This window comes from Halostagnicola bangensis, from assembly GCF_054653435.1.
The window spans coordinates 1-230,686 of the sequence record NZ_BAAIGG010000004.1; the positions used below are offsets into that span (position 1 = coordinate 1).

A 230,686-nucleotide genomic window follows, 5' to 3' on the forward strand; every position below is an offset into this window, starting at 1 on the left:
ACGGGAACCTATTCGCCGCCGATGGCGACCCGCGTTTCCGTCACGGTCGACGCCCGCGATTCCCCGTTCCGATCGACGGCGGTTGGTCGACTTCGCGGTGCGGCTCGGTTGGAAATACGTAGCGGAGCCCCCGACACGACTCCTTCCCGTCGGTTCGGTACCGGGTCGCCACGAACCGACGGCCAAGCGAATATACGCCTGCATCGAGGGAATCGGTGAGAAACGCGTCAGGACGACCCGTGGGGCGTTACGTGACCGGCCGCTGGAATTGAGTCGAGCGACCGGTTCGCCCCGCCAACGCGTTTCTCACTGACGGCTGGGACGTGTCTTCGAGAGGACGTACTGATCGAAACGCCCCGTACCATCCGTTCTACCCGCTATCACTACCCGCCATCTAATCGTACCTGCTCAAGCGCGTATCCCGCGTTGAGGACCGTTGCGTCGTCGAACCGAGAGCCGACGATCATAAGGCCGACGGGAAGGCCGTCGACCTGCCCCGCCGGAACGGACAGCGCTGGATGGCCGGTTCTGTTAAACGGGGCCGTGTTCGAAGGGATCGATACCTCTCGTAATCGGTCGAACTCGTCCATGTCGGGGTCGTGTTCGGGAGCAGTGACGCTCGTCGTGGGCATGGCGAGAACGTCGTACGTCTCGAGTGCTTCGTCGTATCGTTGGGCCAGTTCGACGAGCAAGTTCATCCCGGCCGCATAGAACTGTGAGTGATACCGCCGGGCCGTATACGCACCCATGAGCAACGACAGTTTGAACATCGCCGAGAAGTCGTCGCTCTGGGCTCGTCGGAACTTCCCGAATGATTCGACCCAGGACGTGTTGTACCACGCTTTCCAGCCGTGGCCCACCCCCTGACCGCTCAGCGCACCGACCAACCCCTCGTTCGTACAGACCGAGTGGATGTCTGGCCCTTCTAGATGCAACGGAACCGACACCTCCTCGACGGACGCAACCTCGTCCTCCAGACGGTCGATGGCCTCGAGCACCTGTTCGTCGACCGCCGGATCGCCGTCGGATTTCCCGAACCCTTCCTCGAGCACGCCGATAGACAGTTGCGATACGTCACCGTCGAGGGCCTCCTCGTACTCTTCGACGGGGACCGTGCTCGGTCGCCGGAGGTGGCGCTCGTTGCTTCCGGCGATCGCTGAAAGGGTTCGTGCGGCCGTTTCGACATCGCTGGCCATCGGCCCCGGATGATCGATCGTGTGCTCCAACCCGACACAGCCCGTGTACGGCACAAGCCCGTAGGTGGGTTTGTGCCCGACGATTCCACAGAGGGCGGCCGGGATGCGAACGCTGCCGCCCTGATCAGTGCCGATAGCCACGTCGACCTCGTCCTCGACGACTGCGACCGCGCTCCCCCCGCTCGAGCCACCGGCCAGATAGTCATCGTCGTGCGGGTTGGTGATGGTCCCGAATGCGCTGTGCCCGGTTCGCGTTATCGCCATGTCGTCCATGTTAGTCTTACCGACCACGTCAGCGCCGGCCTCGAGCAAGCGGGTAACGACGGTGGCGTCTATGTTGGGAACGTAGCCCTCGACGACGTTCGATCCGCAGGTCATCTCGACGCCGGCAACGCAGATGTTGTCCTTGATACCGACGTCCCACCCCTCGAGATCACCGTCTTCGTCGCCCTCGACGATGCAACGGGTGACCCAGGCGTGGTGGAGGTCGTCGTTCGCTCTAATTCCCGAACTACGAAGTCGCGGTTCGGTTCCGCCAAAACTCAATTTGGGTCGGGACGATCGGATCGACTCGTAGGAATCGAGTTTGTCGACGATCAGTTCCTGGAAGGCCTCGAGTTCCTCGGCCGTCAGGTCGAGAAAAAGATCCGATCCGAGTTCTCTGAGGTCGTCTTTCGTCGGTGGGCGGACGGGCATATTATCAGACTCAACAGCCCCGGGTAAAACCTTGATGCAGGCAATATCTTTCCGATCTCGGAGTGAATATTTCCACAGAGAGCCCGTTCCGTTATTGAATATCAGTAAGGAGATAATAAGAGTGATTATTTATACACATTCACTGAGTATTCAACTGCACTTTATTTTCGGGTCCGTGGTGGATGCGTATCACGGCTCCAATGATGATTCGATCGCACTATTGGAACGCTGGAAACGAGAGTCCGAAAGCAACCGCAGGTTGGGCAATAGTAGTCTACGATGGTTGACCTCTTGAATCCAGTCCTGTTGACGATGGTCGGGTACTTCCTGCTGACGCTCATCGTCGGGATCTGGTTCGGCCGAGGAGCAAGCGAAGGGTACGTGCAATTTACCCTGGCCGGAAGAAACCTGAGCCTGCCGGTCTACATGATGACGTACTTCGCGACGTTTGCCGGTAGCGGGCTGACGATGGGGGTCGCCCAGGACGCGTTCCTCCAGGGGATCAGCGCCCAGTGGTACGCGATGACCCAGGGACTCGCCTGGATGACGATGACCGTCTTCATCGGCTACATCTACACGTTCGAAGTCGTGAGTGTCCCCGAGTTATTGGGACGGGTCTACGGCGACTACACGAAATACTTCGCGGCGGCGTTTACCATCATGGGTCAGATCGCGCTGACCGCCGGGCAGGCGATCGGGATGGGGTCGGTGCTGGCGGTCGTCACCGGCGTCGACCTGTCCGTCGCCTTCTGGATCAGCGTGGCCGTCTTCATCGGCCTCACGGCCTACGGCGGGATGAGCACGGTCGCGTACACGGACACGCTTCACGGCGTCGTCATCATTCTCGGCACGATCATCGCGATCCCGATTGCCGTGTCGAACGTCGGCGGCGTCGACGCTATCGCGGCTGACGTGCCGGAGGGGCATCTGAACTGGTTCGGCGTCGGTCTCGTCCAGATCGGCACATGGTACCTGATGTACCTCACCGTCGCCGGCGCACAGCAGCAGATGCTCCAGCGAACCTGGTCGGCGGGGAGTCGCAAGATCGCGATGATGGGCACGTTCCTCGCCGGAACCGTAATCACGGGATACGGCATCCTCACCGCGGCGGCGGGAATGATCGCCAACTCGCAGGGCGCACAGATCGAATCCGAAATGGCATTCGCCTGGACCATCACGAACACCCTTCCGGACGTGTTCGCCGGCCTCCTGCTCGCGGCCGCCGTCTCCTCGGTTATCACCGGTGCAGACTCGTTCCTGTTAGCCGGCGCGACGAGTTTCATCAACGACCTCTACATCCCGGCTCGTGGCGGCCGCACGGGCCTCTCCGACGACCATCTCGTCCTCGTCATGCGATTAACTATCATCGTGTTCGGGGTCGGAGCCGCGCTGATCGCCCTGAGCGGCATCGAAATCATCGTAATCAACACGCTCGGCATGGGTATCATGTCCGTGTTGTTCGCCGGACTGGTGATGTTGCTCTGGAGCGGTACCGTCCGCGAGGCCGGGCTCCCGGCCTTTATCATCGGTGGTGTCGTGTTCGCGATCTGGGAGTTCTATCTCGGCTCTCCCGAGCTATTCGGGGAGGGGCAGGTCGAACCCGCCGTCCCTGCGACGGTAGCAGCGCTCCTGACGCTCTGGCTCGTGAGCGTCTTTTACGACGGCGAACGGTTCGACACTGACGATGTCCGCGAACTGGCGAGCGAAGACATGGATCGACTTACCGCCGATGAGTTGGTGTCCGAAGACGAAGACTAGTCATCCAAACACCTCCTTCAACTGAGCGAGAAACGATCAAATTGTTGCTGGATGTCGGCTTGCCTGTGAACGCCAAAGACCCATTCGCCTGCGAATCAAACGATCATATCGTTCCGATCACCCGTCTTTCGATCGGGTGATCGAACTATGTCGAATTCTCACTCGAGAAGCCGGTAGTCGCAGGTATCCCTATGAGTACAATTCAGGAAATCTACGGTCGAACCCTGACGGAGTTTGCACGTAAATACGGACTCGCGTTCGTGATGGTCGCAAGTTACTTCGGATCGGGGTCGGTGTTCATCGCCAGCCAGGCTGGAGTGATACACGGATACACGTTGTTGTGGGCTGTCGTCGGAGCCGCCCTTCTGGGGTTTATGGCACAGGACATGAGCGCACGCCTCGGTATTCACGGGAAACCGTTGATGATTTTCGTCAGACAAAAACTTGGAAGATCGGCAGCGACTGCTATCGCAATTTTTCTTTCGATCGGGTGTCTCGCCTGGACGGTCGGTCTAGTCGCCGCCGTCGGGGCGGGGGTTTCGTTTCTAACGGGCGGCGTCGTCGGCTGGCAACCGATCGCGGTCGTCGCGACGGTGTGCGTGATCGTCGTCGGCCTCCTCGATTACGACATCGTCGAGAACCTCATGATCGCGATGATGCTCTCGTTACTGGTAGTTTACGTTGCCGTCGCACTCCCGAGCGGTGCAGATCCGGGTGCTGTCGCGCTCGGATTCGTTCCGACGGCGACATCCGTCGATGCACTTGTCGTCGCAGCAGGGGTACTCGGGACGACCGCACTCTGGCCGAATTTCTTTCTCGAATCGATCCTGGTTCGACAGAAGGGATGGAGCGACCAGAGCGATGTCGAAGATGCTCGGCGAGACCTCATGATGGGGTACGCGGTCGGCGGACTGACGACGATCGCGATCCTGATAGTGGCCGCCGCGGTGTTGCGTCCGATGGGATTTACGGAACTCGAGTCGTTCATCACTCCCGGCGAAGCCCTCGTTGAAGTGATGGGGACCTGGGCGATGGTGCTGTTCGTCGGCGGCGTAACGGCCGCCGCGTTCAACAGCATCGTCCCGATCATGTGGACGCCGGCCTATCTCATCCCCCAGGCGATGGGGTACGATGTCACGAAGGATGATAGATCGTTTCAATCGATCTTCATCGTCCTAACCGGGATCGGAATCTTCTCCCCGTTGATCAGTTCGTTTCTCGATCTGTCGGTCGTCGATATGGTCATTCTCTTCCCGACGTACAACGGGATATTCGCGCTCCCTCTCGCGACGGTGCTTCTGTTCTGGGCCGTAAACGATCGAGACACGATGGGTGAACACCGCAATACGCGCCGACTGAACACGATCAATGCCCTGTTGGTTATCTTGGCGATCGTCCTGGCCGTCTTCGCGGTCCAGGATTTCGTCGAACTCATCACGACGGGTGGATTCTGACTGTGCTCCCTTCCGCATCAATTATCACCATGCCTGACAAGTCTCTGAACGGAACCCTTGTCAGTTCGCCTCACTCGGCAAGCCAACCGCGTCCGGTGTGATCTGACTCCTCACTCATGGTATTCACAACGATGTCGATTACGGTACTGATCGCACTCGCGATCATCGCCCTGTTCGCCGGTATCGGAATCACGACGATCGGCCCGGGCGGAATCTTCGTTACCATCGCGCTGTACTCGCTCACGCCGCTCCCGTCGGCCACAGTCGCCGGCACCGCCCACGCGACGTTCATCGCGACGGGAATCGTCGGAACACTCGCCTACATTCGTTCCGGGGAACTCGGCGGAGACGACGGTCGCCAGATGGCCGTGGTCCTGAGCGCGACGAGCATCGTCGGCGCACTCGCCGGGGCCTACCTGAACGCGTACGTCTCTCGAGAACTCTTCGGCCTTCTACTCGGCGGCTTTGCCGCGCTCGTCGGTGCGGTTCTACTCTATCGCCAGCAAAACTCGCTCGACCGCTCCGTCGGTATCGACGGTTCCCCATCGGTCGGCCGACTCGAGTTGGGCGCTCTCGGCGTCGGACTGGGCGTCTCGAGCGGGCTCATCGGCGTCGGCGGCCCCGTACTGGCCGTTCCGGCACTCGTCGTTATCGGGGTTCCGATGTTGCTGGCCGTCGGCGTCGCACAGGTCCAGTCGATCTTCATCGCGGTGTTCGCAACGTCGGGATACCTCTCCTACGGTGCCGTCTCACTGCCGTTCGTCATCCTCGTCGGGGTACCCCAACTCGTCGGCGTCGTCGTGGGGTGGCGAATCGCTCATCGGACCGATCCCGAGCGACTCAAAACGGTTCTCGGTGGCGTGTTGATACTCGTCGGGGTCTATCTCGCGATCTGACTCCTGCAATTCAACTCGATTTCGACGGTACCCCAGTTTCGACAGTGGGGCCGAGACGTTCAGTACGTCCGCGGTGGACACCGAGGACGTCGAAGGAGGTCCGGACTTATGGCCGATCTCTCGAGAGATTACATACCGAAACGTCATCACGGTATTCTCGTAACTCAATTTGCAACGATAGCCGTATTGAAGCCGACAGTAGTTACGTTCTACTATCCGAATTTATCTAAGAGGTCGTTATTATTTGCTGGTCACGAACAGCGGTCGGCCACTGGCTCCTCGAGAAAAGCGACGAGGGCAACCGTATGTGACCAGCAATTGGGGTCTTGTACCCGCAGGCCGAACCTCTTTTGGAACGCTCCAAATCGGTAGAACGCGAGACCATGGCAGAAAACGATACCCCTTCGGAGACAGTTTCGATCGACTCACCTGACAAATCCAGGACGGTGAACCCCGGGGAAAAGCGACACCTCGAGCACGAGATTGGAGAGAATTACTTGAGTCAGTCCGTCAAAATGCCGGTGACGGTTATCAACGGCGACCAGCCCGGACCGCGGCTCTTTTTGTCCGCCGCCGTCCACGGGAACGAAATAAATGGCGTAAGAGTCCTCCAGCGGGTGGCTGATCGGTACGAGCCGAACGAGATTCATGGAGCGCTTGTCTGCATTCACGTGGCCAACGTGCCGGGCTACGAAGCCGAGGAGCGATACCTTCCAATATATGACCGCGACCTGAACCGCTCGTTTCCGGGACTATCCAGCGGTTCGGAGGCGTCCCGCATGGCGAAGGCGATCTATGATCAGTTCATCGGTCCGTGTGACTTCGGTCTGGATTTTCACTCCTCGACGCGGAACAAACTCGCGTTGATGCACGCGCGGGCGGATATGGACGACGATGGCGTCTCTCGACTCGTCGACGCGTTCGGGTCCGAACTGGTTCTTTCCGGGGGTGGGTCCGAAGGATCGTTGCGGCGGGAAGCAACTAAAGACGGCGTTCCGACAGCCACGATCGAGATGGGCGAGGAGGACCGTTTTCAGCCGGTCCTCATCGAACGGGCGGTGGACGGCGTCGAGAACGTCATGGCGGCCCACGATATGTTACCGGAGACGGAACCGGAGTCATCGGGGTTCCTAAAGGTCCTCGAGGACGGCGGGGAAAAGCAGTGGCTTCGCGCTGATACCGGCGGACTGGTAGAGATGAAGTGGGGCCCACATCCCATCGTCGACGGCGGAGAGACGGTCTGTGTCATCTCGGATCACTTTACGCGGGAGAAACGCGTCGTCGAAGCACCGTACACCGGTCTGTTGATCGGTATTCTTGCGAATCCTCGAGCCCTTCCCGGTCGGCCGCTCTTTCATCTGGTCAAACTGTCCGAGGACGAACGCGAGGCCGCCAAATCGACGTTCGAGGATATCGGGTTCCAGGCCCAACGAACGTTCCACTGGATGGGCGAGGCGGGAGACGACATCGTCGAATCGACGCTCGACGCCGGCGAGGAGGCGGACGAGAGGGAACCCGAAGAGAAGTGATGAGAAGAGAGAACTAGTTGCCACCCTCGAGTCGGCGTTTGGACGGCAAATGCGGACAGCCATCTCCAGTTCATACCTTCCGACGAGTCTCGGCTCCGTACCGATCCGAAGACGGCTACGATTTTATCAGGACGACAGATGGAATTAGCGATCTGTATTCGTTCGAGACAGGTACTGCGTTCCGTGATCGCGCCCGCCGATGGTTCGCTCCACGAACCGTCTGGTATCGTCCGAAAACAGCACGATCTCGTCGCGCCGTGTCTGTATCGGTGAATCTCCCCTCGGCGAACGGAGCGTCGCGATCACGGTCCACATTATTGCGGTCGCCAGCGCTCCGACCGCGGAAAGCGTCATGCCCATCGTGCCGAAGGTGAACGCGTAAACGCCACCAACGGTCATGCTTGGGATGCTCGTCCCGAGCGGAACGCGCGCACTTACGTCGCGGATTGTCGGGGCGAGGAACAGTACCGAGAGTCCACTTCCAATCATGAATATTATATCTTGCCACATCATCGTATAATATCTTACTCGGGTTTGAGTAAAAAGTCTGTTGGTGGGTTGCATTTGCAAGGGATGAATTTCGAGAGTTTCAGAGTCTACTGACCGTTTTCAGGGCTCATCAGGTACAGAAATGAACTCACGGTTGGCACATTCAAGCAGTGACGTTTCTAAACCCCCATCCCAACTATCACTCGTCTTCGTTCCAACAGAAAGGGATCTCGTGCGATGTGGGTGCAGTCGTCGGTCGGCCGAATATCGCCCGCATCGGAATAATCGACGGTAGTAACTGAATCCAATGCAAAAAAGCATAGAGGTCGAGTACTGGGTAACCGATCGCGATGGGGTCCTCACGCGACCCGGCGAACTCACAGACGTTTCAGCGTACACCGAAGCGGAGTTCGTCGATTGTCTATTCGAATTGAAAACGCCTCCGTGCGAGTCAATCGATGAACTACGATCGACGGTAATCGAACAGTTAGACGCAGTCCTCGAGCGAGCGGCGGAACTCGACAAACGACTCGTCCCGCTGGGAACGCCGATCAACTGCGAATCGATGGATATGAAGGCCGACGAACGAGGGCGGATACAAAAACAAGTCGTCGGATCGGATTTCAAGTTCGCAAAGTACTGCGCCGGGACGCACGTTCACTTCGAACAGCGAAACGTCACCGACCAACTCAACGCGCTCATCGCCCTCGATCCCGCGCTTGCACTCTGTAACTCCTCGCCGTACTATCAGGGCGATCAAATCGCCAGCAGCGCCCGAGCCTATCTCTATCGAAAAGGCTGTTACCAGCAGTTCCCGAAACACGGGCAACTCTGGCAGTACGTCGATACCGTCGCGGAGTGGAACCGACGACTCGAGACCTCACTCGAGGAGTTCAAAGAGAGCGCGAAAGAGAGGGGGATTTCCGAAGCGAAAGTCGACGCTCACTTCTCGACCGACGACGCCGTCTGGACGCCCGTCAGACTGCGCGAGGAGATGCCGACGGTCGAGTGGCGGTCACCCGACGCAACGCTGCCGAGTCAGTTACTTCGACTCGTCGGCGAGATGAACACCATCATGGAAGAGATTCACCATACCAACGTCCGCATCGGGGAGGGAACCGGCGAGTGGACGGCCGAGGAAATCGTCCTCCCCGAATTCGAACGACTCGACGAGTACGCGAAAGCGGCCATGATCGACGGACTTGAATCGACCGAAGTCTCTCGGTACCTCGAACGAATGGGGTTCCGCGTCGAGGAGTACGATCCGCTCACAGCGGATTTCGAGACGGAGGGCCACGTTCCACTTGAACGCGCTCGAGAATTGCGACTTCGAAACGCGGAGCGGTTGATACGGGACGTCGAATTGTTAAAATCTGCCGAACACGAGTGAGTTCACGACGTGACGATACCGTCCGTCGATCGAGTTCCGAACAGCACAATCAGTCTACCGGCGTTTCTTCCAGCGTTTTATTCGAACAGTGAACGGGACGATATCCCTGCCACAGAGATTTCTCGGCCCGAAACGCCGCCGCCCCTGATCGGCGCTGCGCTCTCCGAAGAGACCGCGGCGTGGCTCGGCGAGTGGGCCGACGAGATGATCACGATCGCGACGCCCGACCACGAGGACGACGCCAATCGAGTCGACGCCTTCCGGGAAAAAGCTCCGGACAAGCCGGTGTACCTCAAGGTCCAGCACTCCTACGACGCCGACGACGATGCGGCGCTCGAGGGAGCCTACGAACAGTGGCGGACCAATTGCGTTCCCAGGAGGGACACCCAAGAGCTTCGGACGGCCCAGGATTTCGACGAACTGAGCGAGACTGTCGACGAAAAACAAGTCGAAGCGAACGTCCGCGTCTCCGGCGATCTCGATGATCACCAAGAGTGGCTCGAGGCCAATATCGATCTCTTCGTGGAGAAGGTTTTCATCCACAACGTCAACACGAATCAGGAAGTGTTCCTCGAAGCGTTCGGCGAGAACGTGCTGCCCGCACTCGAGTGAATTCAACGGTGAGTTCAACCGATAGTTTCCGTCTCTTCTCGAGGGGGGAATAATAGCGGTAGCACACGTCAATAGTGAGTGTCACATGTCCACCAGCCCTTCAGACGCTGACGGAACGATACTGGTGCCGATAGCGAACCGGGAAACGGCCGATCGGCAACTCGACACGGCGATCGATATCGCGGCCGATCGATCGTATCGAGTCCTCCTCGTTTACGTTCTCGACGTTCCCTCGCAACTATCGCTCGAGGACGGGCGTCGGTACCTGCTCGCGGACGAAGACGGAGCTATGCTCGAAACGGCGGCAAAACGCGTCGAGTCGAACGGGATTCCCGTCGACCACCGTATTCGTATCGCCCGTGGGGTCGCCACCGGAATCGTCGGTGCCGCCGAAGCGTACGATGTCGACGTAGTCCTCCTTGGCTGGCGAGGGAGGCCACCACGGGAGAATATCGTTCTGGGTAACCACCTCGACAAAGTGCTGAAAAACGCAGAATGTGACGTTCTCGTCAAGCGCATCAAAACGCCGACACCGCCGACGATCGACTCGATTCTGGTTCCGGTTGCAGGCGGGCCACACGACGAGCTAGCCGCGGAAACTGCCGACTCGATCGCACGACGAAACGACGCATCGATCAGTCTGTTGCACGTGCTCGACCCCGATGATCCCGAGCTAACGCTCGAGGAGGCCGAAGTGTTCCTCGCCGAAACAGCGGACTGGATGGGAAACAGTCGGTCCGTGAATACGAAAATCATCGAGAACGCTGACGTTTCCGGGGCGATTACCGACAGCACGACAAAACACGATATCACCGTACTCGGGGCCTCGAGAGGCGGACTCATCCAGCGGGCGCTTGTCGGGACGGTTTCCGAAGCGGTCGGCAGACATGCCGCGGGGACCGTTATCCTGACGAAGCGATACGATCCCGTTCGAACGAGGATCCAGCGATTGCTCCGCGTTGTTCGGATACTGGACAGCGATGTCCCTTTCGAACGGATATCTGCCTAATTGATCGGGTTGTCGTCAAGACCTCAAGGAAGGGGAAAGCGCTCGCCGAGAGGCTCGATTCGTGGGAAGAGGGAAGTCGGAAGTCACAGTGTCCGTCCCTACGGAGACAGCGAGATCGAGTTCTTCCCGTCCGATGATCCGACAGTGTGATTTTCGACTCTGTTGAATTCCTTTTCTTAGACACTTATCATGCTGGAACTACTGGTCACTACACGTGCGGACTGAGCATCAAACATTTGTGCTTTGATATCAATTCTTCTTGTATGTCTGACTCGCTGAAAGCCAGAATGGTTGGAACAGAGGCGTGGAACAATAAACGGTATGTCGTTCTAGGTTCGCCAATTCTTGCAGTTATTGGTGTTCTTCTCGGTTGGTTAATTGGCGTTCACTTGGTTTCTTCCGAGATAGGAAAAGTTCTAATTGTAAGTCTATTTGTAGGGACAACCGTTCTGCTAGGGTGTACTATACTCGCTGTTATTGATAAACGGTGATTTCCATGGGTCTTGTTCGGTACATATTCCACCTGTAATGACCATTCCGAAATGATCTGCAAAATGCGATCGGACATCGGTCAGTGCACATGCGAACTGATTGCGAGGAGATCGTAAACAACCTCACTGGCGAGTAATTGTCAACTCCTCACCGTCGATCCGCACCCGATAATCGTCGATCAGGAACGACAGGTTGACGCGTTTTTCGCCAGCAACAAGCGTGTCTAGCGCTTCGGGATCGACGTGGTCGTACAGTGTGGTACCGAGAACATCTGAAAGTTCCACCGGATCGACCTCCTCGAGTGTTCCGAGGGCGGTGAGTGTGGCCATACTTGCCACTGTAGCTGACCAATCGTATGTTCGGCGGAATAATAGTTCGTGTGCATCGGTAGATTGATCGGCACCTTCTCGTTCTTCGATCATACTCTTCGCACGGCATCGGGAAACAAGAGTGTAGTGTGATTCTCTGAGTGAACGATTGGGTAGCCTTACGACGGCAGATTCCCGTTGAGTCGCCAGGTGAAAATCGCCCGCAGGACGACGACGAGACTGTTTCGCTCGCCAGCACCCCAGACCGCCGTCTCCTCGATCTCTTCGGTAGTGGAAGAATCGTTCACGAGCGCGCTCACGAGCGCCGTCTCTTCGTCCGTGATCAGCAGGCTTCCAGCGGGTGTCTCCTCCCACTCCCAGAGGGTTTCGAACAGTTCAGCTTCCGGTATCGTGTCCTGGATACGTTCTTGGACTTCTTCAGAAATCCCCGCCAAGTGGATCTCGACGCCACGCTCTGTGGCAGCCTGAAGCCTGTCGATGTGTTCGTCGGTAAGCAATTCGTCGATAGTCATGTAGACGATCTGCTCGTCAGCGTCGGCGATGAACTCATCAATGCGGGATGACACCGCCTCCCGTCCAGTGACCGTCCAGACGCCGAACTGTTCGCGTTGTGGCTGGGAGGGGCCGATTTCCCCCAGACACTCTGCAAGTTCGGTAATCGTGTTCTCGCGTTTGACGCTGAGCAGTCGGATGATCGTCTCCTCGGAGATCACGATGAACTTTCGCGGCGTCGTGTGCTGGATGTCGATGAATCCCAACTCGTGGAGTCGCTCCGCCGATTCGTACACGCGAGTCCGAGGGACACCGCCGATTTGCGTAATGTCCTGTGCGGTTCCCGTCCCAAGCCGTAAGAGATTGATCAGTGTTTGAGCCTCGTACTGGGACAGCCCAAGGTCTTGCAACCGGTCCAGCGCCTCGACTTCGGCCTGCTCCTCCTCGAAACTCACCATGGTATCTATTGACCTGCCGAGGACAGAAAGAACCCCGCCGTTTCGAGTTCCCTATTCCAGGTCTTCGGTGACGAATTGGAGCACCTTCTCGACGCGCTCGTTCGGGGTATACCGGATCGTTTTCGTACGCGGGTCGTACTCGATCAAATTTGCCTCCTTCAGTTTCGGGAGATGGCTGTGTTGTACGTCGATAAGAAGGGGTTCAGCGTGAGTTCAAGTGGTCTTCGGAGGGGATTTTCTGGAGAGATGCGATCGACGAGGGTATTCATTGTAACCACGATCTCCTCGCTGTCGATCAACTGGGAGAGGATTGATCGCCGACACGGATCTGTCACTATCCACAGCACGTTGCGCTAACTGAAATGTCTCCTCGACGAATTGGAGCAATCGCAACTTCGGGAGAGCTTGCATTCGGTTACACTACTGGCCAAACAGATACCTCCTCAAGATTTTTAACAGAGCCGGATATTCTGCTATCTATTGTCGACTACATAGCCGACTATTGAAGTACAGAAATGGATATATAGCTATTATAACCAGCTATATACAGTCCACAAAATCACTTAGGTGATGACGGACAACAAGTCCGGACGATCCAGTTTCAGTGGGGTATCGAGGCGAAACTTCCTGACGATCGGTGCGCTAACGGGAGCTGTCAGTGTCGCTGGTTGTGGTGACGTACTGAGTGGCGGTAGCGGTGACGGTCCGTCGGGAACGATCGACGCCTCCGGGTCGAATACCGTCGCTCCGATTACCTCCTGGGCCGGAGAGAACTTCGAAAACGAGTACCCCGATGTCCTCGTCGATGTCGCGCCGGAAGGGACCGGGGCCGGCTTCGAGGAGTTCTGTCGAGGCAATTCCGGAGTCCAGAGTGCGAGTCGAGAAATCACGGACGACGAGGTCGATCTCTGTGGCGAGAACGACATCGATTACGGCTTCCTCGAGGTCGGTCTCGACGGTCTTTCGGTCGTGAAAAATTCCGAAAACGACTGGGTCGACAACATCACACTCGAGGAACTCCAGTTGATCTGGGAGTTCGAAGCGACCGAGGAAGTCACCCGGTGGAGTGACGTCCGGGACGAGTGGCCCGACGAGGAGATGCAGTTACACGCCCGCGACAGCGCGTCGGGAACGTTCGATTATTTCACCGAGGCGATCAACGGCGAAATGGGAGACATTCGCGATGACTACTCCGCGACCAGCCAGACAAACGAAATTATGGGTGCCGTCGCGGACAACCTCCACGGCTTCGGTTGGGGCGGTCTGGGGTACCTTCGGGACATCGAAGACGACCAGCCAATCGAGGCCGTTCCCGTAGAGAGCGACGAGGACGGGGAGTTCTACTTGCCGGACCAAGACAATATCGAGGAAGGGCTCTACTCGCCACTCGCACGACCGCTGTTTGCGTACGTGAACCTCGCTACGCTCGAGGAAAAGACCGATCTTATCGGTTCCTTTGTCCGGTTCTACGTCAACGGTGCACAGGAGTTCGCCCGCGACGAGGGCTTCTATGCGGCTCCCGATGAAGTCACCGAGGAGAACCACGACAAGATCGACGACTGGCTCGATCAGGTTGGGGCATCTCCGGACGACTTGACCGTTCAGCGTGACTGATAGCGGTAGCATACGATGAGCACTCAAACCAACTCCGAACCGGGAATTACCGGCGGCGGCGCACAGGCCGATCAGACGACCAATCGGCGAGTCCGACGAGCCCTGTTCGGGTGTACCATCATCACGGTCCTCACGACCCTCGCGATTTTTTTCGTGTTGATCGATAACGCTGCCAGTTACTTCTTCGGTGCCAAGCTGACGGAGATGTTAATGGGTGCAAGCGGTGAGCAGGCGGTGACATTCACCGAGTTCTTCACTGGGACGCGGTGGGCACCCGACCACGCAACGCCGGCTCACGGCGTGGCCCCGATCGTTTTTGGGACGGTCGCAGTCACGGTCGGTGCAGCGTTCGTCTCGATCCCGATCGGGACGGCGACCGCGATTTACCTCTCGGAGTATGCCTCCGACGGTGTCCGAGCGAAGCTCAAGCCGACGCTAGAAATCTTGGCCGGAATTCCGACGATCGTCTACGGTTACTTCGCGATCGCGTTCGTTAACCCAGTTATTATCGGGCCGATCGCGGACGCACTGTTCGATATTAACGTCGGCCGATACAGTTTGATTTCGGGGATGCTCGTCGTCGGCATCATGACGATTCCGATGGTCTCCTCGATCAGCGAAGACGCCATGTCGGCGGTTCCGGACGACCTCCGAAACGGCGCGTACGCACTCGGTGCGACGAAGTACGATGTATCGACGAAGATCGTGCTACCGGCGTCGATCTCGGGCGTGTTCGCCTCGTACATCCTCGCCGTCTCGCGAGCGATCGGCGAGACGATGGCGGTCTCGCTCGCCGCGGGCTACACCGCGAACATCACCGCCAACCCGTTCGACGAAATCATGACGATGACGGCATACATGGTTCGGATGGCCCGCGGCACTTCGGCGGTCGGAACTGTCGAGTACCAGAGCCTGTTCGCCGTCGGATTCCTGCTGTTCGTTATGACGCTCACGATGAATTTGCTCAACGATTGGTTCAAACGGAGATTCCAGGAGGAGTACCGATGAGCGCCGAGACCGACGACGCCCTGTTCACCGACATCGATCTGGGATGGGAACACCGAAAGAATCGAATCTTTCTCGGCCTCATCTTCGCAGCGTCGATGTTTGGCGTCGTCATGTTGGCGCTACTGTTACTCGACGTTGCTACCGACTTCTATGTCGGGATAACCGAGTACAATATTAGCCTCGTCGAGTTTTTCACGCGGGATGGCTCCCGTCGCGAGGAACTCTCCGGGTTCAGAGGCGCTATCGTCGCATCGATCTTCCTGATGATCCTGACCGCGATACTGTCGTTTTTCGTCGGCGTCGGATCGGCGATCTACCTCGAGGAGTACGCACCGAATAACCGCACCACGCGATTGATCGAGGCCAATCTGGCGAACCTCGCCGGCGTCCCGTCGATCGTCTACGGGCTACTGGCGTTAGCCGCGTTCGTCAACGGAATCGGAATGGGTCCGATCCTGGTCGCTGGTGCGATTGCGCTCGCGTTGCTCGTAATGCCGATCATCATCGTCTCCACACAGGAAGCCCTGCGGGCAGTTCCCGACGGCCTCAGGAACGGCTCGTACGCGACGGGGGCGACGGAGTGGCAGACTATTCGCCGAGTCGTGCTTCCAGCCGCGATACCCGGTATCATGACCGGGACGATTCTGGCACTCGCACGCGCTATCGGCGAAACGGCCCCGCTGATCATGGTGGGAGCGATTTTCGTCAACCGAGTCCCGTTCGGCCCGTTCGATCGCTTCAGTGCGATGCCGACGCAGATCTACAACTGGGCAAACGAACCGAGTCAGCACTTCATCCACCTCGCGGCCGTCGGAATCGTCGTGTTACTCGCGTTCATGTTCGTAATGAACGGGATTGCGGTCTACGTTCGGAACAGATACGAGACGGAGGTATAACATGTCCATAGACCAGGAACAAGACGTGTCAACGGAGTCGGAGGATAGTACGCTCATTACGACGGATATCCAGCCGTCCGAGACCGACCGAGATAGACGTCTCGAGGAGCCCGTCATAACCGCAGATGACCTCGCTGTCTACTACGGCGAGGAACAGGCGCTCGACAACATCGATATCGAGATTCCGGAAAACCGTGTAACGGCGATAATCGGTCCGTCAGGCTGCGGGAAGTCGACGTTCTTGCGATCGATCAACCGAATGAACGATCAGATCGACGCCTGTCGCATCGACGGCGACCTGTCTTTCCACGGCAAGAACGTCTACGACAAGGACGTCGATCCCGTCGCATTGCGACGGAAGATCGGAATGGTGTTCCAGAAGCCAAACCCGTTCCCAAAATCGATCTACGACAACGTCTCCTACGGGCTTCGAGTTCAGGGAATCGACGACGAAATCGACCTTGACGAAGAAGTCGAACGAGCGCTTCGCGGCGCAGCACTTTGGGACGAAGTGAAAGATCAACTCGACTCGAGCGGGCTCGACCTCTCGGGCGGGCAACAGCAACGACTCTGTATCGCCCGAGCGATCGCACCCGACCCGGAAGTCCTCTTGATGGACGAACCGGCCTCGGCGCTGGATCCAGTTGCGACCTCGAAAGTCGAGGATCTCATCGCCGACCTCGCCGAGGAGTACACCGTCGTTATCGTCACCCACAACATGCAACAGGCGGCGCGAATTTCGGACAAGACCGCCGTCTTCCTGACCGGGGGAAACCTCGTCGAGTTCGACGATACGACGAAAATTTTCGAGAATCCAGAGCACGACCGCGTCGAGGATTACATCACCGGCAAGTTCGGCTGATCGAAGACAACACAATCATGTCACGAAACGACTATCAGCAGCAACTCGAGCAGCTCCGAGAAGACGTCCTCGAAATGAGCGACATCGTCTGCGAGCGGCTACGACGAGCGCTCGAGGCACTCGAGCGCAAAGACGAGCAACTCGCCGAGGAGATAATCACGAGCGATCACGAGATCAACGACCTGTATCTCGGACTCGAGCGGGATTGCATCGACCTGCTCGCGCTCCAGCAGCCGGTCGCCGGTGATCTCCGGTTCATCGCCGCGTCGTTCAAGATCATCACGGACCTCGAGCGGATCGGCGACCTCGCCGTCAATCTGGGCGAGTATACGAAACGGGCCGAACGAGACCGGTATCCGGATATCGACATCGCGTATATCGGCGGCGAAACCGTCGAGATGGTCGAAGCGGCGATGGCGGCGTACGCGACCGACGACGCCGCGGCGACGGGAGAAATCGCCGGAGCGGACGACGAAATCGATGCGCTCTGTGAACGTGCCAGCGAAGTCGTCGTTCAGGATCTGCTCGAGACGGAGGCGGGAAGCCAGGCGAACCTCGACGACGTTTCTCGAATGTTACTGACCGTTCGCGACCTCGAGCGGGTAGGCGATCATGCCGTGAATATCGCCGCACGGACGCTGTACATGGTCGAAAACGACGACGAGTTGATCTACTGAACGAGCGCGGCCAAAGCCCTCAACTGGATGAAGCCGCATCGTAACCGGAACACGCCGAAATCGCGAGCCGAACCAGAATTACCGCGAACCGTCGAGGACGGTAAGAAGAGCGTTCGCCCGACTCGTCGCTCGATACTTTCGCCACCGTCCGTCTTTTCGCTTCGTCACCAGGTCGGCAGCCACGAGGTTTGAAAGCGCGTGGCTTACGGCACTGTCGCTTACGTCGACGAGTGGGGTAATCTCACAGACACATAACTCGTCATCTGCTTCAACGAGCAACCGAACGAGTCGATACCTCGTCTCGTTTCCGAGCGCCGACAGCGTCCGAACGTCATCCGAAACGACGTCCGCATCGACCATCGCTTCGAGATCGTCGAGTTCCGCGAGCCGTTCCTGAAGCTCCTCGTTTCGGCATTCGCCGAGTTCGTCCTCGAGATAGCGACGAAGTCGATCGGCTGTTTCTGACACGGACGGATACTTGTGTGTTCTTTCAAATAAGCGTTCCGTCGATAACTCCGCCGGTCAGCTCAAACAATTGGATTTCCCGACCGTCCCGGCAATACCCGCTACGGATGTAACGGTATTCAGCACACGATACGCCTCAGTCGATCGCCGGCACAACCTCGCCCTCGTGAAATCCGACGAATTCGCCCTGGTTCGGCCCGATCTGGTGGATAGCGATCTGATCGAAGCCGGCGTCGACGTACTCCTGAACCGGCTTGACGTGCTCGTCTGGATCCGAGCCACAGACGACCAGTTCCGAGACGTCCTCCTTGGTGACGACTTATGTCGCCTGCTCGAGGTGGGCGGGCGTCGAACACGTCTACAGAAACTCGCCGGGGAGTGGTCGATACCGCGCCTGACGGAAACGGAGTTGGACCGCTCCCGTCGGTCGGGACCAGCGAAATGTCGGGCGACATAGGTGGTTAGTCGTCGTTTGCCTGTGAAGGAGTCACGTCATCGTCCGCGGGTTTCACGCGCTCGAGTTGACCGGTTTCGTACCCAGCCCAGTCGAATTTGTGCTGGAAATAGATGGCGACGTTGACGAGCGCCAGCAGGACCGGGACCTCGATCAGCGGCCCGACAACGGTCGCGAACGCAACGCCGGAGCCAACGCCGAAGACGGCGACCGCAACGGCGATGGCGAGTTCGAAGTTGTTCGAGGCGGCGGTAAACCCGATCGCGGTCGTCGTCGAGTAGTCCGCTCCGATTCCCCGCCCCATCACGAAGCTCACGAGAAACATGACAACGAAGTAGATAGTCAGCGGGACCGCGATCCACAGCACGTCGGTCGGCTGAGCGATGATGGTGTCACCCTGCGTGGCGAACATCACGATCACCGTAAACAACAGCGCGAGGAGCGTCACAGGACTGACCATCGGAACGAACTGCTCATCGTACCACTCCGTTCCTTTGGATCGGACGCCACCGAAGCGGGTGATAATTCCACCGGCGAAGGGAATGCCGAGGAAAATCGCGATCGCCCAGAACACCTGCTCGATCGTGATGTCGAACGTACCGATGCCTGCGACCAGGGCATCCATCCCCAAGAGCGGCGGGAGGAACAGCGCGAAGAACCAGATGTACACCCCGTAGGTGAAGATCTGGAAGACGCTGTTAAATGCGACCAGTCCGGCCGCGTACTCGCTCGAGCCGTCGGCGAGGTCGTTCCAGACCAGCACCATGGCGATACAGCGTGCCATACCGATGAAGATCAGTCCGAGGAAGTATTCGGGATGGGCCGGAAACGGTGGGACGAGTCCGCTAAAGAAGACTACCGCCAGAATAAACATCAGTGTCGGTCCGATGAGCCAGTTTTGGATGAGACTGAGGCTAAGGACCCGCCACGCGCTGAATACCCGCGGTAACTGTCCATAATTGACCTTCGCCAGCGGCGGGTACATCATCGCAATCAACCCGATTTCGACGAGGTAGTAGTCCTGAATCGGCTCAACCACACCGGGGGCGACAACCCCGATACCGACGCCGATCCCCATCGCGAGGAAAATCCAGACGGTGAGATACTTGTCGAGAACGTCCATCGACCGCGGATCACCGCAGTCCGGACAGCCGCAGTCTGGTCCGTGCTCGTGCTCGAGCTCACTCATCGTTATTCCTCCACGGCGATGACGTCAAACTGCACGGACGCATCGGCCGGAAGCGAACAAACGCCAATCGTCGTCCGGGGTGGATACTCGCCATCGAACCGGTCGCTATATACGTCGTCAACCGCGTCTCGGTTCGCTGGATCAGTCAAGTGAACGGTCAGTTTCAGCACATCGCCCAAATCCAGTCCCCGTGTGGCCAGGATCGCCTCGAGTTTCTCGAAGCAGTTCGAGGTTTGCTCTTCGATTGAAAGCTTGTTCAATGTACTAGCGTCATTTCCTGGGAGAATTCCCTCGAGGAAGACGAGATCAGAGGCTCCGATTCGGTTGCCTGCCACACCAACATGCTTCGTTGACTCTCGTTGTCGCGAGCTGGTACTACTCAATCGCTCGATCTGGCTCGATTGATCGTTAATCGACTGGGGCATAGTTCATCTGAATAGATGCTCAATTATAAATGTGGCTATCGACTGTCCCGCCACAGTATATTCTTTAGTTCCAGATCAGACGGGGCGAATACAGGGTGGGACCGACGGGGGTAGTAGCTTGAGCTGTCAAAGGGTGAGCAAAAGGCGTGCTCGTGCGACTTCTCGAGCGTTACTCGAGGACGTGGATCCGATCTACCTCGAGATCGAGCGAGATCGGATCCCCAACGGTCACCCCGCGTGCGGTTCGATCGAGACCGACGGTCACGGACTCGCCATCGGGAAGTTCGGCGCGAATACGCACGCCGTCGCCGAGATAAAACCTATCTCGGACGATCGCATCGATCGGTCCCGCTCCAAGAGTCAGATCGTCCGGACGAACGACGGCCGTGCCGTCCGTCGTCTCGGTGAGCCCGTTCGACTCGAACGTCGCAAATCCCAGGTCGAGTCGTCCATTTTCGACGGTCGCGGGAAGGACGTTCGAGGTGCCGACGAAATCGGCGACGAACCGGTTTGCCGGCCGCTCGTAGATCTCGGTCGGCCGACCGATCTGCTCGAGGGAACCGTCGTTCAACACGGCGATCCGGTCGCACATGACCATCGCCTCTTCCTGATCGTGCGTGACGTACAGGGCAGTCACGTTGAGGTCCTCGAGCAGGGCACTCAACTCGGTACGAAGTCGTTCCTTGAGCGACGCGTCGAGCCCTGTCATCGGCTCATCTAACAACAGGACATTCGGTTCGATCGCAAGGGCACGGGCGAGTCCGACGCGCTGTTGTTGACCGCCAGAGAGAGTTTCTGGTCGGCGGCCGGCGAGTTCGTCGATGTCGAGCATCGCCAGGAGTTTCCGCGCACGGTTCCGACGTTCCGCTTTGTCGATACCCTGCATCTTCGGACCGAACGCCACGTTCTCGAGGACGGTCATGTTGTCGAACAGCGCGTAGGACTGGAATACGAGGCCGACGTTTCGACGTTCCGGCGGCACGTGAGTGACGTCCTCATCGTCGAAGATCACCTTCCCCTCGGTCGGCGTCTCGAAGCCGGCGAGGGTTCGAAGCGTCGTCGTCTTTCCGCATCCCGAGGGTCCGACGACGCCGAGAACCTCACCGTCTCGAATCGTGAGATCAATCTCGTCGACGGCGAGTTCCGCATCGAATCGCTTCGTCACTCCCTCGAGGCGCACCTCAGCCATCGAAACTCACCACCCACGGAGAGGCGTCCGTGTCGACGGGCTCGTCGGAATCAGCCTCATTACGGTTCGATTCCCTTCGATCCGCATCGGTACGATTCTCCTCATTCGGATTTCTATCGGTGCGATTCGTCGATTGGTCTCGGGTTCTGAAAGTCATGAATTACCTGTCGTAAAACCGCGATTCCCGGCGGACTGCAACACGAGGATAGCACAGACGACGATGAGGAAGTACACCGAGATCGCCGCCGCCGACTGCAAGAACGGCGCGTTGTTAATGTTCTCGAACAGAAACAGCGAGAACGGCCGAGGCCCCCTCGCATACACCATGTAGGTGAAGTTGAACTCGGCGGCCGCGAGCGTCCACGTAATGATCGACCCCGCAACGATCCCGTCTTTTGCGTTCGGCAGTATCACGGTTAGAAACGTCCGCGGCCACGATGCACCGAGCGACCGTGCGCTCTCCTCGATCCGCTGTAGGTCCATCGACTGGAACGAACTCTGGATGGTTAGTACCATGTACGGCGACTTCAACAGGGCGTACCCAACCACGAGGCCCAGCGCCGAACTCGCGTTTTCGGGGTACGCACGAAGGAAGGCGATTCCGAGGACAATCCCCGGAACCAGCGGAAGGATGGCAAGCGCATTGAGCCAGTCGCGTGCGAAAAAGTCGTACCGAGTCAGTGCGTACGCGATCGGAACGCCGACGAGGAGATTCACCACCATCCCCCCGGTCGCCAGCATCACGCTGAACGCGAGCGATCGACCGACAGTCGTCTGGACGCCATACTCTGCGTATCCCAGCACAGCGCGCCAGTTCTCGAGTGTCGCGAACCCGCTCGGGAACACCCCTTCGGCTGAAGAAGCGAACGACGCCACGAACGTATACACTATCGGAATCGCGAGAAACGCCAGAAACAGGGAAACGACGACGGTGACGATCGACCGACCAATCGTTGCGCTCTCGATCAGTTCAGCGAATCTGGATCGCGGTTGAACGACACCCCCTCCTCGCTGTCGGGATGAGGATCCGGAACTGGTCGCTCTACCATCAGAATCGGCGTCTCTCCCCGAGCGGTCGAGTGTGTCGGTCATATTTTCACCACGTTCGAATCTATGTACCGCAGACCCGCGAACGTGAACGTCAGGATGAACAGAAAGTAAACGACACCGATCGCGCCGGCGAGTTGACTGTCGAAGCCGACCGAGATTTCGTAGTTTATCCGGACGGTTGCGACGGTGAGCCCGCCCAGAACCAGCACCGTTCCGAAGATGACGAGCGCCGATCTGAACGTCAGGATGATCGCCGCGACGATTCCCGGTCTAAGCTGGGGGAGCGTGACGTAGTAGAACGTCTCGAGCGGTCCGGCGCCGAGGGCCCGTGCGGCTTCCTCGGCGTCGGTATTGAGCTCCGCGAAGGTTCCGCGAAGAACCATCGTCGAGCGGGGAACCAGCGAATAAACGTAGCCGACGAACAGCCCGGTTACGGTGGTCGCAGTCGCCAGGTCGATCGCACTCCGTCCGGTAAACGTTGCCACGACGTTCGTCAATAGTCCCTGCCGACCGAGTAGTGTCACAATCATAAAAGCGACGACGATCCCCGGAAGCGCAATCGGGAACGAAAGTACCGCAACGAGGGCGTTCTCGAACGGAAGCGAGTACTTCTCGAGCGCGTGGGAAATCGCGATCCCCAGAAGGACGCTGACGACGGTCGTCAGCGCCGCGAACCAGAGCGTATTCCACGCGACGGTTAGGTAGGTGGAGTCGGTCGCGAGCGTTCGCCAGGCCTCGAGACTGAATCCAGCGTTCTCGTACGGTTCAGCGGAGACGCTCATGCGGATCATAACGAGTAGCGGAACGAACGCGGCGAACGTCGCCAACACCAAAAACGGGAGACACATGATGGCGATCCGCCGTCGTTCGCGTTCGCGCTCCGTCGACGGGGCCGCGAGGGCCATCGCGACCGCTTTCGTGGACGCACGGTACCGACTCAGGCTCGTTGTAATAGACATCCCTGGACTGAAATGAGTCACTTACGCCGCTCCGGGGAGCGGCGTCCGTTCGGTTATCTCGTCCATCAGTTCCTCCTGGCGCTCGAGAAGGTCCTGCTGATCGAGTCGAAACTGGGTCTCCTCGTAGCGCGAATCCTCGGGGAACCCCTCGGGCTCCTCGAGGACGTCGGCCCGAACCGGGCGAACGTACGCGTCGTAGAACAGCTGCTGGCCCTCGTCGGAGAGACAGTAGTCCATGAACAGTTTGGCTGCGTCCGTGTCCTTGCCGCCCTCGAGTAAGCCGAATCCGTAGGGCATCGCGGACACGCCCGGTCCGCCGTCTGGCCCGGTCATCAGCGCGACATCGACCTGATCTTCGTTTAGCTCGTCGACGTTATACTTGAGGTTGAGCCCCGAGTAATCCGTCTCGACGACGGTCGAAATTTCTCCGGACGTGAAGTCGGCGTCGATATTTCGCCGGAAGTCCGCACCGTGAGATTCGATCTCCTCGTGGTAGTCGATAACCGGATCCACGTCGCCGAGCGAGCCGCCATAGGCTTCGTTCACCGAAAGGGCGGCGTTGAGTCCGTTTGCCGTGTGCGGCGGCGTGAACGCGAGATCCTGAGCCAGGTCGGGATGTTTCAGATCCTCCCACGTTTCTGGTTCGTCGAGACCACGCTCTTCGTACACGTCGGTCCGGTACGTCACCGCCGTCGTCATCTCCCGTGTCGCCGTCACGCGGCCGTCGTCGGTCTTGAACTCGTTGGGAACGTCGTCCCAGTGTTGCGGTCTGTACTCAGCGAGAAAGTCGTCTTCCCAGGCCTCGAGCGCGAACGAGTAGCCGCCGTTGAACGCTCCGTGACTTGGATTCTGTGCGTTCGACCGCATGTGCGTCAGCGCCTCGCCGGAGGATCGCTGATCGTCGTTGAGAGAAACGCCGTACTCTTCCTCGAAGGCCTCCATGATCCCGCCCCACCCCGACCAGCCCGTCTGGACGCAGTAAACGTACAGCGTGTCCGGAAACGTCCCGCTGTTGACTGTCGTTTTGGAGTCCCCGTGGCCCACCTCGTGCTCCGTTCCATCCTCGGCACCGTCGTCCCCCGATAAACAACCAGCGAGTGTCATTCCAGCGACCGTTCCGCTGCCGATGAGTATCCCTCGTCTCGAGCGTGTCGTACTTTCTAACCGTTGTCGCATCATCGGAACCTGCTCACATCACGTATTAGTTAATTTATAATATACATACTGACGTGAAAGTTCGATATGGAGGAATATTGATCGCTATATTTCGCGATTGACGATGAATACGTCCCATTGAGAAACGGTCCATACCACTCAATAGAACAACTAGAAGCGGCTATGTACTGCTCCATGGTGTTCGAACGTACTCAGGTAATAATCCATGAACGGCTCCTCGAGCGGATACGACACAGATAGCGTTCGCGAGCGGTTGACCAGAGCCTCCCGGTATTCGGTCCGATCAATCGATCTCGACGCGATCGTTGTTCGATACGAGGACCAACCGGATCGGTGTACGGTCGCTCCGAGGGAGTGTTCCGAAAGCGAACGGCTTACCACGTGGCTCTCCGCAGACCTGGACCTCTTCGTCGATCTCGAAGAGACACGATAACGCCGATCAAGAGAGATCCGAACGGAGTACTATATACTGCCATTTTCACCAATATATTGATATTAGCATCGCTTTTATCAATTCTCTTGGTTGGTTCAGATGACGATGTCCGACGAAATCGGAGCAAACGATGGTGTGGATGGATCACGGCGGAAGCCAACCTGCTGTCGCGTCTGTCGGCGGACGCTCCTGGCGGGTGCCGGTGGGGCGGTGACAGGGGCATTTGCCGGCTGCTTGAGCGATAGTGACGACGACATTCCGGACGATGTCGACGAAGACTTCCCGGAGTGGGATCCGGAGAATCCGGAATTCCCACAGCGGATGTCCACGCTGATGGACTACGACAACGGCTCGATTGAGGATATCGAGGCCTTCGAGGAGCGGGATGAACCCGTCTACGGCGATCCGGTTCGGGATCCGCCCTCGGACGAGAGCGAAATAATCGATCCGGACCCGCTCTTGTTCGCGATGACGCCGACGGAAGATCCGGCACAGTACGAAGGGGTCTTCGACCCGATCATGGAAAACATCGAGGAAGAAACCGGCCGGAGCGTCGAGACCAACATGGTCGAAAACTACGCCGCACAGGTCGAAGCGATGCGGAGCGAACAGCTTCACATCGCCGGCTTCTCGACCGGCCCGCTTCCGTTCGCCGTCAACCTCGCGGGCGCGGTTCCGTTCGGCATCCAGGTCTCCGAAGACGACGCGGGCTATTTCCTGTGGGCGATCACCCACATGAGCAACACCGATATCGACTCCGTGGCGGACTTCGCCGGCCGTGACGGCGCACACGGCGACCAGTCCTCGAACTCCGGCAACCTCATGCCGCGAGCCATTTTCGACGACCAGTTCGGCGTCGAACCCGGCGAGGATTACGACGTCGAGCACATCGGGAGCCACGAAAACCTCGTCCTCTCGATCTACAACCAGGATCACGAAGTCGCGCCGGTCTGTAGCTACTGCGTGACTCGAGTCGCCGAACGGGGCGACATCGATCCCGAGCACATCAAAGTCGTCTGGCAGAGCGAACCGATCGTCACGACCGGATTCTCGTACCTGTACAATCTCCCGTCGGACGTTCAGGAGGGCATCGAACGGGCGTTCCTCGAGTACGATTACTCCGACACCGAACTTGCCGAGGAGTTCGACGGACGCGGACAGTTCACGGAGATCGATTACGCGACGCACTGGCATGACATCCTCGTTACCCACGAGGCGAACGATGTCGACCTGACCGATCCGAGCGACATCTAAGGACGGCTGTCTCAATCTACTCTCACAAAATCGCGCGAAGACGGTCCACGAATACGTTATGCTCACCATCACAGACCTACGAAAAGTGTATCCGACGGGAGACGAGGCGCTGAAGGGTGTTTCGATGACGGTATCGGGCGACGAAGTCGTCTCCGTCATCGGCCCGAGCGGCGCGGGAAAGAGTACCCTGATCAGCTGTATAAATCGCCTTACGGAACCGACCGACGGATCGATCGTCCTCGATCACACCGAGGTCACGTCGCTATCGAAGCGGGAGCTGCGACGGACTCGTCGAGAGATGGGGATGATCTTCCAGGAGTTCAACCTGATCGAACGGCTCACCGTCATGGAAAACGTGCTTTCAGGCCGCCTCGGCTATATGAGCAACTGGAAGGCGTTTCGTCGACAGTTCGACCCAGAGGACATCAGCAAAGCCTACGAAATCCTTGCTCGAGTCGGTCTCGAGGACGTCGAGGACAAACGAGTCGACGAACTCTCGGGCGGTCAGCGACAACGGGTCGGCATCGCACGCGCAGTTCTCCAGCGACCGAAAATACTCCTCGTCGACGAGCCGACGAGTTCGCTGGATCCTGAAACCTCAGCAGCCGTCATGGAACTGCTGACCGAAATCGCGCGCGAGGAGGAGATTCCGGTCGTCATCAACATCCACGAAGTCGACCTTGCCCTCGAGTACGCAGACCGAGTCGTCGGGCTGACCGACGGCCGGATCGTCTTCGACGGACCGCCCGAGGAACTCGACGCCGGCGCTCGAGACACGATCTACCGAGGTGGGAAGTCCCGGGAGCGAGCGTCCCCGAACGAGCGAGGCTCCACGGCGACGGAGTCGGTCGAACTCGAAACGGAGGGTTCGTTCTGAAATGCGGGACGGGATACCGCTAAAACAGGATAGAATACCACAGATTCGGGTTGAGATACCGCTCGGTGAGAGAGATGAGTAGTCCCGAATCGCGGGCGAACGAGCAACCGGCCACCGAGGACGCTCCCGGCTCCTGGACCCGCCCGACCGTCTTCTACAACAGGGAGACGAAATACATCGTCTACGGCGCTGTCCTCCTGTTCGTCCTGTGGAGTGCGTGGGAGCTTCGGCCTGCACCCGCTCGAGTGATCAGCGGGGCGGAAGCCGCACAGGGGCTGTTGGCAACGATGTTTCCGCCGGATTTCACCCCCGAAGCCCGCCGGCGGATCTGGGACGGGATGATAGAGAGTATCGCGATGTCGATCGTTGCGACGATAATCGGCGTTACGGTCAGCGTTCCGATCGCCGTGATGGCGGCCGAAAACCTGGTTCCGCGGCCCGTGTACTATGTCGGACGGGCGATCGTTTCGATTTCGCGTTCGCTTCACGAGCTGGTGCTTGCGATCGTTGCGGTCGTCGCCGTCGGCCTCGGACCGCTAGCGGGGGTAATCGCACTCGTGATCGCGACTCCGGGGTTCTACGCCAAGCTCCTCGCAGAAGAGTTAGAAGACATCGACGAAGGACAGGCCGATGCGATCCGGGCAGTCGGCGGAAGCCAACTGCAGGTTCTTGTCTACGGCGTCGCCCCGCAGGTGATCCCACGAATGGTCGGACTGGCGATCTACCGCTGGGACATCAACATCCGCGCCAGCACGATCGTCGGAATCGTCGGTGCCGGCGGGATCGGCGTGACGTTGCTCAACTCCTTCGATCGATACGAGTACGATTTCAGCTTCGCGATCGTGCTCGCTATTATCACCGTCGTGATGATCGGCGAGATACTGAGTGCGCTTATCCGACGGAGGGTCCAGTAATGTCACACGGCTCGCGAACCACCTGGAGTAAGTACGATACGAAGGCGAGAGTACTGCATTCTCTCGCCGTCGTAGGAGTGGTTGTCAGTGCATTACTCTCGTGGTGGGCATTGGATATCCGGTACAGCTTCGTTATGAACGCGCCGAGAAACCTGAGCGACTTGCTGGGTAGAATGTACCCGCCGAACCTCTCCTACGGCCTCGATATCGTGCCGCCGCTGATCGAAACGATCAACATCGCGATCCTTGGCACGGGACTCGCGATTCTGATCTCGATTCCGATCGCCTACCTCGGTGCCGAAAACACGACACCGAACGCGGCCACCTACGCTGTCGGCAAATTCCTCATCGTCGCGACAAGGTCGGTTAACGTGATAATCTGGGCGCTTTTGTTCATCATCATCTTCGGGACCGGCGCGCTGGCCGGCGTCCTCGCGGTCGCGTTCCGATCGATCGGCTTCGTTTCCAAATTACTCGCCGAAGGAATCGAAGAGATCGATCCGGGACAGGTAGAGGCGATTCGCGCAATGGGCGGGTCACCCTTCGACGTCGTCGTCTACGGAATCGTCCCACAGATAAAACCGACGTTCGTCAGCGTCGGGACCTACCGCTGGGACATCAACGTCCGCGAAGCGACGATAATCGGGTTCGTCGGAGCCGGCGGAATCGGTGCCTCCCTCGACGCATCGATAGACTTCTTCCAGTGGTCGAACGTGCTGACAATCCTGATCGCGATGCTCGGGATCGTGATCGCGAGTGAGGGTGTCTCTGCGTATCTCCGAGCGAAGATTCGATAGTAACTGAGAAGATCGGATCCGCGACGTTCGAAACCGGAGGGTGGAACGAAACCGCCGTTCAAACCCGAACCTATAGTTCGCTTCCGTCGATCCACGCCGATCCAACCCGATGCTCTCCCTCGTACTCGAGGGTGATCTGGACCACGTTTTCGACGGGCGGAGCGTCGAAGGTGACAGTATCTCCGTCGCCGAACTCGCCGTCGGTCACGGTCTCGAGATCGACCGCTTCATCCTCGGCATCAGCGCGAATCGTCGCCGTGAGATCGGTCGCCGGTAGCGACGGTCCGCCGTCGTGGGTGAGTTCGAGTTCGCCGCCGTTACCCTCGAGCGCGAGGGATAGATGCGGGCGCGCGGTCGTCCAACCGATATCGACATCGTCCTCGACCCAGACGACCGTCGCCGTGGAACCGACATCGATACCCTCGAGGGTGATCGACGCGCCATCGTCGACCGTTTCGTACTCGTCGGTCCACTGGATGGCGGCGGGTTCGTCGTCGACCCGAAGTTCGTAGGCGTCGGCCGGCTCGCCGTCGTCCAATCCGAGTTCGATCTCGAGAGTGTCCGCGTCGTAGTCGTACTCGAACTGTGCGCTCCCCGGCGGACTAACGATGTGATTTGCGATCGAATCCTGGGGTTCGTCGCCCTTCCAGCCGACGAGAACGCGCGAATCGATTTCGGCACCGTCGATCGTCGCCTCGTCACCGACGCTCAGTTCCGCGCCCTCCCACGGCTGGATGGACTCGAGAACGGTCGGTTCCTGACCGATGGTTCCGCCGCCGTGGTACGTCCCGTCGACGATCGAGAGAGAAACGTGGTCCCCGTCGAGCGGGAATTCTCGGTCATCGACGTAGGTGGCCGTCACCGTCTCCGTTTCGCGATCGTACTCGAAGTCGAACCTGAAGTGATTGAGGATCGTCGTTCCCATGGACGAACTGCCGTTCGGATGATCGTGTCGGATTCGGAGCTGTTGGTTCGGTTCGACGTCGTCCATCTCGATGGAGAGCGTGTCGCCCGCTTCGATCTCGTCCTTTCCGTCAGCCCAGATCGTCTCGTCGTACTCCTCGTCGTTCAGTTCGAGCGTCAGTTCCTCGAGCGGCGTCGGATCGCCCCGTGTAACCTCGAGTTCGAGGAAGTCGTCGTTGGGATCGACTTCGACGGCTGGCGAAACGCTCGGGCTCTCGTGATCGCGTGCCTCCTGTTCGGCCTCGAGGTCTCGCGTCCAGGTCGCCGTCACGAGCGAGCCGTCCTCCTCGAGTTCCGGAGACCGGGTTCCAGTGTCGTTGCCGAAATCGGCTTCGAGTTCTTCGCGGACCTCGTCGGTGATCACGGACTCGTCGACAAATTCGATCCCGACCTGCTCTTCGATCGTGTACTCGTCGATCACCGTCGATGCCATCGCCGTAAATCGAACGTCGTCGGGGTCAATATTCGAACCGGAGCCGTCGTCGTCCATTCCGACGAAAACCCGGAGAGTATCGGCGCGGGAGAACGTTTCGAACGCGTCCCCGACGGTCGAATACTCCTCGAGGAACGAACCGGAGTCTTCGGTCGCCGACTCGAAGGCGTCCTCGAGGATCGAGACCGACTCGGCGGTGATAACCGTCTCGCCGGAAACGCCGACGACGATATCTTCGACGTCCGGATGTGGGTCCGCGAGTTCGTACTCGATCCCGTCGGCCGTTTCCTGCACTTTGAGAGCGTCCGCAATCTCCTCGTTGACGGACGGATCGCCCGTAAAGACGGTGATGACCTCGGGATCGTCCTGATCGAGGTTCGCGATCGACGCCGATTCCGTCGGCGAAGAATCTTCGGCGAGAACGCCTCCGTAGTAGACCGTCGACGGACTCATCGCCGTGTCGACGATTTCCTGCGCCTCGATATCGGTGACAGTGAGTAGCATCGACTCGTCACCGGCGGCTGTGGGGAGGTACTCGAGGATATCACTGGTCGTATCGTCTCCGTCGTCATCTTCGTCTCCGTCTTCGAAGGCTGAAAGACACCCTGCGGCGGCCACGGCGAGAGTCGAGCCGATGCCACCGAGGAGGGTGCGGCGGGGAGTGTTCGACATGTGTGAGACACGATAGTTATCCTACAAGTAAGTTTCCAATATAGTTCAATAGTTCAATCTATCTTGGGAAGGAGTCACCATTGCCCGCGATAGTGTACCAAATATGAACCGATACTCGCACATTTGTGTCGCAGATAGAGGATAGAATTTCCGCTATAGCGGACGAGATCGGCAAGGGTTAAGTACGGCGCTCCAACAAATCCGAACGAATGACGATCGATCACCGGCGACTGATTGGGACCGTACGGTCGTGCTGGACGAGCCTCGAGCGCGACTGGCAAAGCGTCGCCATCGGAATAATGATCGTCGCGCTAACCGCCACGCTCGAGATACGAATTCCCTGGTAAGTAGATGGTCACCTATCGGGTGATTCCGGGTCTCGGTGTTCTCTGTTTGGGTGCCGTACTCGCACGAAGCATCGAACTCGTCACCGGGTTAAATCACCTTCTCGTCGCCATTGCAATCGGATTCGTGCTGGCGAATAGTATCGGAATTCCGGATCGTTTCGAGTCAGGAATCGCTACCCACAAGCTTTGGCTCGGGGCCGGCATCGTCCTGATGGGGGCGTCCTTGACGCTCGATACTATCCTCGAAGTAGGAACGACTATCGTCCTCGTCGTCGTTCTCGTGACGACGATAACGATTCTCGTCGTCGAAATCCTCTCCCGGAACGTCTTCGGGCTCGCGACTCGACTCGGTTCGTTGCTCGCGGCGGGAGCGAGTATCTGTGGCGTCTCGGCCGTGGTCGCAGTTGCCGGTTCGATCGACGCTCGAGAGGAGCAGATCGCCTACGCCGCAGCGACCGTTTTGCTGTTCGACGCGCTCACGATCGTCGTCTACCCCATCATCGGTGAACTACTCGATCTGTCTGGAACGGTCTTCGGAATCTGGGCTGGCGTGAGCATGTTCTCGACCGGGCCCGTCGTTGCGGTTGGATTTGCCCATTCGGAGGCCGCCGGACAGTGGGCGACGATGACGAAACTCTCGAGAAATGCACTGATCGGGGTCGTCGTACTCGGCTACGCGACGTACTATACGGGCTCGGGAACGAATCGAAAAATTTCCGCTCGCACGCTCTGGGACGAGTTCCCGAAATTCGTTCTCGGATTCCTTGTGCTTGTTCTCATCGCCAGTGCTGGCGTGTTTTCCCCGGATCAACAGCAGTCAATCGAGAACGCATACAATTGGCTGTTCGTGCTGGCGTTCGTCGGACTCGGCGCGGAAATCCACCTCAATCACCTTCGAAACACCGGAATGACGCCCGCCCTCGTCGTTTTCCTGGCGCTAATCGCCAGTAGTTCTCTCTCGCTTGCGGTATTACTGGTCCTGTTGTAGGGACGCCCCCGAATGGACCCGCCAACTGAATCGGATCTCTCTTCGGCGGACAAAGCGTGACCGGATGCCGGAAGGATGGAGATCGTTTGTTCGTCGAAGGTAGCGGATATATTTGCCATAGCGTCCCGCGGGGAGGCTCCAGTGGTTGAAAAGCACGGTTCCCGAATTCCGTCAGTGTTGTCCAATCAGGTCTCGAGCAACGATCGAACCGATAACGGCGGAGAGATTAGCAGTAATCCTGGTAATTCACGCTTTACCAGTCTGTTCAGTCATCTACTCGGTTGGATGAGGAGGAGATACGTATTTTGACTGTTTTTCACACACACGATTTTGAGAGTTTTGCTGGTTTCGGGTTATACTCCAAAGAATTGCTGACTACCGAGTGCATACATAATGCTAGTTACTAGGGGTGCTATCTATGGAACGTACCTATTCACGTCGGTCTGCGTTGCAACTAGCAGGTGTCGGTTCAGCGATCTCGCTCGCCGGCTGTACGTCTTTCCTCGGCGCAAGCGATACGGTTCGGATCTCGGGTGGAGTCGGACCGCTTCCGATGGTCGAAGTGTGGGCAGATATCTACGAAAACGAAACGGAGACCTCGTTCGATATTTCGGGGGGCGGAACGGGGGTCGGCGTCTCGGACGTCACCAACGATCAGGTCGACATCGCCATGATGGGCCGCGAGCCTGAACCGGAGGAAATCGAGGACGGCCTGTTCGCCGTTCCGATGCTCATCGACACCGTCGTCGGCACCGTCAACGCCGACAACCCGGTCATCGACGAGCTTCAGGAGAACGGTCTCACTCGTGAGGATCTCGAGGATATCTTCACAAAGGAGGTAACGAACTGGGGCGAGGTCGTCGACGCTGACGTCGACGAGGAGATCACCGTCTACGGACGTTCGGATGCGTCCGCCGCGTACAAACAGTGGGGCGACTTCCTCGGCGGCGAAGACGATACCTACACCGAGAACGAACTCGAGGGTCTCTCGGACGGAAACCACAACGGTGACCAGCCGGTCGCCGAGGCCATCGCCGGCAACGAGAACGCAATCTCGATGAACAATATCAACTACGTCTACGACCTCGAGACCGGTGAACTCGACGGCGACATCCGTCCAGTACCGCTCGATCTCGATGGCGAAGGACTCTCCGAAGAGGAGGACTTCTACGAGACGCGCGAAGAATTCCTCGCCGCCGTCGAAGCGGGAACGTATCCGGCACCCCCGGCGCGCGAAATGTTCCTCGCGTCGAACGGTGAGTTCGGCGAGGACTCTCACGACTTCGTCGAGTGGGTTCTCACAGAAGGTCAACAGTACGTCCGAGACTACGGCTACGTCCCGCTCGAAGAGGATCGACTCGAGGAAGCACAGGACGACCTAAACGAGGGGCCATAACCTAACCGATGGGGGGTTCGACGGACTCACGAAGTCAAAACAGCCTCGGTCGGCGGCTACTCACGGAACGAGTGAGCAGTTACTGGCTTCAAGGGGCTGGCTACTTCGCTATCGTACTGTTTGCCCTGATCGTTCTGGCGTTGCTCTACCAGTCGCTCCCGTTACTTTCGGAGTACTCGCTGGTACAGATGCTCACGTCCTCGAATTGGGATCCCGCACAGAACCAGTTCGGCTTCTTGCCGGCCATCGTAGGCACAGTATACGTGACCGCGCTCACGATGATTATGGGAACGCCGATCGCGATTCTCGCAGCGATCTACATCGCCGAATACGCGGAGGGGAGAACGAAGACGCTCGTTTCGTCGTTCATCGACGTCCTCGCCGCGATCCCGAGTGTCATCTTCGGTCTGGTCGCACTGATCGTCGTCGTCCCGTTCGTCGGAGACTATCTCGCGCCGGCGGTCGGCTCGAGCGCGACCGGGCTCGGTATCTTTACCGTCAGTCTCGTGATGGCGATCGTCGTCACGCCATTTATGATCTCGTTGTCCGTCGAATCCCTCGAGGCGCTTCCGGACGAACTCCGCGAGTCATCACTCGGTGTCGGTGCGACGAAGTGGGAGACGATCAGAATCGTCCTGTTACGAGCCGCAGGTCCCGGCATCTTTTCGGCCGTACTGCTGGGATTCGGTCGCGTTTTCGGCGCGACCATCGTCCCGGCGATGCTCATCGGTGGCCAGACCCACTTACCAAGCTCACCGTTCGCGACAGGCCAGACGCTCCCGACGTTGATCGTCAACGATTTCGGCGAACTGATGTCGCTGCCGCTCGCCCAATCCGCGCTAATCTTCGTCGGACTGATGCTCATCGTCGTCGTTTGGCTGTTTAACTTCAGCGCGATGATTCTCCGGCAGCGACTCCAACAGAGGTGGCAGTTCTGATGGATCGGTACACCGAACAACGACTCTTCGGCTTGCTCGCACGCGGGGCGGCCGCCCTCGTCGTCGCCGTGATGGTGCTCGTTATCGGCGTGACGATCTACAGAGGCGGACGCGTCTTCCTCTCGGATCCGACAATCGTCATCACGCCGCCGGGTTCCCGATACATGCTTGAGGGCGACGGTGGATTCCTCCACGCTGTTCTCGGGAGTATCTTCATCGTCGGACCCGCGACGATCATCTCGGCAGTGCTCGCCGTTTCGACGGCGATCTATCTCCAGAGCGATTACTCGAGTGAGCGGTTTTCGGACACCGTAAACATGTTCCTGAACGTACTCTGGGGGACGCCGCCGATCGTCTACGGTGTCTTCGTCCTGACAGTGATCATCGCGATCGGTGCCCGGACGTCGATGTTCTTCGGAATCGTCGCAATCGCGATCTTCCAGTACCCGATTATGACCCGGTACACGGACGAAGCGTTGCGATCCGCACCGGACTCCGTAAAGGAAGCCACGTACGGACTTGGGGCGACACGGTTCGAGACGGCCCTGATGACCGCACGTGCGGCGCTTCCGGGAGTTATCGCCGGGATCGTCATGGGCTTTGCCCGCGGAATCGGCGACGCCGCCACGGTCCTTTTCACCGCCGGCCGAAGTACCAATATGCCGGCGGGTCCCTTCGACGGGGCGACGACGCTCCCCGTACTCATCTTCGATCAGGCGATGTCGTTCAACGCCGAGGTCCGTTCTCACGCCTACGCGGCATCGTTCATCCTGATCATCGCCGTACTGGGGCTGATACTCGTCTCGAAACTACTGGCCGGGCGATACGCCCGGTACGCACCAGGAGGTCGTCACTCATGACAACGAACACTGCACTCACCACGAAAGATCTCTCCGTAACGTACGTCGGAGACCGCGAAGTAGAGGCGCTGAAAGGCGTCAGTGTCGAGTTCCCGACGAATCAACTTTCGGCCATAATCGGTCCCTCCGGTTGCGGGAAATCGACGTTGCTAAAGTCGCTGAACCGACTCCACGAGATTCAACCCAACGTCGAAATTTCCGGCGATGTCCATCTGGGCGATCAGTCGGTCTACAACACCGACGAACCGATACCAAAGCTTCGAAAACGGATCGGTTACGTCCCGCAGACACCGACGGCGTTGCCGCTATCGATCTACGAGAACGTCGCCTACGGGGTGAAGCTCCACGGCGAGTACGATTCGAAGGATGATCTCGATGCCCTCGTCGAGTCCTACCTGCGAAAGGTAAACCTCTGGGACGAAGTCGAGGACCGACTCGAAACCCCCGGCGCGGAACTATCCACTGGCCAGATACAACGGCTCTGTCTCGCCCGTTCGCTGGCCGTCGAGCCTGACGTTCTCCTCTGTGACGAAGTCACGTCTGCGCTCGATCCGATTTCGGCCGAATCCGTCGAGGAGACGCTCGTCGACCTCAAAGAGGAGTACACGATCGTTATGGTTACACACAGTATGGAACAAGCACAACGCATCGCCGACGACGTCGTGTTCCTCTACCTCGGCGAAGTAATCGAGGAAAACGACGTTCAAACGTTCTTCCAGAACCCCGAAAAGGAGCGGACGAAGAAGTTCATCGACGGCGATACCATCGTCGAATACGACGAGAGTGACGACGATTCCCGTCCGAAGCCGTGCCAGCCGAACGGTAACAACCACCGGATAACCGATCCGAATTAACCGCTCTCACCCAAGCCGCTTTCTCACCGCCCCTTCGAGTTCAGTTCGTATCTGCCGAACGATCGGTCGTGGATCGTCCAGATGGAGATAGTCGAAGTTCGAAGTTGCGAGACACGAACGCGAGATTTCAGCCGTCCGCTTAGGCAAGGACGGTCGCTCGACGAACGGCGAGTCCTCCCGGACGACGCTCACGAGGTGCTCCAGTTCTCCGAACAGATAATGCGTTCCGACGCCGGTTTCGTAGTCAGGATCAATCAGGTCCTGACGATTTCCAACCTGAAGCACGTACCAATAGGGGAAGTCGGCGCCCGCTCGCGTCGCACACGCAAGCGATTGCCACATTCGAGGGTTGATCTCGACGATACTGAACTCCCCCGTCTCGGCGTCTTCGATGTACTCGATGCAGGCGAGGCCGTGCCACTCGAGTTCGTCGAGGATCGCTCGACCGGCCTCCTCGAGCGCCGGAATGTCGACCGACTCGCGGTAGACGCCGCCGCTACCGGTGTAGGAATCGCCGCGAATCTGGCGGTGCTGGAAGGTTCCGAGGGCCTCCCCGTGATCGTAGAGTGCGCCGAAGACGTACTCGTCGCTCCCCTCGATGTACTCCTGAACGATCGGTTCGTGGGACATGTCATCGGTGAGTGCGGCAGTATCCGGCGTTTCGCCGGCCGAAACGTGTTCGACGGATTTGGCGATTTTCGAATCCTCGAGTTCAAAGTCCTCGAGATACTCGTCGGTGAGGACGTTGTACCGGGACTTGACGATCTGTTCGCCGCTCCAGTCCTCGACGTCGCCAAGCAGTTTCGTCTCCGGAATTGCCACGTCTGCGCGTTCTGCGGCGTCCGCGAGGCGCTTGCGATCGTGGACGGATTTCAGCGTCTCGAGTTGAGGAACGACGACGTCGATGTGTCGTTCGAACTCCGCGGCGTACTTCGAGAGCAGGTACGTATCGTGGGGCCGGTGTGGAACGATCGTTCGAACGTCCTGCCGGGCGGCGAGACCCAACAACGCGTCCTTATACGCCGGGAGATTGCTCGGCGGCGGAATAAGCACCGACTCGTCGCAAAAGCGGGAGGTGGTGACGCTGAGGTCGGGATCGTCAACTGCGACTATCGTCCGAACGTCCCGATCGGCGAGCGAACGGACCGACGCGTAGCCGTGGGGATACCTCGAAGCGGTAATGACGACCGAATTACGGACGTCAGACAACGTCGATCACCTCGTTTTCGAGAGCCAGAGTCGGTGTTGCGGTCGTCTCGCTCTGCTCTGCGTTCGTCACGATCTGTTCCGTGCTCGTCTCGGTCAGTGCTGTGTTCGTCTCGGTACTGAGTACGTGTTCTGTTACTGGCATCGTTAGAACCGTCAATAGCGTGTATAATTCGACCACGTTGTTCGAACCGTGGTGATGATCTCGATAGACCTCGCGGATCGAATCCACGTCAGGACCTGGCAATGCATCGGCGAGGGGTTCCTGTTCGTCGAGGACGTCGTTTGCAAACCCGAACGACCGAAGCAGTTCAGCATCATCCAACCAGGGCCCATCGGTCAGGTACGGTTCTGGTGGCTTCTGGGTCCGTACGTGTTTGTCCCAAAATTCGTGTAGATGGCTACTCACGTATTCGAGCGTGAACGGACTCGCAAGTCCAACACCGGTACTCGCGTGTGGAATCGACGCCAGATCGGGCGCGAGTCGATCAACTGCCTGACCGACCAGATTCCGCCGAAGGCGGTACCGGATTGGCATCGACAGGGAAAGCTCGAGCAACCGATTGTCGAGAAACGGCGACCGGTAGGGCAACAGCTGACGAAGTGCCGTTCGAAAGCGCATGTCGTCGTCGTTCGATAACGGGTAGCAGTTGCCGTAGTAGACGAGTTCGTCGAGCGACTCGTAGGTGACGCCGTGATGGACGATCCGGTCTCCCTCTCGGGAGATGTTTGCGTTAAGCACCGTACGGAGGTCCGTCTGCATATCGAAGCCGTCGTGGGCGTCCTCAACCAGGAGGTCGACGTACTCATCAACTGTTTGAATAGATCGCTCGAACGGGATCGTCATCGACCCGAGCGGGCCGAGTGAAACCGACGGAGACGGAATACTGTATCCCCCGAAAAGCGAATCACCGTACAGTCCAGATAAAAGCCCATCGACCCGATTCGTAATCTGATCTTCGAACCCGCCGGTATACGGCTGCGTAAACCACCCGTTGAACGAACTCGCCCACCGGTTGCGTTCGAGCGCACCGATCCGGTACTGCGGTCCCCGCTCGAGAAGTTCGAAGTCCGCATCTGCCTCCGTGGCGACTCGCTCAGCGATACGAGCTTCACGATTCTTCCAATCGTTCATGTGAAAGGCTGTCGCATCCCCGAGAGTGGACAGAACGAGGCGAGAATCACTCCCGCCCGAAAGCAACACGCCGTACTCGTGGCCGTCACGCGTCCACTCGTCTACAATCGTCTGGAATCGGTCCGTGAACTCTTCGACGAACCACTCGAAGGGCTCATCTCGCGGCTGGTACCGCGGACGCCAGTACTGTTCGGCCGTTCGGCTCCCGTCGACCAGCGAAATCGTCATAATCGACCCCGGCTCTAGCTTCTCGATACCTTCGAGCGGCGTTTTGACGCCAAACGTTCGTCGAAAGGCGAGATATTCGTGCAGGTACCCGGTATGGAAGGAGGTCTCAACCGCCGGGTGAGACGGCAGAAGCTGGATGTTCGTCGCGAACACGATCGCGCCATCATCCGTCTCGGTTCGGTAGATCGGGACCGTTCCGAACCGATCGGTACACATCGAGATCTCCTGACTTTGCCGGTCGTAAACCAGAAGCGTGAAATTGCCGTTGAGACGGCTGACGAAGTCCAATCCGTACCGTTCGTACAACGAGACGCAAAACTGCGCCGCGTTGGTATCAGGAGGACGTGGTTGGTACTCGCCGGAGCGATCGTCCGAAGTCGTATCGTACCCGTATACGTCGCCGATCACCCAGCACCGAACCGCGTTGGTTTTCCCCCTAGCAGGCCGACTCGCGAACTGGCAGTTGTGTGGATCCGACTCAATGGCCACGTTGTCGGTCGTATACTGGACCCCGTCATCGGACTCAACCCACTCCTCGAGAGTCGAGACCGTCAACGAACCGTCTGCACGAATTACCCCGTGAGTGTGACTCATTTATCCCCACCCCCACTCCAGCCGGTCGAACGAACCAGACTGTTGGTCTGCAATCGTCGTGTACATGCTAATCGCATCACGGAAGAATGCAATTTTGCTAACCAATTTATTATCACTACTATAACAGGCGACAAACACTCCGTCGGTCGGCCCCCTCGAGATCGGCGAGCCGGTGAGAAACATGTCAAAGAAAAGGCTGGGGACGCCCGAAAACGGGACTTAACATGTCTATAAAAGAGGGTCTCTTCCGGTGGTCGGATGCTCGTTCTCTCCTTCGCATCAGTCAGTAACAGCGGACATGGCGGTGTCGATAGATATACCGGCGTGCGTGAACTAGCCCCGGAAAACTGGCCGATGAGAGCCGAGCGCATGTGATCCGGTTCGAAAACGGGCTCACTAGTGACTCATCCGACACCCTTTTTTGTCCTAACCGCCAATTTCATTTCTTTCTGATATCGTTTAGAAAAACAAAGTGTAGCAATAGAATCGGCTACCGTAAACATTATGGAGGAATTTAGATTACATAGTAATACAACCATGAGTACCAACGAGAACACTAATCCGGTGCTGATCGCCGGGGCTGGTCCGGTCGGGATGACCGCAGCGCTGGCGCTACACGCCCGCGGAATCGACACCGCTATCCTCGAGGCAGAATCGGAAGACCGGGACAGAGACGGGAGTCGCGCGATCTACGTTCACGGTTCGACCCTTCGCACGCTCGAGCGCATCCACCCGGGTCTCGGAACCGATCTGGTCGACGAGGGTCTGGTCTGGCCGACCCGACGCACGCTGTATCGCGGCAAAGAAGTGTTCAACCGAACCTACGACTCGCCGGGCGGAAGCGGAGACATCCCACACTTTACCAGTGTCCCACAGGTTGTCACCGAAGCGTACATGCACGACGCCCTCGAGGACATCGGCATCGAGATTCACTGGGATTCGGAAGTTGTCACCGTCGACACCTCTCCCGACGGCGTCCACGTCGAAACGGACGACGGTGCCGAGTGGGAGGCCGAATATCTCATCGGTGCCGATGGCGGTGGATCGGAAGTTCGCAACGAGATCGGCGCGAACTTCGAAGGCGATCAATCCGAGAACGCGTTCCTCATCGCCGACATCGAAGAAGAAGGCGGACACGGGGAAGAACTCGAGCGGATGTTCCACTACGATGCGCCGGAAACCGACGGACGAAACGTGTTGCTCGTTCCGTTCACCGGCGGCTGGCGTCTCGACATTCAGTGTCTCGGCGACGACGACCCCGAGGAACTCAAAAGCGACGAGCGAATGCAGGAGTTCATCCGCGACGTCATGGGCGAGGAGTACGTGGACAACCTCAAGTGGGTCTCGACGTATTACTTCCTCCAGGTAATGGCGGACACCTTCGTCGACGAGCATCGACGCGTGTTGCTAGCCGGTGAAGCCGCCCACTTGCTGGCTCCCTTCGGCGCACGGGGGATGAACTCCGGAGTTGCCGACGCCGACGAAGCGGCATCGGCAATTGCAGTCGCTCTGGGCGCACGGACGGACGCGGTCGCCCGCGACGAAATCGAACTGTACGCGGCGCGCCGCGAGAAAGCAGCGGAGTACAATCTCGAGGCCGCGGGACAGGCTCTCGAGTATCTGCAGGGAGAGAATCCGGCGACGATCCTGCGAAAGGAGGCGGCCGCCTCGCTCGCGGATACCTTCGAGGAGGCGGGCGAGTGGCTCGACGACGCCCCGTACGGACCGCACGGATCGCCGCCGATCGTCTCGACCGGCAACTACTAACTCACGATCGTTTCTTCGTCTCGACAGCTATCGGCAGAAAAATCGAACCATGCGAAAATAAACCGGAGTTAGGCGAGATCGAGTCGTTTGGCGACCCAGTGATCTCGAGCTTCCATCACGAGTTCTTCGCCATCCTCGAAGTCGGTTGTCTCCGCGACGAACTCGTCCCACTCGCCGTGACCCACCGCCTCGAGTTCGTCACCAGTTTCGGCGTCACTCGGGCTGGCCGCGACCAGTTCGTCGAACGAGTCGAACTCGGATCGCGCCTGAACGAACGCGTCGTCGAAGATCTCAGCGAGCGGAATCTCGTCGTCCGTATCGTAGACGTCGTCGGCCGCCGGGAGATCGTCCTGTTTCTGTGCAGCGTCTTCGAGGTCGATTTCGAGCACCATGGGTTCACTTTGTATTGAAATTATGTAAACCCATCCCATTCAGTCAGACTTAGCAGGGTAAATAGCGTCGATCGTAATCCAGAGTTCGGTTACCCGATCGAGAGCCCTCGAGCGCTAGTCCATCACGTCGTCGATCTGCTCTGCAACGTCTTCGGGCTGAATATCACTGTAGGCTTCGTGGGTCGTCTCGATTGATTTGTGTCGCAGTGCTGACTGTGCGAGTTCCGAGTTGCCGCTCGCGTACAGTTCGTGACCAAGGCCACGCCGTCCGCCGTGGGGCTTTAGGTACTCGCCGTCGATCTCGAGATTTGCTTCCTCACAAAGGCGCTTCATCACGCTCCGAGCTCCGTTTTTCGAGAGAGACGGCGGCGGAACCTCGAACTCTCGGAGCGCCTCGTCGGTCGAGCGGTCCTCGAGCATCGTCTCCACTCGATCTGAGGAGTACTCGGCCTCAAGGGCCCGTCGTTTCGAGGGGTAATGACCCGTCGGAAACACGGGCCACTCGTCCGATGGCGGCTCGAGGATGGCCCGGTGCCGTTCGAGTGCATCTTTCGCGCGCGCGGGTAGACCGACCCGTTCGTACTGACGGGATTTCCCAAGTACGGTCACGCGTCCGCGCTCGTCATCCAGTTCGACGTCCTCCCATGTGAGTCCGTTCCGTCGGTCGTCGTGGGGATCGGCAAACGCCTCCGCACCTCGGAGGCCGGCGAGTGCGAGCAAGATGACGAACGCGCGGTCCCGGTAGGCGCGCTCGAGATCGATTTTATCGTCGTCGTACGCGCGGTCTACTCTGGCGTGAACGAACGACAGAAGCTCCTCTCGAGTGTCCTCATCCCAGAACTGGCGATCGCGCTTTCCCGTATCCTCCGGTAAAAATTCTCGAGCGGCGTCGGTCGCCGCCGGATTGGTCTCGAGTAGTCGATCTCGAACGCAAAACGAGAGGAACGCGCGGGTGTACATGTAGTAGTTGTGGGCGGTCGAGGCGGCAATTTCGTCCTGAGCGGTCCGGGTGCGAAGTTCCATCCCCCAATCGCGACAGCACGCGGTATCGATTTCGTCGACGTGTTCGATGCCGTTTTCCTCGAGGTACGATCGAAAGGACTCCTCGCCGCGTTGGAGCACCCACTCGAGGGTGTTTCGCGATCCGCCCGCAGAGAGGCTGGTAAGATATCGCTCGAGAGCGTCCGTAACCCGAGTTTTTCCCGGGGTAGCGTCATCTTTCACTGGTGGAGACATTCGTCTGTCGGGTACAGTATCGACCCAGGTAAATCTACTGCACTAAAGTGTTCTTTAGTACAGTAGATGTGCTGGACGCCGAATCGTCAGATATTGTGCGTTTCAGGCCTCCAACACGGAGGACCCACCCTGCATAAATCTTATAACGATATATCAAATAGCATCCGCACGAACTCGAGGAACGAGGTGGCAACGACACCGATGAAGCCCACTCCAAGAGATTTGGAGCGAATTTTGGCATTCAAGGCCCTCTATAGGGCGTTTGAAGCAAAATTCTCGCACACCATCTCTGCTCGAGAAACCCGGTGAACCGTCGTTCGAGCGTCGGGATCCACTGCCGCATCTCGAAATCCCATCGATTCCGTGGACGTGATCGTAACGAACCGACGAAGGACGCGGCGCTCCGTGCCCGTTTCCGTCACCTGGACGAGTCCGACACTCGAGGGTTTCGACGGAGTGGATCCGTCGATCCTAGATAACTGTTTGAAACATCTGCCGGTCACGCGTAGCCGAGATCCTCTAATCTCGCTCGTACGTCCTCCGAGACGGGGACGCTGGACTGCCGGTCTTCGTCCCTACGTGTGATCGAAGCGGCCAGTTCCCGCAGAAGGAGCCGTGGATTTTCCGCAGTCGAAGATCCCCGCTCTTCCCACCCGTCGAGCGTTTGATGGCCGTAATACTCGTTCGGTCCCGCGAGACCGTTCAGTGGTCGATCGTACGACCTGACCAACTCGTCGGGGTACCGACCGCGCATCTTCTCGAGGCGAGCGGCTCGAAGCCCTTCGTACTCGACGAGATAAAATCGGTCGTCGACCGAGCCGAGCAGATTTTGTCCGCGGGAGACAGCCTCGACATCGAAGAGGTCGAGGATCGTTCGATGGACATCGAGGAGACTTACCGTCTTCGAGCATGCCCCGGATAATCCCTCACCAGAGATCACGAGCGGGATCCGGGTCAACTCCGGGTACACACCGTGTAAGTGACGCCAGCTCCCGTGCTCGCCGAAGAGTTCACCGTGGTCACTGAGCGTGATGACGTAATCGAAGCGCCATTCGAGTTCCGCGAAAATTCGTTCGTACTGATCGGCTAGATACCGGACCGAATCGTCGTACGCACCGCGAACCAATCGCCCATCCGGCTCGTCGTCGGTCAGCGTCGCGGCAACCTCGTCGTACGATGCGTCTCCGGTCGTTCGATACGATTCCGGGGGATCGTACGGTGCGTGTGCCTCCATCAAATTCACGAAAAGAAAATCCGCGTCGGCGTATCGGTTCTGTTGGAGGGATCTTAGCAGTGGCGCCGCTCCGTCATCTCGGTGAGGCTGTTCAAAGAGAGTTCTCACGTACCGATCAGTCAAGCGCTGTGCGAGTCCGGTTTTGATCGAAGGGAGGATCCGATACCAGCCGGCCGTCATCCCTTTTGCTATCGTCGCGTACTTCTTTGCACCGGAATGGCTGTTCTGGAAGAGTTCTCGCCACCCCGTTATACCTTTGCTGTTGACATTGACGCGCCACGTCCCCTCGAACGAGTCAAATCCGCGATCGAACCCGAAAACCGGCGAAACCATGAGGTTCGCGCTGAATGCCCGAGGCGTGTATTCAGCGCGGGAGAGGAGTTCAGCGAGTACCGGTTCAGGACAATCCAACCCCTCCGAGTTGGCGTTTGCGCCCGCTTCGCTCGCGTACGTTCCCGTAAACAGCGAGGCGTGGGCGGGCATCGTCCACTTCGCAGTCGACCACGCGTGCTCGAAATGGCGACCGGACAACCACGAAAAATGCTGATCGAACGCATCTTTTCGTAGCGTGTCGAGTACGACGAGAGCGATACGCGTCATCAACCAAAGAGTCAGTTCCAACGGGTGAAAAGCATAGGCTGGCGAATTACGTATTCGAAGAGTTCCTTTGAGTGTACTTGAGACACCGGATCGTGAGATCACAACGGTCGATTCCATTCCATTAGGGATGTCTCACATGCCGAGACGACCGAACCCAAGCCACACGCGATCCGTCGAGTAGACAGCCCACCGATGTCCACGATAGCATAGCTAACGTGGTCCAGTAAAACGAAATGTACTGAGGACAGATCTACGGGTACTCGCCAGCCAGCGAGTAGCATGATGAGCACCTCGGTGCATCCAACAGGCAGATTTTTCTAAAGTATAATGTGGCAGATGGTTCTAAATCATTTGTCGTCGGAATTGGAGAACCCGATTCGTTCGTCGGATCCGAGCATCGAGAGGTTCCGACGACGAACGAGACGGCGGGTGTTACTGAACACGGAAGAACGCACTCGGGATTTACGACGACTCGAGATGCCAGTACCGCTTGCAGAGATAGACAACGGCGACGATCCAGAGCGCGAACATGAAGCCGTAAACCGCATCTCCGGCAGGATTTACCGACCGGAAATACGTTGTCGCGAAGAGATACGTCAACGCGCTCGCCCCGAGTGGTATCCCGACGTATGGGAGCCAGTTCGGTTGCCAATCCGCGTTCGATTCCTCGAGTTTCGACGCATCACGATAGAGAGCAACGAGCGTGAACAGAGACGCGAGCATGGAAAACACGACGAGGAAAAAGGAGGCAAAAAACAACGCTTCGGCTTCGGGCCCATCGGAGATCACTAACCAGGAGAGATACCCGAACAGGATCGGGGCCACGAGCGCGTATACTGAAATGAGGACCCACCAACGGGTCTGATCCGGCGTTCTGTTCTGTATCCATCCGACGAAATCCGGGGCGATCGGGTATTCCCAGGCGGTACCGAATACGGCTTTCCCGGAGGCGACGAGGATGAAAGCGAGGTGTATCAGTAAAAGAATGCTCGTCAGGAAGAACGCGATTCCAACAGCTACGAACAACCCTACCAGGATGGCGTCGAACGGTGTCGAGTCCGGAAACACGGAATCGAACAGGAACAACGCGCCGATCGCGGACAGCCACCCTAGATGTACACCCCAGTACAGGAGTTGCCAGTTCGTCGCGTTCCGAGCGTTCGATCGCGTGAAGTCATTATCCGAGAGAAGATAGATGAAACTCGTCCCGACAAATCCCGTACCGAGACCGAGCAAGTGGACGAAAATTCCCGCGAGCGTCCGCTCGGTGAGAAGATTCGGGCCTGGTTGTGTCGTCGGTACGGTCGTCGATTCGTTTTCGTTTGACATTTGTTAGGGGGTATGGGTTTCGAACTGCTCACTTCGAGACGAACTCCGCCGGGTCAAATTTCGTCGCCGTCGAGGATCGATTACGAACGGTACGTGCGAGTCGCTCGGCAAACAACAGGATCACGCAGACGAAGAAAAGATTCAGCGCCGCGGACAGGAAGGTGCTATCGGACTGTACCGCCAATTCGAACGGGACGGGAGCGACGAGGAAACTCACTGCAAACAGTACGAGACTCAACTGGAACCCAGCGAGGACCAGCGTTCTGATTCCCGCGGGATTTCGAAGGCGGATAAAGTCACCGACCGACAGCGTCTCGAGCGGCGTCTCCCGTGAAAGTGCCTCCTTTCCTTCCGGAGAGAGCGGCCAGTTCGATTCCGGATAGTTGACGTAGTAAAGCGTGATCGACTCCGGATAGGTCTCCGCGGCGATAACGTCGATCTCGCGGAGTTCGTTCAGTCGGTTTCGAACCGTTTCCTTGCTCACGTCCGGACCGACGCGAGCGCGAATCTGTTCGGCCGAAAAGAACGGCCGTTCGGTTTCGGCCATCGTCTCGACGACGTGGCGCTGTGTGAGTTTCTTATTGAGGGACGAATCGATTCGTCCCTCGATCCACGGTGGGAGGGTGCTCATCGTGTCAGTGACAGGTAGTTTGAACAGGACTCGTTTAAACCTTCGTGCCTATTTTGCGGTCGCCAAACGCCGTTAGGCGGCCGAAAAACCGTCTGTGAACGGTTTTCACTCGAGCAAACCAAATCGGTCGGGAAACGAGCGAAATCCAGCAAATCGGAGGAAACGCTAGCGGCCAGACCTGCTCGAACGGACGACCCATTCGGCCCCACGGATCAGCAGGCACAGCGTGAACAGATACATCGCCGCAGCCCCGAGGTCGTTTCCCAGTTTCGATGACGACGACTCAGCGTCGAGGATTCCGCGTTCCTCGAGCATCTCGAGGCGGTCGCGAACGGTCAACTCACCCGCACCGAGGTCCACCCGGCTTCAGAGCTGTCCGACGGAGAAAGCGGATCGATCACTTTCGACGAGTGTTTCGACCAGACGAGGGTGGAAGGGGTAGATCGACGGCTCCGTGATCAAGTCGGTCCTCGACCCACGATGGAAGTGCTGACACGGTAAGCGGTGGCTCGTGCGGTGTCGCGATAAAGTCCGAGGGATTTTGACGAACGTGAACCCATTCCTCGGCGTACGAACGCGATTTGTGTACGTAGAGCCGCTTCGAAAGCACTCATTTCGCGGTCGGTGGCAACCAGTTCGACGGCAACCGAACAGCCGACTGACGAGCTCAGCGGGCCCGATGCGGCCGGATTCAGAGTATAGGCTCAATAGAGACAAAGACAAGCCCGAACTGATGCTATCGTTCGAGCGTCACCGATTCCCGCAGGTCACGTGATGACCTGCCCACGTCGACGGTGTGCTCTCCGGCGTCGATCGTCCAGCCGTCCGGTTCGGCGTAGCGACCGAAGGCGCGTTCGTCGAGGTCGATCGAGACCGTCGCGTACTCGCCGACCTCGAGTTCGACGGCCTCGAATCCGCCGAGTTCGCGGGGCGGTCGCTCGAGATCGTCCGGCGCGTCCGGGGACGCGACGTAGGCCTGCACAACTTCACGCCCGGCGCGGTCGCCGACGTTTTCGACGGTCACCTCGACGGTCGAGTCGTCGACCACCTCGAGGTCGCCATACTCGAAGTCCGCGTAGGAGTGTCCGTGGCCGAAGGGATACGTGGGGTCGACGCCCGTCGCGTCGAAGTAGCGGTAGCCGACGAGGAGCCCCTCCTCGTAGCGGCTCACGTCGTCGACGCCGGGGAAGCGTCGCTCGTCGGACGTCGGATACTCGCCCTCGGGAGCGAACGTGACCGGGAGGCGTCCACCGGGATCTGCGTCGCCGTAGAGGACGCTCGAAATCGCCTCGCCGTGGGCCTGGCCCGGGTACCAGTTGGCGACGATGGCGGCGACATCGTCGCGCCACGGCACTTCGATCGGGCCGCTCGTGTTCGAAACGACGACCGTCCGTTCGTTCGCCTTGGCCACCGCGGAAACGAGTTCGTCCTGCCGACCCGGCAGGTGGAGAGAGTCACGATCGGCGGCTTCGGTCGCCTGATCCCGGACGAACACGACGGCGACGTCAGCCTCGGAAGCGGCCCCAACGGCGGCTTCGATATCGGGCTCTCGTGTCTGCTCGGCCGCGGCGTCCTCGAACATCGAAACGTCCTCGATTCTCGGCAGGCCGCGAGCGACGGTGACCGTCCCGTCGGCGCGGGCCTCCATACCCACTAGAGGGGCGGTTTCCGTAAACGGCGTCACTTCAGAGGAGCCGCCGCCCCCGAGGATAGCCTCGTCGACGTTCGGTCCGACGAGCGCAACGTCGGCGTCGTTCGAAAGCGGCAACACGCCGTCGTTCTCGAGCAGGACCGTCCCGCGGGTCGCGATGTCGACGGCGAGTCGGCGGTGCTCTGGCGTGTCGATCGCTCCCCCACCGTTCCGATCGTCGAAGTGGTCGACCGCCTCGAGTGATCGGAGGAGGCGCGTGACCATGTCGTCGAGACGTGATTCTGCCACCTCACCGCGCTCGACAGCGTTGGCGAGGTTCTCGGCGTAGAGGCCGCCGGACGTCGGGTCGGGCATCCCTTCGGCGAAGTCGAATCCCGCCTCGATATCGAACCCGTCTCCCTCGGGGTCGTCTCCATTGCTGCGGTCGTCTGCTGCCATTCCCATCGAGGCGAGGAGTTCCTCGGCGGAGATGCCGGGCATCTGGAGATCCAGGCCGCCGTTCGCCGTGCCGACGACGCTCTCCGTTCCGAACCAGTCGGAGACGACGAAACCGTCGAATCCCCACTCGCCCTTGAGCACGTCGGTGAGAAGGTACTCGTGTTCGCTCGCGTACGTTCCGTTAATGCGATTGTACGAGGACATAATCGATCCGGCGCCGGCCTCGACGGCGTCCCGGAACGCCGGCAGATACAGTTCACGGAGCACACGCTCCTCGATCTCGGCACTCACGTCGGCCCGGGACGTTTCCTGATTGTTCGCGACGAAGTGTTTCGGCGTCGCGACGACGTTTTCGTTCTGAATCCCCTCGACGACGTTCGCGGCGAACGCGCCCGAGAGAACCGGATCCTCGGCAAAGTACTCGAAGTTACGCCCACAGTGGGGGACCCGGATCAGATTGAGACCGGGTCCGAGGAGAACGTCTTGGTCCCGCGCCGTCGCCTCGCGGCCAAGCGCCCGACCAAATCGCTCCGCGAGTTCGGGGTCAAACGTTGAGGCGAGCGCCAACGGCGCCGGGAACGCCGTCGCCGGTTCGTCCGTCCTGACTCCCAGCGGCCCGTCAGTCAGTCGCACTGGCGCCAGACCAACGCGCTCGACGCCTGGAATGAATCCGGTTGCCGTCCCCGCTGTGTCCATCGCTCCGTGCACGAGACTGACTTTTTCCGACAGAGTAAGGCCGTTCACGATGCTCGTGACGCTATCCTGACTCATGTTTACTGTCTATTTAGTAAATAGTCATTTAGTCGTTCGTAATTCGACCCCGAACGGGACAGGTCGGCGGTGGATCGACTGAGTTCAAATCAAAGTTGCTATGGTCCCCACACCACGAAGATGGAGGTAGAATGGTACATGCCAGCGTCATCGGGTGCGGGAACATGGGATCCGCCCTGATACAGGGGCTCGCAAGAACTGGAACCCACACTGTGACAGCGTGTGATGTCGATCCGGAGGTGCTCGAGGCAGTCTCGGAGTACTGCTCGAACACCACGACGGATCTCGAGACGGCAACCGAATCCGATCTGGTTTTCGTCGTCGTCAAACCGGATATCGTCGGAGCGGTTCTCGAGGACCTCGATCTTTCTCCCGATCAAACGCTCGTCTCGATCGCAGCAGGTGTTTCGACCGACTTTCTCGAGGATCAAACCGACGCAACTGTCGTTCGATTGATGCCGAATCTCGCCGCCGAATCGGGCAACATGGCGGCCGCCGTGACTGGTTCGGATATCAGCGACGACGTCAAATCAGTGCTCGACGACGTCGGCACGTTCGTCGAGGTCGAAGAAGAACAGATGGACATCGCGACCGCGGTCAACGGTAGCGGGCCCGCGTTCGTGTTTTACCTGCTCAACGCGATGAAACAGGCCGGCGTCTCGAGCGGGCTCGACCCCGCTGATGCGGAGGCCCTGGCCGCGCAGACGTTCAAGGGTGCCGGAGAGACCGTCCTTCAATCCGAGCGGAGCACCGACGAACTTATCGAGGCCGTCTGCTCCCCGCAGGGAACGACGATCGAAGGCATGAAAGTGCTCCGGGACAGTACCGTCGACGAAACCGTCGAAGACGCGGTGATCGCCGCAGAAGAGCGATCGGCGGAGTTAGCACAAGAATTTGCCAATGAATAATACAGTCGAACTGAACGAGGTCGAAACCGCGCGTCAGCTCGCTGCCGACGCCGATCGGGTGGTCGTCAAAGCAGGAACGAACTCCTTGACCGACGACGAGTCAAATCTCGACGACGACAAACTGGACAAGCTCGTCGACGACGTCGAGAATCTGCTCTCGAACGGAACGAATGTCCTTCTCGTCTCGTCCGGCGCTGTCGGTGCCGGGAAGGGGCGCGTCGGCTACACCAACGAGACGGTCGAGGAGTCACAGGCGCTCTCGACCGTCGGCCAGTCACACCTCATGCGTCGGTACACGGAGAGTTTCGAGCGGTACGACCGGAAAGTCGCCCAGATACTCATTACCCAAAGCGACCTCGAGAATCCGGACCGGTTCACTAACTTCAAGAACACGATCGAAACGCTACTGGAGTGGGGAATCGTGCCGATAATTAACGAAAACGACGCCGTCACGACCGAAGAGATCCGGATCGGGGACAACGATATGCTGTCCTCGTCGGTTGCCATCGGCGTCGATGTCGACTTATTGGTCACGTTGACCGATGTCGGCGGCGTCTACGAGGACAATCCGAAACAAAACCCCGACGCTGAACGGATCAAAGCGGTCGGAGAAAACTACGATGAAGTGGAGGCGCTCATCGACGAGAGCGCGTCGTCGACCTTCGGCGGCATCCAGACGAAGGTCTCCGGTGCCCGGTCGGCGAGCGAACACGGGATTCCGGCCGTCATCGCCAGATCCACCGAAGAAGCGGTCCTTGAAAAAATCGATGCCGGCAAGCCCGTGGGGACCATATTCGTTCCAACGAACGGTGTGAACAATGACTGAGAAAACTGCCCCAACCAAGGTCGAAGAGGCACAGACGGCGGCCCTCGAACTCGCAAAACGGTCGGACGACGAGCGCTCGGCGGCGCTTCGTTCGATTGCCGACGCGATCGACGAGCGACACGACGAGATACTCGAGGCCAACGAAACGGACGTTCGCGAGGGCGAGAAACTCCTCGAGGACGGGGAGTACAGTCAGGCACTCGTCGACCGACTGAAACTCTCGCCATCGAAACTCGAGAGCATCACGGAGATGGTCCGAAGCGTCGCCGAGCAGGACGATCCGCTCGGCAAGACCCAGACGGCACGGAAACTCGACGAGGATCTCGAGTTGTACAAGCGGACCGTTCCGATCGGCGTTATCGGGACGATCTTCGAATCCCGACCCGACGCGCTCGTCCAGATCGCCGCACTCAGCATGAAATCCGGCAACGCCGTGATCCTGAAAGGCGGAAGCGAAGCCAGCGAGTCGAATCGCGTGCTCTTCGACATTATTCGAGACGCGACGGCCGAGATGCCGACCGGCTGGGCACAGCAGATCGAAGCCCGGGCTGACGTCGACGCGATTCTCGAGATGGACGACGCGATCGACCTCCTCATGCCGCGGGGGAGTTCGGAGTTCGTGAGCTACATTCAGGACAACACGAGCATTCCCGTTCTCGGCCACACGGAGGGAATCTGTCACGTCTACGTCGATCGCGACGCTGATCGGTCGATGGCGGTCGACGTCGCCTACGACGCCAAGGTGCAGTACCCTGCGGTCTGTAACGCAGTCGAAACCCTGCTGGTTCACGAGGACGTCGCCGAAGCGTTCCTTCCGGAGATCGCAGCGGAGTACGCCGAAGCGGGCGTCGAACTACGCGGCGACGAGGCGACACAGGAAATCATCGACGTGGAATCGGCGACGGCCGAGGACTGGGCGACCGAGTACGGCGACCTGATCCTCTCGATCAAACTCGTCGACTCGCTCGAGGACGCCATCGGGCATATCACGACCTACGGCTCGAAACACACGGAATCGATTATCACCGAAGATTCGGATCGGGCGAGCGATTTCATGCGAAGTCTCGATTCGGCGAGCGTCTTCCACAACGCCTCGACCCGGTTCGCCGACGGGTACCGGTTCGGGCTCGGTGCCGAGGTCGGCATCAGCACGGGCAAGATCCACGCCAGAGGACCGGTCGGCCTCGAGGGGATCACCACCTACCAGTACTATCTCGAAGGCGACGGACAGGTCGTCGGGACCTACGCGGGCGAGGACGCCAAGGAGTTCCTCCACGAAGACGTAGACGAGACCCGGTGAGCACGGCCGAGAGCGGGTGACATAGCGGGTGATCGAATTTTCACCGGATGGGAATTCTGTGCAGTTGTTATCCAGTCGTCGAGACGATGGTATACTATGTCCGGCCTTAGTGCGACCATCGTACTCAAGGATGCTCCAAGGTGTCCGATCGCTCGAGTCTCCGACGAAGCCGGGACGACGGTCGACTCTGTCGCCCGCTCGTCAATCGCAGCTCCCGACACGCCCGCAGTCGAGGAGTTTACGATCGACGCCGAGGAGTCGACCGGATTTGATGCCGAGGACAATAGCCTCGAGATGACGACGGTTTCGGAGACCGAACGGACGGAAACGTATCGATTTGCTCGCGGATTCGACGACCCGTGTCCCTGCGAAGTGATCGAAGAAGACGGAACGCCCGTCTCTTCGATTCGGGCGGTGAACGGAGCGTTGTTTCTCACTATCCGAGCAATCGACGTCGATTCGATGTCGGCAATTATCCACCGACTTCACGACCATTTTGACGGCGTTCGCCTCCACGAGCTCGTCCAGGTCAGTGACGAATCCGCCGCCGATCCCGTCCTCGTCGATCGAGCGCAACTCACCGACCGGCAACGGGACGTGCTCGAGACGGCTTTCGAAATGGGATACTTCGACTACCCGAAAGGTGCGAACGCCAGCGAGGTCGCATCCGCTCTCGACATCTCGCGATCGACGGTAACCGAACACCTCGCAACTGCACAGACGAAGGTGCTCAAACGCCTTCTCGAGTCGCAGATCGGGTGATTCAGTCTGTCGCGTGAAACGGTCCTCACGGTTCGAGAATTCCCGAACCATGAGAAGTAACGATAATCGCTAGCAATTCCCGTTCATACCATTACGTACAGGTGACAAAGGAATGAGGGTCGACATTCGCGGACGATGGTATTGGAGCATCGGTCGCAATCGATTTCCGGGTCGATACAGCGGGTCCCAAATCGACGACCGACAGCTCCAGAAAGACGTGTCTCGAGTGGCTATAGCTCCAGCGGTCGAGACGAGGTGAAACCCGATGCGATCGACACTGTACACTGCCCTCGTTTCCAGATCCGCGTTCCAGGCACACTCGCGCACGCTCGTCAAAACGATTTCCTACCGGCTGCTGATGATAGTCGTCACGATTGCGGTTGCGTTCGTCGTCACGGGAAGCGTAACCGATTCGATTAACATCGGTGTCGCTACGAACCTGTTGAAAACCGGGACGTACTACGGCTACGAACGCCTCTGGGCGCACATTTCCTGGGGATTCGAGGGAGAGCGGTCATAGTCTTCGAAGAAATCGCTCGCGTCTTCGCGGAAATGCGATCGTAAATTCCCAGAAAGAGTCGTTCTCGTTTCCTGTCGGGTTCAAACACCACTTCGTACCGACTGTATCGACTTCAGTCGTCAGCAACCGCGTACGGAAAGCTGGAATCGGATTCGGCCTCAGTTTTCCCGATCGGCGAATGCGAAGCACGTCCGGTCTCGTTTTCGGTGTCATCGTTCGTCATCTCGATTTCGAGGTCGCCGCCGTCAACTGAAACGAGTACCTCGTCGAAACATCTGCGGTACTCCGTCGCGTGTTTTGCCGAGGTGTTGATCCGAACCCGTTCCTCGAGGAGACCGGCCCCAGCCAGCTCTTCGACTTTTCGGTAGGCCGTCGACATCGGAATCGCACACTGCTCGGAAAGCTCCGTTGCGGTCAGTGTGTCCTCGGTCGTAGCCTCGAGGATGGCTCGACAGGCGGTGTCGTTCAGGACACCAAGTACCGTCTCTGCATCGGCGGAATCATCGGTTGCTGGGCATCGTTGGTTCGTCGTGGAGTTTGTCGCGGCCATTGTCTTGACTACTAGTACCGGCCCAGCGGTCACCAATTGAATCCCCATAAATATAGGGTTCTTTATATGGGGGAGAGGAATAGCCCCGGGCGCCTCTGCTCTTTGACGAATATGACGATCACTTCCGGACACAGGGTTTAGGGGGGACGGACCCAGAATAGGAGCTAATGGCTTCGGGGATCCGCGCGGAGGTGAAACTCGACGACCCGGTCGACTGCGTCGTCACACAGGCGTCGAAAGTGGCGGGCGGGAACGTCCAATCAGTCTCGAAGAGTACCAACCCGGACGCGCCCGAGCGTGTTGCCGAGGAATTCATGCTCGAAGCCGACAAATATCCTGACGAGTTCGATACTGACGTCGAACCGTCGCCGATCTTTTCGTACGGCTCGAGCGAAGTGTACCGGTTCGAACGCGACCTCGGACGCGGGTGTCCGTGCGAGTGTATCGAAACGCACGATTCACCCGTTATCGACGTTCGAACGCAGGAGTCGTCGCTGTTTTTGACCTTCCACGCACCGGACATGGAAGGATTACAGGCGATTATCGGTGATCTACAGAACCGCTACTCAAACCTCGACGTCCAGCGACTGCTCCAGTCACAACAGGATCGCGCCGAGCAGAATCTCGTCTTCGTTGACCGAAGCACGCTCACTACTCGACAACTGGAGGTCCTCGAGACGGCCCACCGAATGGGCTATTTCGAACATCCGAAACGGGCAAACGCCGGCGAGGTCGCCGACGAACTCGAGATTACCGGGACAACTTTCACCGAACATCTCGCGGCCGCACAGACGAAACTGCTCGATGCGATCCTCAAGTACGAGGACGGGTGATTCCGCCTAACGGTGAGTCATGAATAAAGAACGTTGTGGCAACTACAGGCGATCGGCAGTAAACCGGAACCCTATATGTAATGGACGCGGAGCTATAAATGTAGACGACCGAGAATACAGACGAGTACACCCTCTCCCATGAGCAGATACGAATTTACCTGTCCGGAGTGTGAACAAACGATCGAGGTCAACGAGTCGATGCGAGATGCGACGCTGACACACGGGTGTCCGGTTTGCAGTGCCGACGTAACGGCCGCGGATTTTGCCGCCGAGCAACGGACGAATTGAGCGATTTCGACAGCACAGCTGTCCGCCCTACTCCGCTCGATCGATTTCCGTCTGTCTCCCGTTCAGCGACTCCGGCTCGAGGCGATAGAGGTCGATATCGAGGTCCTGTTTTCCCTGCGCCCAGATTTCGAACAGTGGTCGTTTCGCGTCGCCGTACTGTGCGATCTGTTCGGGCGACAGCTCCGACGGCGGAATGCTCTCGAGTGCGCCCGTCGCGATGATGCTCCGGTACGTCGAGTCCCGCTCGGCGTAGACGACGAGCCGCGCCGACGGCGAGGACTCGAGGAAGGCCCGTTTCTCGCTTTCTGGCGTCGATACCAACCGCATGTAGAATACCCGCTCCTCGTCGTCGTACCCGTACGAAATCGGGATCGCGTAGGGATCATCGGTTCGAGCGAGCGATAACACCCCCGTCTCGTGGTGACCGAGAAAGCCGTCGATTTCCGCCTCGGTCATTTCGGTCTCCTGGTCGATTACCATCGTTTCAGTGGATTGAGCAAGGGCGAACACGGTCTTTATAGTTGTCATCGCGGGCTTGGGTTGCACCCGCCCGCTCGAGCGTTCCCATGGTATCGCCGTCGAACCGACGACGACGAACGACCAACAATCTCATAATGGCTGATATCGTTCTCCTCGAACGATACGCACACCATGTCACTCGACAGCTACGCGGATGCGACGACGGATCTCGAGCCCGAGGCGGAAGCGATCGAAACCGCAGAGCTCGTCGTAACCGACGACGTGCTCGTAAAGGCGTTCGCGCTCGGTCCGGGCGCACAGCTTGAGCCACACGAACACCCCGACAGCACGAACGTCTTTCACGTCCTCGAGGGGACCGTGACCGTTATCCGGGACGGAGAGAGCGAGGAAATTGCGGCACCGGGCGTTGTCAAGCACGCACGCGGCGCGGAACACGGCGCTCAAAACGAAACCGACGAGACGGTGATCTTCACGGCGAGTCTGTGTCCGTTGCCGTCCTGAGAACCGCGTCCGTTGGTCGGACTCGAGTCGAGACGTACTCCGACTTCGGTCTCGAGAAATCGGCGCCTGAATCGCTCAGACGGCTACTCGTCCGAAAAAAGCCGATCGAGGTCGTCGAGGTCGAAAAGCGACCAGTTCTCCTCGAGGTTGTCGGCGAGACCGTCTACGAACCCACTTTTCGAGAAGACGGCGAATCGTTCGGATCGGTCTCCCGGCCCCCATCGGACGCTGTCGGCTTTCGTTCGAAGCTCCTCGACGAGTCCGCGACCGACCGGTTCGCCGGTCCACTTGCATTCGGCCAGGAGAATTCGGTCGTCGGCAGGAGCGAGCCCGACGATATCGATTTCCGCTTCGCCGTACCACCATCGTCCAACCTCGGAGTAGTGTTCGACGTCGCCCCGTCTGATCATCTCCCAGACGGCTTCTTCGCAGATGTCCTCGAACGTCGTCGCGACGTGAGTGGGAAGGTCCGGTTCGATGGACGTATCGAAAACAATGGCTGGGGCTTCTTCGATACTGGAACGGTTCGGTTCGACGTATCGGAACCAGAAGGCGAGGAATTCGTCGGCGACACGGTACCGGGAGCGTTTGGACTTCTGTCCGGTCGCCGTGACCGGAACGTCGCGGTCGAGGAGTCGGAGTCGACGGAGGGTCCGAAGATACTTCGAGAGCGGTCCGGAGTCGATACCGGTGGCCCCGGAGATTTCGTTCGGCGTCGTGTGGCCCAGCGCTACCGATTCGAGGATACTCAAATAGCGCGCGGGATTTCGGAGTTCGGTCCGGAGCAAAAACTCCGGTTCGTTATAAAGGACTGCTGTCGGTGAGAGGACGTGTGACCGGATGTTCTCGGCGAGGGGTTGTTCGTAATCGAAGAGCGTCAGGTACATCGGCGTCCCGCCGGTGACGGAGTACGAGCGAATTGCGTCGACGATATCGTACGAAATGACTTCTCGAGCTTGCCCGAAGGTAAACGGTTGTAGGTCAATTTGGCCAGTCCGGCGACCATACAGCGGACTTTCGTGGCCGAGTACTTCGGATTCCATCGTGCTCACGCTCGATCCACAGAGGACGAGCATCGACCCGGTATCTGTAAGCTGTTCGTCGACGAACGCCTGTATGTACGACGGAATCGAATCGTTCCCTTCGATCAAGTATGGAAATTCGTCTATGACGATAATCCGGTCTTCTTCTGCGAGCTTCTCGCCGAGGTACTCGAACGAATCGTCCCATCCCTCGACACGTGGGACACGTTCATCGAACGTCTCGGCCACTTGTTCGACGAATTTTTCGCGTTGACGGATTTCCGCCTCCTGAGCTGCGAGATGATAGATGTGCGGGTAGTTCTTACACAGTTCCTTGAGAAGTGCCGTCTTTCCGACGCGCCGACGCCCATAAACGACGTAGAAAGCGTGACCTGCCGATTCGAACGCCGTTTCTAACGACTCGAGCTCGTCGGTCCGGTCGTAGAAGGTCATACTTTGACTAATGATTACTGCGATAATGACTTGTGTGTTACGGTGAGACGAACACGAATGGTCGCACGGGCGAACTCGTTTCGAGGTGTTTCGAGGTGTTTCGAGGTGTTTCGAGGTGTACTCGAGACATCTAGACGCCATCCACTGCATCCGAAAGCCGCCCACCAGATCGGCAAAACCCCTCCGCTGGTTTCAGTACGGACCCGACCGATCGCCCCTCGGTGGCTGTGGCTCCGCCTGTTGTTGCCCGGTCTCCGCCTGTTGTTGGCCGTCCTGCGCGTCGGTCGCCGGCGACGGCGTCGAGCCGCAGGTTCCACAGCGGAAATCACCCTCGCTGCCGGCGAAATCCTCGAGCGGCGACGGCGGCGTTTCGGCGAAGACGTCCGGCTCGACGCCGAATCGGTCGGCGTCTAGTTCCACCAGCCGCTCGACCAGCTCGGCGAGCGTTCGATAAAACGCGACCCCGCTGTCTTCTTGCACCGTCTCGCTAAACCGAGGAATCCAGCGACCGAGGTGGTCCTCGAGAAACGCCCCCTGAGCGTCGGTGACGATCTCGAGACCGGTTTCGTCGCCGTCGAGTTTGAGGGACGCAGTCTGCAGAGACAGGTGCGAGAGGAACTCGAGTTGGAGACAGAGGTGATCCGACCGCTCGCGCTTGTCCGGCTCGAGCGAAAGTCCGAACGCCTTGTAAAATCCCGAAATATCCGCCAGCGTGTCGGTGCTGGTCACGAGGGTTCCGGGGGCGTACTCGATCTGATACTGCTGTATTTCGCCGCCCTTTTCGAAGCCGAACAGCGTCGCCCAGTCGGAGTAGCGCTCGTCGACGCAATCCGGATCGGTCGGTGCTGCCTCGACGACCGCCTCCGCGTGATCGCAAAGTTGGTCGTCCGCAAGCGCCTCGGCCGATTCGACTAGCTGGTCGGCGAAATCGCCGGAAACCAGCGCATCCTCGAGGTCGCCGCCCGGTCGGTCGAACGCCAGCGAGGCGAGCTTGTACAATCGTGCGCGGTGGACGTGTGTATCTGGAGTCATTGTAATCGTGATTAGGTGACGTCGAGACGGTAAACGTCGTTCTCCGCGTCGTAGCGTTCGCGCTCGTAGGTCGGTTCCTCCATCGGGACGCGGGCGACGGTCGAGCCGCTCTCGTCGTAGCCGATCGCCTCGTCGTCGGTGACCTCGAACTGCTCGATGCGCCACTCGGTCGAACCCATCAGGTGAAGGAGGCCGCGTAGCTTGCGGTGTTCCTCGTCGCCCCGGCGGGCCGCCCTGTAGGTCTCTTTGGCTTCCTCGACGCCCGGCCCGAACATCTGAAAGAGGTAGTCGGTGGGAACGTTGGTCGGCGGAACGTAGTAGACGTTCGGCTCGAGACCTAACTGCGGATACAACGGCAGGGCGACCTCAGCCTCGTGGACCATGAAGTCGATCGGGTTATCCGGATCGGCTTCCTCGGGCGGGTTGACCCAGCCGTGCTGTCGGATCTTGCCGAGGCAGTTTTCGAAACACTGCGGAACCATCCCCTGTTCGATTTTCGGGTAGCAACCGACGCACTTCTGGGATCTGCTTTCGGCGGGATTGAACACGGATTTGCCGTAGGGACAGGCACGGACGCACTCCTGGACCGCCTGACAACTATCTTCGTCGATGAGAACGATCCCGTCCTCGGTTCGCTTATAGACGGCCTGAACCGGACACCCGCCGGCACACGCCGCGAACGAACAGTGGTTACACACTCGAGGCAGGTAGAAGAACCACATCGGGTGGGTCTGCTCGCCTTTGGGGATGTGCGTGTCCGACTCGAACGATTCACCGGCGGGTTCGTCCTCGCCGAGGTTCGGATGAGCCCAGTCTTCGTCGTCGGGACGGTAGCCGACGATGTCTTCGCCGTGTCGGTTGGCGATCTCGTCGTCGATTAGCATGTCGTCCCAGTCGACGTCGTTGGCCTCGAAGATCGTGTCACCCTCGTAGACGCCGTCGGAACCCCAGTTCTGGGTTCCGAGCTGATCCAAAATCTCCTTGTCCCAGCCGATGGGGTGACCGCCGTAGGGCTTCGTCTCGACGTTGTTCCAGAACATGTGCTCCTGGCCCTCGCCGTGGGTCCAGGTCGTCTTACACGACATCGTACACGTCTGGCACGCAATGCACTTGTTGATATCGAACACCGCGCCCCACTGTCGATCCGGTCGGGACTCGGCGTACGGGAATTCCATCTCGCGTCCGATCTGCCAATTGTAGACTTGCGCCATTTGTGTTCACCTCGATGTTAGTCGTCGGATTCGCTCGCAAAGCCGCCGCTGAGGTAGTCTTCCATCGTATCGTCTTCCTGGGTCGGTCGGATCCCGCGGTCGACGGGTTCCCACGCGCCTTCGGGCTCGCCATCGTCGTTCACGCCGCCGTCTTCGGCCTTGTCGATCTTGACGAAGGCTTCCTTCGGCGCGCCGTTTGCCGCGTGGACGTCGGGCTCGAAGCCGACGTTCAGATTCATCCCGCCAAGATCCTTCCGCGGCATCGAATCCGTCAACCACGTCCGGCGGAGCCAGGTCGTCGTCGCGGACTGGTGGCCACCGCTCCGGTAGAGCGAGACGTAGCTCGTGTCCTCGGCTTTGGCCATGCCGTCCTCGCGTTCTTCCTGTGCCTCGTAGGTCTTGTGCGACGTCTGGTTGACGTTCATCCAGCTCCTGGTCACACCCTGGGGGAGGCTCGGCTGGTACCGAATCCGCATCATCGCACGGGCGTACTCGCCGTCTTCGTCTCCCTCCTCCCAGCCCTCGTACGGACGGTCGGAGGGGTCGGCGTCGACCCAGACGTAGTCGCCGTCCTGAAGGTCTTCCGAACGGGCGTCCTCGGGGTTCATCTCGATGTAGCCCTCACCGATGTAGGGCTTTCGCTCGTCGAAGCTATCTCGCTCCGTTCGTCGACCCATGTCACCGTAGTTGCCCCACCAGACCGCGATATTCGGAAGCGCGTTCGCGAAGGTGTGGGTCCCGTGGCGGTACTTTGGCGTCATGTAGACGTAATCATAGCCCTCGTCGAGGTCGGTCAGCGGGTGCGTGCTGTCGACCAGCTCGCTCGGGGACTTAATCACGTTGCGAACCTGTCGATCGTTCGTGCTCTGGACTTTCGCCTCGCTATCCCAGCCCCGGTCTTCGGGCGTCTCCGGGTCGATCACGGGGCTGTCGCTGTCGTCGACGATGACGTTCGGTTCGTACGGCGTCGCGTCCATCGGCTCCCGGTGAAGCGGAATGTTCTCGCCCGCTTCGGCGAACTCCTCCTCCTCGCGGAAGAACTCGAGGCGACCCGATTTCGTGTACCACGGATCGTCGTCTTGCATCTGTTCGTTGCCGACCCGCTTGGGGTAGCTCCGGGTCATGATGATCGCCGGCGTTCCCTCTTGGGCATCGTCTAACAGCTCCTCGACGTCGTAGCCGGAGACGGTGTTCGAGTTGTCGATGATCCGCTGGAGGTACGGTTTCGCCTGGTACTCGTCTTCGTCGATGAACTCCCAGTAGTCGATGAACCGATCGTCGTCCGTTATCTCCGCGAGCTCCGCGGCGACGCCCTTGTAGTGTTGGGCGTCGTTTCGGGTGTTGTAGATCCGGTCGATTCCCGTCTCGGGCATCGTCGTAATAAACGGGTTGGTAACCGAGGCGGTGATGTCATTGACGTGGTGTTCGGCCCACGAATCGACCGGGAAGACGATATCAGAGTACTCGCAGGTCATCGTCCACCACCACTCGTTGGTGAAGAAGGCCTCTATCTTCCCGGTGCGAAGCATCTTCTCGATAATCTTGTAGGCACCCTTTGCATTGCCGAGGATCGAGTTCGAGCCGGACACCCACAGCGACTTCGTCGGCGTGTGCATGTGTGAGTCACCCTGGAAGTACTCGCCGTCGACCTCGAGGGGCTCGTCCAAGTTCGTGTAGAAGTGTGCCGACTGTTCGTCGTAGCGCTGGTCGACACTCGCTGGCTCGTCTGGATCGAGTTCGATGTCGAACGGGTCCTCATCGGCGTAGTTCGGTAGTCCGTTGAAGTACGCCGAGCGGTAGTTGCCAGAGTAGCTTCCGACGTTGCCGGTCCGATAGCCGACGTTCCGGGTGAGCGATGCGAGCAGGAAGACCGCGCGATCCTTCTGATCCGCGTTGGTGTAGTGATTCGGTCCCATGCCGGTCAGCACGAGCGTCTCCTCCTGGTTATCCGCGAAGTCGTGGGCCAAGTTTTCGACGGCCTGGGGGTCCGTCCCGACGACATCGGCGGCTGACTCGAGGTCGTAGGTCTCGAGCAAGTGCTCGCTGATCAGGTCGAACACCGGTCGGACCTCGACGGTCTCTCCATCGCCGGCTTCGCCGGCCGTTCGCGAATCCGCCGAATTCGCACCGTCGGCAAGTTCGACCTCGAAACGGCCCTCAAGCGACGCCTGCGTGTCGAAGTCATCTCCGATGTCGTCTCGCGTGACCGCCTCAAGCTCGCCGCTTTCCTCGTCGCGGACGACGAAGTCGCCCCACTCGCCGCGCAAGTCCTCGGTAATGATCTGTTCGTCGAGGTTGAGCGAGCCGGCATCCGGCCGACCCGCTTCACCCTCGACGGTTCGGGTCTTCTCCAACTCCTCGGGCTCGTAGCCCTCGAAGACGTCGCTCGCGCGAAGCATCTCGTTGGTGTCCATGCGGACCAACAGGGGGAGGTCGGTGTACCGACGGACGAAGTCCTCGTCGTATAGCTCCTCCTCGATGAGCACGCGTGCCGCGCCGAGGAACAGCGCCGAGTCAGTGGCGGGTCTGACGGTGATCAGTTCGTCGCACTTCGAGGCAGTCGCGTTGTAGTCGGTGAATATTCCAGTGATCTTCGTCCCTTTCAGTCGGGCCTCGGTCAACCAATGACAGTCGGCCATCTTCGTCGTCAAAAAGTTGAGCCCGGCGACGACGACGTGGTCGGCCTGCTCGACGCTCGAGAGATCGAAGTCGACCGTCTGCTGGCCGGTGACCATCGTGTGGCCCGGCGGCAGGTCGGTGTGGAACGAGTAGTTGTCGAGCCCGACAGCGCCGAGTGCCTCGTCTTCGTCGACGTCGCGGACGTAGTTGTCCAACAGCGACATCGAGTTCGCGTTGCGGTACTGTCCCCAGAGCTTGATGACCCCGAGCAGGGGCATCCCGCCCCGGAACTTCATCGAACGAACGCCCGCGCCCTGGGTCTGTTCGACGACGCGTTCGTCGTACTCTTGCTCGAGCAGGGCGTTCATTCCGGACTCGCCGCTGTAGAACTCGGCGAGTTCGAGGAACGTCCGCGCGGCGAGGTCGTAGGCCCCCTCGTGGTCGACCCGGATGAAATCGTCCTCACCGCGATTGGCGTACTCCTCGGGCATCGAACCGTCGTCGTCCCGCGGGAAGCCGTCTTCGACCCACTCCATGAATCCCTCTCGGACCATCGGGTCTTTCACGCGGCGTTCGCTGTAGAAGCGCTCAATCATCGCCAGTCCCTTGTTACAAACTCGCGGATCCCAACGCTGGGTCGCCTCGTTCCCCTCGAGATCGGTCGCCTCGCCGTAGTTCATCGAGGGGCCGAGGCGAGTGATCTCGCCGTTCTTGATCGAGGCTTCGAGATAACAGTTGTGGGTGTCGTTGGGAGTACACGTGAGCATGTAGGAGTCGTCGGGTTCCCACACGTCGCGGTAGTGATCTTCCCACCCCTGGTTAGGGTACTCTTCGAACGGATTCATGGGGCCGTCGTCCTCTTCGTCGGTGTCGCTCGTGAGTCGACGAAGGCCGAGAAGTCCCAGCCCGGACGCGCCGGCGACGCCCGCGGCGGCCGCACCGAGTTCCCGACGAGTCAGATCGAAGCCGTCCGCATCCGATCCGCTCGTTCGGCCATCGTCCGACTCGCTCATCGTCCCACCCCATATCCAGAGCGCGGGGAGTCGGATGGCGATTCCCTCGTCCGCCGTTTCGGGCGGTGCCGGTCGGTCGTGGATTGTCCGTATGCCATCACAGGCAAAACTCCGCGGCCTATTGATTAACTAAAATCGCCACTTCCCATGTTCTGGGGGTTGCTCGGCCAAAACCCTCCGAATAACGGTGCTTTATACGAGGGAGAAATCCACCGAAGCGTTGTCGCAAGTACCGCTCGCCTCGGACGACTACGCCGCCGGCTCCGACGTCGACGGAGTCGATGCGTCGGCTTCGGCCTCAAGTTCGAGTAGCCACCCGTCGCGGCCGAGGTCGTCGATCGTCGTTCGCGCGAGCGAGCGCCCGTCGTACTCGAGGCGCTGTTCGACCACCTTGGCGAGTTCTTCCGGATCTCCGCGCATCACGATCGAGACCGGCGAGTTGTCGGCGACGCCGAATTCGGCGATCGCCTGCCGGTGGACGCTCGTCGGCGGAAGTCCGCGAAGGTCGATCGCTCGTTCGGGGACTTCGGGACCGGACGATCCCAATAAGAATTCCTCGACAGCCGATGCAAGTGATGCAATCCCGTCCTCCCCGGGACTCGAGGGGTCGGCAAAGTCCATCATCAACGGATCGTGGAGCATCGGGTCGAACGGAATTGGGTCGAGCGAGCCGTTTACGAATTCGACGGATTCGATCACGTCCGCGAGTGGGCGTCCGTTGCCTTCGAACGGAGATCCGAGATCCGCGGCCTCGGTCGCAACCATGTTCGGGACGACGCCGATCGTCTGAACGCCGTAGGCCTCGAATAGGGCACCGGTTCGTTCCGTCGACCGAGCGCCCGCGTCGGTCGGCGTACTGACGAGCAAGCCGCCGTCGAGCGGAGCCTGCTGGACGAGGGTCGTCACGGCCTCGCCGATCCCCGGCGGGAGGTCGACGAGCAACACGTCCCGATCCTCCCAGACGGCGTTGCCGAGCAGATCGGTTACGACATCGTGGACCATGGCTCCGCGCCAGGCGACCGGTCCGTCTTCGGCGATCAGTTCGACGCTCATAACTTCGATCCCGTCGGCCAGTACGGGCATCGGACTTCCAGAAGGCGTCGACTGGACGGGTCCTTCCGCATCCAGCAGATCCGGCGCATCGGGTGCGTGGACGTTGGCGTCGAACATGGCGACGTCTAGCCCCGCCGCATCGAGCGCTCGAGCGAGCGAGACGGTAACCGTCGTCTTCCCAACGCCACCTTTCGCGCTCCCGACGGCGATCAACGACTCAACTCCCGTGACCGGCAACCCGGTCTCGGGTGCCTCCGCCTCGACCGCCTCGACTCGAGCGTGTTCGACATCCGGTGTCGCGAGGGCAACACCCCGTAACTGATCGGTAAGCCGATTCGCCATGGGTTGGTCGAGTCGGCCGAAGTTCACCACGAACGTGACGATTCCGTCCTCGACGATAACTTCCTCGAGGAGTTGCTCGCTAATCGGATCGCCGCCGGGGATTCGGACGGTTCGAACGCCGTCGACAACCGCCCGCCTGATTTCGTCGTCCGGTCGGGGAGGGGTTGCTTCCATGGTCGATACGTCGTCCCGCACGGATATTTCACGCGTCGAGAGTTCCCACGCCGTGGGAAGACGGGATCTAACTGATCGGTTCGTCGGACAGGCGCTAGTCTCGAGAAGTGGGAGATATTGGCAGGTTAAAATTCATTATTGAGCAATACTATAAACATTGTCAAAGCACCATAGATACGATTTGAAGGCTTTATATTGTGAAATCTGCCGTCTCAACTTCTGGATGGAGAACGATTCGGCTAGAATTTTCTATTCTTACTAAGAATACAGAATATAAAAGACCTATCCCACTATAGAGCGTATTAAGTAGTGATACACAATAATTATACAAAAATTAAATCCATATCTGTGTTCTCTCCCTCTACTGAAGTTTATAATAAGTACAATACTACCAAATTCTCACGGCACCTACAAAGTGCATACTGAACAACGATAAAATGGAGTCACCAGTGGACAAGCAACCTGAGCGTGCGGCCGGGACACCGAACGTAAACGGACCTAACCGAAACTCGAGCACACCGACTAACCACGGCCGTTCGAACAGTGATCTAGCGCGAAGCCAATGGCTTCTCGAGGAAAACTCATACTGTCGGCTGTACGTCGTTCACGATTGTCGTCGCCCCGGGGTGCGAGAATATTCACAGAGGGACAGCCGACAGTATCAGGAACCATTCATCGCTTGGGTATAGGTTCGCCACGGGCGGTCACTTCTCTATATCTCTCTGGTGATCGCAGTAGTACTATTATAAACCGCTAATGTACCGCCGAGGAACGACTCCAGTGATGAGCGCCAAAACGATCACATACGAGACGCCCGAGGGAGCCGAGACGACGACGGTCGAGGAGGTAGAATACGAATCGACGTCTGGAATCTGGCGGTTCGAGAGCGAGTCCGCCCGCGGCAGTGAAATCGTTCGAGTTCCGCGTGAACGGGTGTACGAAATCCGCCAACAGCAGCCAGAACAAGAAGAGTCTGGGCGGGACAAATATGGCCACCCGTGAGTAATCGCACCGACACGCGATGAGTTGCCGTCAGGAATTGGCGCTAGGTTAGACGGATTAAACGTACTCCGTGTAAGAATAGATGGGGGAGCGGTATTGCTATCGGTTCAAAAAAGACGAGACAGGGATAAGAAGCCTGTTCCAGCTATTCTTGGTACTCGTAATCGATCTCTTGACCGGGCTCGAACTCGAGGCCGAGTACGTCTGCGATCCCGACTGAAACCTCCGTGTTGTCGAAGTATCGACCGAAGAATTCGGCGTTCGGTCCGTGGGCGTAAGCCGGAACTTCCTCCGCCGTATGCGAGTCGGAAGACCATCCCATTTGCGTGCGAGCATTGAGCACGTCGGTGAGCTGACCGCCAGTGGCGTCCATCAGCTCGCCGTAACTGAGCTCAAGGCCGGTGCGTTTCTCGATGAGTTCGGCGACTTCGTCAGTACCCTGATAGTCGTCCATCGCGTCGTCGAGATACTCGAGACTCGCGCGAATATCGTCGATCGCCTCCCAATCCATGTCGTACGCGTCCGCACCGAGTGACATCCCGCCGGTCTCGTGGTCGGCGACCTGCATTGCAAACGTCTCCGGCGTCGAAGGATCCTCGACGTAGTCCAGAACGGTCCCGAACACCTCGTCGCACTCGAGTTGTTCGTGAGTGATCGCGTTGTCGTGGGCGTGACCCTGGTGATCAACCCGACCGGATTCGATCATCAAGAAGAATCCGTTGTCACACGTCGAAAGCGTCTCGATCGCCACTTCGGTCATATCGACGAGACCCGGCTCGTCCGTGTCTCCGACGTACTCACGGTCGACGTAGTAGCTCATGTGACTCGAGCGGTCGGTTTCGCTGCCGAACAACCCGAGGACTTTTCTCGAGTCGACGCTGTCGAGTTCGTCGTCCGTTTCGACGTACTGGTAGCCTTGCTCTTGAGCGCGGGCGATCAGGTCCTCGCCGTCCCCTCGCTCTTCCGGATCGAAGTGGTGCTTTCCGCCACCCAGTAATACGTCAACAGTCGCGTTCTCGACGTACTGCCGAGCGATCTCTTCGCCCATCCCCCGATCGGGGACGTGGGTGGCGAACGTTGCAGGCGTCGCATGGGTGATCTCAGTGGTCGTCACCAAGCCGGTTGCCATCCCTGCGTCGTGAGCCGCTTCTAAGATCGTACGCACCGGTGTGAAGTGTTCTTCCGTCCCGATTCCACTGATTGCACCGGAGTAGGTCTTCGTCCCCGTCGCCATCGCCGTCCCCGCCGCCGCGGAGTCGGTTATCAGTTGTTCAGGGTCGTCGGGCTGTGTGCTCATCCCTCCAATCTGCTCGGCGCGGTCGACATTGAGAGTCGTACCGTCGGGAGTAATGTTTCGTGGGAAATCCTCCGGATCTTCTTGCCAGGCCTTCAGGTATCGAGCACCGCTGATGTGCGGCTGGGCTGCCCCGTCGGGGATAACAAGGATCGCGTTGTGTGCATCCCCCCGTCGACTCCCCTCACTGCTACCCTCCGCTTCGCTCACGTCGTCTTTCGCCAGCGCAGATCCTCCGACTGCACTCGCGCCCGTGATCGCCCCGACCGCGCCCATGAACGTCCGCCGGTTTGCCGAAACGATCGATCGATCATCCGTTTTATCACTGCTGTCTGGAATGTCGGACATGCGAGTGAACGATTTCATCGAAATACATAGTACTTTTATAATATATGAATATACTGAACGTTTTCGTATGGTGGGTTACAGAGGAATTGGTAGCGGTATGGAGTCAGCGAACAAACGTCGGGCGCGTTGGAGTGGATCTCCGATCTCCTTGCCAGTAATTTTCGCCAGCGGTGAATAGCGGACCTCGAGAAATTGCTCAGTACGTGAGTCCCTCGTAGACGATGCCGTCCCGTCGCTCGACGATCCGCCGACCGTCGACGACGACCGGCGCTTTCATCGCATCGAACTCCTCGTCCAGAGCCGCGAACTCGTCCCAGTCGGTAACGACCGCAACGCCGTCCGCGCCGTCTAACGCCTCGGCCGCCGAGTTCGCGTACTCGACGTCGGGAAACCGCTCGCGCATCGGGTCGACCGCGACGGGATCGTACGCAACGACCTCGGCACCGCGATCCTGCAGTTTTTCAATGACCGGAATCGCTCGAGAGTTTCGAATATCGTCCGTCCGCGGTTTGAACGACAGGCCAAGAACCGCAATGTGGCTCCCCTCGAGAGCCACGTGATGTTCCAACAGCTCGAGCATCCGTTCCGGCTGTCGGTCGTTGATTTCGACGCTCGCCTCGAGGAGCGCCGGGTCGTAGCCCTCCTCGCGTGCGGCCGCGATGATAGCGTTGACGTCCTTTGGGAAACACGAACCGCCCCACCCGACGCCGCTCCGGAGGAACCGCTCGGAGATACGGTCGTCGAGGCCGACCGCTTCCATCACTTCGTAGGCGTCGAGACCAAATTCCTTGCAGATGTTTCCGAGGTCGTTGACCAGGCTGATTTTCGAGGCGAGGAAGGCGTTGTTCGCGTACTTGATCATCGAAGCGGTCGCCGGATCTGTTTCGACGATATGGGCGTCGTGATCCGCAAGCAACGGCTCGTAGATCGCGTGTAATCGTTCCGTCGCCCACTCCGAAGCCGTTCCGTAGACGAGTTTATCCGGCTGCATGAAATCCGAAACGGCGCTTCCTTCCCGGAGAAACTCGGGGTTCATCCCCACCTCGACGTTCTCGTTCCCTCCGGACCCTCGAGTAACTGCGGGCTCGAGCACGGTTTCGATGCTCGTCGGCGTGACCGTACTCTTGATGACGACCAGGTGGCGGTTTTCCTTGTCGGCGAGGGTTTCGCCGGTCGCTTCAGCGGCGGCTTCGAGCGCCGTGAGGTCGATGCTCCCGTCGTCGTTGGAAGGGGTACCGATCGCCAGGAAGGTCACATCCGATTCGACGACGGCATCGTAGGAGGTCGTGGCCTCGAGACGATTACCTGCGTGGCTCTCGAGAAGGTCCTCGAGGCTCGGCTCGTCTATCGGTGCGTGCCCCGCAGAAAGCGCCGCAACTATCTCTTCGTCGATATCGATTGTCGTAACAGTGTGACCGAGTTCTGCGAAACAGGCCGCAATCGTCGTTCCGACGTATCCGCTGCCGATGACGGAGATATGCATTGAATAGGGAGATTAGAGCTACATGCAAGAACGTTGTGATACCGGGAACGAACAGTACCGAAATCAGAACGTTATTGTAACCTGGGAAGAGTCAATTACTATCAATGCAAGCAGTTGTCCTCGCCGCTGGCGAAGGGACGCGGCTCCGCCCGCTAACCGAAGACAAGCCGAAAGGCCTCGTCGAGGTGGACGACGAACCGATTATCACCCACTGTCTCGACCAGTTGGTCGAACTCGGTGCGGACGAATTCGTCGTCGTCGTCGGCTACCTCAAGGAGAAAATTATCGACCACTACGGCGACGAGTACCGCGGCGTACCGATCACGTACGCCCACCAGCGCGAACAACAGGGGCTGGCCCACGCGCTGTTGACCGTCGAAGAGCACATCGACGACGACTTCATGCTGATCCTCGGCGACAATATCTTTCAGGCGAACCTCGAGGACGTCGTTCGTCGCCAGCAAGAAGAGCGCGCAGATGCGGCGTTCCTCGTGGAGGAAGTGCCCTGGGACGAAGCCTCCCGATATGGAGTCTGTGATACCAACCAGTACGGCGAAATTACCGATGTCATCGAAAAGCCCGACGAACCGCCATCGAACCTCGTGATGACCGGATTTTATACGTTCACGCCGGCGATTTTCAACGCCTGCCACCTCGTTCAACCCTCCGACCGCGGCGAGTACGAGATCAGCGAAGCGATCGACCTCCTGATCCAGTCCGGACGGACGATCGACGCGATCGGCCTCGAGGGCTGGCGGATCGACGTCGGCTACCCCGAGGATCGGGACGAAGCGGAAGAACGGCTGCAGGATCCGAAAGCGGTGGCGGCGATGGATTGAGCGGGTTCACGACGGCCGGCCTTGTCTTCAGCGTGAATCAGAAGTTGACACCTCGTTCTCGAAGCCGATAGTGGATGAACAGCCCGAATATCGAAAACAGAGTGAGAGGTTACTCGAGACGGTACGTTTTTGGGATACAACCTGTTGTGATCGGGTGATGGAAATTCACGCGACTGGCGGGATTTATTTCTCTGAAAGGGATGCCGACACGGAGCCAGTGGGGATTCTCAGGGGAAACACCCACGCTGGCAGTTCGAACGATGACAACCTTGTGAGCGACAAAACACCATCTATCGACGACCACGTCTCACAGTATCCGGGACAGCACTACCCGCTGATGGGGTGCTCACACGGCCGTCAAACGGAATCGAAATCATCACAGCGATTAGCTGTCACACAGAGTCCATGAGCCGCGGCGTAGGAGTCACCGAAACGCTCCGCGAGGTGGTTCCAAACTGGGCGCTCGAGGGATTCGTCGGGCTCTCGATGCTCGGCGACCTCATCCTCATCGTACCCATACTAGGGCTGGTGTACCTCGCTGACGTCGGACGGACGCTCAGACAGAACAAGCGAGAGGGGGCGCTCTGCTCGGATCAAACGGTGTCGTTTATCGGAGTCGTTTTCGGAGGACTCGCGCTCGTCGTGCTACTGAAAGGAATATTTACGTTTCCGCGACCGCCCGCGGAGTTGCACGTCATCTCCCCCAGCGAATACGGGTTTCCGAGCGGCCATACGATGTCGGCGACGATATTCTGGGGCGCGATAGCACTGTGGTCGTCAGCCGGAACCCGTCTCTCTCGAGGTGCACTCGCCGGAACGGTCGTCGCACTGGTCGCCCTTTCGCGACTCGTTCTCGGCGTCCACTTCCTCGTCGACGTGTTCGCGTCCGTCGCCTTCGGTGCGATATATCTCTTCGGGATCGTCTGGTTCGCACGAGGACAGCCGTTACGGACGTTCGCAGTCGCAATCGGAATCGCAACACTGGCGCTCGTTGTGACCAACGGCGGTTCTCGAGCCGTTCTGGCATGCGTCGGGAGCGTCGGTGCGGTTATCGGGTGGCAGGTTGTTGAATTACCCCCTGTTCGGGAACGGTTGCTCGATGTGGTCGGAGAGTCTCGGTAATCAAGTACGCCAGCAGTACATTCCTTAATCAGAGATCAGCCTCGTCATTTCCTCAGTCAGAGCGACGGTATCTATCCTACGGCCCCTTCACCCCCGACAAATGGTTGTAATTACTAGGATTTGACTAATACTATTTTATCCAGACCCGTTCTGTAGCACATACGAAATAGTTCGTGGGTGCCGATTAGGATGAACTCAATAAATGACGACACAATAGTGCTCAACTAGCAACATTACATTTCCGACACGAGGAAATTATCCAAGAAGAACAGATATGATGTTATTGTCAAGTACTCTCAAGCTAGTTGAATGGGACAATCTTCGGCGTCGCCTTCGCTGCGGTCGGGGTACTCGTCCTGGCGCCGGTGATGGTCTGCATGGCGGTCGCGATTAAACTCGAGACGCTGGGTCCGGTACTGTACGGCCAGAGGCGCTCGTCGGCACTGATCGGGGTGTTCACCGTCTCAAAGTTCCGGAGCATGTGACGGACGGAGTCCAACGGCACATAGCTAAGCGAGGAGGGTACCGGCGGCGTCGACCCCCGCGTCACCGACGGTGGGAAGGTGCTATGGAAGACACATCTTGACGAGAGCCCACAACTGTTCGCGATCCTGTGCAGCGAGATGAGCGTCATCGGTCCGCGACCGGAACTCCCCGAGATCGACCGCGATATCGCGGCCGATGGCATCGACTGGTCGAAGCGCTGGTTCGTCAAGATGGGACTGACCGGTATCACGCAGGTCAACGAGATTACCGGCTTCGAACCCGACGAGAAACACGCGTACGACCTCGAGTACATCCGACGTCAGTCGCTGTGGCTAGACCTCAAACTCGTTGCTCTGCAGGTGTAGTCGGCCGTCGACGACGTGATCGATCAAACATCGAATCGGTTAAGTGACGAGATAGACGACATGTTGAGTACCAAATGGCGATAGGTCAGCAACCCAATCCACCAATGGATCGGACGATCCTCGTAGCCGGGAGCGCGGGCTTTATCGGAAGTCATATCGATCACAATCAGGCGGGAATTTCGAAAGCGCGGACGATGCTCGGCCACGAGCCAACGCTCACACTCGAAGACGGACTCGAGACACTCACCGAGGCACGATCGGACCATGGAACGCGAACTGATAACGGCCTCAGCCGGAAGCTGATTGGGACATGACAGATGATTCGTTTTCGGTATTGATCGCCGTATACGGCGGTGACGAACCCGAACACGTTCGAGATGCCCTGAAGAGTATCTTCGATCAAACGGTGGTACCGAATGAGGTTCTCGTCGTCGGAGACGGTCCGCTTCCGGATCAGCTTCAAAACGTCCTCTCCGACATGAAATCTGCACATCCGGAGACAATGCGTGTGGTTTCACTCGAGGAAAACGAGGGTCTCGGTGCCGCACTGAAGACGGGTGTCGAGAACTGTTCGAACGATATCGTTGCCAGGATGGACGCCGACGATATCGCGCTACGGGATCGATTTGAGAGGCAGCTCGAGTACTTTCTCGAAAATCCGGACATCGACGTGCTTGGCGGATACGTTGCCGAATTCGATACGGATCCAGACGAAATCGACCGAGTTCGAACCGTCCCGACAGATCCGGATGAAGTCAGAGATCGTGCGTCGACTCGAAACCCGATCAATCACCCGACAGTGATGTTCGACCGCAATGCCGTGGTCACAGCGGGTAACTATCGTCCACTGCGGTCCATGCAGGACTACGAATTATGGGTTCGAATGATTACGCAGGGGTACACGGTCTCGAATCTTCCCGAAGTGCTCGTGAAGTGTCGCGCCGGATCCGACTTTTACAATCGACGTGGCGGACTTTCGTATGCTCGGTTGGAAGTCTACCTCCAGCGCGAATTCTCTCGGATGGGAGCCGTCTCGTTCCCACGCATGCTTCTCAACATCGCTGCTCGAGTACCGCTGCGGATCGCTCCGAAGTCGTTTCGGTCTGCGGTCTATAGGACTTTTTTACGTGAATAATCTATAGGTAGATCATATGTCAAGTGGAACTGGAGTCCTCCTTTCTACAATGTCCTAAATAGATTGCTACGCTCGCTGTTGACAGAGTAGAGAACACTATCAACAACGGTTCTGTGGGCCAAAGCATGCTATTAAGATGATAAATATGAGCAGTGTCCATCCAAGAACGTCGAGATAAACGTCAGCAACCAATGAAAGGGGAACCCATATTGAGGTGGCTGCGGCCGCAATGGGTAGGTCGGGCGAACGCTCGCCAAATGCAGTAAGTCCTGTAAAGGCTGTCGCAATAAAAATCACCAGGCCAATAACACCCATCTCGACAGTAATTCCGACTAGACTGGAATGAGGCCATAGATATGTGGCTGCAAACTCCACTCCAGATGATGACGGACCTATGAGGGAATTAAACGCTCCTATTCCAAGGCCAAGTAATGGATTTGCCTCAGCTTGAAATACATCCCAACCGGCAGCCCAGATATCGGTTCGACCGGTTAATGACGGGTCGAATGAGAATAATTGCGAGGCACGGTAGGATGAAAGCTGTTGGTAAATCAGAAGTCCAGCCGCCAATAGCGAACCAATAAATACGCCTGATGCGGCGAGGGCTTTCGTTGCTTTCTCCTTGCTCGGCATCCTAGCTTCTTCCTGGCTAACAAATCTCCGACCGGCCTCGAAAGCGACAAGGGTTCCAGTCCCAATCACAAATGTTCCTAATGCCTGTCTGACAACCATTGCAGTAACAGCTGCAAACGCGAGAATACCGAACACAAATCCAAGAACGCGAAGTGAACTCCGATGAGATCGAAGGACAAGATAACCTGCCAGTGGAACACAAAAGACAAGCCGTCGTGAAACCACAGCGGCGTTAAAACCAAATATCATTGTTCCACGGTCAACGATACTGGTTGTTGCGAAATCATAGAAGACAATTCCCATAACGACAAAGCTGCCAACGAGGAGCCACGCTATGGCAGTTTCCAGTTGACGTTGGCTATTAATGGTTTCCCAGAGGGCTAATACCAGCACAAACGGGAGTCCCAAGCGAGCAAGGACCACTGCTCCACGACTTACATCCGAAGTCCACAGAAGACTGATCGCTGACCAAATTACGAAAACAGCGAACAGAGAAAGGAAAGCTGTTGGCCACTCAAAACCACCTTTAAGAATGGCATGAAGTAAAACGAGCCCTAAGAGGATGACTGCTAAAACTCTTCCAATGGAAACGGGACCTAAAGTTGGCATAGCTTCTCGCCAAGGAACGACAAACAATGTAAAACAAATAACCAAAAAGAGAATCGATCTTACTTGTGAATCGTCAAGGTCCCGGTGAAAACGCATTTAGTCTATGTTACTACGTCTGCCACATGATGCTTCTGATCTTGTCTAACATAGTTACCAGTCATCATGCAGCAGATCGAATCACAGAACGTTAAGGGAATCACCCCACAACAATTGGATGATGACGAATCAGTCGGCCCAAAGTGGGAAGAAAGAAGATACGGCTAATTCACTTGGGTCAGTTGCCCAAGGAGCTACGTTTTTCGCAATCGGATACGCTTTTGACAATATTTTCAAATACATAACGAATATTCTCCTTAGCCGCTTGTTTGGCACTGCTGGATACGGGATTTTCGTTTACGCTAAGACTTCCCTTCAAATTTCGCTTCTCGTCTCTGATCTTGGGTCAACGAAGTCTCTCATGCGGTATTTGCCAGCGTATGAAGATAACCAAAAGGCCCAAGAGTCAACGTTGACTCTTGCGTTGTTGTCGTCTTCGGTATCAGCGCTGCTTACCGGCCTTCTAGTTATTGTGCTCGCTCCAGCGGTTTCACAGTACACTATCGACGATCCAATATTCATTGATATTTTACGGTTATTTGGAGTTATAATAATTCTTGACACACTCGTTAAGGTGGTGGCTGCGGTGTTTCAGGCGCTTGAACTAGCCCGATTTGATGTTCTGATCCGCAAGGTTGTCCGGCCGGGTGGTGTCTTAGTTGCGGCTACTGTAGGATTTGTCGTTAGTTTGCAGCTTTTTGAGGTCGTTGCTTTGATGCTCGTAATGAGTGGTTTGACACTCGCATTTGCCGTCGGTCTTGCTCTTCGCTATCTCGACCTTAGGCCATCTAAGACGATTACAGATACCGATGTGCGGTCGTACTATAGCTATTCGCTTCCAGTCGCTTTCAAAGACATCGGTTGGTTTTTTTATATGAGGGTCGATCTTCTAATGGTTGGGTTATTCTTCTCTGCAACATCGGTTGGAATGTACAACGCTGCAATTCTATTGGCAGCTATCATTCCACTACCGTTGACTGCCCTTAGCCAACTATATCCACCAGTTGCTTCTCGACTATATAGCAAAGGCAATACCGAAGAACTAGAAATGGTTTACAAAACGGTCTCAAGATGGTCTCTTACTGCATCACTTCCGTTAGCTATAGGTGCGATTATCTATGCAGAAGAATTGCTATGGATGTTTGGTGAAGAGTTCGTCGCTGGAGCAGCAATTTTGGGTATATTAGCTCTCGCGAAGCTCGCTGACGGTGTGACTGGACCCACAGGTTATACCCTCATGATGACCGATCACCAATACCTTCTCTTGTTCAATCAGTGGTCATTCGCTCTTCTCAATGTTGGTTTAAATTATCTATTCATTATGGAATATGGTGTTATTGGTGCGGCTTACGCTAGCGCAATTACAATAGGCTCACTAAACTTTGTGCGAGCAGGTGAAGTGTGGTATCTTGAAGGAATGCATCCATTCAGTCGAGGTTATTTGAGACCTATAACTGCAGCAGTTCCAGCGACAATAGTAATGCTCCTTGGACAGTCCCTTATTCCAGTGCATGCAGTTCTTGTAATGTTCGTAGCTGGTGCTGCCGGATTACTTACTTATGTTGGTGCGCTCTATCTTCTTGGATTTGAGCAAGCAGATCGAGAACTCGCTGAGAAAATTCGAAGTTGATCTTTCGTAAGCCTAATACAATCTGAGAAAGTTCCCTGAAATATGGCTACCGATACCGACCCATATATTTCAGTTATATGTCCTGTATATAATGATCCGGAAGGAGTCGTTGAGACAATTACTTCACTTCGAGACCAGACTTACCCGGAAAAGCGATACGAAATAATTGTCGTTGACAACGGATCTGATGACGAAACTCGTTCGCTTGCCACCAAAGCCTTGACCGATGTCGATAATGGGTTCGTAATTGATGAGACTGATATTCAAAGTTCCTATGCAGCTCGAAATACAGGGATAGAACACTCGAACGGCGAAATCCTTGCATTCATCGATGCAGACATGACTGCTTCGTCCGAGTGGCTTGCTCAACTCCTTACGGCCTTCGATAAAACCAGCGCTGATTATATTGGTTGTGACGTTGAGCTCACTATCCCAGACGGCACAAAAACACTTATTGGTCAATACAACCGGGCCACAGCTTTTCCAATTGAGAGTTATCTTAAGCACCAACATTTTGTACCTACATGTGCTCTCGCGGTCCGGCGAAATGTGTTCGCTGACATCGGACTGTTCAATGATAGGCTACAATCTGGAGGAGATCTTGAATTCGGTCAGCGTGTTGCTGCTGCAGGATATAGCCAAGTATTCGCACCAAATGCAGTACTCTACCATCCTGCCAGAACTACACTTACTGAGTTTGTTTCCAAAGCACTCCGTGTTGGCCGAGGCAAAGAACAAATTTATCGGTCAAATCCCGAAGGACCGATCGCCCGGTTCACAATGTATGCCAAAAACCTCCTCCCACCGAATCCTATCCGTTTTTATAATTATGTATCAAAATCGAACTCAATCCCCACACTGGTATTATTCTACACTATGACATATATATTTGATCTTCTTAAATTTGTAGGCCGATTTAGTGGTTAATTCGAATTTTATCTAATAGTCACCAGCATGAATTACACTCCAGTGAACAAGTAATAGATACTAACAATTGCATAGGGCGTGTTTCTCTCGGACCACTTATTAGCCTGAATGCCATTAGCGGAGAATGAGCGAATGAATATATCTGTTGTTATTCCAACATACAACCGACCGGAACAATTAGAGAAGGCTGTTCAATCTCTTTGTGAACAAACCAGAAAGCCAGAGAACACCATAATAGTAAATGATTGCTCAACAGAATCTTACAAAGAAGTATATTCAACAATAAAAGATATGGATTTGAAGATTCAAATAGTCGAAAATAATGAGTCTAGAGGGGGTTCCGGTGCCCGAAATAGAGGGGTAGACCTTGTCAACAAAGGTATAATAATGTTTTTAGATGATGATGATCGATGGAGGTCAGAGAAAATCAAAAATCAAATCAAAGTGTTTGAAAATAGAGATTCAAATCTCGGGTTGGTTTACTCAGGTCGAGCAGCAGTAAAAGAGGACGGAACTGTCTTATACAATATTAAACCGAAGCACCGAGGGGATCTTTCCGAGGGTATTCTAATGAAAAATTTGATAGGTACAACATCTAGTGTCGCAGTGCCAAAGGAATCATTTGAAGCAGTTGGTGGCTTCAATGAAAACCTGCCTGCTCTCCAAGACTGGGATCTTTGGATTCGCCTTCTCCAACAATATGAAGCAGACTTTTCACCTTCAGTTGATGTCGAATGGACCGTACACGAAGATTCTGAAGGACAAATAGCGGGCCAACCCATGAAATATATGAAAGCCCATGAACAAATCCGTTCCTCATATCCTGATCTATTCAATAGTCTCACTGCAATAAATAAAAGAAAAGCAGAATCATATCGATATAGTTCGATCTCAGACAAATTTTCAAACAATAACTCCAAGTCGAAGTATTATTATGCGACGAGGAGTTTTGTGAAATTTCCGAATGCGTCTGCAGTTTCACATTGCCTTCCACCAAGGATTGTTCGTAAAATGCGAAGAGTACTACCGATATCCTAGTGCCTTTAACCGCTCATTCACAGCTTCCTCATTATCGATATCTGGAACCGAAACGTTCTCAGATGTTTCCTGTATCCTCTCTAATCGATCAGATAGGATAGATTCGAATTCGTCAACTACATCTGGATAATCAGAACTCACATCATTATTTTCACCACCATCTTCATTCAAATCAAATAGTAGTCCTGTTTCTCTTTCACCATCGTACATGTATTTCCATTCACCATTTCTAAACCCAAATTGTAGAGTTTCACCATCCATCATCTCCTTTTCAGATACGATCGGTGTTAGATCAGAAGATTCCTGACTAAATTGGGATATACTTGGCTTTCCCTCAAAGAAGTCTTTTGCATCTGTTGAGATCGTGTCACCAACATAATCTAATATCGATGGTAAAATATCTACAAGCCGAATCTGATTTTTGTTTATTGTATTTTCAATATCGGGACCAGAGATAATACAAGGAACATGAATGAGTTCGTCAAAAGGCAAGTTTCCATGACTATACTCGCTATGTTCTCCGAATTCTTCTCCATGGTCGCTTGTCACCACCACTATTGTATTTTCAAACTCTCCCTTTTCTTTCAGATGATCCAACAATTCACCAATTTTCCTGTCAGTGTATTCAATCTCTTGTTTGTAACCTTCTAACAGCAACTCATGCTCTTCATTGCTAATTTCTTCTGGATTGGATACTGCAGCTTTTCTCCAGAGTTTCTCAGATTTATATTTGTATCTGTAAGATCGGTTCCCATCTTTTATGTAAGGCCCATGGGCATCCATATATTGTAGCCACATAAACCAAGGAGAAGACATCTGATTGATAGAATTTGAGGCATGTTTATTCATTCTCGTTGCCGTAGCATATGGTGTTTTAGTGAGCAGTCGTTCTATTTTGTTGACTACATATAACGCTTTATTTGGTAATTTATTCACTATTAATTCTGAGTTGATAGGAAGAATATCTTCTTTGAAGACATCAAATCCATTATCATAACCTCTAGAACTAGATAGATTTGGGTTCGAATGTATTCCACAAGTTGTATAACCTTGCTGCTGAAATTCAGAAGCTACGGATGGGGTATCTGATTCAATGAATCTGTGTCCAGTATGATCAAGAGGTAGCCTTCCCGAGAGAACTGCTGTCATAGATGGTGAAGTTGCCACCCCCTGTGAAAAACAGTTAGTGAACTCAATTCCATTGTTTGCAAGATCTCTAATATTGGGAATCTCAATATCCTCCCAATTATAAACAGCATCGTACCGAAGCGAGTCAACTACCAAAAATAGCACATTTGGCGACTTCATGATCTCTTCTACTAATAAAGGAATAGCCGATCACTTATAATTCTTGGTTTCAGGATCAACACTCTCTGTGCATCTTGGATTGTCTTTCTATCTGCCTAGCGCGAACAATTCGAGTATTTAGGCAAGAGTAATCTGAGAAAGGGGTATTTTAAACAAGTCTTCCATAGCAGTATTCACAGAGATCATTTCTACATTTGTCCCGGTTAATAGAACCATAGCTAGTAGTCTGAATCACTCGACCATAGCAATATCACGTCTTACGGCTACCCAGTTCTAATATTAATCAATAGTTCGGTCTTTCTACGAGTTCAACACCAACGGTTCGTACCATTCCCGATTCGTCTCGTACCAATCGATGAACTGCGAGACGCCCTCGCGGATCGACATCGTCGGTTCGTACCCGACTAACTCGCTCGCCTTCGAGACGTCCGAGTGGGTGTGCTGGGCGTCGCCCGTCGGCTGCTCGGCGTACTCGAGCCCCAGCTCGGGATCGATCTCGTCACGGATCACTTCGGCGAGCGTGTGGATGTCGATGTTGCCGGTCGAACCGACGTTCAGGATCTCGCCGTCCGCCGCGTCGTCGGTCAGTAGCGTCCGGTTCATCGCGACGATGTCGTCGATATAAGTGAAGTCGCGCGTCTGGGAGCCGTCGCCGTAGATGACCGGCGGCTTCCCGTTCAGACACCGCGAGACGAAGTTCGATATCGCCATGTTCGGGCGCATTCGCGGGCCATACACCGTGAAATAGCGCAGCGAGACCGTCGGTAGGCCGTACACCTCGTGATAGACGCGGGCGTACTGCTCGCCGGCGAGTTTCGAGACTCCGTAGGGGCTGACTGGCGTCGTCGGGTGGTCCTCGTCGTAAGGGAGGTACTCAGGCTTGCCGTACACCGAGGAGGAACTCGCCAGCACCACCCGTTCGATCTCGGTCTCTCGAGCCGCATCCAGAACGTTCAGCGTGCCGTCGACGTTGATCTCGTTGGGTTTCCGGGGATCGTCGACGCTCGTGCGAACGCCGGCCTGGGCCGCCTGGTGGTAGACGACGTCGGCGACATCGACCAGCTCGTCGACGAGCGCCGCGTTCCGAACGTCGCCGTCGACGAACTCGTAGGAGCCGTCGTCTTCCACGCCGGCTTCTCGAGCGATCTCGACGTTTCGTTGCTTGATCCCGGTGTCGTAGTAGGGATCCAGATTGTCCAGGACGGTTACGTCATGGCCGTTGTGGGCGAAGGACTCCGCGAGGTTGCCACCGATGAATCCGGCACCACCGGTTACGAGAATGTGCATACCAGAAAACTATCTGTCGACATCAAAAACGTATCGAAGCGGTGATTCCTCCCGACGTCACGTCTGAAACGCCAAACAAAAACCAATTTTAGTCCGCGCTGGCCGACAGTTCCGGGTCCTGGAGTCGCTCTCCAGCCTCGTCCCAGTCGTCGGGGTAGCCGACGTCGACCCGCCAGCCGTCGAATCTGTTCGCGTCGGTCGTGCGGCCAGCTGGATCAGCAGGTCGATCGTGTCGCTGACCTCGTACTCGCCGCGGTTCAAGGGCTGGACGAGGTGACAGGCGCGTGGAAGATCACAGGCGTGTCACAACCGGATAGCTTTCGACGGTCGGTATCATCGCTGAGACAGCGGGGCCAACAGCGAGCAGGTACTTGAGACGGATGCTAAACCTGACCAGGAGAAGCCCAGGCAAACAGGAACGCTGGGTTAAGAGAGTATGTCCACAGAAACAATGCGACCAATGCAACGAGTAGAAGCAGTAACGTAGTCTCTACCATACGTTTTCGTCCTGTTCGTTGGTCCCTTTCCTGTGGAAGTCATAACTGGAACGTGTTTGCACCGATTCCGTTCGACATGTCGAAACGCTCGGTCAGTCCATCGCTGTCCCTACCGCCGTAACCGCTATCATTCTAGACTCGACTCCTCGTCGACACTCCGACCGAACCGATTCGATACCATCCCAATCACGTCTTTGATGACCGACGTCACTTGTTGAACGACGAGTTTCACATCCAACAAGAACGATTGACGCCGGGCGTACTCGAGATCATACTCGAGCTTTTGTTCGGGTTGAAAGCCAGTAACATCGTTGACCTGCGCGATACCGGTCAGGCCTGGCTTTACGAACCACCGTTTGGACCAATCGATGCCGTCAGCCGCTATCTTACGGTCGATTTCCGGCCGCTCCGGCCGTGGACCAACGACGCTCATATCGCCACGAAGGATCGAGAACAGCTGCGGAATCTCATCCATGTGGGTCTTCCGGAGGATTCGCCCCACCCGTGTCACCCGCGGGTCGACGCCGCCATCGTCCTCCTCGCTCAACTGAGCCCCGTCAGTCTCGGCGTTCGTAACCATACTTCGGAACTTCGCGACGGTAAAGGTTTCTCCCAATTCAGCGGACCTGGTCTGATTGTACAACACCGGCCCGGGTGAGTCCACCTTGATTGCGACTGCGATAAGCAAGATCAACGGCGCCAACACGATCACTCCGACCATCGCGAACGCCAGATCGAAGGCCCGTTTGGTCGCCCGACTGTACCACGGCCAGGGGTCGAGGTCGGCCCGAACTAGTTCGGCACCGACTTCCTCTCCGTCGAGAACCTGATCCGCGAGCGACTCATGAACGAGCGCGTCGACGCCCTGATCACGGCAGGTTCGCAACACGCCAAAACACTCCTCGCGGTCGGCATGAGAGAACGCGAGCGTGACGGTATCGATATCGCGCTGTTTAAGCACGTGTTCGAGCCTTGAAAGCCCGCTCAGTCGATCAACGCCGGAAATCGAGTCGATTCGACTGGCGGCCGACAGTCCGCCGTCGGTTGCGACAACGGTTTCCGGGGCGTTCTCGATCGACGGCTTCGAATGCGTTATCTCGATAGCCCGGTCTATCTGTAGCGGGGAAAGAAACCCGATCGGCGCGACCGGAAGCGACCGAATCGCGGACTCGATCAAGGACGGGTCGTCGCCAACGACCAGCACTCGTTGCGGACTCGAGCGGCGTTGGCGCACTCCATACCAAAATGGCAAGGTCAGTAAGAGAAAGACGCCGACCACAATCGTCGTCGGTAGCGCAGGTGCAGCGGTGATCCCGACGGACCCCAGGCTTGCGAGGACGAGACAGGCGACGACGATCTGCTGTCCCGTTCGTTTGACCATCGTCCTCACCGATCGCGGCCGCGGGACGTACAACGGTGCAAGCGCTACGCCGACGACGCTACCGATAAGCACGACCGCGGTCGCCTGATCGGTTGTGAGCGTCATCGGCGTCCCAGTTAGGTAGCTTCCAACGAGCCCGGCCACGAGTGCGAGCAGTACCGTTCCACCAGCGGTTACTCCACCGTGCTTCCAACGAGATACCATTCAACAAATTTAATTTGCATTTGATTATATTAAAGCTTGTGAGATACTCCAGTTCAATTGTAAAGTGGACAAATATCTACTCACAAATCGCTCATCGAAGGGGGTGAAAATCGATTTTTGCCGTCCTTAATAGACGATTTAGCGCTGTCGTTTGCACTAGCTTCTAGGCCGGAGGAGATTCGATGCAAACGCCGTCTTCTCGGGTCTGAGGTCCGTTGATCCGGATCAACTGAAGAGCGCCGTCGGAGTTTATCGCGAGCAGGAAGTTGTCTGGAACGGTGGACGGTTTCAGTAGTGCAACAGAGGCCTGAACCGTTCCGCTGTGTCCATCGCCGGCAGGGTGTCGATCCGAAGCCAGATAGACGCATCCATGGCAGTCTCGCGCCCCGAATCGATCCCTGAAAGCGCGGTGTCCCGAAGGCGGGCCAGCGGATCAATTCGATCGCACCCCCTGAAGGAGATATCCGATCGTCATGGTGGCGATCACTGCACCGAGTGACCACCGAAATAGCGTGTACGATTCGAACATCTGGTGGACGGCCCAACCGATCGCAAGCGCGAGCATCGCGACGTTGACGTCGCGGAAGTTGATAAGTCCGGCAACGATGCTCCCGGCGACGATACCGAAATACGCGAGCCCTCCGACGATTCCAGTCTGGACGAGTATCGAGAGATACGAGTTGTGCGGCGACGTCGACAGATCGCCTGCAAGGTACGGTTCGATAGCGTTATTCGGTGAGAGGTTCCCGTGCCCGAAAAGCAGGGGACCATCGCGAAACGCGGCCAAACTCCCGCGCCAGAGTTCGAATCGATTCGTTGCAGAGATATCGATAACGTTGGCGTACATCCCGACAAGCAATCCACACACCCCAAGGGAGCCCGCAATAACCGTTATCGGAACGGTAATTCGGCCACCAACGGCGTACACCGCGTAGATCGCCGCGGCGACCGCTGCGGCGAGCATCGCCGCTCGAGCGTTCGACAAGAACAGCCCGAGACCGCAGATCCCCGTAAGAACGAGGGTGGTAATCGATCCGAGTGGGCGACGAGTGACTACGGAGCGATGGAACTCGACGAAGGCAGCGATAAATCCGGCGAACGAAAGCAAACCGAAGGAGTTCGGGTTCGGGAAGATCGAGCGGAGCGTCGTGGCGTCGGTGTCGATTCCCGGAACCGACGGGGAGCCCGTCCACTGTTGAATCTCGAAGATCCACACCGTGTAGTCGCCGACGACGTAGGTAACCAGCCCAACCAGTACGACGACTGCCGCCAGACGAGAAAGAAACCAGAGGAAAATTCGTTCGGGAACGAGGTTCGGGATCACGAATAGGCTACTCCCCATCACAATCATCGACCACAGCGGCCACCGGGCCTGCGCACTCGTCGGGTGAAACGCGAGGGTACGCATGACGTAGATACCAGCGAGCACCACGAAACAGCCGAAGACGGCCCATTCGGCGATCGAAAACTGTCTCGGATCACTGACGACGAGCATGAAGGCAACAATAAGCAAAAACGCCCCGATGACAGCAGGCGTTCGGTATCGGCCGAAACCGAAACCCGTCGAAGTGGCCTGGTAGATAACAGCCAAGATGACGAGGGTGAAACCGAGAGCCGTAAGAATTCCCGACTGGATCGTCTCGGGGTCCTGGTAAGATTCCACGGCGTAGCGACAGCCGAGGATACCACCGAGGAAGACACAAGACGCCCCAAGGTACCACGCTGGCACCGAGCTAGTCGCGTGCGCGAGAATAACCAAAACTAGGTGGACCCCAAACAGTCCGTAGATAACTCCGTTCATGATCCGATCGATGCCCCAATCAGGAGCAAGGAGCACCGTCGGTTTTCGTTCGGTTGTACTCACAGGTCTACTAACCAGAGGTGTCAATAAATATCTAACCCAATAGTGACGCGCGTGAATACAGTGAACGACGCGAGTAGCAAACGATGTCGGTCGTCAGATTTCGCCGGTCCGGCGATGAACGGTTGCAGCCGATTTCGACGAACGAGCGGTTCTACCACCCGTTCCCGAGACCGTCGAAATTGAAGCTGAGCGAGTTCTTAATGCAGTTGTGAAAATTACAACGGTACCTCCGTAAACATCGAACGGGCGTTTGAGTTGTAGCCACAGCAACGTTTTCGTCGACGGCACAGCAACATTTCCGCCGGCAGTGGCGAAGTTTGATTTCCGATGGTCGTTCTCTCGACGGGTTTTCCGCCGCAAAACGCTCATATCGAACGCGTGCCCCACCGGCAACCCTCAACTGTCCGTTAGTACTCATATAATGGCGAAGTCGACCTCATACGGACTGCTATCAGTCGTTTCCGGTACAACCGCGACCCGTCCTGCGACTGTACCGGTAAATCGTTACAGCGGGCCATAGCAATCACGGAGAGGTGGGATCCCCAAACCGACGTCAGCAACTAGAACTGTGGGACAATCGGAACGACGTCAGCAGCTGGAACTGTGGGACAATCGGAGCCGTCGTGCGTACGTGTTCTCTCGGCCGTCCGGTCAAGGCGATTTGGCGTTTCTCGGACCGTCCAGCACACACCGAAATCCAACGCGAACCAGAAAACTCACGTACGGTGCTTTGATACTGATGGGTATGCAACCCGAAGCGGTTACTGACAAGACGATTCTCATCACGGGCGGGGCTGGATTTATCGGAAGTCATCTCGCGAGTACGCTCGTTTCGGACAACGACGTTCGGGTGCTCGACAACCTATCGACGGGCCACCGATCGAACGTACCCGACGGCGCGACGTTTTTCGAGGGGACCCTTCTCGACGAAGACACGCTTGCCAGTGCAACCGACGGCGTCGACCTGATATTTCACGAAGCCGCCCTCGTGAGCGTCCGACGCTCGGTCGAAGATCCGTTGACGAGCCACGAGATCAACACCAGGGGAACGCTGAATCTGCTCGAGGCCGCTCGAAAAGCGGACGCGAGGGTCGTACTCGCCTCGAGTGCTGCGATCTACGGCCAGCCGGAGCATGTCCCCATCTCGGAGGGCGACCCCAAATCGCCGACCTCCCCGTACGGACTCGATAAACTAACGATCGATCACTACGCTCGTCAATACCACGATTTGTACGGCCTCGAAACCGTTGCACTACGGTATTTCAACGCCTACGGACCGGGCCAGACGGCCGGCGACTACAGCGGCGTAATCAGCATTTTCTGCGACCAGGCCGAACGGAACGAACCGGTCACGGTCCACGGCGACGGCAAACAGACGCGCGACTTCGTCTATATCGACGATCTGGTTCAGGCGAATCTGTGCGCGGCCACGACGGACGCTGTCGGAACGGCCTACAATATCGGTACCGGGACCAGCGTCACCGTTCGAGAACTCGCTGAGGTGATCATCGAGGTAACCGACTCACACTCCGAGGTCACCCACACTGAGGGGCGAAACGGTGATATTCGTCACAGCGAAGCAGATATTACCGCGGCTCGAACCGATCTCGAATACGAGCCGAGCGTCTCGCTTCGCGAGGGCCTAAAGCGAACTGCCGAGTGGATTCGAAAGGAGTAGCAGTCGGGCGACGATACGCCCTCCAAACGCGTTATCAGCACGACGATCGTTAACGCACCCGCGATTATTGCATTACTCGGTCAACTTCGAGCCGGCACCATTGAGCATGTCGGTCTGATTTTGGCAGTTCGAACACCCCTGTAACGACCCGTCGTTTGCCGAAAAGACGCGCCGATATCGATCTGTTACGTGTGCACCACAGTTGTCACAGTAAGCCATGTTCAGTAATTTTTACTAGTGGACTCCATTCATATACAGTTGTCGGTATCTGAATTGCGGGTAGCTGTGAGTCACCCTCGGTCGTAACCACGTGATTAGAATAAACCGAGGAACCAGCCATTCGGGACGAACGACCGGAAACGATCTCACCGCCACATCGCGACCGTTTTTCGGTGCTCCTACCCACAAAGATAGTTACAAGAATTATAAGTCAGTGTTTAAGACGGTGCTAAACTCCTATACAAGCGTTTCCTGCCCGATAATGGCTCTACGCACACGAGGGGAATGAGGAAACTGAACGTTTCAATGAGAGGGAATTTTTTATACATACATTATCGAACGAAGGACGTGATACCGACCCGTAGTTCTATTACACCCATACGGTTGTAAACGGGGTTGTTCACACCTGTGACAATGAAAACGGATAGCAGAGTCCAAACGTCCGGGTCAGCGAAAATCCATCACGGCGTCAGGATCTCACAGATGAGGAATACAGCACAGGAAGAGCGGGTACGTACTCGATTCAGACGGTTTGCAAAGGAGTTATCAATGGGTTCGAAGCTAGTACCACCAACCGATAACGATGTCTCCAGGCCGATAACCAGTAAAATATTTTTCCCATTCAACATGCAGGGCATGAGAGATCGATTTACAACTCATCAAGGGATAAAAGTACTCGAGAACGGAAAGCGAAAAAGTCTTACTGAGCGGTCACAGGGTACTCAAGGGACGATTTGGCAGAACTGAGGGGGTCGACAACTCGAGTTTGATCAGCAACACGAGTACGAGGGGAATGAGTCCGTTCAACCGTCAATACGAACAATATTGAATAGTCAGCGTTGACAGACAGTACTGGATAAGACAATATCGATAGCTCGTATGATGAAAAGCAACGGTCTCTGCTAATTTAGGTATAAAGTTGTGTGATCGAAGAACTTAGACACTACAGCAGTCAAAATCAATAGAAATAGTAAACAGCGAATGATCACTCGAACAGACGAACGGGATCCAAATCGAGTTTGGGAAAATATATTTGATGGGCATTTCCGGATCAATCTTTGTGTTGCTCGGCGATGACCTGAGCCGATACTCACTCCCAAAGGCCGAGCGCTGTTCAGTGAACACGGATCGGGAAGACGAACGAAACTAATCGACGCGAAACCGAATCCGATACCGAGCAGAATTATCGAATCGAACTCGTCCGTCAACTATCGAGAGTCGTTTTCGGTATCGGTCGCTTCGCCGATCAGTTCCGAGAGCTTCTCCTGGACGATCGATTCGAACATCTGCTCTGTTAACCCGTGCTGAACGTCGACGGTTAGCATCGCGTCACAGTCGTCGACGATTTCTGGGGCCCACTTGCCCGCCGCGAGCTTCGATTCTTCCGTCACGACTGCTTGGCCGTTTTCGATATCGATGAACGCGGTAACAGTATTCCAGAGATCGACTCGAGCGGTGCTCGCTTCCTCGTAGAGTCCCGATAGTCGCGTTTGTTCGATTGGATCCGATTGGACTTCCTCACGTAGGTCCTCAAGGGCTTCGACGTACTGTGGAGAGTCAATTGGCTCGTCGTTTTTCATCGTCCACACCTCCTCGCTGACGATTTGGTACTCATGCGATCGGTTGATTTTACCAATCCAAACATAAGTGCCTCACCCTTTGATGCTCAGCGAAACCCGGCTCGTTCCCACGCCCGTCATCCCACCATCGTGTGAGAACGGCGATCTGTGCGGACGTGGGATGGTTCGGTTGTGAGAATCTGTGGAGGCGAGTCGGACAGACAACCAGCGAGGTGTACCAACCCTCGAGTGGACAACCCCGAAACTCGCCCGGGACAGTCGGCGGAGGGGGTGACCCATGACACTCGAGACGGAATTCGGGCTCGTCGACTTCGAGTACGTCGCGAAAAAATCCCAGGAGGACTTCGTATTTCTCGAGCAAATCACTGCCGACGTTTCGCCCCTCATCGGTAAGGGGTACGCCGTAATAGGGTTCGTACGTAAGCAAGCCCTCGGCCTCAAGTTGGTGTCACATTTCAGTTGCCGCCGCCGGCGACCGATCCAGTTTCCTGGCCACGGTACCCGGTGAAATCGGCTCCCGTTCGTCCCGGGCTATCATGTAGAAGACGAGTACACAGCGAGAGCGCTGGCTCATACTCGTCGAGTGAGATGATCACGAACCGGTCGCTCACGTCCTGTACACGCGTCGATGAGATGGGTGGCAGTCGACAGAACCGGATAGGACGCCGAAAGATCTCGATACAGATAGTCCGATAGCGTCGAGTGGGAGAGATTACACCCCTGATCCCCGCATATCGTTCCATGAAGCGACTCCTGCCGTTCGCGAACGATCGTCTCGCAATGGGAACGGTGAGTAGAAAGGGTGTCGTGTCGAGCGCACGGTACATCGTCTCGAGTTCGGTCCTTCGACGGTCGACAACTGAACGGATCGCAGCTTTCATCTCGGGGGCAAACCGGCCGGATGCCGACGACGACAGTGCGAGGACATTTCTGTCCCCAGCTCTTCCTCGATCGTCTCGACGAGCGGTTCCGTTTCATCGATATTAGCGACACTGTGGGTCAAACGGTCCGTGCAAAGAGCTCCCGAACGCGATCGATTTCGGCGGCCTGGTTTGTATTTCGTTTCAGCAACCGCGTGTCGGATATCCGATCACGATCCGAGCGGGGAACTGCTTCGGCCGTGTCGACTGATGCGACGGCATCGAGGTCGCGAACACGCGCGTCGAATCTGGCGAACGCACTCACCTTACTGCCGATTTTCGTTCGTTCATCGGTTGTTCGATCGAGCGCGTGGTAGATCGCAGGAGAGATCGTCACGAACGACCAACTCGGAGGGGAATAACCCGCCGTGAATACGTCGTAGTGTTCGGCGAAATACGCCGAAAGCGTGCCGAGAGACGCTTGAGTCGATTTGCTGGGATCATACGTTTCCGGTAACGATATCTGCGACTCGCTGACGATCGAACAACTGGGAACCTCCCGTTGGGTCGCCGAAAATATCCGGATATAGTTGCTTTGCTGCGCGCTCGGTGAGAAAGAGATTGTGGATGGGTCCCTGATGGAGGTATCCGCCGCGATAGACGTCGTCGTTTGTAACCGCCGTCAACTCGCTTCCGACAGGATGGTCTTGCATGTACTCGAGAACGATTTCTCGAAACTCCGAACGAGACCGGCGCTCGTGGCCGCGAAGAAGAATAACGTCCGGGTCGATGTCGAGGAGAGCTTCATAATCGAGAGTCCCTCGCTCCGTCGAGCTGAGGTGATCGATATCGCTCGTTGCGAGCGCGTCTGTGGGGCCGAGATCGCGCCACTGTTTCGTACTCGTACCGTTGTCATCGAGTCGATAGGGAGAAAACGAATCCGGTTCTTTGGTCTCGTCGTACGCAACGAGAACGCTCGGGCGCTCGTTTACCGGCGGGAGTTTGGCCTCTATTTCCGCGATGTATTCATCGTGTAATTGCTCGAAGGCCTCGTAGCGTTCCTCCTGTTGAAACACAGCCGCAACCGTTTTGAACGCCTCGTATAGCGTATAATATCGATACTCGTGCCACTCGTCGGACCGGCGGAATATCAAGTTCCCAATAAATGGTCCGACGTTTGTGGTGATTTCCTCGAGGTCATCTTCGTCCCAGTCGAACCACTGTTTCATCATTTGCGGGTCGTACAGATGAACGTCGTTCTCGAGTTCGTAGAACTGCTCTTTCGTTCGGACTTCCGAATTGGCTTCGATCGTCTCTCGGTCGACCGTCACACCAGGTAGCTCATCGTAGACGTGCGTATGGAAGCGATGTGCACCACCGCTACCGGTCATCCCGTCGGCTTGCCCCAGTGCAATTCCCATGTCGGCATAGCTTCCGTTGTAGGCAATCCACTGCTCGGGAACGGATTCGAATGTGACCGCGCCGGCTGGTTCCATCGAAACGGTATATGAACCGTCTCCTACGGACGGGTCCGGTTCTGCATCCTCGACACAGCCAGCAAGCAAACTACCGACGACGACTGCTGTGCCGCGTTTGATGGTCTCTCGACGCGTCGTTTCGTCGCGAACGGGTGAACTGGAACTGGCGCCCATGTTTTTAGGCCAACCTAAAAGATGATAGTGTTTTCGATTTTTTGGGCAACCTAAAAATTAAGCTTCCAACACGACCCAGCGAGCCTGGAACGCGTTAGGTGTCCCCACGTCCGAATATTATGTCGAGTCGAGGTTACTGGATTCTTCGCCCTCGACGTACTCTACAATTTTACGAGTATCCAACGCGGCCAGGACTCGATCGGTTCCGAGTGTCTCGACGAGTCGACGGAGACCGCGTTCGGATCTCTCCTCGACGGCCGTATCGGATACGCGTGCCTCGAACAGCCGATCGATATACTGTTCGCGCAGTTCGACGAAGCGTTCCTCCTCGACGTCGTGGTCGTCCTCGGCCTCGTTTTCGAACCATTCCCGCCAGCGGTCACGGCCGCCCCATTCGCCGGAGAATTCGGCATCCGGTCGGAGCCAATCGTAGTGTTCGGCAACGCCGCCGGGGTACCCTTGCTCGTGCCGGTGATCCTCGAGAACGCACCGTCCGACGTGTGCTCCCTGTCCAGCGGCGACGATGGCCTGTACGCTTCGCTGACCGGCCGGCGACGCGACGTATAGTCCATCGATCGGCGTTCGTCCGTCTTCATCGGAATACTCGGGATCGAAGTGTTCGTGTTCCTCTCCGTGGTGGTCGTGGCGTTCGAACATCGCATCACCGCCGAGCGGTCGGAGGTACTCGCCGTCGTACCACGCGGCCGCAACGATCTTTTTAGCGCTGACGCGCCGACCGTCCTGTGTCTCGACGACGAACGCCGAATCATCTTCGGTTCGATCGACGGATTCGACCATATCCGAGACGATATCGCAACCAGCCTCCTCCGCATGCGCGTGCATCAAATCGTAGAAGGCCTTGATATCGATTCCCGCGGGAAATCCGAGGTAGTTCTCGAGGTGGGCACACCGGCGGAGCGCCGCGTTGCCTCGATCGAAAATACCGGTCTCGAGACCGTACCTGGCAGTGAATACCCCTGCCGAACACCCCGAAGGTCCTCCGCCGACGACGACGACGTCGAAGTCGGTCGAACCGAAAGCATCGTCGACCATACTCAGACCTCCCCGTTGATGATGTCCACTACTCGCTGTCTATCGAACAGTCGTTCGTCGCCGAATTCGTCGGGGTAGAGCCCCTGGGAAGCTCGCTCGAGCTGGAACAGGTGAATAATCGGCCCCTGATACGTTACCCCACCGTAGAAAACGCGCTCGTCCTGAACAGCCGTGAGCTCGCTTGCGATGATGTGGTTTTGCAGGTGCGAGCCGATTTCTTGATCGAAGTGCTCCTGTTTGATCTCACCCTGGAGCCGTATCGCGATGGCGTCCGGATCGATCTCGAGCAGGGTTTCGTAGTCGATTGTGCCGCCGCCCGCCTGTGCGTCCATAACGTCGTTCCGTGCGAGCGCATCCTCGACGTGCAGGTCGTTCCAGTGTTTGGACTGCGTTCCGGAGCCGACGAGATACGGGTAGAACGACTCGGGAGGGACGTTCTCGGGGTAGAGAATCGCGAGAGTGGGCGACTCGTCCGGAAGCCGCGCTTGGACATCCTCGAGGATCTCGTCATGGTACTGTTCGAACGCCTCGAACCGTTCGTGTTCCTGAAAGAGCTGTGCGATTTTCTCGAAGGCCTCGTACATCGTGTACTCAGCGTAATCGTGCCAATCGTAGGCATCCGTGTAGGTCGTGTTTCCGACAAACGGACCGACGTGCTCATCGATCTCGTCGACGTCGTCCTGACTCCACTGTAATCGGTTGACCATGAAGTTGGGATCGATAATGTGAACGTCTGCATCGAGTTCGTAGAATACCTCCTTACCGGTACCGTCCTGCCAAAGTTCCGTGAGGTCGTCCTTGTCGACGGAAACGCCGGGTAACTCTTCGTATAGATGTGAGCCGAAACGGGCACGAACACCGATCGCGGAAAGTCCGTCCCCCTGTCCGAGTGCGACACCCATGTCGGCGTAGTCCCCCGTATACGGGAACCAGGTTTCGGGAACCGCATCGAACTCGACCGGCCCGACCGGTTCCATATCGACCGAATACGTCTCCTCTACTGGCGTCGTCGGTTCGACCCCGGTATCGCTCGTGCAACCGGCGAGCAAGCCGCCTCCAATAACCGCACTGCTATACTTTACGTACGACCGTCGAGTCGGTGCCTCGAGTCGATCCGTATTAGTGTTCGTCATTCTCAGAAGTCCCCCTGGATGACAGCTGCGACGTGGTCGCGATCGAACAGCTGTTCGTCCTCGGGGATCTTGGGATACGTGTCCCCACCGTACCCCGGCCACTCGCCGAACTGGTCCGGGTACAGCTGTTTTGCCGCCATCTCGAGTTGAAAGAGATTCATGATCGGCCCCTGTATCGGATTCCCCGACGCGTAGACGCGATCGTTTTCGACGGCCGTTAGCTGACTAGCGACCGGATGATCCTCCAGCGTTCCACGAATATGGTCCACGTCGTAGGATGCGATTCCGAACCGGTGAAGGAGAATGTCGGGATCGATTTCGAGCATGGTCTCGTAATCGTAGGCGGTCTCGTACGTGATGTCCTCGGCCGCAAACGCATCAGGTACTTCGAACGGACGGAGATCGGCAGTTGCGAATCCCAAGGCGTTCGTTTCCGATGGATAAAACGTCTCATCCATAACAATGACCGATCCGACCGTCGGACGCTCGTCTTCGGGCGGGAGATTCAACTGAATCGACCGAATCAGCTCCTCGTGTATCTCAGTGAGAGCCTCGAATCGGTCTCGTGCCTGGAAGACTGCAGCGACGTTCTCTGCGATTTCCCAGAGCGTATAGTATTGATAGTCATCTCGACACTCCTCGGGTGGTTCAGCGTGTTCGCGACTGTACGTATTCCCGAACCACGGGCCGACAGTCGTCTTGATCTCTTCGACATCGGAACGGTCCCACCCGTCCATCGACGAGACGAGACACGGATCGAGGAGATGCAGATCCGAATCGAGTTCGTAAAACAATTCTTTATCGATCGTCACGCTTCCCGAGCCCGTGTTGAGCTGGGTTAGGTCGCTTCCGTCGAACGAAACACCCTCGAGAACGTCGTAGAAGGAATTCAGTGCCTGTCCTTCCGCCTCGGCGTCGAAACCGAGCGAATTGATCGAATCACCGTGCCCGTACGCGACGGCCATATCGGCGTACAACAGACTGTAAACCAGCACATTTTCCGGAACATCGGAGAAAGTGACCGCACCTGTCGGTGCCATCGTGACGGAGTACGTCCCGTCTGGATCTGCCTCCGTTGAATCCGCGCGATCATCGTTCAGACACCCGGCGAACAGCCCGCCGCCGACGACGGAGCCACCGAGTTTGAGGTACTGCCGTCGCGTGGGTGTTTCGGCGCGGACGGTATTTTCGGAACTCATGCCGCGAGATCACCAGTACGACGGGGAACCACACGACAATAATTACTGACCGCCCCGGTGTACCCTGCGTCTGTTCTCCTCCGAATTGTCTCACGTTGAGCGAAGATACGCACCATATGATTTAGGCCAACCTAAAACAAGATAGTGCTTTCGATTTTGGCCAACCTAAACCAGGAGAGAGTTAGTACGGCACGCCACAACGCGGACACATCAGCGGTCCACCCTTCGGAAGAGCAAGCCCGCAGTGTGGACACTCCCCAGCAGGTGACGTAATTTCGTCAACTATCTTGTCCGTTTGTTCGCGGATCCCATCGAGAGATCCGATCCCGTCCGCACCGTCGGCCGGTGGAATCGGCTCCTCACCTCGAGCGAGCGCAAAACGACCGCGTTCAATTGCAAACAGCTCCTCGCTACGTTCGACCATAGTTTCGAGTTGTTTGTCCGGAAATGAGGGGGTGTCCGGAGCAACGCGAACAAGCAATCCGAGAGCCTCGGCAGCACGTCCGCGAACGTGAGGGGATCCATCATCAAGGCGAGCCGAAAGCGGGGCAATCACTTCGGACAAAACCTCCGGATACTCACATCCGACAGAGACGATTGCCGTACCAAGGTGATACCGAACGAGTTCGTTCTCGTCGTCGAGGTGCTCTCCGAGAGTGGAGACGTGATGGCGTAATCGACGCGGATTTCCTAACGCAATGTATGCGAGTGCTTTGGACAGTTTTTCTGTGACCTCCGGTTCGTCGAACGACAATCCGATTCGAAGCTCCGCAAGGACGGTGGGGGTTGTGACTTCCACTGGGTGCTCGACGGCAACGTATCCGATCGCCTCAGCTGACCGTGCTCGCACGTAATAGAACTCCGCCTCGTCTCCGAGACGGTCAGCCAACTCGTCGACGACGCTGACGACCGAGTCCGGATCCGCCTTCGCCAGCGTAACGAATAGCTTCGCGGTCGTCAACCGAACAGCCCGTTGCTCGTCCGTCAAAAAGCGGGATAGCTCAGCTACAACAGGGGAGACAGCAGCCGGCTGTTCCATCGCAAGCGACCGAACGTTTCGAACCAAGCCCTTTCTGCGCTCGACGTCGGCGTGATGATACGCACGGAGGAGTTTGTAAACGCCGTCGTGTGGGCCGTCTCGAAGTCGCCGCGTTAGTTCGTCAATCGGTGGCGGATCCGAAATTTCGTCCATTGGCCTCGTTTGAGCAATCATACCGGGTGAGCAAAAACACCGTGGGACGAACGACTTTCCATCAGTCGGTGCGGTTACTTCGAACTCACAACGTCGCCACTCACACGGTTGACCGGCCGTTTACGGATTCATCAGACACTCGTGAGTGCCAATGGCGAAGCCCGAAACGCCCTGATCCGATCACCGATCTGATCATTGATCTGATCACTGAACTGATTCCGGAGTTCTCCAACGATCGGGCGATTGTCGAGGGAATCTCCGATCACGTCGGACGGTACGGAGCGGTCTGACCGATCACGAACGAAAGGTGCTCACCTCGACAGAATTTCGGTTGAGTCCCCGACTCTCCGCTGTACTGCTCTATCTGGCAATTGACCACCGTAGATGCGGGGAGTTACCCCAGGGCGTAACTCACAACCGCTCACCGACACTCTTCGATCGATCGAAAGCTATCGCCAGTCGCACGGATCCACGCGTCGGTTCGGTGTGGGGCGATGACAGTGGGTGGATACAGCGTACAGACTTCGACGCTACTGCAACTACGAACGAACGCGTAGAGCGTGGATCTCGGCGCTGTCCGCGGATCAGCTGACGTCTCCCTCGAAGGCCTGGGTTCATTCATGGCTGACTGGTAGTTTTATGGTTCTGATTGGAGGGGGTGGTCGTCTCGTCGCCTATCCCGTACATAGAAGTTATTAAAGTACTCCAGTAGAATAACAATTTTGATTATCGGAAGAGGCCCAGATATCAATAACAGTGTTGACGAAGCTAACAGAGATCGGAACACTCGAGAACGAGCGCGAGTCTGAGACGCGCCGTATCGCGTTCATCGGTTATCCAGGCGTCGGCAAGACAAATGACGATGGAGATACTTCGACGGCCGTCGACGACGGGCATCTGCCGGTGTTCCAAAGTGGACCACCGAAGCGATACCCATGGAGATACCCCCACCTGAACGACAGAGCCCCGAACGAGCATACGAGGCGTTCGAACGCCCCAAACGGTCGATCGCTACCCTCGAAGTCAGTGAGCAATCCGACGCCGACTCGCTCATCGACTTGGCCGAAACAGCGGGATATAGCGCGGCCCATTTCGAATGTAACTGCCAGTGCAACGATGCTCGCGTGCTGGCACGGCAACGAGCGAGCTGAATGGAAGATGACCTTCGCGTCACCGCAAGTCGGGGACAGATCTATCGGCGGTGGACCTGCGGATGGCCATGACGGAGATGAATCCTGACGCCCTCGTCACGATCGTCGGAGGTGGCGTCCACGGCGTTCATCTGGCCGTTCGGCTCCTGCAGGCGGACCTAATAGCCCCGAGCGAGTTGCGTATCGTCGACCCGTCTGGGCTCCTCAAGTCGTTTCGCCAGAAGTGTCGCCAATGTGGGATGGTCGAGTTCAGATCTCCGTTCGTCCATCACGTCGCTACCGATCCGTTCTCCCTCAGGGATTTCGCTCGAGCACGGGGGCGAGAAGACGAACTCCGTTCAACGACGGTCGGCGCAGAGCGACCGACGGCGTCGTTGTTCTTCGACCACGCAGAGTGGGTTTGCGATCGACACAACCTCGAATCGATCCACATAGACGCTCGAGCCACTGCTATCCGAGATAATCGGGGTGCCGTCGAGATCGAAACTACGCAGGGTCGCATCTCCACTCGGTGGTGTCTCCTCGCCATCGGACACGGTCGCTCCTTTACCGATCCGGAGTGGGCGACCGAACTGGTCTCGACACAGCCGGTGACTCACGTCTGGGATCCGACGTTCGACCCCGATTCGATCGGCGAGACATCGTCCGTCGGCATCGTTGGTGGCGGAATCACCGCCACACAACTTGCGACGACGCTCGCTCAGATGCCGGGGCGTGACGTGGTTCTGTTCGCCCGAAGCCCGTTTCGGGTAGAGACACTCGAAGCGAGCACCGACTGGATGCACTTTTCGGGCGTTACCGAGAGACTCCACGCACACCCACCAGCGTCGCGTGCTCGCGAAGAACTGGTGGCCGAAGCTCGAAACGATGGAGCGATGCCACCATACGTGTTTCGCCGACTACGGCGATCACTCGAGCAGGGGCAGATCGAACTCGAGCGATCGGAAATCGCGGTTGCAACCGAAGCTGGCGGGACAGTCGTCATCACCTGTCGCGACGGCAGCGCGTATTGTCTCGACAAACTGGTCTGTGCGACGGGGTTCGGATCGCCGTACGACGGTGAGCTGTTTCGTCACCTGCGCCGAGACTCTGGGCTGCAGACGGGCTATCACGGGGCACCTGTTTTGGACGACGACACGCTCCGATGGATGTGTCAGGACGGGACGCCCTCACAAATCGCAGTTTCAGGCGTCGCGGCACAACAGGTCCTCGGCCCGTTCGCTCGAAACGTGATCGGTGCCAGACGAGCGGGAGAGCTCGTTGTCGGATTTCTCGAGTCCGAACTCGACGTCGAGAAACGAGGCGCCCGCCTGTGAACGGAATCAATCCTCTTCCTCGCCGCCACAATGTGTGCTGGATCAATCGGAAACGTCCGTTCCCGCACACCGATTCACTCGTTTCGTCCGCTCCGGAACGGCGACGACGGCATGTGCTAGGGGCTCTTTCGAGGAGTTTAGCCCCACTCGGTGTAACAAAGCATGCCTAGCAGAGATGGTTCTCGATTAGCGGGCATCCCTCATAGATATCGCGTTATGTGATTTATGAGATCGTCGTTACTCGTTTTTCGAGTATCCCATCTGCACCAGTTCCTCGAGAACGTCATCCTGGTTCCGTAATGCGGCACGATACACTGCCTCACGGATGTCAAACTTTGGAACGTCGCGGCCGAGCGTAGACTCGAGATCAGTTATGAGATCTCGTTCGCCCTCGATGACATCGTCGTGAACGAAAAACGTGAGTCGTTCGTCGCGTTCGAACTGAACGGATTTGTCCTGAATAGCACGGCGAACGATGTAGGAATGTGACTGGTCCGACTGAGTCGACGAACGCCGGGGAGATTCCGGCTGCCGCTCGGTCGACGATTCGGACCCATCCCCTGGGGAACTGGCAGATTCGGAAGCACTTGTAGGGCCAGGGCTCGTTTGGTCCTGGTTCCGCGTGCTTTCAGCAGATTCCGACTGAACCGACCGCTCTTCGGCAGTCTCGGTCTCCGCTTTCTCGTCCGATCTCCCATCGGCAGGTTCCTCGTCGGTTGTCTCTTCGTCATCTCCCCACAGATCGTCGCCGGACCCCGACTTGAGCCCGGTCATGCGCGGACCTCCACGTCCTCACGCTCGAGAGAGCCCGCTTCCGGAGGGGTCGGTGCCTCGATGTCGCCCTGTGCTTCAAGATGGCGGGCTAGTCGATCGAATTTCTCGAGGGTCTCGAGTTCGTACTCTCGTCGCCTATCACGGTGTTCGCGCACGTACGTAAACGCACTACACTTCTTGCGCCAACAGCCCTCAAGCAGAGACGTCCGGTCTCGGAGAATAGCCGGGACGTCGAACCCCTGCGTTTCGATCTCCTCGATGATGCTTCCCTGATCCCGGGTCCCCTTGAATCGATTCGGAACCGCCGCGAGAACGCCGATATTGATCTCGAGTTGTTCCTCGAGATTCGTTACGAGGTCATCGAGCCCGCTCACGGATGCCTGTCCTTTCCCGGATGGCTCGAGCGGCAAGACGAGATTCCGTGTCGCGTCGAGGGCATTGTACAGATGCGGACCCGAACTCGCAGGCGGGTCAACGATCAGCACATCGTAGTGTTTGTTGACGTTCGCTTCTCGAAGAACACGTTGTAGCTGCGTCCACATAGGGAACGATTCGCCGAAGTCACTGCGGGCCTCCTGTTCCTTTCGCAGCGCTTCACCCAGATCCTCGAGGCGGTTGTGTTCCGGAATGATATCAACGCCGTGTTCGACGGTTCGAACGAGCTCGGTGAAGTCATCGGTTGCGCGCCCGACGAGGTGATGAACCAGCGTGTCCGTATCGGTATTCGCCCGATCGTCGTCGACATCGAAGAGGTAACTCAGGTCACCGTCCTGTGGATCGAGTGGTACGACGAGGACATCGAGCCCGGCTCGAGCGTGCGCAACCGCTAGATTGGCACTAAGCGTCGTTTTCCCGACGCCGCCCGCTTCACTGTATACCGCGTATGAAAGCATGTATGAGTTTCATTGAAGGCATCAACTATAAGTTTTCGTCAGACTATCCAACCAAAGCATATAAACTACACAAACAGACGAATCAATCACTTACAAAAAACAAATGCATCTAACAACCACAACACCTATTTGAAACCATTGTTTGTAACACCGGTTTGTAGGTTGCGTTTGTAATCTCCATTTGTATGACTCGTTTGTAACAACCATGTAGTACAAACGAATGTGGCATGCGATTGTATTCAGCATTCAACGCAAACAATAGTCGCAAATAAATGAATCATATGAAGATAATATTGGAGCGGAGGTTCCAATTGGTAGAGTTGTATATTAACACCAATTGAACAGATTATTCGAGTGCTTTGGTTGTAGGCCATCAACCCATCAATCGATGTTTTCAATTTGTTACTACAGCTATTTGATTGACAGCGAAAATAGAACGCGGAAACACAACGGAAAACTTCGTTGCACAGCACTGATTGAATCCGCTGTTCGAACCTCTCGATTAACACGGCCCAACGGATGAACTCATCGTAATAACAGGACACAAACATGAAACCTCTTGTCGGAAATCGGAGTGAAAAGTGTCTGCCCCGACCGTCGACAACACGGACCATTTCCGTGTCAAAAGATGGAACGGAGCACAAATGGATCGGCAAGGAATCGTTCTATGAGCGTCGGCTCAAGGTATCGCTCGAGCCGATACGTAAGAGGCAATAATCAAAGTGCGAAGATATATCCTATTATGCTATACACAAGCATCTGGCTAAACTCCCGGGAGTTCGGCAACCGGTGTGCCACACGGATCGGGGGATACTCGTTGGCCGTTTTACGGCGCTCTTATCGGACTATACGTATTTACACTTCCGAATACTACTCTCGGCGTCACAACGCCGCAGAGAATGGGTGCACTATATCTTTCGTTCCTCGCAGAAACGTTTGTTTCCGCAAGGATAACGCTATACAGACAGTATCAGGAGCCTGGCTCGGCGTAAACCGGTCCATCAGAAGGCAATCGAGCCGGTCGATGGATTAATTTGAACGAAAGTACGCTGAATTCGAATTTGCAGAAATTACTGTTCGTACGGATGAGCATCGTCGACAGAAGGAGCACCGAGTGCGAGTACCTCGACGGCAGCAGATGCAGACTGAGGATTAAACGCACGATGAGGACTTCCGGGATCGACAACAAACAACTCGCCGGCCTCAACGGCGAATTCTTCCGCAGGCGTCTCAACGTGAAGTGTTCCATCAATTACGTAAAAAATTTCTTCCTGCTCGTCGTGAAAATGATAAGCAAGCGGAAGCTGATCACCCGGTTGGGCCGTGTATACTCTCACACCGACATTATCCAATCCAGCGGCGGCACTTATCGAGCGTGCATCTACCGGTCGATCGTCCAGCGGTTCTATCTCGTCCGGACTTACTATTTGGTATGCCATATCTAACGGCGGTCGCGAAACGTGTTAATAATTTTGTTGTGTTATTGACGGAAGGGATAATCAAAGGGAAGGAGACGATAGTGGTGTGAAATGAATAGCATATATGCGGGGAAAGTGACAAACGTACCATAGTGTATTATCGAGCGAGTGCTGAAGTACGGGGAACGAAGGGAGTGCTCGAGTCCAAGCCAGTACTAGTGCACTTGCAAGCGTCGACTGCTTAGCTTATCTCTCCTGAGCACCTCTCTACAGGAATGGGACGGAAGAAGCACATCATCAACCTCTCCACCGAGGAACGAAGCGAACTTGAGGCGATTATTTCGACGGGTGAACACAGAGCAGAGGACATCACACGTGCACGAATCCTTCTAAAGGCTGACGAAGGGCTCACAGATCCCGCGATCTGTGAGCACCTCGATTGTTCGATCTCTACACCGTACCGCACGCGAAAAGCGTACTCTGAGCGAGGGCTTGCGGCGCTCCATCGCCGCAAGCCCGACCGCGACTACGAGCCAAAGCTCGATGGCCGTGGTGAGGCTCATTTGCTCTCACTTGCGTGCTCTGACCCACCAGACGGACACTCTCGCTGGACGTATCAGCTCCTCGCCGATCGCTTAGTCACTCTCGAGGAGATCGACCTTGAGTCGATCTCCCGAGAGACCGTTCGACAGCGGTTAAAAAAACGACCTGAAACCGCACCGCTCGAAGTACTGGCTGATTCCACCGAAACAGAACGCTAAGTTCGTCTACCGCATGGAAAGCGTGCTTGCGCTCTACCACGAGCCGTACGATGAAGATCGTCCAGTCATTTGCTTCGATGAGTCCAGCAAGACGCTTCACAAGCACGTCAGCGACCCGCTCCCGGTGCGACCGGGAGCGGTCGCACGCGAGGACACTCATTATGAACGCAATGGTGAGCGAAAAATCCATATCGCCACCGAACCGCTCACCGGTTGGCGCCACATCACGGTTACACCGAGACGACGCAAGCGCGAGTTTGTCGACCAAATGCAAGAACTCGCGGATGAGCACTACCCGGATGCAGACCGCATCCGGGTAGTTCTTGACAACCTCAACACGCACAATCCGGCTGCCTTCTACGAGTTTTGTAACCCGAAAGAAGCACGAGAGTATCTCGACCGATTCGAGTTTCACTTCACGCCGAAACACGGGAGCTGGCTCAACATGGCGGAAATCGAGTTGAGTGCGCTTAGCACCCAGTGCCTCAGCCGACGCATTCCTGACGCGGCGACACTCCGAACGGAGGTCGCCGCGTGGGAAACCGAGCGCAACAAGGCTACCGTCTCGATCGACTGGCAGTTCACTACCGATAATGCCCGAACGAAGCTACACCGGCTTTATCCAACCATCAAGGAGAAAGAGCAGAACTAGGCTATCCACACTTGCGAGGGCACTAGTGGTGATCCAAAGCCTGAACTGAGGAGTGAATCCGATAGCGGTCGACTGGCTTCCCTCATCAGTCGACGCGTGGAGCGGTTTAGTTATACACTATACTCAATTCGATATCGTCAGCGGTTGCTTTCACAAGAGGGGCGAGTTCATCGACGCAGTACTCCTCGGTAAGGCGATTAGCAGCGCCACCCGCAGAAATCGAACCAACCAGAGTATCCGTACCGTCAAATATTGGCGTACCGACCGTGTGTATCCCCGGAATATCTTCGCCTAGGTTGATAGCGAATCCTTGATTCCGAATTTCTTTCAACTCCTCGCGAACTGCCTCGGGATCAGTAGTGGAGTGTTCGGTCATCGCTGGAAGGCTGTCCGTGTCGAGTATTGCTTCCCGCCGTTCGGCGGGCAAGTTTGCTAATATCGCTTTCCCCGTAGAACTGCAGTGAAGTGGTTTCCACGTACCGATGGCTGCATTCGGGTTCAACGACGTTTCCGAAGCGTACCCATCGATTAGAATCCCTTTGTTGTTTTCCTCGATCATGCACCAAGACGTTTCACCTGTCTCCTTGGCGAGTTGTGGCAGGTTTTCTTTAGCAGGTTGATAAATAGGGTGCCGATTCCGGGCGTCGAACCCGACGGAGAAAAATTCGAGACCGATCGAATAGTCTCCGTTATCCCTCTTTACGACGAAGCCCCGTTCTCGCATCGTCGAAAGGTGGTGATGGACGTTGCTTTTTGAAAGACCTAACCGCTCACTTAATTCGGTAACGCCTGCTGCATCCGTTTCTCGTAACTCATCGACGATGGAAAACATCGTTTCGGATGATTTTATTTTCCGACTTGATCCCATGCGGTACCGTTTGCTAACTACAAACAAGAGCGTTGGGGTTCCGTGCCCGCTTGAGTACTAAAACGGGATGGCCGGTGGGTCGAACGGAGGGATGGCTAGATTCGAACGAGAATATCGTCGCCATCAACTTTGACATCAAAGACACTAACTCTCTTCCCTGACGTCTCGTGTTCGCCGGTTTCGAGACTAATTTCCCAGAGATGCCACGGACAGGTTACGGCGGGCTGGTCGGTAAAGCCACCCCTGCGCTCGTTCCAACACTGTTTTCCGTTGATCTTTTTCTCACCAACTTTATCAAGCGGCGCGTTCTGGTGCGGACAGCGATTGGTGATAGCATGGTATTCTCCGTCGACTTCGAAGAGTGCGATTTCGATGCCATCGACCTCGAAACGCATGCCTCGTTCCGGCTCTACCTCGTCTACCGTCGTTATTTTCGTGTATTCGTTCGAAGTCATATTAGATCCCGAAGAGATCCTCTGCGTTTTCGTGTAAGATTTTATTCGAAAGATCCTCATCGAACGCGGGATTGGTAAATGCCCACGTTGCTGGGTCTACAGTCTGGTGGGGCCAATCACTCGAGTACAGGAACGTATCAGCGGCCATCGACTGCTCGAGCATCTGCTCCGTATCCCGGCTTCGCTCCGGTGGAGCCATCGGCTGGGTCGTTACGTAAATGTTGTCACGAAGGTACTCGCTAGGCTTTCGACGAAGCCGTGGCTCTCCCATCTTATGCTTTCGCGGTTGTATGATGATGTCATCCGGGTGCATCTCATAGAACTCGTCGAGACGATATCGGAGGAACGGGATCCACCAATGACCCCCCTCCTCGATCACGACGTTCAGGTCCGGAAACTTATCAAAAACGCCGGACATGATCATATTAGCGACGTTCACCTGCGCGAACACCGGCCAGTCGAGGCCGAGCATTTCAGTCCAGCTGAGCATATTGTCGCCAACCGGCGTGTTCTGTGGCCACATCGAAAGCGAGCCATGAAGGACCAGGGGCAGATCGTGCTCGACGAGCGCCTCGAACATCGGATCAAACCGTTCCTCACCAAATAGTGCAAACGGGCCAAACCAGCCGTACGCTCCGATGAAGCCGTCCTCGTCACCGACGCGTCTAATTTCTTCGGCCGCACGCTCAGGATCCCACTGCGGAACCATCATCAAGCAGTAGAGATCCTCAGGAATAACCGTATCGAGTGCGAAATTATTCGCCGCCTGAACGATGGAATTTTTCAGAACCGGGTTGTGCTGCGTTGGTACGTTATTGAGTCCAATGTTAACGATCGGTTCGTCGATTGCAAACTTATCGGCCGCGAGTTTTACATCTTCGGCAACTTCGGCTTTCCCCTGTGTGAACAGTCCTTCGTTCCCACCTGGAATGGCATACGCCGCATCCGACTTCGCTTTCCGCGGGAGCATTCCAAACTCCGTGGATAGCTTTTCGCGGGCAACATCGTCCTTGACGTATTGGATCAACTGATCCTCAGTCGGGTTCATATGAAAGTCGAGATCGATTATGCGGACAGCTCTTGCTTGCTCGGGTACTTCTAATTCCGAGTCTATTTGATCAGTTGCCATATACTTTCACACATAGGGAGCGAGCTATTTAGATTTTTCGCGGACGAGCGCAACGCCCAATCCGAACTGCCACGAGATCAGATTATTGCCCTTCTCACCGAACACTCACCCAAAAAGGAGGGTCCTAAACAAGAGCGAGATTCCGGCGTATTTGATAACCACGATCGATAGTGAATCGGATGATACTAGCAAAAGGAGCAGGATTAGAGGCTACGGTGCGGAAAATATCGATAATCACCCGTATAAAATATGTTTTTCTTGTTTGAGGGGACCGACGAACACCCATAATAGATAATGTAGTATCTGTTTGTCCATAACAAACGATAAACAGTCGAATGCGAAGTGGAGCGAGTGAAATTACACAAGTACAAATGTAATATCCTAGCCTGCGGTCGCTGATTAATCGGGAAACACCATTGACGGAACGTTTTGTTCAACACCAACAAACAATCTACTACGAAGTGAGCACGCATCTATTCTCCTCGAGAAAATAGACACTGCAGGTCAAATACGACGTGTACGGGGTTGATCCCCAATCTATAAGTCGTTCTAAAGAGCACCTCCGTATGCTGTGGCATAACAGACCATGACAAATTTAACAGTGAACCGACGAACATTCGTCTCAACTAGCATTGCAGGCACGTCACTCGGAGCAATCGCGGGTTGCATCTCCGGTGGAGGTGATGACGATACGGTTATGATCGGAGGGTTACAACCCTACTCTGGTGCATTCGCCGATTTCTCGGCTGCGTACGAGCCCGGAATCGAATTCGCACTCGAGGAGATCAATGACAACGGAGGCGTCCTCGACAAGGAGCTCTCTTACAACGGAATTGATACGGAAACGAACCCAAGAGAAGCAACGACTGCAGCCACTCAACTGGTCGAGAGCGAGGGCGCAGTCGCGCTCGTGGGGCCGGTTTCAAGCGATGTCGGCGTCGCTACCGCAAACCATGTCGAAGATCTCGAGGTTCCGCTCTTTCTCCACGCCGCTGGTGACCATCAAATACTGAGTACGGATTCCAGGTACACCTTTCGGGTCGGCCACCTCCCCGCTCCGACGACCATCCAGGCGCAAGCAGAAGTAGTCGAAGAGGAAGGGTACGAGAGTGTCAGTGCAATTATCGGCGACTATGCGTGGGGACGAGCGGTTGAGGAATCGATCGAGGAGTTCTTCCCCGTCGACGTCCAGATCGAAGTCGCCCCGTTCGAGGAGGACAACTTCAATCCATACTTGCGGAATTTACCGGAGGATACCGAATTCTTGGTGGGTTCGGGTCATCCGTCCGGCGTTCACGGAATGTTTACACAAATGCTCGAGATCGGACTCGAGCCGGATTTATTTACTGGGGGACTTCAGGAACCGTCCGCGAGCTATAACGCCATCGGTGACGATATTACCCGCGGATTTGCGTTCTTCCATCAACCCGACGTCTATTCGGATCAATACCGTGAAGCGGCAGACCGATTCTACGAGGAGAGCGGTGAATACTTCGGATCCACACAGGCGCTCGGATACGTGACGACGCATCTGATCGCTCAGGCGGTCGAAAACGCGGACTCGGAAGATCCGACCGAGATTAGTGACGCCGTTCGCGAAATCGAACTGGATACGCTCTTCGAAGCACCCCTCGAATACAGCGAATGGGGAGAACTCAATAACCAGTCCCAGATATACAGCGAGTTCGAGACGGAAGCACCGGACTACTACCCCGACGGTGACTTCCGATTGGTCGAATCGTTTCGGTCCGAACCGTTGGAACCGTACAATCCCGATGAAATGCCACTCGGATAAAGTGACAATAAAACAATGCTGTGGACACGCAACAAAATAGAGTGGCGGAAGACTATCTCGAGATTCGATGATTAGGTAGTCCACTATCGGAAAACGAATGTAACTAGTCAACACAGAACGCCGATCGGATTGAGATGAGTGGAGACGAACGTATCGTCAGTACCTAGTTGAACCCATTTGAGAACCGATCAGTTTGTAGAGTGCTTTAGGCGGGTTTTCAGCCATCTCAGCGAATGAACGCGGAACAATGCGATGAGCCGTAGACCAGACGAGCGCAACATTCGGCAGGGCAATCATCATAGCAACCATTTATCAACTATTCAATACCTTTTCGGGGGATAGCGATATTCTCGAGCATAACCCATATCACCGATCACGACTTTCGAGTTCTACAATCGATCTATCCGGACTACTAGTAATAAGTTTTCTATCAGAATTAGGGAGATTCTATATTGTAGTATTAAAACAATATTACACAGGTAGATACGGTTTCTCATTTTCACAATCATATGACCAGAAATAGTATTGACCTCCGAATGTTTAGCACAATGAGGGAGAGATATGGGTACACTAATATCATATTTCTTGATGATGACTACATTCGGATGACAAACCTCTCCCGCGGGTTGCACTGTAAAATACGGTAGATTAAGCGATCGTTCGGACGAATGCCGGTTTTATCACTTCAAACAGTGGATGCCAAATAGTACATCATATTGATACATGGTCCATCAATTAGAATAGTGTGTATTTAATACACTATTACAACACACATATATAGATACAGTAATTCACCAAACATATACTTACAAGTGGTGAAAAACTCCTTCTGTTCGATTGCGGAAGGAGAATAAGAGACAGTACACGAGACACAGTATTTCTCTGCAACCATTTAAGGGGAGAGAGGATCACGTCTCAAAGTAACCGAACGGAGATACCACACGCATTAACGTATATGTCTGTCAGCATTTCCGAGAGAACAGAAAAGATAGATCGTGTGAATGATGTCTACGGTGTGTTACGTAATCATCGCGAAATCGCGTGAGCAAGCAACTCGACCGGCGTCGGCGGAGAATCACCGTCGAGATCCGACCCGGAAAGTGAACTACCAGCTGGAACGGGATCTAGGCTCCTCTCCTCGAGTTGGGTACGACACGAATTACCCGGTGCCGTCACGACAGGGGCGTCACTCGCGTTGATCTGGTCAACAAGGATGTCGGCGATCGACTGACTCATCGAATAATGCTCGGCCTCATAACCGAACGTTCCGGCCATCCCGCAACAGCCCGAATCCAAGGGATCGACCTCGTAGCCGGCACGGCGAAGAACGCCGACCGCGTGGTGTTCTTTTTTCGACGCTTTCTGGTGACAGTGGCCGTGGTAGGCAACGTGGTCGTCCGGCGCGTTCCAGTCGATAGCTTCGTCAAGGCGGAACTGATCGACGTATTCACAGATACCGTATGAGTTCGCCCCAACGGACTCGACGCGGTCACCCGAAAGGAGGTCGAGTGCATCCGACTGGAACATGACGGCGTCCGACGGTTCTACGAGGACAACATCCCACCCGTCACTAACGCGTGGCTCGAGTTCCGCAACGTTTCCAACCATCCGTTCGCGAGCGAGATCGATGAATCCTTTCGAAAGCGGGGGCCGACCGCTCCCAGTTCTAGTGGCGATATCGACGTGCACGCCAGCAGCCTCGAGGACGTGGATAGCCGCTTTCCCAACCTCGGGATGGCTGTAGTTGGTGTACGTATCGGCAAAAAGGACGGCTTTTCGATTTGCCTCCGCGAGCGGGACTTTCGAACCCCCGCGTGCTTCGAACCAGTCCTGGACGGTCTCGCGGTGGAACGTCGGAAGGGAACGCTCCCGCGCAATACCGACCGTTTTCTCGGCAAGAAGCTTCGATCCTGGAATCGACTGCGCGAGGTTCGAAACCGGCGCGAGCGTGCTTCCAAGAGAGGCGAGTGTGTCGAAATTAGCGAACAGTTTGTCACGGAGACTCGCTCCCTGTTCCTGGTGTCGCGCGTGCATAACCTCGGTTTTGAGCTTGGCCATATCGACCTCGCTCGGACAGTCTCGAGCGCACCCTTTACAGCCGATACAGAGATCGAGCACCTCCTCGGCGAACTCGTCGTCGGTGGGGTCGTCCGGAAGATCGCCGCTCATCGCTTGGCGTAACAGATTCGCCCGGCCTCGAGTCGCCGTAATCTCCTCGTCTGCGGCGCGGTAGGTCGGACACATGACGCCGCCGGTTGTGTCCTGACTACCTCGACAGCCGCCACAGCCGTGACAGAGTTCGACCATTCCCTGCATTCCGTTCTCGTTGTCCCAGTTCAGGGCGGGATCGAGACCGGCGTCATAGGCGTATTCGTCGTCGTAGCGCAGGTGCTCGGTCATGTCGTGATCGCCGCAGACGTTTCCGGGGTTGAGCAACCAGTCGGGATCGAAGGCGGTCTTTAACTCGCGGAACGAGTGCCAGAGTTCGTCCCCGTAGAGTTTGCGGTTCCACTGGGTTCTCGCGCGACCGTCGCCGTGTTCGCCCGAGACGCTCCCGCCAAATTCGACGACCATGTCGGTTACCTCGTCGGCGATATCGACCATGTCCGAGCGGTCGCGATCCGCTTTCGTGTTCACGAGCGGGCGAACGTGTAGCACGCCCGGTCCGGCGTGGGCGTAAAAGGCGGCGTCGTTGTCGCGGTCCTTTTCGGCGAGTAGTTCCTGAAACCGCTCGACGAACTCGGGGAGGTGTTCCGGCGGCACGGCACAGTCTTCGATGAAGCTGATGTGCTTTTCGTCGGACGTCCGCGAGAGTAAGATCGGAAGTCCGGCCTTTCGAAGGGTCCAGAACATCGTTCGCTCTCCGCTCTCGTGGGCCTCGAGACCGGCAAATGCCAGGCCGTCGTCGGACCGTGGATGATCGGCCGGTGGCGGGTTCTCGGTGTCGTCGCCGCCATCCGGCACTCGATCGGCGAGAACGCCGGCCGTTTGATCTCGTCCGTCATCGTCGTCTTCGGCGTAGAATTCGACGAGCAACGCGGCGTTTGCCGCCGGCGGAACGAGCGAAGCGGCCTCCTCGAACTCCGCCGTATTCCGAGCCAACCCGAGTAACACGTCGTCGATAAGTTCGACGGCCGCCGGATCATGTTCGAGAACGTACTGAACGTCGGTGACCGCCTCGAGGACGCTCTCGTAGAACAACAGCGAGACGGCCTTGGTTTCCGGAAGGGGCTCGAGAGAGACCGTCGCCTCCGTGACGATAGCGAGCGTTCCTTCGCTCCCGGCGAGTAATCGGGCGAGGTTGACAGTTCCCGTTTCGGCTTCCTCGACCAGGACATCGTAATTGTAACCGGAGACGTTGCGTTTCAGATCGGGGAATCGATCTCGGACGGCGTCCGCCTGTTCGTCGAGAATCGTGGTGATCTGGGCGTAAACGCGCTCGAGAAGGTCGCCGTTCGGATCCGCTTTCGCACGGATCTCGTCGACGGAAATCTCGCCCAGCGTCGTCACGGTCCCGTCGGCGAGGACAGCTTCACACTCCTCGATGTACGCGTCGGTCTTTCCGTACACGAGCGAGTGCGCTCCGGTCGAGTTGTTGCCGATCGCTCCGCCGATGGCGCTGCGGTTTCCGGCCGCCGGATCGGGAGCGAACTTCAGGTCGTGCGGTGCGAGCGCTTCGTTGAGCGTTTCGAGGACGGTTCCGGACTGGACGTGAGCGCGTTCGTCCTCGGGAGAGATCGAAACGATCCCGTCCATGTAGCGGGTGAAATCGAGGACGACCGCCTCGTTTACGGCCTGTCCGGCGAGGCTCGTTCCGCCACCCCGCGGGAGGACTGGGATCTCGCGTTTTGCACAATAGGAAACGACGCTGGCGACGTCCGGGGTTCCGTCCGGAAAGACGACGCCGATCGGCGTCTGTTCGTACGCACTCGCATCGGTCGCGTACAACTGCCGCGTGTAGGTATCGAAGCGAACGTCGCCGTCGAGACGCTCCCTGAGATCGTCGACGAGACCCGGACGGTCGACGTCCGTAGAGACGTACTCGTATTCCGCTCTGGAATCCGTTGTCGGGGTGGCTGTACTACCGTCGGGTGGATTATTGGAACTCGTAGTCATCGCTTGTAATTGGACGATTCGAACAGGGTTTCACGGTTGTGGAAAGATAGTTCGGACCACGGCAGAGACATCATTGTCTGGCAACAGTACCGTCGCCCCGAGGTCGGGGATGGATGCCAGCGTAGAGTCGATACTCGTGATACCGAGAACGGACAGATTCGCTTCAGGAAGTTCATCAGGATTCGTTATGCTCCCAATGAGACGGTTTCGCATTCACTGAGTACCAGACACCAGCGCTATTTAAATATTTTTTCTCGCACTGTCCTCCTGACAGCCATATTACTCCAACAGTCGTGGGCGAACAAATCGGGCGCGAGGATGCCGAAATACCGACGCTAGGAGAGATCAGACTCGAGGTCTCGAACGTCGTCCCGAACCTCTCTGACCTTTTCGGCCTGCTTATCGTTGGTTTCCGCGAGGGTCTCGATTTCGTCCGAAACGTCCTCAATCTGGTCGACGGATCTGCCGAGCATCGTGGCAACCTCTTCTGCAGTTGCCGCCTGATCGTCGGTTGCCCCGGCTATTTGTTCGATCCCAGTATTTGCTTCCTCGACTGCGGACTTAATTTCGGATTGCTTGTCGTCGACCATACGGGCCCGTTCGATTGCATCGTCGACCCGGCTGATCGTCGTTTCGACGCTTTCGATGGTTTCGGTCGTGTTCTCGCTGACATCGTCGACGATGTCTTCGATCGTTTCGACCTCTTCTTTCGACTGGTCGGCGAGTTCTTTGACTTCGTCCGCGACGACGCCGAACCCTTCCGCCCCTGCATCGACCTGTGCTGCCTGAATGTTCGCGTTGACCGCGAGGAGATTTGTTTCGTCGGCGATTTGATCGATCACGTCGACGACTTTGTCGATTTCTTCCATCCGCTGTTCGAGGTTGCGGCTGCTTTCCGAAAGGGTGTCGGTGGCCCCTCGAACGTCGTCGATCATCGTGACGATTTCGCCGGTGGCGTCCTTCGATTCCTCCGCCAGTTCGGCTGCGGCTTCGCTCTGACTACTGACTTCCTCGGCGCTGGCGGAAATTTCCTCGACGGTCGCTGAGAGCGATTCCATCTCGTTGCGCACCTCGACGAGGTTTTCGACTTGCTCTTCGGCGAGGTTGTCGACTTCTTCGGTGGTTTCTGCGTTTGTTTCGGCGGCCGCCAATAGATCTCCAACTGCTCCCTCGACAGTCTCGCTAATGGCCGTCTGAATTCGCTCCAGTTCTTTGCGCTGCTCGACCAGATCGGTGACGATCGAAACGTATTCGAACGCACCGATAGATTCGCCATCGGGAGACCGCAACGGAGTACCCGCCGCGCGAATGTGCCAGCTATCGCCGTCGCTTTCGCCGGAGCGGATCTTGTCTTCTCGGACCGGTTCTCCCGTGCGAGCTATCTCCTCGGCCAACGTTTCGTCGACGCCGTCGGTCCCGATAACGTTCATCGCCTTGTTCCCGACGGCATCGTCTTTGGTGATGCCAGTCATCTCGACGTGAGCATCGTTCCAGTGGGTGATCGTTCCGTCGTCGTCGACGACGACCACAGGCTCCGGAAATTCGTCGACGAGATCTCCAAAAAGACTTCGCCAGAAGTCCCGCTGTTCACGAAGGTGCTCCAACTCGGTTTCGTCCCCGTTAGTTTCGGCACTGTCCGAAGGTTGAAGCAATAAATTCCCATCAGCCATTTACAAGGTTATAACCAGACGAGTATAATATAACTATTGGCCGCGAATAGGCGGAGAAAGCAGGCTATCCGGAAATTCTGCTAGACAGTCCTTCAATACTTCGATCCGAGCCCGTGGTGAATGCCGTTTCTCCCCGAAGCAGATTACTGGGGCTTGCCGTCGAAGTTAACGAAGTCGTCGAGTGTAGCCACCGCATCGGTTTTCACAGACGAACCGTGATAAACGAGGCCGACATCGAACTCGAACTCGAGGAGTCGATCGAGGTGTTCGTCGGCTTCGAGCAGGTTCGCCGAGTAAAATCCGGTGGGCAAGACGAAGTATCCCGACGGCAGGCCTCGAGCGTCCGAGCCGAACACTGCATCACCGAGAACAGCGATACCGTTCGCTTCGTCGACCAGTGCGTGGTGATCGGGAGTGTGACCGGGAACGTGTACGGCCTCGAACGGCCCGATGGTATCGCCGGTTGAAAAACGCCGGTCGACGAGCGAGTCGTCGACGTCCGTCTGCGCCGGAACCCACGTTTCGACATCGTACCGTTCGTTTACCGACTCAAGACCGCCGATATGATCTCCATCTCCGTGGGTAATGATCACGCGTTCGGGTTCGGTACCGATTTCCTCGATTCCTTCGAAGAGCGCGTCAGTAGTGGTTGCAAGGCCCGTGTCGACGAGGGTCGGCACAGGGAGATCGAAGAAGTGTGCTCGGTAGCGTCCGTTGCCATCGTCCCGTACCGTGATATCGTACACTCCCGAAACGAACTCGGTGACCATACCTCGGCTTCGTTCCCATTTTTATTAAAATTACTGTCTAAAACAGGTCAGGAGCCCGAATGCGACTACGGTGACTCGTCTCGAACGAACAGGGAACGGTGTCACCGAAAAACGCCAATCGGCTCGATTATTCGGTATCGAAGAATTCGCGCGATACCGTCTCTCGTTCGATCGTTCCGGTATCAGTCCGGGGGAGTTGTTCCTCCGTAAGGATGTACTCTCGCGGTCGCTTGAAATTCGCCAGCCGATCGTGATCCTGACAGAACTCGTCGAGTTCGGTTTCAGCGGCCTTCGCCTCGTCCTCGAGGCAGGCGACACAGACGACTCGTTCTCCCCAGTGATCGTCCTCCAACCCGATTACGACCGCCTCGTCGATGGCATCGTATCCCTCGAGAATTTCCTCCACTTCCTCGGGGTAGATGTTTTCGCCCCCGCTAACGATCATGTTGTCCGCGCGACCGATTATATGGAGGGTTCCGTCGGAATCGATCTCGGCGATGTCGCCGGTTCGAAGCCACTCCCCGGCGAAAAGTTGCTCGGTTTCCTCCGGACGGTCGAGGTAGCCGTCCGTCATTCCATCGCCGCAGGCGATCACTTCTCCGGTTTCGCCTGCACCGACCGTCGCGTCGGGGTCGACGGCATCGGATGATCCCGCGGGTTCCACGACTCGGATCTCCCACATGAACGATTCGTTGCCGATCGTTCCGGGATGTTCTGACTGGAGCGATGGATGCGCGTACGTGAGATTCGGACCGCCCTCCGTCAATCCGTACGTATTGTAGAGGTTATCGGTGAGGTGATCGGAAACGTCCTTGACGAGCGCCTCTGTAACGATCGACCCCCCGGTTCGAATGTACGAAAGATCGGCGATCGCATAGTTTTCCTCCCGCTGGGCGTCGAGAAGCGCGTGGAGCTGCGTCGGGACCGCGAGTAGTCCAGTAATATCGTACTCGTCGATGAGTTCGAGCGCTTCGTGCGGATCGAAATGGGTCTGAATTACCATCGTCGCACCGACCTGGATGTGCGGAAGGATCCACGCGTCACACGTCACCATGTGATACCACGGGGACGTGACGAGTGCGATATCGGTCTGTTCGATACCCATCTCCATTATCACCTGGGTGCTTCCGAGCCACATCGACTCCTGGTCGTGTAAAACGGCCTTCGGCGTGCTCGTCGTTCCGCTGGTGTAGAAGATCCCGTGCTCGTAAGAAGAGTCCGTCTCGAGCGCTTGGCTCGAGGCCTCCTCGAGAATCGCGTCGTACGATTCGACGGCGTCGTGATCCACGGACGCGTCACCGCGGTGAATACCCGTCTGAATAGCCGACCGGTCGATAACTTCCAGTGCTTTCTCGACGTTGTTGTCGTCGAAGAGTAACGCCGTCGCTTCGGTCGGCTCCAGCATCGAGACGATGCTCCCCGGGCTCTCCCGAAACGGCAGTTGGACGTTTCCGATACCGCGCTTGTGACTCGCTACTATCGATTCGATAGCTAACACGCCGTTGCACGCCAGCGTCGCGATACGGTCCCCCCCGCATCGCTCCGTCAACGCGTTCGCCAACCGAGACGATCTGTTATCGAGTTCCCCGTATGTTTCGCTCCATCCGTCGTCAGTAATAATCGCTGTTTCTTCCGAATTACACCGTACTGACCTGTTAAAAGACTCAATAAAGTTCATCGTTTCTCCAAGGTACGTCATACCACTTCCCATCTACATTAATAATTTTCGTCTGACGCCACGGATACGAGAGTACCCGAATTGGGACTGCTGGCGCCGTTTGATCGCGGGTGGCGACGATTGCTGACCGGCGTGGATCGGTTCGTCAGAGACTCGAATGCAAGAATGAGTCCGAAGAAACTCGAACGCAGGACGGGTTCGAAAAGACTCGAGCGCAGGAATAGGCCGAGCGACGTTCGACGAAGCGAGGTTCCAAAAAGTGCTCGGCTAGCAACGGATCGGAGGGCTATCACGCTGGACGATCAGTCGTACGCCAGGCGGAGTTCGACGTCGTTGACCGCTTCCAACAGTGGATCCCGGAGCTGTGTCTCACAGTACTCCTCGGTGAGTCGACTCGCGGCACCCGCAATCGTGATCGCAGCGATCGGTTCGCCATCGAGAATAATCGGTGCCGCAATCGCGTGCACGCCCGTGAAGTCCTCTTTCCGGTTCCACGCGACGCCGGTGGCACGAACTTCCTCGAGTTGCTCCTCGAGTTCCGCTCGGTCCGTGATCGTGTTCTCGGTATGGCTCGGGAGGTCGTCTTGAGCGGTCAGTTCGTGCACTGTTTGCTCCGGTAAGTGCGCGAGAATCGCCTTCCCGCCCGAAGTCGAATGTAAGTGTTTCCATTGTCCCACCACGGAATGACTGTTAAAGGTGTTATTTTTCACGGAGCCGTACAGAAACATGACTCGACCGTTTTCGTGGACGACCAACCACACTGCTTCGTCCGTTTCGGTGGCGAGCATGTCTACCCTGTCTTTGGCGGCGTGAAAGACATCGTACTGGTTTCGAACGTCTATGCCGTCGCCGAAAAACTGCAATCCGGGCCGGTAGGTCCCCCCTTCGTTGACGACGTACCCGTGTTGTTCGAGGGTGGCGAGGTGTTTGTGGACGGTACTTTTCGCAAGCTCGAGCGTCTGGGCAATCTCCGTGACGCCCGCGCGCTCTGAGTCCTGAACGCATTCGACGATGGCGAACAGGGTTTCGTCGGATTTGACCGATTGGCTTTTCGATTCCGGACCACTCATTGAGAGACGTTACTCGTCGGTTCTATTGAAGCTTGTTCACGAAGTATCGAAACCGACTGGTCGGTGAGCGTCGTCTACGAGACACGCCCCCGTCGGCGAACTCGCAGCCGTTCGGGGTCTGAGAGCGATGCACTTGACAATACCAACCAGAATTTATAATAGTCTGCTGGCAAGCTATACGATAGAGCATGGTTAGAAGTTCACATGGAAATGGGAGACACACGGGACGGGAACCCGTGATAGTCTACCACAACCACACTCAAGAAGGAAAACGGTCATGTCCAGCGGTGGGGAGGACCGAGAGATGGTAGGAGAGTTCGCAACCCGAGTAATGGAGCTCCTGATCGACGGCATCGCTCAGGGCGTGGTGCTCGCACTGCTCGGGATCGGCATCACCATCGTCTTCGGTCTTGGCGGAGTGTTGAACCTCGCAATCGGCATCTTCGCCGTACTGGCAGTGGTCGCCGCCGTCGCCATTCTCGGCGTCGTTCCGAGCGCACCGGCGGCCATCCTCGCCAGCATCATCATCGTCGCGCTGGCCGGATTAGCCATCGACAAAACGGCGCTCTCGCTGGTCTATCAATCCGAGGGCGAAGAACGAATCCTCCTGGGTATCTTCGTCACCCTCGGGCTGGCGATCTTCCTCGAGGGGATCCTCGTCACCTACTACCCCTCGAGTTACTCGCTCTCGAGCGGCGTCCCGTCGATGACGCTCATGGGCGTCCAGATTCGGGGCTCGTCGATCGCGGTAATCGGGATCTCCATCGTGCTGTTTGCGATCCTGTATTACTTCTTCAGCCGCACCTACCTCGGCGCGGCGACCCGAACCGTCATGCAGGACGAAACCGGCGCGATCCTGTGTGGGATCAGCCCCCGACGGATGCGGACATTCGTCTTCGTCCTCAGCGCAGTTATCGCCGGCATCGCCGGAATCCTCTACAGCTTTTCGGCGACGGTGAGCGTGGCGACCGGCTTTGAACTCACCATCCTGGCGCTGATCGTCTCGATCGTCGGCGGCGTCACCAGCATCGTGGGAGCAGTCGGTGCCGGGCTCGTCATCGGCATCATCGTGACGTTCACGAGCGCGTACGTTGGCGCGTACGTCGCGGAAGTCATCCTGTTCGTAATCGCCATTATCGTTCTGATCGCGCGACCGGAGGAGGTAGCATGACTGACAGCCAATCAACTGTAAGCTTGAACTCACTGACGACGTGGGACCGGATCAAGGTCCCCTTGCTCGTAGCGTTGTTCGCAACGATACCGCCGTTGTTCTTCCACCTGCAGGTGATCTCTCGGCTGTTCGTTATGATTCTCATCTTCTCGGTGCTGGCGCTCGCGCTCAACATCGTGTTCGGGCACACCGACCAACTGTTCCTCTTCGTGGGGGCTTTAACCGGGCTCGGTGCCTATTCGACGGCGCTGACAGCCGACTACCTCGGTGTTTCGCCCTGGATCACGATTATTCCCGGCGCGATTTTCGTCGGCCTGATCGGGCTCGTCGTCTGTTATGTCGCCGCGAGACGGCGGTTCACCGTCATTTTGATCTCGATCCTGACGCTCGCGCTCCAGTTCGCGATCATCGAGATCTTCGTCGGGGCCCGCAACATCACCGGCGGGAGTACCGGATTCACGTTCTCCGGACTCGGACTCGAGCCGGTCCAAGACGCCCTCGGCGTCCACGAACACTTCGTGCTCTACTACATGCTGTTGGGCATCCTGACGGCACTCCTGTTGTTCTACCAGTGGCTTCGCACTTCGAAGTACGGCGTCGCGTTCAACACCATCCGGCAGGACGAAATCGCCGCCGAAGCAATCGGCGTCAACGTCGTGCGCTACAAGTCCATCGCCGGGTTCGTGAGCGCGTTCATCATCGGGTTCATCGGACCGATGTACGCACAGCTCGAGGGCATCATCTTCCCGGGACTGTTCGCGTTCGACGCGATCGACGTCCTTGTCTTGATCATCCTCATCATCGGCGGGCTCCGAACGACGCTCGGGCCGGTCGTCGGTGCGGCGATCGTCATCATGGTCAACGAGGAGCTCCAGGGCTTCGGACAGTGGCGGACTGCCCTCTTCGGGTTCTTGCTGATCGTGATGTTCCTGTACTTCAGACAGGGCGTCGTTCCCTACGCCGATAAGATCGAACGAGAACACCTTCGCATCAGAGAGCGGTTCACCAACTGGTTAGACTGAACGCCAGCAAGGAAAATCGCCTCCGCGACTGAATTGACGGCAACGGACACTTTTTCCAGTACCCGCGCGGGGATTCGAAGACTGGACGACGAAATCCGTCACAGAGTGTGACGGACCAACAGAGCCCAAACAATTTATACCGGTGGGAGAAAATGTCGCAGTATGTTACGCGGGACAAACGTCACGAAGCGATTTGGTGGGCTGACGGCCGTCGACGACGTCAGTTTCGAGATCGAACAGGGGGAAATCGTCGGACTGATCGGGCCGAACGGAGCAGGTAAGACGACGCTCTTTAACACTATTACTGCGGTTCATCCACCCGAAGAGGGGTCGATCGAGTTCAACGGGACGGAGCTCACGGATCTCAAACCGCACGAAATCGCCCAGGAAGGGATCGCTCGAACGTTCCAGACCGCACGGACGTTCAACGAATCGAGCGTCCTCGAGAACGTCGCCGTCGGCTCGATCTTCGGCAACGACGAGTCGATCGAAGTCGCCGAAGAGCGGGCTCGAGAGTGTCTCGAGTTCGTCGGGCTCGCCGACCTTGAGGCCGAAGAGGTCAGCAGCCTCAATCTTGTCGACCGGAAGCTCTTAGAGCTGGCACGCGCACTGGCGTCGAATCCCGACCTCATCCTCGTCGACGAAATCGGCAGCGGCCTCACCCCCGCCGAGCTCGAGGAGCTAACTGAAAAGCTAAAGCGAGCGAGCGACGAACGGACCATTTCGATCATCTGGATTGAACACATCATGGAGGCGATCATGGGCTCGACCGATCGAATCATCGTGCTCAATCAGGGCGAGAAGATCGCCGACGCGACGCCGACGGAAGTCCAGCAAAACGAGCGAGTGACGGAGGCCTACCTTGGAGGTGCCGAAGTATGACGCTGCTCAACGTCGAAGACGTTAACGTCGGCTATGGCGATCTGCAGATCCTCTGGGACGTCTCGCTCGCGATCGAGGAAGGCGAGTCGGTGATCGCCCTCGTTGGCCCAAACGGCGTCGGCAAGACGACCCTCCTGAAAACGCTCTCGGGCATCCTCGAGCCCAGCTCGGGAACGATCGAAATTCTCGGTACCGATATCTCGAACTACTCCGCCGAGGAGATCGTCGAAAACGGATTCGTCCACATCTCAGAGGAACGCAACCTGTTCGGCGATATGTCCGTCTACCAGAACCTTCGAATGGGATCGTACACGGAACGAGACGCCTTTGACGACACGCTCGAGGAGGTCTACGAGATGTTCCCTGTCCTCGAAGAGCGCCGCGAGCAAAAAGCCGGGACGCTTAGCGGGGGCGAACAACAGATGCTCGCAATCGGTCGGGGCCTGATGGCACAGCCACAACTGCTCGCACTCGATGAACCCTCCGGTGCGTTGGCTCCCCAACTCGCTGAGCGCGTCTTCGAGAAAATCGAAGATATCAGCGACGATGTTCCCGTGTTGCTCGTCGAACAGCACGTCGACCGAGCGCTCGAGATCGCCGATCGAGCGTACCTCCTCGAAAACGGACGGATCGTCACCTCCGGGACCGGTGACGAACTGCTCGAAAGCGACCACGTGATGGACGCCTACCTTCGTGGCTGATAACCGACAAACGCGACGGCTGAGACTCGAGCGCGAATCGCTATCGTCGGGTTGATTCTGCGGATATTCCACGAGTAGTTTCGTTACGGGAACAATCCGATCAGGCTCCCAAACAGCAGGGCCGAAAACGGATACATCGAGAGACCAACGGCGATAACGGGGGAAACGGAGGGAACGTATCGGGCAACGGCCAACGAAAGGGCGGGGAATACACTGGCGAGGGCCGCGAGCGGGCCGAGAACTCCGACGGCCGTTCCCGCGATGATCGCTGCGACACCGGCGAGGACGAGTGCGTCGGCTGAGACTCTGGCGCGTGTTCGGCCGAGGACTACCGGAACGGTTCGTTTCGAAAGTGCCGAATCGGTGTCATAGTCGAGTTGGTCGACCATGATCTTACAGCCGCTAAGAATACCGACGTAACTCGCGGCGACCAACAGGATCGGGGGAGTTACCTCGCCGGTCTGTGCGACGTATCCGCCGATAAACGCCAGCGCGATCCCTACCGGGTAACCCGTGGTCCCGGTGATTGGATTACGGTCGAAGACAGGGGCGTGTGCAATCGCGAGGACCCATAGGGGAGCGGTCACCACAACGGGGCCCACTCCAGCGGACCGCCATAGAACACCGACGAGGAGAAAGAATCCGACGGATAACGCGACAATAGCGACCGCGAGGGAGCGACTCGAGAGGCCAACCTCGGAATCCTCCCCGCGAACGTAGTAGTCGACGTACGCATCCATCAAGTGAGCAACGTAGATGGCGGCTCCGACGGTCAAGCCGTGAACGACGACGATTCTCACAGAAACCTCGATCGCGAGTGCACCACCGAACCCGGCCACTGCAACGGCAGGGACGAGAAAGAACGGTTTTACCTGCTCGAGTAGCCCGTCGACGATCGAATCAGTTCTCATACAGACTCAGGATCACCGATCCTGTTAGCTTTGTCCATCAGTTCGGCGCGGTTCGACTGTTTATACACCATATTAGTTACCATAAATAGACTATATATCAATCGAATGGCCACAGAGACTATACGGAATCGAATTACGCTCGAGATACACCAATAATTATCTGCTTTTGTAATTTTTTCAGTGGAATATCGTTTTTTAGTTGTATTGGCAGGAACGCCTCGAAATCAAAATATTTCTAATTAGCATGATAAATGGGGGAAGATTAAAGAGGGGCAAGTGCACACTATCCGCATACGTATGTCAAACGGTACACAGGGCCGTGCTGGGAGACGCAAATTCCTCAAAGCAACCGCTGGCACGGCGACAGCTGGTGTGCTTGCGGGATGCTCAGCACTCCTCGGTGGGGACGACGATCACATCACAATCGCAGGGTTACAGCCCTACAGTGGCCAGTTCGCACTGTACGGCGAGGCTCACACTGCCGGCGTCGAGTTCGCAATCGACGAGATTAACGACGACGGTGGGCTACTCGACCAGGACCTCGAACACGACGCCGTCGACACGGAATCGAATCCGTCCGAAGCGTCGACGATACTGACGAGTGCCGCAGACGGTGGTGCAGTCGCGGCGGTCGGACCGGTCTCGAGCGACGTCGGCGTCAACGCGGCGAACACCGCAGAGGACCTCGAAATTCCGCTGTTTCTACACGCGGCGGGAGACGTCGAGATTCTCAGTCACGATTCGAACTACACCTTCAGGACGGGACTGCCGCCGTCACCGGCGTTCATCAGGGGCCAGGAAGGACTCGTCGAAGACCGAGGATTCGACACGCTCGGTGCGATTACCGCCGACTACGCGTGGGGTGTCGCTGCGAACGACGCGATACAAGAGACCTTCCCCGATGCAGAAATCGAGGAAGCACCGGCAGGCGCGGACGACTTCTTCGAGTACATCACCAACCTCCCGAACGACATGGACTTGCTGATCGGTTCCGGGCACGCGCCGGGTATTAACGATATGTACCTGGACCTCATGGAGTCCGGAGAGTACGATCCGGAGCTGTTTACCGCGGCAGTGTCGCCACCCGAGTCGAACTACAGAGCGATCGGCGACGACATCGAGAACGGCTTTACGTTCGGCCATCTCCCGGATGTCTACTCCGAGGAGTACCAGGACCTCGCCGAAGAGTTCTACGAGGAGACCGGCGACTACTTCGGTCCCGCTCAGGCTCTCGGTTACGTCGCCGTGCAGTTGATCGCCGAAGCGATCGAAGAAGAAGAGAGCGACGACCCGACGGATGTCGCCGCTGCGATGAGCGAGATCGAGGTCGATACCATCTTCGCCGAACCGATCCAGTACACCGACTGGGGCGAACTCGACCAGTTCTCGCTTATCTGGAGCGGGTTCGAACTCGAGGCCCCGGATTACTACCCGGACGGGGACTTCGACCTGCACGAGGAACACCGAACGGAACCAATGGATGCGGTGGATCCGGACGACTGGACCTAACGGATCCGTAGACGAGATCGGGGTTATCGACAGCGAACCGATTATCGGTACACTGAGCGGTGCATTCACATCGCTTCGACGGTCGATCGGCGGATAGCTTATCTGCACCGACGGACACGACTTGCGACGAAAACGATCGGATGGGAAAACACTATGCTCCGTAATACACAAATCCACTTATGGCCTTAGATAGCTTATTTGACCCCGATGGCGTTGCCGTAGTCGGTGCCTCGGCAACGGAAGGAAAGATCGGGTACGAAGCGATGCAAAACGCGATTGGGTACGATGCGCCGATCTATCCGGTCAACCCGTCCGGATCAGGAACCGTGTTCGGTCGAGAGTTCGTCTCCTCGGTAACGGAGATAGACGGTCCCGTCGACCTCGCACTTTCCTGTGTCCCCGGGCCGGTCGTTCCGGACGTAATCGAAGACTGCGGTCGGGCGGGTATCGGAGCCGCCGTTATTTTTTCCGGCGGCTTCGCCGAAGCTGGCGAAGAGGGCGAACAGTTACAGCGACGACTCGTCGAGGCCGCAGACGACGGAAATGTCCACCTGCTCGGACCGAACACGAGCGGGTTCTTGCGTCCTGCAGAGGATCTACACGCCACCTTCGCAACCGGGACTGAAGACATCCGCTCCGGAAACGTCGCAATTATCGCCCAGAGCGGCGGAATTGCGTTTGCGACCGCGTTCAGAGCGGAAAACGAAGGGCGTGGTGTGTCCGCAATGGTCGGACTTGGAAACAGTGCAAACGTCGGTTTTCAGGAAGCTATCGACTTCTTCGACACCGACGATCAAACCGACTCCATCGTCCTGCACGTCGAAGGGACCGACGACGCTCGAGGCCTCCTCGAAACGTGTCAGTCGGCATCGACACCCGTCGTCGCGTACAACGTCGGCGAACAAGACGTCGGCGACTTCGCCGAATCACACACCGGATCGCTCACCGGAGACCACGAGTTGTACGAAGCGGGCTTCGCACAGTACGGCGTCCCGACGGTACGTTCGGTCGCCGAACTGTACGACGCCGGAACGGCGCTGGCGGACTGTCCGCGCCCGTCGGGACCGAACGTCGGCGTCGTGACCGCACAAGCCGGTCCGGGGATCGCGATCACGGACCGGCTGAAGGGCGAGGGAGCAACCCTCCCCTCACTGAGCGACGAGACGCAGGCCGTCGTCGAGGAAATTCTGCCGGGAATCACCTTCTCGGCCAACCCCGTCGACACGGGTCGTCCGATGCCCGAATTCGGGGACGTCGTCGAAGCCGTCGCTCGCGACGAGAACGTCGATATCGTCCTCGTCTACGAACTGTTCGAGGAGGGACTCGGATTCCCGACGGAGACACTCGAGGGCCTCCCAGAGGCGACCGGAAAACCGATCGTCTTCGCAACGGGCGGTGCACGAGCGGCGCTCGAGCCCGAACTCGAGAAGATGACCGAGTGTGACATTCCGACGTACACGACTCCCGAACGAGGAGCCGACGCCGTCGGGGCGCTCGTCAACTACGCGAGGCGGAATCCACCTGCTGACGCCGTCGAAAGCGAGGTGAACACGGATGACTGATCACATCGAAACGGCGACGTCGGCGGGACGAACCGCGCTAACCGAATCCGAAGCCAAAGAAGTGCTTTCGGCACACGGCATCGATGTCCCCGACGGTGAAACCGTCCGTTCGCCAGAAGCAGCGACCGACGCAGCGCGGCGATTGGGCTATCCGGTCGTCGTAAAAATCGAATCGCCGAGCGTTCAGCACAAAAGCGATTGGGGCGACGGCGCGGGCGTCGTCCTCGGCGTGGCGGACGACGATGCGGTCGCCGACGCCGCCCGCGAAATCTTCGAAACGGCCGACCGTCAGGGGATAGACGCGGCGGTACGCGTCGAATCCGCACTCGAGGTTGACGACGGCATCGAAGTCATCGTCGGCGGAACGCGAGATCCGTCGTTCGGTCCGACCGTGCTTGTCGGTCTCGGCGGCGTCGCGGTCGAAGTCCTCCAGGATACGAGCCACCGGCTCGCACCGGTAACCGAAGAACAAGCCCTCGAGATGACCCACGAACTCGAGGCGTCGGGACTTCTCGACGGCTATCGCGGCGAGCCGGCGGTCGACCGGGAAGCGATCGCCGCCGCGATACAGACGGTCGGTGAGTTCCTGGTCGAGGAGTCCGCAGTGTCGGAGGTCGAGATCAATCCACTCTTGGCGCGGTCCGAGGATGTGCTTGCACTCGATGCGCTGATCGCGTTAGCTCCCGACGACGAGAGCGACTGATAGGGCCGGTTGTCAGTCATTTCCGGCCATTCGCCACCCCGCTCTGGCGACAAACTGGTAAACAGGGACAACCGACCCTATGAGTGAACCGTGCACCTCGTCCGATCGGCCGCGGCTCGGACAACGGTATCGGTTCGGTTCTGGTGAAAGTCGACCGTCGCTATCAGTTTCGGTCGGTCTCGATAGAACACGAAAACAGCGGGGGCGCGCCTCAGCGTAGATGCACAGCGAAGAGACGGAGAAACGGTCACCGGGGATTCTTAGGCCTCTGCTTCGGTGTAGAAATTAAACGCCTCGAACACGGGTCGGTCCGTCATCCCGAGGAGGATTGCTTCGTCGTCCGGCTCGTGATGGTGGGCTTTGCCGGGCGGGACACAGAAAATATCCCACTTGCCCCACTCGAGGGCTTCGTCCTCGACGTGGGTGACGCCCTCGCCTTCGATGACGAAGTAGACCTCGGTCGCGTTGTGGAAGTGAGCGTCCGTCGGCTCGTTGAGTAACTGCGCCCGAAACGACATCGTCGGGAACAACGGCGGTGCCCCCGACGTCGGATTAACGTAGGACATACTGTAGCCGTCGTACGGGTCCGGCTGGTCGTTATCCGCGCGCTGTCGAAGCGTCTGAACCGTATCCTCCCATCGGAACCGATACGGCGGCGTCGGATCCCGGATTCCCTCGAACGGTCCGGGGATAGAGCCGTCTTTCGATTGGTCGTACGAACGCGCTCGACCGTACTGCGAGTCCCAGTACCCTTCCGTTTTGGTGACGGGTTGGCGCTCGAGTTCGTGATTTTCGAAGACGTTTGTGGCGTTCAGCGAATCCAGAACGAGCGGCAGATCGAGCACGTCCAGCCACATGGCCGTCTCGTCGGAGTCGTTGACGTGGTCGTGCCACTCCCACTGTGGCGTCGTGATGAGATCGTTGTTCTCCATCGGGAACTCTTCGCCGGCAACGACAGTCTTCATGTCCTCGTGGCCGTCGATGGTAAACCGCAACGCGTTCGCACCGTGACGGTGCGACGGCGCGGTTTCACCCGGCGAAACGGTCTGAACGCCGACGTAGATCGTGTTCGTGATTGAATTCCCGAGCGAAGCGTTGATCGGTACTGCAACTCGACGCTGGAACCCCGGTGGGAGTTCCTCAATCGGCATATCCTCTTCGACGTGGTCGATAGCATTTTTGATGTCGTCCCACTTCCAGATTTCGGCCTGGAGGTCGTCATAGACATCACCGAAGGTCTCTTCAACCTCCCAGAGCGGTCTGAGGTTCTGCTCCTCTAAGATGCTCCGAGTCTCGGAACTCAACTCTATCGGGTCTTCTGACTCTTGCTGTGCCATATCGTATGGTTACGCAAGTATCACCATAAGTGTTTGGAGCACATCTACACCGGTCCAACGGGCGGATGACTTGTCACACGCCACCGGTCCAACGGGCGGGGTGAGTTCACCGGCGAGAGAGATTCCGTAATAGGGTCGATTATCAGTCATTTCCGGAGCAACCGCGAGTCGTCCTGCGGTTGCTCCGGTAAATCGTTACAACCGACCCTATGAGTGGACCGACTGGACCGACGAACACTTACTCGGCGATCAACGCTGGGAACCGGATCAGCGGTCCTGGTCGTCGATCTGATCGTCGAAGACGCGATCCGAGCGAAAGACTTCTCGACAATCCTCACAGACCATCTGTTGCTGGATCGCATACTCCCAGAGTTTTCCACCACACTCGAGACAGTCGAAATGCGCCTGAACGAACGGATCTTCCTTTGCGTACGGATTCTCGAATTCGGCCATAGACAGCTATTGTAGCGGATCGGTCATAAGAATACTGCCTCGCACACCGAATCGCCGTTCGGACGCGTAGAGAATTTGAACACGTAGAGAAAGACGTTATACGGGGCCCGTTCAGCGTGATCTCCACGGGTAGTTTGGCTGAGGCTCTTCGGGCCTGTTTCGGGTAAAAAACGTTGCCGCGAAAATCGAGGTCTTCGCCGCCGAAGTTACTGTCCGCCTTTCTCGACGTTGACGTCAGCGAATCGGGCATCGCGTTCGGTAACGTCGACGGTCATCGAGCCGACGTCCTCGATTTCGGCGTCGATCGTATCGCCGTCGTTGAGTTCGCTCACGCCTTCCGGCGTCCCGGTCGTGATGACGTCACCGGCCGAAATCGTCGCGCCGAGAGACGCGTATTCGACGACGTCAGCACAGGTATAGACCATGTCGTTGGTGTTGTCGTCCTGTTGCGTTTCGCCGTTGAGCTGAAGTTCCATATCCAGATCCTGGGGGTCGTCGATTTCGTCCGGCGTCGCGACGCACGGGCCGATGATGGTGAACGTGTCGTAGGACTTCCGGTTCGAACGGTCCTGATCCCCGCGGACGGAGATGTCGAGCAGGATCGTGTAGCCGAAGATGTTGTCCCATGCTTCGTCCGCGTCGACATCCTTGACGTCCGAACCCATGATGAACGCCAGCTCGATTTCGTGGTCGACACGGCGATCCGAGAACGGCAGTTCGATGCCGTCGTCCGGTCCGGCGATGCTCGAGGGCGCTTTCAGGAAGTATCCTTTGTCTTCGATCGAGAACCACTCGTCAGTGGTGATATCCTTGTCGCTGATCGCTTCTTCGATGTGGTTTTCGTAGTTCAGTGGAGCGGCGATGACTTTCTTCGGATGCTCGACGGGGGATTCGACGTGAACGTCCTCGACGTCGTGGTCGGCGTCTTCGTCGGCATACTGAGTTGCGTCGTAGTCGCCCTGAATGTATTCGATCAGTGGGTCGTCGCTCTCGAGGCCGAGGCGATCGGTCAGGTCGACGATTCCGGTCTGGTCATCGGTGAGTACTCCGAGTCGGTCGCCGTCGTATCGGACGAAATGCATACCTGATTCATTCGGACATGGCGTTATAAAACATCCCTTTCGAGTACGCGTTACGAAGTGAAGAGCAGGAGGGCCTCATGCAGTAACAGAAAGCGAGCGCTCGGATACGCAAAATCAGACTCTGCGAACGAAACCGAACCGTAGAACCAGCCGAATACGAATCGGGGCGTGATGTCGGTACTGGGAGCGGTAACTCCGGAATCGACGGCAAGGTGTTCACGAAACGCGGGATATCTTCGTTCGACAGCAAGAAACGCAGTTCGTCGTCGATCTCACCATACATTACATTCCTAAGTCTGTAATATATATCGTTGTTAAGCCACAACATGCCACCTGGGCGGATATGGCGGTGATATCCACCTCGTTCTCTGATAGCGAACGCTTGGAAATGCGCGGATGCGATGAATTTGTCAGAAATATCGATCAATAGTTTACCAAATACCGACGAACAAAGGAGAACGGAGTCAATTATAATATCCAGCCCGGGCCGAGGGCGACCAGCAACCTCGAAGTATCTACTCAATGCAAATGAATTACAACTAGTTAAAACAAATATTACAAACGAATGGTTGTAATCGGTACTGACGACCGTATCCGGGTGAAATCATCCCATCCGGGGGAACGGGACAGATGAAAGTGCAGGAAGGCGAGAGTTAGGGCTAATGAGAAAGCAGTGAGGGTGGGAGTCAGTATCTAGATTTATCACGACAGGAAACGCAGAGTGAGACAGAATGGACACGGAAAGATCACACGAACTGAAACGATTGTCCGAGCAATTGCTCGTACGCGACGTGGACGCCCACGCGGAAGCAATCAAAAAGCTGAGCCAACAGGGTGACGAGCGAGTGGTCCCCCATCTGGTGGAGATCGTGATGATCGACTCCATCGCAAATCAGTGGGAGGCGTTTGGCTTCCCTGAAGTGATGCGAGATCGGTCACCACCCAGGTACCTCGAGCTTCCGGAGGCAGAGTGGCCCGGTGTCGTCGACGCCCTGTGTGAACTCGCCGAACCGAACTTCGATTCCGACCACGCGTGGGTCGAGTGGGAAACCTGGTATTCCCAGCAGGACATCGAACCACTCGAGGGATTCGACGAGTGGAAACTCCGGTTGTACCGATCCTATCTGCCCCCGGTCGGCGGGCTCCTCGAGGCGACGCCTCGGACGTTCGATCTACAGGACATCCGCTGGGGAAACTGCGACAGATCGTTTCTGGCCGCCCTTAACGAACCCGACTTCGTCCCCGCGGCGGAAGTCGATGCGGGAACGGACACACGCGACGACCGGCGCTATCTGACGGATGACGACCTCGTATTCGGATTCGAAATCGAGGGAACGGCATACGCCGTCCCGCGCTGGATACTGTTTCCACACGAGCTTTTGAACGCGACTATCGACGGCCACTCAGTCAGTCTAACGTACTGTACGCTCTGTAATGCACCGATCCTCTACGAGCGAACGGTCGGTGACCGAACGCTGACGTTCGGGAGTTCGGGAATGCTACTCGAGGGAAACAAAGTGATGTTCGACGAAGAGACCGAAAGCCTCTGGAGTCAACATCGTGGAGTTCCGATCGCAGGGGAGTATTTGAGTCGGGAGGAACGGCTGGACATCCGTTCAATAACACAGACGAACTGGGGCGAATGGAAGCGGGAAAATCCGGACAGCCGAACTCTCGATATCGAAACCGGATACGATTACGACTACGGCTACTACACCGACGAAATCGGGATCTTCCGTCATTACTGGGAAAACGAAAGCGTGGTTCAACCGGGTGTCGAAGCCGCCGAAAGCGAACTCCCCGAAAAAGAACGCGTCTACGGCGTTACAACCGAACCCGATGGGACGAGAATTTACCCGACCGAGGCAGTCCGCCGGGAAGGGATCATCGTCGACGACGACTCGAGCGATCCACGAGTCGTTCTCGAAGACCCCACCGGAGACGTGGCAGTCTACCGAGCACCCCCACTCCCGGTCGAACGAAACGGGAACGCGCTCGTCGACGACGATCAGCGAGAGTGGACGATCGCTCGAGAGGAACTCGCGTCTCGAGGCGAAACCCTCGACCGGGTTCCGGGCCGACACGGCCTCTGGTTCGCGTTTCGCAGTCAGTACGAAGACCTCACCGTAATTGCGGGCTCGAAATAGCCACACCAGTCGGATCGAATACAATTGTGCGTATTTGTCAACAACAAGTACTGAATATTTTGTTTCAACTCTAATGTAGTTTATAACATAATCGGTTTCAAACGCGTTCCGATCAACCATCGAATTAGCGTTACAACGAGGTTATGACGGCCAATTAACCGGATAATCGGCGATAGAGCAGTCAGAACGAAGGCGGTTACATTCACGATACCGGGATGTCGCGAGGTCCATCGCATCGAGTAACGAAACGCAACGAAGGATGCTACTCGCCGAGCCATAGCCTGCTTGCGATTTGGCGTACGCTCGAGAAGAACTGCCCAAAGGTTGATTACGGACTCGGCCTAAGGTTCGGTATGGCTCAACAGAGTCAGTCACCATATAGTATCGAGGGGGAGTGGGACGAACTGTACATCGGCGGCGAGTGGACCGAATCCGCGAGCGGGGAAACGATCGCAGTGGAGGATCCATCGACGCGTGAGACGATTACGCACGTTCCGCGCGGATCACCGGCGGACGTCGATGACGCGTACCAAGCAGCCGCAGACGCACAGGACGAGTGGGCGGCGTCGCCGCCAGCGCGGCGCGAAGAACTCGTACAGGAACTCCTTGAGACCCTCGAAGAACGAAGCGAGGAGATCATGGGCCTGTTGACCAACGAAGCTGGGGGATCGGCCGTCATGGGTGGGACATCGGTCCACCTCGCCGAGGATCAACTCGCCGAAGCGGCGACGCTTCCGCGCCGGATGAAAGGCGAGCACGCACACTCGAACATTCCGGGGAAAGAAAATATCGTCGAGCGCGAGCCGAAGGGAGTTGTGACGGTGATTTCACCGTGGAACTTCCCGCTGAACCTCTCGATGCGAGCGGTCGCACCGGCGGTTGCCGCGGGGAACACGGTCGTCCTCAAACCATCGACGAACACGCCCGTCGTCGGCGGGCTCCTCTTCGGTCGACTGTTCGATGAGGTTGGCTTCCCCGACGGTGTCCTTAACGTCGTTACCGGTCGCGGGTCCGAAATCGGCGACGAAATCGCAAGCCACCCGGAGAGCGACGTCGTCGCGTTCACCGGCTCGACGCCGGTTGGCCGTCAAGTCGCAGCCTCAGCCGGCGAGAACCTGGCCGTTGCGGCGATGGAACTCGGCGGAAACAACGCACACATCGTGACTTCGGAAGCGGACATCGAGACGGCCGTCGACGCGGCGACGTTCGGTAGCTTCGTCCACCAGGGACAGGTCTGTATCTCGATCAACAGACACCTCGTTCACGAGGATATCTACGACGAGTACGTCGAGCGACTCACCGAACGTGCCGAGTCGCTACCGGTCGGGTCGGCCCACGATCCGGATACGATTGTCGGTCCAATCATCGACGAGTCCCAGCGGGAGGAAATGCTCGAGTACGTCGACGAAACGCTCGAGGCCGGTGCGACGCTCGAAACCGGCGGCGACACCGTCGACATCGACGGCGTCGAGGACAGTCTCGTCGTTGCGCCGACGGTGCTTTCGGACGTGACCAACGACATGTCCGCCGCCTGTTTCGAACACTTCGGACCGATCGCTCCCGTCATCCCGTTCTCTGATGTCGACGAAGCGATCGAAATGGCAAACAGTACGGAGTACGGACTGTCAGGATCGGTTCACGCAGGTGACGTCGGTACCGGAAAGGAAATCGCTGGACGGATGGAGACCGGAATGGTCCACGTCAACGATCAGCCGATTAACGACGAAGCGCACGTTCCGTTCAGCGGAACCGGAGCGTCGGGTGTCGGCGGCTACAACAGCGAGGACTTCCTCGACGAAGTCACCGAGAAAAAGTGGATCTCGCTTCAGCACGAACCGCGCGAGTATCCCTTCTAAGTAGTCGAATCGGAAACGGTTTCTTTTCAGTATGGTATCATGTCAGTGTTCCTTTGGAATGGATTTATTTGTGTAACACGATTAGATGCGGTATATGTACAAGACATTAGTCTGTCTCGATAAATCAGACGAACAGGCGCGCAAGCAGGCCGAAGAAATCACCGCGATGCCGATGGATCCCGACGCCCATCAGATCCAGATACTTCACGTCTTCACCGACAATCCGGACGGTATTGCGGTTCCACAGGTCAGTTCCGTCCGAACGGCGATGGATGTATTCAACGAGCACGGAATAGAACCTGAAATCATCGGCACCAGCGGAGAACCTGAACGCGAGATTAGACGAGTCGCAAACGATAACGATGTTGACTTGATTAGTCTCGGAGGTCGTAAACGATCACCCACGGGAAAGGCGATATTCGGAAGTGTGACACAAGAAGTGATCCTGGAAGCCGATCGACCGGTCGTCTGTCAGCCGCTTTGAGGCCAGGCGGGTTCACGGTCGAACGGAAGGAGTCAGCTGAGCGAACTCAGATCGGGGTTTCTACTGCACGCTTTTCGGGTTCGGATCCGTTCGAACTCGAGTCGACGAGCGCCCTGACAGCATTTGCACCGCGTTCGGGCGACTGAAACGTAGGAACGCCGATCTCTTCCATCGCTTCGCGTTCGTCCGCGAGGGCCTCGTTCGGACCAGCGATCGTAAAGAGCACTGGTTTGTCCACTTCGTCGGTGAGTCTATCGAGTTCTTCGACGGGATAGCCGAGTGAATCCTCGTAAATCTCGTACACGAGGACGATATCGACGTTCTCGTCGCGAGCGACGGCCTCAACGACGGCACCGAATTCGGGCATCGGGCGGCCAGTGTCGACGGGGTTTTCGGTATAGGTGATACCCTGGAGCAGATCGTCGACGGTTTCCTGCGTTTCCTCCGAGAGGTCCGGAAAGTTGATTCCGGCCCCCTTGAGTGCATCGGCAACGATAATACCGGGCCCCGCCTGGGCCGTCACGACGCCGACGTTTTGTCCGTCAGGAACGGGTGTATCGGCCAGTGCGCGACTCGCGTCGATAAGTTCCGTCAGCGAAGAGACCATCGTCACGCCGTGGCCGGCGAGTTCGTCCTCGTAACGAGCAGTATCTTGAGTCGGGGCGGCGGTATGGGATTGCACAAACTCGCCGACAGCCGCGTTGCCGACCTTGAGCGCGACGATGGGCGTCTCCGCCGCTTTGCACGCCTCGAGAAACCCGTCGATATCTTCGGTCCCTTCGATGTGAAGCGCGATCACGTCCGTGTTCGGATCCTCGTCGAGGGCCGGGATGAGTTCCGCGAAACCGGTGTTCGCACGATTACCGAGGCCGAACATCGCAGAGACACCGTAGCCTTCACGCTCGAGTTGGAAGGAAGCCGTCACGCCGACGCCACCGCTCTGTGCGAGGATACCGACGTTGCCGGTCTCTACTTCTTTGATTCGTGGAACGAACGAACCATAGAGATCGAGGTGAGGCAAGATGTATCCCGCCGTATTCGGTCCGAGAAGCGTAATATCGTACTCGTCTGCCGTTTCGGTGATCGTCGCCTCCAACTGTTCGCCCTCCTCATCGACCTCTGCAAACCCGCCCGCGAAGATAACCGCCGCCTCGATGCCGGCCTCACCGCACTCCTCGATAATTTCCGGCAAAACGGGACCCGGAACGCAACACAACGCCAGATCGGCGTCCGTGTCGTGAACCGAGTCCACGAACTCGTAGCCGTAGACGGTGCCGGAACTCGACGGATTGACCGGGTACACCGTTCCGTCGTACGATTCGATATTCGTCATCGCGTCGTTGCCGAGTTTGCCGGGCGTCTTCGATGCGCCAATGACAGCGATTCCGTCAGGGTCAAAGAAATCGGAGAGCGTCATACGAACTAATTATCGAAGTTTGTAATATATATTTGGATACTACATACCAAAATGAGATCCCCAATGTCATAGGATACCAGATACCACTCGAAAGTTATCTGATAGTAATCGCCTATCAAAATTACCATTGTTTAAATACAGAGAGAGGAGAGGATTAGCAAAAGACTATGCGAGTATCCTATCAACACGCCAATGTCAGGGACGGTAACGAATCATCATTGGTCCGATTCACTGCGGACGACGGGACTCGAGCATGCGTCCTTATCGATTCCGGAGCCGGGGTCGATGTCGACTCGCTACTCGGCGAAGACGAGTATCTGAATGCCATCCTCCTCACTCACGCCCATATCGATCATTATCGGACCCTCGCAAAGAACACCATACACAGCGCACCGATCTATACCGCTCCGAGCACGGCGACGGTTCTCGAACACGCGCTTCCGGAAGCGCAAAAGGATAACGACCTGGGGAACGTTCGCGACGCACTCGAGGCGGTCGAACCGATAACGGCGTGGACGTCGATTCTCAACGCGCTGGAGGTCCGCCCGGTGCCGGCCGGACACACACCCGGTGGCGCGGGATTCGTGCTCCGATTTCGTGATGAGAGCGACCCGGCCCAACAACTGGACAACGAACATCACATCCTCGCGACAGGAGACTTCACGACGCAACCCTGTGCTGGCTACGCTGGACTGCCAACTGAGTATCCGTTCGAAATCGACGCCGTACTGCTAAACGTCGCAACCAGCGATTCGCCGACGACAGTTTGCAACGAATCGATTCGGACGATCCTCGAGCGAGCGTCGGCCGGGTCGCGGGTAGTCGTGGCCTGTAGTTCACTCACTGGCGTTCGATACGCGGCGCTTTTGGGAACCACCATCGAAACCCTCGGACGACGTATACCGGTTTCTATCGTCGGTCAAGCGGCGAAATTGTACCAGTCACTCGAGATAGACGCACCCGGGGTCGACGCGTACGACGTGTTCGAATCGCCAACGGAGGTACTTGATCACGGAGGAATAACTATCGCGGGACCGAATACGCCCACGAGGGGAAGTACGAGACGACTCTTTCGAGCGATTAAAACGGATCCGGACGGCGTTTTCGTTCAGCTCTCGACGACCGACCAGAGGGGAATATCTAACGAGCAGTGTACGACGTATAGCTACGAGTGCGGCAATCACCCGGATACCGCCACGATCGACGATGTCGTGAAACGACTCGCTCCCAAAGAAGTCGTCCTCAAACACGCCTCAGGGTACAAATTAAAGGAGTTACAACGCCGATTCGACCGATGCTTTACGTGGGGAACCGACGATTCCGAGCAGTATCGACTCTACGACAACGGGGAGTGGCAAGCACCCGGGTGGATTAGCGAGAAAGCCGAAAAACAGATACGACGGAACCAGTGGCACGCAAACCGAGAACTCCCTATCCGTACCGATAGTGAACTAATCGCCGTTCGTCGAGGGGAGATCGATCTCGAAGCGGAAGGTGTGGATATCGACAGACTCGAGGAAGTGTTTTCCCGAAATTCGCCACAAACACACCACGCGGCCGTCGCGGACGAGAAAACCGCGTGTCATTCCACGGAACGACTCGAGAAGGAGGAAAACTCGCAGGAAGCCGAACAGGCGAGCCAAGAGACGACGACAGACACTACCGAGTCCGCTCACTCCGTTCGGGAAGAAATCAGAGACCGACTCGTCGAAATAGAGGCGACGCTCGACCGGACCGAACGAACGGTCCCTGCGCGCGTCCTCGACGGCGGCAACGAAACGCAGTTTCTCCAACTGCTCGAAACGACCGACATCGAACCCGGAAATGTCGTCGAAGTAGATATTCTTTTCCGCAAGTAATTTAGCAGACCGAAGTGTCGATCGTGTCATGTTATCTACTATCGGAATTTGGCCGATGGATCATTTCCTATCGAGAGGAAGGAAGTGCCATATTGTACCTCACAGACAAAAATAACCTAATGGTTTCGAAAAGGGGGAGACGAATAGAACAATGCGACCGGAACAGATGGCGCTGTTTTCATACCGGCCGTGGCCCAAAATCGTTTGAGTGAAGTGAAACGTGGGCACGATAGATCCATTGCAATCAACCTATTCGGAGGATTTCGATCAAGCTATTCGGAGGCATCCGGAAGAGTAAGAACAAGAAGTCCCAGCACAAAATTCGAGAGTAACGGGCCTCATCCATCAGCAGTATATAGTTCAATAGTATTGTAGAAAAAAGTCAACATTCAGAATCCGCTAGTACGGGGAAATCACACGAGATAGAGAGTTCCAGCCGTTTGTCGATCGCTCGAGTCTCCCGAGTCAATTCCTCCCGACGATCGAGTCGACGGCCTCGAGATCCGGAAGCGCCGTCATCGCGCCCGTCGCCGTCGTCGTCGTCGCCGCCACCGCGTTGGCGAACTCGAGCGTTTCCTCGAGCCCGCGTCCGCCGTTCAATCCGACGATCGCGCCGGCGACGAACGCGTCTCCGGCACCCGTCGTATCGACCACGTCGATCTCGTATCCGGGATGGATCGCCGTTCCTGACCAGGGTGCCTCGGGGGCTGTAACGGCGACGGCTCCATTGCTTCCGCGAGTGAGCAAAACCGTGTGCGGGCCGGCTTCGAGCGCGTTGTGAGCGACGCGATCGCCAGACGACCCGTCGAATCCGAGTAACTCGAGTTCCTCTCGGGTCGCTTTCAGCACGTCGACGTCGGTAAGTACGTCGCGGGTAACTCGTCTGAACGTTTCCTCGTCCGGCCAGAGCTCCCGTCTCGCGTTCGGATCGAACGAGACCGTACAACCGTGGTCGGACGCCCGGTCGACCAAGTCACACATCGCGTCTCGAGAGGATCCGCTCGAGAGCGCGACGCCGCCGACGTGAACCCACTCGGCCGACGCGAGGGTCCGGTCGTCGACGGTGCCGGACTCGAATCGGGTATCCGCCGTGTTCTCGCGGTAAAACGAGAACGATCGATCACCGGTGTCGTCGTGCGTGACGAACGCGAGCGTCGTCTTCGCCTCCGGGTCTCGTTCGATGGAGTCCGCGGGGAGTCCGAGTTCCTCAAGCGTCGTCGCGAGATATCGACCGAACGGATCGTCTCCCACTCGCGTCCAGAACAGGGGCGTCGACTCGAGTCGAGTGAGCGCGACAGCGACGTTCGCGGGCGCACCGCCCGGTCTGCGATCGAATCCCTCGACGCTCGTAAGGGGGCCGGGTCGTTTTGGGAGAAAGTCGATCAACGTCTCACCGGCAACGACCACCTCGTGTGACATAGGCTCAGTTCACAGGGCGGTGAGTAATGCGTTACGGAGATGGACGAAAGGAATACCCAACCAGTTCTACTCGATATCGACCCACTCGCCGCGTTCGTCGCTGTCCTGGATAGCAGAGAGCACGCGCTGTACCGAGAGCCCGGTTTCGAAGCTCGGTTCGAACGGCTCACCGGCTTCGACTGCCGAGAGGAACTCGTAGTTCTCGTGGACGAAGGTGTGTTCCCAGCCGAGGACGTGACCCGGCGGCCACCAGTGGTCGAGATACGGATCGTCCTCGTCGGTCACCAGAATCGTCTCGTAGCCGCGGTTGTGCTCTAAACACACCTCGAGTTCGTTCAGGCGCTCGAGTGAGAAGCGGAGACTCCCCTTCGAACCCTCGATCTCGATCGTGTGATCGTTCTTGTGTCCCGTCGCGTACCGGGACGCCTCGAGCGTGCCCATGGCTCCGTCGTCGAACTCGACCTGCGCGGAGTAGGCGTCGTCGACGGTGACCGGGCGCGTTTCGTCGCTCCCCTCCACCGGTCGCTCGTCGACGAACGTGCGGAGATGTCCGCTCAGGCGAGTGATGTCGCCGACGAGAAACTGCAGGAGATCGACCGTGTGCGCGCCCAGATCGCCGAGCGCACCGGAGCCGGCCATCTCCTCGTCGTTTCGCCACGACCACGGTGCATCGGAATCGACCAACCAATCCTGCAGGTAACGCCCGCGAACGTGACGGATCTCTCCGAGTTCGCCGGCCTCGAGGAGTCCCTTCGCGTACTGGATTGCCGGCACGAACCGATAGTTAAAGGCACAGCCGGCGGGGACATCGTCACCGGCCTCCCGCGACGCCTCGGCCATCCGTTCTGCGCTCTCGAGGGTCGGTGCGAGGGGTTTCTCACAGAACACGGCCGTTCCGGCCTCGAGAGCCGCGATCGACGGTTCGGCGTGGACGTGGTTCGGGCCGAGGTTGTAGAAGACGTCGACCTCGTCGACGACCTCCTCCCAGTCGGTCGAAATCGAATCGAAGCCGAACTGGTCTGCGGCCGCCGAAAGCTCGGATTCGTTCCGACCGACGAGCACGCTCCGTTCGATATCCGGCGCGTCCGGGAAGAACATCGGTAATCGCTCGAAAGCGTTCGAATGCGCTTTGCCCATGAACCGGTAACCGAGGACGCCAACATCGAGTGTCATACAGCGTTATTAACAAGAGACGTAATTAATATTTTCCCATGTGACGGAGGGACGGTTCAAAGAGGCGACCGCGTTCGCTCAGCGCGCCGCGTCGACAGCCTCGACGAACTCCGCTGCCGTCTGCTGGACCTGGTCCATATCTCCCGCTTCGATCGCGTCGTAGTCGACGATGGCGCTTCCGGCACCGACTGCGAGCGCGCCTGCGTCGAAGAAGTCTGCGACGTTGTCGGTGGAGACGCCGCCGGTTGGAACGATCGGCAGATCACCAAGCGGCCCCTGAAGCGCGCTGATGTGGCCCGGGCCGACCGTCGTCGCCGGGAACATCTTCAAGATATCCGCCCCCGCCTCGACCGCGGTGACGGCTTCCGTCGGGGTCATGACGCCCGGAACCGAGACGACGCCGTGACGGTTGCAGGTCGTGATAACGTCGATGTTGACGTCCGGCGCGAGGACGAACTTCGCGCCCGCGTCTATCACGGATTGTGCGGTCGGGGCGTCCAGGACGGTTCCTGCGCCGATGACCGCGTCCGTATCCGACAGTTCTTCGTCGACCGCGGCGATCTTCTCGCGCACGCGGTCGCCGTCGGCCGTGACCTCGATTCCGTTGACGCCGGCGTCGTGAATCGCTCGAGCGACCGGAACGATCTGTTCGTCGTCGATACCGCGAAGAACGGCGATGACGCCGCTTTCGACCAGGCGATCCGTGACGGATGCGTGATTTGCCATACGGGGTGGTTGGCTTGCCGCTGTTTAAAATCTAACTAGACAGTTCTCGACGAACGAGACGGGCAGAACGTTCGAGCTGGTCACGGCGCTTGGGCTGTTCGCTATTCGTACGCAAAGAGTGTCGCCTCACACTCCTCGCAGACGAGCTTTTCCGCAGGCGATGATCCGATCGGTGTCACCTCTCCACAACAGGTGCGCTGTGTAACGATCAACTCGCCGTCACAGCGCGGACACTCCCGAAGGAACGGACGCAGAGGTCGACCCGCGGCGAGGCGAACCGTCGTGTCGTCGAGACGGGACTCGAGTGCGCATGCCGCGCCGAGTTCCGCGAGCGCGACTGGTTCGTGGAATGAAACGATTCCGCCGGGGCCGTCGAGAACGACGTGCGGCCGACCCCAGGTCCGCTCGGAGCGCGTTTCGACCGACTGTGAGGTGAGGTCGTCCGCGACCACTGCGAGCTCCGCGAGTGAGCGGCCGCGGAGACGCTCGATCTCCCCGCGCCATTCGCGTCGAAACGAGTCCTCGAGAACGAATTCCTCGCCGTCGGGAACGACGACACCGGACTCGAGCAACGCCGCGATGATATCCTCACCGCTCGGGGGAGTCGACTTCGAAGCGTCACCGACTCCGGCCGTCCCGATCGATTCCGACTGGTTCACACCGCGGCTATCGGCCAGCGAGCCCTCCCGATCGTGACCGAACGGTTCTCCCGGAAGCCCGGCGACGAGTCGAGGCGCGAACCGGGGCGTATAGGGGACGAGATACCCTCTGAAGACGATCGTCGCGGTTCCGGTAAGGGCGAGAACGGCACCCGCGGCGAGACGGCGACGGAGCGTGAGTATCCCGATAACGAGGGCGAGAATAGCGGCGTTGACGATAGTACACGGCCAACACCGATTCTTACCCACATGCTCCGGACGACGAATGCGCTCGAACGGATCGGTCATCGATCGTCCGTTCTCGTGCCACTCGCTTGAATGTAGCGCCCTCGAGAGGAGGTGATTCGACGAAGAGGTCGCGTTGGACGGCGGAAAGCGCCAGTCATTCCCCTCGAGGGAACCGACGACACCCGTCCGCGGTACCCCAAGCCCACACCAGCATTATATACGGCGACGATCGAGTAGCACTCGAATGGAGTATACGAGACTCGGCTCGACAGGCCTCGAGGTATCGAGGCTCTGTCTCGGCTGTATGAACTTCGGCAGTGACGCGCCGTGGATGATCGACGACGAGGAGCGGAGTCGCGAAATCATCGATCGAGCTCGCGAACTGGGTATCAATTTCTTCGACACGGCGAACGTCTACTCGTACGGCGAAAGCGAGGAGATAGTCGGTCGTGCTGTCGAATCCTTCGATCGAGACGAACTCGTTATCGCGACGAAGGTCTACACGCGGATGGGTGAGGGGCCGAACAAACAGGGATTGTCTCGAAAGCACGTCCTGGATCAATGCGAAGCGAGCCTCGAGCGGCTCGGAACCGACTATATTGATCTCTACCAGATCCACCGCTGGGACGATCGGACGCCGATAGAAGAGACGCTCTCGGCGCTGGATTACCTGATCGAGGAGGGACTCGTCCGATACGTCGGCGCGAGTACGATGGCGAGTTGGCAGTTCTCGAAGGCGTTGTACACCGCGGATATCGAGGATTACGAACGGTTCACGTGTCTCCAGCCGGAGTACAACGCGGTCGATCGGCACGAAGAGCGAAACCTGTTGCCGGTTTGTGCGGATCAGGACATCGGCGTGATTCCGTGGTCGCCCCTCGCCGGCGGATTTCTGACCGGAAAGTACGATCGGGACGCCGACCCCGACGGGGACAACAGGGCGGCGACGGACGAGTACACGCAGGCGAGATTCACGGACGAAAACTGGGACGTGCTCGACGCGATATCTGAGATAGCAGACGAGAAGGGGAAAACGCCGGCACAGATCGGCATCGCCTGGCTCCTTCACAAGGACCTCGTCGACGCCCCGATCATCGGGCCGCGCCGGATGGCCCACCTCGAAGAGAACGTCGGCGCGCTCGAGATTTCGTTGACGGACGGGGAAATCGAACGGATCGAGGCACCGAAACGACCTGTGTGGCCGCCAGCGGGGAAAGACCGGTGACCGGAGGGCGGGTCGAGTTCCGACAAGTTGAGGTGTGTGAATCGAAACCACGTACGTATACACCATGAACGGCGACACCCTGGCCAACACACTCGAGGATGCGGGGCTCTCCCCGTATCAGGCCGACGCGTTCGTGACGCTTCTCGAACGCGGATCAGCGTCGGCGACCGATATCGCGAAGGCGAGTTCGGTCCCGGACGCACGGATCTACGACGTGTTGCGGGATCTCGAGGAAGACGGCTACATCGAAACCTACGAGCAGGACAGCCTGCACGCGCGGGCACACGATCCGAGCGAGGTGCTCTCGGATCTGCGATCGCGGGCGGACCAGTTCGATACCGCAGCCGACGAAATCGAGGAGCGATGGAGCCGACCCGATCTCGAGGACCACAAAGTGAGCATCGTCAAGCGCCTCGATACGGTGCTGGCACAGACGGACGAACTGATCCGATCGGCGGAGGATCAGGTGAAAGTCGCGCTGACGATCGGTCAGTTCGACGAGCTCTCGGACGCGCTCGAGGAGGCCTACCAGCGAGGCGTCAACGTCAAAGTCTGCCTGTCGACGATGGACGAGGGCGTGTCGCTTCCCTCCGATGACGTGTTCGAAACGACGTGTACGGAAGCGCGATACCGAAAACTACCCTCGCCGTTCGTCGCGCTGATCGATCGGTCGTGGGCCTGTTTTTCGCCCCACGGACGAACCGCGGATCAGTACAGTATCATCGTCAACGACCTGACGTACGCGTACGTCTTTCACTGGTACTTTCTCACCGGCCTCTGGGAGTTTCACGAATCGGTTTACTCCGAACAACACGACGGAGAGCCGATCACCTACGTCGACATGCGCCAATGTGTCAGAGACATCGATCCGCTGCTCGCGGAGGGAACCCACATCGAGGCGACCGTTCACGGCTTCGAAACCGACACGGGTCGCGAACTGACGTTGGACGGCACCATAACCGACGCGACCTACGCCGGAATCAACGCAAGCGACGACCAGGAATCGCCCGTCTCCCGGCTCGCGGGGAAAGTTTCGATTAGTCTCGAGACCGATCAGGGAACGTACACCGTCGGCGGCTGGTCGGCGCTACTCGAGGATATCGAAGCGACGCGGATAACGATCGAACCGCTCGAGTAGGGCGCGTCGACACCGCTCGAGTAGTGTGCGCCGATACTGCTGAGTAATGCGCATCAACACTGCTCGAGTAATGCGCATCAACACTGCTCGAGTAACGGACGGCCGCAACGAACGACTTCGGAGCGGCTCCGTCGGCGGGTGAATATCGTAGACGAACGCCGCATTTTCGCGATTGCACGCTCCGGACCGGACAGACATGTAGCGCCTCTCGCGGACGGGAGTGGCAATTTTCGTGCCACCCACAGTTGTTGACTACACCCGTTGTAACTTATCCGCTAATTATAAATACTTACAATCGAGACATTCGCTCATGCCTGACAACGGCTCACAGGGAACAAGCACAAACGAACCGGGTGTTTCGCGGCGAACACTGGTCAAAGCGGCGGGGGCGGCGGGAGCAACCGGAGCCTCGGTCGGCCTCGCGGGCTGTATCTACGGGGGCAGTGCGAGCACGGACGGGGTTACGTTCGGCTTCGACCCGGACGCAGAGGACGCTGTCGGCGAAGAGATACTCGATCTCTTCTACGAAAACGGCGTCGACAAAGACACCGAAATCGAGCTCCAGCCGGGAGACAGCGACACCGGCGACCGACGCGACACCTACACGAACCTCCTCCAGGCCGAAGAAACCGAACCCGATCTGTTCCTGATGGACAACGGCTGGGTCAACACGTTCATCGAACGTGGCGATATCGCAAACCTCAGCGACGAACTCGACGACGACGAACTCGAACAGATCGAAGACGAATACTTCGAGGCGTTTACCGAGACCGCTCGAGATCCGGACAGCGGCGACCTCTACGGACTGCCGCTGTTCCCCGACTACGCGACGATGCAGTACCGCAAGGACTACGCTCGAGACGCGGGCTACGACGACGAGGACTTCGAGGAGTGGGCGACCGAGCCGATGACCTGGGAAGAGTGGGCCGATATCACCGAAGACATCGTCGACAACTCCGATGCGGAGTACGGACTGGCGACTCAGTGGGAAACCTACGAGGGAACCGCCTGCTGTACGTGGAACGAGGTCATGACCTCCTTCGGCGGTGCCTACTTCGGCGGCGAGGAGAACCTCCTCGGTCCCGTCGGCGACCGACCGATAACGGTCGACGAGGACGAGTTCATCGAGGCGCTCAGCATGATGCGCACGTTCGTCGCCGACGAACACGACGAGGACACCCTCGAGGAGTATCCGACCGGACTCGCCACTTCCTCGATCACGTCGTGGGAAGAAGAGGACGCCCGGGAAGCGATCGCCGGCGGCAACGCGGCCATGCAACGCAATTGGCCGTACGCGATCGTCGATACGATCGAAGACGAGGACAACGACGTCTCCGCGGACGATTACGGCGCGATGCCGATGCCCTACGCCGTGTCGGAAGAAGACGCGGCCCAGCCCGGAGCGGGCGGAACGACGTCCGCGCTCGGCGGCTGGCATATCGTCCTCAACCCAAACTCCGAGCGCAAGGAGGGAGCACTCGAGGTGATGCGAGCGGCGATGGCCGACGACCTCAACTTGGGCCTGTTCGAACTCTGGGGCTGGATTCCCCCGAAGCCGCACCTGTTCGAGACCGAGGAGGTCGAAGACGTCGAACCGATCGGCGATTACATGGACACCCTTCGAGTCGCCGGCGAGAACGCGATGCCGCGCCCGTCAACCAGCGAGTGGACGAATCAGGCGAGCGTCATCGCCGAAGAGGTGAACCAGGCGGTCGCCGGCGAGAAGAGCCCGGAAGACGCCGCCGCGGACCTGCAGGATAGTCTCGAAGATACCGAATCGTAACGATGAGCACCGAAAATCAACCGAGCGGGCCTGCTCGAGAATCGAAGCGTTCGGGCCCGCTCGTGAGGATCGTCCGGTGGATGGAGAACCTCGGCGAAACGGGGTTCGCCTACTTCCTGTTGACACCGGTGTTTCTCGTGCTCGGAACGATCGCGCTGTATCCGCTCTTGCGGACGTTCGAGCTGTCGCTGTACACGAACGTCCTCAGCGATCCGGAGTTCGTCGGCCTCGAGAATTACGTCCAGTTGTTCACCAGCGAGGCGGACGCGAACTTGCCGGGAACCACCACGTTCCTTCCGGGAGGGGTGGCCACGAGCGGGAGTTTCCCGTTCGTCCACGTCGAAGGGTTTCTCCGTAGCGCGCTCATCGTCACGCTCCTGTTCACCGTCGTGAGCGTCTTTTTCGAGACGATCATCGGATTCGGACAGGCGCTGGTGTTGGACCAGGACTTCCGTGGGCGACGGTGGGTTCGGGCCGCGATCATCATTCCGTGGGCGATTCCCATCGTCATCCAGGGGATGATCTTCTACCTGATGTTCCACCCCGATACGGGGTTCCTCGTCGATTACCTGGGGCCCCTCGGCATCATCGCACAGAACAACACGCTCAACGATCCGGCGAGTTCTCTGCTGATCGTCACCGTCGCCGATATCTGGAAGACGACGGCGTTCATGGCGTTGCTGATCCTCGCCGGCCTCCAGAGCATCGACCGAAATCTCTACGAGGTCGCGAGGGTTGCCGGCGCGAGCCGCTGGCAACAGTTCAAAATGATTACGCTCCCGCTGGTGCTTCCGGCCCTCGGCATCGCGATCCTCTTTCGAACAATCGACGCGATGCGAGTGTACGGGCTCATCGACTCCGTTTCGGGCTGTTCGACCGTCCCGTCGCTCTCGTGTATGGTGGTCATGACCTTCAACAACAGCCGCGGACTCGCCTCGGCCATCGCGTTCGTGACGGCGGCCCTCATCGGCCTGCTCGTCACGGTCGTCATCTACCAGCAGTACAAGGAGGGACGCTAATATGGCAACGCCAGATCACTCGTCATCCGAACAGGAGAGAACAAATCAGTCCTCGAACGAGCCCGAGGGCGGCCCGCTCGAGCGCTGGGCCCAGAGCCTCGTCACGAACAAGGACAAACGCGACAGGCTCTACAAGCTGCTGTTCTACGTCGCGGCCGGCTTCTTCCTCGTGACAACGCTGTTTCCCTTCTACTGGTTGCTCGTGCTCGCGCTGACGCCGAACAGCCAGATCATCGGCGGGGACTGGGGCGTTTCGATTCCGTTCGTCGGAGCCGAAATCCCGTTCCCACATCCGCAGGGGTTCAACGTCCACGCGTTCGTCGAGGTGTTCCAGCAGGTACCGTTCCACCTCTACGTGTTCAACAGCTTCGTGCTCGCGACCACGACGACGATCATCGTTCTGGCTATCGCGAGCCTCGCCGGATACGTCTTCGGCCGACTGGACTTCCCCGGCCGAGGACCGCTGATGCTTGCCGTACTGGTGGTTTCGTACTTCCCGCCCGCGGCGTTCTTAGTCCCGCTGTTCGACGCGTTCCTCGGGAACGCGATCGTGGTTCCGTTCGTCGGATGGGAACTCATCTCGGCACCGCGGCTCGTCAACACACCGGGGTCGATGATCATGCCCTTCAGCGCGCTGTTCTTGCCGCTTGCCATCTTCATCCTGACGACGTTCTACGCGCAGATTCCCGACGGGTTAGAGGACGCCGCTCGAGTCGAGGGGACGACCCGACTGGGGGCGTTGTTCCGGGTGATCATGCCGCTGTCCGCGCCGGGTATCGCGACGGCCGCGGTGTTGACGTTCATCTCGGTCTACAACGAGTATTTCTTCAGTTCGATCATGTCCCTCCAGAACCAGCCCGAACAGTGGTCGCCGCTGGTCGGCGGAATATTGAGCTATCAGGACCAGTATACCACGGACTTCAACCTGATGGCGGCGGCGAGCATCATCGGCGTCATCCCCGTGGTGATCATCGTGATCCTCGCACAGGAACGAATCGTCAGCGGCCTCACCGCAGGGGCTCTCAAAGAGTAATCAGAAAATATGGAACGACAGAACACATGGCACGAGTAACACTACAGGACGTCACGAAACGCTACGAAGACGTCGTCGCCGTCGACGAGATGAACGTCGAGATCGAGGACGGAGAGTTCGTCTGTCTCGTCGGCCCCTCCGGCTGTGGAAAGTCAACGACGATGGAATCGATCGCCGGACTCACCAAACCGACCGATGGGACGATCGAAATCGGCGAAACGGATGTCACGACGCTCCCGCCGAAAGACCGCGGGGTCGCGATGGTGTTCCAGAACATCGCGTTGTTCCCGCACATGGATGTCTATGACAACATCTCGTTCGGGCTTCGACTGCGAGATTACGACACGGACGAAATAGATCGACGCGTCGAACACGCGACCGACGTCGTCCAACTCGAGGGAATGCTCGATCGAATGCCCGAAGAGATGTCGGGCGGACAGCGCCAGCGGGTCGCGATCGCTCGAGCGATCGTTCGTGAGCCGTCGGTCTTCCTCATGGACGAGCCGCTCGCAAACCTGGACGCGAAGCTTCGGGTTCACATGCGAACGGAACTCCAGCGCCTCCACCAGGAGCTGGATACGACCATCGTCTACGTCACGCACGATCAGGCCGAGGCGATGACGATGTCGGATCGAATCGCCGTCATCAACAGCGGCTCGTTACAGCAGATCGATCCGCCGTTGGTCTGTTACAACGAGCCTGCGAACCTGTTCGTCGCCGGCTTTATCGGCTCGCCGTCGATGAACTTCGTCGACGGACGACTCACCGCATCCGGACTCGAGACGGATACCTTCGATCTCGAGTTCGAACCGGAACACCTCGACAGCGTTTCGGTGGGCGACGGCGTCACCATGGGTATCAGGCCCGAAGACGTCTACCTCTCGGATATCGGTCAATCGGCCGACGACGAGACGGCACCGATCGGGGCGACGACGGACGTCCTCGAACCGATGGGCGACGAAATCTTCGTCTACCTCGACCTCGAGCACGAATCGGGTGCATCGACGGACGAGGGAGGAATGGGCGCGTCGTCCAACCAACTCCTCCTGAGCGTCGAACCGGATCTCGAGATCAACGAGAACGAAGCCGTCAGTGTCACGCTCGATCGGTCGAAAATTCACCTGTTCGACGGTACGTCAGGCGAAGCGCTCACTCACGGGATCGAAGATCTGGCGGACTCACACCTCGAGCAGGGGAAACCAAACGTTGGTGGTTCCAATGAGTAGTCTCGTCCCGGTCGTTTATTACGGGGGGTTTCTCGTCCTGTTTTTCTTCTGGATCTACGGGATCGTCTCGTTTACGAGAGACCTGAAGAACAGATTCGTTCCGGGACTTCGGCAGTACCGACGCGGTCGGGAACAACTCGCCGAAGCGGACGAACAGGAACGCGAACGCGAAGAGAAAGAACAGCAGCTATACTGATACGATGAGACGAAACAACTGTTCGGCGGCGGAGCACAACCCGACGCCACCAGTCGCTCCAGGAGCGATCGCTAATACATCGGTAGCCGGTGGCTCGGTTGGCGACGAATCGGCGGCTCCCACATCGATGACGGTTGCACAGACTCGTGACGAAACTACTGCGAACATCTCTCAATAAATGGATACTAACTTCACACAGATTCGGACCGGTATTGTCGGACTCGGAAACATCGGCGAACATCACGCACAGCGACTCGAGGAACTGGGCGTTTCACTGGTCGGCGGCATGGACGTCGCCGCGGATGCCCGCGAAGACTTCGCACAGCGATACGAGATAGACGTCTACGAGGACCATCAAGCCCTCTACGACGATGTCGACGTCGTCGTGATTACGACGCCGAACCGGTTTCACGAAGAGTACGCCGTCGACGCGCTCGAGCGGGATCTGAACGTCCTCCTCGAGAAACCGCTGGGACACACGCTCGAGAGCGCCGAACGGATCGCGGCCGCCGCCGCCGACTCGAGTGGCAACTGCATGGTCGGGTTCAACAACCGATTTTTGAACGCCGTCCAGATCATCAAGAACCGGCTGGAACAGGGCGAGTTCGGAAAGATCACCCACATCGAAGCTAACTACGTCCGCCGACGCGGCATCCCTGGGCGGGGGTCGTGGTTTACCAGAAAGGACATCTCCGGGGGTGGATCGCTCATCGATCTGGGCGTTCACGCAATCGATCTTGCTCTGTACATCCTCGACTACACGGAAATCGACGCGGTCTCCGGCGTTACGAGATCCGAGTTCGGGCAGCGAGAAGACTACTCCTACCTGGAAATGTGGGGCGAAGACGTCGGTCCCGAAGGGTTCGACGTCGACGATTCGACGAGCGCGTTTATCCGTTGTGCTGATAATCGGACGATCAGTCTCGAGACGGCCTGGGCGACGAACCGACCGTCAACCCACGAGTTCGTCGTCCGCGGAACCGAAGCCGCCGCGCGGTTCGATCTGCTCGAGAACGAACTCTCTATTCACTCCGTCCGGTCGACCGGTCCGAATCAGTTCGAGGATACGACGATTCGAACGCCCGAGAACGACACCCACGGCGACGAACAGGAGGCGTTTTTCACCGCCATCGCCGAGGGTGAAGCGGCCGAAGACAACGTCGAGGAGGCGCTGACGGTTCAACGAATCATCGACGGCATTTACCGCTCGAGCGAGAGCGGGCTGCCAATCGTGATGGACGGATCGAAATCGCCACTTCAGGAGACGCCAGCTACCCCACAAAAATAGGTCGATCGGGTCAGACGAGCGATTCGTGGAAGCAAGCACCCGAACGGGATCGCCGGGAAGGATTACATAGCTATGGCTGTAACATTCTTCGTGAATTATAGAAGATAGATGATCGCATCCTGTTGCGTCTCTTACAATTTAAACGAGTGATACTCACAAGAGGAGGCGGCGAACGGATCGCTAGTGGACCGTACGATCGTCGCTGGTATCGATCTCCTCGATCGGATCGCTGTTGCCGAACGTGCGATGGGTTTGGCTACTCGAGTCGAGCCACTCGACCGCATTTCGGAGCACCTGCCTAATCTCGGGCTGGTGGTAGACCGGATACGTCTCGTGACCCGGCCGGAAATAGAAGATTCGACCCGCACCTCGCGTGTAACAACACCCCGAGCGGAAGACTTCACCGCCCTCGAACCAGGAGGTAAACACCAACGTGTCCGGCCGCGGGATATCGAACCGTTCGCCGTACATCTCCGCCTCGGGCACCTCGATGTACTCCTCGAGGCCGTCGGCGATCGGATGGCTCGGTTCGACGACCCAGAGCCGCTCCGTCTCGGCGGCTTCGCGCCACTTCAGCGAGCAGGTCGTCCCCATCAGCCGCTTGAAAATCTTCGAATAGTGGCCCGAATGCATGACGAGCAAGCCCATGCCGTCGAGGACGTGATCGCGGACTCGTTCGACAATCTCGTCTTCGACTTCGTCGTGGGCGGCGTGGCCCCACCACGTGAGTACGTCCGTCCCCTCGAGCACGTCCTCCGTAAGGCCGTGTTCGGGTTCGTCGAGCGTCGCCGTTCCGACGGTGAAATCATCCGCCAGCACATCAGCGATCGTTTCGTGGATACCGTCGGGATAGATATCTGCGACGACGTCGCTCTCTCGTTCGTGACGATACTCGTTCCAGACGGTAACGTGGGTCGTCATTGGCGGTAATTACCCGGCAACGACCAAATACGTTCGGTTTGCTCGAGAGGTCACACGATAAGAGAGGATTGGGGCAACGAGAGCTAGAAGGGGGACCGGCATCCGAACTGCGGGCCCAGTCCGTACCGAGCCCAAAATCGAAACGCCCGTCCGAAACGCGAAAGTCGTATCATAGGGTCGGTTGTAACTATACTGCTGGCTGTAACTATGTGAAGATTTTCGCACCCCCGGGGCGACGAAAATCTTGAACGACTAACAGCCGGCAGTATATTTTCAGCCAGCCTCAGCGGAGAACGAGTTTCGCCGAGCGAAACCGACGACTGAATATCCATGCCGGGAGAGAATTACAACCGACCCTATCAGCCGCCGAGATTACCGGAACCGCTTTTCAAACTGAATCGCAACTGGTGGTGTATGGCGAAACACCTCCGAACCGGAATCATCGGCACCGGCGACTGGGGAACCCACGTCGCAAAGCAGTTCCACGAGCACCCCGACGCCGCGGTTACCGCGATCACCGACATCACGACGGCCAATCGAACGCGGGCCGGGGAAACGCTCGAGGTCGACTCGGACCACCAGTACGAAGACCACGAAGCGATGCTCGAGAACGAGGACCTCGACGCCGTCCAGATCAGCTCGCCGCACGAATTCCACTACGATCACACGATCGCCGCCCTCGAACGCGACGTTCACGTCTTCTGTGAGAAACCGTTTACGCCGGGCCTCGAGCGAGCGCGAGATCTCGCGCGGCGAGCGGAGACTGACGAACAGATACTGATGGTGGGCTATCAACGGCACGTGAATCCGGCGTACGTCGCGATCAGAGAGGCGATCTCAAGCGGCGACATCGAACCCAAGGTCGTCACCGCCGAACTGACACAGGACTGGATCCAAGACGTTTCCGATACCTGGCGGGCGAACGCCGAACTGAGCGGCGGCGGCCAGCTTTACGACAGCGGGAGCCACTTGCTCGACGCCATCATCTGGATGCTCGAGGACGTTCCGACCCACGTCAGCGCGGAAATGGAGTTCTACGAGGATACGCGAATAGACGTACAAGCGGCACTCGCTGTACGGTTTTCGAGTGGGACGATCGCAAACATCACCGTCTCCGGAGATTCACCCGACGTCTCCGAGCGGATCGCCGTCCGTGGTGACGGCGGCCGCTGTTTGCTCGAGGGGACCGGCTGGACCGACCGCGAAGTGACGATAACCGACTCGGCGGGAGATCTCCGAAAGTCGATCGAGAGCGAGCTTTCATCGTACGAAAAGGTCGACGCGTTCGTCCGATCCGTTCGAAGCGGGACGGAGCCGCCGGCCACGGCCGAAAACGCGCTCTACGCGACGGCGCTCACCGAGGCGGCCTACAAGTCGGAACGGCTCGGTCAACGAGTACCGATCGAAACCCAATGATAAAGAAGTAACTTCCCACTAATCGATCCATCAGAGCTACCTAGAGAGTGTATAGACCGCGGAAGCAGATGAGCGTATATTCCAGATGGACAACGATAAGAGAGTGAACTTATTAATTAATTTGTTTTCGATTAGAATATAGAATATCTCGTGTATTACTTTCGGAAACGGAGAACAAACAGATGAAAGTAATTTATACTAACGTGCAGTCGAGTGGTTGCGAGAGAGAATCTACGGCGGTATCGGAGTACGAAGTATCGGCCCGGAAAGTGTATTAGGATGTCTAATGTGATAGTATAGCCGAGAGACAGGAGAAGAAAGGAAGGAAACAGAAATTAAGGGAAAGGAGATCACCCGCGTGACCGCCGACGAAGACCCGATAAACTACCCGTACAATATCGTGTAGATACTTCTGAACGAATATCCGTTATTATGCCACATTTCAACCGGAGCAATCGATCCGTCGGAAAGCCTAAATAACGCAACGGTACAGTCAGTGTATGGGTCAGATTAGCTACGACTTTACGGACGAGACCGTAATCGTCACGGGCGCAACGTCGGGAATCGGTCGAGCGGTCGCACGGCGGTTCGGGGACGCCGGTGCGACGGTTATCGTCGCGGATATCCGCGAAGAGCCAAAAGAAAAGGCCGAATCGGCTCCGACGGCCGAACTGATCGAAGACGGCGGCGGCCGTGCAACATTCATCGAAACGGATGTCTCGAGTCCGACCGAAATCGTCACCGTCGTCGAAGCCGCTCGCGAGTTCGGCGGCGTCGACGTGATGGTCAACAACGCCGGCATCTATCGGCACGCATCGCTGCTCGAGACCGACGTCGAATCGTTCGATCAGGTCTTCGGAATCAACGTTCGCGGCGTCTTCGCCGGCTGTCGAGCAGCGGCCAGAGACATGGTCTCGAGGGAGGATCCCGGCTCGATTATCAACACGGCCTCGATCAGTTCGGAGTACGCCCAGACCGGTCACGCGATGTACGACGCCTCGAAAGGCGCGGTCATGATGCTCACTCGAGTCGCTGCCCTCGAGTTGGCCAGCTACGACATACGGGTCAACGCCGTTTCGCCGGGAATCATCGAAACCACCTTCGGAAGTGGAAACCCCGAACCAGAGCGCCACGTCGATGACCGGTTTATCCACGACGAAATGGAGATACCGGAAGTTGCGGGGCGGGAACGAGACCCTGTGATACCGATGGGGCGAATGGGCTCGCCGGAAGAGATGGCCGGATCGTACCTGTTTTTGGCCGCCGACGATGCGTCGTACGTCACCGGCCATCTGCTGTACGCCGATGGCGGATACCAGATCGTGTGATTGAGACGACGACTGTCGAAGTGTAATCTGGAGTTCGGGCCCGTAATACCGTATTCCCTGTCTCGAGCGCGGTGGTAACACTGACAGTCGGCAGATAGTGAGCGCGCATCCTTTCGGAACTACCGAACGCTCGAGTAACACCGGTGAACGAGCTAAAAGTCAGGGTTCCAGTACAGTTAAGACACCGGCTGATCCACTGTGACACGATGACGCTCGAACGAATCCTGTTAGCAGTCGGACCGAACGATATCGATCGCGCTGATGAGATTCTCGAAACGGTTCTCGAGGTTGCGAAACCGACCGGTGCGACCGTTATTCTCTCGCACGTGTTCACCGAAGACGAGTACAAAGACGTTCTCGAGCAACTCAATCTCGACACGAGCGATGAATCGGTCGACGCTGATCGGGTCGCCGACCGGTACGCCGCGGTTCAGGATTTTACATCCGGCTTCGAGGAGGCCGATATCGAGTACGAAATTCGAGGATCGGTCGGAGAACACGGAGAGATGATCGTCAATCAAGCGACAGCCTTCGAGGCGGATCGGGTTATCGTCGCAGGCCGAACACGTTCACCGGTCGGGAAGGCGCTTTTCGGTTCAACCGCGCAAACGGTGCTTCTGTCCGCTCCGTGTCCAGTCACGTTCGTCTGTAGCGAAAATTAATCCGACAACTGGTCCCGTTCGCCTTGAATTTGAGAGAGTCCGCGCTCGAACCGTTAATCAGCTCCCTGATTCGGAACGTGGCCGCAGTGTGAACAACTCGAGGGGCGACGGCCTACCGTGACGAGTTCGGTGCAATGGGGACAGATGTACTCCATGGAGACGGCTACGATCGACGATAACTAAACTGTTACTACGACGATCAACGTATGAGGTCGCAAATTGCGATCGCTTCCTGATCGTCCAGTCCCTTCGGAAACCCCGGCGCTAATCCGCTTAATCGTCGGCGGCGGTCGTGTCTGGGCGATACTCTTCGCTAATGGACTTCCACTTGTTCGTCCGAAACCGCCAGTAGTTGATGGCCGCGGGGACACTCTTTTCGGCGACGAACGAGAGGTACAGTCCCCAGTATCCGAGGCTCGTCGTTGCACCGAGATACGCCAACGGGATCGCGCCGCCGAAGACGCCGATTGATTGGCTGACGAAGGGGATCTGAGTATCGCCGCTAGCGTCGAGCGGGCCGGCGGCGGCGGCCGTCACCCCCTGAAAGAGGACCGCGACGCAGGCCGCGTAGACGAGGTTCGTCGCGATGGGGATTTCGGCGCTCGTCGGATCGTCCGCGAAGAGCACGACGATCTGTTCGGCGAACACCGCGATGAGAACTGCAGAGACAACGTACGTGGCGACCGAAAACCGAATAATATCGCGACCGTACGCCTCGGCCAATCGCTCGTTGTTCCGGCCGAGAGCTTGCCCGACGAGACTCGAGGACGCTAACCCGAAGCCCCACCCCGGCGTGTTCATCAGGCCCCAGACTCGACGGGCGATAACGAATGCGGCGACAGTCGTTTCGCCGAAGACATCGAGGATCGTGAGCATCGGGAACTCGGCGACGGTCCAGACGAGGTTTCGGGCTCCGATGGGCAGACCGATCTGCGTGATATCACGGAGCGTATCGGGATCGACGTACGTTCCGAGCGGATCGACCCGGACCGGGAACTCGCCGATACCCGGGAATCGACCGCGGGCGATACCGATCGCGAAGACGACGGCAATTGCGACGTTCGAAAGGACGGTCCCGAGTGCAGCGCCGGCGACACCCCAACCGACGCCGAAAATGAAGACCGCGTTCAGGGCAATGTTTAGGACGGCACCGCCCGCTCGGACTTGCATCGCGGTGTAGGCGTCGTCCGCACCGACAAGCGTTCGACTTCCGACGAGGTTGAGCCCGGCAAACGGGATCCCGAGCCCGACGACCTGCAGGTACGTCCCGCCGTACTCGATTGCCCGTTCGTTGCTACTGAGCAGGGTGATAAATTCGTACGGAAAGAGCCAGAAGACCCCCGCAACCGGGATACTGATCGCGACGACGAAGAGCGTGCTCGAGCGAACCGCGAGGCCGAGTTCCTCGTACGCCTCGGCACCGTATCGCTGTGAGACCAGTGCGAGGGTCCCGCCGGCGACCCCGCCACCGATCGCGAAGGCGAGCCCCCAGAACGGTCCTGCAAAACCGACTCCGGCGACGGCGGACGTTCCGACCGCGACGCCGACCATCGCGACGTCGACCGCGCTTTTCGACATTCGGGCGATCCCGGTGACGATTCGTGGCCACGCGAGAACGGTCGTCTGAATAGCCCGCTCGCGGTCTATCAACCCCATATACGCGAGACCGAGGCCAATGTACAGTATCGTGAGACGAAGTGGGTTTGGGTACCGTGACACGAAGTGTTTGAGATCCTTTCGCGTTGTACTCAAAGGGTGTTTGTTACCCGGCAAAGGGTTCCTCGAGCACGGGAATCGGACCTGACGGCCGGAGGTGCTCGCAAGAATCGAACGGAGAACACTGAGAGGACATCGCGTCTGTTTCTTCAGTATGAAGACGATCAGACGCGGAATGTTCGGCGTCTCAGGGTCGGAAACGAACCACGCAGATTGTCTCGATTCTATCGCGAATACCGAATTCGTCGCGGGTGTGGCCACGAGTCAGTCCTTGATCGACGCGTTTGAATCAGCGTACGGTACAACCGGATACGCCGGCCAGAAAGCACTTCTCGAGAACGAGGGCCTCGATGCGGTCAGTACCTGTCCGCCATCCGGCACACACGCGTCGACGCGACCAGGGCACGACGGTCTCCAAGATAACGTGCGAGGATGTCGCTACAGTTGCCCTCGAGTTCGAGAACGGATCGTACGGACAGTCAGAGCGACGACGGCCGGAACGGGGGTGACCGAGGAGCAGATCGCATCGAAGACGATCGTGACAGCAGCTGAGAGAGAGAACCGATCGCGTGTCGGCGATCGGATCCGCTCGTGTATCGGAACCCGGATCATGCCAGGTTTGGACCGAAACGCACGGGGGGGAGTATCGATTATGCCGTTTTGAAATGGGGAATAATCGTTTCCTCATAGTGTGAAACGGTTTCGTCGAAATCCCCCACGGGAATAAGAACGACGTGGTCGACACCGGCGTCCACGAACGACTCGAGCTGGTCGATCACCCGCTCGGGATCGCCAGAAGCGGTGACCCTATCGACCGCTTCGTCGGGAATCCGGCGCGCCGCGGCGTCCAGCTTTCGTTTTTGCTCCCGATCGAAGGACATGTCGAACATAACTGGCGTATCGTTCGCTATGGCTTCGTGCCCCATCTTCGTCAGCAGTTGCGGGCGCAAGGCGAGACTCGTCCGGTTGCGCTCGATCGCGAGTCGCCGAGCCGCCTCGTGGTCCTCGGAGACGGTCGTCGGAATCATCACCGCCCGATCGATCGCGTTGGGGTCTCTCCCGCGATCATCCATAACAGTGAGGATCCGCTCGAGGTCGGCCTCGTACTGGTCAGGGGCGTGGATCCAGGGAATCCACCCGTCGGCCAGTGCACCGGTAACCCCGCGCATACTCGGCCCGTAACCCCCGACCCAGATCGGCGGGCGCGGCTCCTGAACCGGTTCGAATCCCATGTGTGCGTCCTCGAGTGTGAAGAACTCCCCGTCGAACGAAAACGGCTCGTCGGCCCGCGAGTTCCAGAGCCCGTCGACGATTTCGAGCGTTTCGGTGAATCTGGTGAACGGATCGGTCCAATCGATATCTTCGATCGGTTCGAAATTGAACGCCTCACCGGCCCCGATTCCGAAGCCCGCACGGCCGTTCGTCAGCCGGTCGAGCGTTGCCGTCGCATGGGCTAACTCCGTTGGGTGTCGGCGAACGGAGTCGGTTACCGCCGGCAGCAACGTCGCGTCGTCCGTGTGCTGTGCGATCGCACCCAATACGGTGAAGGCTTCCCACGGCGGGTCGACGAGGTAGTGCTCCGATCCGGTGGGATGAAACAGGTGGTCCGGTACCGTGATGATATCGAAGCCGGCCGCTTCCGCCCGAACCGCATCTTGGATCGTTCCGTGAACGTCGTCGTAGCTGACCAGTTGGCACCCGAACTGAAGACTGTTTGATTCGGTTTCGACCATTACGTACGACATCCCACTGTCTGCAGTTATAGTTGTGCCCATAAGCGGAATGGCTGGGGAAGGGAGGGGGCATTCGAAGCGGTCCCGTCCAGCACTCATCCCGTTAGAACACATCATTTCGCCCGTAACAATACCGATAATTATTAGTATTGGTTAGTTGTAGAGTGGTCCACATGAGAGATCATGACAACAACTGTGACAGTGGTACCGACAACGCCGGGACGGGACGCCGTCGTGTCCTCGCACTGAGCGGTGGACTTCTCACGGCGACTGCACTCGGTAGCATCGGGAGTGTAAGTGCGGAACCGAGCGAGATCGAACTGACGGAAGACCCCGGAGCCAACTCACCGGGCTCCGGAATCGCACCCGCTGACGGCTGGGCGTCGACCGACTGGCTGACTGACAGGCCGCTCCAGGTCGTCCGCGTGACGAACCTCGAGGCGGGTGGACCGGGTTCGTTCAAGCACGCGGTCGAAGACGTCGACGGACCCCGAATCGTGGTCTTCGAGGTCGGCGGCGTCATCGATATGCAACAGCAAGACATCGAAGCCGAGGAACCGGATCTGTTCGTCGCGGGCCAGACCGCTCCGGATCCGGGAATAACGATAACTCGAACGAGTGGCCCGGGAGTCGAGTTCGACGAGGAAAATATGCTCGTCCAACATATCCGTTCGCGTCCCGGAACCGATATCGAATACGGCGAGCCCGCCGATTCGATGGTCGTCGGAGACGACGGCCACAACGTGATTTTCGATCACTGTTCGGTCTCGTGGGGTTCGGAAGAAAATATGTCCGTCAACGCGGGATCGGCGAGTGCGGACATCACGTTCAGCAACAACATCAACGGAGAAGGGCTGAAGGACACGACGGGCGTCGTCAGAGACGACGGCGACGACCAGCGTGCGTATGGAACGCTCGTCGGCAACGAGGCGGAAACGACCGCGATTCTCGGGAACCTCTACGCTAACAACTGGCGTCGAAACGTCCGACTCAAAGGCGGGACCTCGACCGTCGTCGCCAGCAACGTCACGTACAACGTCGAAGCCGCAAACCGAATCGGCGGCGATATCGACGATCCGTCGGCCCGGACGAGTTTCGTCGCGAACGCGTTTCGATCCGGCGACGAATCGGACTTCAGCTTCCCGTTCATCTACACCGGAGACGAGACGCCGATCGACCTCCACGTTTCGGACAACGACGTGGAAGATTCGTTCCAGCTACTCGACGACGATGCGGTCGACGACGGGATCATAGAAGTACACGACGAGCCACCCCTTTGGCCCGACGGATTAACTCCCGTCCAGGACCCGTTCGGCCAGCAGTTAAACACCGTGGGGGCCCGGCCCGCACAACGGACGCCGATCGACGAACGTATCGTCGAACACACGATCGAGAGAGGGGGAACCCATATCGACAGTCAAGATGAGGTCGGCGGCTATCCGGACCTCCCCGAAACCGAACGAGAGTTATCCATTCCGTCCGATCCTGACGATTTCACCGCGTGGCTCCAACAACACACTCGAGCCGTCGAACTCCCAGGCGAAACAGCTCCGAACTAGCCACCCAGACCACGCGCTCGAGAACCTCAACGAACTCGAGTGCAGGGTTTTGTGAAGGCGTCGAGCGGTAGAAGGGCTCGAACGGTCCTGGCCGTGCGGCGGTGTGCATGAAGCCCCAGTCTATATGGTGAGCTGTCGCAATTACAATCATATGGACGTGTTACTGACTGGGACGTACGGCCGGTGTGGAACCGCACTTATCGATCACCTACACGACGATCCAGCGTACGAATTTACCCACCTGAACCGCTCGGATCGGCCGGACGATCACGAGTACGGCGGCTACGAGACCGTTGTCGCCGACATCGCCGACGGTGAGGCGGTCAAAGCGGCAAGCGATGGACAGGACGCGATGATCCATCTGGCCGGATACCCCTATACGGACGGGACGTGGACTGATATTCTGGAGCCGAACATTCTCGGCATGGTAAATGCCCTCGAGGCCGCCCGAACGCACGAACTCGAGACGGTCGTCTTCGGTTCGACGAATCACGTTATGGGAATGTACGAAGTCGAGAACGCTCCCGAACTGTACACCGGAACCGATGTCCCGTTTCGGCTCTCGGCCGGCGATCCCGTTCGACCCGACTCCTATTACGGCGTCTCGAAGAGTTTCGGCGAGGATCTCGGGCGGTACTACGTTGAGAACTTCGAGTACCCGAAGCGGTTCCACGCCATCCGCATCTGTAGCGTTCGAATGCCGGAGTACGACCATCCCTACGGCGATGCAGAAGCAGGTGTCGACGACGGCAAATTCGATCGGGACAGCGATGAGTACGCCCACCAGGTCGGGCGGATGAAAGCGATGTGGCAGTCCCGGCGTGATTTCGCGCACATGATCGACTGCTGTTTGCAGGATTCGGATACCGGATTCGAAATTTTCAACGGCGTCAGCGACAACGAACGACGTTGGTACAGCATCGAAAACGCTCGAGAGAGAATCGGGTACGAACCGCAGGATAACGGCGAATCGTGGAATGCACCTCCGGAGTAGGAGAGGAGACACACGATTCGTTCGAAAATCGTCTCGAAAGTACGAAGCACGAGACCGTAGCCACGAGTGTTCGGTGCGTTCCGAGAGCGGGGCCGCTGGTGTCAACCTGTTCCGTGATTCTCTGTTCCCCTAGGAGGAACGACCCTGTTCAATCGGCCACAATAACGAGACAGTCGAACGCACGCGATGGACAGCGCGACCCGTGGTTATCGACTTTTCCGGAATCAGCCTGCAGTCGATACGCATACAACGACAGGCCAGATACCGCGAGTTCGGTGCGAAGACCGTTTCTCGTAGGGATGTAAAACCGTAAAAGAACGGAATCGAAGGTGAGGAACGTTCTCAGTCTCACGAAACTAACCACGTGAGACGGGGACTCGAGCGTAATCTCATTACACACATACAGGTGTAACAGGATGGCACGATCTGTCGATCGGTGAGGGTTCGTCCACGATGAGTACTAAATGATCGGATGTACCGAACGCAATTGGGAGAGGAACTACAAGTGGTATACGAGAGATATTTACATTCATCTCATTCGGTCGTGTATTTGCGATAGCTTGTTTAGATACTAATGTCTGTCATAGCGAAGTGTGGACTCTCCCCCGGTAAATCATGCGTTCCCGACTGCAGAACGTAAAATAACCGTCGAAGAAACCGCCCCCACTATCGGAATCGCCGACCGCGATACACTCGAGACGACACACAGGTTCGCGGATCGGACCACCATTCGATCAGTCGAACTCTTATGGCCCGATGCCGGGCATGGTGTGGGTCACCAAAACAAATATACATCCACCCCACAGGCTACTAAACGAGGAATGGTATCCACAGAACTTCGATACGGGATCGTCGGGTGTGCCGGGATGGGGACGAATCACGCCGATGCCGTCGCGAAAACCGACGGGGCAACTCTCGTCTCCTGTGCAGACATCGACGATGAAACCGCCCGTGCGTTCGCGACGCAATACGGAACGACGTGGTACGAGGACCCACTCGAGATGGCCGTCGATGAGCGATTGGATGCAGTCAGCATCTGTACACCGAACGGGACACACGCAGAGATCGTGACCGCGCTGGCCGGCGAAGGTGTCAATATCCTCTGTGAAAAGCCACTCGAGGTAACGCCGGAACGCGTTGCCCGAATCGCAGATACCGTCGAACGCGAGGGAATTACGTTCGGATGCGTGTTGCAACGGCGAACGTTCGGCGGCCCGCGGCTTGCTCGCGACGCAACGAGAGCGGGACGTTTGGGAGAGATCGTTCTCGGCAACGTACAGGTGAAGTGGGACCGAGGAGAGTCGTACTACGAGGACGTGAGCTGGCACGGAACGGACGATCTCGACGGCGGAATCCTTCTCACGCAGGCACTTCACGGAATCGACCTCCTCCAGTGGACGACCGGCGGCATCGACCGGGTTGCCGCCACGACTGATACGATCCAACACGACATCGAGGTCCCCGATACCGCCGTCGCGAGCGTCGAATTATCGAACGGGGGATACGGGCAGATTACCGCCACGACCGCGATGTATCCACAGGAGCCGATAACCCTCGAGCTGCACGGAACCGAGGGATCGCTCCGGTGGCGTCAGAACGAACTCGAAGCGTTCGAAACCCTCGAGGGCGCGGGAGCCGAGACGCCGGAGGAGTTTCACCTGGGAGCGGAACACCTCGGACAGGTTCGAGATTTCGTGCAGGCGATACACGAAAACAGAGAACCGATGATTCCGATATCAGCGGCTCGAAAACCGCACGATGTCGTGTTTGCGATCCAGGCAGCAGCGGATCAGGAAGAATGGATCGACGTTGCTACCGTTCGTGATGAATACCGGTAAGTTTCCGATGTGAACGCCGGTAATCCCCATCGGATCGGGTGAACACGCGTCTCGAGACGGCAAACGACGCTCGGTCTCGAGTCGACAAACGATGGCCTCTCTCGAGTCGGTACCTATCGCTCATTTCGCGGTTGGGAACGAGATTTGGCTACACTTCCGTCGGAGACTGGGCGAACGGGTCCCACTCGAAATAGAGGATGAGACAGCTCGCACAGAACGTGAGAAGGACGGGGACGAGCGTCAATTGAGCGACGACATAGGAGCCGCTACCGGGATCTAAGTGGGGATAGGAAAACGCCAGCAAGAGAGCGAATAATATGTCGAGAGTGATCATCGTCTTGCAGACCGATTGCATCAGTGTCATACGATAGCTTGGCGACAATATAGTATAAAAATTACCACTCCGTGAGAACACTCAATCAGGGGCTGATTGCTTGAATGGGGTCTCGAGCACTCACGAACGAGAAATTACCGCTTTGGAGGTTCGGATTGTGACCACCACCGAAATATTTATCATAAATGACCGCAGATGAATAGACGGAATGACAAGTGATAACAATCGTGTTGCGGGAGCAACGCGACGGAAGTTCCTCAGCCTCAGCGCGCTCGGAACGACGGCGATGGTAGCGGGGTGCATGGGTGGTGACGGAATGGGAGACGTAGACGGTGATCGGCTCCGCACCGACGACCGAGACTACGCAGCACCGGAGGACAGACATTTCAACCCGTTCAATCCGACCGGGTCCGCCGCGTGGCATCCCGGGCGAATGGTGTTCGACAAGATGGCGATCTATTCGGCACCGGCCGACGAGATCTATCCGGTGATCGTCGAAGACTACAGCAAGCCCGACGACGACACGCTAGAAGTCGAGATTCGGGACGACTGGACCTGGCAAAACGGCGACGCCTTCGTCATCGACGACTGGGTCACGCAGGTGGAGATCAACAACGCACTCATCAGCGAGGGGGAAGTGGGAGACGACGAAGAGCAAGACGCAGGCCCGTTCGTCCAGGATATCGAAGTGGTCGACGATCACTTCGCTCGCCTCTCGCTTCGCGATCCGCTATCCGAACACTTCGCCGCGATCAACGCGCTGGCGACGCCGCCCGGTGACGCCGATCACGGCGTGTTCACGAAACACGACGACGAGCAGTGGAGCGAGTGGCACGACCAGATCGTCGACGGTGACGAGAGCGAGCGCATGGATGCAATCGAAGAAGTCATTACGACCCCGCACCCGGAGCTAACCGACGATCCGATCGGAAACGGCCCCTTCGAGGTGAGCGAGATCGGCGACGACGAGATCGTCTGTGAGTTATACGAGGACCATCCGAACGCGGACAACGTCGACTTCAACGAGTTCTCGATCCATCACTTCGAAGACCCGATTCAAGCGTACCTACAGGGGAACATCGACGCCTCACACAGCGGCTGGCCGGTCTCCCCGGATCTGCAAGAACAAATGCCGGAAGGTTCGGAACTGATCTCGGAGGATATGGCACACAACAATCTGATCACGTTCAACTGCGGGTACGACGTCGACGTGTGGGACACGCCGTTCGATACCCCCGAAACTCGACAGGCGATCGCTCACGTCTTCGACAAAGAAGGGCTACGGACGCTGGCCGAAGACACCGAGATCGAGGTCTTCGAACATCCACCGTGTCGCGTTCCACACGGCGCTATCGACGAAGGCGAAGTAGACGTCGGCGACTTTACCGAGTACGGGCAAAACGATACCGACAGAGCGACCGAACTACTCGAGGGAGAAGGGTATTCGCTGGAAGACGACACCTGGTACACACCCGACGACGAAGAGTTCGAGATTACGATCCTGACCGGCGTCGATAACGTCGTCATCCAGACGCTTATCGCAAACCTCGAGGAGTTCGGAATCCAGACCCAACAAGAAGAGGTCGACGACGCGACGCTCGACGAACGGCGGATGGCTGGCGAGTACGATATCATCCCGGACGGGTCGTCCGCGGACAGTATTTCGGAGATGTGGTCGCTCGATCTCTGGGATTGGATCAGCGATCTCACCCACCACAGTCCGGAGATGACCGTGCCGATGCCTGTCGGCGATCCGTCGGGGGCGGACGGCGAGGAAACGATAACTATTGAGGACCACCTCACCGAGTGGCGCATCACCGACGACGACCAGTATCACCGCGAACTCATGTGGGCCTGGAACCAACACATTCCGCAGGTCGAGATGGGCGTCGAACCCTCGAACGGCGTGATCAATACGGGACACGGTTGGGAGCTCGAAGCCGAACACGGGATCAAGCACGGCCTCGATACGGTACTCTACGACGCCCCCTCGATTACGGACGAGGGCCTGAGCTGGAGTGAACCGTAACGAATCACAAAGGGTACAGACTCGAGGGCAAGGCGAATCGAGGAATTCCTCGAGAGACGCACTTTCGCACAGAATGGCCCGCTATCATTTGTGGTGTGTGAGGAACCCACACATTTATAGTGGTCAGCGAGAGTAGTAATTTACGCATGGATTGGAGAGTTCGACGAATAGGACAGGCACTGTTTACAGTGTGGGGTGTCATAACGATCTCATTTCTGCTCGTGCGACTGATGCCGGGAAATCCGATGTCAGCGATGATCGTAGAACTCGAGGAGCAGGGGATTTCCCCCACGCAGGCGCGATATCTGGTCGAGCTTCGGCTTAACATCGATCCCGAAGAGCCGATTCCGATCGCCTACGTGAACTACGTCGGATCGATGATACAGGGTGACCTCGGGCACTCGATGTACTACGACCGACCGGTCGTAGAGGTGCTCGCGACCGCGCTCCCGTGGACGCTGTTCGTGTTGAGTTGGGCGGCGTTCATTAGCTTCTTTCTCGGCATTACGCTCGGGGCGTTGATGGCCTACTGGGAAGGCGGCAGGTTGGATCTGGGCCTGACCGGTTACGCGACGGTAATGGGGTCCGTTCCGTTCTACGTTCTCGCGATCTTGCTACTGGTGTTTCTCGGGTACAGATACGGGATCTTTCCGACCGGTGGCCGACAACCCACCGGAGTCGAACCCGGCTTCAATTGGACGTATATACGCGGGGTGATTCACCACGCGACGTTACCGGTGATATCTATGCTGGTTGTCTCGGGGGCCGCGTCGTTGAGTATGCGCGGAAACAGTATCCGAGTGCTGGGGGAGGATTACCTCCGCGTTGCACGGCTCAGAGGACTTTCCGACTCGACGATTGCGATCCAATACGTCGCTCGAAACGCGATCCTTCCGATGTACACCGGACTGATGATCAGCATCGGAAGCATGTTCGGCGGGTCGATCATCCTCGAGGAGGTCTTCGCCTATCGGGGTGTCGGATACTACATGATGTCAGCGGTCAATCAACGCGATTACCCGCTCATGCTGGGTGCGTTTACGATCATCACGATCGCCGTCGTCATCGCCTTGCTGATCGCGGATCTGACGTATTCGAAGATCGATCCACGCGCAGGAGGTGGGAAGAGTGAAGGACTCTAGAGGGCCAACGGACGGCGACAGACAGCCCAAAGCCACAGACGGCGACAGACAGCCCAAAGCCACAGACGGCGGAAGTGTCAACTCCCCGTTCGAGACGATTTCCGATATCGAAGAAACGCGGCGAGATCGATACAGAAAACGCTACGAGAATTACGTCTATGCACCGTTCTCGATAATCTGGGACGACTGGCGAGCGCGCATCGGGCTGGCGATCATCGCGTTATACGTCTTTGTCGGAACGGTCGGCGTTTTCCTCGTTGAACCGACCACGAACTTGGACGGTTCGGCGTTTATCCAACCGTTCGAAACGTGGGAGCACCCGTTCGGAACGGATCGGATGGGCCGTGATCTGTTCGCGGATACGATCCATTCGACTCGACCGATCCTCATCATGATGGCATCCGGGGGACTGTTTACGGTCACAGTGGGGACAGTCTTCGGCACGATTGCGGGGTACAAGGGCGGGATGACCGACACGGTGTTGAGTTCGATTACGGACGTGTTCATCAATATTCCCGGCCTCCCGCTCGTTATCGTACTCGCGGTCATGTTCGAGCCGCGGAATCCGGTACTGGTCGGCATTCTGTTGAGCATCGCGGCGTGGGCTGGCCTCGCGAGGGCGATTCGATCACAGGTCCTCACCATGCGGAGGGAATCGTTCACCGAAGCCGCACGGGCGATGGACGTCTCGACCTCGCGAATCATTCGGAAGGATATCCTTCCGCGACTCATGCCGTACATCGTCATCAACATGATGAACGCCACCCGGAACATCATCTTTTCGGCGGTCGGGTTGTACTTCCTCGGGGTCCTCCCGTTCGAGGACCAAAACTGGGGAATCACGCTGTATCTGGCCTACGACGCCGGTGCACACTACCGACCGGGGGCCCTCCACTGGCTACTCATTCCGATGATCGCAATTATCGGGATCTCGGTCGGGCTGATACTGCTCGGACAGTCGCTCGACCGCGTGTTCAACCCGCGTGTCAGAGCCCGACACCGGAACGGGGAGGCCGAAGCCGAAGGAAGCGAGGATGTCGAGGCGGACAACACCGGAATGATGAAACAGGTCTAAAATTATAACAATGGCTCGAAACGAACGCAGTATGACGGAACAGGCCGTATCGAACGACGATCGAGACGTGTCGATCACCGACCCGATACTCGAGGTGCGAAACGCCACCGTCAAGTTCGGAATGGACCGCGGTGAATCGCGGGTCCTCGACGACGTCAGCATCGATATCGAACGAAACGAGATACTCGGCGTCGTCGGCGAAAGCGGCAGCGGAAAGTCGATGTTCGCCTCAGCCTTTCTCGACGCGATCGTCGACCCGGGGACGCTCAGCGGAGAGATTTCCTACTATCCCGACGGCGGCGGGGACGTCGACGTTCTGGGCCTCACGAAAAGCGAGCTCAACCAGTTCCGCTGGGAAGAGATTGCGATGGTGTTTCAGGGAGCCATGAGTTCGTTCAACCCCGTTCGAAAGATCAACACCCACTTCGTGGAGACGCTCACTGCACACGGAGACACCGTTTCCGAGGGGATGGAGCGAGCACGCACGATCCTCTCGGATCTGTACATGGACCCGGAGCGGGTGCTCAGATCCTATCCCCACGAACTCAGCGGGGGGATGAAACAGCGCGTGTTGATCGCACTGAGTCTCGTCCTCGAGCCGGAGGTGCTCGTGATGGACGAGCCGACGGCGGCGCTCGATCTGTTGATGCAGCGGTCAATCATCTCGCTCATCGAGGATATCAAGGAGAAGTACGACCTGACTATCGTCTTCATCACGCACGATCTCCCGCTGGTCGTCGACCTCGCCGATCGGATCGGCGTGCTCTACGCGTTCGAGTTCATCGAAATCGGTCCCGCGAACGAACTGCTCGAGGACGCGGCCCATCCGTACACCCGAGCACTACTCAAGTCGACCCCGAATCTTACCGCACCCGTCGACGAAATGCGGCCGATCGAAGGGAGCGCTCCCGATCCGGTAAACGAGATTTCGGGTTGTTCGTACCATTCGCGGTGTCCGATGGCAGACCAGCGCTGCGAAGTGGAAGATCCCGGTCCGTACGTCGTCGATATGGATCATGACGTTCACTGTCATTACTGGGAGGAGGCAAGCGAAGCGGTGCCGATGCCGAACGACGGGTCGGGAACTGAGACAGGGAGCCCAGATTCCGATCAACCGATATCGGTACAAACACCGGAGACGCGCCCTCGGTGGGCGGGCGAGAACCCAGTCCTCTCGTTGGACAACGTCGAAGTCCACTTCGAAGCGACCCAGGACGAGGGATTATTGAACCTGTTCACCGATCCGGAAACGGTTCGGGCAGTCGACGGCATTTCGTTCGACATCTACGAAAACGATGTCGTCGTCCTCGTCGGGGAGAGCGGGTGTGGCAAGACGACGCTCGGCAAGGCGGCGGTCGGACTCGAGCGTCCGACAGCCGGACGCGTCGAGTACCGGGGACAGGACGTCTGGGAAGCGAAGGAAACCGGTGGTGACATTCCGTTCGAGGACATCCGTCAGGCCCTTCAGATCGTTCACCAGGATCCCGGGAACGCATTGAACTCCTACCGAAAAGTGTTCTCGAGTCTCGAGGAACCGCTCGTCAGGTGGTATGACGACCTCGACGGGAACGATCGTCGCCAACGGATCCTCAGCATGCTCGAGCATGTTGGGATGTCGCCGCCGGAGGATTATATCGAGCGGTATCCACACCAGTTGAGCGGCGGTGAACAACAGCGAGTTGCGCTGATCCGTGCAATGTTAATGAATCCGGACGTCATCCTCGCGGACGAGCCCGTAAGCGCTCTGGACGTCTCCTTGCGCGTCGAGATGATGGATTTGATGCTCGAACTCCAGGACATGTTCGATACCTCATACCTGTTCATTTCGCACGATTTAGCCAATGCCCGATACATCACCGAAAAAACCGACGGACTGATCGGGGTCATCTATCTGGGAAAGCTCGTCGAAATCGGGACGCCGGAACGGATCATCAACGATCCCCAACACCCCTATACGCGGGCGCTTTGCTGGGCGACACCGGAGTTGCTGACCGAAACTGATCGAACGGACGACTCCCCGATGCGAAAGATCGATATCCCGGATCCGACGGACCCGCCATCCGGCTGCCGGTACCACACGCGCTGTCCCGAAGCAAGGGACGTCTGTCGCGAAGTCGAACCAGAGATGGTCGACTCGAGTACGGACGAAACGCATCAACGAGCCGCGTGTTTCCGCGCCCAGGAAAACCACGAGTACTGGACGAGTGAGTCCATCGTCGAGGACTGACGCGGTTTTCAGCCCGTATCAGCCCCGGCCCTGAGTTGCGTTTTTGACGACCGATTACTCACGCTAGCGAGCGGTGAGTATCGAGTTCGTACGTTTCTCCGGGCGAGAAAATAGCACCGACTGGAGAACGCCGATCCAGGCTACTGCCACCTCACTGGGCAGTCCGATGGGCAGAAGGCGATGGCATAATGCCGTTACATTCTACTGTTCCCGAGAGCGGAATTCTCTGCCAACACACCCGAGATTTCACATTACGGTAACGATGTCTGAATCTGAATCGTACAGTATCAATGGGAGTCATAGATCCAGAGACAGCGGTGTTTGGAGCCTACGTGAGTCACACCGCTCAGAAACGTCGGCCCAACTCGAGTCTGCTCGAGCAAACCAGAATCCTGTTACGGGCATACTATTGTAAATAACTGGGGTGAGTGGTTCGGCTGTCGGGAACACGAAAAGCGAAAATCGAACGAGGGTCGAAGGACTGTAACCACCGTAAACAACGTCAATAGAAAGAGAGTCGAATAATTGGCAATACGTCTCTCGTCGTGTGCATCGGCAAACTTGTGCTACACGTTCGCTCCTTGGGAACACATAACTTGGGTCTGTGCGATGAACGGACCGAATGAGCCATTCGCATCGGCGAGTGCCCCATCCCCGCGACCGGCAGTTTGGGAATGTTTTATGTCCACCGACGGCCTTCTTTGGGATATGACGATCGACACAGTTGATGACTCCGGCGTAGTCGGAACCCTGAGCGAAGGTGTACGAACCGTTCTTAATTCGGTCACGCTGACACTCGCCATGGTCGGAGTGTTGCTCATACTGATCGGTTTTATCATGCAAACCGGCGTTCTGGCCGGGCTGTTACCGATCTGGGGGGCAGGACTGGCGTTCGTCGGGTTCACTGCGTACGGCCTGATCTGGCGGTCCAGGAAATAACTTCGATCGAGTACAATCGTCGTAATCGAGCACAGAAACCCACAGGCAGGTTCCACTCGACACAACGTTTATGACCTCACTCAAAAATAACCGAACGATGCCCGAAATTCAGACCAGTCACTCCGATATTCGCGAGTTCGGCGCGACGGGAGACGGCGAGACTCGAGATACCGACGCGATACAGACCGCACTCGACGACTGCGCCGAGTCGGGCGGAACGGTTCGCGTTCCACCGGGTGAATACCTGACCGGACCGCTTCGCGTCGGTGATAGGACATCGTTACACGTTGAAAACGGCGCAACGCTTCGATTCGTCGAGGACCACACTGCCTTCCCGACCGTCGAAAGTCGCTGGGAGGGATGGGATCAGTTCGGCTTCCACCCGTGTCTGTTCGTCGACAACGCCTCGAGCGTCGAGATAACCGGACGGGGCGTGATAGACGGCTCGGGCGAACACTGGTGGCAGTACAGAGATCTGCCCCGATCAGCGTACCCCGACGACCTCGAAGAACGCGTCGAGGAGTTCGACGAGCGAAACGAACTTCGGGACGGTGTGAGTTCGTTCACGCTCCGGCCGCCGTTACTCCAGATCAACGATTCGGAGAACGTTAGCGTCTCCGGCGTAACGCTCCGAAACTCGCCGTTCTGGAACACGCACGTCGTCTACTCCGAAGACGTGACGATAACCGACGTGCGGATAGTAAACCCCGCGGACGCACCAAACGGCGACGGGGTCGACATCGACTCCTCGAGAAACGTTCGGGTCAGCGATACGTTCATCAACGCCGGTGACGACGCGATCTGTCTCAAATCGGGGAAGGACGAACAGGGGCGTGCGGTGGGCGAGCCGGCGGAGAACATCACGATTACTAACTGCACGGTCAAACACGGTCACGGCGGGGTCGTAATCGGAAGCGAAACCGCCGGCGATATCCGCAACGTGACCGTATCGAACTGTACGTTTACGGACACTGATCGAGGGATTCGAATCAAGTCCCAACGGGGTCGCGGCGGCGTGGTCGAGGATCTCCGCTTCGATACGATCGTCATGCGACAGGTTGCCTGTCCGTTCGTCATCAACGGGTACTATTTCACCCCGATCGACAGCGATCCGGAGCCGGTCGACGAAGGAACGCCGATGGTCAGGAACGTCCACTTCCACAACATCAGCGCTCGAGACGTCGAATCCGCCGGATTCTTCGCCGGGCTTCCGGAGCGACGCTTCGAGGGCATTACGTTCGACGACGTCCATATCGACGCGACGCGGTCGCTCGAGGCAACCGATCTCGATCCCGCGATGGCGTACGACTACGACCAGCGACACGGTTTCTTCTGTAAATCGATGCGAGACGTGTCGTTTACCGACGTTCGCCTCCGAGTTCCGGACGACCCGGCGCTACGGTTCGAGGAGACCAATCTGGTGTCGATCGATGGCCTCGAGATCGAGCGAGCGGGAGCGACCGACGGCCCGCTCATCGAACTCGATAACGTCGAAGAAACCCGAGTTCGGGGCTGTTCGCCACCGCCTGAGGATCGGCGGTTTCTCGAAGTGGCTGGTCCTGCTAGCCGCAGGCTCTCGCTCGTCGGCAATTACGGCGATCTTCGGGAAACGATCGATATTGGGACGGAGTGTGATGCGGTCGTCTTCGAATAGGTGCTCGAACGGCGAAGCGTTTAAGCGCCTCCTTGCCAGAGGTTCGCTAGGAGCTTTCAAATGAACGCAGTTCAGGCAGACGACGGCCACGTATTCGTCCGACTCGGCTCGGGTGACCTGCTCCTCGAGTCCGTCCGTGACGTCTGCGAGGAGCACGGCATCGATTCAGGCGTCATCGTTTCGGGAATCGCGACGCTTCGAACCTTGAACTACCACTACGTCCCAACCGCGGCGTTCCCGAGCGAGCGCGATGAGCGAAACGTGTTCGAAGAACGCGAGGGGCGTGGGAGGTCGGAACGATCGACGGGGCGATCGCCGACGGCGAACCCCACCTGCACGTCATCGCCTACAACGGCGAAGAGACGATCGCCGGTCACCTCGAGGACGGAACCGAAGTCCACGTTACCTGCGAGATCGTTATCCGACCCATCGAGGGGCTCGAGATGACGCGCCGCACGAACGAGATGAACGTGTCAGTGTTACAAGAGCGGTAGTCCAGCAAGGAGAGGCCTTCTATCAGTCGGCAAAGCGGCGACGAGAGAACCGCTTACGGGTCGTCGGTCGATTCAATCGACTCGACCGGTTCGACTTCGCCTCGAACGGCGGTCGCACCCGCCGTCGGGGCCGCCCAGTCGACCGCGTTCGAGAGCACGCGACGAACCTCGTCCTGAAAGAAGATGGGGTACTCCTCGTGTCCCGGCCGAAACGCGAATATCCGACCGCGACCGCGCCGATAACAGAGCCCGGAGCGAAACACTTCCCCGCCTTCGAACCACGAGATAAAGACGGTTCGATCGGGTTCGGGAACGTCGTAGGGTTCGCCGTACATTTCGGTCGACGGGATCTCAAAGGACTCCTCGAGTCCGTCGGCGATCGGATGACCGGGATCGGCGACCCAGATTCGTTCCGTTTCCCCACCGTGGCGGTACTTGATAGCACAGGTCGTTCCCATCAATCGCTCGAACGGTTTCGAGTTCTTTCCCGAGTGGACGGGGACGAACCCCATCCCGCTGTGCACTCGATCGACCACGCGGTCGGCGATTTCATCGCGGACCTCGCCGTTCGCACAGTGGGACCACCAGACGAGCACGTCCGTTTCCTCGAGGACGGCCTCGGTGAGTCCGTGGTCCGGTTCCTGTAACGTCGCCGTTTGGACAGTCCGGTTGCCGGACTCGAGACCATCGGCGATGGCGCCGTGGATGCCGTCGGGATACAGCTTACGAACGTGCTCGTCTTCGCGTTCGTGAACGTTTTCGTTCCAAACGGTGACCTGAACTGTCATACGGTGAGTGGTCGGCCGAGAGCGATAAAAGTGTTCGGCTCGGCGGCCGTTCGTCTCGTCGCCTCTCACGTTCTCGGGCTCAATCGTTACAGCGGGTCGAGTTCGCCGAGGTCTGCGAGGATTTCCCGGAGTTCCTGCCGTTCTTCCATTCCGATCTGTTGTTGTGGCGGCAAGAGCGTATCGTGCTCGAAGATGCCCTGCATCTCGAGGGCAACTTTCGTTCGACCGCGGTAGCGACCCTGCGGTTCACCGAAGACGTGATTGGTCAGGGGCAACATCGTTTCGCGGATCTCCTTTGCACGCACCATATCGTCGTTTCGGACCGCCTGCAGCTTCTCGACCTGGAGTTCCGGAACCAGATTGCCGTATCCGATGAGTCCGGTTTCCGAGCCGAGTTGGTACGCGTGGGTAAGGAACGTGTCGTTACCCGTCATCATAGTGAAGTCGTCTCTGGCGTGATCGAGGGCTCGTACGGTTTCCTCGTAGCGAACCGGATCGAACGACGCTTCCTTGAACGCGATAACCGAAGGGTGCTCACAGATTTCGACGTGTGCGCTGATCGGAATGCCGGAGCTTCCCCACGTCGGGAACTGGAAGTTGATAAGTGGAATATCGACGGCGTCGGCGACGCGTTCGAAGTGCTCGACGGGCGTTCGTGGATCTTGATTTGCGTAGGTGTCGAGCGGGAGTAACATGACCGCGTCGGCACCGGCCTCCTGTGCCTCGCGCGCCATCTCGGCGGCCTGAAGCGAGTTCTCGCCGTAGACGCCCGAGAAGACTGGGGTGTCACCCGCGGCCTCCTTGTGGACGCGAATAACCTCCTGTTTCATCTCTCGAGACAGGAGCTTGCACTCGCCGGTGTGTGCGTTCGCGATGACCGCGACGATGCCATCGATCCCGGTCAGGTACTCGACGAGTCGTCGAAGGTCGGCTTCGGCGAGATCGTACTCGGGTTCCGGCGTCCACGGGGTCGCCGTTGCCGGGATGATGCCACCTGCAATCCGGTCTTTCAGCTCTCGAAAGTCGTCGTATAGCATGCGGTATGCGAACATCAGCATCGGTCACGAAAAAGATTTGGTTTCGTGTGACACGAACGAGAGTCGAGCGAGCAACCGTTGGCGGATACCACAGGTATGTTCTGTGGAACACGACTACCGTTTCGAAACCTAATCTTGGCCGCATCGCTTCGAACGCCAGACTGTCGAATCGAGACGTTCAAAAGTCGTTGGCAGTGGCAAACGCAAAAACAATGAGTCGAGAACGTCCCGAAAAGCAGAATGAGACTAGTTGTTTAATTCCCTATATTTGAACAACTTTATGTATTAATAATCCCATTGGTACCGTATGTCACGAGCTATGGACGGAAACCCGGGCCGAACGATTCGGTCGGTCCAAATAGCCTTCAACATCATCGAGCAGTTACAGACGCAAAAGGGGGCCGGGGTCACGGAGCTCGCGACGGAGCTGGGTCACTCGAAGAGTACAATCCATAGCCATCTCCGAACGCTATGCGAGCGGGAGATCATCGTCCGCGAGGACGACGGCTATCGATTGAGCCTTCGCGTTCTCGATATGGCGAATCACGTGCGCAAACAGGTCGAGAATTACGACGTGATCAGAGAAGAAACCGATGAGTTGGCGGCCGAAACCGGAGAAATAGCCCAGTTCGGAATGGAAGAGCACCAAAAGATTTCGTACCTCTACAAGGCCAACGGCGACAGAGCAGTCGTCACGGCGTCTCGAGTCGGAACACAACAACCCCTCCACTCGACATCCCTAGGCAAGACGGTTCTGGCGTTTCTACCACCCGAGCGAACAGAAGCGCTTATCGAGTCGATCGATTACACGACATCGACCGCCAAAACGGTCACCTGTCGCGACGAACTCCTCGAGGAACTCGAGCGAACGCGAGAACGGGGGTACGCCATCGACGACGAGGAGAACTTCGAGGGGCTTCGCTGTGTCGCCGCACCCGTCAGAGACGGCGAGTCGGTCATGGGTGCGATCAGTATCACCGGTCCCTCGAGTCGGTTTACCGACGAACGGCTTCACGACGACCTCTCGAAGTACGTGATGCGAGCTGCGAACGTCATCGAGGTCAATACGAAGTTCTCGTAGGCGACGAGGACGGGGAGACTCCAATACGAGCAGGTCCTCCGAAGGGGCACGATCATGTTGTGAGACGGTACCATTATGCTTCCGGGTTCGTATGTGTACGTATGAAGGTTAGCGAAGTTACTGGATACGCGCTGTCATCACCGATCGAACCGCCGCAGAATCGGTCGTTCCACGGCGGGACGCGGCGGCTGAACAAGCGAGACGTCGTACTCGTCGTCGTCGAAACCGCGGACGGACGACAGGGGTTCTCGACGGCCGGGGCGAGCAGTTCCGAAATGCGCGAGTACTTCGAGGGTGACTCCCAGGGCACGTTCGCCGACGTTATCGGAGGATCCGTTGCAGAAGCTCTCGAGGGACGAACGGTAGATGAAATCGCAGACGCCGCCGGGTATATCGCCGAAACCGATCTACCAGCACACCTCCGAACGGAGGCCATTTCCGCGATCGACGTCGCCCTGTACGATCTCCGGGGAAAGGAACTCGGGATCCCGATCTACGAGCTTCTCGCGGACGCGTACGGAAGCGAACCGACGAAACGGATGCCGTTGTACGCCAGCGCGGGAATGTACATGGAACCGGAAGGGTACGCCCGGCAGGCCGAGGTCATAGCGGAACTGGGATTTTTCGGGTACAAGTACCGTCCCGGGATCGGTCCCGATGGTGACCGCCGGACCATCGATCTCCTCGCGGACGCGCTCACAGAGACGGAGTTCATGCTCGATGTCCACACCTGGTGGAAGCTCCGTCGATCCTACGGCGACGATACCGTCCGAGAACTCGTCGAGTACGCGACGGAAGCCGGCGCGTACTGGATCGAGGAGCCGGTCAAGCCCAACGACCACGAGGGATACGCGACGCTCGCGGAAACCGGCGCTCCGCTCGCTGGGGGCGAGAGCAAAGACTCGCCGAACTCCCTCGTGGAACTGGGGAAAACGGGTGCAGTCGAGTTCTTGCAGGGAGACGTCCGTCACCACGAAGGGTTTACCGGCTGCGAGCCGGCAGTCCAGTACTGTCACGGACGCGATGTCGAGTTCGTCCCGCACAACTTCGGAACGTGGCTCGGACTCCTCGCAAACGCCCATCTCGTTGCCGCGGCGCCGGGCACTCGATTGCTCGAGTATCCCGTCTTCGAGAACGATCCGCTCTTCGACGAACCAACGGATCCGGGAATGTACCCGTTCGACCTCGCGTTCGATATCATCGAGGGCGAACCCGCGGTCGAGGACGGCCGATTGACCGTCCCGGACGGTCCCGGACTCGGCGTCGACGTGAACCTCGACGTGCTCGAGGAGTACGCCTTCGTCGACGGTCCGTGGACGGAGTTTCACTACGACGACGAGTAGGGGCACAAAGCGGTGGGTGCCTCCACGCAGTCGGACACGCTCAGTTGATTACCCGGTCGATATCGTCGTCGAGTTGGCTATAGAGTTCCTCCGCCCGTTGGGCCGTCTCCGGGGCGAGCGGTTTGATCGGTTCCCGAACGCGGCCGCCGTTGAGGCCGGCTAACTGTAACCCTTTTTTGACGGCTGAGACGCTGATCGCGCCGTCGATGTCGTTACCCTGCCCGTTTTCTTCCCTGAAGCGCTGGTAGGGGAGACAGATGTTTCGAAGCGTGCGTGCGTACTCCCAGTCGCCGCTCGAGAGCGCGTCAAAGAGCTCGAGACCGACCTCGGGGCGGAAGTTGCTCACACCCGCCGAGAATCCCTCGACACCCTCCGCCCAGAACGAGACCGCGTACGGCTCGGCGAGCCCGTCGACCCAGACGACGTCGTCGGCTCCGGCGGCGACGCCTGCACCGAGCTTCACCGAATCCGCAATCGCGTACTTGATACCGACGACGCCGTCAATGCGGGTCAGCGCATCCAGGTACTCGACCGACGGATCGAACCCGCGGACGTACGGAACCAGCGGCGTCTCGGTCACGTGATCGAGTTCGCGATAGTAGTCGAGCAAGCCCTGCTCGTGAATATACGTGTGATCCGGCGGCATGATCATCATCGCGTCGACGCCGCCGTCATCGTACGCGCGAATCAGGTCCTGAGCCTCGCTTGTACTGCCGCCGACCCCGGCGAGAACGCAGGCGTCGTCCGGGAGAGCGTCGACGCTCGTCTCGGCGACTGCCACTCGTTCGTCTCGAGAGAGCGAGTGATACTCGCTGATGTTGGCACTCGCGAGGAACGTTCCGACACCGCTTTCAGAAAGCGTCTGTGCGTTCTCGCGGAGTTTATCGTACTCAATGCGGTGCTGGTCGTCGAACGGTGTCAGGAGGCCAACGGCAACGCCGCGGAGGCAATCCTGTACCTGCTCGGCAGACAGTGACATGAAATTACTGTCCGCCGCAGGGAGTATAAACCCATCGGCGAAAATCGAACGCAAAACGCGGTATCCCCAGTACGTGTAGTCGAATTCCTCGAGACAGCGTTCGGTCCGTCCGGCACTACGTTTGGCGTCCCGAAAACGGACCCGCTATAGTCTGATCGACGCAGCTTCGGTCGACCGCGTCGTTTCGACGGCAAGCCCGCTTATCATAACGGCGACGGCGCTGATGTGGGCGAGCTACTTGCACCGGTGAACGAATTAACTCGAGGAGCCGGTTCGCTTCGACGGTTGACGGTCAGTTCGACCGACCGGTGCTTGGTAGGCTCTGACTCTCTACCAGACGAATTACCGCAGTTTCAGGGCCTCGACACAGACCGGTTTCTGCACGGTGACCGACGCCACCGCGGAAAGTGAACCGGAATCAGCGTCGATTCGGTAGGCGACGACGTTCTCGCCGTGCTGGTTCGCGACGAGGAGATACTCGCCGTTCGGGGCGAGAGTGAACGTGCGCGGCGTCCGGCCTTGAGCGGACACGTGATCAATGGGGCGGAGGTGATTACCACTACCGTCGGTCTCGAAGACAGCGATACTGTCGTGGCCCCGATTGGTCGCGTACACCCACCGGCCCGTCGGATGAACGTGAATATCGGCAGCGGTATTGTCGTCGTCGAAAGCTGGCGGGAGGGTCGAAACGGAGTGAACCGGTTCGAGTGCGCCCGTGGTCGACTGCCGTTCGAGAACGGTCACCGTCGAATCGAGTTCGTTCACCACGTACGCAAACCGACCGTCGGGATGAAAGTCCAGGTGTCGGGGACCCGCTCCCTCGTGAATCGAAACTCCGTTCGCTGTGGCCTCGAGCATCGGGGGTTCGTCGCAACTGGTTCCCGAGATCACGTCACTCGATGCGCGTCGGTAGCTCTCGATGCGATCGGTGCCGAGATCTGGAACGTAAACGAAGCGGTTCTCCGGCCCGAAACGGGCGGCGTGGGGATGCGGTTCACGCTGTCGATTCGAATCGACGCTCGAGCCCTCGTGCTCGAGAACGGTGCAGGTATCGCTCAGACGGCCGTCAGCTTCGATCGGATACGCGGCGACGGTTCCGCCCTGATAATTGGCGAGCGTGACGACCCGTCCGTCCGGGTCGACGTCAACGTAACACGGTCCGGTGCCCCGACTTGGCTTCCGGTTCAGCGCTCCCAGCGCACCGGTTCGGTCGTCGAACTCGAATGCGGCAAGCACGCCGCCGTCGACGCGTTCGACCGCGTAGAGCGACCGCCGATCCGGGTGGACCGCGACGAAGGAGGGATTCTCGAGGGGTGTCGAGGCTTGCCGATGGAATCGGTCGGCGTCTGGATCGAAGCGGTATCCGTGTACGGCCCCGTCGCTTTCGCCTGCGGCTGAGCAAACGACTACCAGAAACGAACGCTGACTGATCACACCACTTTCTTCGACCACTCGCCGCTTAACTTCACCGATGAACGCCGTCAGCCAGTTGTTTCGGATACGGGGTTTTCGGTACCGCAACTCATTGTGAGCGAGTGTTTCGGCAGGTCGATCACTACTGCCACGGACGAATACCGGTCCTCTGCCCGAATATTGATTCCACTCCCGATCACCGATTCCACGGGAGCGCGTACGTCGGATCGTTCGTGAACCGATCCAGCTCCGCCGAGAGAGACAGGCGAGTACCCGACGGTATCGAGACGCGAAGGGTGTTCGAGTCGACGCGTGACGATTCGTCGTTGTAGCTGACGGTCTCGAACTCGTGTTCGGCGTAGGCACCCGCCTGCACGATCAGTTTGCGGTCTCGCCCACCACCGTTGACGAGCGTCAGATCGATGCCGTCAGCGTCGACGTTCGTGACGAGTACGGCAACGTCTTCGGGTAACCCGGGCCGTTGGCGGCCCACATCGAAGTGACGAATCTGTGCCATCACGAGTCCGCCGTAGTACACCGGCTGTGGGGCACCCATCGTCAGTTGAAGCAAACCGCGGTGGAAGACGGGGTTTCGGTCGCGAAGGTAGTCCTCGTCCAACTCTGCCCGAGCAGTATCCTCCCGGCGCATAAGCTCGAGTTGTTCCTGGACGCGCTCGTGGTTCGCTTTCATGAGACGCGACGGGTAGTCGGGAAACTCGCCGTCGAGGTAGGCGAGCCAGGCGTACTCGTGGCCCGCACCGTGCTTAGTCGACGCTCTCGGGTCCACGCGCCGCCAATCCTGTTTGCTCCAGTCTCGAAGCCGACGGACCCGTTCACGGTCGGCGTCGGACATCGACATGTACCAGAGGTGAACGGCGTAGGGGTCGTCCCTATGGGGTTTGAACTCGTACCAGCCGTCGCGCCACAGCACTTCGCCATCGTCTTCGGTGAGGACGCCGCCTGCGTCGTAGTGGTAGTCCCCTTCGCCGCCGTACTTGTGTGGAACGTAAAGCGTGTCGTGGACCGCATCCTCGCTCACCTCGATCCCGTTTTCGATGAGGATATCGAGTTGCGAGCGCGGGAACTCGAGAAACTCTCTCTTACCCTCGAGCAGAACGGCGTTCTCCGCCGCGACCGTCGGGCCGATGCCGACGTAGTGCCAGCCGCCCCACGACCAGCCGTAGTAGCCGCCGTACCACCGCCCGTCAGTGTACTCGCCGATCTCGCCCGATCGGCCGACGTTGTCAGGGATGATCCCGCCGTTTTCAGCCGTTCGCTCTCGCCAGGCCTCGAGATAGGTGATCGCCCACTCCCGGTACGTCTCGTCTCCGGTGTGGAGATACGCGTTGGTCATCAGGCTCGTAATGTTGAGATTGAGCGGGATATCCCCTTTTCCACACCGTTCGTTCAACACCTCGAAGAGCCGATCTTCGGTCTCGGGCTCGAGAAGATCCGCGGCCTCCTCGAACTCGAGGTCTCGCCAGGGAAGGCCGTGACTCGCCCACCGGTAGTCGGCACCGTACGGATGGTGTTCGTACGCCGAAAAATCGGCGTGATCCGGCCCCGCTCCACCGTTCATCGGACCGCGAACGAGGCGATTCTCCGCGTCGTAATTGTTCGCGTCTGCGTCGTCGAAGTACAGCCCAGCGAACCGCTCGGCCCGTTCGACGACGGCAGCGTCGTCCGGAGCCGCCAGCCCCATGTTGTACGTGTACAGATTCCCCTCGCCCATGTGGAACCAGTCTCGACAGTGTTCGAACTCGTCGACGACCATCGGATGCCCGAACGGCGTCGGAGTCTCGCTCGCCCGGCGCAGGGCACCGTCGTACACGTCTCGAGCGTGCTCGAGAACTGATTCGTCGCCGCCCATCGCGTAGACCAGTGGCCAATTGTACACTCCCTCCACGATATCGTCGAAGCCGTCGGAGCCGACGTGACCGTCGGGAGGCCACAGCGGCTCGCCGCTGTCAGCAACGTAGTCGTCTACGAAGCGGTCGACCGACGTTCGCATCACCTCGAAGAGGCTTCGTTGGAGCCTCGCCCACTCGGGCTGGGTTTTCCGCTGCGTACGTGCCGTTATCTCGAACATATACAGTAGACGCGTCTGATATACTCATTAATATTTGGGTCAACGAGCATCGACAGGTGTGACACCTTCGTCGGGCCATCCCGGTTGAATCGGCGATTTCGGTAATCTCGTATTGGCCACCAGTTGTTCCCTTATCGGGAACGGTTTCCGTCGGGCAATTACAGCCATATCTATGTAATTACAACCGGCCGTCGGAATCTCGAGACGGAGTAGGGGCAAACGCAACCGCACAGTGCATCAGAACCGTACCACACCTTATCGAATGCGAGTAACGTGATCCGGGGATGAACGAATCACTCGTTCGGTATCCGAGAACAGTTCGAAACACAACGACGAGCCGAAAATCGGTTCAGTCACGAACCAGCGCCGAGAGAGAACTGAGCGGTGCGGTTCGCCTTCACACCAGACATCGAACATGTTCCCGTCTACGGAACGGGGAAGTGGCCAAAACAGCCGTATCACGCCCTTAGCGGCAATGTTCAGACCGCGACGAGGAAAACACTTTTGTAGGGAGAAACTGATTTTGGAGGTAGCATGAAGTTTGGAATCTTCCCGACAGAGGGTGGTGACTCCTGGGACGGAGTCAACGAAACGTGCCGACGCGCGGAGAGCGTCGGCTTCCGATCGTGCTGGGTGAACGACCATCAGGCGACGGAGGGAGACAATTACTGGCCGTCTCCCCTGACACGGCTCACGAGCATCGGAACCGCGACCGACGAGCTCGAGTTAGTCACATCGGTCTTGATTCTCCCACTGTATCACCCGCTTCACGTCGCTCAACGTGCTGCGATGCTCGACAACATTTCGGGCGGACGACTGACGTTGGGGGTCGGACTCGGCTATGTCGAAAAGGAGTTCGACGCGTTCGACGCGCCGATGGACGAACGCGCCGGTCGAATGATCGAGGGTATTCGATTCATCGACGAGTTTCTCAGTTCGGAAGAGCCGATTTCCTACGAGTGCCCGTTCTTCGAGGTCGAAGACTGGCAACCGCTTCCGAAGACGGTACAGAATCCACGTCCATCGCTCTGGATCGGCGGCTGGGGGGACAAACAGATCGCTCGCTCGGTCAAATTTAGCGACGCGTGGGTTCCGGGCGTCGTCGCAGACCTCGAGACCGTACAAGATCGAAAGGAGAAACAACGAGCGGTCGCCGACGAACGGGGTGTCGACTGGGCCTCGGTCGAACATCCACTCATGCGCGAGGCCGTCATCGGCCGGACCGAGGCGGAAGTCAGCGAGCGCAGAGAATACGTCCACCGAACGTATCGCGACGAATATGGCGGGGAGTTTTCGCATCCGCTGATGACCGCCGATTCCGTCGAACAGTTCGAATCGTTAGCCGAGGACCGGTTTATCTACGGAACGCCCGAACAGATAGTCGAACAGATCGAAGATATACGCGACCGGTTCCCGCTCGATCACCTGGCGCTCCGATTCCATCATTCGGGGATGTCGACGGAGATGGTTCGAGACCAGATCGAACTGTTCGGCGACGAGGTCATCCCCGAGTTCAGCTGAGACGAATTGGAACGAGCCGTTCGATAAACGGATCAAGAGCCAAACGGCGTATTTCAGCGTTATAACGTCGACCAGAAGCGTTTTTCCGAAAGAGTGAGCACACTTCGGACGGCTCGCCCTCGAGGACCAACACTGTCAGCGAACGCGACTTCCTGCTATCGCATTATGGACTATGTCTACATGGAAACAACATAATATTACTGGGTGGTTTTTAAAATAGCTTGTTTGCTTATGGTTTATCCAGGCAGAAACTGCTGAGGATTTACCTCCGGAACAATTCGTCTGCAACACACTGAGAGGGCAATTATGAACGAAAGGTCGGGAAGTACCGATTCCAACTGGCTCGAGGTAAATGAATCGAACGAGTCAGCAAACCGATCACACTTGTGCGAATTACCCTCGGTATACTGGAAATATTCGTGCTTGGTATCCGGATATACAGCTCATTTGGAAGCCATACCAACGGGATTTGATTCAAGCCAATTGTCGTGGACGAGTACAGCCATGATCAAATAATAGTTTAGGGAGTGATATTCATATACAAATGGTACAATACTGCAACGGTAACCGATTGTCTCGCATGTGTAACGGATAAAGTTCGTGCGCGCACTCACCGGTCGCCGGACCACTATACCCCAAGAGCAGAATCGACTCAGTTAGTCGGTTGGAGGAATCAGGATACCCGACGCACAATCGACACGGAGTCAGAGAGGGTCGCCGGTGACGTTCAGTGAGCTACGACGGCTATGGTAGTCCGGTCGTATCGATTCGATATGTGGGCAGACGACCGTCGACGACCCAATTATTTGGTTATCGCCCCTCCTTATGAATGATGTGATTTTTCGCACGTCAATCCTTCAACAACGGTTCGTGCAACGAAACGCTCTCCTCGAACCCGACCGCCTCGTATTTCGCCGTCGGCCACTCATCCGTCGACGTGAGGACATCGACTCCGTTACCTCCGGCCTCGAGGAGGGCCGTCTCCTCGCACTTCGTTCCCTGAATCGTCGGGTTCCAGGCGAAGGGCATCGGCGCGCAAATCGGCATCGCCGAACCGGGTGTGGCCGTCCACTCGCGGCTCTCATAGCCGATTTCGCCACCCTGGTGGTGCCGACGCCACTCGTTAGCGTATCCGGTCTCGGCGTACGCCTCCTGAATCGCGTCGAAGACGTCGCCTGCAGTCCCACCAGTTCGTGACGCTTCGGCGGTCGCAGCGATGGCCGTCGCGGCAACTCGAGCCGTCGCTTCGTGACGTTCGCGGAACCACTCCGGCAGATCGAACGCCACCGTCCTTGTAACGGCGACGTTGTGGCCGCCGCGTCGAGCGACGACCGTGAGATGCCCGAACTCGTTCAACGGGGCGGCCGTGGGCGTGAAGTGTCGTTCTCGCATCGACCGGTCGGAACCGCCCACGAGAACCACCGGCGCGGCGAATCCTCGAGTTGAGAGTTCGCGTCGAAGCGCCGTTGCAGTCTCCCGTTCCGTGGTCTCGGCAGTCACCTCGTTCCCGACCGCTTCGACGGCACGTGTCGTCTCGAGACAAGCGGTTCGATACCGATCGATCTCGGCGCTTGGAAGCGGCGCTCGAAGCGGGGACGGATCGACCGTTTGCATTCCATCGATTCGGACATCCGCTCCTGCCGGTGAGCGGGCACGTTCGGCCACGGCATCCGACAGCGACGACTCGTGCCACTCGTACTGTTCTGGTTTGATATCGAGGGGAGAATCGTCGAGTCGCGGGAGTTCTTCCGCTCGAATACGATCGATTTCGTTGTTCGGCGCGAGCAACCGAACGGACGATCCGTCCGCGGGGATTCCGAGCGCGGCGACACCAGTAGCACTCGCTTCATCGACGACGGTAGTCCCACCCGCGAACCAGGCGACGTTCTCCGGTCGAAGGAGCCACAGTTCGGAGAGTGCGCGTTCGTCGAGTTCAGTCAGGATACGATCGTGTTTGACACTTGCAGGAGCACTCATATCCTTCATACCGTCTATCTCGAGTATAAGTCTTTCTCGACGGTCATACTAGAGAAACTCATTCGTCGAGCGGTGAACGCGCGCCTCTTAGTTTTTTGAGAACGTCACACGGACGATCGAAAATGGCGGAACGGAGACGGTCGTCGAGCGACCATCGACGGAAACGGAATTTTGGGATGGAACCACGGTTTCCGGCTCTTCGAACGTGTTTTCCGCGGCCATCGTCTCGCCGGCGAGCGTCGTGACCGTCGCCTCCGGGCCGGGATCGAATCCGTCCTCGAGTTCGATCGTGGCGTCAATCTCCCCGGCCGTCGCGTCGCGGTGGACCAATTCGACGACCAGTTCGTCGTCCGACCGGCTCGATACTGCGAGCGGATCGAGAACGGGAACCGCCGAGACGGTGGGGAGTTCCCCGAACAGGTCTTCAGTGTCGGTCGCGAACGCTGTCTCGGTATCGTAGGTATCACAGCTGAGTTCGACCGCAAGCGGCGTCGCGTCAAATAGCGACGACCCCATTCGATGATAGTAGTAACACGGATCCGCCCAGACGCGTTCGTGGTGCTTCCGAAGCCCGCCACCATGGTTTCCGGCACCCGAGTGAGTGAGCATGTCGACGGCACCTGAACGAACGCTCTCGTGGACGAACGTCGCGTCGTAGATGGCCTCGGAAACGGATTTGTTGGTCGGTAGTTCCGGCGACTCTTCTACGCCCTCCCACTGTTCCCGATCCGGGAACGTAAAAAGCTGTAATTCGGTGAGCGCGATCCGCGGGTCGTCGACGCCGGCCGCCCGCATGTCCTCGAGAACGTCGTCGTACTCGTCCATCACCTGATCGGCGAGCGCCATGTGAGCGTTGTGCAGTTCGGTTTGGTCGGTCTCCGGTCCGACGTGCGTTCCGACGAGGACGTGGTCAGTGAGCCAATCAACACGATCCGCGGCCGTCGACAGAACGGGATCGTTCCAGTCGGTCAGCCGGTTTCCACACGCCAGAACCTCGATATCGTCGTCCACATCGACCATCGCTTCGTGAAATCGTTCGAATCGGTCCGCGTAGCCGACGGGCGTCGTCCAGCTGACTTGCCACGGGCCGTACACCTCGTTTCCGACCTCCCAGTAGGTAACGTCGAAGGGCTCCGGATGGCCGTGTGCCGCGCGGAGCGCGCCCATGGCCGTCTCCGTGGAACCGTTGCAGTACTCGACCCATCGGGCGGCCTCCTCGGCGGACCCGTCCCCAGCATTGACGCAGATCATCGGCTCGCAGCCGATCCGTTCGCAGAACTCCAGAAACTCGACCGTTCCGAACAGGTTCGTCTCGAGGCCGTCCCATGCCGGATTTGGCTTCGTTGGTCGCTCCTCGGTCGGACCGACGCCATCTCGCCAGCGATAGCCCGAAACGAAGTTGCCGCCGGGCCACCGGAACACGGGTAACTCCGCGTCGCGGAGATACTCGACTATTTCCGGGTCGGCACTATCGACGTGATCGTCCGGATACAACAGCGCCGCGTCGAGTACGACGTTTGCCGGCGAATCGGTCGTCACGCTGAAGGCGAAAAGCGTGTCACGACCGGTCTCGATATCGTCCGGAACCCGGAGGTCGAAGTCGATACTATCCCACGAATTATCTACGGACACCGTGGTGTCGTCGAGGGCGCGCTTGAGTTCGCCCGTCGGCCCGACTTCGCGGAGCGAAACGGTGAGCGTCGTCGGCGATGCGGCTCGGGCCGTGATCGATCCTTCGAAATCGTGCGTGCGATGGGTCGGAAGATGACACCACTGGGCGATGCCGGCCGAATGCTCCAGCGACCGATCGTCCGCCGATTCGGAGCGGGGAGAGAGTTCCGTAGCCGATACCTCGAGGCGCTGAGCACGGTCGCCGGCGATTCCCACGTCCGGGCTCGTCGTGATGTCGACGCCGTCGGTCTCGTCGACCCCGTTGATCTCGTCGTCGCCGACCGGGAACCACCAGAGGGCGGTCGCGCTACGGTAGGCCTCGATGAGCCGGGCCGAGTCGGGATACTCTCGAGTATCGGCGTACGCCTCGATTCGTTCAGCTTTCGTCTCGGTGTCGTAGATGGCCGGTCGTCCGCCATCGACGGACGCGTGTTCGACCTGGAACTTCCAGTTTCCGAACGTCGGGTTGTGGAGGATTTGGGCGGTGAAGGAATTCTTCGCGTTCCGCGTCGAATAAAGGTGTTCACCGAACTTTCCGAACAGTTTCGGATCGATGGGTTCTGCGGAACGCTCCGTCGGATCGACCACGATCGTCGCCGTATCGTCGTGGTCGTCGTCGTCGCTGGCCGCCGGGTGGTGCGTTAACAACTGTCGACTCGTCATAGTTATGAATTTTCGCCGAGGGTAATAAGTTCATTCCTCCCGGAACGATCGAAGAACGTTGCTCCACGAGGGGAAATCCCACGGGAGACTCGACCGCCGACCGCTAGGGCTCGTCCAGGATTGTAACGACCGGTCGATCAGCGTCCAACAGTACCGATTGGGTGACGCTCCCGAACAACGCCTTTCCGACGGGGGAACGAGACCGACCGCCGATGACGAGGTAATTCGCACCAACCTCGTCAGCGTAGCCGAGAATTTCCTCGGCGGGATCGCCTACTCGACCGACAGGTTCGTAGTCGTCGGTGACGCCCGAGGAGACATCGGCGATGACTTCCTCGGCGAGTTCCTGCGCTTGCTCTGCGGACAGGGATTCGACCTCGTTCATGTACTGGTTGACGAGGTAGGCGTGGTCGCCCGCCTCGTAGACGAGGACAACCTCGAGCGGTTCGTCGAACCGTTCGGCGAGCGTGCTCCCTTCGGAAAGGACGCTATCCGAGCCGTCCTCCCCGTCGATCGCTGCGACGATTGTCATACGCAGACGATTTCACGTCGACCCGTAAATAGATTTGCGCCTGAAGAGGACCGTCGGAGACGGGAAGGATGGAAACGAGAGACAAACGGATACTAGGTCAGCGGGAAGAGCGACGAGAGAACCATCACGACGGCGAACCCAGTAATTGAGACGATTGTGGTGAGCGCGGTCCAGATTTTGAACGTCTCCTCCTGGGTCAATCCGCCGATTTCTTTGACGATCCAGAATCCGCTGTCGTTGTACCAGGAGAAAATCGTTCCACCTGCCCCGATGATCATGACGAGGTAAACGGGGTGGACCGACAGGTCACCGACAAGCGGAGCCATAATGCCTGCAGTCGTGAGGAGGGCGACCGTGGCCGACCCCTGGGCAATACGGATCGTCGCGGCGATAACGAATCCGGCGACCAATAGCGGAATGCCGATACCTTCCAACGTGGTCGCGATGTAGTCACCGATTCCAGACAGCGCGAGCATCCCGCCGAAGGCACCACCGGCGGCGGTGATCGCAGCAATGTGTCCGCCGCTCTGAAGCGATTCGACTAGTTCGTCGGACCACACCTCTCGGCTGAGCGATTCCATCCGGTAATAGGTGATCGCCGCGGCGAGGGCGGCGGCGGTCAACGCGATGTTCGCATCCCCGACGAAGCTAGATGCCACGTCCGCAGCGCCACCTTCGACGAGGAATCCGGCTTCGATCAACGTGTCCACCGTCGTGTTCGAGGCGATCAAAAACACTGCCAGCAAAATTGGAAGCATTGCTTCGACCATCCCCGGTAATTTGGCTGTCGGACGGTCGGCCAACTCCTCGACGCGTTCGACCGACGAACCCATCGTCTCTCGAAGCGGAATCTCCATCTTGCGGTTGATCCACTTTCCGTACAGGACACCAGAGACGAATACCGTGGGAAGAGCAACGACGAGACCCACCAATATCGTCGCGCCGACATCGACGCCGAGCTCGAGCGCCACTGCGAGCGGTCCGGGCGTCGGCGGGATAAAGCCGTGTGCAGTTACTCCGGCCGCGCCGACGATAGTGATGAACAGGGCGTAATCTCGGCCCGTTCGTGCACGCATCGAACGGGCCAACGGCGCTAGCAAAAAGAACACGTTGTCGAAGAAGACGGGGATAGCGAGTACGCCGCTCGAGCCACCCAATGCGAGATATGAGTTCCCCTCGCTCGTAAACGATTGGAACCAACGAACGATTCGTTCTGCGGCACCGCTTTCCATCATCGTTTTCCCGATTATGGCAGCCATGAGAATCGGAATACCGATACTGATCATCGTCTCACCGAAGCCGGTTGCTGTCTCCTCAGGAACCTGGCTCAACGGCACTTCGGCCGTCGCCGCACCGACGACAATCGTCGCAATTACCAGCCCGATGAAAGCGGGGACGCGCAACCAGACCAGCAACGCGACGACCACGATCAGTCCGATTCCAAAGACCACGAGTGGGTTTTCGAATGCCATACACACACATTCAGAGGCACTATAAAATAATCTTTGGTGATTATTTCCACATATTACCGAAGCCGAGGAGTCAATCGCCACTATCCGTTGCTCGACAAAAAAGAGAATTTGCTGAACGATCAATAGAGTCCAGAGACCGTCGGAACTTACTCTCGAAGGACACTCACGTCGAAGACTGGCTTACAGGTGTCACCCGCCAAAAACGCCTCGAACGCCTCGTCGGCCTCGAGAAGCGAATACCGATCATCGAGGAACGTCTCGAGGTCGACATCGCCGGATTCGATGAGTCTGAGCGATCGTTCGAAGTCCTCCCACGTCGAGGCGTAGGAACACTGAAGATCGATTTCGGCTCTGACCAGCGGCGAGTACGCCATCGTGGTTTCACCGGTCTGGCCGATCATCACGATCTGGCCGCCCTTCCGGACCTCGTCGACGGACATCGTCAGCCCGGAGGGATGTCCGGTCGTGTCGAAGACGACGTCGTAGCCGGCTCCATCGGTCAGTTCGTTACGAATACCCTCGAGGTCGTCTTCTTCGACGTTGAGCGTCGGGAATCCGAGTTCTTCGGCGAGGGGAAGGCGGTAGTTCGTGTCGCTTGCGACCCCCGCGACGACGACGTCACCGCCCTGGGAGTCCGCGATCTGTGCAGTCAGGAGCCCAATCGGACCGGGTCCGGCAACGAGGACGCGGTCGCCGGCGCCGACTCGAGAGTTCTGGATGACGGCTCGAGCACCGATGCTGGTCGGCTCGACGAGCGCGGCGTGTCGCGGATCGACCCCGTCCTGAACGTGCTGGAGGGCGGTTTCCGGAACGGCGATGTAGCCAGCGTACGCGCCGTCGTGATCGACGCCGGTGATCACCGCGTCCTGACAGACGTTTTCCTCTCCGAGCTTACACTGATAGCACTCTCCACAACCCCTGATAGGGCGCTCGACGACTCGATCGCCGATCTGGAACTCGGTTACGTCCTCGCCGGCCTCAACGACGGTCCCGGTGTACTCGTGCCCGATGACGGTCGGAAGCGCCATTCGTTCGAAGGCGGACTTGAACTTGTAGATTCCCGCATCGCTGCCACAGAGACCCGCGTAGTCGACTTCTATCAGCGCTTCTCCCGGACCCGGATCGGGGCGCTGTCGATCGACGAGTTCCATCTGCCCGTACTCTCGGCTCGTTTTCGCAAGTGCGCGCATACTGTCGACTGCTCGGTCGAGTGGTATAATTCTATTGGACCGTCTCGACGTTGGGAACGGATCGCGTTCGTGGAGCTATTCGAGATCGACGCGTTCGTCGCGTTCGGCCGCCTCGTGGATCGCTCGAATCGTTCGCATGTCCTCGAGCCCGTGACGGCCGTCCGGAAGGATCGGTTCGCCGCCGAGCACTCGATCGGCGAAGTAGTCGAACTCCTCGCGCATCTCCTCGACCGCGCCATAATCGACGTCCTCGAATTCGGCACGGAGGCTTCCCGAGGAGAGGTGAAGCGTCGCCTCGCCGTGGAACGCGGGGGCGAGTTCGATCGTTCCCTCGGTGCCGATTATTTTGAGTTGCGTATCCGTCTGGGCGTGTTGACTGGTCGTACAGACGACCGGCAGATCGCCCTCGAGAGTCAGCGTAAACGTCGCGTTCTGGTCGGGAACGTCGCTAAAGGCGTCCGCGGACGAGGACATTTGAGCGCTGACGGCGACCGGATCCCGCTCGAGGAGGAATCGAGCGGTATTGATCGGATAGATGCCGAGATCCATCACGGAGGTCCCGTATCCGGTAACGTCGGAATCGAGCCGCCACTGATCGGGGTCGGGATTCATCTCGAGGATCGGTTGGGTGTTGTTTCCGTAGACGTGTGTCGGTTCCCCGATAAAGCCGTCGTCGATCAACTCCTTGGCTCGGCGAACCGCCGGTTCGGTGTGCATCCGGTAGGCAGTCATCAGCGGAATGTCGGCCGCTTCAGCCGCCTCGACGAGTCGTTCGGCGCGCTCGACGCTGGCCTCGAGTGGTTTCTCACAGAGCACCGCCTTCCCCAGTTCGGCGGCGGTTTCGACGTACTCGAGGTGATAGGCGTTCGGCGTGCCGACGTAGATCGCGTCGTAGGACTCGACAGCCGCGCCGGCGTGGAAATCGGTGTACGTGAGACCACGTTCGACATCGTTTTCGTCAGCCAGGCGGTCAGCTTTCTCCTGAGTCGAACTAACGAGGACGGACGCCTCGCAGTGTGAGGTCTGTTCGATCGCGGGGATAACGACATCGACTGTCCACCAGCCGAGACCGACGAGAGCGAAGCGAACTGTGCCGTCTGCCCCCGTTTCCCAGTCGCGTTCTTCGAACCGGCCGAGCACGGAATGTGTTTCCATAGGTGAGCGTTTCGCTCGAGGGGAATAAAATCGTTCGGTGTGCTCGGGGCGGCTGCCTCGAAGCGTTTTGTGGGTCTCGTTCGTCAGTGTCCCGCTACACAGCAGGCTATGGACGCCGAGTCGGAAAACCGACGGGCGGCAGACACCACAACGAGGACGGACGTGATCCAGATACGTTTGTGCGATCTCTTCCCGTCCGTCCACGAAAATGACGTTATCTATGAGAGAGGTCCTGTTCCCATATAAAAAAACGCTCTTCCGAAACAGGCAAATGGTAGCGGTAACCCGATATCGACAGGGGATCCGAAGTAGAACACTGGTGAATGACGGACAATATTTACACTCGTATTGTTGTATACTCGGGATATCCTCGGCCGAGACACGCCCGGAAAGTGTGTTTGTTCCATCAATATTCTATCGGAGCATTCAGTATAAAATCGGCACACACAAGCGGAGTACCGGATCAGCAGACCGATTTATACGGTACCCGGGAAATCGATTGCTAACCAGTAGTCACCCACCTCCGTTCCCGATTACAAACCGATCGTTCATATATGGAGAACGGAGTTCTCGATAGAGCCGTAACCGACGAAGGTCCCAAGGACGATATCGGATCGTTCACCACCGACAGATTCGCTTCGTGGCGTCACACACCGCCAATCGATGCATTCCGCGATCTCGGCTACCCTCGACATCGCCCGGATTCGGTGAAAAAGCGTCCGCGACGCTCGCCTCGAGTTGACGCAACTATCTCATCGACTATCACAAAAACGAAGGACCGCAAGTCCGACAGTTTAGGCCTCGTCGTTCACGTTTCGTCGAACAACGCCGGAGCCAGCTCCGCGAGCACGACGCGGCTTACGCCTCGTCAAACAACGCAAATCAAAGATTTGCGACCACGACGAAGCTATGCTTCGTCGAACAACGCTGAGTGAAACTCAGCGAGCACGACGCGGCTTATGCCGCGTCGAACAATGTCTCACCATCAACCATATGCTCGGAGACGGCGTCAAGGTCCAGGGTCAACCCGAGACCGGGCTTTTCCGGAATTTCCATCCGACCGTTCTCGATCAATCCGTCCTCTTCGACGAGGTCCTCCCACCAGCCGAGCTGATAGGAGTGATACTCGAGCGCAAGCGAGTTCGGAATCGCCGTCGCGACCTGCGCCGAGGCCATCGTCCCGATCGGCGAGGAAACGTTGTGCATCGCGACTGGGACGTAGTAGAGGTCCGCGAGGTCGGCCACCTTTCTGGTCTCGCGCATTCCGCCGACGCGTGGAAGGTCTGGCGCGATAATATCGACCGACTGCTCTTCAAGAAGCTGTCGTTGGCCGTGTGTTCGGTAGACGTTCTCGCCGACGGTGATCGGCGTGGTCGTCGACTGCGTGACTTCCCGTTGAACGTCGTGATTTTCCGGCGGGACCGGATCTTCGAGCCACCAGACGTCGTAGGGCTCGAGCTCGCGGGCGAGCCGTTTGGCCGAGCCCGCAGAAAAGGACCAGTGACAGTCGAAGGCAACGTCGGCGCGGTCGCCGACGCGCTCGGTGACTTCGCGAACGATCTCGACCTTGTGATCGATTTCGGGGCCACGGAGATGGCGGTTCGCCCGGTCTTTTTCGTGTCCCGAGGGCACGTCGAGATCGAACTTGATCGCGTCGTAACCCAGTTCCTCGACGACGCGTTCACCCTCGTCGGCGCAGGCGATCGGGTCGGCTTCGTCTTCGGTGTGTAGATCACAGTAGACCCGAACCTCGTCACGATACTTGCCCCCAACCAGCTGGTAGGCGGGCACATCGAGGATTTTGCCGGCGACATCGTGAAGCGCGATTTCGATTCCGGAAATCGCCGAAATGACTTTCCCGGAAATCGAGCCCTCGCCGGACATCTTCTGGATGAGGTGTTCGTACAGTCGATCAATGTCGAGCGGGTTTTCGCCGATCAGGAACGGCGTCATTCGTTCGATGATCGCATCATCACCGCCGCCCCAGTAAGATTCGCCCGTTCCGACGAGTCCGGCGTCGGTGTAGACGCGAACGAGAATCCAGGGGTAGTTCCCGTCGACCATCGTCGTCTGGACATCCGTGATTTCGACATCCCGCGGACCGCGGTCGGCGGTCAACTCCATCGTCTCGGATGAGAGGTCGCGCATGGTATACTCTGCGTTCGGATCGCGTAGCGTCCGGTAGTTCGGCATACAACTGCGTTTTACTCCTCATGGTATATCACGTTTGGCATGTCGGTGAGTCACAGAACCGATAGCACCGCCTCGAGTGCGACGACGAGGGCGGTAAATTTTAGCTTCCGGGCGTCATCGTCACCGATAGATGTCAAACCTGAAGGCCGTGATCCTCGGCGGGAACCGCTTTCCGTTCCACCGAATCGACCGACTTGGACCGCCACTCAAACGATTCCTAGAAGCTCGTGGAATCGAAGTTACCGTCACGACCGATCGCGAAACACTCGTTACAGATCGAATTCGGGATTACGACGTCCTCGTGGACTATACTACGGACAGTACGTGTAGTGACCCCCAGCGATCCGGCCTGTGTTCGTTCGTTGAGGGCGGCGGCGGGTACGTCGGTATCCACGGCGCGGCGGATCTGACGACGACGGTGGAGGAGAATCGCGACGAACCCGTTCCTGAACTCCGCTCCCTGCTCGGCGGGCACTTCCTCACGCACCCAGAACAGACGGCGTTCGACGTGACCGTCGTCGATACTCACCACCCCATCACGGCCGACCTGAACGGGTTTTCAGTCTGGGACGAGCCGTACGTCCTCGAGTACGACGACGACGTGCGAGTGCTCGCACGCATGGATCATCCGGAGAACGGAGACATGCCGGTCGCATGGGTGAAACCTCACGGCGACGGTCGCGTGTTCTACTGCTCGCTCGGACACGACCTCCCGGCGATCAGAAACGAGGGGGTGCGTTCGCTGCTCGAGCGAGGAATACGCTGGGCGGGTGACGAATACTAACGCCGATTCGGTCCTCAAATAACGCAAAAATTGTCGGATCGGTCCTTAGAAGGTATCGTAGACCGTCTTCTCGATCGTATAGAAGTCGATGCCGGCGTCACCCTGTTCGCGCCAGGTTTCGCTCGAGGAGCGTTTGAACCCGCCGAAGGGAACGTGGAGTTCGAGACCGGTCGTCTTCGCGTTGATCTTGGCGACGCCAGCCTCGACTTCTCGGACGAATCGCTCGGCTTCAGTATGGTCGTCGGTAACGATACTCGCCGACAGGCCGTACTGCACGTCGTTCGCCGTTTCGAGACCCTCCTCGTAGTCCTCGACTTCGATTACCGCGAGGACGGGACCGAACACCTCCTCCTGGGCGATTCGGTACTCGTTGTCGACATCAGAGAAGACGGTCGGTTCGACGTAGTAGCCGTCTTCGAATCGCTCGCCTTCGGGCCGGCCGCCGCCGGTCTCGAGGGTTGCACCCTCCTGTTGTGCGACATCGATGTAGTCGAGGGTTCCCTCGAGTTCGCTTTCGGTGACCTGCGGCCCCATATCGTACTCGTCGCCGGGGCCGATTTCGATCGACTCCGCCCGATCGACCACGGCGTCGACGAACTCGTCGTAGACGTCGGTGTGGACGATCGCACGGGAGCAGGCCGTACAGGCCTGCCCGGTGACGCCGAACGCACCGTTGGCGACGATATCGGCGGCTTCCTCGACGTCCGCGCTGTCGGAGACGACCGTCGGATTCTTCCCGCCGAGTTCCGTCTGGACGCGCTTGCCGTCGTCGGTCGCCTTGTCGTAGACCATGTGGCCGACTTCGCCGGAGCCGGTAAAGGAGACTCCATCGACATCCTCGTGCGTGATAATCGCATCTCCAACCGTGCTTCCGGGACCGGTGACGACGTTTGCGACGCCGTCTGGGATGCCGGCCTCGTCGAGGGCCTTGAACAACTCGAGCGCGACGCCGGGCGCGACGGAGGCGGGGTTGAGCACGACGGTGTTTCCGGTCGCCAGCGCCGGTGCGAGTTTCCAGGCCGGGATAGCGATGGGGTAGTTCCACGGCGTGATCAGTGCGGTGACGCCGACTGGTTCGTTGACCGTGTAGAGGTTCGTCCGCGGTCCACTCGCGGATTTAACCGAGCCGCCGAGATCTCGAGTCTTCTCGGCATAATAATAGAAGATATCGATGGCGCGCTGGACTTCGCCGCCGGCTTCGGCGTGGGTCTTGCCCTCTTCGCGGGTGAGCAGTTCGGTGAGTTCGTCCTTCCGATCGGCGAGGATCGAGCCCGCCTCTCGAAGGATTGCGCCTCGCTCGGGCGCGGGCGTGTTCGCCCACTCGGACTGGGCGTCGCTGGCCGCTTCGACCGCCGAATCCGCGTCGTCAGCTGACGCCTGTTGATACGTCGCGACGACTTCTTCGGGAGCTGCCGGATCGGTGGTTTCGAACGTCTCGCTCGTTTCTGCGTCGGTCCACGCACCGTTTACGTAATTTTGGTAGTTTGCGGTCACGAGAACTCCTATGTGATGCTCGTATACGGATCTTATGATTCTTACAGGATTCTCCGGCTCGCGAGAATCTGAAAAATAGCAAACGAGCACCAGACCTATTACGGATGCGAATAAACCTACTGGTACTCACATGCGTTATTATCAGCTTCGCGAGGAAGGAGACCCCCGCCTCGCGGTCGAAGCGGCCGGATCGGTGTACGACCTCACCGCAGCGAAATCGCGATTACAGACGTTCGACGACCTGCTCAATGCGGCTGACATCGCGAATCGGTCGATCGACGCGCTCGTCAACCAACTCATCGAAGAAGCCGACGTCCGCCAGATCGAATCGGTGAACGACCGGCCAATAGAATCCCCTCTCTCGTCGGGTGAGGTCTGGGCTGCCGGCGTCACCTACCAAATCAGCGAGAAAGCGCGAAAAGCAGAGAGTTCGATGCCGGACATGTATCTCGAGGTGTACGAGAGTGACCGTCCGGAGGTGTTTTTCAAGGCGACACCCAACCGAACCGTCGGGCCGGACGAGACAGTCGGTATCCGTGCAGACTCGGACTGGGACGTTCCGGAACCCGAACTCGGCGTCGTCCTCTCCCAAGACGAAATCGTCGGGTACACGATCGGCAACGATATGAGCAGTCGATCGATCGAAGGAGAAAACCCGCTGTACCTTCCGCAGGCGAAAGTCTACGATCGGTGTTGTTCGATCGGCCCCTGCATCATATCGGCCGACGCCATCGACGACCCCCACGACCTCGAGATGTGGATGCGGATCTCTCGCGACGGCGAAATTCGTTACGATGAATCGACGAACACGTCGAAGATGGTCCGTTCGGTCGAGGAATTGACCGAGTACTACGTTAAACACAACGCCGTTTCCGACGTCTCGGTACTGTTGACCGGAACGTCTCTCGTCCCGGGCGAGGAGTTTACGCTCCGGGAAGGGGACGTGGTCGAAATCGGTATCGAAGAGATCGGTACACTCACGAACACCGTTGTCGAAGTCTGAACGATCGATCGGGGCCGGTTCCAATATCGTACTTGAGACCAGTTTCTCATGCGGGAGTTGCGGCTAAGTGATGGAGAACAACGTTTACTGTGACAGAACCATTTATATATCCGTTGTGTCTACTAGGCGAATATGGCTGAACCGAATCATCCAGTTCGTACGGTCGGCCGGACCTTCGAGATCCTTGAGGTAATTCAGGAGCTCGACGGCGCCGGGGTTTCCGAGATCGCTGATCGCGTCGATATCGGCAAAAGTGGCGTTCACAACCATCTCACGACGTTGACGAACTGCGAGTACGTCGACAAGGAAGACGACGAATACCACATCGGGCTGGCGTTTCTCGGTCTCGGAGCGTACGCCAGAAATCGAACACCGATCTACGACACCGCACAGGCCCAGGCCGATGAACTCGCGGAAGAGACGGGTGAACTGGTAAACCTACTCGTCGAAAAAAACGGCAAAGGGATCTATCTCTACCAGGCCAAAGGCGACAACGCGGTCGAGCTCGACACGCACGAAGGCAAGCGAGTCAGGTTGCACTGCACCGGCCTCGGAAAAGCGATCCTCGGGTTTCGACCGGAAGCGGAGGTAGAACAAATCCTCACAGAGCACGGCCTCCCGGAAGCAACATCTCACACGATCACCGATCGAGACAAGCTCCTGAGCGAACTCGAGGAGGTTCGCGAGCAGCGATACGCGATCGATCGCGAGGAACGACTCAACGGATTGCGCTGTATCGCCGCCCCGATCACCGACGACGAGGATCGGAGTATCGCGGCCATCAGCGTCTCCTGTCCGGTCCACCGCGTCGGCGATGAACGGTTCTACGAGGACCTGCCGGAATCCGTCCTCGCCGCGGCGAACGTCATCGAACTCGAGTACAACTATTCCTAATTCGGGCGGTTCAACCATCGAGCGACCGGTCGAACCGGACGAAACTGTCGATCAGGTGCGAACGAACGTCGCGACACACGGACGGGTCACAAAAAACGAAAACCGTTCTCGAAAGAACGAGTAGTGTGGAATAGCGAACGAGTGTTCTAATTATCGGATCGAGATCGCTGCGACCGTCGACGGTGGCAGCTCGGTCGTGAGGGTGCCGTCACCATCGACCGAAACGGCGAGGTCTTCGGGACCGAACTCGTCGGCGTTGTTCGCCGTGACCTCCATATCTGGCTCCTGACCGGCAAACAAAACGGTTCCGGTAACGTCCGCTTCGCTTGGCGTAGGGCCCTCGAGTCCGATTTCGACGGCGTGAGAATCACGGCAGTCGAGGTTCGTGAGCGTGACGTAGGTTTCGTCCGCACTGACCGACGCCGAGGAACCGACCAGCGGCAGTTCGCGGTCGTCGTCGAGTTCTCGGGCGGGCGTCGTTACGGACGTCTGGACGGCTTCGTTGCCCTTGTGCGGGGCGTAGAGGTCGAACACGTGGTAGGTCGGTCGTGCCCAGGCGTCGTCTTCATCCGTTTCGACGAGACACTGGAGCACGTTGACGGTCTGGGCGATGTTCGTCATCGTCACCACGTCGCTGTTGTCATTGAAGATGTCGAGGACGGCCCCGGCGGAAAGTGCGTCGAGAACGGTTCCAGGCTGTTCGAGCCCGTTGTCGGCCGTCGCTTCGGGATGCCAGGACCCCCATTCATCGATGATGACGCCGATATCGCGGGTCGTCGCGACCGCGTTGATCGCCGCGGCGATTCGGTCGATGTGTTGTTCGGTCTCGAGTGCGTCCGCGAGGAACGTATCGTACTGGTCCTCGTCAGCCTCCGAGACGGTCATCGTCTGCCCGTAATAGTGATGAAGCGTCAGATGATCGAGCGGGAACTCCGTCCCCCACGGTGCACCCGCGACTTCCTCCATGAAGCGGCGGTTCCACTCGTGGCCTTCGAAGCCACAGGCGATGAGTTCGAGGTCCTCTTCAACCAGCAAGTTGTCCATGGTTCCGACATATGTCGCGTACCGGCGGTACTCTCGAGCGTACTGCTCGGGGGTCATGCGACCGCCACAGCCCCAGTTTTCGTTCCCGAGCCCCCAGTATTTGACGCCGTAGGATTCTTCGCGGCCGTTCTCGCGACGGCGGTCGGCCAGTTCGGTATCGCCCTCGTAGTTGCAGTACTCGACCCAGTTTGCGGCTTCCTGCGGGTCGCCGGAGCCGACGTTCGCCGCGAGGTAGGGCTCCGTTCCGATTCGTTCACACAGTTCCAGAAACTCATCGCTGCCGAAGGCGTTCGACTCCTCGGGAATCTCCTCGGGGCCCTGCGCCCAGAAGAGGTTTCGTCGGCGCGGCCGGTCCTCCTGTGGGCCGATTCCATCCTCCCAGTGGTAATCGTCCGCGAAACAGCCGCCCGGCCACCGGAGCACGGGAAGCTCGAGATCGTTCAGGAGAGAAAGTGTATCCTCGCGAAATCCGTCCTGATCCGCGCTGTCGGCATGCCAGATACCGCCGTATATACAGCGTCCGAGGTGTTCGGCGAAGTGGCCGTGAACCTCGGGCGCGATGCGATCGATAGTCGCCTCCGTATGAACTGCTACTCGTGCGTCAGTCATGCACTAATTTGATATTTTCGGAGAACGATATAAATACTTCGAATTATATCAATTGCCAGACCAGATTTGGGTGTGAACGATTGGTCATCGCCGCCGACGCGGCGTGTTCGGTTGCACGGCTGAGACGCTCCGAAAGACGGAAATCATCCAAGGGACAGGGTGAGAAAGGCGTTGGTCGATCCATCGATGGAAACGTTGATAATACAGGATAGGGTTGTCCTGTATATGCAGGAGTATTCACACGCACCCGTTTCAGTCGCGGACAAGCGTGCGATCGTTATCGGTGGGACGAGCGGACTCGGACAGGCAATCGCCGTCGGGTTTGCGGCCGACGGTGCGGACGTCATCGCGACGAGTCGCGGCCAAGCGGCTGTCGAGGACACTGCCGCACTTCTCGAGGACCGCGGCGCAATCACCGCTCGGGTCACGTGTGACGTCACCGACCGCGAGTCGCTCGAGAACGTTCGCGACGTTGCCGAGAAAACCCTGGGAGGAATCGATATTGTGATCGCCTCGCAGGGAGCGATTTCGAGAGAGACCGTCACCGGAATCGAGGACGACGACTGGGAGTTCGTCACGGACGTGGCCCTCGACGGCGTCCGGCGCGTAACGCAGGTGTTTGCCCCCGCAATGGACGACGGCGGGTCCATCATCAACATCTCCTCGCTCGCAGCGCGTCTCTCGATGGAAAACCTGCCGGCGTACTCGGCCGCCAAAGGCGGTGTGGAGGCGTTCACTCGAGCCTCGGCCAAGGAGCTGTCGCCACAAATTCGAGTCAACGCGATCGCGCCGGGATTCTTCATCACCCCACAGAACGCGGATACCTACGCGGAAGGAACGGAAAAACGCGGGCGAATCGACGAGCGAACGCCGCTCGGACGGGTCGGTGAACGCGAAGAACTGATCGGGGCGGCGATCTACCTCTCGAGCGATGCCGCCTCGTTCGTCACCGGCGAGGTGCTCACCGTCGACGGCGGATTCGCGGATAGTGCGTTCTGACACTGAGATTACGATCTCACGCGACCGCCGTTTACGGTTGAATCACGTTGGACGACGAGTGTGAGTCACGGATGCCGGGTCGGTCCGGACTTCGTTCAGCATATCAGTCGATAAACCAAATACTTATGTGTTATGGATATGATCTTACCGACATGGCAGACAGAGCCACTCATGGGGATAGATCCCTCAGCCGTCGGACCGTCTTAGGTGGTCTCGGCGCCGGGGGACTGACCTCGTTGTCGGGATGCATCGGCCTCTTTACCGGCGGCGGTGCCGTTCCGGACGGGGCCGGGAGCGACGATACCATCGTCACGTTCTGGGAGCGGTTCGGCGGTGGTGACGGCGAGGCGCTCGAGGGGATCGTCGAATCGTACAACGAAGACGCCAGTGGAACGTTTATCGATCGGCAGCGAATTCCGCCGGACGACCACTATGACCGCTTGTACACGTCGTTCACCGGCGGCGACGCACCCGACCTGACGATCACCCACGGAAGCGTGCTCGGTCAGTACAACGATTATTTCATGGATCTGAGCGACGAGTTCGCCGATCTCGAGGACGAGTACACTGAAGCGATCTGGGAAAGCGGCCAGTTCGACGACGAACAACTCGGGATTCCGATGGACGCCCACCCGCAGGGGATGTACTACAACAAGGACCTTTTCGAGGAAGCGGGGCTCGACCCCGAAGATCCGCCGGACGGCTACGACGAGTTCGCAGATGCCTGCGACGCCATCGTCGAAAACACCGACGCCTACGCGTTTCGGTCCGCGATTATCGACAGCGAGTTCTTCATGTTTCTCCGCCAGTACGGCGGACAGATGATCAACGAGGATAACACGGCGGTGAGATACGACGAGGAAGCCGGAATCAAAGCCGCAGAGTTCCTCTACGAAATCGGCGAACGGGGGTGGGACCACACCGATATGGCCGCCGGTCTGGACGGCTGGCGCGGCGGAAACGTCGCCATGGTCTACGAAGGAACGTGGGCGTATCCGGTCGCGGCCGGCGCCGAGTTCGACTGGGGCTACTTCAAACCGAATATCGCCCCGGACGTCGAACAGGTCGTTACCCGTGCGGACACGCACCTCGTTTCGGTTCCGGTACCTGAGCTACGCCACTCTTCGACGAGCGTGGAAACCGATGCAGGTATCGAGTTCACGAGGGAACTGACGACCGAATACATCGAGGAATGGGCGTTGAACGGCGGTCACCTGCCGGGGAGCATCGCCGCGACCGAATCCGATACGCTGCGGGAAGCAGAGTCCTGGAAAGTCCAGGGACCGCTACAGGAAATGGCTGCCGACGACGCCCTCGCGTATCCACCCCGAACCGAGTTCGGTAACCGGTGGTGGGAGCCGCTGAACGAAAACCTCGGCGAGCTGTACTCACATCGGATGGAACCCGAAGAAGCGATCGAAGACGCCGCAGAACGATCGAACCGAATCATCGAGGAAGAACGAGAGTGGACACTATGAGTACTGGTTCAGCAGCCGACACCGACCGATCGAAGGGATTGCTCGAGCGACTGCCGTTCGTTTCCGACAGTCGTTCGGCTCGAGAGAGCCTCGCGGGTATCGGGTTTGCGAGCCCGTTTCTCGCGCTGTTCGGTTTGTTCCTCCTCTTCCCGCTCGCGTACGGGTTCTACATCAGCCTGTTCAACTGGGATCCGGTCTTCACCGGCCAGTCTGAGTTCGTCGGACTGAGCAACTACACGCGAATGTTCGAGGACCCGGTGTTCTGGACATCCCTGACCAATAGCCTCCTGTGGACCCTGATGATCGTTCCGCTGGTCATTACGGTACCGCTCGTGCTCGCACTCGCTGTCACCAAAGACGTGAGAGGCAAGTGGTTCCTCCGGACGGTGTTTTTCAGTCCGAGCATGCTCACGGTCGCCGTCGTCGCGCTCATCTGGATGCAGCTGTACGAGCCGACGTACGGTCCGATAAGCTACTATCTCGGCTTCATCATGGAGAACCCGCCGAACTGGCTGAACTCCCACACGTACGCGATGCCGGCGGTCGTGATCGCTTCATTGTGGGGCGGCATGGGCGTCAATTTCGTCATCTTCATCGCCGCCCGCCAGGGGATCCCCGAACGCCTCTACGAGGCGGCACGACTGGACGGAGCGAGCACGTGGCAGATGTTCCGGGACATCACGCTCCCCCAGATGAAACACGCGCTGCTGTTCGTCATGATCACGTCCCTGATCGCATCGTTCCAGGTGTTCGAGATAATCTTCATCATGACAGACGGCGGCCCCGGACAGAACACCCAGACGATGGTCGTCTTCCTCTACGAGGCGGCCTTCGGCAACCAGAACTTCGGCTACGCCGCGGCGATCGGCTACGTCCTGTTCGTGATCCTATTCGTCATCTCGGTCGCGAACTACTACCTGCTCGAGGGGTACACGTCTCGGGTCGAGGGGGAAGTCATCGAGGGTGATACCAATGAGTAACGAAACACAGTACGCGCGCGGCTACGAAATTGGCGGCATCGAAATCAGTAAAAGTCAGGTGCGATCCGTCGTCCTCCACCTCGGACTGTACGGCTTTGCAGGGCTGTTCCTGGTTCCGTACGTGTGGATGGCCTCGACGTCGATCAAACCCGAACACCTCATCTACGACTCCAGTCCGCACTGGTTGACCACGGACATCACCTTCGAGTGGTATCGCGTGATCCTGTTCGAATCTCCCGTCGTCTCGTGGACGATCGCGACGTTTGCCCTCGCGGCCGTCGGAACGATAGTCGTCGTCCTCGTCGACTCGATGGCCGCCTACGCGCTGGCCCGACTCGAGTGGCCGGGTCGACGAATCGTGATGGGAATCATCCTCGCGAGTTTCATGGTTCCCGCGGCCGTCAACCTGATTCCGATCTACGCGATCGTCTCCGAGCTCGGGCTCGTGAACAACCTGCTGGGGATCATCTTCCCGTACGCGGCCGGCGTCTTCGGCGTGTTCATGCTCTACCAGTTCTTCAAGAACATTCCCGAGGAACTCGAGGAAGCCGCAAGACTCGACGGCTTTTCGACGACCCGGATCTTCTTCCGGATCGCCGTCCCGATGCAGTTCCCCGCGATCGCCGCGCTGGGACTGTTCTCGTTCATCGGGCTGTGGAACTCCTTTCTCTGGCCGCTGATCATCCTCCAGAACGAGGCGATGTACACGCTCCCGATCGGCCTCGTGACCCTCGAGACCCAGGAAGTGACCGATCCGGGGCTCGTGATGTCCGGCGCGATCATCGCCTCGGCGCCGCTTTTGATCCTGTTCCTGGCGATGCAGGATTACCTGTTCAAAGCGGTCGCATTACAAGGGACGGTGAAATAACGTGTCGGCGACCATCGATTCGGACGGCGAACGGTTCATGTCAGCTGTCGGCGAGACCGGCCGGTTCGTCTTCCAGAACATCCACCGGCTTATCGTCGTGAGCGTGGGCTGGTTCCTCGCGTCGCTCCCAGTGATCACCGCCGGCCCGGCAACGCTGGCCGCCTACGCCGCGATCCAGTCGATGCGCTCGAGTCCGGCGGGAACGATCGATCGGACTCACGTCCGTCACGTCGTCAAAACGAACGGCGCAAACGCCGCCGCCCTCGGTCTCTTACCGGCCGTGTTCACCGTTATCGGCTCGCTGTACCTCTATCAGTACGCCGTTACGGGAGCGCTTCAGTTCGGCGCGCTCGGCGTGCTCGGCGTTACGGCGGGCATGTACGCCGTCATCATGCTCATTCCGACATTCGTCTCGATGGCCGGTGGGGCGTCGATGGGTGATTCCCTTCGAACCGCTCGCACGTGGACGGCCGGTCGGCCGACGCTCAGCCTAACGACGCTGGTGCTCACGACCGCCGTTGCGATCGTCACGATCCTGTTAATGGTCGCGTTCGTCCTCATCTTCGCCGGAATCGCCTTTAGTTATCACGTGGTCCTCTACGGCGAGGATCGACCGCAGAGACGATCAACCGACCACTCGACTGCGAGGACGATCACGCCATGAACACACCGAGCACGAATCGATCGACCGTAGGCGAGTGGGCGGCCGTCAGCTTCGCCCACCCAACGCGAAATGAGCATCGACCGAAGAAACAAGACACTAGCGACCAATACACACAATACCAATGAGCGATATCAGCTTCGAGAGCGTCCGGAAGGTGTACAACGAGGAAATCATCGCGGTCGACGACTTCGATATGACCATCGAAGACGGCGAATTCGTCTCCATCGTCGGCCCATCGGGGTCGGGGAAATCGACGCTGTTGCGCATGATCGCCGGCCTCGAGGAGATCTCGAGCGGAACGATTTCGATCGGCGATCGACCGGTCAACGAGATTCCCCCACAGCATCGGGGGGTCGCAATGGTCTTTCAGAACTACGCGCTGTATCCCCACATGAACGTGCGAAAGAACATGTCTTACGGGTTGAAACTCACGAGCGATCTTCCCAAAGACGACGTGAGAGAACGCGTCGAGGAAGCCGCGGAGATGATGGGGATAGAGGATCTGTTGAACAAGCGCCCAAGCGAGCTTTCGGGCGGCCAACAACAGCGGGTTGCGACCGGCCGTGCAATCGTTCGGGACCCCGATGTCTTCCTGATGGACGAGCCGCTTTCGAACCTCGACGCGAAGCTCCGGCTCCACATGCGCACTGAGCTCCAGCGGATTCAGGACGATCTCGAGACGACCACGGTGTACGTCACGCACGATCAGGAGGAGGCGCTGACGATGAGTGACCGAATCGTGGTCCTCGACGCGGGCGATCTTCAGCAGGTCGGAACGCCGGAGGAAGTGTTCGAGCAACCTGCAAACCTGTTCGTCGCACGCTTCATCGGGAGTCCGACGATGAACTTCCTCGAGGTAAGCTACGACGAGGGGGCGCTCGTCGGCGATGGGTTTAGCGTCGATCTTCCGGCGGCAATGGTGGATCGGATCGAAGCTGGACGGTCGGGATCCGGGCTCCGGCTAGGGATTCGACCCGCGGCGCTGTCAATTTCGGATGAAACCGATGAGTGCCGAATTCCCGCAGAGATAGACGTCGTCGAACCCGCTGGGAGCGACACGTACGTCTACCTGGAGCGCGACGGTACCGAACTCACCGTCCGAACGGAGAGTAGCACGGAAATTACGGCTCAGGGCGCAGTAGAGGCAACGTTCGACGTGTCGGACATCCACGTCTTCGACATCGATAGCGAGCAAAACCTGCTACTCGACGAAGGGGAAGACGTCTCGATAGAAGCGACCGCCTCGAGCGCGTCGTCGGCGTCCAAGACGTAGTTAGCGTCTCAGGGACGTTGTTAGCGGCTCAGAATTGTTGTTAGCGGCTCAGGGACGTATTTCGTGAACGGGAACCGATTAACTGGCCCGTTTGCGATTCAGCCGACACCGCGACGATCGCTTGCCGGATAGCGGTTCTGACACGTCGAGAGGCGTCGGGTTCGAACGCAGAAGGGGTCGTCACTCGAACAGAGTGTAAAATCGTGGTTTCGGTACGGAGACGAACAGCGAGTGAGTCGGTCGGATTCTTTAGTTGTAACTCATAATCCAATAGCTATAATGAGTACTATTATTATCTCGCAACGCACAATAATATGCGTGGCTACCAATAACAATCACATCGACTCGAGTAGCGCGTGCTCCCGCCGCACGTACCTCGCTCTGAACGGCGCGGCCGCGACCGGTCTACTGGCCGGCTGCACCGATTCCGGGTCCGACGGCGACGAACAAGCGGACGAGCCGATGGAAGCGACGGTGACGGCAAATGACGACGAGCGCGGTGATCGAACGGTTCCTGAGACGCTGTTCGGTCGGTTCGCCGAACACTACGGCTATCACGAGATATATCCGGGTATCTACGCGGAACACGTGACAAACACCTCGTTCGTCGACTGGCCCCAGATTCACGGAAACGACTCGCACGTCTACGGAATGGACCAGATCGGCGAATACGACGACGTCCCGTTTCCGTGGGAACCGATGGGTGAGAACGTAACTCTCGAGCGGCCCGACGAGGGAGGCGTTCGCGGCTACGGAACGTGGGAGTCCGATGGCGGCTGGCCGGAAGTGGGTCAAGAATACAGGGACACCCACCAGCGAATCATCCCGGAAGATGGTAAATACGGAATTCGTCAACAACTCGTCCTCCCCGACTGGCGAACGCTCACCTACGAGTTCGCCGTCTCGGCCAGAGCCGAAGGTATCGACGACCTCGAGGTCCGCTTGACCGCCCCCGATGGCGATGAACTGGCGAGCGTAGTGATCGATGATCTCGCTGACGAATGGGATCGATACGAGGAGATCGAACTCGAGTTGCGCGACCAAAGCGGGAGTCAACTCGAGGGGGGATCGCTCGACGAAATCGAGTCGCCCTACGGCGAATACGTTCTCGAAATCGTCACCGAAGGGACGGGCCACGTGGATCTCGACTGGGTTTCGCTCATGCCGGACGATGCCGTCAACGGGAAGTTCAATCCGACGACGGTCGATCTCATGGAGGACCGCAACGTCAGCCTCCTGAAGTGGCCCGGCGGGAACGTCACCAGCACGTACAAGTGGGAAGACGGGATCGGTCCGCTCGAGGATCGTCCGATCAGGCCGAACGTCGTCTGGGACGGGCTCGATACCAACCAGATGGGGACGGCCGAGTACGTCGAGTTTTGCGAATTGACGGACGTGGAGGCGACGATTACCGTCGGTGTGACCGTCGACGAAGACGACGAGCGGGAGTTCCAGCCCCCAGAACCGATCACGCCCGAGGACGCCGCAAACTGGGTCGAGTACTGCAACGGTGACGTGGACACCGAATACGGCGCGCTTCGCGCGGCGCATGGCTACGAGGAACCCTTCGGTGTCGAGGTCTGGGAGGTCGGCAACGAAGTCTGGGGCGGATGGCAAGCCGGCGGCACCCACGATCCGGAGCTGTTCGCCGAGCGAGTGACGGAGTTTGCCGCGGCGATGCTCGAGGTCGACGACTCGATTACGATCATCCCGGACGGCATGGATCCGAAATACGACGATCCGGAACTGCCCGATCCACGGGAGTGGAACGAAGCGCTCTTTGAGATCGCGGGCGAGTACCTCGACGGAATCGGCATGCATCGGTACAACTGGGGAATCCGCGAGGAAGACTCGGGGAGCGTCGAGGAGTGGAAAGACGAACACGACGCGGACGGCATCGACTACAGCGAGGTGCTGATCATGTTCCCGACCCAGTTCGGGGAGCTGTTGGCCGAAACCGCGCAGAAAGCAGAGGAAGCCGGCCTCGAGGATACCCACATCATGGTCGGCGAGTGGGGGCTGTACCCGACGGTCGCCGAGGGCGATCCGTGGCCCGGAATGCCCACGATGGCCGGGGCGTCGTACGTCGCGGGAATGTACAACGCGTTCATTCGGGAAAGCGACCACGTGCGGAGAGGGTGTCACACCCACCTCCCGGTTCGAATGTTTCCGCCGGAACACGTCGAGCACCCGGCGAATCCGAACCCGTTGAAGCCGGTCGGGTACACGCTCCGGTTGTACGCGAGTGCGTTCGAGGGAGACGAAGAGTGGGAGGTGATCGAAACCAGCGTCGACAGCGAAACGCGCGACATCCCCGAGACCGGCTACCGAATCCGAGCGATGGACGACATTTCCTACGTCGACTCGACGTCGATGGCGACGCCGGAAACAGACGCGTTCTGTGCGTTCCTCACCAACCGAAACCTTCGGGAGGACGCATCCGTGACCCTCGAGGTGCCAGAGCCGTTCGACGGTGCGGAGGCGGAGGTGATCATCCAGCGGCCGACGGACGACCCGCACGACCCGCAGGAAGGAGTCGGTGAGTTTCCCGATGCGTGGTACGACTGGGACGATCTCGAGGGGTACGAAATCGACGAACACGAATCGATGGTTGAAGACGGCTCGCTGACGATACCGCTCGAACGCTCCGCAGTCGCACGCGTTCGAATCGACGCGTAAGACGGTTCGGGGCGGTTCGTAGCGACTCGAGGAGATTGCCAGAAGGCGAAACGTTACGGATGTTCAACGTGTTAACACACCAATGGAAGACTTCCCCCACGTCGAGTCAATCAGCCTGACCGACGTCACGATCGACGACCAGTTCTGGAACTCGTGGCTCGAGACGAATCGCGAGGTAACCCTCGAGTACCAGTACGAACAGCTCGAATCGAGCGGCTGTCTCGAGAATTTCCGGCGGGTCGCCGACGGAAAACCGGCGGGTTCGAGGGAATGTGGTTCGCCGATTCGGACGCCTACAAGTGGCTCGAGGCCGCAAGCTACGTGCTGGCAGACGAGGACTCGAATCGCGGTGACGATCGTAGCGACGCGCGACGAAACGAACTCCAGAATCGAGTCGACGAGACCATCGGCCTCGTCGCCGGCGCGCAGGACGAAGACGGCTATCTCAACACCTACTTCACGCTCGAGGAGCCCGAAAAGCGCTGGACGAATCTCAACATGATGCACGAGCTTTACTGTGCGGGCCACCTCATCGAGGCGGCCGTCGCACACTATCGCTCGACCGGCGATCGATCGCTGCTGGACGTGGCGACGCGATTTGCAGATCACATCGACTCGCGAGTCGACGACGAAATCGACGGTGCGCCGGGCCACCAGGAGATCGAACTCGCCCTGGTGAAACTCGCTCGCGTCACGGGCGAGGATCGATACGTGGACCTCGCAAAGACGTTCGTGGACCGGCGCAGCAGGGCGGATCGCTTCGAACGGGAGTTCGAACGCGTCGAAGATATTGCCGGCTACGATCCCGACGACGGCGGCATCGCGACGGACGCTCGAGGTGCCTTCTACGAGGACGGCGAGTACGACGGGCAGTACGCGCAAGCGCACGCTCCGCTCTCCGAGCAGGAAACGATCGAGGGCCACGCCGTTCGGGCGGTGTACTTCTACACGGGCGTCGCGGCCATCGCTGCGGAAACCGGAGACGGGGATCTGGTCGCACGGCTCGAGACGCTCTGGGAGAACATGACGAGAAAGCGCATGTACGTCACTGGCGGGATCGGCTCGAGCGAGCACGGCGAGCGCTTCACGGAGGATTACGATCTCCCCAACGAAACCGCCTACGCCGAGACCTGTGCGGCGATCGGGAGTCTCTTCTGGAATCAGCGACTGTTCGAACTCACCGGAAACGCGAAATATACCGATCTGATCGAACGAACGCTGTACAACGGCGTCCTCTCGGGCGTCTCGGTTGACGGGACCGAGTTCTTCTACGACAATCGCCTCGAGAGCAGCGGCGACCATCACCGCCGAGGGTGGTTCGACTGTGCGTGCTGTCCGCCAAACGTCACGCGGTTGCTCGCCTCCCTCGAGGAGTATCTGTACGCGGCTTCCGGGGGTTCACTCTACGTCAACCAATATATCGGGAGTACAGTTTCGACGACGGTCGAGGATTGCGCGGTCGAACTCGAGCAGACGTCGGCGTTTCCGTGGGGCGAAGACGTCACTATCGACGTACGAACCGCGGAGCCGACGACGTTCTCGCTCGAGCTCCGGGTACCGAGCTGGTGTTCCGACGCGACCGTTCGCATCAACGGGGAGCCGATCGGCGTGGACGAGGACGTGACCTCCGGTGACAACGGCGAGTACGCCACGATCGAACGCGAATGGGACGACGATCGAGTCGAGGCGACGTTCGCTCGGTCGGTCGTCCCGATGCGAACCCATCCCGCCGTCGGGGAAAATTGCGGTCGCGTCGCGCTCACTCGAGGGCCGCTGGTGTACTGTCTCGAAGGGGTAGACAACGACCGCCCGCTCGACCAGTACAGTCTCGAGCTGGACGGCGGGTTCGATTCGCGTGTCAGCGGCGAACTCGGCGATTCGCTCAAGGGCGTGAACGGGTCGGATCCGGTCGTCATCGATTGCGACGCGATCGTTCCTTCGCTCGAGTCGTGGAAATCCGAGCGGGAGTCGACGCGAACGGCGAACGCAACTTGCGGGGCCGATGTCGAAGCGCAACCGCCGCTGTATCAGCCCAGCGAAGACGTGGAATACGAGACGGAGTCCGTAACTGCCGTCCCGTACTTCCTCTGGGACAACAGAGCTCCCGGCGAAATGGCCGTGTGGATTCGCGGAGCGTCTCCGAGCCAGTAACCGCGACCCGCACGTTTATTGTGGACGCATGACAACGTGTTTCTAATGGTGAAGATCGCGTTTATCGGCGCTGGAAGCCATACGTTCACGCAAACGCTCGTCCGTGACGTACTCTCGTTTCCGGCGTTACAGGACTCGACGCTCAGCCTGATGGACATCGACGGCGACCGACTCGAGCGGATCGAAGCCGCGACGAACGTCCTTGTCGACGAACACGACCTTCCCGCGACCGTCGAAGCGACGACCGACCGGCGGGAAGTCCTCAAGGACGCGGACTACGTCATTACGATGATCCACGTCGGCGGTGTCGAGCCGGTTCGAAACGAGATCGAAATTCCACAGCGCTACGGCGTCAACCAGTCCGTTGGCGACACGCTCGGTCCCGGTGGCGTCTTCCGGGCACAGCGGACGATCCCGACGATGGTCGACATCGCCCGCGATATGGAGGAGCTGTGTCCGGACGCGCCGCTCTTACAGCACACGAACCCGATGGCGATGGTCTGTTGGGCCATCGATGAAGAGACCGACATCGACGTCTACGGGATCTGTCACAGTATCGTCGGTACGGCTCACGATATCGCATCCTACGTCGACGTCCCGTTCGAGGAACTCGAGTACTGGGTCGCCGGAATCAACCACATGGCGTGGTTCCTCGAGATTGAACGCGACGACCAGGATCTCTATCCCGAGCTTCGGAAGGCGACGGCGGATCCGGAAATTTACGCCCAGGACGTCGTTCGCTTCGAAACGATGGATCACTTCGGGTCGTTCATCACGGAGTCGAGTCACCACTTGAGCGAGTACCTTCCGTACTTCCGTCACGACACCGACGAAATCGAGCGACTCGTCAGGGCGAGCGCCTACGATCCAGACAAAGACGAGTTCGAGTACTCTCCCGTTTGCTGGCTTCCCACCGGAGCGTACTTCGATCAATGGAGCACGCTCGACCACGCCGATCAGTTCGACGAGGCCGAGATGGATCGTTCCCTCTCACGCTCCGGCGAGTACGCCGCGCGGATCATCCATTCCCTCGAGACCGGCGAACCTCGTCGGATGAACCTCAACGTTCCAAACGCGGGTCGGCTCATCACGAACCTTCCCGATGACGCGCTCGTCGAGGTCCCCTGTCACGTGGACAGAACGGGGGTCCGACCTTGCGCGGTCGGCGAACTCCCACCCCAGCTCGCCGCTCTCAACCGATCGAACGTCAACGTCCAGTCGCTCGCCGTCGACGCCTCACTGGAGCGCGACGAAGACACACTCCGGCAGGCGTTGAAACTCGATCCGTTGACGGCCGCAGTCTGTACGCTCGAGGAAATAGACGGAATGGTCGACGATCTGCTCGAGGCGAACGCGGAATACGTTCCCGAGTACGCGTAAGTGTAACCGACAGTCATCCACGTGGCTACAGCCGACCACGTGACCACAGTTAGCCGTGTGGGTCTTGCACAAAGTGTATAATCACGGACGTTGAACGGTCCGTATGGCCTACACAATCGCCGTTATCGGAACGGGTTCCGAACCGGAGAATCCCGGCAGTGACGGCTACGCCATGGCGTATCGCCACGCGGAAGCCTACGAATCGATCGAGGACTGCGAACTCGTCGCGTGTGCCGACCTCGTTCGTGCAAACGCCGAGGCGTTCGCGGACGAATTCTCCGTTGGGCAGGACCGGATCTTCGAAGATTACAGCGCGATGCTCGAAACGGTCGAGCCGGATATCGTTTCAGTGTGCGTGCCGCCGGCCGTTCACGACTCGATCGTTATCGACTGCGTTCGATCGGGAGTCGTCGACGCGGTTCACTGCGAGAAGCCGATGGACGACACGTACGGCGGCGCTCGGCAGATGGTTGAAGAAGCCGACCGTCACGACGTTCAGGTGACGTTCAATCACCAGCGGCGGTTCAGCGATCCCGTCCGGAGGGCGAAGGAACTCCTGGACGAGGGCGAAATCGGCGACCTCGAGCGAATCGAGTTCTCGGCACCGATCGGGATCTTTGACTACGGCTCTCACTCGTTCGATCTCTGTAACTACTTCAACGACGAAGCCGCGACCGAGTGGGTGATGGCGCAAGTGGATTACCGGGAGGAAAACGTGCAGTTCGGGGCGCACAACGAGAATCAAGCGCTCGTCTGTTGGGAGTACGAGAACGGCGTTCACGGGTTCGGAACGAGTGACGCAACCGGCGACGGCGGTCCGGCAGGAGCGGTCGGCTGTCACAACCGGTTGATCGGAACCGACGGAACGATCGAGGTCGGACCTACTGGGGACGATGACCTTCCATCGCTTCGGATCCGACGCGCCGGGGACGAAAACTGGACGGCCGTGGACACCGAGGGAGGCCTCCACGGCTGGGAGCTCGTCGAACGGGCGATCGCCGACGTCGTTGACGCCCTCGAGACGGGAGATGAGTCCGAACTCGGCGCCGGAAACGCGCTGAACGCGACCGAACTCATCTTCGCAGCCTGGGAGTCGTCCCGTCGACGCGGTCGCGTCGATCTCCCGCTCGAGATCGAGGACAACCCGCTCGAGGCAATGGTCGAGTCCGGCCAACTACAGCCCGAACCGGCGGAGGAGGAGTGACGTGGTGGACGTCTCGTTCTGTCTCGAGATGGTGTACGACGACGAGCCGTTCGCCGACCGGGTCGACCGTGCGGCCGATGCCGGTGCCGACGGCGTCGAGTTCTGGGACTGGCGCGAGAAAGAGCTGGAGACGATCGAAGCGGCGGCGAAAGAGGCGGGGCTTCCCATCGTCGGTTGCGTGGCGGGCGGAACGCTCACCGATCCAGCCCGGGCCGACGAGGCCGTCGAAACGATTCGGGAATCGATCGAAACTGCGAGCGAGATTGGCTGTCGATCGCTCATTTCGACGGTTGGCCAGGATCAGGCGGGACTCGAGCGGGACGTACAACACCAGAATATCGTCGAGGTGCTTTCGACCGTCGCTCCAGACGCTGAGGACGCGGGTGTGACTATCGTTGTGGAGCCGTTGAACGCGGCCGTCGATCATCCGGGGTACTACCTTACCTCCGCTCGCGAGGGATACGAGATCATCGAGGCGGTCGACTCGCCGAACGTCAAACTGCTGTACGACGTGTACCACCAACAGATCACGGAGGGAAATATTATCCAGAATCTCACGGAAAACATAGAATACGTCGGCCACGTTCACGTCGCAGACGTCCCCGGGCGACACGAACCGGGCACCGGCGAACTGAATTACGCGAACGTGGTTACGGCACTCGAGGACAGCGGGTACGACGGCTACGTCGGCCTCGAGTTTGCGCCAACCGAAGATCCGGACGAGGCGGTGGCGACGGCGCTGGACGCGCTCGACGCGCTTGACGGCGAAATCGGGTAGCGAGAGCGAGCGACCGGCGATACGGGGCCAATCCCCCTCGTCCGCCGGCAGAGCCAGTCGAGACGGAAGCGGGTCTCGAGCTACATCTCTGTCTCGAGTCGTTCGCCCCCGATGGCGACGGTAACCCCGAGGCCGAAGAGCACTATCGACGAGCTACCGACAACCGACAAGCGGGCGATGACCAACGCGTACGGTAAAGCGGGATCGGCGGGTACTGCACCGGAGGGCGATGGTGCTGGGGCAGACGGGAGCCGAGCGTCTCGATACGAGTACGCCCGATTGCGGAAAGCGCGGTCGGATGGTCCGAGTGCTGGCGAGATGAGCTTATAGCCGCAATTTGTTACATTCATATGTATGTAAAATGGATTTGTGAAAGTAACTCAAACGGGAGCTGAGATGAGATGTATCGTACCACCAGCTGGTAGGAGCGCAGATGTATATCGACCGAGTAAATCGAATGGAAAATCAGCTATTCGACTTAGCCGTACTTATTTTTAACTATTTAAATAATATTACAATATTCTAGTTGCAGAGAAAAGCCATATATTATTTGGGACGTTCTATCATCGTACCAATCAATCTATCCGGTATACTCGTTCGGGAGCCGTACCGAGAGCCGCAATTTTTATTCGTGAGTCGGGTGGATAATCAAATAATGACACCGAATGTCCCCCTCAGCACGGTTGGGAGAGCGTTCGAAATAATCGAATTCGTTCGCAATCAGGATGGCGCTACCATCGCAGAGATCACCGAGACACTCGAGCTCCCAAAAAGCACCGTGCACGATTACGTAAACACGCTTTCTCAACTCGGGTACCTGACCAACGATAACGGAACCTACGACCTCAGCCTTCGGTTTCTCACACACGGTCGGTACGTACAGAAAGACATCGCACTCGGCTCGGTCGTCCGGCCATATCTCGAGGACCTCGCGTCAAAGACCGGTGAAATCGTCTGGTACATCGTCGAAGAGGATGGCAAAGCGGTGTACGTTCAGAAGGCGACCGGAAACGACGCGCTCCAGCCGTACGCGTCGATCGGAACCCGGTGTGATCTCCACAGCATCGCCGGCGGAAAAGCAATCCTCGCGGCACTGCCGGACGACTACGTCGACAGGGTTATCGAAGAACGCGGTCTCGATCAGCGAACCGATCGAACGATCACGAGCCCCGGGGAACTCGAGGAAAGCCGTGACCGAATCGCGGAGCGCGGCTACGCGCTAAATCGGGGCGAAAATATCGACGGATGGCGTGCCGTCGCCAGTTCGATCGTCGTAAACGACGACCTCTACGGCGCGATCGCCGTGGCCGGTCCCGAAAACCGGCTCCGGGACGATCGATTCGAGACGACGATTCCGGAACTGACGACGGGGACTGCGAACGAAATTCAACTGCAATTGCGGAGTTCGGACGTGAACTGATACTGTCGGCTGTACGTCGTTCACAATTCTCGTCGCCTCGAGGATACGAGAATCATCACATAGTTACAGCCGGCAGTATGAGCCACGTAAATCGGCCGCGACGCTCACGCGAGTATCAGATACCATGACAGTCATTCGCAAGAGATTTATATTAATAATGTAGATAATCAGTGCATGGTATTGTCCAACCCACTCGTACCGTTTCTCGTCGGGTTAGTCGTCGTCGTCGCATTGCTCGTCTGGGTAAAGCTGCCGGCGTTTTTCGGGCTTATCATCGCGGCAATCGCCATCGGGGTCGTGACCCCAGAACTTCCCTTCGAGACGGTGCCAGCGACCGTCGCCGAAGAGTTCGGGGGCGTCATGGTGGACATCGGGATTCCCATTCTGATGGCCGCACTCATCGGGAAAACGCTGATGGACAGCGGGGCCGCAGAACGGATCGTTCGCGGGTTTCAGTCACTGACAGGGGAAAACAACTCCGAGTACGCCCTCATGGGCAGTAGTTACGTGCTGTCGATTCCGGTATTCTTCGACAACGTGTTCTTCCTGCTCGCGCCGCTCGGACGGTCGATGAAGGCAAAGACCGGCGTGAAATTTTCGCTGTATATCGCCGTCCTCTGTTCGGGTGCACTCGCGACGCACATGCTCGTCCCGCCGACTCCGGGTCCGCTCGCGATGGCCGGGGAACTCGGCGTCGACCTGGGGCTCGCGTTGCTGATCGGTGCCTCCCTGGCGTTACCCACGTCGCTGTTTGCCGGAATCGTCTACGGTCGATTCCTCCACAATCGCGAGGAGTTCCCGCTTCGCGAAGCGATGGGGTCGACGCCCGAAAGCCTGAAGCAAAAAGCCGAGCGACCAACCGACGAGCTTCCGGGGCTCCTCGAGTCGTCGCTCCCGGTCGCCGTCCCCGTCGTATTCATCGCGGGTGCAACGATCACCGACGCGATATTCGGCGAGGAAATGATCGTCCGGAACGTGGCGGCGTTTCTCGGAGATCCCAACCTCGCTTTGACACTCGCGGCCGCGATTTCGTCGTTCACGTTCTACAGAATGGAGATGGCCGGAGACCGGTCGCTGTTCAACGAGGAGCTAACTGAAGCTCTCAAGTCCGGGGGGAACATCACCGCGATTACTGCCGCGGGCGGGACGTTCGGCGGAATGATGGCGATAGCGGGTGTCGGCGACTACATCGCGACCGGTCTCGTCGAGTACGGGCTGCCGCTTCTGTTCGCCGGCTGGCTCATTGCGGCTATGGTTCGGGTTTCGCAAGGATCGGGCACGGTCGCTATCCTGACCGGGGCCGCGATGATGGCTCCCCTCACCGGCGATCTCGCCGCGAACGCCGTCTACATGATGATGGCCGTCGGATTCGGCGGGATGATCGCACCGTGGTACAACGACAGCGGTTTCTGGACGGTTAGCAAAATCGCGGGGATCACCGAGGAAGAGACGTTCAAGACGTACTCCGCAACGGCGACGATCATGTCGATAACCGGCTTGATCCTCGTATTGATCGCCGCGGCGATCCTTCCCGACCCATCGGTGATCCCCGAGGCGCTGTTCTGATCCGTAGACTCTTGACGGCGCGGGTTTTCGTGATGCCCGCAAGGTAGTGCGGGAAATTACAAGACCGAGTCAATCGAAATCCTAACTCAATCGAAATCGTAAGAGTCAGGCGATAACTGACCACCCTCGAGAGAAAGCGATTCAAGCGGTCCGACGGTTAACTCGTCTCGCGAGGACAGCTCATCCGCGACCGGTTCGGAGACGACGAGCGTATCAGGTTCCATCGTACTCGGAATTCGAGCGACGCGGAGGTTCTCGGCGCTGGAAATGCCGGTCGTCGAACACGTGAGCAAGAGCGCAGTCAGGTCGTCGGGAACCACGAACGGGAGCTTCGCTCGGTTCGTTTCGCCGCTCGTCGCGATATTGACGTACGTATCCTCGAAATCGATATCCGAGACGAAATCCCGGTGGACGAAGTCCGCGAGCCCGACACCGAGTGCGTTCCCATGAGAGGGGTCGGTCAGCGACCGAACGTACACTCGAGTGATGTTCGGCGATTCGGGTTCGTCCTCGCCGTGGAATCGGTAGCGTCCGAGGACGTTGGTATCCATCCCGGTTCCGGATTTCTCCTTTCCCGCCTCATCGACGACGAGCACGTCGAGATCATCGACCGGGAGTCGCGGAAAGTACTCACGGGCCATCTCGAGCAGTTCCGGCTCACGCTCGGGGATCCGTACGGCGTGGACGCCCTCGATGTGTGCCGCTCGGTCGGCCGCGTTCTCGATGAGTGCGATGCCGCCGACGATCGGCGTCTCCGAAAGCAGGACGTCCATCCTGTCACGGATGACAGCAGAGAAATCGGTGGCGATCGCGGCGTTGTGCAACGACTCCGCACCGCGGTGTTTGCCCAGACCGATCACGGCAATTTTCGAAAGCCCGCTTTCGACGGGACCGTTGAAGTCGGTGTGAACCTTGACCCGGTTTGCCAAAAGGATGGCATCGGCTTCGAGCGCGTCCTGTGCCGCGTACACGGGCCGACCCAACGAGTCGTCGCCGACGGCTTCGACCGCCATCGACGACCGAATTTCACACCCCATCGTCGCCTCCGTGATCCCGAGCGCCTCGAGGGTCCCCCGTTGTCCCTCGGCGGTCGCACCACCGTGACTCCCCATGGCCGGAATGATAAACGGATCGTAGCCTCGAGCCTGGAGTTCATCGATCGCGGCCGAAAGCGTCGCGGGCATGTCGTGAATACCGCGACTGCCCGCGGTAACGGCGATCTCGGCACCCGGAGAAAGTGAGCTACACGCGTCAATATCGTCGATAGCAGCTGTCGCCGCGGCCTCGACGTCGTCGACCCGATCGAGTTCGCGTTCACGGCGAACCGGCGCGAACCTGGGCAACTCCTCGAGCGTATGATCGTTCGCATCTCGGAGAACTTCGGCGTCGGGGAACTCGAGTTCCATCTTCATTCGGCACCCTCCACATCCGGTGGCGCTCGCTCACGTTCGCGGCGACGACGTGCCATGTCGGCCGCGACTTCGGTCGCATCAGTCAGACTAACCGAAGAGGCGATTCCCTCACCCGCGATATCAAAGGCTGTCCCGTGGTCGACGCTCGTTCGGATGATCGGCAATCCGACAGTCACGTTGACGCCGGAAACAGCGTCGCCGCTCGAGAATCCGAGCGTCTTGATCGGGATGTGGCCCTGGTCGTGATACATCGAGACCACGCAGTCGTACTCGCCACGGGCGGCCCGAACGTAGACGGTATCCGGCGACTCCGGTCCTATCACATCGATACCTTCGTCTCGAGCCCGCTCTATAGCGGGACGAATTTCGGCGTCGTCTTCCTCCCCCAGAAGGCCGCCATCGCTCGCGTGGGGATTGAGACCGGCGACAGCAATCGTCGGATCGTCGACGCCGAGATCACGAAGACCGACGTCTGAGACCCGGATCGTCTCGAGGACGTTTGCTTCCGTGACCAGCTCACAGGCCCGGACCAATGGAACGTGCGTGCTGACGTGGGTGACGACGAGATCGTCCTCAACGAGCATCATCGAATAGTTCTCAGTGTCGGTATAATCGGCGAGCATTCCGGTGTGGCCGGCGTACTCGCTCCCGGCGAGGCGAGTGGACTGCTTGTTGATCGGTGCCGTCGTAATCGCGTCGACAGACCCCGATTTCGCGAGTTCGATCGCCCGCTCGATATACTCGAGACTGGCCTGACCGTACTCCTCGCGAACGACGCCGTACTCGATATCGTCGACGTTGTTCAGATCGAGAATCGGAATCGTATCCGGACCGAAGGAGGCCGCTTCGACGGTATCGACGGATTCTATCGAGTGGCTCGACTGACAGACGTCGATAGCCGAACGCAGCACGTTTCCGTCCCCGACGACGATCGGGTTCACGTCTTCTCGAAGGCGTGCGTAGGCGTCGACGATGATTTCGCTTCCGATACCGGCGGGGTCTCCCATCGTTATAGCGACGACTGGGCGGTCAGTTTCGGTCATCATCGTCACATACGAAGTTGAGACAGTTAACTATACTCCCCTTCGATCCGAATCCGCCGGCTTTCGTCACGACGTGCGTTCCGGCGGCGGGTCCGTCGGCAATTTGACCTTCCGGAATCCCGTCTCCGACCGATTCGCCCGTGAGATCGATAGCCGTCGCCTCGAGACTTTCTAACACGCTCCGGGCCACGGAGCCGCCGGTACAAACGAGACTCGACGGGGAGGCCCGTTCGGTCGTCTCCGCCGCAGCGGTTGCGAGCGCAGCCGCGACTCGCCCACCTGCATTGCTATCGGTCGGCAGTTCAGCGCCAGCCTCGCGGGCGCGTTCGACATCCGCCCGTTCGGTCGCCCCGGTAACGACTGCCGTCCCGTACGAATCCAACCGATCGACGAGTTCGGTAACCGCTTCCCGACCGGTGTCTTTCGGCTTCCGAACGGCCGCGGCCGGGTTGAGACGGTAAACGTACTCGTCTGGAACGGCCGAGAGTTGCTCGAGTGTCTGTTCGTTGATGCTCCCGACGATACCCAGTGAGCCGCCGGTTGGACACGCCGAGGACAGGTCGGCCCCGGACGACAAGTCGGCCTCGGACAACAAATGGGCCCCCGACTGCTCGCGAGCCCCTAGCGCTTCCGAGGCGGACAACGCGGCTGCGAGCCCGCCGCTCCCGACGAACAGAACGGGCGCATCGAGCGACGTACCCGCCGATGCGATCGTCTCGAGATGGGTTTCAGTTGCCGCGTCGCACGTTACGACGACCGGCTCCGACTCGCACTCCGCCTCGAGTGCTGAACGCACGGTTTCGGTGCCTCGAGCAATTGTTTCCGTCCCGAGAGACACGACCCGATATCGTGATGATTCGAAAAAATCCTGGAGGTTCGAGGTGGACACGTCGTAGTCAGCGTCAGGGAGCGAGACACCGTTTACGAGGTGTTGTCCGTCCACCGTCCGCCGCCCCGTTGAGGGGAACGCGGGGGCCACCACCGCAACAGCTGGGCCGATCGCATCCATCGCCCCGTCGACCTCGGAAACGACGTTTCCTCGCAACGTCGAATCAATTTTTTTGTACACGAGCGGGACGTCGACGTTCAACAGCCCCGAAACGGCTTCTCGCGCTGTTTCGGGGGAAACATCCCGGGTGTTCATATCGACGGTAAGAACATCACAGTCGAGTTCCGACGGCGAGAGCGTCATTTCGCGGACCGGTTCGTACGCGGTACGCGAGGGCCCAGCAAGCCGTACCCGAACTGTCCGACCGTCAGCGGCAAACCCGTGTCCCGTATCCATCGCTCCAGTGAAATCGTCCGCAACGATGAGAGCGTCCATCACACATCTAGCTCTCAGGGGATGATACAAAACTGTTCGTCTCGAGAAGACACATATTCAGCGTCGAGCGCTACCTCCCGGACAACCATCTGATCTCGAAAGTCAAAGGGAAACCGTTCCAAGGACCCTAATCTATTTACTTGGTTGCGGTCATCGTACTCCCATGTCAATCGTTGCTGCGGTCGACGGTGGTGACGGATCGCCAGCGGTCGTCGATGAGGCAGTTACGCTGGCCGAACAGCTCGACGAGTCGCTTTACATCGTTTCGGTCTACGAACGATCGGAACACGAACACCTCGTGAATCAGGCCATCGATACGGATGATCCCGACTCGCCCGAGCGAAAAGAAGAAATCGCTCAACACGTCGCAACCGAAGCCGGGGAAAACGTTTCCCGCGACCACGAGGCCCACGGACGCCACGGTAATCCGGCCGAAGAGATAATCGAGTTTGCGAACGAAACCGATGCCCACTATATCGTTATTGGCGGCCGAAAACGATCGCCGGTCGGGAAAGCGCTGTTCGGCAGCGTCACCCAGTCGGTGCTCCTCGATGCAACCCAACCCGTCGTCGCGGCGATGCAGTAACTGAGAGGGATTATCGTAGCCAGCCGGATGGTTTGCCTCGCAGGGGTTGACACTGTGTTTCGATTCCCGAACAGGCAAGCTCTGAACTCCGACGATAATCCCTATGAGTCTCGGGGATCGATTTCGACGCCGGTGCAACAAATCTCGACACTAGTATTCAGGTTCAGTCCTCCTCGAAGGATCTCACGATTCACTCGAGTCCACTGATTCGAATAGCGAACGAATCGTGATCGCACACGTCACCGTAGCTGGTAAAGTAGATTAAAATTGATTTCTCATTCTTGGAACCCATATTCACGTGACGTTGAAAATACCGCTCGGATCTTCAGAACGCAATAGTTTGCAAAGCCACAATTTTTCTACAATAGGACCCATATTAGTATGTTATCTTCAATATTCAGAGATTTAGCAGACATATATGGATATCTTTTATATATTTAGGTACATAAATCATATTCGGTTCGTTCATAACCGGCTCCAATTTGACGTGCAAAAAGACACCCCAGGAATACCGAATCGAAAAGCCGTGTATCACCCGTATATCCACGCCTTTCGATCTTCGAAAGTCCAATGAGAGAGTGAAACAGAGTGACAGTCGGTGAAGATGTTTCCGGTAAGAAAGACGATTTTGAGACCGTCTGTATCGAGACAGTATGAGTAGATAATTTTGATTTCTCTTCCTCATTCGAGGACAAATGATGGGCCAGCAATACCGTTCCCGGAGAGTCCATCAGAGAAGCACCCGAACCGCTCCGCACGCAAGCGATACGCTACGAGAAGTCGTTCACCATCGGGATAGTGGTTGCAGAGACCGGAATCGGCTCATTGGGCAGGGTTTTCGACATCGGGTGGACTCTCCCATTCCGAGCCGTCGTCCTGTGGTTCGTAGTCCAGAACCTCCTTTGCGTGTTCGACGTCGAACCAGCTTCCCGCATTATCGCTGACCGCGTAGAACGTATCGTAGGTCACCGTCTCGTTCTCGAGACAGCATTCGATCAGATGGGCAAAGTCGCGCTGGGAGGTCCAGGTACATTTCAACCGGTTTACCATCTCTTCGTACTCGTCGCTACCGCGCTCCCAGGATCCCGCCTGTGACGGATCCCAGGCACCGTCCTCGGGGTCGACTCCGTCTTCGGTTCCCCGTTGTACGCCCCGCTCGGCGTCGCCGTAGGGGTGATCGTACGGATCGGGGCGCACGCTCGAGATCCGAATAGAGAAAAACTGCGACGGAGGAGAATCGTTTCTCGCGTGAACGCGGCCGATGTGCTCCCCGAACATCTTCGTCGCCCCGTAGTAGCCATCCGGTTTCGGGAGCGACTCGTGGTCGAGCAGAAGGGGATGATCCTCTTCGTACAGTTCCGGAGAGTTGTCGTCCTCGTACAGCCCCATCACTCGCTGTGAGGACGCGAAGATTACCTTCTCCACACCGGCATCCTCGGCCGCTTTGATGACGTTGTAGGTACCGACGACGTTCGGTTCGATGACTCCTTCGAACGATGCGCCGGCATCGGACTGCGCCGCGAGATGGATTACTGCGTCTTGGCCGTCGAAAGCGGGTCGTATCTCGTCGTACTCGCTGACGTCTGCAACGTGCGTCTCGTACTCGGGGTGATCGTTCAGGTCGAGAAGGGTAAATTCGTACTGGTCTTTCTCGAACAGGTGTTTCCGCAAGGCCTGTCCGGCTTCGCCGTGCGGACCCGTGATTAGAACGTTCTGTTTGGCCATTTACGAACACGAGTACATCTGGGCCGCACTTATAGATTGTGTATTCGGGACTCTCCGGCCAGTAGGGGATTTCTGTGTTCGGAATCCGTCGCTCGTTTCGCCAGCATTCGTTTCACGATCGCTGAACCGATAGTCGGTCCGCTCGCTCGCCTCGGCCCGAAATTCTGGAAGAAAACAGGCGCATGTAGACGACGTGCGGACGACGCTAGTTTTTCGACATCATTGAAATTACCGCGTACTCGGTCAGTTGCATTACAATCTTATGGTTGTAAATATCCTCGAAGTGGACGGTTTCCTGAACTGGAACGATACTGCCGATCGAAGCGGAATCGATCGTCGTCGGCTGGAACACGCGAAGCGACATTAACGAGCAAATCGGGCACCGGGAGCACAACGGCCTCAGCTAAACTGGCGGATTTTGAGTTCGATGATGTTCTTCTTGTCCAGTAGTTCCGGGGCGAGCTCCGACTCGATTCGCTCGGTTCCCATCCGGCTACGCGGACCGCTGATACTGATTGCGCCTATTACTCCATCGGGTTTCGATACTATTGAAGTGCCGACGGCACAGACGCCGCGAAAGTGTTCACCCCGATTGACCGAGTAACCCCGTTCCCGTATTTGAGCCAACTCTTCGCGCAGGGAATCACTAGCAGTGATGGTGTTATCCGTTTGTTGTGGAAGCCCGTGCTTTTCGATCACCGCCTGTACCTCCTCCGGCGAGAACTGGGCGAGGATCGCCTTTCCCGTCGCGGTTGAGTGCATGTACAGGTGCTGACCCAACGGGGCGTTGTCGTCTATCGATTCCGGACTCTCCGATTTGTACAATTGGACCGAGTGTCCGTCTTCTGCAACGGTGAGATTCGCGTGTTCGCCCGATATCTCGCGAAGGTCGTCGATTTCCGGCTTCGTCGCCTGGTAGAGCACCATCTGATCTCGCATCTCGCCACCCGACTCGAGGAATCGGAACGTACAGCGGTATTCGCTGTCCTCTTTGAGGACGTACCCCGTTTCGACGAGCGTACCCAGATGAATGTGGGCCGTACTCACCGGCATATCGAGCGCGTCGGCGATCTCGGAAAGCGTCGCCGTGTCGGTGTTCTGGAGGTATTCGACAATGGTAAAAGACTGAGAAACGCTCTTCAGCCGCCGAGTGTCAGATTTTCCGCTGTCAGTCATGATAGTATCTTCTTGTGGGCCATCTTAAGGCCTGTGAAAGAATTCGATAATATTGAAAGAGAAAAAGGAGCCGCGAAGTCACCGCAAAACCAGTGCGAAAGGACAGGACGATAGTACGTACCCCCCTGTAACTGACCGGAACACTATCGAAATCGGCTGTTCGACGCCGCTGACCGAAAACGACGCGTTACTGGATCGAATCTTCGGGACCGACGACGTTCAGGTTCTCGAATAACTCATCGTAGCCGTTTCGTTCGTAGAGGTACGTGCCGTCCTGAATATCCTCGCGAACCGTCTCTTCTGACTCGAGTTTTTCCTCGGATCGCTCGAGGACTTCTTCTGCGCCGTCGGACGGAACGACGGCCAGACCGTCGTCGTCGCCGACCACGATATCGCCCGGGTTGACGGTGACGCCGCCGCAGGAAATCGGGACATTGATCGAACCGGGGTCTTGCTTGAGCGGCCCTTTCGGGTGAACGCCGCGGCCGTAGACGGGGAATCCCATCTCGGCGATTTCGTTTTTGTCCCGATAGCTTCCGTCGATGACCAGACCGGCGAGATCGTTAGCTTGACACGACGTGCACATGAGTTCACCGAGATGGCCCGTCTCGGTGAACCCATCACAATCGATGACGAGAACGTCGCCGGGTTCGGCCATCGTAATCGCTTTGTGGATAATCAGGTTATCACCTGGAGCGGCTTTCACCGTGATAGCGGTTCCAGCCATGTCGATATCGCTCCGGCAGGGGTTAATGCCGGAGTCCATTGTAAGTCCGATGTTCCCTGTAACGTCCGAAACTATCGTACTCGGAACCGTTTCGAAGGCTGAAACGATAGATGAATCTGGACGCTCTACGTCGTGCTCGATCGTGTGCATGGGAGAACGAAGACCTGTGGATTACGTTAATCTACCGATTTCTGAAGATCGCACACGCGTGCTGAGCGCTGTAGAAACGGACTTGAGTCACTCGCTCGATTCTGCCGTTTCCGGAACGAGCACGACGCGGAGGTCATTGACGTTCGTCCCCGTGTGGCCCGTGACGATCAGCGCGTCGCGTTCCTCGAGGTAGGTGTAGGCGTCGTTATCCGAAAGGAAAGCGCGTGCAGTAGGTTTGCTCTCGATCGTCTCGTTCGAAACGAGCGCGCCGGCGGCATCGGTCGGCCCGTCGATCCCATCGGTATCGACTGCGCCCAGAACCACATCGTCGGGCAACTCAAGGCCGGCACTCAAGGCGAACTCCTGATTCGGGCCGCCGATACCGTCTCCGGTAATCGTCACCGTCGTTTCGCCGCCGGAGATGATTGCGGCCGGGGGGGACACCGGGTTTCCGGTGCGTCGGATCTCTTCGGCGATGCCGACGTGCGTTTTGGCCGCCGCCTGCGTCTCGCCGCGAACTGACGACGAGAGGATCATCACGGTCAACCCTTCGCGTTCACAGACGTCGGCTGCAGCCGAGAGCGCGGTGAAGTTATCCGCGAGAACGGAGACTTCGACCGTTTCGAACGCAGGGTCGTCATCGTTCGGCGTCTCGGCCGCGTCTCCGTTCTCGCCCGATCGCAAGCGATCTGTGACCGAATTCGGGACATCGACATCGTACTCCTCGAGAACGGCGCGAGCCGTTGCATACGTGGTCGAATCCGGGGACAAGGGGCCGCTCGCAACCACGGACGGATCGCCCGACGTCACATCGCTAAAGACGAGCCCTACCGTCGTCGCGGGTGCGAGTTCGCGCGCCAGCTGTCCACCCTTCAACGAGGACACGTGCTTTCTAACCGCGTTGATCTTCGCGATTGGCGCGCCGCTACGAAGGAGTTCGTCCGTCAGTTGTTGGAGGTCCGAGAGCGCCACGCCGTCGACGGGCGCAGCGAGGAGAGCGCTTCCACCCCCAGTGACGGGGACGACCGCGAGCGTGTCCTCGTCGCAGTCACGAGCGTGCTCGAGGAGGCGGCGCGTGCCCTCGATGTTCGTCTCTGTCGGCGACGGATGATTTCCCTCGACCATTTCGACGGGGCCAGCGGGTGCTGGATCGTCGGTGACCACAATTCCGCCAGACAAGTGGGATCCGAGGATGTCTTCGAGCGCGCTCGCAACCCGACCGGCGGCGTTCCCGCCGCCGAGGACGCGGATATCGTCGTAGGCCGAGAGATCGAACTGTTGGGTTCCGATTCGGAGTCTGCCGTTTTCGAGAGCGAGTGAGTCGGCCAACACCGTCCTGGGGTGAGCAGCGGAGATTCCGGCCTCGAGTGCCTCGAGGACTAGCTCGTGCGTGGGCGTGCCGGCCTGGATACGGTCGCGTTCGATCATGGTACATGGTGGTTCGTATCACTGCATAAAGCCTTCTTTCACACCATCGTTTGTGGTTTGAATTTGCAACGAGAGTTTGGAATGGCTGTTTGTAATGACGGGAGAAAGAGAGGGCAGATCGATCGCACTGTCGCCTACAGGTGAACGTTGGGACAGTGTTCAGCGATACGTCAAAATTCGACGATACGTCACAAAGATAGACTCGAGAGAGCCGAACCGCTGCGGCTTACCCTTCGATGCCGAGGTCGTCGACGAGTCCCTCGTAGTAGTTGTACTGTTCGTCGAGGAACTCCTGGAACTCCTCGGGGCCGCGTCGTGCTTGTGTGAAGTGATTGTCCTCTAAGAACGACGAGAATTCGTCCGAGTCGTAGACGGACTCGTAGACATCCGCGATATCGTCACGAACGTCGTCTGCGAGATCCGCCGGTGCGAAGTGGCCGAGCCACGAACCGATCTCGATCTCGATACCCTCGGCCGTCATTGTCGGCGTGTCGGGGAGCGCGTCGAGTTCCTCGTCGTACATCACGCCGAGTCCATTCAGGTCGCCGTCAACGACGTGTGAATGGACTTCCGCAGCGCCGACGACGGTACAATCCACTTCGCCGTTGACGACCGCCGTGATCGCCGGGTCCGCACCATCGTAGGAGACGTAATCGACTTCGATCCCTGCTTCATCAGCGAACCCAGCACCAGCCAGATGCCACGACGAGCCGGTTCCCGAGTGCGACATATCCAGGTCGCCCGGATTGTCTTCCGCGTAATCGACGAACTCGCCCACCGTCGAATAATCGTCGTCTTCGTGGACGACGAGCGCCGCTGGCATATCGGCGTACTGCATGATCGGCGTGATATCGTCCGGATTCAGATCGTCCTGTCCGAGGTGATCAAACAGGGTGATTTCTGGGGCTGCAACGCCGAGCGTATGCCCGTCAGGTTCCGCGTTCGCGACTTCGTTCATTCCGACGGAACCGGATCCACCTTCCTGATTTGCGACGTTCCAGGACACGTCCGTGAACTCCTCTGCGGCATCGGCGACCGCCCTACTCGTCGTATCAGCGCCACCGCCGGACGCCCACGGAACAACGATTTCGATCTGTCGTGATGGCCACTCCCCATCGGTCTGTAGTTCGTCGAGACATCCCGCAGTCATTGCAAGACCCGCCCCACCGACGGCCTTGAGAGCATTGCGACGAGTTACGACACGCTTCCCACTGGTTTCACTACTGTGAATGTCTGGCATTCTACCGGAAAGTTATGATCTATAATTTTAAACCTTTCGAATGGGTGCCCGGAACAGGTGTGCTAACTGAAAATAGCCGACACGTCGAGCGGAGCAAGCTCGCTTCGAGACGCGGTGTACCGGCGGGTTTCGATAATTGCTTGAATAGTGTCGATAGATCCTAACCTATCGGATGCGAATCTAATCCGGACTGAGTGCGTCTGCGTAGAACTCCTACTTCGATCCACAACTTTATACAGAGGCGTCGATGAGAACCCGGTATGCGCGGTTTAGCTAAAACCAGTCGCGACGCTGGAGGGATGGAACTCGTCGATATCGAACGGCCCGCCCCAGCGTCAGATGAAGTACTGATCGAAATCGAATACGCTGGCCTCTGCGGAAGCGATGCGGGGATCTACAAGTTCAAACCAGCATTCGAACGAATGGATTTACCTACCGTTATCGGGCACGAATATACCGGCCGCGTGATCGAGGTCGGAAACGCAGTGACGAACTTCGCGACGGGTGACCGCGTCGTCGAACGACCGATCCGAGGTTGTGGCGAGTGTTACCAGTGTAAAATGGGCGAAGAGAACGTCTGCCAGGACACGGAGATTACCGGCGTCGATCACGACGGCGCGTACGCGGGCTACATCGCCGTTCCCGAATCCGTCGTCCAACACGTTCCCGATACCGTCGAACCTCGACACGCAGCGCTCGTCGAACCGACTGCGATCTGTGCACGAGCGGTGATCGGTAACTCTCGAGTCAGCGCTGGCGACCGCGTTTTCGTAGCCGGTCCTGGTCCGATGGGATTGCTTACCGCACAGATTGCAGACGCTCAGGGAGGCGACGTGGTCGTTGCCGGGATCGGCCAAGACACCGAGTACCGACTTCCGCTCGCCGAGGAACTCGGATTCCCGACGATCAACGTCGAAGCGGACGACCTCGAGGCAGAACGCGAAGCGCGGACAGCGGGGGTTGGCTACGACGTCGTCTTTGACACGACCGGTCATCCGTCCGGTCTCACGATGGCAGTTGACGAGGTTCGAAAAGGTGGACAGATCGTGCTCATCGGCCAGACCGGTGAAACGACGATGGCGTACACCCCGCTCGTCCGATCGGAAATTGATCTGCAGTGTTCCTACGGTGCGACGTACGAAGACTTCGAACACGCACTCCGACTGATCGGGTCCGGAGACGTAGATCACGAAACCTTCCTCGATGACCGATTTAGTTTGCTCGAATCAGAAGCCGCGTTCACCGCGTTCCTCGAGGGCGAGACCTGCAAACCCGTCTTCGATGTCTCCGTCCTTCGGGAGTAACTCGATTTCCAGCCCGATATTCGGTACTGCTTTTCGAACGGAATCTAAATGAACGCCAAACTGAGTGGATAAGAACGGGAAATGAAACGAGACCTGTGTAGAGGTTCCGAAACAGACCGACCGGTATGATTGAATCAGCGGAGTGGTGCAGTCTCGTGGCAGTCAGGGACGTGGGTCCCATTCGCGTTCGACGAGGAAATCGTCCAGTTTTTGCTTTGGGTCCTCGAAGACGTGAGCGCCGTGGAAGACGAGGAGGGTTTCGAAGTCGTATTGAAGGAGATCGTAGAGATTGATTTCCGCAGCCTCGTGATCGTCGTTGAACAGGGCCGGCGGTGGGAGCAAGTATCCCTCCGGAAGGCCACCGCGATCAGCACCGTCGAGTGCGTCTCCTGAAATGAGCAGATCGCGGTCCTCGAGCAACAACGCTGACGTCGCTTTCGTGTGGCCCGGAACCTCGATAACGCGGATGTTTCCGTCGAGCAGGTCACCGTCTTCGAAGAGAACGTCAGGATCGTGGTCGATTGCTTCGTGAAGTTTATCCTCGTTAGCCGAAGCGACGAGTTCCGGAGAGAACGCCTCCATAACGTGGTCGAGTCCGCCGTGGTGACCGTGATCGCCGTGAGTCATAATGACTCGATCGATCGTTCCGTACTCCTCCTCGAGAATGTCGACGAGCTCTTGGCCGTTTTCCTCGAAAGCGGTGTCGACGAGTGTCGTCTTTCCGGACGGGGTGTCCTCGAGCACAAGCACGCGAACGTGCTCGAATTGAACCTGCGCAATACCATCGGTGACGGTACTAAAGCTCATAATCAGTTACAGATGGCGCATTTCGGCAATTAAAGCTATCGGTTAATTACTATCGGGTGGGTTTCCGACAGGGTGTTCTACAGGACCGATCCATCCCTTTCGGATCGAGTTCCGGCCCGGAGGCGTCTCCAGCGAAACAATAATAAGGAGTCTCGAGAGCACTAGAGCATGGTCGTTGTCGCAGCAGTGGATAGATCCAATGGTGCATCCGACGTCGTTTCAGAAGCTGAGAGACTTGCAACTGAGTTAGATGAATCAATTCATGTCGTTCATGCACTGACCAGATCGGAGTTCGTTACGCTCGGAACGGCGAACGCGCAAGCGGACCAACCGCTCAACTTAGACCAAATACGCGAGGAAGCAGCAAAAATGGCTGCAGAAGCCGTTCCAGAGATTGACGAACGCCACGAGACCGTCGGACTCGTCGGCGATCCGGCAGACGAAATTATCGACTACGCTAACGAAGTGACTGCTCGATATGTCGTCGTTCGTCCACGTCGCAAATCGCCGGCTGGAAAAGCGCTGTTCGGGAGCGTCGCACAGTCGATTTTACTGGATGCGGATTGTCCGGTTGTAACCGTTAGCTGAGCCAACACTGAACTCGGTAACAGGCTCAACACGGCCTCCGGACGGTCAACCAACTCTCCACGATACCTGATCGAACACCGTTGAAGATTGATACATTTAAGATTGATACATGTCACCACGATATACCCACCACATCAACCACCATATCAACCACCACGACAATATCAATCACCACGACATCAACCACCCTGCATCAATTGCCACGGTTAGTAAGCGCCACCTCACCAGTGCATATTACTATCCAATAGTAGTATCCGATTCTAAAATAGTTTACAGTTAACCGAGGCACGCTTTAATCAACCTACACCAGTAAACTTATACAGATGTAAGATAGCCACTCTATTATCGAACCGGAGTAAAAATGATTACGAACAGTAACTTTCGTGTAACGTACGAACCGCCGTCCGACGCGAACGGCTGTACTGGCCTCGGCGGAACTGGCCTCGATGGTACTGGCCTCGGCGGGACTGACTCCGATAGTACTGGGTTCGGCGGAACTGGCCTTGATGGTACCGGCCTCAATATACCGATCACTCCAGTAACAAAATAGTTCGCTTCACTCCTACTTATGGCACTCACCAAACTCAAATCCAATCCGCTCTCGGTGATTTTCATACTGGTTTCAGTTGTAGTCATCGCTTACGCAGCCCGATTTCCCGATAGTGGCGAACTCGGACCCGGATTCTTCCCGATTCTGGTGTCAGCCGCTATCATCGTATTCGCAGTCGCGGATATCGTAGTCGACGACGATACCGAACTCGAGATCAGCGATTTCTCCATGGTGCCAGCAGCCGTTATGTTCGGCTTTCTAACGGCGTATTTGCTACTCATGCCGTATACCGGATTCCTGGTCGGAACGATGCTCTTCTTACCGGTCGGTCTCTACTACTCGAACATTCGGTCGAAACTGATGATAACCGTCATTTCGATCGGGCTACCAATAGTGTTATTCTATATCTTCAGTGATCTCTTCATGGTCAGGCTACCGGAGGCTATAATCCCGGTTTCAAGACTCCTCCCACCACTTCCACTGTGATAACGATGGTACTGAATGACATTTCCCACGGCCTCGCAAACGTACTAGACCCCACGATACTCGCGCTGATGGTCTTCGGCGTATTATTGGGTATCCTCATGGGATCGATCCCAGGGATGACCGCCACGATGACTATCGCAGTGTTACTGTCGTTTACCTTTACGTTAGAGCCCGCAACGGGAATGATGTTGCTGCTCGGTATCTTTGGCGGAGCAGTGTATGCAGGATCAATTCCCGCAATTCTAATCCGAACACCTGGTACCCCATCAGCCGCCGCGACGATTTTCGATGGCTATCCGCTCTCGCAAAAGGGAGAAGCCGGGCGTGCGATCAGGATGAGCACCGTCGCATCGTTCATTGGCGGGTTCATCAGCGTGCTCGCATTGATGTTCCTCTCCCCCCTCATCGCAGATGCCGCGCTTCGATTTCGGTCGCCGGAGTTCTTCGCGCTCGCGCTCTTTGGCCTGACGATAATCGCGAGCGTAAGCGGGGACTCGCTCACGAAGGGGATGATCTCGGGCCTTCTGGGAATGCTGATCGCAACCGTCGGAATCGATCCGCTAACCGGATATCAACGGTTCACATTCGACGTTCCCAACTTGATGGGGGGTATCGAATTCATCGCGGTGATGATCGGATTGTTCGGGATCGCCGAAGGACTTCGCAAGTACGCCCAGGGAATCGATGACGACCAGAATCAGATCAACCAGAAGATTACAGGTGTGTTGCCGTCTCTGTCCGACATCAAGTCGATCGCCCCGATTTCCATCGTCTCCGGGTTCATCGGATCGCTCGTCGGAGCGATTCCGGGGGCCGGCGGAGACATCGCCTCGTTCATCACCTACAACGAAGCAACACGGTGGTTGAAAGACACTACGCCATCGTTCGGAGAAGGAAACATTCGGGGCGTCGCAGCAGCCGAATCTGGAAACAACGCGAGTACCGGCGGCGCACTGATTCCGACGTTCACACTTGGAATTCCCGGTGACTCCGTCTCAGCGCTCCTCATCGGTGCGTTGATGGTCCACAACGTCACGCCGGGTCCGGAACTCTACCAGGACGAATCCGGACTCCTGTACACGATCTTCGTCGGGTTCCTCCTTATCTACGTTATTATCCTCATCTTCGGACTCCTCGGTGCGAACTACTGGGCGCGACTCATCAACATCCCTCAAAATTACGTCTGGCCCGTCATATTCGTCCTCTGTGTCATCGGAGCGATCGCACTCTCAGGAACTGTTTTCAACGCCTGGGTGATGCTCGCCGCAGGAGGACTCGG

Annotated in this window: 197 protein-coding genes and 4 pseudogenes (1 of these 201 cut by a window edge); 107 read left to right on the plus strand and 94 right to left on the minus strand. The window is 58.0% G+C overall.

Annotated features, from left to right (window positions below; all coding sequences use genetic code 11):
• Window positions 1-313, plus strand: a pseudogene (locus ACYQ14_RS19875) (hypothetical protein); the annotation flags it as partial.
• Between the two features lie 70 nt (window positions 314-383).
• Here ACYQ14_RS19875 and ACYQ14_RS19880 read toward each other — a convergent pair.
• Window positions 384-1,892, minus strand: a complete 1,509-nt coding sequence (locus ACYQ14_RS19880; RefSeq protein WP_459890743.1) for an amidase — start codon at window positions 1,890-1,892, stop codon at window positions 384-386.
• 279 nt (window positions 1,893-2,171) lie between these two features.
• Between ACYQ14_RS19880 and ACYQ14_RS19885 the strand changes: the two genes are divergently transcribed.
• The 4 genes from ACYQ14_RS19885 (at window position 2,172) to ACYQ14_RS19900 (ending at window position 7,529) form a co-directional block, all read left to right on the plus strand.
• Window positions 2,172-3,650, plus strand: a complete 1,479-nt coding sequence (locus tag ACYQ14_RS19885) for a sodium:solute symporter family protein (RefSeq protein ID WP_459890745.1) — start codon at window positions 2,172-2,174, stop codon at window positions 3,648-3,650.
• Between the two features lie 191 nt (window positions 3,651-3,841).
• A complete protein-coding gene (locus ACYQ14_RS19890) occupies window positions 3,842-5,104 on the plus strand; it encodes an NRAMP family divalent metal transporter (protein WP_459890747.1) in 1,263 nt (420 codons plus the stop codon).
• Between the two features lie 116 nt (window positions 5,105-5,220).
• Window positions 5,221-6,000 carry a sulfite exporter TauE/SafE family protein gene (locus tag ACYQ14_RS19895; protein ID WP_459890749.1) on the plus strand — a complete coding sequence of 260 codons (780 nt, stop codon included), beginning with the start codon at window positions 5,221-5,223 and terminating at the stop codon, window positions 5,998-6,000.
• 383 nt (window positions 6,001-6,383) lie between these two features.
• Window positions 6,384-7,529 carry a succinylglutamate desuccinylase/aspartoacylase family protein gene (locus ACYQ14_RS19900; RefSeq protein WP_459890751.1) on the plus strand — a complete coding sequence of 382 codons (1,146 nt, stop codon included), beginning with the start codon at window positions 6,384-6,386 and terminating at the stop codon, window positions 7,527-7,529.
• A 144-nt stretch (window positions 7,530-7,673) separates the two neighbouring features.
• Here ACYQ14_RS19900 and ACYQ14_RS19905 read toward each other — a convergent pair whose 3' ends face one another.
• Window positions 7,674-8,042 (minus strand): hypothetical protein, encoded by a 369-nt coding sequence (locus ACYQ14_RS19905; RefSeq protein WP_459890753.1) that lies wholly within the window; start codon window positions 8,040-8,042, stop codon window positions 7,674-7,676.
• 283 nt (window positions 8,043-8,325) lie between these two features.
• Between ACYQ14_RS19905 and ACYQ14_RS19910 the strand changes: the two genes are divergently transcribed.
• The 4 genes and pseudogenes from ACYQ14_RS19910 to ACYQ14_RS19925 all read left to right on the plus strand — a co-directional run bounded on the left by ACYQ14_RS19910 (window position 8,326) and on the right by ACYQ14_RS19925 (window position 11,520).
• Window positions 8,326-9,408, plus strand: coding sequence for a glutamate-cysteine ligase family protein (locus ACYQ14_RS19910; RefSeq protein WP_459890755.1), 1,083 nt, complete (start codon window positions 8,326-8,328; stop codon window positions 9,406-9,408).
• Between the two features lie 108 nt (window positions 9,409-9,516).
• A pseudogene (locus tag ACYQ14_RS19915) lies at window positions 9,517-10,020 on the plus strand (LLM class F420-dependent oxidoreductase); the annotation flags it as partial.
• Window positions 10,021-10,105: 85 nt separating this feature from the next.
• On the plus strand, window positions 10,106-11,029 hold the full coding sequence (locus ACYQ14_RS19920) for a universal stress protein (RefSeq protein WP_459890757.1): 924 nt from the start codon (window positions 10,106-10,108) through the stop codon (window positions 11,027-11,029).
• Window positions 11,030-11,292: 263 nt separating this feature from the next.
• Entirely contained in the window at window positions 11,293-11,520 is a 228-nt protein-coding gene (locus tag ACYQ14_RS19925) for a hypothetical protein (protein ID WP_459890759.1), read from the plus strand.
• 123 nt (window positions 11,521-11,643) lie between these two features.
• Here the strand turns inward: ACYQ14_RS19925 and ACYQ14_RS19930 are convergent, their stop codons facing one another.
• From ACYQ14_RS19930 to ACYQ14_RS19940, 3 genes are all read right to left on the minus strand, one after another.
• Window positions 11,644-11,850, minus strand: coding sequence for a HalOD1 output domain-containing protein (locus ACYQ14_RS19930; protein WP_459890761.1), 207 nt, complete (start codon window positions 11,848-11,850; stop codon window positions 11,644-11,646).
• 158 nt (window positions 11,851-12,008) lie between these two features.
• Entirely contained in the window at window positions 12,009-12,800 is a 792-nt protein-coding gene (locus ACYQ14_RS19935; RefSeq protein WP_459890763.1) for a TrmB family transcriptional regulator, read from the minus strand.
• 51 nt (window positions 12,801-12,851) lie between these two features.
• Window positions 12,852-12,992 carry a DUF7344 domain-containing protein gene (locus tag ACYQ14_RS19940; RefSeq protein ID WP_459891457.1) on the minus strand — a complete coding sequence of 47 codons (141 nt, stop codon included), beginning with the start codon at window positions 12,990-12,992 and terminating at the stop codon, window positions 12,852-12,854.
• A 378-nt stretch (window positions 12,993-13,370) separates the two neighbouring features.
• Between ACYQ14_RS19940 and ACYQ14_RS19945 the strand changes: the two genes are divergently transcribed.
• The 5 genes from ACYQ14_RS19945 to phoU are packed head-to-tail and all read left to right on the plus strand — an operon-like array spanning window position 13,371 to window position 17,857.
• Window positions 13,371-14,414, plus strand: a complete 1,044-nt coding sequence (locus ACYQ14_RS19945) for a PstS family phosphate ABC transporter substrate-binding protein (protein WP_459890765.1) — start codon at window positions 13,371-13,373, stop codon at window positions 14,412-14,414.
• A gap of 15 nt (window positions 14,415-14,429) precedes the next feature.
• The gene (gene pstC / locus ACYQ14_RS19950) at window positions 14,430-15,422 is read left to right on the plus strand and encodes a phosphate ABC transporter permease subunit PstC (RefSeq protein WP_459890766.1); all 993 of its coding nucleotides are present in this window, start codon (window positions 14,430-14,432) and stop codon (window positions 15,420-15,422) included.
• Window positions 15,419-16,318 (plus strand): phosphate ABC transporter permease PstA, encoded by a 900-nt coding sequence (gene pstA, locus ACYQ14_RS19955; protein ID WP_459890767.1) that lies wholly within the window; start codon window positions 15,419-15,421, stop codon window positions 16,316-16,318. The genes pstC (ACYQ14_RS19950) and pstA overlap by 4 nt, the downstream gene beginning before the upstream one ends.
• Window positions 16,319-16,343: 25 nt before the next feature.
• Window positions 16,344-17,180, plus strand: coding sequence for a phosphate ABC transporter ATP-binding protein PstB (pstB, locus tag ACYQ14_RS19960; protein WP_459891459.1), 837 nt, complete (start codon window positions 16,344-16,346; stop codon window positions 17,178-17,180).
• 17 nt (window positions 17,181-17,197) lie between these two features.
• A complete protein-coding gene (gene phoU, locus ACYQ14_RS19965; RefSeq protein WP_459890769.1) occupies window positions 17,198-17,857 on the plus strand; it encodes a phosphate signaling complex protein PhoU in 660 nt (219 codons plus the stop codon).
• A 78-nt stretch (window positions 17,858-17,935) separates the two neighbouring features.
• Here the strand turns inward: phoU and ACYQ14_RS19970 are convergent, their stop codons facing one another.
• On the minus strand, window positions 17,936-18,325 hold the full coding sequence (locus ACYQ14_RS19970; protein WP_459890770.1) for an ArsR/SmtB family transcription factor: 390 nt from the start codon (window positions 18,323-18,325) through the stop codon (window positions 17,936-17,938).
• Window positions 18,326-18,488: 163 nt separating this feature from the next.
• Between ACYQ14_RS19970 and ACYQ14_RS19975 the strand changes: the two genes are divergently transcribed.
• Window positions 18,489-18,779, plus strand: coding sequence for a hypothetical protein (locus ACYQ14_RS19975; RefSeq protein ID WP_459890771.1), 291 nt, complete (start codon window positions 18,489-18,491; stop codon window positions 18,777-18,779).
• A gap of 4 nt (window positions 18,780-18,783) precedes the next feature.
• On the opposite strand, the gene arsB is transcribed toward ACYQ14_RS19975, so the two are convergent.
• The 6 genes from arsB to ACYQ14_RS20005 form a co-directional block, all read right to left on the minus strand.
• Window positions 18,784-19,965, minus strand: a complete 1,182-nt coding sequence (gene arsB, locus ACYQ14_RS19980) for an ACR3 family arsenite efflux transporter (RefSeq protein ID WP_459890773.1) — start codon at window positions 19,963-19,965, stop codon at window positions 18,784-18,786.
• Window positions 19,966-19,967: 2 nt separating this feature from the next.
• On the minus strand, window positions 19,968-20,300 hold the full coding sequence (locus tag ACYQ14_RS19985; protein WP_459890775.1) for a RidA family protein: 333 nt from the start codon (window positions 20,298-20,300) through the stop codon (window positions 19,968-19,970).
• 259 nt (window positions 20,301-20,559) lie between these two features.
• Entirely contained in the window at window positions 20,560-21,579 is a 1,020-nt protein-coding gene (locus ACYQ14_RS19990) for an ABC transporter ATP-binding protein (RefSeq protein ID WP_459890777.1), read from the minus strand.
• 153 nt (window positions 21,580-21,732) lie between these two features.
• Entirely contained in the window at window positions 21,733-22,671 is a 939-nt protein-coding gene (locus tag ACYQ14_RS19995) for an ABC transporter permease (RefSeq protein ID WP_459890779.1), read from the minus strand.
• Window positions 22,668-23,588: an ABC transporter permease gene (locus ACYQ14_RS20000; RefSeq protein ID WP_459890781.1), complete on the minus strand. Its 921-nt coding sequence runs from the start codon at window positions 23,586-23,588 to the stop codon at window positions 22,668-22,670. Before ACYQ14_RS20000 ends, ACYQ14_RS19995 begins: the two co-directional genes overlap by 4 nt.
• Before the next feature lie 21 nt (window positions 23,589-23,609).
• On the minus strand, window positions 23,610-24,692 hold the full coding sequence (locus ACYQ14_RS20005; RefSeq protein ID WP_459890783.1) for an extracellular solute-binding protein: 1,083 nt from the start codon (window positions 24,690-24,692) through the stop codon (window positions 23,610-23,612).
• A 277-nt stretch (window positions 24,693-24,969) separates the two neighbouring features.
• On the opposite strand from ACYQ14_RS20005, the gene ACYQ14_RS20010 reads away from it, so the two are divergent.
• From ACYQ14_RS20010 to phnE (ACYQ14_RS20030), 5 genes are all read left to right on the plus strand, one after another.
• Entirely contained in the window at window positions 24,970-25,197 is a 228-nt protein-coding gene (locus ACYQ14_RS20010; protein WP_459890785.1) for a DUF7511 domain-containing protein, read from the plus strand.
• 105 nt (window positions 25,198-25,302) lie between these two features.
• Window positions 25,303-26,451: a phosphate/phosphite/phosphonate ABC transporter substrate-binding protein gene (phnD, locus tag ACYQ14_RS20015; protein WP_459890787.1), complete on the plus strand. Its 1,149-nt coding sequence runs from the start codon at window positions 25,303-25,305 to the stop codon at window positions 26,449-26,451.
• A gap of 58 nt (window positions 26,452-26,509) precedes the next feature.
• Entirely contained in the window at window positions 26,510-27,328 is an 819-nt protein-coding gene (gene phnC, locus ACYQ14_RS20020) for a phosphonate ABC transporter ATP-binding protein (RefSeq protein WP_459890789.1), read from the plus strand.
• 74 nt (window positions 27,329-27,402) lie between these two features.
• Complete coding sequence (gene phnE, locus ACYQ14_RS20025) at window positions 27,403-28,242, plus strand: phosphonate ABC transporter, permease protein PhnE (RefSeq protein WP_459890791.1); 840 nt, start codon at window positions 27,403-27,405, stop codon at window positions 28,240-28,242.
• On the plus strand, window positions 28,242-29,039 hold the full coding sequence (phnE, locus tag ACYQ14_RS20030) for a phosphonate ABC transporter, permease protein PhnE (RefSeq protein WP_459890793.1): 798 nt from the start codon (window positions 28,242-28,244) through the stop codon (window positions 29,037-29,039). The genes phnE (ACYQ14_RS20025) and phnE (ACYQ14_RS20030) overlap by 1 nt, the downstream gene beginning before the upstream one ends.
• Before the next feature lie 70 nt (window positions 29,040-29,109).
• Here the strand turns inward: phnE (ACYQ14_RS20030) and ACYQ14_RS20035 are convergent, their stop codons facing one another.
• Window positions 29,110-31,107 (minus strand): hypothetical protein, encoded by a 1,998-nt coding sequence (locus tag ACYQ14_RS20035; protein WP_459890795.1) that lies wholly within the window; start codon window positions 31,105-31,107, stop codon window positions 29,110-29,112.
• A gap of 209 nt (window positions 31,108-31,316) precedes the next feature.
• Between ACYQ14_RS20035 and ACYQ14_RS20040 the strand changes: the two genes are divergently transcribed.
• From ACYQ14_RS20040 to ACYQ14_RS20065, 6 genes are all read left to right on the plus strand, one after another.
• Window positions 31,317-31,454, plus strand: a complete 138-nt coding sequence (locus ACYQ14_RS20040; protein WP_459890797.1) for a hypothetical protein — start codon at window positions 31,317-31,319, stop codon at window positions 31,452-31,454.
• 4 nt (window positions 31,455-31,458) lie between these two features.
• Window positions 31,459-32,442: a YeiH family protein gene (locus ACYQ14_RS20045; protein ID WP_459890799.1), complete on the plus strand. Its 984-nt coding sequence runs from the start codon at window positions 31,459-31,461 to the stop codon at window positions 32,440-32,442.
• Window positions 32,443-32,860: 418 nt separating this feature from the next.
• Window positions 32,861-33,838: a PstS family phosphate ABC transporter substrate-binding protein gene (locus ACYQ14_RS20050; protein ID WP_459890801.1), complete on the plus strand. Its 978-nt coding sequence runs from the start codon at window positions 32,861-32,863 to the stop codon at window positions 33,836-33,838.
• Between the two features lie 8 nt (window positions 33,839-33,846).
• Window positions 33,847-34,776: a phosphate ABC transporter permease subunit PstC gene (gene pstC, locus ACYQ14_RS20055; protein WP_459890803.1), complete on the plus strand. Its 930-nt coding sequence runs from the start codon at window positions 33,847-33,849 to the stop codon at window positions 34,774-34,776.
• The gene (locus ACYQ14_RS20060) at window positions 34,776-35,636 is read left to right on the plus strand and encodes a PstA family ABC transporter permease (protein WP_459890805.1); all 861 of its coding nucleotides are present in this window, start codon (window positions 34,776-34,778) and stop codon (window positions 35,634-35,636) included. Before pstC (ACYQ14_RS20055) ends, ACYQ14_RS20060 begins: the two co-directional genes overlap by 1 nt.
• Complete coding sequence (locus tag ACYQ14_RS20065; protein WP_459890807.1) at window positions 35,633-36,490, plus strand: phosphate ABC transporter ATP-binding protein; 858 nt, start codon at window positions 35,633-35,635, stop codon at window positions 36,488-36,490. The genes ACYQ14_RS20060 and ACYQ14_RS20065 overlap by 4 nt, the downstream gene beginning before the upstream one ends.
• Window positions 36,491-36,496: 6 nt before the next feature.
• Here the strand turns inward: ACYQ14_RS20065 and ACYQ14_RS20070 are convergent, their stop codons facing one another.
• Both ACYQ14_RS20070 and ACYQ14_RS20075 read right to left on the minus strand, forming a co-directional pair.
• Complete coding sequence (locus ACYQ14_RS20070; RefSeq protein ID WP_459890809.1) at window positions 36,497-37,699, minus strand: carboxylate--amine ligase; 1,203 nt, start codon at window positions 37,697-37,699, stop codon at window positions 36,497-36,499.
• On the minus strand, window positions 37,692-39,653 hold the full coding sequence (locus ACYQ14_RS20075; RefSeq protein WP_459890811.1) for an asparagine synthase-related protein: 1,962 nt from the start codon (window positions 39,651-39,653) through the stop codon (window positions 37,692-37,694). Before ACYQ14_RS20075 ends, ACYQ14_RS20070 begins: the two co-directional genes overlap by 8 nt.
• Before the next feature lie 537 nt (window positions 39,654-40,190).
• Here ACYQ14_RS20075 and ACYQ14_RS20080 point away from each other — a divergent pair.
• A complete protein-coding gene (locus tag ACYQ14_RS20080; protein ID WP_459890813.1) occupies window positions 40,191-41,420 on the plus strand; it encodes an FAD-dependent monooxygenase in 1,230 nt (409 codons plus the stop codon).
• Window positions 41,421-41,488: 68 nt separating this feature from the next.
• On the opposite strand, the gene ACYQ14_RS20085 is transcribed toward ACYQ14_RS20080, so the two are convergent.
• From ACYQ14_RS20085 to ACYQ14_RS20115, 7 genes are all read right to left on the minus strand, one after another.
• Window positions 41,489-41,812 carry a hypothetical protein gene (locus ACYQ14_RS20085; RefSeq protein WP_283837057.1) on the minus strand — a complete coding sequence of 108 codons (324 nt, stop codon included), beginning with the start codon at window positions 41,810-41,812 and terminating at the stop codon, window positions 41,489-41,491.
• Between the two features lie 114 nt (window positions 41,813-41,926).
• The gene (locus tag ACYQ14_RS20090) at window positions 41,927-43,048 is read right to left on the minus strand and encodes a tyrosine-type recombinase/integrase (protein WP_459890815.1); all 1,122 of its coding nucleotides are present in this window, start codon (window positions 43,046-43,048) and stop codon (window positions 41,927-41,929) included.
• A 499-nt stretch (window positions 43,049-43,547) separates the two neighbouring features.
• Window positions 43,548-44,882 (minus strand): sulfatase-like hydrolase/transferase, encoded by a 1,335-nt coding sequence (locus ACYQ14_RS20095; protein ID WP_459890817.1) that lies wholly within the window; start codon window positions 44,880-44,882, stop codon window positions 43,548-43,550.
• A gap of 462 nt (window positions 44,883-45,344) precedes the next feature.
• Window positions 45,345-46,211, minus strand: a complete 867-nt coding sequence (locus ACYQ14_RS20100; RefSeq protein ID WP_459890819.1) for a DUF4870 domain-containing protein — start codon at window positions 46,209-46,211, stop codon at window positions 45,345-45,347.
• Between the two features lie 28 nt (window positions 46,212-46,239).
• The gene (locus tag ACYQ14_RS20105; protein ID WP_459890821.1) at window positions 46,240-46,842 is read right to left on the minus strand and encodes a hypothetical protein; all 603 of its coding nucleotides are present in this window, start codon (window positions 46,840-46,842) and stop codon (window positions 46,240-46,242) included.
• Window positions 46,843-47,007: 165 nt separating this feature from the next.
• The gene (locus ACYQ14_RS20110) at window positions 47,008-47,202 is read right to left on the minus strand and encodes a hypothetical protein (protein ID WP_459890823.1); all 195 of its coding nucleotides are present in this window, start codon (window positions 47,200-47,202) and stop codon (window positions 47,008-47,010) included.
• 376 nt (window positions 47,203-47,578) lie between these two features.
• Window positions 47,579-49,702: a beta-glucosidase family protein gene (locus tag ACYQ14_RS20115; RefSeq protein WP_459890825.1), complete on the minus strand. Its 2,124-nt coding sequence runs from the start codon at window positions 49,700-49,702 to the stop codon at window positions 47,579-47,581.
• 131 nt (window positions 49,703-49,833) lie between these two features.
• On the opposite strand from ACYQ14_RS20115, the gene proC reads away from it, so the two are divergent.
• The 5 genes from proC (at window position 49,834) to ACYQ14_RS20140 (ending at window position 54,018) form a co-directional block, all read left to right on the plus strand.
• Window positions 49,834-50,610 (plus strand): pyrroline-5-carboxylate reductase, encoded by a 777-nt coding sequence (gene proC, locus ACYQ14_RS20120; protein WP_459890827.1) that lies wholly within the window; start codon window positions 49,834-49,836, stop codon window positions 50,608-50,610.
• Window positions 50,603-51,436, plus strand: coding sequence for a glutamate 5-kinase (gene proB, locus ACYQ14_RS20125; RefSeq protein WP_459890829.1), 834 nt, complete (start codon window positions 50,603-50,605; stop codon window positions 51,434-51,436). Before proC ends, proB begins: the two co-directional genes overlap by 8 nt.
• Window positions 51,429-52,736: a glutamate-5-semialdehyde dehydrogenase gene (locus ACYQ14_RS20130; protein ID WP_459890831.1), complete on the plus strand. Its 1,308-nt coding sequence runs from the start codon at window positions 51,429-51,431 to the stop codon at window positions 52,734-52,736. Before proB ends, ACYQ14_RS20130 begins: the two co-directional genes overlap by 8 nt.
• Before the next feature lie 96 nt (window positions 52,737-52,832).
• Window positions 52,833-53,498 (plus strand): helix-turn-helix domain-containing protein, encoded by a 666-nt coding sequence (locus ACYQ14_RS20135; protein WP_459890833.1) that lies wholly within the window; start codon window positions 52,833-52,835, stop codon window positions 53,496-53,498.
• A gap of 265 nt (window positions 53,499-53,763) precedes the next feature.
• Window positions 53,764-54,018, plus strand: a complete 255-nt coding sequence (locus ACYQ14_RS20140; RefSeq protein WP_459890835.1) for a DUF2061 domain-containing protein — start codon at window positions 53,764-53,766, stop codon at window positions 54,016-54,018.
• Between the two features lie 112 nt (window positions 54,019-54,130).
• Here ACYQ14_RS20140 and ACYQ14_RS20145 read toward each other — a convergent pair whose 3' ends face one another.
• Window positions 54,131-54,568 (minus strand): helix-turn-helix domain-containing protein, encoded by a 438-nt coding sequence (locus ACYQ14_RS20145; RefSeq protein ID WP_459890837.1) that lies wholly within the window; start codon window positions 54,566-54,568, stop codon window positions 54,131-54,133.
• 167 nt (window positions 54,569-54,735) lie between these two features.
• Between ACYQ14_RS20145 and ACYQ14_RS20150 the strand changes: the two genes are divergently transcribed.
• Together ACYQ14_RS20150 and ACYQ14_RS20155 are read left to right on the plus strand one after the other, a co-directional pair.
• Window positions 54,736-55,401, plus strand: a complete 666-nt coding sequence (locus tag ACYQ14_RS20150) for a helix-turn-helix domain-containing protein (RefSeq protein WP_459890838.1) — start codon at window positions 54,736-54,738, stop codon at window positions 55,399-55,401.
• Between the two features lie 138 nt (window positions 55,402-55,539).
• Window positions 55,540-55,689 (plus strand): DUF7560 family zinc ribbon protein, encoded by a 150-nt coding sequence (locus ACYQ14_RS20155; RefSeq protein WP_283837040.1) that lies wholly within the window; start codon window positions 55,540-55,542, stop codon window positions 55,687-55,689.
• A 27-nt stretch (window positions 55,690-55,716) separates the two neighbouring features.
• Here ACYQ14_RS20155 and ACYQ14_RS20160 read toward each other — a convergent pair whose 3' ends face one another.
• Window positions 55,717-56,169 carry a pyridoxamine 5'-phosphate oxidase family protein gene (locus tag ACYQ14_RS20160; RefSeq protein ID WP_283837037.1) on the minus strand — a complete coding sequence of 151 codons (453 nt, stop codon included), beginning with the start codon at window positions 56,167-56,169 and terminating at the stop codon, window positions 55,717-55,719.
• Between the two features lie 171 nt (window positions 56,170-56,340).
• On the opposite strand from ACYQ14_RS20160, the gene ACYQ14_RS20165 reads away from it, so the two are divergent.
• Window positions 56,341-56,670 (plus strand): cupin domain-containing protein, encoded by a 330-nt coding sequence (locus ACYQ14_RS20165; RefSeq protein ID WP_459890841.1) that lies wholly within the window; start codon window positions 56,341-56,343, stop codon window positions 56,668-56,670.
• 83 nt (window positions 56,671-56,753) lie between these two features.
• On the opposite strand, the gene ACYQ14_RS20170 is transcribed toward ACYQ14_RS20165, so the two are convergent.
• From ACYQ14_RS20170 to ACYQ14_RS20190, 5 genes are all read right to left on the minus strand, one after another.
• Entirely contained in the window at window positions 56,754-58,145 is a 1,392-nt protein-coding gene (locus tag ACYQ14_RS20170; protein ID WP_459890843.1) for an ATP-binding protein, read from the minus strand.
• Between the two features lie 192 nt (window positions 58,146-58,337).
• Window positions 58,338-59,177 (minus strand): TorD/DmsD family molecular chaperone, encoded by an 840-nt coding sequence (locus ACYQ14_RS20175; protein WP_459890845.1) that lies wholly within the window; start codon window positions 59,175-59,177, stop codon window positions 58,338-58,340.
• A gap of 11 nt (window positions 59,178-59,188) precedes the next feature.
• Entirely contained in the window at window positions 59,189-60,388 is a 1,200-nt protein-coding gene (locus ACYQ14_RS20180; RefSeq protein ID WP_459890847.1) for a 4Fe-4S dicluster domain-containing protein, read from the minus strand.
• 17 nt (window positions 60,389-60,405) lie between these two features.
• Window positions 60,406-64,020, minus strand: a complete 3,615-nt coding sequence (locus ACYQ14_RS20185; protein WP_459890849.1) for a molybdopterin-dependent oxidoreductase — start codon at window positions 64,018-64,020, stop codon at window positions 60,406-60,408.
• A 249-nt stretch (window positions 64,021-64,269) separates the two neighbouring features.
• A complete protein-coding gene (locus ACYQ14_RS20190) occupies window positions 64,270-65,589 on the minus strand; it encodes a P-loop NTPase (protein WP_459890851.1) in 1,320 nt (439 codons plus the stop codon).
• 783 nt (window positions 65,590-66,372) lie between these two features.
• Between ACYQ14_RS20190 and ACYQ14_RS20195 the strand changes: the two genes are divergently transcribed.
• A complete protein-coding gene (locus ACYQ14_RS20195; protein WP_459890853.1) occupies window positions 66,373-66,591 on the plus strand; it encodes a hypothetical protein in 219 nt (72 codons plus the stop codon).
• A 145-nt stretch (window positions 66,592-66,736) separates the two neighbouring features.
• Here the strand turns inward: ACYQ14_RS20195 and ACYQ14_RS20200 are convergent, their stop codons facing one another.
• Together ACYQ14_RS20200 and aglM are read right to left on the minus strand one after the other, a co-directional pair.
• A complete protein-coding gene (locus tag ACYQ14_RS20200) occupies window positions 66,737-68,233 on the minus strand; it encodes an alkaline phosphatase (RefSeq protein ID WP_459890855.1) in 1,497 nt (498 codons plus the stop codon).
• Window positions 68,234-68,429: 196 nt separating this feature from the next.
• A complete protein-coding gene (gene aglM / locus ACYQ14_RS20205) occupies window positions 68,430-69,716 on the minus strand; it encodes a UDP-glucose 6-dehydrogenase AglM (protein ID WP_459890857.1) in 1,287 nt (428 codons plus the stop codon).
• Window positions 69,717-69,820: 104 nt separating this feature from the next.
• Between aglM and aglF the strand changes: the two genes are divergently transcribed.
• From aglF to ACYQ14_RS20230, 5 genes and pseudogenes are all read left to right on the plus strand, one after another.
• Window positions 69,821-70,555, plus strand: a complete 735-nt coding sequence (gene aglF / locus ACYQ14_RS20210) for a UTP--glucose-1-phosphate uridylyltransferase AglF (protein WP_459890859.1) — start codon at window positions 69,821-69,823, stop codon at window positions 70,553-70,555.
• A gap of 405 nt (window positions 70,556-70,960) precedes the next feature.
• Window positions 70,961-71,677 carry a phosphatase PAP2 family protein gene (locus ACYQ14_RS20215; protein WP_459890861.1) on the plus strand — a complete coding sequence of 239 codons (717 nt, stop codon included), beginning with the start codon at window positions 70,961-70,963 and terminating at the stop codon, window positions 71,675-71,677.
• A 305-nt stretch (window positions 71,678-71,982) separates the two neighbouring features.
• Window positions 71,983-72,528: pseudogene (locus ACYQ14_RS20220) on the plus strand (sugar transferase).
• A gap of 74 nt (window positions 72,529-72,602) precedes the next feature.
• Window positions 72,603-72,842, plus strand: coding sequence for a hypothetical protein (locus tag ACYQ14_RS20225; RefSeq protein WP_459890863.1), 240 nt, complete (start codon window positions 72,603-72,605; stop codon window positions 72,840-72,842).
• Window positions 72,839-73,663: a glycosyltransferase gene (locus tag ACYQ14_RS20230; protein ID WP_459890865.1), complete on the plus strand. Its 825-nt coding sequence runs from the start codon at window positions 72,839-72,841 to the stop codon at window positions 73,661-73,663. Before ACYQ14_RS20225 ends, ACYQ14_RS20230 begins: the two co-directional genes overlap by 4 nt.
• Window positions 73,664-73,762: 99 nt before the next feature.
• Here the strand turns inward: ACYQ14_RS20230 and ACYQ14_RS20235 are convergent, their stop codons facing one another.
• Window positions 73,763-75,001 carry an O-antigen ligase family protein gene (locus tag ACYQ14_RS20235; protein ID WP_459890867.1) on the minus strand — a complete coding sequence of 413 codons (1,239 nt, stop codon included), beginning with the start codon at window positions 74,999-75,001 and terminating at the stop codon, window positions 73,763-73,765.
• Between the two features lie 121 nt (window positions 75,002-75,122).
• Between ACYQ14_RS20235 and ACYQ14_RS20240 the strand changes: the two genes are divergently transcribed.
• The 3 genes from ACYQ14_RS20240 to ACYQ14_RS20250 all read left to right on the plus strand — a co-directional run bounded on the left by ACYQ14_RS20240 (window position 75,123) and on the right by ACYQ14_RS20250 (window position 78,596).
• Window positions 75,123-76,631 (plus strand): oligosaccharide flippase family protein, encoded by a 1,509-nt coding sequence (locus tag ACYQ14_RS20240; RefSeq protein ID WP_459890869.1) that lies wholly within the window; start codon window positions 75,123-75,125, stop codon window positions 76,629-76,631.
• A 42-nt stretch (window positions 76,632-76,673) separates the two neighbouring features.
• Window positions 76,674-77,558, plus strand: coding sequence for a glycosyltransferase family 2 protein (locus tag ACYQ14_RS20245; RefSeq protein ID WP_459890871.1), 885 nt, complete (start codon window positions 76,674-76,676; stop codon window positions 77,556-77,558).
• Between the two features lie 108 nt (window positions 77,559-77,666).
• The gene (locus tag ACYQ14_RS20250) at window positions 77,667-78,596 is read left to right on the plus strand and encodes a glycosyltransferase family 2 protein (RefSeq protein ID WP_459890873.1); all 930 of its coding nucleotides are present in this window, start codon (window positions 77,667-77,669) and stop codon (window positions 78,594-78,596) included.
• Here the strand turns inward: ACYQ14_RS20250 and ACYQ14_RS20255 are convergent.
• From ACYQ14_RS20255 to ACYQ14_RS20275, 5 genes and pseudogenes are all read right to left on the minus strand, one after another.
• Complete coding sequence (locus ACYQ14_RS20255; RefSeq protein WP_459890875.1) at window positions 78,582-79,904, minus strand: sulfatase family protein; 1,323 nt, start codon at window positions 79,902-79,904, stop codon at window positions 78,582-78,584. The two genes, ACYQ14_RS20250 and ACYQ14_RS20255, sit on opposite strands and share 15 nt — an antisense overlap.
• A gap of 300 nt (window positions 79,905-80,204) precedes the next feature.
• A complete protein-coding gene (locus ACYQ14_RS20260) occupies window positions 80,205-81,191 on the minus strand; it encodes an NAD-dependent epimerase/dehydratase family protein (RefSeq protein ID WP_459890877.1) in 987 nt (328 codons plus the stop codon).
• Window positions 81,192-81,279: 88 nt separating this feature from the next.
• Window positions 81,280-81,493: pseudogene (locus ACYQ14_RS20265) on the minus strand (UTP--glucose-1-phosphate uridylyltransferase); the annotation flags it as partial.
• Window positions 81,494-81,815: 322 nt separating this feature from the next.
• Window positions 81,816-83,273 (minus strand): sugar transferase, encoded by a 1,458-nt coding sequence (locus ACYQ14_RS20270; RefSeq protein WP_459890879.1) that lies wholly within the window; start codon window positions 83,271-83,273, stop codon window positions 81,816-81,818.
• A gap of 433 nt (window positions 83,274-83,706) precedes the next feature.
• Window positions 83,707-85,137 (minus strand): O-antigen ligase family protein, encoded by a 1,431-nt coding sequence (locus ACYQ14_RS20275; RefSeq protein WP_459890881.1) that lies wholly within the window; start codon window positions 85,135-85,137, stop codon window positions 83,707-83,709.
• Window positions 85,138-85,882: 745 nt separating this feature from the next.
• On the opposite strand from ACYQ14_RS20275, the gene ACYQ14_RS20280 reads away from it, so the two are divergent.
• A complete protein-coding gene (locus tag ACYQ14_RS20280) occupies window positions 85,883-86,815 on the plus strand; it encodes an NAD-dependent epimerase/dehydratase family protein (protein ID WP_459890883.1) in 933 nt (310 codons plus the stop codon).
• A gap of 72 nt (window positions 86,816-86,887) precedes the next feature.
• Here the strand turns inward: ACYQ14_RS20280 and ACYQ14_RS20285 are convergent, their stop codons facing one another.
• Both ACYQ14_RS20285 and ACYQ14_RS20290 read right to left on the minus strand, forming a co-directional pair.
• Window positions 86,888-87,034: a DUF7563 family protein gene (locus ACYQ14_RS20285; RefSeq protein ID WP_459890885.1), complete on the minus strand. Its 147-nt coding sequence runs from the start codon at window positions 87,032-87,034 to the stop codon at window positions 86,888-86,890.
• 1,208 nt (window positions 87,035-88,242) lie between these two features.
• Window positions 88,243-88,614: a hypothetical protein gene (locus ACYQ14_RS20290; RefSeq protein WP_459890887.1), complete on the minus strand. Its 372-nt coding sequence runs from the start codon at window positions 88,612-88,614 to the stop codon at window positions 88,243-88,245.
• A gap of 277 nt (window positions 88,615-88,891) precedes the next feature.
• On the opposite strand from ACYQ14_RS20290, the gene ACYQ14_RS20295 reads away from it, so the two are divergent.
• Window positions 88,892-89,122, plus strand: a complete 231-nt coding sequence (locus tag ACYQ14_RS20295; protein WP_459890889.1) for a hypothetical protein — start codon at window positions 88,892-88,894, stop codon at window positions 89,120-89,122.
• A gap of 62 nt (window positions 89,123-89,184) precedes the next feature.
• Here ACYQ14_RS20295 and ACYQ14_RS20300 read toward each other — a convergent pair whose 3' ends face one another.
• From ACYQ14_RS20300 to ACYQ14_RS20335, 8 genes are all read right to left on the minus strand, one after another.
• Window positions 89,185-89,592, minus strand: a complete 408-nt coding sequence (locus tag ACYQ14_RS20300) for a DUF7260 family protein (RefSeq protein ID WP_459890891.1) — start codon at window positions 89,590-89,592, stop codon at window positions 89,185-89,187.
• Window positions 89,593-89,613: 21 nt separating this feature from the next.
• Entirely contained in the window at window positions 89,614-89,871 is a 258-nt protein-coding gene (locus ACYQ14_RS20305; protein WP_459890893.1) for a DUF7260 family protein, read from the minus strand.
• 103 nt (window positions 89,872-89,974) lie between these two features.
• The gene (locus tag ACYQ14_RS20310) at window positions 89,975-91,126 is read right to left on the minus strand and encodes an ABC transporter substrate-binding protein (protein ID WP_459890895.1); all 1,152 of its coding nucleotides are present in this window, start codon (window positions 91,124-91,126) and stop codon (window positions 89,975-89,977) included.
• A gap of 117 nt (window positions 91,127-91,243) precedes the next feature.
• A complete protein-coding gene (locus tag ACYQ14_RS20315) occupies window positions 91,244-92,179 on the minus strand; it encodes an FAD-dependent oxidoreductase (protein WP_459890897.1) in 936 nt (311 codons plus the stop codon).
• Window positions 92,180-92,181: 2 nt separating this feature from the next.
• Window positions 92,182-93,312 (minus strand): ABC transporter substrate-binding protein, encoded by a 1,131-nt coding sequence (locus ACYQ14_RS20320; protein WP_459890899.1) that lies wholly within the window; start codon window positions 93,310-93,312, stop codon window positions 92,182-92,184.
• A 2-nt stretch (window positions 93,313-93,314) separates the two neighbouring features.
• Window positions 93,315-94,511: an ABC transporter substrate-binding protein gene (locus ACYQ14_RS20325; RefSeq protein WP_459890902.1), complete on the minus strand. Its 1,197-nt coding sequence runs from the start codon at window positions 94,509-94,511 to the stop codon at window positions 93,315-93,317.
• 181 nt (window positions 94,512-94,692) lie between these two features.
• Complete coding sequence (locus ACYQ14_RS20330) at window positions 94,693-95,703, minus strand: hypothetical protein (RefSeq protein ID WP_459890904.1); 1,011 nt, start codon at window positions 95,701-95,703, stop codon at window positions 94,693-94,695.
• A gap of 421 nt (window positions 95,704-96,124) precedes the next feature.
• Window positions 96,125-96,325, minus strand: a complete 201-nt coding sequence (locus ACYQ14_RS20335) for a DUF7511 domain-containing protein (protein WP_459890906.1) — start codon at window positions 96,323-96,325, stop codon at window positions 96,125-96,127.
• Window positions 96,326-96,916: 591 nt separating this feature from the next.
• Here ACYQ14_RS20335 and ACYQ14_RS20340 point away from each other — a divergent pair.
• The gene (locus ACYQ14_RS20340) at window positions 96,917-98,170 is read left to right on the plus strand and encodes an FAD/NAD(P)-binding protein (RefSeq protein WP_459890908.1); all 1,254 of its coding nucleotides are present in this window, start codon (window positions 96,917-96,919) and stop codon (window positions 98,168-98,170) included.
• Between the two features lie 237 nt (window positions 98,171-98,407).
• Here the strand turns inward: ACYQ14_RS20340 and ACYQ14_RS20345 are convergent, their stop codons facing one another.
• The 3 genes from ACYQ14_RS20345 to ACYQ14_RS20355 form a co-directional block, all read right to left on the minus strand.
• On the minus strand, window positions 98,408-98,944 hold the full coding sequence (locus ACYQ14_RS20345) for a DUF7970 domain-containing protein (RefSeq protein WP_459890910.1): 537 nt from the start codon (window positions 98,942-98,944) through the stop codon (window positions 98,408-98,410).
• Window positions 98,941-99,837, minus strand: coding sequence for a ParA family protein (locus ACYQ14_RS20350; RefSeq protein WP_459890912.1), 897 nt, complete (start codon window positions 99,835-99,837; stop codon window positions 98,941-98,943). Before ACYQ14_RS20350 ends, ACYQ14_RS20345 begins: the two co-directional genes overlap by 4 nt.
• Before the next feature lie 1,070 nt (window positions 99,838-100,907).
• On the minus strand, window positions 100,908-101,276 hold the full coding sequence (locus tag ACYQ14_RS20355; RefSeq protein ID WP_459890914.1) for a cupin domain-containing protein: 369 nt from the start codon (window positions 101,274-101,276) through the stop codon (window positions 100,908-100,910).
• Window positions 101,277-101,530: 254 nt separating this feature from the next.
• On the opposite strand from ACYQ14_RS20355, the gene ACYQ14_RS20360 reads away from it, so the two are divergent.
• Window positions 101,531-102,668 (plus strand): IS630 family transposase gene (locus ACYQ14_RS20360; RefSeq protein WP_459890916.1). Its coding sequence is split into 2 segments (ribosomal slippage): window positions 101,531-101,964 and window positions 101,963-102,668, totalling 1,140 coding nucleotides; the frame shifts between segments, so codons are not numbered across the junction.
• A 106-nt stretch (window positions 102,669-102,774) separates the two neighbouring features.
• Here ACYQ14_RS20360 and ACYQ14_RS20365 read toward each other — a convergent pair.
• The 3 genes from ACYQ14_RS20365 to ACYQ14_RS20375 form a co-directional block, all read right to left on the minus strand.
• Window positions 102,775-103,536, minus strand: a complete 762-nt coding sequence (locus ACYQ14_RS20365; protein WP_459890918.1) for an IclR family transcriptional regulator — start codon at window positions 103,534-103,536, stop codon at window positions 102,775-102,777.
• Between the two features lie 95 nt (window positions 103,537-103,631).
• A complete protein-coding gene (locus tag ACYQ14_RS20370; RefSeq protein ID WP_459890920.1) occupies window positions 103,632-103,991 on the minus strand; it encodes a Rieske (2Fe-2S) protein in 360 nt (119 codons plus the stop codon).
• A gap of 1 nt (window position 103,992) precedes the next feature.
• Window positions 103,993-105,039, minus strand: coding sequence for an amidohydrolase family protein (locus ACYQ14_RS20375; RefSeq protein WP_459890922.1), 1,047 nt, complete (start codon window positions 105,037-105,039; stop codon window positions 103,993-103,995).
• Window positions 105,040-105,817: 778 nt separating this feature from the next.
• Between ACYQ14_RS20375 and ACYQ14_RS20380 the strand changes: the two genes are divergently transcribed.
• On the plus strand, window positions 105,818-106,915 hold the full coding sequence (locus ACYQ14_RS20380) for an ABC transporter substrate-binding protein (RefSeq protein ID WP_459890924.1): 1,098 nt from the start codon (window positions 105,818-105,820) through the stop codon (window positions 106,913-106,915).
• Window positions 106,916-107,941: 1,026 nt separating this feature from the next.
• On the opposite strand, the gene ACYQ14_RS20385 is transcribed toward ACYQ14_RS20380, so the two are convergent.
• The 5 genes from ACYQ14_RS20385 to ACYQ14_RS20405 form a co-directional block, all read right to left on the minus strand.
• A complete protein-coding gene (locus tag ACYQ14_RS20385) occupies window positions 107,942-111,031 on the minus strand; it encodes an FAD-binding and (Fe-S)-binding domain-containing protein (protein ID WP_459890927.1) in 3,090 nt (1,029 codons plus the stop codon).
• A gap of 335 nt (window positions 111,032-111,366) precedes the next feature.
• A complete protein-coding gene (locus ACYQ14_RS20390) occupies window positions 111,367-112,701 on the minus strand; it encodes a methyl-accepting chemotaxis protein (protein ID WP_459890929.1) in 1,335 nt (444 codons plus the stop codon).
• A 143-nt stretch (window positions 112,702-112,844) separates the two neighbouring features.
• Window positions 112,845-113,471 (minus strand): MBL fold metallo-hydrolase, encoded by a 627-nt coding sequence (locus tag ACYQ14_RS20395; RefSeq protein WP_459890931.1) that lies wholly within the window; start codon window positions 113,469-113,471, stop codon window positions 112,845-112,847.
• A 127-nt stretch (window positions 113,472-113,598) separates the two neighbouring features.
• Window positions 113,599-115,149: a class I adenylate-forming enzyme family protein gene (locus ACYQ14_RS20400; protein WP_459891461.1), complete on the minus strand. Its 1,551-nt coding sequence runs from the start codon at window positions 115,147-115,149 to the stop codon at window positions 113,599-113,601.
• 302 nt (window positions 115,150-115,451) lie between these two features.
• Window positions 115,452-116,219: an IclR family transcriptional regulator gene (locus tag ACYQ14_RS20405; RefSeq protein WP_459890933.1), complete on the minus strand. Its 768-nt coding sequence runs from the start codon at window positions 116,217-116,219 to the stop codon at window positions 115,452-115,454.
• Between the two features lie 304 nt (window positions 116,220-116,523).
• On the opposite strand from ACYQ14_RS20405, the gene ACYQ14_RS20410 reads away from it, so the two are divergent.
• The 4 genes from ACYQ14_RS20410 to ACYQ14_RS20425 all read left to right on the plus strand — a co-directional run bounded on the left by ACYQ14_RS20410 (window position 116,524) and on the right by ACYQ14_RS20425 (window position 119,995).
• Entirely contained in the window at window positions 116,524-117,390 is an 867-nt protein-coding gene (locus ACYQ14_RS20410) for a branched-chain amino acid ABC transporter permease (protein ID WP_459890935.1), read from the plus strand.
• Entirely contained in the window at window positions 117,387-118,412 is a 1,026-nt protein-coding gene (locus ACYQ14_RS20415; RefSeq protein WP_459890937.1) for a branched-chain amino acid ABC transporter permease, read from the plus strand. The genes ACYQ14_RS20410 and ACYQ14_RS20415 overlap by 4 nt, the downstream gene beginning before the upstream one ends.
• Window positions 118,413-118,574: 162 nt before the next feature.
• Window positions 118,575-119,294, plus strand: coding sequence for an ABC transporter ATP-binding protein (locus ACYQ14_RS20420; RefSeq protein WP_459890939.1), 720 nt, complete (start codon window positions 118,575-118,577; stop codon window positions 119,292-119,294).
• Window positions 119,291-119,995 carry an ABC transporter ATP-binding protein gene (locus tag ACYQ14_RS20425; RefSeq protein ID WP_459890941.1) on the plus strand — a complete coding sequence of 235 codons (705 nt, stop codon included), beginning with the start codon at window positions 119,291-119,293 and terminating at the stop codon, window positions 119,993-119,995. Before ACYQ14_RS20420 ends, ACYQ14_RS20425 begins: the two co-directional genes overlap by 4 nt.
• Before the next feature lie 83 nt (window positions 119,996-120,078).
• Here ACYQ14_RS20425 and ACYQ14_RS20430 read toward each other — a convergent pair whose 3' ends face one another.
• Entirely contained in the window at window positions 120,079-120,906 is an 828-nt protein-coding gene (locus ACYQ14_RS20430; RefSeq protein WP_459890943.1) for a UbiA family prenyltransferase, read from the minus strand.
• A gap of 297 nt (window positions 120,907-121,203) precedes the next feature.
• On the opposite strand from ACYQ14_RS20430, the gene ACYQ14_RS20435 reads away from it, so the two are divergent.
• From ACYQ14_RS20435 to ACYQ14_RS20445, 3 genes are all read left to right on the plus strand, one after another.
• The gene (locus tag ACYQ14_RS20435) at window positions 121,204-122,415 is read left to right on the plus strand and encodes an ABC transporter substrate-binding protein (RefSeq protein WP_459890945.1); all 1,212 of its coding nucleotides are present in this window, start codon (window positions 121,204-121,206) and stop codon (window positions 122,413-122,415) included.
• Between the two features lie 179 nt (window positions 122,416-122,594).
• Window positions 122,595-123,977, plus strand: a complete 1,383-nt coding sequence (locus ACYQ14_RS20440) for a CoA-binding protein (protein ID WP_459890947.1) — start codon at window positions 122,595-122,597, stop codon at window positions 123,975-123,977.
• The gene (locus tag ACYQ14_RS20445) at window positions 123,970-124,680 is read left to right on the plus strand and encodes an acetate--CoA ligase family protein (protein ID WP_459890949.1); all 711 of its coding nucleotides are present in this window, start codon (window positions 123,970-123,972) and stop codon (window positions 124,678-124,680) included. The genes ACYQ14_RS20440 and ACYQ14_RS20445 overlap by 8 nt, the downstream gene beginning before the upstream one ends.
• 260 nt (window positions 124,681-124,940) lie before the next feature.
• Here the strand turns inward: ACYQ14_RS20445 and ACYQ14_RS20450 are convergent, their stop codons facing one another.
• From ACYQ14_RS20450 to ACYQ14_RS20460, 3 genes are all read right to left on the minus strand, one after another.
• The gene (locus tag ACYQ14_RS20450) at window positions 124,941-126,017 is read right to left on the minus strand and encodes a cupin domain-containing protein (protein ID WP_283836977.1); all 1,077 of its coding nucleotides are present in this window, start codon (window positions 126,015-126,017) and stop codon (window positions 124,941-124,943) included.
• 267 nt (window positions 126,018-126,284) lie between these two features.
• On the minus strand, window positions 126,285-126,470 hold the full coding sequence (locus ACYQ14_RS20455) for a hypothetical protein (RefSeq protein ID WP_283836975.1): 186 nt from the start codon (window positions 126,468-126,470) through the stop codon (window positions 126,285-126,287).
• 206 nt (window positions 126,471-126,676) lie between these two features.
• Entirely contained in the window at window positions 126,677-127,552 is an 876-nt protein-coding gene (locus ACYQ14_RS20460; RefSeq protein WP_459890951.1) for a fumarylacetoacetate hydrolase family protein, read from the minus strand.
• Window positions 127,553-128,283: 731 nt separating this feature from the next.
• Between ACYQ14_RS20460 and ACYQ14_RS20465 the strand changes: the two genes are divergently transcribed.
• The 3 genes from ACYQ14_RS20465 (at window position 128,284) to ACYQ14_RS20475 (ending at window position 132,039) form a co-directional block, all read left to right on the plus strand.
• A complete protein-coding gene (locus ACYQ14_RS20465; protein WP_459890953.1) occupies window positions 128,284-129,699 on the plus strand; it encodes a DUF3179 domain-containing (seleno)protein in 1,416 nt (471 codons plus the stop codon).
• 353 nt (window positions 129,700-130,052) lie between these two features.
• Window positions 130,053-131,555: an aldehyde dehydrogenase family protein gene (locus ACYQ14_RS20470; protein WP_459890955.1), complete on the plus strand. Its 1,503-nt coding sequence runs from the start codon at window positions 130,053-130,055 to the stop codon at window positions 131,553-131,555.
• 94 nt (window positions 131,556-131,649) lie between these two features.
• The gene (locus tag ACYQ14_RS20475; protein WP_459890957.1) at window positions 131,650-132,039 is read left to right on the plus strand and encodes a universal stress protein; all 390 of its coding nucleotides are present in this window, start codon (window positions 131,650-131,652) and stop codon (window positions 132,037-132,039) included.
• A gap of 46 nt (window positions 132,040-132,085) precedes the next feature.
• Here ACYQ14_RS20475 and ACYQ14_RS20480 read toward each other — a convergent pair whose 3' ends face one another.
• Entirely contained in the window at window positions 132,086-133,456 is a 1,371-nt protein-coding gene (locus tag ACYQ14_RS20480) for a CoA-binding protein (protein WP_459890959.1), read from the minus strand.
• Window positions 133,457-133,674: 218 nt separating this feature from the next.
• On the opposite strand from ACYQ14_RS20480, the gene ACYQ14_RS20485 reads away from it, so the two are divergent.
• Window positions 133,675-135,315, plus strand: a complete 1,641-nt coding sequence (locus tag ACYQ14_RS20485; protein ID WP_459890961.1) for an MBL fold metallo-hydrolase — start codon at window positions 133,675-133,677, stop codon at window positions 135,313-135,315.
• Between the two features lie 465 nt (window positions 135,316-135,780).
• Here the strand turns inward: ACYQ14_RS20485 and ACYQ14_RS20490 are convergent, their stop codons facing one another.
• The 4 genes from ACYQ14_RS20490 to ACYQ14_RS20505 form a co-directional block, all read right to left on the minus strand.
• The gene (locus tag ACYQ14_RS20490; RefSeq protein WP_459890963.1) at window positions 135,781-136,734 is read right to left on the minus strand and encodes a carbohydrate kinase family protein; all 954 of its coding nucleotides are present in this window, start codon (window positions 136,732-136,734) and stop codon (window positions 135,781-135,783) included.
• 66 nt (window positions 136,735-136,800) lie between these two features.
• Window positions 136,801-137,907, minus strand: coding sequence for a Gfo/Idh/MocA family protein (locus tag ACYQ14_RS20495; RefSeq protein ID WP_459890965.1), 1,107 nt, complete (start codon window positions 137,905-137,907; stop codon window positions 136,801-136,803).
• 78 nt (window positions 137,908-137,985) lie between these two features.
• Window positions 137,986-138,633, minus strand: coding sequence for a bifunctional 4-hydroxy-2-oxoglutarate aldolase/2-dehydro-3-deoxy-phosphogluconate aldolase (locus ACYQ14_RS20500; protein WP_459890967.1), 648 nt, complete (start codon window positions 138,631-138,633; stop codon window positions 137,986-137,988).
• A gap of 101 nt (window positions 138,634-138,734) precedes the next feature.
• Window positions 138,735-139,580, minus strand: coding sequence for a DUF8054 domain-containing protein (locus ACYQ14_RS20505; protein ID WP_459890969.1), 846 nt, complete (start codon window positions 139,578-139,580; stop codon window positions 138,735-138,737).
• A gap of 184 nt (window positions 139,581-139,764) precedes the next feature.
• On the opposite strand from ACYQ14_RS20505, the gene ACYQ14_RS20510 reads away from it, so the two are divergent.
• The 8 genes from ACYQ14_RS20510 (at window position 139,765) to ACYQ14_RS20545 (ending at window position 148,428) form a co-directional block, all read left to right on the plus strand.
• Window positions 139,765-140,745 carry an aldo/keto reductase gene (locus ACYQ14_RS20510; protein ID WP_459890971.1) on the plus strand — a complete coding sequence of 327 codons (981 nt, stop codon included), beginning with the start codon at window positions 139,765-139,767 and terminating at the stop codon, window positions 140,743-140,745.
• 64 nt (window positions 140,746-140,809) lie between these two features.
• Window positions 140,810-141,883 (plus strand): TrmB family transcriptional regulator, encoded by a 1,074-nt coding sequence (locus tag ACYQ14_RS20515; RefSeq protein ID WP_459890973.1) that lies wholly within the window; start codon window positions 140,810-140,812, stop codon window positions 141,881-141,883.
• A gap of 310 nt (window positions 141,884-142,193) precedes the next feature.
• Window positions 142,194-143,666 carry an extracellular solute-binding protein gene (locus tag ACYQ14_RS20520; RefSeq protein WP_459890975.1) on the plus strand — a complete coding sequence of 491 codons (1,473 nt, stop codon included), beginning with the start codon at window positions 142,194-142,196 and terminating at the stop codon, window positions 143,664-143,666.
• Between the two features lie 2 nt (window positions 143,667-143,668).
• Window positions 143,669-144,685: a carbohydrate ABC transporter permease gene (locus ACYQ14_RS20525; RefSeq protein ID WP_459890977.1), complete on the plus strand. Its 1,017-nt coding sequence runs from the start codon at window positions 143,669-143,671 to the stop codon at window positions 144,683-144,685.
• A 1-nt stretch (window position 144,686) separates the two neighbouring features.
• Window positions 144,687-145,718, plus strand: coding sequence for a carbohydrate ABC transporter permease (locus ACYQ14_RS20530; RefSeq protein ID WP_459890979.1), 1,032 nt, complete (start codon window positions 144,687-144,689; stop codon window positions 145,716-145,718).
• Between the two features lie 26 nt (window positions 145,719-145,744).
• The gene (locus tag ACYQ14_RS20535; RefSeq protein ID WP_459890981.1) at window positions 145,745-146,944 is read left to right on the plus strand and encodes an ABC transporter ATP-binding protein; all 1,200 of its coding nucleotides are present in this window, start codon (window positions 145,745-145,747) and stop codon (window positions 146,942-146,944) included.
• Window positions 146,937-147,140, plus strand: coding sequence for a DUF8005 family protein (locus ACYQ14_RS20540; RefSeq protein WP_459890983.1), 204 nt, complete (start codon window positions 146,937-146,939; stop codon window positions 147,138-147,140). Before ACYQ14_RS20535 ends, ACYQ14_RS20540 begins: the two co-directional genes overlap by 8 nt.
• Window positions 147,141-147,318: 178 nt before the next feature.
• Window positions 147,319-148,428: a Gfo/Idh/MocA family protein gene (locus ACYQ14_RS20545; protein ID WP_459890985.1), complete on the plus strand. Its 1,110-nt coding sequence runs from the start codon at window positions 147,319-147,321 to the stop codon at window positions 148,426-148,428.
• Between the two features lie 180 nt (window positions 148,429-148,608).
• Here ACYQ14_RS20545 and ACYQ14_RS20550 read toward each other — a convergent pair whose 3' ends face one another.
• Window positions 148,609-149,349, minus strand: coding sequence for a ThuA domain-containing protein (locus ACYQ14_RS20550; protein ID WP_459890987.1), 741 nt, complete (start codon window positions 149,347-149,349; stop codon window positions 148,609-148,611).
• A 414-nt stretch (window positions 149,350-149,763) separates the two neighbouring features.
• Here ACYQ14_RS20550 and ACYQ14_RS20555 point away from each other — a divergent pair, with 414 nt between their 5' ends.
• From ACYQ14_RS20555 to ACYQ14_RS20565, 3 genes are all read left to right on the plus strand, one after another.
• On the plus strand, window positions 149,764-150,765 hold the full coding sequence (locus ACYQ14_RS20555) for a Gfo/Idh/MocA family protein (protein ID WP_459890989.1): 1,002 nt from the start codon (window positions 149,764-149,766) through the stop codon (window positions 150,763-150,765).
• A 500-nt stretch (window positions 150,766-151,265) separates the two neighbouring features.
• A complete protein-coding gene (locus ACYQ14_RS20560; RefSeq protein ID WP_459890991.1) occupies window positions 151,266-152,093 on the plus strand; it encodes an SDR family NAD(P)-dependent oxidoreductase in 828 nt (275 codons plus the stop codon).
• Between the two features lie 206 nt (window positions 152,094-152,299).
• Window positions 152,300-152,755, plus strand: a complete 456-nt coding sequence (locus tag ACYQ14_RS20565; RefSeq protein ID WP_459890993.1) for a universal stress protein — start codon at window positions 152,300-152,302, stop codon at window positions 152,753-152,755.
• Window positions 152,756-153,028: 273 nt separating this feature from the next.
• Here the strand turns inward: ACYQ14_RS20565 and ACYQ14_RS20570 are convergent, their stop codons facing one another.
• The gene (locus tag ACYQ14_RS20570; protein WP_459890995.1) at window positions 153,029-154,474 is read right to left on the minus strand and encodes an MATE family efflux transporter; all 1,446 of its coding nucleotides are present in this window, start codon (window positions 154,472-154,474) and stop codon (window positions 153,029-153,031) included.
• 347 nt (window positions 154,475-154,821) lie between these two features.
• Between ACYQ14_RS20570 and ACYQ14_RS20575 the strand changes: the two genes are divergently transcribed.
• Window positions 154,822-154,980, plus strand: a complete 159-nt coding sequence (locus ACYQ14_RS20575) for a hypothetical protein (protein ID WP_459890997.1) — start codon at window positions 154,822-154,824, stop codon at window positions 154,978-154,980.
• Window positions 154,981-155,121: 141 nt separating this feature from the next.
• Here ACYQ14_RS20575 and ACYQ14_RS20580 read toward each other — a convergent pair whose 3' ends face one another.
• A complete protein-coding gene (locus ACYQ14_RS20580) occupies window positions 155,122-156,204 on the minus strand; it encodes an LLM class flavin-dependent oxidoreductase (RefSeq protein WP_459890999.1) in 1,083 nt (360 codons plus the stop codon).
• Window positions 156,205-156,377: 173 nt separating this feature from the next.
• Between ACYQ14_RS20580 and ACYQ14_RS20585 the strand changes: the two genes are divergently transcribed.
• The 3 genes from ACYQ14_RS20585 to ACYQ14_RS20595 all read left to right on the plus strand — a co-directional run bounded on the left by ACYQ14_RS20585 (window position 156,378) and on the right by ACYQ14_RS20595 (window position 160,595).
• Window positions 156,378-157,763, plus strand: a complete 1,386-nt coding sequence (locus tag ACYQ14_RS20585; protein WP_459891000.1) for a pectate lyase — start codon at window positions 156,378-156,380, stop codon at window positions 157,761-157,763.
• 151 nt (window positions 157,764-157,914) lie between these two features.
• The gene (locus ACYQ14_RS20590; RefSeq protein ID WP_459891002.1) at window positions 157,915-158,757 is read left to right on the plus strand and encodes an NAD-dependent epimerase/dehydratase family protein; all 843 of its coding nucleotides are present in this window, start codon (window positions 157,915-157,917) and stop codon (window positions 158,755-158,757) included.
• An 821-nt stretch (window positions 158,758-159,578) separates the two neighbouring features.
• Window positions 159,579-160,595 (plus strand): Gfo/Idh/MocA family protein, encoded by a 1,017-nt coding sequence (locus ACYQ14_RS20595; protein WP_459891004.1) that lies wholly within the window; start codon window positions 159,579-159,581, stop codon window positions 160,593-160,595.
• Window positions 160,596-160,743: 148 nt separating this feature from the next.
• Here the strand turns inward: ACYQ14_RS20595 and ACYQ14_RS20600 are convergent, their stop codons facing one another.
• Complete coding sequence (locus ACYQ14_RS20600; protein WP_459891006.1) at window positions 160,744-160,959, minus strand: hypothetical protein; 216 nt, start codon at window positions 160,957-160,959, stop codon at window positions 160,744-160,746.
• 178 nt (window positions 160,960-161,137) lie between these two features.
• Between ACYQ14_RS20600 and ACYQ14_RS20605 the strand changes: the two genes are divergently transcribed.
• From ACYQ14_RS20605 to ACYQ14_RS20635, 7 genes are all read left to right on the plus strand, one after another.
• The gene (locus tag ACYQ14_RS20605) at window positions 161,138-162,958 is read left to right on the plus strand and encodes an ABC transporter substrate-binding protein (RefSeq protein WP_459891008.1); all 1,821 of its coding nucleotides are present in this window, start codon (window positions 161,138-161,140) and stop codon (window positions 162,956-162,958) included.
• 146 nt (window positions 162,959-163,104) lie between these two features.
• Window positions 163,105-164,100 carry an ABC transporter permease gene (locus ACYQ14_RS20610; protein WP_459891010.1) on the plus strand — a complete coding sequence of 332 codons (996 nt, stop codon included), beginning with the start codon at window positions 163,105-163,107 and terminating at the stop codon, window positions 164,098-164,100.
• Complete coding sequence (locus ACYQ14_RS20615; RefSeq protein WP_459891012.1) at window positions 164,078-165,175, plus strand: ABC transporter permease; 1,098 nt, start codon at window positions 164,078-164,080, stop codon at window positions 165,173-165,175. The genes ACYQ14_RS20610 and ACYQ14_RS20615 overlap by 23 nt, the downstream gene beginning before the upstream one ends.
• Before the next feature lie 31 nt (window positions 165,176-165,206).
• Entirely contained in the window at window positions 165,207-167,402 is a 2,196-nt protein-coding gene (locus ACYQ14_RS20620; protein WP_459891014.1) for an ABC transporter ATP-binding protein, read from the plus strand.
• Between the two features lie 708 nt (window positions 167,403-168,110).
• Complete coding sequence (locus ACYQ14_RS20625) at window positions 168,111-168,341, plus strand: hypothetical protein (RefSeq protein ID WP_459891016.1); 231 nt, start codon at window positions 168,111-168,113, stop codon at window positions 168,339-168,341.
• A 97-nt stretch (window positions 168,342-168,438) separates the two neighbouring features.
• Window positions 168,439-169,995 carry a glycoside hydrolase family 28 protein gene (locus ACYQ14_RS20630; protein WP_459891018.1) on the plus strand — a complete coding sequence of 519 codons (1,557 nt, stop codon included), beginning with the start codon at window positions 168,439-168,441 and terminating at the stop codon, window positions 169,993-169,995.
• Between the two features lie 332 nt (window positions 169,996-170,327).
• Complete coding sequence (locus ACYQ14_RS20635) at window positions 170,328-170,489, plus strand: PPC domain-containing DNA-binding protein (RefSeq protein WP_459891463.1); 162 nt, start codon at window positions 170,328-170,330, stop codon at window positions 170,487-170,489.
• Window positions 170,490-170,542: 53 nt separating this feature from the next.
• Here ACYQ14_RS20635 and ACYQ14_RS20640 read toward each other — a convergent pair whose 3' ends face one another.
• Window positions 170,543-171,277 carry a ThuA domain-containing protein gene (locus ACYQ14_RS20640; RefSeq protein WP_459891020.1) on the minus strand — a complete coding sequence of 245 codons (735 nt, stop codon included), beginning with the start codon at window positions 171,275-171,277 and terminating at the stop codon, window positions 170,543-170,545.
• Between the two features lie 86 nt (window positions 171,278-171,363).
• Entirely contained in the window at window positions 171,364-172,314 is a 951-nt protein-coding gene (locus tag ACYQ14_RS20645) for a dihydrodipicolinate synthase family protein (protein ID WP_459891022.1), read from the minus strand.
• Window positions 172,315-172,621: 307 nt separating this feature from the next.
• Between ACYQ14_RS20645 and ACYQ14_RS20650 the strand changes: the two genes are divergently transcribed.
• Both ACYQ14_RS20650 and ACYQ14_RS20655 read left to right on the plus strand, forming a co-directional pair.
• The gene (locus tag ACYQ14_RS20650) at window positions 172,622-173,395 is read left to right on the plus strand and encodes an IclR family transcriptional regulator (protein WP_459891024.1); all 774 of its coding nucleotides are present in this window, start codon (window positions 172,622-172,624) and stop codon (window positions 173,393-173,395) included.
• 101 nt (window positions 173,396-173,496) lie between these two features.
• Window positions 173,497-174,738, plus strand: a complete 1,242-nt coding sequence (locus ACYQ14_RS20655; RefSeq protein ID WP_459891026.1) for a mandelate racemase/muconate lactonizing enzyme family protein — start codon at window positions 173,497-173,499, stop codon at window positions 174,736-174,738.
• 40 nt (window positions 174,739-174,778) lie between these two features.
• On the opposite strand, the gene ACYQ14_RS20660 is transcribed toward ACYQ14_RS20655, so the two are convergent.
• The 3 genes from ACYQ14_RS20660 to ACYQ14_RS20670 all read right to left on the minus strand — a co-directional run bounded on the left by ACYQ14_RS20660 (window position 174,779) and on the right by ACYQ14_RS20670 (window position 179,219).
• A complete protein-coding gene (locus ACYQ14_RS20660) occupies window positions 174,779-175,717 on the minus strand; it encodes a dihydrodipicolinate synthase family protein (protein WP_283837706.1) in 939 nt (312 codons plus the stop codon).
• 342 nt (window positions 175,718-176,059) lie between these two features.
• A complete protein-coding gene (locus ACYQ14_RS20665; protein WP_459891030.1) occupies window positions 176,060-177,151 on the minus strand; it encodes a lactonase family protein in 1,092 nt (363 codons plus the stop codon).
• 175 nt (window positions 177,152-177,326) lie between these two features.
• On the minus strand, window positions 177,327-179,219 hold the full coding sequence (locus ACYQ14_RS20670; RefSeq protein ID WP_459891031.1) for a DUF8034 domain-containing protein: 1,893 nt from the start codon (window positions 179,217-179,219) through the stop codon (window positions 177,327-177,329).
• A 534-nt stretch (window positions 179,220-179,753) separates the two neighbouring features.
• Here ACYQ14_RS20670 and ACYQ14_RS20675 point away from each other — a divergent pair.
• A complete protein-coding gene (locus tag ACYQ14_RS20675; protein ID WP_459891033.1) occupies window positions 179,754-180,740 on the plus strand; it encodes an LLM class flavin-dependent oxidoreductase in 987 nt (328 codons plus the stop codon).
• 849 nt (window positions 180,741-181,589) lie between these two features.
• Here ACYQ14_RS20675 and ACYQ14_RS20680 read toward each other — a convergent pair.
• The 7 genes from ACYQ14_RS20680 to ACYQ14_RS20710 all read right to left on the minus strand — a co-directional run bounded on the left by ACYQ14_RS20680 (window position 181,590) and on the right by ACYQ14_RS20710 (window position 191,593).
• Complete coding sequence (locus ACYQ14_RS20680; RefSeq protein ID WP_459891035.1) at window positions 181,590-182,717, minus strand: M24 family metallopeptidase; 1,128 nt, start codon at window positions 182,715-182,717, stop codon at window positions 181,590-181,592.
• Between the two features lie 87 nt (window positions 182,718-182,804).
• Window positions 182,805-185,051 carry an alpha-L-arabinofuranosidase C-terminal domain-containing protein gene (locus ACYQ14_RS20685; RefSeq protein ID WP_459891037.1) on the minus strand — a complete coding sequence of 749 codons (2,247 nt, stop codon included), beginning with the start codon at window positions 185,049-185,051 and terminating at the stop codon, window positions 182,805-182,807.
• 103 nt (window positions 185,052-185,154) lie between these two features.
• Window positions 185,155-185,583 (minus strand): universal stress protein, encoded by a 429-nt coding sequence (locus ACYQ14_RS20690; RefSeq protein ID WP_459891039.1) that lies wholly within the window; start codon window positions 185,581-185,583, stop codon window positions 185,155-185,157.
• Between the two features lie 92 nt (window positions 185,584-185,675).
• On the minus strand, window positions 185,676-187,055 hold the full coding sequence (locus ACYQ14_RS20695; protein WP_459891041.1) for a GntP family permease: 1,380 nt from the start codon (window positions 187,053-187,055) through the stop codon (window positions 185,676-185,678).
• Between the two features lie 146 nt (window positions 187,056-187,201).
• Window positions 187,202-188,245: a zinc-dependent alcohol dehydrogenase gene (locus ACYQ14_RS20700; protein WP_459891043.1), complete on the minus strand. Its 1,044-nt coding sequence runs from the start codon at window positions 188,243-188,245 to the stop codon at window positions 187,202-187,204.
• A gap of 75 nt (window positions 188,246-188,320) precedes the next feature.
• Entirely contained in the window at window positions 188,321-189,400 is a 1,080-nt protein-coding gene (gfo6, locus tag ACYQ14_RS20705; protein WP_459891045.1) for a D-xylose 1-dehydrogenase Gfo6, read from the minus strand.
• 957 nt (window positions 189,401-190,357) lie between these two features.
• Window positions 190,358-191,593, minus strand: a complete 1,236-nt coding sequence (locus ACYQ14_RS20710) for a mandelate racemase/muconate lactonizing enzyme family protein (RefSeq protein WP_459891047.1) — start codon at window positions 191,591-191,593, stop codon at window positions 190,358-190,360.
• A gap of 130 nt (window positions 191,594-191,723) precedes the next feature.
• On the opposite strand from ACYQ14_RS20710, the gene ACYQ14_RS20715 reads away from it, so the two are divergent.
• Window positions 191,724-192,377: a ThuA domain-containing protein gene (locus ACYQ14_RS20715; RefSeq protein WP_459891049.1), complete on the plus strand. Its 654-nt coding sequence runs from the start codon at window positions 191,724-191,726 to the stop codon at window positions 192,375-192,377.
• Window positions 192,378-192,422: 45 nt separating this feature from the next.
• Here ACYQ14_RS20715 and xacF read toward each other — a convergent pair whose 3' ends face one another.
• Window positions 192,423-193,871, minus strand: a complete 1,449-nt coding sequence (gene xacF, locus ACYQ14_RS20720; protein ID WP_459891051.1) for a 2,5-dioxovalerate dehydrogenase — start codon at window positions 193,869-193,871, stop codon at window positions 192,423-192,425.
• 130 nt (window positions 193,872-194,001) lie between these two features.
• Between xacF and ACYQ14_RS20725 the strand changes: the two genes are divergently transcribed.
• Both ACYQ14_RS20725 and ACYQ14_RS20730 read left to right on the plus strand, forming a co-directional pair.
• A complete protein-coding gene (locus tag ACYQ14_RS20725; RefSeq protein ID WP_459891053.1) occupies window positions 194,002-194,874 on the plus strand; it encodes a fumarylacetoacetate hydrolase family protein in 873 nt (290 codons plus the stop codon).
• Window positions 194,875-195,006: 132 nt separating this feature from the next.
• Complete coding sequence (locus ACYQ14_RS20730; protein WP_459891055.1) at window positions 195,007-195,768, plus strand: IclR family transcriptional regulator; 762 nt, start codon at window positions 195,007-195,009, stop codon at window positions 195,766-195,768.
• A gap of 150 nt (window positions 195,769-195,918) precedes the next feature.
• Here the strand turns inward: ACYQ14_RS20730 and ACYQ14_RS20735 are convergent, their stop codons facing one another.
• Window positions 195,919-197,421: an alpha-N-arabinofuranosidase gene (locus ACYQ14_RS20735; RefSeq protein WP_459891057.1), complete on the minus strand. Its 1,503-nt coding sequence runs from the start codon at window positions 197,419-197,421 to the stop codon at window positions 195,919-195,921.
• A gap of 225 nt (window positions 197,422-197,646) precedes the next feature.
• Here ACYQ14_RS20735 and ACYQ14_RS20740 point away from each other — a divergent pair, with 225 nt between their 5' ends.
• The 14 genes from ACYQ14_RS20740 (at window position 197,647) to ACYQ14_RS20805 (ending at window position 214,861) form a co-directional block, all read left to right on the plus strand.
• A complete protein-coding gene (locus tag ACYQ14_RS20740) occupies window positions 197,647-198,420 on the plus strand; it encodes an SDR family NAD(P)-dependent oxidoreductase (protein ID WP_459891059.1) in 774 nt (257 codons plus the stop codon).
• A 152-nt stretch (window positions 198,421-198,572) separates the two neighbouring features.
• Window positions 198,573-199,898 carry an extracellular solute-binding protein gene (locus tag ACYQ14_RS20745; RefSeq protein ID WP_459891061.1) on the plus strand — a complete coding sequence of 442 codons (1,326 nt, stop codon included), beginning with the start codon at window positions 198,573-198,575 and terminating at the stop codon, window positions 199,896-199,898.
• On the plus strand, window positions 199,895-200,878 hold the full coding sequence (locus ACYQ14_RS20750; RefSeq protein ID WP_459891063.1) for a carbohydrate ABC transporter permease: 984 nt from the start codon (window positions 199,895-199,897) through the stop codon (window positions 200,876-200,878). Before ACYQ14_RS20745 ends, ACYQ14_RS20750 begins: the two co-directional genes overlap by 4 nt.
• On the plus strand, window positions 200,871-201,746 hold the full coding sequence (locus tag ACYQ14_RS20755) for a carbohydrate ABC transporter permease (RefSeq protein ID WP_459891065.1): 876 nt from the start codon (window positions 200,871-200,873) through the stop codon (window positions 201,744-201,746). Before ACYQ14_RS20750 ends, ACYQ14_RS20755 begins: the two co-directional genes overlap by 8 nt.
• 1 nt (window position 201,747) lies before the next feature.
• Window positions 201,748-202,410: a hypothetical protein gene (locus ACYQ14_RS20760; protein ID WP_459891067.1), complete on the plus strand. Its 663-nt coding sequence runs from the start codon at window positions 201,748-201,750 to the stop codon at window positions 202,408-202,410.
• Window positions 202,411-202,531: 121 nt separating this feature from the next.
• Window positions 202,532-203,683: an ABC transporter ATP-binding protein gene (locus ACYQ14_RS20765; protein ID WP_459891069.1), complete on the plus strand. Its 1,152-nt coding sequence runs from the start codon at window positions 202,532-202,534 to the stop codon at window positions 203,681-203,683.
• A gap of 318 nt (window positions 203,684-204,001) precedes the next feature.
• The gene (locus ACYQ14_RS20770) at window positions 204,002-206,362 is read left to right on the plus strand and encodes an alpha-L-arabinofuranosidase (protein ID WP_459891071.1); all 2,361 of its coding nucleotides are present in this window, start codon (window positions 204,002-204,004) and stop codon (window positions 206,360-206,362) included.
• Between the two features lie 270 nt (window positions 206,363-206,632).
• Window positions 206,633-208,513 (plus strand): glycoside hydrolase family 127 protein, encoded by a 1,881-nt coding sequence (locus ACYQ14_RS20775; protein ID WP_459891073.1) that lies wholly within the window; start codon window positions 206,633-206,635, stop codon window positions 208,511-208,513.
• Window positions 208,514-208,558: 45 nt separating this feature from the next.
• Window positions 208,559-209,893 carry an alpha-galactosidase gene (melA, locus tag ACYQ14_RS20780; RefSeq protein ID WP_459891075.1) on the plus strand — a complete coding sequence of 445 codons (1,335 nt, stop codon included), beginning with the start codon at window positions 208,559-208,561 and terminating at the stop codon, window positions 209,891-209,893.
• A 103-nt stretch (window positions 209,894-209,996) separates the two neighbouring features.
• On the plus strand, window positions 209,997-211,097 hold the full coding sequence (locus tag ACYQ14_RS20785; protein WP_459891077.1) for a Gfo/Idh/MocA family protein: 1,101 nt from the start codon (window positions 209,997-209,999) through the stop codon (window positions 211,095-211,097).
• A gap of 1 nt (window position 211,098) precedes the next feature.
• The gene (locus ACYQ14_RS20790) at window positions 211,099-211,875 is read left to right on the plus strand and encodes a hydroxypyruvate isomerase family protein (RefSeq protein ID WP_459891079.1); all 777 of its coding nucleotides are present in this window, start codon (window positions 211,099-211,101) and stop codon (window positions 211,873-211,875) included.
• Window positions 211,876-211,986: 111 nt separating this feature from the next.
• Window positions 211,987-212,205: a hypothetical protein gene (locus ACYQ14_RS20795; protein ID WP_459891081.1), complete on the plus strand. Its 219-nt coding sequence runs from the start codon at window positions 211,987-211,989 to the stop codon at window positions 212,203-212,205.
• 325 nt (window positions 212,206-212,530) lie between these two features.
• Window positions 212,531-213,295, plus strand: a complete 765-nt coding sequence (locus ACYQ14_RS20800; RefSeq protein WP_459891083.1) for an IclR family transcriptional regulator — start codon at window positions 212,531-212,533, stop codon at window positions 213,293-213,295.
• Window positions 213,296-213,469: 174 nt separating this feature from the next.
• Window positions 213,470-214,861 carry a GntP family permease gene (locus ACYQ14_RS20805; RefSeq protein WP_459891085.1) on the plus strand — a complete coding sequence of 464 codons (1,392 nt, stop codon included), beginning with the start codon at window positions 213,470-213,472 and terminating at the stop codon, window positions 214,859-214,861.
• A gap of 86 nt (window positions 214,862-214,947) precedes the next feature.
• On the opposite strand, the gene ACYQ14_RS20810 is transcribed toward ACYQ14_RS20805, so the two are convergent.
• The 3 genes from ACYQ14_RS20810 to ACYQ14_RS20820 are packed head-to-tail and all read right to left on the minus strand — an operon-like array spanning window position 214,948 to window position 218,640.
• Entirely contained in the window at window positions 214,948-216,267 is a 1,320-nt protein-coding gene (locus ACYQ14_RS20810) for a nickel pincer cofactor-dependent isomerase, group 22 (RefSeq protein ID WP_459891465.1), read from the minus strand.
• Window positions 216,268-216,269: 2 nt separating this feature from the next.
• Window positions 216,270-217,316: a 4-hydroxythreonine-4-phosphate dehydrogenase PdxA gene (pdxA, locus tag ACYQ14_RS20815; protein WP_459891087.1), complete on the minus strand. Its 1,047-nt coding sequence runs from the start codon at window positions 217,314-217,316 to the stop codon at window positions 216,270-216,272.
• Entirely contained in the window at window positions 217,303-218,640 is a 1,338-nt protein-coding gene (locus ACYQ14_RS20820) for a four-carbon acid sugar kinase family protein (RefSeq protein WP_459891089.1), read from the minus strand. The genes pdxA and ACYQ14_RS20820 overlap by 14 nt, the downstream gene beginning before the upstream one ends.
• Window positions 218,641-218,803: 163 nt before the next feature.
• Here ACYQ14_RS20820 and ACYQ14_RS20825 point away from each other — a divergent pair, with 163 nt between their 5' ends.
• Window positions 218,804-219,226, plus strand: a complete 423-nt coding sequence (locus ACYQ14_RS20825) for a universal stress protein (protein ID WP_459891091.1) — start codon at window positions 218,804-218,806, stop codon at window positions 219,224-219,226.
• Between the two features lie 822 nt (window positions 219,227-220,048).
• On the opposite strand, the gene ACYQ14_RS20830 is transcribed toward ACYQ14_RS20825, so the two are convergent.
• The 5 genes from ACYQ14_RS20830 to ACYQ14_RS20850 form a co-directional block, all read right to left on the minus strand.
• Window positions 220,049-220,951 (minus strand): NAD-dependent epimerase/dehydratase family protein, encoded by a 903-nt coding sequence (locus ACYQ14_RS20830; RefSeq protein ID WP_459891093.1) that lies wholly within the window; start codon window positions 220,949-220,951, stop codon window positions 220,049-220,051.
• A 399-nt stretch (window positions 220,952-221,350) separates the two neighbouring features.
• The gene (locus tag ACYQ14_RS20835) at window positions 221,351-222,127 is read right to left on the minus strand and encodes an IclR family transcriptional regulator (protein ID WP_459891095.1); all 777 of its coding nucleotides are present in this window, start codon (window positions 222,125-222,127) and stop codon (window positions 221,351-221,353) included.
• 187 nt (window positions 222,128-222,314) lie between these two features.
• The gene (locus ACYQ14_RS20840; RefSeq protein WP_283837757.1) at window positions 222,315-223,004 is read right to left on the minus strand and encodes a 4-carboxy-4-hydroxy-2-oxoadipate aldolase/oxaloacetate decarboxylase; all 690 of its coding nucleotides are present in this window, start codon (window positions 223,002-223,004) and stop codon (window positions 222,315-222,317) included.
• An 87-nt stretch (window positions 223,005-223,091) separates the two neighbouring features.
• The gene (locus tag ACYQ14_RS20845; protein WP_459891098.1) at window positions 223,092-224,432 is read right to left on the minus strand and encodes a glycerate kinase type-2 family protein; all 1,341 of its coding nucleotides are present in this window, start codon (window positions 224,430-224,432) and stop codon (window positions 223,092-223,094) included.
• A gap of 226 nt (window positions 224,433-224,658) precedes the next feature.
• On the minus strand, window positions 224,659-225,672 hold the full coding sequence (locus ACYQ14_RS20850) for a Bug family tripartite tricarboxylate transporter substrate binding protein (RefSeq protein WP_459891099.1): 1,014 nt from the start codon (window positions 225,670-225,672) through the stop codon (window positions 224,659-224,661).
• A 260-nt stretch (window positions 225,673-225,932) separates the two neighbouring features.
• Between ACYQ14_RS20850 and ACYQ14_RS20855 the strand changes: the two genes are divergently transcribed.
• Complete coding sequence (locus ACYQ14_RS20855) at window positions 225,933-226,976, plus strand: zinc-dependent alcohol dehydrogenase (RefSeq protein WP_459891101.1); 1,044 nt, start codon at window positions 225,933-225,935, stop codon at window positions 226,974-226,976.
• 162 nt (window positions 226,977-227,138) lie between these two features.
• Here ACYQ14_RS20855 and ACYQ14_RS20860 read toward each other — a convergent pair whose 3' ends face one another.
• The gene (locus ACYQ14_RS20860; RefSeq protein WP_459891103.1) at window positions 227,139-227,783 is read right to left on the minus strand and encodes an MBL fold metallo-hydrolase; all 645 of its coding nucleotides are present in this window, start codon (window positions 227,781-227,783) and stop codon (window positions 227,139-227,141) included.
• 168 nt (window positions 227,784-227,951) lie between these two features.
• Between ACYQ14_RS20860 and ACYQ14_RS20865 the strand changes: the two genes are divergently transcribed.
• The 3 genes from ACYQ14_RS20865 to ACYQ14_RS20875 all read left to right on the plus strand — a co-directional run.
• Window positions 227,952-228,371, plus strand: coding sequence for a universal stress protein (locus ACYQ14_RS20865; RefSeq protein WP_459891105.1), 420 nt, complete (start codon window positions 227,952-227,954; stop codon window positions 228,369-228,371).
• Window positions 228,372-228,939: 568 nt separating this feature from the next.
• Window positions 228,940-229,407, plus strand: coding sequence for a tripartite tricarboxylate transporter TctB family protein (locus ACYQ14_RS20870; protein WP_459891107.1), 468 nt, complete (start codon window positions 228,940-228,942; stop codon window positions 229,405-229,407).
• Between the two features lie 5 nt (window positions 229,408-229,412).
• Window positions 229,413-230,686 carry the 5' portion of a tripartite tricarboxylate transporter permease gene (locus ACYQ14_RS20875; protein WP_283837766.1) on the plus strand. It continues 208 nt past the right edge of the window, so 1,274 of the gene's 1,482 nt are visible here — the first part of the coding sequence; its start codon is at window positions 229,413-229,415; its stop codon lies off the right edge, out of view.

What these genes read in the sequence shown, in the direction of transcription:
- ACYQ14_RS20185 (WP_459890849.1), bottom strand. Translation starts at nt 64,020, where the DNA reads ATGAGCGAGTCGGACGATGGCCGAACGAGCGGATCGGATGCGGACGGC.
- ACYQ14_RS20095 (WP_459890817.1), bottom strand. Translation starts at nt 44,882, where the DNA reads ATGACGCGTATCGCTCTCGTCGTACTCGACACGCTACGAAAAGATGCG.
- melA (WP_459891075.1), top strand. Translation starts at nt 208,559, where the DNA reads ATGGTGAAGATCGCGTTTATCGGCGCTGGAAGCCATACGTTCACGCAA.
- ACYQ14_RS20260 (WP_459890877.1), bottom strand. Translation starts at nt 81,191, where the DNA reads ATGCACATTCTCGTAACCGGTGGTGCCGGATTCATCGGTGGCAACCTC.
- ACYQ14_RS20335 (WP_459890906.1), bottom strand. Translation starts at nt 96,325, where the DNA reads ATGAATGAACCCAGGCCTTCGAGGGAGACGTCAGCTGATCCGCGGACA.
- ACYQ14_RS20325 (WP_459890902.1), bottom strand. Translation starts at nt 94,511, where the DNA reads ATGAGTTCCGAAAATACCGTCCGCGCCGAAACACCCACGCGACGGCAG.
- ACYQ14_RS20270 (WP_459890879.1), bottom strand. Translation starts at nt 83,273, where the DNA reads ATGGTATCTCGTTGGAAGCACGGTGGAGTAACCGCTGGTGGAACGGTA.
- ACYQ14_RS20550 (WP_459890987.1), bottom strand. Translation starts at nt 149,349, where the DNA reads ATGACGACCCACGTTACCGTCTGGAACGAGTATCGTCACGAACGAGAG.
- ACYQ14_RS20580 (WP_459890999.1), bottom strand. Translation starts at nt 156,204, where the DNA reads ATGGTCGAAACCGAATCAAACAGTCTTCAGTTCGGGTGCCAACTGGTC.
- ACYQ14_RS20090 (WP_459890815.1), bottom strand. Translation starts at nt 43,048, where the DNA reads ATGTCTCCACCAGTGAAAGATGACGCTACCCCGGGAAAAACTCGGGTT.
- ACYQ14_RS20845 (WP_459891098.1), bottom strand. Translation starts at nt 224,432, where the DNA reads ATGATCGAACGCGACCGTATCCAGGCCGGCACGCCCACGCACGAGCTA.
- ACYQ14_RS20755 (WP_459891065.1), top strand. Translation starts at nt 200,871, where the DNA reads ATGAGTAACGAAACACAGTACGCGCGCGGCTACGAAATTGGCGGCATC.
- arsB (WP_459890773.1), bottom strand. Translation starts at nt 19,965, where the DNA reads ATGAGTGAGCTCGAGCACGAGCACGGACCAGACTGCGGCTGTCCGGAC.
- ACYQ14_RS20060 (WP_459890805.1), top strand. Translation starts at nt 34,776, where the DNA reads ATGGATCGGTACACCGAACAACGACTCTTCGGCTTGCTCGCACGCGGG.
- ACYQ14_RS20045 (WP_459890799.1), top strand. Translation starts at nt 31,459, where the DNA reads ATGGTCACCTATCGGGTGATTCCGGGTCTCGGTGTTCTCTGTTTGGGT.
- ACYQ14_RS20730 (WP_459891055.1), top strand. Translation starts at nt 195,007, where the DNA reads ATGGCTGAACCGAATCATCCAGTTCGTACGGTCGGCCGGACCTTCGAG.
- ACYQ14_RS20795 (WP_459891081.1), top strand. Translation starts at nt 211,987, where the DNA reads ATGGCGACGGTAACCCCGAGGCCGAAGAGCACTATCGACGAGCTACCG.
- ACYQ14_RS20695 (WP_459891041.1), bottom strand. Translation starts at nt 187,055, where the DNA reads ATGGCATTCGAAAACCCACTCGTGGTCTTTGGAATCGGACTGATCGTG.
- ACYQ14_RS20455 (WP_283836975.1), bottom strand. Translation starts at nt 126,470, where the DNA reads ATGGCCGAATTCGAGAATCCGTACGCAAAGGAAGATCCGTTCGTTCAG.
- ACYQ14_RS20280 (WP_459890883.1), top strand. Translation starts at nt 85,883, where the DNA reads ATGCAACCCGAAGCGGTTACTGACAAGACGATTCTCATCACGGGCGGG.
- ACYQ14_RS20740 (WP_459891059.1), top strand. Translation starts at nt 197,647, where the DNA reads ATGCAGGAGTATTCACACGCACCCGTTTCAGTCGCGGACAAGCGTGCG.
- ACYQ14_RS20075 (WP_459890811.1), bottom strand. Translation starts at nt 39,653, where the DNA reads ATGAGTCACACTCACGGGGTAATTCGTGCAGACGGTTCGTTGACGGTC.
- ACYQ14_RS20505 (WP_459890969.1), bottom strand. Translation starts at nt 139,580, where the DNA reads ATGACCGATCCGTTCGAGCGCATTCGTCGTCCGGAGCATGTGGGTAAG.
- ACYQ14_RS20380 (WP_459890924.1), top strand. Translation starts at nt 105,818, where the DNA reads ATGATCGGAGGGTTACAACCCTACTCTGGTGCATTCGCCGATTTCTCG.
- ACYQ14_RS20470 (WP_459890955.1), top strand. Translation starts at nt 130,053, where the DNA reads ATGGCTCAACAGAGTCAGTCACCATATAGTATCGAGGGGGAGTGGGAC.
- ACYQ14_RS19925 (WP_459890759.1), top strand. Translation starts at nt 11,293, where the DNA reads ATGTCTGACTCGCTGAAAGCCAGAATGGTTGGAACAGAGGCGTGGAAC.
- pdxA (WP_459891087.1), bottom strand. Translation starts at nt 217,316, where the DNA reads ATGACCGAAACTGACCGCCCAGTCGTCGCTATAACGATGGGAGACCCC.
- ACYQ14_RS19910 (WP_459890755.1), top strand. Translation starts at nt 8,326, where the DNA reads ATGCAAAAAAGCATAGAGGTCGAGTACTGGGTAACCGATCGCGATGGG.
- ACYQ14_RS20230 (WP_459890865.1), top strand. Translation starts at nt 72,839, where the DNA reads ATGACAGATGATTCGTTTTCGGTATTGATCGCCGTATACGGCGGTGAC.
- ACYQ14_RS20660 (WP_283837706.1), bottom strand. Translation starts at nt 175,717, where the DNA reads ATGTCACTGTCTGCCGAGCAGGTACAGGATTGCCTCCGCGGCGTTGCC.
- ACYQ14_RS20340 (WP_459890908.1), top strand. Translation starts at nt 96,917, where the DNA reads ATGGCCATGACGGAGATGAATCCTGACGCCCTCGTCACGATCGTCGGA.
- ACYQ14_RS20610 (WP_459891010.1), top strand. Translation starts at nt 163,105, where the DNA reads ATGGATTGGAGAGTTCGACGAATAGGACAGGCACTGTTTACAGTGTGG.
- ACYQ14_RS20255 (WP_459890875.1), bottom strand. Translation starts at nt 79,904, where the DNA reads ATGAAGTCGCCAAATGTGCTATTTTTGGTAGTTGACTCGCTTCGGTAC.
- ACYQ14_RS20860 (WP_459891103.1), bottom strand. Translation starts at nt 227,783, where the DNA reads ATGAGCTTTAGTACCGTCACCGATGGTATTGCGCAGGTTCAATTCGAG.
- ACYQ14_RS20590 (WP_459891002.1), top strand. Translation starts at nt 157,915, where the DNA reads ATGGACGTGTTACTGACTGGGACGTACGGCCGGTGTGGAACCGCACTT.
- ACYQ14_RS20625 (WP_459891016.1), top strand. Translation starts at nt 168,111, where the DNA reads ATGACGATCGACACAGTTGATGACTCCGGCGTAGTCGGAACCCTGAGC.
- ACYQ14_RS20530 (WP_459890979.1), top strand. Translation starts at nt 144,687, where the DNA reads ATGGCAACGCCAGATCACTCGTCATCCGAACAGGAGAGAACAAATCAG.
- ACYQ14_RS20065 (WP_459890807.1), top strand. Translation starts at nt 35,633, where the DNA reads ATGACAACGAACACTGCACTCACCACGAAAGATCTCTCCGTAACGTAC.
- ACYQ14_RS20520 (WP_459890975.1), top strand. Translation starts at nt 142,194, where the DNA reads ATGCCTGACAACGGCTCACAGGGAACAAGCACAAACGAACCGGGTGTT.
- ACYQ14_RS20390 (WP_459890929.1), bottom strand. Translation starts at nt 112,701, where the DNA reads ATGGCTGATGGGAATTTATTGCTTCAACCTTCGGACAGTGCCGAAACT.
- ACYQ14_RS20680 (WP_459891035.1), bottom strand. Translation starts at nt 182,717, where the DNA reads ATGAGTGCTCCTGCAAGTGTCAAACACGATCGTATCCTGACTGAACTC.
- ACYQ14_RS20250 (WP_459890873.1), top strand. Translation starts at nt 77,667, where the DNA reads ATGCCATTAGCGGAGAATGAGCGAATGAATATATCTGTTGTTATTCCA.
- ACYQ14_RS20830 (WP_459891093.1), bottom strand. Translation starts at nt 220,951, where the DNA reads ATGGCCAAACAGAACGTTCTAATCACGGGTCCGCACGGCGAAGCCGGA.
- ACYQ14_RS20195 (WP_459890853.1), top strand. Translation starts at nt 66,373, where the DNA reads ATGAGCGCCAAAACGATCACATACGAGACGCCCGAGGGAGCCGAGACG.
- ACYQ14_RS20735 (WP_459891057.1), bottom strand. Translation starts at nt 197,421, where the DNA reads ATGACTGACGCACGAGTAGCAGTTCATACGGAGGCGACTATCGATCGC.
- ACYQ14_RS20690 (WP_459891039.1), bottom strand. Translation starts at nt 185,583, where the DNA reads ATGACAATCGTCGCAGCGATCGACGGGGAGGACGGCTCGGATAGCGTC.
- ACYQ14_RS20310 (WP_459890895.1), bottom strand. Translation starts at nt 91,126, where the DNA reads ATGGGCGCCAGTTCCAGTTCACCCGTTCGCGACGAAACGACGCGTCGA.
- ACYQ14_RS20385 (WP_459890927.1), bottom strand. Translation starts at nt 111,031, where the DNA reads ATGACTACGAGTTCCAATAATCCACCCGACGGTAGTACAGCCACCCCG.
- ACYQ14_RS20510 (WP_459890971.1), top strand. Translation starts at nt 139,765, where the DNA reads ATGGAGTATACGAGACTCGGCTCGACAGGCCTCGAGGTATCGAGGCTC.
- ACYQ14_RS20300 (WP_459890891.1), bottom strand. Translation starts at nt 89,592, where the DNA reads ATGAAACGGAACCGCTCGTCGAGACGATCGAGGAAGAGCTGGGGACAG.
- ACYQ14_RS20630 (WP_459891018.1), top strand. Translation starts at nt 168,439, where the DNA reads ATGCCCGAAATTCAGACCAGTCACTCCGATATTCGCGAGTTCGGCGCG.
- ACYQ14_RS20490 (WP_459890963.1), bottom strand. Translation starts at nt 136,734, where the DNA reads ATGTCACACGAGGTGGTCGTTGCCGGTGAGACGTTGATCGACTTTCTC.
- ACYQ14_RS20010 (WP_459890785.1), top strand. Translation starts at nt 24,970, where the DNA reads ATGAACGGCTCCTCGAGCGGATACGACACAGATAGCGTTCGCGAGCGG.
- ACYQ14_RS20050 (WP_459890801.1), top strand. Translation starts at nt 32,861, where the DNA reads ATGGAACGTACCTATTCACGTCGGTCTGCGTTGCAACTAGCAGGTGTC.
- ACYQ14_RS20405 (WP_459890933.1), bottom strand. Translation starts at nt 116,219, where the DNA reads ATGAGTGGTCCGGAATCGAAAAGCCAATCGGTCAAATCCGACGAAACC.
- phnD (WP_459890787.1), top strand. Translation starts at nt 25,303, where the DNA reads ATGTCCGACGAAATCGGAGCAAACGATGGTGTGGATGGATCACGGCGG.
- aglM (WP_459890857.1), bottom strand. Translation starts at nt 69,716, where the DNA reads ATGCATATCTCCGTCATCGGCAGCGGATACGTCGGAACGACGATTGCG.
- ACYQ14_RS19885 (WP_459890745.1), top strand. Translation starts at nt 2,172, where the DNA reads ATGGTTGACCTCTTGAATCCAGTCCTGTTGACGATGGTCGGGTACTTC.
- ACYQ14_RS19880 (WP_459890743.1), bottom strand. Translation starts at nt 1,892, where the DNA reads ATGCCCGTCCGCCCACCGACGAAAGACGACCTCAGAGAACTCGGATCG.
- ACYQ14_RS20500 (WP_459890967.1), bottom strand. Translation starts at nt 138,633, where the DNA reads ATGGCAAATCACGCATCCGTCACGGATCGCCTGGTCGAAAGCGGCGTC.
- ACYQ14_RS20710 (WP_459891047.1), bottom strand. Translation starts at nt 191,593, where the DNA reads ATGCCGAACTACCGGACGCTACGCGATCCGAACGCAGAGTATACCATG.
- ACYQ14_RS20235 (WP_459890867.1), bottom strand. Translation starts at nt 75,001, where the DNA reads ATGCGTTTTCACCGGGACCTTGACGATTCACAAGTAAGATCGATTCTC.
- ACYQ14_RS20515 (WP_459890973.1), top strand. Translation starts at nt 140,810, where the DNA reads ATGAACGGCGACACCCTGGCCAACACACTCGAGGATGCGGGGCTCTCC.
- ACYQ14_RS20395 (WP_459890931.1), bottom strand. Translation starts at nt 113,471, where the DNA reads ATGGTCACCGAGTTCGTTTCGGGAGTGTACGATATCACGGTACGGGAC.
- ACYQ14_RS20645 (WP_459891022.1), bottom strand. Translation starts at nt 172,314, where the DNA reads ATGCTATACGACGACTTTCGAGAGCTGAAAGACCGGATTGCAGGTGGC.
- ACYQ14_RS20415 (WP_459890937.1), top strand. Translation starts at nt 117,387, where the DNA reads ATGACTGACAGCCAATCAACTGTAAGCTTGAACTCACTGACGACGTGG.
- ACYQ14_RS19990 (WP_459890777.1), bottom strand. Translation starts at nt 21,579, where the DNA reads ATGGCTGAGGTGCGCCTCGAGGGAGTGACGAAGCGATTCGATGCGGAA.
- ACYQ14_RS20535 (WP_459890981.1), top strand. Translation starts at nt 145,745, where the DNA reads ATGGCACGAGTAACACTACAGGACGTCACGAAACGCTACGAAGACGTC.
- ACYQ14_RS20555 (WP_459890989.1), top strand. Translation starts at nt 149,764, where the DNA reads ATGGCGAAACACCTCCGAACCGGAATCATCGGCACCGGCGACTGGGGA.
- ACYQ14_RS20685 (WP_459891037.1), bottom strand. Translation starts at nt 185,051, where the DNA reads ATGACGAGTCGACAGTTGTTAACGCACCACCCGGCGGCCAGCGACGAC.
- ACYQ14_RS20785 (WP_459891077.1), top strand. Translation starts at nt 209,997, where the DNA reads ATGGCCTACACAATCGCCGTTATCGGAACGGGTTCCGAACCGGAGAAT.
- ACYQ14_RS20655 (WP_459891026.1), top strand. Translation starts at nt 173,497, where the DNA reads ATGAAGGTTAGCGAAGTTACTGGATACGCGCTGTCATCACCGATCGAA.
- ACYQ14_RS20585 (WP_459891000.1), top strand. Translation starts at nt 156,378, where the DNA reads ATGAGAGATCATGACAACAACTGTGACAGTGGTACCGACAACGCCGGG.
- ACYQ14_RS20140 (WP_459890835.1), top strand. Translation starts at nt 53,764, where the DNA reads ATGCGATCGACACTGTACACTGCCCTCGTTTCCAGATCCGCGTTCCAG.
- ACYQ14_RS20435 (WP_459890945.1), top strand. Translation starts at nt 121,204, where the DNA reads ATGTCAAACGGTACACAGGGCCGTGCTGGGAGACGCAAATTCCTCAAA.
- ACYQ14_RS20810 (WP_459891465.1), bottom strand. Translation starts at nt 216,267, where the DNA reads ATGGAACTCGAGTTCCCCGACGCCGAAGTTCTCCGAGATGCGAACGAT.
- ACYQ14_RS20835 (WP_459891095.1), bottom strand. Translation starts at nt 222,127, where the DNA reads ATGACTGACAGCGGAAAATCTGACACTCGGCGGCTGAAGAGCGTTTCT.
- ACYQ14_RS20035 (WP_459890795.1), bottom strand. Translation starts at nt 31,107, where the DNA reads ATGTCGAACACTCCCCGCCGCACCCTCCTCGGTGGCATCGGCTCGACT.
- ACYQ14_RS20775 (WP_459891073.1), top strand. Translation starts at nt 206,633, where the DNA reads ATGTGGTTCGCCGATTCGGACGCCTACAAGTGGCTCGAGGCCGCAAGC.
- ACYQ14_RS20200 (WP_459890855.1), bottom strand. Translation starts at nt 68,233, where the DNA reads ATGTCCGACATTCCAGACAGCAGTGATAAAACGGATGATCGATCGATC.
- ACYQ14_RS20650 (WP_459891024.1), top strand. Translation starts at nt 172,622, where the DNA reads ATGTCACGAGCTATGGACGGAAACCCGGGCCGAACGATTCGGTCGGTC.
- ACYQ14_RS20165 (WP_459890841.1), top strand. Translation starts at nt 56,341, where the DNA reads ATGTCACTCGACAGCTACGCGGATGCGACGACGGATCTCGAGCCCGAG.
- ACYQ14_RS20855 (WP_459891101.1), top strand. Translation starts at nt 225,933, where the DNA reads ATGCGCGGTTTAGCTAAAACCAGTCGCGACGCTGGAGGGATGGAACTC.
- ACYQ14_RS20765 (WP_459891069.1), top strand. Translation starts at nt 202,532, where the DNA reads ATGAGCGATATCAGCTTCGAGAGCGTCCGGAAGGTGTACAACGAGGAA.
- ACYQ14_RS20105 (WP_459890821.1), bottom strand. Translation starts at nt 46,842, where the DNA reads ATGAGCACCCTCCCACCGTGGATCGAGGGACGAATCGATTCGTCCCTC.
- ACYQ14_RS19945 (WP_459890765.1), top strand. Translation starts at nt 13,371, where the DNA reads ATGACGGACAACAAGTCCGGACGATCCAGTTTCAGTGGGGTATCGAGG.
- pstC (WP_459890803.1), top strand. Translation starts at nt 33,847, where the DNA reads ATGGGGGGTTCGACGGACTCACGAAGTCAAAACAGCCTCGGTCGGCGG.
- ACYQ14_RS20605 (WP_459891008.1), top strand. Translation starts at nt 161,138, where the DNA reads ATGACAAGTGATAACAATCGTGTTGCGGGAGCAACGCGACGGAAGTTC.
- ACYQ14_RS20005 (WP_459890783.1), bottom strand. Translation starts at nt 24,692, where the DNA reads ATGACACTCGCTGGTTGTTTATCGGGGGACGACGGTGCCGAGGATGGA.
- ACYQ14_RS20160 (WP_283837037.1), bottom strand. Translation starts at nt 56,169, where the DNA reads ATGGTAATCGACCAGGAGACCGAAATGACCGAGGCGGAAATCGACGGC.
- ACYQ14_RS20085 (WP_283837057.1), bottom strand. Translation starts at nt 41,812, where the DNA reads ATGGTGCTCGAAATCGACCTCGAAGACGCTGCACAGAAACAGGACGAT.
- gfo6 (WP_459891045.1), bottom strand. Translation starts at nt 189,400, where the DNA reads ATGGAAACACATTCCGTGCTCGGCCGGTTCGAAGAACGCGACTGGGAA.
- proC (WP_459890827.1), top strand. Translation starts at nt 49,834, where the DNA reads ATGGTACATGCCAGCGTCATCGGGTGCGGGAACATGGGATCCGCCCTG.
- ACYQ14_RS20675 (WP_459891033.1), top strand. Translation starts at nt 179,754, where the DNA reads ATGAAGTTTGGAATCTTCCCGACAGAGGGTGGTGACTCCTGGGACGGA.
- ACYQ14_RS20290 (WP_459890887.1), bottom strand. Translation starts at nt 88,614, where the DNA reads ATGAAAAACGACGAGCCAATTGACTCTCCACAGTACGTCGAAGCCCTT.
- ACYQ14_RS20620 (WP_459891014.1), top strand. Translation starts at nt 165,207, where the DNA reads ATGACGGAACAGGCCGTATCGAACGACGATCGAGACGTGTCGATCACC.
- ACYQ14_RS20575 (WP_459890997.1), top strand. Translation starts at nt 154,822, where the DNA reads ATGCGGTCAGTACCTGTCCGCCATCCGGCACACACGCGTCGACGCGAC.
- phoU (WP_459890769.1), top strand. Translation starts at nt 17,198, where the DNA reads ATGTCACGAAACGACTATCAGCAGCAACTCGAGCAGCTCCGAGAAGAC.
- ACYQ14_RS20850 (WP_459891099.1), bottom strand. Translation starts at nt 225,672, where the DNA reads ATGCCAGACATTCACAGTAGTGAAACCAGTGGGAAGCGTGTCGTAACT.
- ACYQ14_RS20170 (WP_459890843.1), bottom strand. Translation starts at nt 58,145, where the DNA reads ATGACCTTCTACGACCGGACCGACGAGCTCGAGTCGTTAGAAACGGCG.
- ACYQ14_RS19905 (WP_459890753.1), bottom strand. Translation starts at nt 8,042, where the DNA reads ATGATGTGGCAAGATATAATATTCATGATTGGAAGTGGACTCTCGGTA.
- ACYQ14_RS20355 (WP_459890914.1), bottom strand. Translation starts at nt 101,276, where the DNA reads ATGGCATACCAAATAGTAAGTCCGGACGAGATAGAACCGCTGGACGAT.
- ACYQ14_RS20040 (WP_459890797.1), top strand. Translation starts at nt 31,317, where the DNA reads ATGACGATCGATCACCGGCGACTGATTGGGACCGTACGGTCGTGCTGG.
- ACYQ14_RS20135 (WP_459890833.1), top strand. Translation starts at nt 52,833, where the DNA reads ATGTCCGGCCTTAGTGCGACCATCGTACTCAAGGATGCTCCAAGGTGT.
- ACYQ14_RS20565 (WP_459890993.1), top strand. Translation starts at nt 152,300, where the DNA reads ATGACGCTCGAACGAATCCTGTTAGCAGTCGGACCGAACGATATCGAT.
- ACYQ14_RS20820 (WP_459891089.1), bottom strand. Translation starts at nt 218,640, where the DNA reads ATGGACGCTCTCATCGTTGCGGACGATTTCACTGGAGCGATGGATACG.
- ACYQ14_RS20715 (WP_459891049.1), top strand. Translation starts at nt 191,724, where the DNA reads ATGTCAAACCTGAAGGCCGTGATCCTCGGCGGGAACCGCTTTCCGTTC.
- ACYQ14_RS20440 (WP_459890947.1), top strand. Translation starts at nt 122,595, where the DNA reads ATGGCCTTAGATAGCTTATTTGACCCCGATGGCGTTGCCGTAGTCGGT.
- phnC (WP_459890789.1), top strand. Translation starts at nt 26,510, where the DNA reads ATGCTCACCATCACAGACCTACGAAAAGTGTATCCGACGGGAGACGAG.
- ACYQ14_RS20670 (WP_459891031.1), bottom strand. Translation starts at nt 179,219, where the DNA reads ATGTTCGAGATAACGGCACGTACGCAGCGGAAAACCCAGCCCGAGTGG.
- ACYQ14_RS20430 (WP_459890943.1), bottom strand. Translation starts at nt 120,906, where the DNA reads ATGAGAACTGATTCGATCGTCGACGGGCTACTCGAGCAGGTAAAACCG.
- ACYQ14_RS20330 (WP_459890904.1), bottom strand. Translation starts at nt 95,703, where the DNA reads ATGGACGAAATTTCGGATCCGCCACCGATTGACGAACTAACGCGGCGA.
- pstA (WP_459890767.1), top strand. Translation starts at nt 15,419, where the DNA reads ATGAGCGCCGAGACCGACGACGCCCTGTTCACCGACATCGATCTGGGA.
- ACYQ14_RS20865 (WP_459891105.1), top strand. Translation starts at nt 227,952, where the DNA reads ATGGTCGTTGTCGCAGCAGTGGATAGATCCAATGGTGCATCCGACGTC.
- ACYQ14_RS20745 (WP_459891061.1), top strand. Translation starts at nt 198,573, where the DNA reads ATGGCAGACAGAGCCACTCATGGGGATAGATCCCTCAGCCGTCGGACC.
- ACYQ14_RS20595 (WP_459891004.1), top strand. Translation starts at nt 159,579, where the DNA reads ATGGTATCCACAGAACTTCGATACGGGATCGTCGGGTGTGCCGGGATG.
- ACYQ14_RS19920 (WP_459890757.1), top strand. Translation starts at nt 10,106, where the DNA reads ATGTCCACCAGCCCTTCAGACGCTGACGGAACGATACTGGTGCCGATA.
- ACYQ14_RS20700 (WP_459891043.1), bottom strand. Translation starts at nt 188,245, where the DNA reads ATGCGCGCACTTGCGAAAACGAGCCGAGAGTACGGGCAGATGGAACTC.
- ACYQ14_RS20445 (WP_459890949.1), top strand. Translation starts at nt 123,970, where the DNA reads ATGACTGATCACATCGAAACGGCGACGTCGGCGGGACGAACCGCGCTA.
- ACYQ14_RS20870 (WP_459891107.1), top strand. Translation starts at nt 228,940, where the DNA reads ATGGCACTCACCAAACTCAAATCCAATCCGCTCTCGGTGATTTTCATA.
- ACYQ14_RS20450 (WP_283836977.1), bottom strand. Translation starts at nt 126,017, where the DNA reads ATGGCACAGCAAGAGTCAGAAGACCCGATAGAGTTGAGTTCCGAGACT.
- ACYQ14_RS19900 (WP_459890751.1), top strand. Translation starts at nt 6,384, where the DNA reads ATGGCAGAAAACGATACCCCTTCGGAGACAGTTTCGATCGACTCACCT.
- ACYQ14_RS19895 (WP_459890749.1), top strand. Translation starts at nt 5,221, where the DNA reads ATGGTATTCACAACGATGTCGATTACGGTACTGATCGCACTCGCGATC.
- ACYQ14_RS19930 (WP_459890761.1), bottom strand. Translation starts at nt 11,850, where the DNA reads ATGGCCACACTCACCGCCCTCGGAACACTCGAGGAGGTCGATCCGGTG.
- ACYQ14_RS20545 (WP_459890985.1), top strand. Translation starts at nt 147,319, where the DNA reads ATGGATACTAACTTCACACAGATTCGGACCGGTATTGTCGGACTCGGA.
- ACYQ14_RS20225 (WP_459890863.1), top strand. Translation starts at nt 72,603, where the DNA reads ATGGCGATAGGTCAGCAACCCAATCCACCAATGGATCGGACGATCCTC.
- aglF (WP_459890859.1), top strand. Translation starts at nt 69,821, where the DNA reads ATGCAAGCAGTTGTCCTCGCCGCTGGCGAAGGGACGCGGCTCCGCCCG.
- ACYQ14_RS20285 (WP_459890885.1), bottom strand. Translation starts at nt 87,034, where the DNA reads ATGGCTTACTGTGACAACTGTGGTGCACACGTAACAGATCGATATCGG.
- ACYQ14_RS20465 (WP_459890953.1), top strand. Translation starts at nt 128,284, where the DNA reads ATGGACACGGAAAGATCACACGAACTGAAACGATTGTCCGAGCAATTG.
- pstC (WP_459890766.1), top strand. Translation starts at nt 14,430, where the DNA reads ATGAGCACTCAAACCAACTCCGAACCGGGAATTACCGGCGGCGGCGCA.
- ACYQ14_RS20495 (WP_459890965.1), bottom strand. Translation starts at nt 137,907, where the DNA reads ATGACACTCGATGTTGGCGTCCTCGGTTACCGGTTCATGGGCAAAGCG.
- ACYQ14_RS19890 (WP_459890747.1), top strand. Translation starts at nt 3,842, where the DNA reads ATGAGTACAATTCAGGAAATCTACGGTCGAACCCTGACGGAGTTTGCA.
- ACYQ14_RS20460 (WP_459890951.1), bottom strand. Translation starts at nt 127,552, where the DNA reads ATGCATTTCGTCCGATACGACGGCGACCGACTCGGAGTACTCACCGAT.
- ACYQ14_RS20295 (WP_459890889.1), top strand. Translation starts at nt 88,892, where the DNA reads ATGACACTCGAGACGGAATTCGGGCTCGTCGACTTCGAGTACGTCGCG.
- ACYQ14_RS20560 (WP_459890991.1), top strand. Translation starts at nt 151,266, where the DNA reads ATGGGTCAGATTAGCTACGACTTTACGGACGAGACCGTAATCGTCACG.
- ACYQ14_RS20150 (WP_459890838.1), top strand. Translation starts at nt 54,736, where the DNA reads ATGGCTTCGGGGATCCGCGCGGAGGTGAAACTCGACGACCCGGTCGAC.
- ACYQ14_RS20130 (WP_459890831.1), top strand. Translation starts at nt 51,429, where the DNA reads ATGACTGAGAAAACTGCCCCAACCAAGGTCGAAGAGGCACAGACGGCG.
- ACYQ14_RS20475 (WP_459890957.1), top strand. Translation starts at nt 131,650, where the DNA reads ATGTACAAGACATTAGTCTGTCTCGATAAATCAGACGAACAGGCGCGC.
- ACYQ14_RS20800 (WP_459891083.1), top strand. Translation starts at nt 212,531, where the DNA reads ATGACACCGAATGTCCCCCTCAGCACGGTTGGGAGAGCGTTCGAAATA.
- ACYQ14_RS20480 (WP_459890959.1), bottom strand. Translation starts at nt 133,456, where the DNA reads ATGACGCTCTCCGATTTCTTTGACCCTGACGGAATCGCTGTCATTGGC.
- ACYQ14_RS20190 (WP_459890851.1), bottom strand. Translation starts at nt 65,589, where the DNA reads ATGGAAGCAACCCCTCCCCGACCGGACGACGAAATCAGGCGGGCGGTT.
- ACYQ14_RS20600 (WP_459891006.1), bottom strand. Translation starts at nt 160,959, where the DNA reads ATGACACTGATGCAATCGGTCTGCAAGACGATGATCACTCTCGACATA.
- ACYQ14_RS20825 (WP_459891091.1), top strand. Translation starts at nt 218,804, where the DNA reads ATGTCAATCGTTGCTGCGGTCGACGGTGGTGACGGATCGCCAGCGGTC.
- ACYQ14_RS20425 (WP_459890941.1), top strand. Translation starts at nt 119,291, where the DNA reads ATGACGCTGCTCAACGTCGAAGACGTTAACGTCGGCTATGGCGATCTG.
- ACYQ14_RS20350 (WP_459890912.1), bottom strand. Translation starts at nt 99,837, where the DNA reads ATGCTTTCATACGCGGTATACAGTGAAGCGGGCGGCGTCGGGAAAACG.
- ACYQ14_RS20080 (WP_459890813.1), top strand. Translation starts at nt 40,191, where the DNA reads ATGAGTACCAACGAGAACACTAATCCGGTGCTGATCGCCGGGGCTGGT.
- ACYQ14_RS20240 (WP_459890869.1), top strand. Translation starts at nt 75,123, where the DNA reads ATGACGAATCAGTCGGCCCAAAGTGGGAAGAAAGAAGATACGGCTAAT.
- ACYQ14_RS20145 (WP_459890837.1), bottom strand. Translation starts at nt 54,568, where the DNA reads ATGGCCGCGACAAACTCCACGACGAACCAACGATGCCCAGCAACCGAT.
- ACYQ14_RS20365 (WP_459890918.1), bottom strand. Translation starts at nt 103,536, where the DNA reads ATGGGATCAAGTCGGAAAATAAAATCATCCGAAACGATGTTTTCCATC.
- ACYQ14_RS20115 (WP_459890825.1), bottom strand. Translation starts at nt 49,702, where the DNA reads ATGAGTCAGGATAGCGTCACGAGCATCGTGAACGGCCTTACTCTGTCG.
- ACYQ14_RS20540 (WP_459890983.1), top strand. Translation starts at nt 146,937, where the DNA reads ATGAGTAGTCTCGTCCCGGTCGTTTATTACGGGGGGTTTCTCGTCCTG.
- ACYQ14_RS20000 (WP_459890781.1), bottom strand. Translation starts at nt 23,588, where the DNA reads ATGTCTATTACAACGAGCCTGAGTCGGTACCGTGCGTCCACGAAAGCG.
- ACYQ14_RS20315 (WP_459890897.1), bottom strand. Translation starts at nt 92,179, where the DNA reads ATGGTCGACGATGCTTTCGGTTCGACCGACTTCGACGTCGTCGTCGTC.
- ACYQ14_RS20400 (WP_459891461.1), bottom strand. Translation starts at nt 115,149, where the DNA reads ATGAACTTTATTGAGTCTTTTAACAGGTCAGTACGGTGTAATTCGGAA.
- ACYQ14_RS20725 (WP_459891053.1), top strand. Translation starts at nt 194,002, where the DNA reads ATGCGTTATTATCAGCTTCGCGAGGAAGGAGACCCCCGCCTCGCGGTC.
- ACYQ14_RS20320 (WP_459890899.1), bottom strand. Translation starts at nt 93,312, where the DNA reads ATGACGAACACTAATACGGATCGACTCGAGGCACCGACTCGACGGTCG.
- ACYQ14_RS20375 (WP_459890922.1), bottom strand. Translation starts at nt 105,039, where the DNA reads ATGAACCCGACTGAGGATCAGTTGATCCAATACGTCAAGGACGATGTT.
- ACYQ14_RS20525 (WP_459890977.1), top strand. Translation starts at nt 143,669, where the DNA reads ATGAGCACCGAAAATCAACCGAGCGGGCCTGCTCGAGAATCGAAGCGT.
- ACYQ14_RS20175 (WP_459890845.1), bottom strand. Translation starts at nt 59,177, where the DNA reads ATGACTCCAGATACACACGTCCACCGCGCACGATTGTACAAGCTCGCC.
- ACYQ14_RS20215 (WP_459890861.1), top strand. Translation starts at nt 70,961, where the DNA reads ATGAGCCGCGGCGTAGGAGTCACCGAAACGCTCCGCGAGGTGGTTCCA.
- ACYQ14_RS19935 (WP_459890763.1), bottom strand. Translation starts at nt 12,800, where the DNA reads ATGGTGAGTTTCGAGGAGGAGCAGGCCGAAGTCGAGGCGCTGGACCGG.
- ACYQ14_RS19995 (WP_459890779.1), bottom strand. Translation starts at nt 22,671, where the DNA reads ATGACCGACACACTCGACCGCTCGGGGAGAGACGCCGATTCTGATGGT.
- ACYQ14_RS20345 (WP_459890910.1), bottom strand. Translation starts at nt 98,944, where the DNA reads ATGACCGGGCTCAAGTCGGGGTCCGGCGACGATCTGTGGGGAGATGAC.
- ACYQ14_RS20245 (WP_459890871.1), top strand. Translation starts at nt 76,674, where the DNA reads ATGGCTACCGATACCGACCCATATATTTCAGTTATATGTCCTGTATAT.
- ACYQ14_RS20100 (WP_459890819.1), bottom strand. Translation starts at nt 46,211, where the DNA reads ATGTCAAACGAAAACGAATCGACGACCGTACCGACGACACAACCAGGC.
- ACYQ14_RS20180 (WP_459890847.1), bottom strand. Translation starts at nt 60,388, where the DNA reads ATGGCGCAAGTCTACAATTGGCAGATCGGACGCGAGATGGAATTCCCG.
- ACYQ14_RS20420 (WP_459890939.1), top strand. Translation starts at nt 118,575, where the DNA reads ATGTTACGCGGGACAAACGTCACGAAGCGATTTGGTGGGCTGACGGCC.
- ACYQ14_RS20640 (WP_459891020.1), bottom strand. Translation starts at nt 171,277, where the DNA reads ATGACAGTTCAGGTCACCGTTTGGAACGAAAACGTTCACGAACGCGAA.
- ACYQ14_RS20805 (WP_459891085.1), top strand. Translation starts at nt 213,470, where the DNA reads ATGGTATTGTCCAACCCACTCGTACCGTTTCTCGTCGGGTTAGTCGTC.
- ACYQ14_RS20840 (WP_283837757.1), bottom strand. Translation starts at nt 223,004, where the DNA reads ATGCACACGATCGAGCACGACGTAGAGCGTCCAGATTCATCTATCGTT.
- ACYQ14_RS20410 (WP_459890935.1), top strand. Translation starts at nt 116,524, where the DNA reads ATGGTAGGAGAGTTCGCAACCCGAGTAATGGAGCTCCTGATCGACGGC.
- phnE (WP_459890791.1), top strand. Translation starts at nt 27,403, where the DNA reads ATGAGTAGTCCCGAATCGCGGGCGAACGAGCAACCGGCCACCGAGGAC.
- ACYQ14_RS20370 (WP_459890920.1), bottom strand. Translation starts at nt 103,991, where the DNA reads ATGACTTCGAACGAATACACGAAAATAACGACGGTAGACGAGGTAGAG.
- proB (WP_459890829.1), top strand. Translation starts at nt 50,603, where the DNA reads ATGAATAATACAGTCGAACTGAACGAGGTCGAAACCGCGCGTCAGCTC.
- ACYQ14_RS20155 (WP_283837040.1), top strand. Translation starts at nt 55,540, where the DNA reads ATGAGCAGATACGAATTTACCTGTCCGGAGTGTGAACAAACGATCGAG.
- ACYQ14_RS20750 (WP_459891063.1), top strand. Translation starts at nt 199,895, where the DNA reads ATGAGTACTGGTTCAGCAGCCGACACCGACCGATCGAAGGGATTGCTC.
- phnE (WP_459890793.1), top strand. Translation starts at nt 28,242, where the DNA reads ATGTCACACGGCTCGCGAACCACCTGGAGTAAGTACGATACGAAGGCG.